The organism is Amycolatopsis sp. WAC 01416 (assembly GCF_003947485.1).
GTDB lineage: Bacteria > Actinomycetota > Actinomycetes > Mycobacteriales > Pseudonocardiaceae > Amycolatopsis.
Window position 1 is genome coordinate 113,977 of the sequence record NZ_QHHX01000001.1, and the last position, 222,006, is coordinate 335,982.

Here is a 222,006-nt window from a genome sequence, read left to right on the forward strand (position 1 = left end):
CGCGTTCGCCGATCACCGAGGTCTCCGACCACGTACTGACCACGGCCGCGCGGGAGACGACGTTCCGCTCGGGTGCGACCGCCAGTCGCATCGCGCAGCTGACCGTCATCGACTGCCTGTTCATCGGTGTCGCGCAGCGGCACATGGACGCGTCGGTCAACGCGCTCGACGCGACCAGGGACGCGGTTGGCTCGCACCGTCTGGGCGTCCGGCCCGACGGCAGGCGGCGGCCGCGGGAAACCGGCAAATGAGCGAAAAAGTGAGGCGCATGATGACCGTCCCACGCCAGGTGGTGCACGTCGATTCGCCAACCGAACAGCGCAATCCACGGACGACCGACATCGACCTGATGTCGACCATGGGGATCCTCGGCGCGATCAACGCCGAGGATCGCCGGGTCCCCGAAGCCGTCGCCGAGGTGCTGCCGCAGGTGGCACGGGCGGTCGACTTCGCCGTGGAAGCGCTGCGGTCGGGAAACCGCGTGCACTACTTCGGGGCCGGCACCTCCGGCAGGCTGGCGACGTTGGACGCGGCGGAGCTCGTGCCGACGTTCAACGTGCCCTCCGATTGGTTCATCGCGCATCACGCGGGCGGCGCACGCGCGCTGCGCCAGGCCGTCGAAGACGCTGAGGACGACGCGAAGGCCGGAGCCGCCGAGGTGACCGAGTCGGTCGCCCCCGGCGACTTCGTGCTCGGGCTGACGGCTTCCGGCCGGACTCCCTACGTCCTCGGCGCGCTGGCCGCGGCCAGCCGTCGCGGCGCCCGGACCGCTTTGGTCTCGGGTAATCCGGCCGCGGTGACGCCGCCGGGGGTCGATGTCCTCATCGCGGTGGACACCGGCCCCGAGGCGATCGCCGGGTCGACGCGGATGAAGGCGGGCACGGCGCAGAAGATCATCCTCACGGCGTTCTCCACCGCGACGATGATCAAGCTCGGCCGCACCTACTCGAACCTGATGGTCAGCATGCGGGCGACCAACGCGAAGCTGCGCGGACGGACCATCCGGATCCTGCGCGAGGCCACCGGGATGAGCATGGCGGACTGCTCCGACGCGCTCACCGAGGCCGACGGCGACCTCAAGGTCGCGCTGGTCCATCTGCTGTCCGGCGAGGACGTCGCGAACGCGGCGAAGGCGCTGGCGGCCAACGATGGCCACGTACGCAAGGCTCTCGACTCCCTGCGGGTGCGCGCGAGCTGAACCCGATCGCCCAGGCTCCCTGGTCTTCGCGACCGAAACACCGGCGGACAGGCCCGTTCATCCCGGCGCTTCGCGCTCACGCGACGCGAACGGGTGTCCGTCGCCGGGATGACGCTGCTCGGCGTCATCGGCTGGGGGTCCTGACGCTTTCGTGGCGCCGCGCCAGTACGGGCTCGGCGCCGCAGGCGTGTCCGTGGTGACCCCGGTGCCCCCGCCGACCCCGATGCCACATTGGAGGCGCTGAGTGTCCCCAATGCCGCATTGGGGACACCACAGCAGGGGAAGTCGAGCGGCCGCGCGATATTTAGCGTACCCACGCTAACGATAGCAAGGGTCCCTTGCTATCACTTTCGGTCAGGCGGGCTGGGCCACCGGCCTCCGCGAAGGGACCGAAAGCGCGAAGGCGAGCAGAGCGACGAAGGCGGCAACGGGGCCGACCCACCAGACGCCCGCCGACGACAGGACGACGCCACCCAGCGCGGCACCGAGGGCACCGCCGCCGTAGATCGCGGAACCGTTGAGCCCCAGGGCGACCGTCGGCGCGTCGGGCGCCAGCGAGAACAGCCGGTGCTGCTGCGGCACCATCAGCATCCCGCCGAACACCCCCGAAGCCAGCGCGAAGACCAGCGCACCTGGCAGGCTCAGCACGGCGAAGTCCAGCAGCGCCAGCGTCGCGACCGTGCCGACGAGCGAGATCGAGCGGACGCGCGCGGAGCCGAGGGAGTCGGTCGCGCGGCCCGCGAAGGCGTTGCCCGCGATCTGCCCGATCCCGAAACCGACGAGCAGCCACGAGATCATCGCGCCCGCCGCCACGGGCGCCACCAGCACCGGCAGGTACACGAAGGCCGCGAAGCCCGCAGCGGTACCGAGAACGCTTACGCCGAGCACGCGCGCGATCGGCGGCCGCGCGACGACGGCGAGCCTGGCGCGCAGGGTCACCGTCGGCATCCGGACGCCGGGCAGCAGCGGCACGAGCAGCGTCACCACCACCGCCACCGCGCCGATCCCCCACATGACCGCGCGCCAGCCGAACCAGTTCCCGGCGAGCACCCCGATCGGCACGCCGAGCACCATCGAGACGCTCATCCCGGCGGAGACGGTGGCCAGCGCGCGGCCGCGGCGCTCGTCCGAGGCCAGTGCCCCGGCGAGGACGTAGGCGTTGGATTGGAACGCGGCGGCGCCGAGGGCGGCCAGCACGCGCGCGACGGCGACCACGGCGAAGGACTCGCCGAGCGCCTGACCGGCCATGCCGATCGTGAACAGCACCATCCCCGCGCCGAGCACCCACCGCCGATCGAGTTTGCCGGTGAACGCCGCGATGAGCGGCGACGAGATCGCGTACGTCACCGCGAAGACCGTGGTCAGCTGGCCCGCGGCGGCTTCGGAAACGCGCAGGTCGGCGGCAATGGTGGGCAGCAGCCCGTTCAGGACGAACCCGTCGGTGCCGACGGTGAACGTCCCGACGGCGAGTACCAGCAGAGCCCCCAGAGCGAGCCGATCATTAGATGATCGTCGAATCGTCATGAGAGGTATAGTGGCCGGACTATTCGATGACTGTCAAACAGTTGGAGCGAAGTGAGCACCACGCTGCCGCAGCCGGTGACCGAGGAGATCGAGATCGTGCCGGTCCTCCAGGCGCTCGCGGATCCTGTACGCCTGGAGCTGATCCGCGCCCTGCGAAGCAACCCTTCGCCGCGAAGCTGCGCCGTCACCGAGTACGACGTCGAGATCAGCGCGCCGACGCTTTCCCATCACTGGAAGGTCTTACGCGAAGCCGGCCTCACGACGACGTTCGTCGAGGGCCGGACCCGCTGGGTCGAGTTACGGACCGAGGACATCCACGCGCGGTTCCCCGGACTACTGGACGCCGTCCTCGCCTAGCCGCCACTTCGCCGCGAGTTCTCCCGCGGCGCACACGCCGACGTCGAGCAGATACGGCCCGGCCTGACCGCAACCGGATCCCGGCGCGATCGGCTGACCGTGCCCCATCCCGGTGACGGCGTGCGTGTCGACGGCGGCGCCGACGTCGGTCCACTGCTCGGCAAGCTCGCGCATGTTCATCGGGGCGACCGTGTAGTCGGCCGTCCCGTGCCAGACACTCACCGGCGACCGCGGCCCCGTGCCCGCGGCCCGCACCTTGTCACCCCACTGTTCCGGGGTCAGATCCTTGCCGGGGTTCATACAGGAGTACGCGTCGATCATCGAAGCCGCGCAGCCGTAAGGCAGTCCCGCGACGACACCGCCGCCCGCGAACAGCTCCGGATACGCCGCCAGCAGCACCGAGGTCATCGCGCCGCCCGCCGACAGACCGGTCACGTACGTCCGGCTTCCAGCCGCGTACCGCGTCATCTGCGCGATCGATTCGGCCTCCCCGGACCCGCGTTTGATGTCGCCCGTCTGGAACCAGTTGAAGCACTTGCTGAAGTTGTTCGCCGAGACCTGTTGCGGCAGAACGAGTTTGAAGCGCAGCTTGTCCGCGAGCCCGACCCAGCCGGAGCCGCGTGCGTAGCCGGCCGCGTCCTGGGTGCAGCCGTGCAGCACGACCACCGCCGGACGTCCGGACGGCAGCCCGTCGGGCACGTATTCGAACATCCGCAAAGCACCGGGATTGCTCCCGAACCCGGTCACCGGGCGGATCGTCGCCGCCTGGGCAGGAGTCGAAAAGAGAAGGGTCAATGCCGAAACCACCGCGCCGATGAGGAGTTTTCGCATCACCCGAGGGTAAAACCGCCACCCGCGGGGTTTCCACGTGGCAGACCACCACAGCCGCGACCTGTTTTGTGTGGCCGCGCCCGGTACCGGCCGCCGAAGACCGCGCTTATCGTCGGCCGATGCGGCTCATTCTGGTCCTCGCGATGATGCTGGCCCTGGCCACCCCCGCCCAGGCGGCAAGCGGTTGCGGGAACGTGCGCGTTCCCGGCGCCGCGAAACAGCAACTGTCCTGTTTGGACGATCTGACGACCACCGGGACCCTGGCCACCGGTCATACGGTCCAGGCCGACTGGGCCGGGCTGACCTCGGCCGGTTTCCCCGCGCCCAACGGAGTTCCCGGCGTCCAGATCGACGGCTACTTCCCGGACACCTCGACGTCGAACACCACGCACGGCTGGAATCACGACGCGCAATTCGTGCTCCGACTGCCGGATCACTGGAACGGCGGCCTCGTCGTCTCGGGATCACCCGGCGTGCGGCGGCAGTACGCGAACGATCGCGCGATCGGCGACCAGGTCCTCGCCGCCGGCTACGCGTTCGCCGCCACCGACAAGGGCAACACCGGCGCCGGTTTCCACACCGACGGACGTCGCCCCGGCGACGCGCTCGCCGAGTGGAACTCGCGGGTCACCCAGTTGACCATCGCCGCGAAGGCCGCCGTGGCGCACCGCTACGGACGCCCGCCGAGCCGCACGCTCGCGGCCGGGATGTCGAACGGCGGCTACCTCGTCCGCTGGCAACTCGAGAACCGGCCGTGGCTCTACGACGGCGGCATCGATTGGGAGGGCACGCTTTGGCACGAAGACGGGCCGAACCTGTTCACCTTCCTGCCGCCCGCGATCAAGGCCTACCCCGCGTACGCCGCCGGTTCCGCGCAGGCCCACCAGCAGATCCTCGACGCCGGTTTCGCACCGGGCTCGGAATTCCTCTGGCAGTACCACAACGACGTCTACTGGGGCCTGACGCAACGCATCTACCAGGCCGAGTTCGACCCGGCGTTCGCCGGAACCGACTACGACTACGCCACTCGCCCGCGGTCGGTGCACCGTGCGGTCGACCGGATTTCGCTGACCGGCCGGATCGGCAAACCGCTGATCACCCTGCACGGCACCCTCGACACCCTCCTGCCGATCACCCACGATTCCGATGTCTACCAGCGCATGATCGCCGAACAGGGCCGCGCCGGGTTACAGCGCTATTACCGGATCGTCGACGGCAACCACGTCGACGGGCTTTACGACGCGTACCCGGACAAGCTGCGGCCCATCGGCCCGTGTTTCCGCACGGCGTTCACCGCGCTCGAAGGCTGGCTCGACGGCGTCCGCCCGCCCGCTTCGGCGACGATCCCACGCGCGGGCGGTGACCTGGCGGCCACTTGCGCACTAAGCTGATCGGATGGAATTCCAGGACGTCGTACGACGCCGTCGCATGGTCCGGAAGTTCACCGATGAACCCGTCGCCGAGGCGAGCCTTCAGCGCATCCTGCGCAACGCGCTGAAGGGTCCTTCTGCCGGTTTCTCACAGGGACAAGGATTTCTCGTCCTCACCGGCGAGGAATTGGCGAAGTTCTGGGAGTTCGGGGCGAGCTGGGCGCCGGAAACCGTGACCACGGCCCCTGTCGCGATCGTGCCGCTCTCGGTCAAGAACGCGTACCTCGACCGCTATGCCAAGCCCGACAAGGGAGTCGCCGACCGCGACGACTCGTGGTGGCGCGTGCCGTACTGGGATGTCGACACCGGGATGGCGACGATGCTGATCCTTCAGACGGCCGTCGACGAGGGCCTCGGCGCGGTGTTCTTCGGGCTCGCGCCGGAAAGCGTGGAGCGGCTTCACAGCGAGTTCGGGGTGCCCGCGGATCACGACCCGATCGGCGTCGTGGCGCTCGGGCACGGTGCCGAGCCCGGACCTTCACCCGGCTCTTCGGCGACCAAAGTCGCTCGCCGCGGCTTCGACGAGGTCATCCGTTTCGGTCACTGGTGAGGCGGTGCAGCCTGAGCGCCAGCTGGAGTTCCAGCGCGCGCTCGGGCGCCTGCCACTGCTCGCCCAGCAGTGACGCGATGCGGTCCAGCCGCTGCACGACGGTGTTGACGTGCACGTGGAGAAGTTCCTTCGCCCGCGTCAAGTTGCCGCCGCAGGCGAAATACGCGCGAAGGGTGCCGATCAGATCCGTGCCGCGGCGTTCGTCGTAGTCGAGCACCGGGCCGATCGTGGCGGTCACGTACGCGCCGAGGTCGGCGTGGTCGCCGAGGAGCAGCCCGACGAACCCGAGATCTGCCATGCTCGCGCCTTCCCCCGCCCGCCCGAGTGCCAGCAACGATGCGACGCACCGCGCGGCTTCGGCGTGCGCCACGGCCAGTTCCCGCGGCGACGCAGCCGGGCCTGCCGCGCCCACCGTGACCGGACAGTCCATTGTGGACGTCAGTTCACCGGCGACCGATCTGGCCAGCGCCCCGGGCTCCGCGCCGCGGACCAGCAGGACGACCACGTCGGCGTGGACACCGACCAGATCCGCGTGCCGCACGGCCGCCGCGGCCAGCCGTCGCCGGGAGACGTCGTCGGAATGCGCGACCAGCACCGCGTGCGGTGTCGACAAATCGACTCCCAGGCGGCGACCGCGGGCCAGTAGCGCGGAGGGGTTGCGGCCCGGCGCGGTGAGCAGGTCCGACAGCAGCTCCCCGCGCACCTCGTCCTCGGCGCGCGCGACGGAACGCCGTTGCATCAGCAGCACCGCGGTGACCACGCCGGCCCGCTCGAACAACCGCCGATCGGCCTCGCCGAGCGACGGCCCGCCGCCGAGCACCAGACTGCCGAGGAATTCCTGCCCAGCCTGGACGGCGCACAGCCAACCGTCCTCTGTGGACACCGCCCGGCCGCTCGCCCGGGACGCCGACACCGCCGCACGCGAGAGACTCAGCTCCGCACCGGTGCGGGCCAGGACAACGCCTTCCGCGTCGTAGACGGCGATGGCGCCGCCGAGCACGTCCGCGACCGCGGCGGCGACCTCGGCAAGGTCGCCGCCGCGCAGCACGAGATCCATCAGCCGGTCGTGCGCGTCTTCGGCGCGGCGCATCGCGTCGTTGTGCGCGCTGATCGTCGCGTTGGCGGCGTTCAGCTCGGCGACCGCGCGGCGCGTCTCGTCGAGCAGATGGGCGTTGTCCAGTGCGATCGCCGCGTGGTCGGCCAGCGACGACAGCAGCGCGACCTCGTCGGGCGAGAACTCCCGCGTGGTGCGGTCGGAGGCGAACAGCACCCCGATGACCTTGCTGCCGATCGCCAGCGGCACCCCGAGGATCGCGGTCAGCCCCTCGTCGAGCACCCCGGTGTCGATCGACGACGTATGGCGGAACCGCTTGTCGTCGAAGTAATCCGCCGTCGCGTACGGCCGCGCGGTCTGCGCGACCAGCCCGCCGAGCCCCTCGCCCATACCCAGCACGATGTCCTGGAACAGCGCGGAAACCGAGCCGTCGGTCACGCGGACGTAGGTCTTGCCTTCGGTTTCGTCGTTGAGGCTGAGATACGAGACGTCCACGCCGAGCAACGCCCGCGCCCGCCGCACGATCGACCGGAGGACGGCGTCCGGATCGTCCAGCCGGGCGAGGTCGCTGGCCGTGTCGAACAGCGCGGCCAGCTCCGCCTCGCGCCGCCGGTGCTCGGCGACGGTGTCCCGGATCCGCAGCGCCAGCTCGGTGGCCTTCGGATCGACAGGGACCTGCGCCAGCTGCTCGCTGCCCGCCCCGGAGGCGAGCAGTTCGAGCAGCCGGCGCAACCGCGTCGCCGTCTCAGCACCGTCCACAACGGTCATGCTGGCACGTGACCGCGCTCCGTGAGAACTTCGGAGTGCAGGGACTCGCCCTTGGTCTCGCGGGCGGCGAGCAGCGCGATCACGGTCAGCACGCACATCGCGACCACGTAGAGCGAGACCGGGATCGTGCTGCCGAACTCCTTGAACAGCGCGACCGCGATGAGCGGCGCCACCGCCCCCGCCGCGATCGACGACAGCTGCCCGCCGACCGAAAGGCCGGTGTAGCGGACCCGCGTCGGGAACTGCTCGGAGAAGAACGCGGCCTGCGGCCCGTACATCGCGCCGTGCAGCACCAGCCCGACGGTCGCCGCGAGAATGATGACACCGGAATTCTTCGTGTCGAGCATCGCGAAGAACGCGAAACTCCACGCCGCCATGCCGACCGCGCCGAACAGATAGACCGGGCGGCGGCCGATCCGGTCGGAAAGAATGCCCCACAAGGGAATCGTCACGAAATGCACGGCGGAGCCGATGAGCACCGCGTTCAGTCCGGCCGATTTCGGCAACCCCAGCCCGGTGGTGACGTAGACGAGAATGAACGCCGTGATCACGTAGTACGAAACGTTCTCCGCCATGCGGGAGCCGATCGTGATCAGCACCGCGCGCCAGCTCTTGCGGAACACCTCGACGACCGGGGCCTGTGTGGTCGCGTTGTTCTTCTGGGCGGCGAGGAACACCGGGGATTCGCTGACCGCGAGCCGGATCCACAGCCCGATCACCACGAGGACACCGGAAAGCAGGAACGGGATCCGCCAACCCCAGCTGAGGAACGCCTCATCGGACTGCGTCCCGGCGAGGATCGCCAGGACCGCCGTCGCGAGCAGGTTCCCGCCGGGAGCACCGCACTGCGGCCAAGACGCCCAGAACCCGCGGCGTTTGTCGTCGCCGTGTTCGGAGACGATCAGCACCGCACCGCCCCATTCGCCGCCGAGCGCGAAACCCTGTACCAATCGCAGCAGCGTCAGCAGGACCGGCGCCAGGACACCGACGGAGGCGTACGTCGGGAGGATGCCCATCGCGCAGGTCGAACCGCCCATCAGCAGCAGGCTCAGCACCAGCAGCTTCTTGCGCCCGACGCGGTCTCCGAAGTGCCCGAACACCAGCCCGCCGATCGGCCGTGCGAGGAAACCGACCGCGTAGGTCAGGAACGCGAGCAGCGTGCCGGTGAGCGGATCGTTGGTGGGGAAGAACAATTTGCCGAACACCAGCGCCGCGGCGGAGGTGTAGAGGAAGAAGTCGTACCACTCGATCGTCGTGCCGATCAGGCTGGCGCTGACGACCTTCGCGATCGAGCCGCGGTTCTGCGTGGTCACCGGGGAGGTCCTTTCTGGGAGAGGGTTCACGCGGCGGTCCAGCCGCCGTCGAGGGGGATGGACGTGCCGGTGACGTGGGCGGCGTGGTCACCGGACAGCCAGAGCACGCAGGCGGCGACGTCGGCGGGTTCGATGAGCCGTTTGATCGCCGACCGGCGGAGCAGGACCTGTTCGATGACGGCGTCGCGTTCGAGCCCGTGCTCTTCGGCCTGCGCCTGGAGCTGGCCGGTGACCAGCGGGGTGCGGACGTAGCCGGGGTTGACGCAGTTGCTGGTCACGCCGTGTTCCGCGCCTTCGAGCGCGGTGACCTTGGAGAGCCCTTCGAGCGCGTGTTTCGCGGTGACGTACGCGGATTTGAACGGGCTCGCGCGGAGGCCGTGGACGCTGGACATGTTGACCACGCGCCCCCAGCCGCGGTCGTACATGTTCGGCAGCACGCGGCGGATGAGCAGGAACGGCGCGGTGACCATGAGCGCCTGGATGCGGGTGAACGTCTCCGGCGGGAATTCGTGGATCGGCGCGATGTGCTGGAAACCGGCGTTGTTGACGAGGATGTCGATCTCGGCCGGGAGGGTCTCGACGGCCTGCGCGTCGGTGAGGTCGACGACGTGCGCGATGCCGTTGATGTCGGCGGCCGCCTTCTCGACGGCGTCGTCGATGTCGGCGAAGTGGACCTTGGCCCCCGCCTCGGCGAGCGCTTCGGCGCAGGCCAGGCCGATCCCGCTCGCCGCGCCCGTGACCAGCGCGGACTTACCGGCAAGGTCGCTGTGATACGCACCACTCATGCCGGACGACGTTAGGTCGCCCGGCCCGCTTAGGCCATGTGGTTACGCCCTACACCTGCTCAAGATCCCGTGTGCGCTCCGCACACCCCGCAATTCGGCACCTGGTTGCGATGGTTGTGCGTGCAAGCATCGCAACCAGGTGCCGAATTGCGGGGGTCAGCCGGCGGCGTCGGAGATCGACTTCGCCTCGCGGGCGCCGGTCTCGAAGGCTTCACACGAAAAGAGCAGCCAAGCCCGGACGCCATCAGGAGTTCCGCCGGAGAACGCCGAAGCGGCTTCGAGGTACTTCGGCACGCGCCGGAAGTACGCCACCTCGGGCACCGTCAGCGCCTTCGGGTCCAGCCCGGTCGCCACCGCGGAAAGCCGCGCCGCGGCCCTCGCGACGACACCGTCCGCGGAGCCGAAAGGCTTGAGCGCCAACAGTTCCCCGTGCACGACGGCGGTCAGCACCGGCCCCGGCACCGACGTCGCGCCGGTGATCAGTTGCGCCAGCATCTCCAGCCGCGGACCGACGTCGCCGGACGACCGCGGCCGTCCCAGTGCGTCGGGATCCGTCACCAGATCCGACGCGGCGAGAAGGTGCAAGCGCGCCAACGCCTGCAACGGCGCACGACGCCACGTCGGAAGCAGACCTTCCAGCGCTTCCGCCACCCGCAGCGCGCCGGCCAGCACCGGATCGGTCACTTCACCGGATTCGGGCAGTTCGGGCGCGGCGCCTTCGATCCCGGCCGACGCCCGCGCCGACCGCACGGACGCTTCGGCGGCCGTCTCCGCGCCGCCGCGCAGGTTGGCGGGCAGCCGGTGGACGGCGAACACCGCGTCCTGCGCCGATTTCGCGGCCGCGGCGACCCCTTCGAGGTCCAGCAGCGGCTTCAGCGGATCCGTCACGCGTCCAGCACCTGGCCCTCACGGCGCACGACCGGTGCCTGCACCGACCACGGGAAGTTGATCCACCGGTCCGTGTGCTTCCAGACGTACTCGCATTTGACCTCGGAGCGCGGCTTCTCGTAGACGACCGCGCAGCGCACCTCGGCGACGTGGTCGGCGCAGAAGTCGCGGACCAGCTTCAACGTCGCACCCGTGTCCGCGACGTCGTCGGCGACGAGCACCTTCTTCTTCGTCAGGTCGACGACGTTCGGCACCGGCGGCAGCATCACCGGCAGGTCGAGACGCTGATCGACGCCGGTGTAGAACTCGACGTTCATCACGTGCAGGTTCTTCACGTCGAGCGCGTAGCCGAGCGCGCCCGCGACGAACAGCCCGCCTCGCGCGATCGACAGGATGAGGTCCGGCTCGAAGCCGTCGTCGGCGACGGCCTGCGCCAGCTCCCTGCTGGCCGTCCCGAACAACTCCCAGGTGAGCTCTTCCCGCTCCTCGGCCATGCTGCCTCGCCTTCTCGATCGTTCCCGCGAGCATAGGCAACGCCTCAGTGGCCTTCTCGAATGCTTCGAAACTGGCTCTCCAGTAAGGCCATTGCCGTCCGTAGCGTCGAGCCCGTGACCGACTGGAACACCCACGCCACCCTGGGCGGCGAACGCGTCCGCCTCGAGCCGCTCACCCGCGATCACGCGAAGGGCTTGTTCGCGGCGGGCTCCGACCCGGCGATCTGGACCTGGCTCAGCCTCCGGCAGCCGCGGGACCTCGCCGCGGCCGAAACCATGGTCGACGACATCCTCGCCGACCCGGACCGCCGCGCCTGGGCCCAGATCGACGCCCGCACCGGCGAGGTCGCGGGCACGACTTCGTTCTACGCGATGAACGCGCGACACAAGATCGTTTCCCTCGGCTACACCTGGATCGGTTCCGAATGGCAGCGGACCGGACTCAACCGCGAGTCGAAACTCCTGTTGCTGCGCCACGCTTTCGACGACCTCGGCGCGAACCGCGTCTCGTGGGAGACCGACATCCGCAACCTGCAGTCCCAGAAGGCGATCGAACGTCTCGGCGCGCAACGGGAAGGGGTGCTGCGCGCGCATCGCGTCCGGCCCGACGGGACCATCCGTGACACCGTCGTCTACTCCGTCACCGGACCAGAATGGCCCGCGGTCCGTACCGCTTTGTCCTCAAGCGTGTGAATGCCGCGCGCAACCACGATGCAACCTTTTACTTCGCGTCGTAACGTCGATAGCGTGCCAACGGGCGTGAAGACACGCGAATCACAGGAGGCATCGCACCATGACCGAGCAGTCGCCGGCGCTGGACAATTTGCTCACGGAGAGCAGGACCTTCCCCCCGAGTGAGGCTTTCAGCGCGCAAGCGAATGCCACCGCCGACTTCTACGCCGAAGCCGACGCCGACCGCGAAGCGTTCTGGGCCAAGCAGGCCGAGCGCCTCCACTGGGAAACGAAGTGGTCCCAGGTACTGGACTGGACCAATGCGCCGGTTGCGAAGTGGTTCGTGGGCGGGAAGCTCAACGTCGCGTACAACTGCGTCGACCGCCATGTCGATTCCGGGCACGGCGACCAGGTCGCCATCCACTGGGTCGGCGAGCCCGGTGACAACCGTGACATCACCTACGCGCAGCTGAAGGACGAGGTTTCCAAGGCCGCGAACGCCTTCGAGTCCCTCGGCCTCACAGCGGGCGACCGGGTCGCCATCCAGATGCCGATGGTGCCCGAAGCGATCGTCGCGATGCTCGCGTGTGCCCGCATCGGCGTCCTGCACAGTGTCGTCTTCGGTGGTTTTTCCCCGACAGCACTGCGATCCCGGGTGGACGACCAGGCGGCGCGGATCGTCATCACGACCGACGGCCAGTACCGCCGCGGCAAGGCCGCCCCGATGAAGGCCAATGTCGACGAAGCGCTCGAAGGCGCCGAATCGGTCGAGAAGGTCATCGTCGTCCGCCGCACCGGCGAAGAGGTGCCGATCACCGAAGGCCGTGACCTCTGGTGGCACGAACTGGTCGACAGCCAGTCCGCGGAGCACGCGCCGCAGGCGTTCGACTCCGAGCACCCGCTCTTCATCCTCTACACCTCCGGCACCACGGGGAAGCCGAAGGGCATCCTGCACACCTCCGGCGGTTACCTGACCCAGGCGGCGTACACGCACCACAACGTCTTCGACCACAAGGCCGGCGAAGACGTCTACTGGTGCACCGCCGACATCGGCTGGATCACCGGGCACACGTACATCGTGTACGGGCCCTTGGCGAACCGGACGACGCAGGTCGTCTACGAAGGCACGCCGAACACCCCGCACGAGGGCCGCCACTGGGAGATCGTCCAGCAGCACAAGGTCTCCATCTACTACACCGCGCCCACGCTGATCCGTACGTTCATGAAGTGGGGCAACGAGATCCCGCAGAAGTACGATCTCTCGTCGCTGCGCGTGCTCGGCAGCGTCGGCGAACCGATCAACCCCGAAGCGTGGATCTGGTACCGCGAGAACGTCGGCGCGAACTCGGCGCCGATCGTCGACACCTGGTGGCAGACCGAGACCGGCGGGATCATGATCTCGCCGCTGCCGGGCGTCACCGCCACGAAGCCGGGCTCGGCGCAGAGGGCACTGCCGGGTATCTCGGCGAAGGTCGTCGACGACCAGGGTGTCGAGGTCGGCAAGGGCGGCGGCGGTTACCTCGTGCTCGACAAGCCGTGGCCGGGCATGCTGCGCGGCATCTGGGGCGACGAGGAGCGTTTCCGCGAGACCTATTGGTCCCGCTTCGCCGACCAGGGCTACTACTTCGCCGGCGACGGCGCGAAGTACGACGCCGACGGTGACGTCTGGCTGCTGGGCCGGGTCGACGACGTGATGAACGTGTCCGGGCACCGCATCTCGACCACCGAGGTCGAGTCCGCGCTGGTCTCGCATCCGACGGTCGCCGAGGCCGCCGTCGTCGGCGCGACCGACCCGACCACCGGGCAGGGCATCGTCGCGTTCGTCATCCTCCGAGGCAACGCGGTGGACGGTGGCGACAAGGCCGTCCAGGAGCTGCGCAACCACGTCGCCAAGGAGATCGGCCCGATCGCGAAGCCGCGGCAGATCCTGGTCGTGCAGGAGCTGCCGAAGACGCGGTCCGGCAAGATCATGCGCCGCCTGCTGCGCGACGTCGCCGAGAACCGCCAGGTCGGCGACGTGACCACGCTGGCCGACTCGTCGGTGATGGACCTGATCTCTTCGGGCCTGAAGACCGGCAAGTCGGAGGAGTAACCGCCCCGCACGCGCCATGAAAGGTCCTTTCCTTGCAAATTTCGCAAGGAAAGGACCTTTCATGGCGTTCGACACGCCTACCACACCCCGGTTCGCTCTACTCGAACGCCTGTTCTAGGATGTGCCGGGTACCACCCCATACCCGGGCAAGGAGACGACACCGACGATGACCGTGGATGCCTTGACACGCACTGACGCCGTGTCCGAAGAAGCGGCTACCGAAGCGCCCGTCGACTCGACGCCGCAGGCGGAGACGGCCGAAGCCCCTGCCGAGGCCAAGACCGAGACTCCGGAAACCCCGGAGACCCCCACCGAAGACGCCACCGACGGCGCGGTGGAATCCCCCAAGCCCAAGCGTGGCCGCCCGAAGGTCGCCACGACGGCGAAGAAGACCCGCACCGTCGAGCTGACCCTCACGGTCACCGGCACCGCCGACGGCGAGTGGCAGGCCGAGCTCAAGAACGGCGCCAAGTGGGTCGCGAAGGGCCTGGAGATCCCGGCCGCGGCCGTGTCCCGCGCCGCCAAGGAACTGCACGCCGACCTCTCGGGCCCGATCGACGAGGTCATCAACGCCGCCCGCGAGCTGCAGGCCGCGAAGGTCGCTCAGCTCGAAGCCGAGCTGGAGAAGGCGAAGCTGGCGCTGGCCGAGCTCGACGCGTAAGACTTTCCTCCCGACCGGGGCGGACGCTGGATATCAGTGTCCGCCCCGGTTTTTCATTCCGCGATCGGCGGCCGCGAAGGCAGTGGCGTCTTGAACTCGACCCACTGACTGTCCACGATGGCCTCGACGCTGTGCGGGACACCGCGCGGGTGGACGATCGTGCCGCCGGCTTCGAGGGTCACTTCCCGGCCGTCGAGTGTGCCGCGCAGCGAACCCGAAACCAGGTACACGATGCTGTCGTGATCGTGGCTGTGCACGGGAGAAGCGACGCCCGCCGGGTAGGCGATCTCGTACGCCAGCCCGCCTTCCGCCGTGGCGAGCGTCCGGAACCGGCCCTGTCCGCCGATCAGCGGCAGACCCTCCACTGTGGACATCGGCGACCAGGTCATCGCGCGGGCTCCATGGCCGCGGCCTCCTCCTCGCGGTCCGGGTCACGGGCGAGCACGACACCGATGACGCTCACCACCGCGGTCGCGAGCAGGTAGACGCCGATCGCGACCCAGGTGTCGAAGCCGGCCAGCAGCGCCGTGAACAGCAGCGGCGCGGGCGCCCCGCCGATCACGCCGGCGAGGGTGTACGCCAGCGAGCTGCCGGTGTAGCGCAGGCGCGGCGAGAACTGCTCGGTGACGAGCGCGGCCTGCGGGCCGTAGAGCGCGGCGTGGATGACCAGCGCGAGCACGATGCCGAGCGCCAGCATGAGGAACGAACCGCCGCTGACCATCGGGAAGAACACGAACGGCCAGATCCCGGCCGCGATGGTCGCGACCAGGTACATCTTGCGCCGCGAGACACGGTCCGAGAGCGCGCCGAACAACGGCATCAGCACCAGCTGGAACGCCGAACCGATCATCACCGCGGCCAGCCCGGCGCCACGGGAGAGGTCGGTGTGCGTGGTGACGTAGGTGAGGACGAAGACGGTGAACAGCGCGTACAACACGTCCGGGCAGACGCGGATCAGCACGGCCGCGACCAGCGCGCGGCGTTCGGTGCGGAAGACCTCGGAGATCGGCGCCGACGAACGCTCGCCGCGCTCCTGGATCTGCTTGAAGACCGGCGTCTCCTCCAGCTTGAGCCGGATCCACAGGCCGAAACCGACCAGCGCGCCGGAAAGCAGGAACGCGATCCGCCAGCCCCAGCTGTTGAACTGGGCCTCGGTGAGCAGCGCGGCCAGTACGGCGAGGACACCGTTGGCGAGCAGGTTGCCCGCGGGCGGGCCGATTTGGGCGGCGGACGCCCAGAAACCGCGTTTGGCCGGATCGCCGAACTCGCTGGAGAGCAGGACGGCGCCACCCCATTCGCCGCCGATGCCGACACCTTGCGCGAACCGCAGCGCCACGAGCAGCACCGCCGCGAAGCCGCCGATGTTCTCGTAGGTGGGCAGGACACCGATGAGGAACGTCGCCACCCCGGTGAGCACGAGCGTCATGACCAGGATCCGCTTGCGGCCGAGCACGTCGCCGAGGCGGCCGAAGAGGAATCCGCCGAGCGGCCGGGCGAGGTAGCCGACGGCGTAGGTGGAGAACGCCGCCATCGTGCTCGCGAGCTGATCTTCCGAGGGGAAGAAGAGATGCCCGAAGATCGTCGCGGCCGCCACCGAGTAGGCCGCGAAGTCGTACCACTCGAGCGCTGTTCCCGAGAGGCTGGCCGCGAAGGCCTTGTGCAGCGAACGCCGGTCACCGGCTGGTGAGGTCATGTCCACATCCCGTCCGTAGGAGATCCGCAACCCCGCCGGGAGGGGTTGAATTGCGGATATACTCCTTGTATACAAGCTGTATGCGCAACCCTCAATCTCGGAGGACAGATGCCTGAGCTGCGTTTCACCCTTCCCGGCGGCGAGGAGCGGCGAACCGAGGTCCACACGCTGCTGAACGCCGGATACGCCGGTCGCAGCCAGGAGGACGTCGCCGCCCATGTGGCCGAACTGGCCGAACTCGGCGTCCCCGCGCCTTCGGTGATCCCGGCGCTCTACCCGGTCGCGCCGTACCTGGCGAGCCAGACCGACGAGGTCCCGGTGCAGCACGAGCGGACCTCCGGCGAGGCCGAATGGGCCATCGTCATCACCGGCCCCGCGCCCGAGGACGTCCTCCTGACCGCCGCCTGCGACCACACCGACCGCGCGCTCGAAGCGCACGGCGTCGCGTGGAGCAAGAACGCCGGCCCCGACGTGCTCGCCGCCAAGGCCTGGCGCCTCGTCGACGTCCAGGACCGGCTCGACGACCTCACGCTTTCGGCTTGGGCCGGGGAAACCCTGATCCAGCAAGGAAAACTCGCGGAGCTGCTGCCGCCGTCGTACTGGCTGGACGTGCTGCGCGAGCGTGACCTCTACGCCCCGGGCACCGTGCTGATCTCGGGGACCATCCCGATGGTGCACGGCGTCGACCAGTTCGCCGATTCCTGGCGGGTGGAACTGGGCGACCCGGCGACCGGCGAGACGATCGAACTCGCCTACACCGTGCGGCGGCTGCCCGAACCGATCGGCTGAAGCAGTTCGCCGACGAAGACGCGGTACTCGTCCTTCATCGGCAACTCACGCTCCACGCGGACGCGGCGGCGGGTCGCGGGGACCTCGATCTCGCGCACCGGATCGAATCCGGTGCGCTCGTAGGATTCCCAGTACAGCCCGACGCCGCGTCGCTGCCAGGCGGGCACTTCGGTGAAGTTGACGCCATGCGCGTAAAGCAGCTCGTTCTTCTCGGGGATACCCGCGCCGTCCAAGACGTCTCCCGCTTCCCGCGCCGATTTCCCCGCCTTGCGCAAGATCCAGTAGCACCAGCCGTTGAGCGCGCAGCGTGTCGCGTCCGCTTGACGCCATGAGAAATAGTCGACGACGTCGTCCGCCGTCGTGCCGAGCCAAACCCGGCCGTCGAAATGCGCGGGCACTCCGGCCGCGTGCGTGAACGCCGCCGACGCGATCCCGGCGGAGATCGACACGAGCTTCTCGACACCCCTTCCGAACAGGTCGGCGGCGGGATCGAGCAGGATCGAGATCTCGTCGCTCTCGGTGTAGACGTACGGCGCGGCGAAGTCCGCCATCAAGGCCTTGGCCGCCTCGACCATGCACTCGCTGAACCGGGGATCGAAGGGCTTCTCGAACCGCGCTTCGGTGAACTTGGAGAACCCGCGGCCGTCCACGCGGAGCACAGTCCACGATCCCGGCGGGACGGTCAGGCCGTGGAACCACTCGCGTTCGCGTTGCCGCGCCTCGAAACCGCCGGATTCCACGGTCACCCCCGTTCCACGACGAAACCACCCTCACCGTCGAATCCGACGGTGTACAGCTCATCGAAACCATCCTCGGCGCCAGGTCGCCTGAGGCGTTTCAGCGTCGCATACAGACCGACGTCGGGCACCCGGGTTTTCCCTTTCCTGAGCGCATTGCGCCCGTGGGACCCGGCGAGGTCGGGCGGGAACCAGTAGCCGCGCACCCGCGCGCCGTACCGCCTGGCGACCTCGACCAGCGGCGCCCATTCCTCCGGCGAGGGGTTGGTGTTGTCCACGACCACCGAACGGCCGTCCTCGAGCGCTTCGGCCAGCATCCGCAGTTGCCGGACCTGGGGACGCCGGGCGTTGGGGAAGGTGTCCTTGCTGACATGGACGTGTGTGCTCGCGAACTCCCGGCGGAAGAACGTCGTCTTCCCGGACGCCTGGAGCCCGATCAGGATCACCACCTCTGCCACGGACTGAACCTAGCCGATGGGTTAGGTAAGGCAATAGTCAATAAGGATTGCCTCTATTTACCGAAACGGCCTTCGCTCGCCGGATACCGTTCTTTGTGTTTCACTGAAAAGGTGACCGAGACCGTATCGACCGCACATCCGCACGAGCCGCACGCGGATCTGGGCGGCAAGCTGAACTGGCTTCGCGCCGGGGTTCTCGGCGCGAACGACGGGATCGTTTCGGTGGCGGGCATCGTGGTCGGCGTCGCGGGCGCGACCACCGACTCCACCGTGATCGCGACCGCGGGAATCGCCGGACTGGTCGCGGGCGCCCTTTCGATGGCGGGCGGCGAATACGTGTCGGTGAGCACCCAGCGCGACACCGAACGCGCCCAGTTGCGGCTGGAAAAGCGTGAACTGAAAGAGATGCCGGAGGCCGAGGAACGGGAACTCGCGGAAATCTACGAGGAGAAGGGGCTCTCTCCGGAACTCGCCGCCGAGGTCGCCCGCGAACTGACCGAAAAGGACGCGCTCCAGGCGCACGCCGAAGCCGAACTCGGCATCGATCCGGACAATCTGACCAGCCCTTGGCAGGCGGCGTGGGCCTCGTTCGTGGCGTTCACCGTCGGCGCGCTCCTGCCGCTGCTGTCGATCGTGTGGACGCCGACCTCGGCGCGGGTCTGGGCGTGCGCGTCGGCGGTGGTGGTCGGCCTGGCGCTGACCGGGTTCGTCAGCGCGAAACTCGGCGACGCCCGCGTCGGCCGCGCGCTCGCGCGGAACGTCGGCGTCGGCGCGCTGACGATGCTGGTGACCTACTACGTCGGCGTGCTGTTCGGCGTCAGCGTGGGCTGAACCGGCGCAGAGAGGCGTCCGTGCCCAGCTCCGCGCGGGCGGCCGGGTTCTCCACGTAGAACCGCACCAGGTGATAGACCACGGTCGGGTCGAGCGCGAACGACGTCGTGTCGATCTCGATCATCGGCGCGGGCGGCAGCTTGTCGAGCTGCCAGATCCCGCCGAGCCGCCGCTTGTCCCATGGCGCGTTGGTGTAGGCGATCACCAGCACTTCGGGCGTTCCGTTGTACGCGGCCTTCGCCCCGGCGAACGCCTCCCACGGCAGGAACGACGAAAAGGCCCTCCCGCGCTGGAAAATCCCCTGCCGAGCCAGGACGACCCGGCCGCGCTGCAACCGGCCCGCCACCACGAAGACGAGGAAACTCGAGAAGAACAAGGCGGCGAGCCCCATCAACGCCGCTCCGACCGGTGCCGCCGGCACCTCTTCGCCCGCCGACAGGAAGTCCCAGACGCCCAGCGCGCAGAGGGCCGTCAGGCAGACCATCAGCAGTGTCAGGACGGTGAAGGCCGCTTGCGAGTAGCGGATTTCGGTGGCCGGGTGCCCGTCGTAGGTGGTGATCGCGATGTCGGCATGGCGATGCCCGGGACGGATCCTCGTCACCAGCCCGTACACCGCTGTGAGCAGGAACAACGCCGCGAGCAGGAGGGCGTACTTCAGCGCCCCGGCCTTGCCGATCGCGACGAACCCGAACCCGACGGGCACACAAGCGACCCCGAGGAGCACCACGAAGACCAGCGCCGCCTTGTACTTCCCGCCGTCACCGGGCGGCCATTCCGCGGGTCGCTCGCCGAGGTCAGAAGATGGCATCCCACGCGTCCTTGGCGAGTCCGCCGATGGCCTTGCCCGCATCGCCCACAGCTTCGGCCCCGTCCTCGATCGCTCCGCCAACGTCGCCGATCCCGTTCGTCCACAGGGAATCGACCATGCCCGACGCGAATACACCTACCACAGCACCGCCGATGGCACCGACCGCCGTTCCGACGACGGGCACCGGGATCAGGGTGCCGATCGCCGCGCCGGCGGCCACCGAGGCGCCGAAACCGACGCCACCGGAAACGATCGCCTGCGCGGCCGGTTTGCCGTTGGCGATGTCGTAGGCGACCCCGGCGACGGCGAGCGCGCCACCCGCTCGAAGGCCCCACTTGGCCGCGTTGGCGTCGGTGTTCTTCGCCGCGGCCGCGACGTCGTCCGCCTGCTGGGCAGCGGTCCGTCCGAGGTCGACATCGCGATAGATCTGCGACGCGGGGGTCCCCGCCGGCGCGGTTCGCGCCCGCTCCAGGAACTTCGCGGATTCCTCGGAAAGGAACTTCGCCTGTTTGCCGAGAATCGACGAATGTTTGGCGGCGAGTGTCCCGGCGGCGCCGCTGGTGAGGTCGCCGACCACGAGGAACCACTTCTGCGTGACGTCCTGCCAGACGTTCTTCAGCGTGTCACCCGCGAGTTTCGCGATGTGGCTCGCGGCGTCGGACTCGGTCTTGGCCGTGTTGTACGCCTTGACCTTGGCCGCGTGCGCGTTCGACGCGGTGACGGCGTCGTCGTGCGCCTTCACGGCGTCCGGCGTGGCGGCCTCGCCGGTGGGTGCCGCGCCGGGCGCGGACGGGCCCTTGCCCGGATCCTCGATGACGTCGCCGTTCACCGTGAGCCCGGCGGCGGCGGCGCGTTTCCGGACCCCGCGCATGTCTTCCTGGGCGCGGTGGAGGTCCGCGGCGTAAGTGTCGAAGTTCTGCGCGGCCGTCTTGGCCGCGGCGGACAACTGGTCGGTCTTTTCGGCACCGGTGGTCATCTTGGCGCGGAAGGCCTGGCCGCCCTCGCCGCCCCATCCGGCGTCCGCGCTGTTCCTCGCGTGGTAGATCTGCGTCGCCGCGTCCGAAACGCTTTTCGCCAGCGAGTCGCGCAGCCAATGGCCCGCGCCGCGGACGCTTTCGGGATTTCCCTCGATCTTCGTGTCGATCCCCATGGTCAACGCCCCCCGGCCGCTTTACGGACGTCTTCTCCCGCGGCGTGGTCCTGCTCGCGGTAGCCCTTGTTCGCCGAAGCGACGTCGTCGCCGGCACCGGCCGCGCCGAGCACCAGGGCACTCGCGTTCTCGACGAAATGGGCGAGGATGCCGACGACCGCGGGCGTACCGACTCCCGCGTCGGGAGTGCCGGGGACCGAGTTACCCAGCTTGTCGACGTCGGAACTGGCGTTGCGCAGTTTGCTCGCGATGCCGTCGAGGACGTCGTGATCGACCTTCGGCCCGGTCACGCCGCCCCCTCCTGCCGTTTGTCCTCGGGAATCACGACGTCGAGCAGCAGCAGCTGAAAGGGCTGCGCCTTCTGCAACGCATCGAGCCCGGGTGTCGGCATGACGATCCACGGCTGATGGGGACCACAGCAATCGTGCAGGCGATCGAGCGCGGAATAGGCGAGGAGCGCGACCCTGCCGTCTCTCGTCGTGCGCATGGCGACGCGCGCCTCAGTGGCGTCGGCCACCGCTTCCATACAGGGCAGGTACACGACCGGCGGGAATTCCCGCGGGATCGGCTTGCTTTCCGGCTGTGCGTTTTCGGGACTGGTCATTTCGTCAACCCTGATGGTCCGTTTTGCGTCGTCCATGGCGATCGTCTCAGTTCGTCGGCTTTGACGCAGTTCGGCGCCGTGGGGTTCCCGGACCGGAATGGACGAAGGCCCCCTTCCCGCGTTGTGCGCCGGAAGAGGGCCTTCATCAGGTGAATCGGAGCGTCTAGTGAACGCCCTTCATCAGCTTGCGGATCATCGGCGTCGCCACCAGGAGCGCCACACCGACCACGATGGCCACTCCGCCGACGATGCTGAAGTACGGCGCTTCGTTCTCCACCGAGTAGTACTCGGCGAGTTTTCCGGACATCGCCGTACCGAGCGAAATGGACAGGAAGTTCAGCGCCACCATCTGCGTCCGGAACGCCTCCGGCGCGAGTTTGGTCGACAGCGAAAGGCCGACCGGCGAAAGCATCAGTTCCGCCATGGTGAACACGAACAGGATGCCCGCCAGCGCGAGCAGCGGGCTCGCGTTCTTGCCGCTGCCGACCATCGGGAGGAACAGCAGGAACGCCAAGCCCATGGTGACGGTGCCGAGGACGAACTTGATCGGCGAGGACGGCTGCTTGGGGCCGAGTTTCGTCCAGATCGCCGCGATCACCGGCGCGAACAGGATGATGAACACCGGGTTGATCGAGTTGACCCACGCCACCGGCATCTCCCAGCCGAAGATGGTGCGGTTCAACCGCTCGTCGGTGTAGGCGGCGACGACGGTGAACTGCTGCTGGTACAGCGAGAAGAACGCCGCGCTCGCGATGAACATCGGGATGAACGAGTACACCCTGGTGCGTTCGTCGGAGGTGATCTTCTTGCTGCTGATGATCACCACGAAGTAGATGACCGAGATGACCGCGACGGCCCCGACGACGATGTCGACCAGGTTCGCCGGGTTGATCACACCGAAGACCACCAGCAGGACGATCGCCGCGACACCCACCGCGGTGCCGCCGAGGACCAGCGGACGCCGGGAGGCGGGCAGCGGGTTGGGGATCTCGCTCGCCTTCTCGCCGAGGTTCTTGCGGCCGATCGTGTACTGGATCAGGCCGAGCGCCATGCCGACCGCGGCGAGCCCGAACCCGACGTGGAAACCGATCTCGCTCTGCGCGAGCCCGGTCAGCAGCGGCCCGACGAACCCACCGACGTTCACGCCCATGTAGAAGATCGTGAAACCGCCGTCACGACGCTCGTCACCTGGCGCGTACAGCGTCCCGACGATGGCGGTGGCGTTGGACTTCAGCCCGCCGCTGCCGACGGCCACGCAGACGAGGCCGACGCCGATGCCCGCGAGACCGGGCAGCACGGCGAGGCTGACGTGCCCGATCATGATCAGGATCGCGCTGTAGAACAGCGTCCGTTCGGAGCCGAGCACGCGGTCCGCGACCCAGGCGCCGATCACCGCCGACAGGTAGACCATGCCGCCGTACGCGCCGACGATGCCGAGCGCGGAGGCCTTCGGCAGCGCCAGGCCGCCCTGGCTGACTTCGTAGTAGAGGTAGATCGGGAGGATGCCGAGCATCCCGTAGAACGAGAAACGCTCCCACATCTCGACGCCGAAGAGGTTCGCGAGCCCTCGTGGGTGCCCGAAAAACCTCGTGTCTCGCTGGACCTCGGTAGAGGTACTCACCATGCCGTCCTTTGTGAAGACATCGTTGTCGGTTTCCGATTGACATGCTAGAAGCCCATCATGTGGACGGGACACCGACGTCCGCATGATCTCTGTGGCAGCTGTCATGAAAGCGAGATTTCCGCAGCTCGAGGTATTAAAATCGCGTCAAGGTGCGCCGGGAAGTCTGGTCGGCAACAGTGTTCGTCGTCGCCGAAAACCGGAGGATGCTTTGTCCGGACCCACCCGCCCCGCGAAAGCCGTCGCCGAATTCGCCCGCTACCTGCGCACGGAGACGACCGGCGGGATGATCCTGCTCGGCGCCACCGCGATCGCCCTGCTCTGGGCCAATTCGCCCATTGACGACGTTTATCGCGCGATCCGCGATTTCCGGCTCGGCCCCGAATTCCTCCACCTGAATCTGACGATCGGCGACTGGGCGAAAGACGGCCTGCTCGCGCTGTTCTTCTTCGTCGCGGGGCTCGAACTCAAACGCGAACTCGTGGTCGGTGAGCTCTCCCGGTTCAAACAGGCGATCCTGCCGGTGGTCGCCGCGTTCGGCGGCATGATCGTCCCGGCGCTGGTCGCGCTCGCCGTCGGCTGGGGAACGCCGGGCATCGAACGCGCGTGGGCCATCCCGGTCGCCACGGACATCGCGTTCGCGCTGGGCGTCCTCGCCCTGACCGCGTCGAACCTGCCGAGCAGCGCCAGGGTCTTCCTGCGCTCGCTCGCGGTGGTCGACGACCTCGGCGCGATCCTCGTCATCGCGATCCTGTTCACCGCGAAGTTCGACCTCGTCGCCGCGGGCGTCGCCGTCGTCGCGCTCGCGTTGTACGCGTACCTGCAGAAGCGCCGCGTCCGCAGCGCCTGGATCTACGTGCCGCTGGCCCTGATCACCTGGGTCGCGGTGCACTCGGCCGGCGTCCACGCCACCATCGCCGGCGTCGCGCTCGGCCTGCTCACCCGCGTCCGCGCCGACGAAGGCGAGGAGCACGCGCCCGCGATCCGGCTCGAACACCGGTTGCAGCCGTGGTCGGCCGCGGTCGCGGTGCCGCTGTTCGCGCTGTTCGCGGCCGGGATCAAGGTGGACGCCGAATCGCTCGGCGAGGTGTTCACCACGGCGTTGCCGCTGGCCATCCTGGTCGGGCTGGTCGGCGGGAAGCTGATCGGGATCTTCGGCGCCAGCCTGCTCGCGGTGAAGTTCAAACTCGCGGAGAAACCCAGGGGGATGGGCTGGCGGGACATCGGCGCGCTGTCGATGCTCGGCGGCGTCGGGTTCACGGTGAGCCTGCTGATCGCCGATCTCGCGCTCGACGGGGAGTCCGTCGAACTGGCGAAGGCGGCGGTGCTGATCGCTTCGGCCATCGCCTCGCTTTCGGCCGCCGCGATGCTCGTGCACCGCAGCCGCGTGCACGCGAAGGACGATTGAGAGCCCGACACTCGCCGGTCCGCCGCGCCCGTGATCGGGGCACGTGGCACGATGACCGGTGTGAGCAGCCCCAAGCACGAACGTACCGGCCCCGACGGCGTGGGGGCCGTGCCCTACCTCCCCCTGTCGAGCGATGACGACGTGGTAGCGAGCGAGCAGTCCCTCGGGAAACTCGTCGGCGATGCCACACAGCACGTTTCGACGCTGATCCGCGCCGAGGTCGAGCTGGCCAAGTCCGAAGTCGTCGCGGAGGCGAAGAAGGGCCTCAAGGGCGCCATCTTCTTCCTTGTCGCGCTGGTCATCGGCCTGTACAGCTCGTTCTTCTTCTTTTTCTTCCTCGGCGAACTGCTGTCGGAGTTCCTGCAGCGCTGGGCGGCGTTCCTGATCGTGTTCGGGCTGATGCTCGTCTCGACGGCGGTCGCGGGCTTCCTCGGCTACCGCAAGGTGAAGAAGATCAAGGCGCCGGAGCGCACGATCAACAGCTTCAAGGACACCGCCGCCGCGTTCAAGCCGCGTCACGGCGCCGAAGACCAAGACTGAGTCTTCGAGCGGTGCAGGCGACACCGGATCCGTCGATCGTCCGGATCGACGGCCCGTGGACCCATCGTGACGTCTCGGCGAACGGCATCCGGCTGCACGTCGCCGAACTCGGCGACGGGCCGGTGGTCCTGCTGCTGCACGGGTTCGCCGAGTTCTGGTGGACCTGGCACCACCAGCTGACGGCACTCGCCGACGCCGGTTTCCGCGCGATCGCGGTCGATCTGCGCGGCTACGGCGACTCGGACAAGCCCCCGCGCGGCTACGACGCGTGGACCTTGGCCGGTGACGTCGGCGGGCTGATCAAGTCGCTCGGCGCGCGCAAGGCCCATCTCGTCGGACATGCCTGGGGCGGCATGCTCGCGTGGACGGTCGGCGCGCTGCACCCCCGGCTGGTGTCTTCGGTCAGCGTGCTGGGCGGCGCGCATCCGCTGGCGTTGCGCCGGGCCGTCCGGCGGCCGGGACAGTTGCGCGCGTCGGGACATCTGTTCCGTTTCCAGTTGCCGATGGCGCCGGAAAAATGGCTGGTCAAGGACGAAGCGCTCGCCGTCGAAGAGCTGTTCCGCGCCTGGTCCGGTCCACAGTGGACGGACACGCCCGACTTCATCGAGACCGTGCGGACGTTCCGGCAGGCGATGCTCGTGCAGGGAGTGCCGCACAGCGCGCTCGAGTACTACCGATGGGCGTTCCGCGCGCAGTTCCGCGGCGAAGGCCGCCGGTTCAGCGAAGCACTGCAAGGCCGCTTCGCTCCCCGCGTGCTGCAACTGCACGGCGAGGAAGACCGATGCGTTCTACCCGAGACGGCGGCGTCGTCGCGGCGCTGGGCCCCGGACGCCCGTCTCGAGCGTTGGCCCGGCATCGGGCACTTCCCGCATCTGGAGGCCCCGGAGCGCACATCGGCGGCACTGCTGGACTTCCTCCGTATCTTGGAGGCATGACCGAGCGCAAACCGACGGGCGTGTCGTTCGAGTCCTGGGTGGACCGGCAGGTCCGCGCCGCGGAGGCGAAGGGCGAGTTCGACGACCTTCCCGGCGCGGGGAAACCGCTGCCGAAGACCGACGGCGACGACACGGCTCTGGCCTGGGTGGTGAACAAGGTCCGCGCCGAAGGGCACGACGTTTCGGCACTGCTGCCGCCGTCGCTGACCATCGCGAAGGAACTCGACGACCTGCCGGACACGCTGGCGCGGGTGCGCCGTGAGGCACGGGTGCGGGAGATCGTCGAGGACCTGAACGAACGGATCCGCGCCGAGCACCGGCGTCCGGCGGGCGGCCCGGTGTTGCGGGCACGGCCGATGGACGTGGAGGAGACCGTCGCTTCCTGGCGCGAAGGCCTCTCGTCAGGCTCCTGATTCACCCTCCGCACGGGCTCAGTTCGCGCAGGGGCCGGTCGACGCGTTCGCGCTCAACGCCGGTGCCGTGTCCACCACCGGCCGCACCTGCTCCGAAGTCAGCGTGAAGCCGGTCTCCGGGTCTTCGACGGCCGCGCCGAAGACGACCCCGATGACCTCGCCCTCGGGATTGATCATCGGCCCGCCCGAGTTGCCGCTGCGGACCTGCCCGCGCACGGTGAACACGTCCCGCTGCACGGTGTTGGACTCGTAGATGTCCGGCCCCCGCAGGTTGATCCGGCCGCGCACTCTGGCGGACGTCGCGGTGTACGGGCCGTCGAGCGGGTAGCCGAGCACGATCGCGTCGTCGCCCGCCCGCGCGACCTGCTGTTTGAAGGGGAGCACCGGCGCCTGAAGCCTCGGCACCGCGAGCACGGCCACGTCGGCCTCGGGGTCGAAGTAGACGACCCTGGCCGGGAACTTGCCCGAAGTCGACTCGATGGCGACTTCGTCGGTCCCCGCGACGACGTGCGCGTTCGTCATCACGCGCTGCGGCGCGACGACGAATCCGCTGCCCTCCAGCGCCCGCGAGCACGAAGTCGCGTTCCCGCGGATCTTCACGACGCTGCGGTGCACCTGTTTGACGATCGCGCTCGCCTGCAATGCGGTGTCCGGCGGGCTGGTGTCCTGGACGTTCGGCTTCTGGAACGGGTCCACAATGGACGGGAAGCCCGACGCGTCGAGCAGTTTGCGCAGTTCGCTCGGGAAGCCCTGCGCCGCGTCCGGCATGACGTTGTTGACCTCGCCGAGCACGACCGAGCTGTTGATCGACTTCGCCAGCCCAGGCACTCCCGAGACGGCCGTGAGCGGCGTCGCGATCAGCCACGCGACCACGAACACCACGGCGGCCTGCACCACCGCGCCGAGTGTCTTGTCGACCCCGGAAAGCTTGTCCGGGTTGATCTTCTGCCGCAGTTTCCGGCCGGTCCAGACCCCGAGGGTCTCGCCGAGCGCGACCAGGAACACCACGGTCGCCACCGCGAAGGCGACCTTCGCCGCCGGATGTTCGAAGAGTTCGACGATCAGCGGTGCGATCTTGATCCCCGCCAGCGCGCCGAGCACCACTCCGACCAGCGAAGGAAGGGCGATGATCACCCCCTGGAACGCGCCGGACACGCCCGCCAGGAGCGCGAGGAGGATCACCAGTACGTCGACCCAGTTCACCGGCGCCTACTCCTTCTCCGGCACTTGCCGCCCGTCGACCCGCGCCTGATGTTCGGCCAACGCTACGTCAAGGTCCCGGACGTCGCCGTGGTCCCAGTCCCGTTCCCAGCCACCGAGCGACAACGTCATCGCCAGCAGGCCACCCGTGAAACCCCAGACGAAAAGCCCGCCCACGTCGAACGCGGGCCCCTTCCAGTCGTACCCCTTGCGCGTCACCTGGAACCGGTTGGCCGGGTCGGTGAGTTCCGCGACCGGCACCCTCGCCACCGCCGCCGTCTCGCCGGGATCGACGGCGTGCACCGGGGACGGTGTCCGCCAGTAGGCGAGCACCGGCGTCACGGCGAAGGCGGACACCGGCACGAACAGTTCCGGGAAGATCGCCACCGGCAGCACGCCCGCGGGTTCGACGCCGGTCTCCTCCTCCGCCTCGCGCAACGCGGTGCCGACCGGCCCGTCGTCGTCCGGCTCGGCGCCCCCACCGGGGAAGGAGACCTGGCCCGCGTGCGAGCCGAGGGTGTCGGCGCGGCGCTGGAGCAGCACGTCCGGCCCCTGCGGGCCCTCGCCGAAGAGCATCAGGACGGACGCGGACCGGTAGCTCGCGTCCGGTGGCACGCTGAACCGGCTGAAGGTCGCCGCGTCGAGGTCCCCACTGATCTTGACCAGCGGCTGCAACCAGGCGGGCACGGCGTCGGTGTCCACGAGGGGGCCGGTCATGGTTTCCCTTCCACAGCGGCGCGCACCTGGTCAGTGTTCACGAAGACACGTGGGTTCTCGATGAGCCGGACATCGCCACCCGCCGTGACCAGGTACGTCGCGGGGAGGGAGGAAGGGACCTTTAGTGCCGTCCGCACCGGGCCCGACTGTCCGTCACCGTCGAACACCGACGGCAGCCGGACGCCCAGATCGCTCAGCATCGCCAGCCCGTCGGCCCCGGAGCTCGCGACCTGGACGAGGAGCACGCGGGCGGCGCCGGGCGACGCGGCGTACTCCTGGAGCAACGGCAGTTCGGCGCGGCACGGCTCGCACCACGACGCCCACAGGTTGACCAGCACGGGACCGCCCGAGAGCACCTTGGCGAGGTCGACCCGGGAGCCGTCGCCGAGACATTCGACGTCGACCCCGCGCAGCTTCGCCACCTCGCCCGGCCCGGGCGGCGGGCAGGGAGCGAGCGCGGCCTTCGCACGGGCTGCCGTGAGATCCCCCGACGTCTTGGCGGGCTCCTGGCCGTCACGGGTGGTGAGCAACGCGACGATCAGGGCCACCACCAGCACGGCGGCACCGAGCGCCAGTTTGGTGACCCTGGTCACCGGCGCGCCGCCAGGTCGAGGATGTGTTCGCGCTCTTCGCCCTTGACCAGCTTCGCGGCCTCTTCGAACTCCGTCGGGCCGGTTCCGTACGAGGGGCACATCTTGGCCAGCGGACAGGCGCCACAGGCGGGTTTGCGGGCGTGGCAGACGCGACGGCCGTGGAAGATCGTCCGGTGCGACAGGAGCGTCCACTCCTTGCGCGGGATCAGCTCGCCGACGGCGTGCTCGACCTTGACCGGGTCCTCCTCCTCGGTCCAGCCCCAGCGGCGGACCAGGCGGCCGAAATGGGTGTCGACGGTGATCCCGGGGACCCCGAAGGCGTCGCCGAGTACGACGTTGGCCGTCTTGCGGCCGACACCGGGCAACGTGACGAGGTCCTTCAGCTTGCCGGGCACTTCGCCGTCGTAGCGCTCCACCAGGGCGGCGCCCAGCCCCATCACCGAGTTCGCCTTGGCGCGGAAGAACCCCGTCGGCCGGAGGTACTCCTCGAGCTCGGCGCGATCGGCGCCGGCGTAGTCGGCGGCGGTCCGATAGCGCGCGAAGAGCGCGGGCGTGACCTGATTCACGCGGACGTCGGTGGTCTGTGCCGACAGCACGACCGCGACCAGCAGTTCGAGCGGGTTGGTGAAGTCAAGCTCACAGTGCGCGTCGGGGAACTCGTCGTCGAGGCAACGCTTCATCCGCCTGGCGCGTCTCACCAATGCGAGCCGGCTTTCACCCGCACCCCCCGCACGGGGGGCATTGGTGGGGGCAGGAGGCACCCCGATAGCCTACGGGCGCCATCGGACGAGCCAGTGGGGAGCACCCGCCGGTCGACGGCCGACACGCCAGAACACCACCTCGGCGCTTCGATCGAGGACGCCATGAGCGAGGATCTGGAGTAATGCACAACTTTTCGGAATTCCCGGGGCAGGGCGCATGACCGTCTGGTTCGTCATCCTCGTTCCCTTGGTGATCATGTTCTTCGCGCTGTTCATGGAACGCGTGGAGACCCGGCTCAAGCACGTCGCGGTGCAGGAGAACGAAGTCGAGGAGTTCCTCGAGCAGGCACAGCCCAACGAGGTCAGGGCCCTTTACGGGCACGGCATCGGGCGCGCGCTCGAGCTTTTCCGGCTGCGCAGGCTCGGCGGGAAGGCGGCCAGGCTTCGCGCGCGGCGCGTGCGGAGTTAGGCTCCACGTTCGAGCGAGATCGTTCCAGGCACGCGCGCACGTTCGGCGTGCCGACGAGCGATCTCGCGCGCACGACCTAGACTGACGCGAAAAGTGATCGACGACACGGTCCTCGGCAGATGAGGATCGACGTCGTATCTCGATGAGGAGGCACCCGAGGTGGACGAAACCCTGGCCCGAGCGGGCATTTTCCAGGGTGTTGAGCCGGCAGCCGCCGAGGCGCTGGCACAGACCTTGGAATCCGTGGAGTTCCCTCGCGGGCATGTCATCTTCAACGAGGGTGAACCCGGCGACAAGCTTTACATCATCCAGTCCGGCAAGGTGAAGATCGGCCGCAAGTCACCTGACGGCCGCGAGAACCTGCTTGGCATCTTCGGCCCGTCCGACATGTTCGGCGAGCTGTCCATTTTCGACCCCGGCCCCCGGACGTCCAGCGCGACGACCGTGACCGAGGTCCGCGCGGTGACGATGGACCGCCCGGCGCTGCGGCAGTGGATCTCCACCCGTCCGGAGATCGCCGAGCAGTTACTGCGTGTGGTCGCCCGCAGGCTGCGCCGGACGAACAACATGGTCGCCGAGCTGATCTTCACCGACGTCCCCGGACGCGTGGCGCGCGCGCTGCTGCAGCTCGCGCAGCGGTTCGGCAGCCAGGAAGCCGGTCTGCTGCGGGTCACCCACGACCTGACGCAGGAAGAGATCGCCCAGTACGTCGGCGCTTCGCGCGAGACCGTCAACAAGGCTCTCGCCGACTTCGCGCACCGTGGCTGGCTGCGACTCGAAGGCAAGAGCGTCCTGATCCTGGACCCGGAGCGCCTGGCCCGCCGCGCCCGCTAGTCCCTTGCTTCACGCGCAATGAAGGGGCCTTTCATCGCAAATTTTGCGATGAAAGGCCCCTTCATTGCATCTGCGTGACCCAGCGCCGGAGAAACAACGAAGAGCCGGGCGCCACCCCCGACGTGGCGCACCGGCTCTTCGCTGTGCGCGGACCATCCCCCGACGATCCGCGCTCCCCGCCCTCCGGAACAAGGCCCCGACCCGTACGCCGGAGGGAGCTGGAGACTGTGTGGTTGTCGTACAACCATCCACGGCCATCGGCCGTGAACTCAAGTTCTTTCACTCTCAAGGACGCCATCTGCGTCGATTTGTTGCCCCGAATGACCCAGAATCGTCCGACTGTTACCCGATCGTGACGAACCGGGCCGGTTCATTGCCCGAAGTACCCGAATCCGGTGGTGACCAAACTTACCGCCACGGAACTGGTACTCGCGTACCAAAGTAGTTCATACTGGTACGCGTGTCCCAGTCTGTGTCCGCCTCCGCCGAGAGCCACCGCACCTCCCTCGCCGACTACCGAGCCGCGCTGACCGCGCCCGGATCCCGCGCGGCGGTGATCGCGTCCCTGCTCGCCCGCCTGCCGATCGCGATGATCGGCATCTCCGCGCTGCTCTACGTCCAGCGCGAGACGGGCTCCTTCGCCTCGGCCGGGCTGGTTTCGGCCGGGTCGCTGGTGGGCGTCTCGGTCGGCGCGGTCGTGCAGGGACGGCTCATCGACCGCTTCGGGCCGACACGGCCACTGCTGACCACCACGGTGTTCTTCGCGCTGGCGATGACCGGGCTGGTGTTCGCGATCGAGGCGCACGCGCCGACCCTCGTGCTGGTCCCGCTCGCCTTCGGCACCGGGATCACGGAACCGATGGTCGGCTCGGCTTCCCGGGCACTGTGGACACGGCTGCTGCCCGCCGGGCCGACGCGGAACGCCGCGTTCTCGTATGAGGCGATCAGCATGGAGGTCTTCTTCATCCTCGGTCCCGGGTTCGCCGGGCTGCTGATCGCCGCGCCGTGGGCTGGCACCGGCATCGTGGCCGGCTCGCTGACGATGATCGCGGGCGCGGTGCTGTTCGCGCTGAGCCCGACCGTGCGGGCCTGGGGACCGTCGCCGTCTTCGGGCGGCAAACTGCTCGGCGCGCTGGCCAGCCCCGGGATGCGCACGCTCGCGATCGCCGCGCTGGGCTTCGGCGCCGTGATCGGCTTCGTCGAGGTCGCCGTCCCGGCGGCCGCCGCCGAAGCGGGGAACACCTCCATCGGCGGGCTGCTGCTTTCGGCCTGGTCGGTCAGCTCGGTCGCGTTCGGCGTCGCGTACAGCCTGCGCCCGTGGCCGCGTCAGATGGGCCTGCGGCTGCCGGTGCTGCTGGCGGGCTTCGGCGCTTTGGTGGCGCTGCTCGCGCTGCCGGGTTCGCTCTGGGGCCTCGCGCTCGCCATGCTCGCCGCGGGCGCGCTCATCACGCCGCAGTCGACGACGCATTCGGCGGCCATCGAGATCGCCGCGCCGAAGGGCACGGCGGCCGAGGCGTTCGGCTGGGTGCTCACCGCGGTGACCCTCGGGCTGGCGTTCGGGCAGTCGATCAGCGGTTACCTCGTCGAGCACGCCGGGCACGAAGCGGCGTTCCTCGCCGCCGGCGCCGTCGGGTTCGCGCTCGCCGCGGTGGTGTGGCTGATGCGCGGCACCTTCCGCCCGCGGCCTTCCGGGCCCGTCGCCGAAGCCCCCGAACTTGTCGGTGCCGCCCGCTAACTTGCGGGCATGGACCTGACTGCCGACACCCGTTCCCTCTCGTCCGCCGTTTCCGCCGCCGCACGGTTGCTGTCGGCCCGCTCCGGTCTGCTCCTGCGCGCCGGACGGGAAGGCCTGACCGTCGGCGGCAGCGACAGCGAACGAGCGGTCCGCCTGACCAGCGACGCCATGGTCCACACCGATGGCGAGGTCGTCGTCCCGGCCGGGCCGCTCGCGGAAACGCTGCGGATGCTCGACGGCGACTTGGTGCGCTTGGTCCTCGAGGGATCACGGCTGGCCGTGCGCGTGGAAGGCGGCCGGTTCGCGCTTCCGTTGCTGAGCCGCGAACCGAACCTCCCGGACCTGCCGCCGAAGGTGTCCGAAGTGGACGGTCACGCGCTGGTGACCGCGTTGCGCACGGTCGCGGGCACGGCCGCCAAGGACGACGCGCTGCCGATGTTCACCGGCGTCCGCGTGCAGAGCTTCAGCCGTGAGCTGCGGCTGACGGCGTCCGACCGGTACCGGATGGCCGTCGCCACCCTCCCTTTGCGTTCCGAGGGCGAGCCGATCGACGCGCTCGTCCCGGCGGGCCTGCTGGCCGAGACGGCGAAGCAGGCTCGCGGCATCGTCGGCCTGCACGGCGACCGGACCAGGTTCGGGCTGAGCTGGGCCGGAGTCACCGTCACCACCGCCGTCCTCGACGCGGGATTCCTTTCGGAGAAGCTGATCGAGTCGTCCACTGTGGACACGACGGTCGAGGTCGCCGCCGACGCGCTGGCCGCCGCCGTGCGCCGGGTGGGCGTGTACGCGGACGAGCGCCGGGTGCTGACGCTGGAGGTCGGCGACTCGCAGCTGCGGCTCGCCAGTTCGAAGCAGGACACCGGTGAGGCCGAGGAGACCTTGAAGGCCGAGGTTTCGGGCGGCCGGACGTCGCCCTCCTTCCAGGCGCGCTACCTGCTGGACGCGCTGCAGGGTTTCGCCGGGGAGCGGGTGCGGCTCGACATCCAGCCCGGTATGCGGGCCTGCGTCATCCGCGCGGTGGAGCCGGGCGATGTGGAGCTGACGTATTACGTGATGCCGATGCTTCCGCGCTGACATCGGCCCCTACTGTCCACAAAGGACCTACCGAGGGCGAACGTCGTGTTGCGAAAGCCACTTTCGCAACGTTGAGGGTTGCGAAAGTGGCTTTCGCAACGGGGCGATGGCGGCGTAGGCGTGCCGAGGAGCGCAACGGCCTCGCCCTCCCGCGGATGTCGCGAAAGCCACTTTCGCGACGCCTGACGTCCCCAAAGTGGCTTTCGCGACGCCACCTCGGCGCTGAATCGCGACGCGGTCATCCCCTGCCGAACGCTATGAAAGGTCCTTTCCTTGCAAATTTTGCAAGGAAAGGACCTTTCATGGCATTTGGCGACTCAGGCGGAAGCGGCCTTCACAGCGGCCTCGATCTCACCGAACGAAGGGTTCACCATCGCCTTCGAGCCCACGAAGACCGTCGGCACGACCTCGTTCCCGTTCGCCACCGAACGCACCCGCGCGGCGGCGTCCGGGTCCTCCCAGATGTTGACCCGCTTCACGGTGAAGCCGCTCTTCGACAGCGGCCGCTCCAGCGCGGCGCAGAACCCGCATCCGGGGCGCCAGTAGAACTCGACCTCGACGTCACTCATTCGCCGTCCTCCGACCTCAGGTAGTCCAACTGTGCCTGCACACTCCACTCCGCGGGCGCCCACAGAGCCTTGTCGACATCGGCGTAGACGACCTCGACGACCTGACGCGGGGTGGCGTCCGCGCCGAGCGTCTCCAAGGCCGAACGCACCTGGTCGAGCCGTTCTTCCCGGTGCGCCAGGTATTCGCGCGCGGTCGCGGCCAGATCGGGCAGTTCCGGGCCGTGGCCCGGCAGGCCGATGGTGCCGCCGGGCAGCTCGATGAGTTTCCGCAGCGAGCGCAGGTAGTCGCCGAGGTCGTGCAGCACGGTGGTGCCGCGGCCGAGGATGGTGTCACCGGTGAGGATCTGCCCGTCGGACACCAGGCAGATCGAGTCGCCGGTGTGCCCTGGCGTGTGCAGCACAGACAGCCGGACGCCGCCCGCCTCGATCACTTCACCGTCCACAAGGGACTTCCCGCCGACGCAGAGCGACTCGTCGAAGGCCCGCACCGGCGCGCCGACGCGGTCGGCGAACCATGGCGCGCCCTCGGCGTGGTCGGGGTGGTGGTGGGTCAGGACGATCAGCTCGACGGCGCCGGTCTCCGCCAGCAGCGTCAGGTGCTCGACGTCCTCGTGGCCGGGGTCGACGACCACGGAACCGGACGCGCCGGATCCGCGCAGCACCCAGGAGTTGGTGCCCTCCAACGTCATCGACGACGGGTTGTGCTCCAGCAGCACGGAAGCCGTCGGCGTCACCTGGCGCAGCACGCCGTACGCGGGGGCACTCACGCGAGGTCCAGGATGACGCGGACCTTGTCGCCGTCGCGCACCAGCGTCGGCATGATCTTCGAGATCTCGCGTTCGACGGCCTGAGCCGCGGCCGCCGAGTCGAGCTCGGCCAGTTCCGCGAGCGTGATCCAGGTCGGGGGCATGAGCATGCGTCGCCCCTCCTTGGCGTCGGCGATGGCCTCTTCCGGCCGCTGCCAGCCGGAGCTGACGGCCTCGGAAGTGGCGCTGTCCGCGTCTTGCCCCTCGGGCAGCACGGCGACGAAGAAGCAGGTGTCGTAGCGGCGCGGTTCCTGCGGCGGGGTGACCCAGTTCGCCCACGGGTGCAGGAGATCCGCGCGCAGCGTCAGGCCGTTCGCCTCGAGGAACGCGGCGAGCGAGAGCTCTCGGGAGACCAGCTTTTCGCGGGCGTCGTGGTACGGCGTCGTGTCGGTGACGACGGTGTCCCCGGTGCTCGCGAGCAGCACGCCCGACTCCTCGAACGTCTCCCGCACGGCCGCGCACACGAGGGCGCGGGCCAGCGATTCGTCGCAACCGAAGCGTTCCGCCCACCAAGCGGGCTCCGGGCCCGCCCAGCTCACCGAGGTGTCGACATCGCGGGAATCCACGCCACCGCCGGGGAAGACGGTCATCCCGCCCGCGAACGGCATGCCCTTCACCCGATGCTGCAGGAAGACCTCGACGCCGCCGGCGCCGTCGCGGAGGAGGATCACGGTCGCCGCGTCCTTGGGCGTCACCGGCTCGCCGTCGGCGTTGGCCCGGGTGCCCACCCCGGCCCCCACCGGGATGTCGAATGTCAGTTCTTCAGCCACACCAGCAACCTAACATCGCAATTCGGCACCTGGTTGCGATCGTTGCGCGTGCAACTATCGCAACCAGGTGCCGAATTGCGTGGGACTTGCTACGACCAGCTCGAGCCGCTGCTGCGCGAAGCACCGTTCAGCCGGATCTTCGCCGCTTCGGCGCGCTCCCGTTCGGCGAGCTCGGCGTGCAGCTCGCGCAGGAGAGCGCGGTCGCGCTCGCTCAGGCTGGGGTCGTCGAGGTCGAGAGCGGGCAGCTCGACGACCTCGTGCATGCTCGGTTTGCCCGTGGCGATCTCGCGGCCCTTTTCCGGGTCCTCCTTGAGCGCCTGGCGCAGCTGCGCCACTTCGGCCGGGGTCAGGTCGGCCGTGCGCTCGGCGCGGGTCTCCGCCCGCGATTTGCGCGGCGGCGCCGTCTCCGGAGCGGGCGTCGCCGGCGCGGGCGCCTGCTGCACGATCGGCACCACCGGCGCGATCGGCTCGACCGGTTCGTGCGTACTGCTGCTGACCGGCCGCAGCCCATGCCTGCTCGGCTGCTCCTTGACCGGCTCGGGAGCCGGGGCGGGAGCGGGCGGCGGAGTCACCGGCTCGGACCGAAAGTCACTGGAATGGGTACTCCCGGTGACCCAGACAGGACTCGCGGCCGACGAAGCGGCCTGGTGGTACGCGGACCGCGCGACGCCGGGTCCCGCGACCTCGACGACCGAACGGATGCCCGCGCGGCGAAGCGCGGTGTCCACGCGGAACGCGACCGCGGGCGGATTGCCCTCCGGGCCGATCTCGACCAGGACGACCCGCTGCGGCAACGCACCGGGCACGCTGCCGGCGGGCGTATTCCGCCACACCGCGTGCACCGACCGGACGTCCGGCAGCACCTGCAGGGTGCGGTCGAGCGCCTCGGCGAGGCCGAATTCGGGCTGGTTCTCGCCGGTGAACCGGTGGGTGAGCACCGGCTCGTCCTCCTCGACGACCAGCAGGTCGTTCGCCAAGGTGGCGTCGGACCGGCTCATCTCGAGGACGAGGGCGAGTTCACGTTGTTCGGACGAGCCCACCGGGATCTTCCCCGCGATCAGGGTGCCGGTGGTGAGCTCCACCGCTTCGTCGATGTGCGCACGCGCGATCAGCTCACGCGCTTCGGTCAAAGCACTGTCGTCGATACGACCCGCCAGGGCCAGTAACAGGTTGTGCAGGCGCAGGGGCACCGAGAACCCGTCCATGGGCGGGCCGTCGTGGACCTCCACCATTGCTCTGCTCCCTCCCGGCTCGCCTGGTGGAGCGAGCGTTAAGCGGCGACCAGCCGACTTCCGGTGTCCACCGCACCCACACAGACGAGCTCGGAGTTGGCGAGCGCGGTGCGGTGATAGCCGGTGAGGTCGATGCTCGGCGGGAGAACCTCGACGCCGGGCTCCTCGTCACCCAGCACGCGCAGGACGCGCTGCAGTTCACCGGTCAGCCTCGGCAGCCCGTTCAGCGCCGTGACCAGGAGGACTCGTTTCGCCCCACCCTCGCCGACCACACCGAGGTGTCGCCAGCTTTGCCGCACTTCACCCACATCCGGCCGTCCCCGCAACGTCGCGTGGATCAATACGGACACAGAGTCGACGGAGTTCACCCATTCGGGCGCACTCTGCGTGAATGTGTACCTGGTCTCGGTGACGTCGTCTACCCCCAGGGTGGAACTCACCTGATGCCAGTCGGCGCCGTGAGGAATGAGCCCGGCGACTAGCAGGCGATATTCGGTTTGATCGAGGTCGATCCTGTGCTTAAGCAAAGACCTCGGCAGGGTCCGCGCGAGCGTCCCCATCGCGCCTTCGCCCAGCCAGTCACGGAACCGCCACAGGAGCTGGTCCGGCAGCCGTCCGGCCAGCCGGAGCAGGAGCTCGTGCGAGGACTTCTCGATGTCCGGGTCCATCACTTCACCTCCACGATCAGTTCGATCTCGACCGGCGCCCCGATCGGCAACTCGGCGACGCCGACGGCAGAACGGGCGTGGATGCCCGCCTCGCCGAAGATCTCGCCGAGCAGCTCGGACGCCCCGTTGATCACCGCGGGCTGACCGGTGAAGCCCTCCGCGGACGCCACGAACCCGACGACCTTGACCACCCGGACCACGTTGTCGATCCCGGCGACCGAGTCGACCGCGGCGAGGGCGTTCAGGATCGACGTCCGCGCGTACTGCTTCGCCTCTTCGGGACTGACCTCGGCGCCGACCTTGCCGGTCGCTTCGAGCTCACCCTTGACGAAGGGCAGCTGCCCGGACGTGTAGACGTGCGAACCGGTGCGAACGGCGGGCACGTAGGCCGCCAGCGGCGCGGCGACGGCCGGCAGTTCGATACCGAGCTCGGCGAGTCGATCGCTCCAGGTCATGGCTTCAATCCCTCAGTTCTTGGCTCGTTTGAGGTAGGCGACGTGCTGTTCGCCGGTCGGGTTCGGGAGCACGGTGACGAGCTCCCAGCCGTCCTCGCCCCACTGGTCGAGGATCTGCTTGGTGGCGTGGATCAACAGGGGGACGGTCGCGTACTCCCACTTGGTGGCGCTCATGCCCGGGAGCGTAGCCAAACCGGCAAGGGCGCCCGACACACATGCGGAAAACCCTCTCGCGACCGGTTCGCCGAATTCCCGTCGATGTGGTTCACTTCACACCTACTCGGGAGTAGATAGGACGCCGACATGCGGACGACGAAGTCCCTCGCCGCCACTTTCGTGGCCGCCGCCCTTGCCCTGGTCTGCTCTTCACCGGCCATCGCGGAGGAGGAACTCCCCGTCCCGTGGACGCTCGCCGCGGCGCTGCCCGCGCAGGCGGCGAATCCCGGCGGCCCGCCACCCGGCTCGAACGACTTCGGCTGCCGCCCGAGCGAGGCCCATCCGAATCCGGTGGTGCTCACCCACGGGCTCGGCGCCAACCAGACGGTGAACTGGCAGACGTTCGCCCCGCTGCTCAAGAACAACGGGTACTGCGTCTTCTCCTTGACCTACGGCGTTCCCGGGAAACCGCTGCCGATCTACCAGCCCGGCGGGCTCCTGCCGATGGAGCAGAGCGCGAAGGAACTTTCGTCGTTCGTCGACAAGGTGCTCGGCGCGACCGGGGCGTCCAAGGTGGACCTCCTCGGGCATTCCGAGGGAACGCTGATGCCTTCCTATTACGTGAAGTTCCTCGGCGGAGCGTCCAAAGTGGACAAGTACGTCAGCCTGACGCCACTCTGGGAGGGCACGACCTTGTTCGGCGCCTCGCAGCTGTACGCGCTCGCGGGCGCGCTGGGGCTCGCGGCCGGGTTCAACGGCGTCCTCGACCCGTTGTGCGGCTCTTGCCGCCAGTTCCTGCGCGGCTCGGAGTTCCTCACGAACCTGCGGTCGGGCAACGGCGTCTTCCAGCCGGGTGTGACCTACACGAACATCATGACCCGCTACGACGAGGCCGTCGTCCCGTACACGAGCGGCATGGGCAAGGGCCCGAACGTGAAGAACATCGTCCTGCAGGACGGCTGCCTGCTGGACCTGGCCGAGCACGCCGGCGTCGCCGCCGACCGCAACGCCGCCGGGCACGTCCTCAACGCACTGGACCCGGCGCATGCGAAACCGGTCCCCTGCGTGCCCGCGACCCCCATCGGGAGCTGACCCGGTCACCTGGGTCGTGAGTGGCGATTCGGGTTAGAACCCGAATCGCCGCTCACGACCACCTGTACCGCCCCGCTACCGTCACCTCCATGGAGACCTGGCGCATCATCGCGACCTCCTTGCTGGCGCTCGCCGGGCTGCCGCTGGTGCTGGTCCTGATGGCGAAGGCACGGGACCGCACGGACAGCTCGGGAGGCGTCGCGATCACCGGCGCGGTGGCCTTCGTGGTCCTCCTGCTGCTCGGTGTGGTGATGCTCACGGTGCTGCCCGGAGCTTTGACCTGGAGTCTTCTGGGATTGGTCGCGGCTGCGCTCGGCGTCATGATGCTGGCGAGCTGAAGGCTCAATTAGGGTGGGACCGGTGAGCACACCCCTTGCCGGCTGGACCGACGAACTCGCGAGAGCCAGGCTGCATTTCGTCACCGGTAAGGGCGGGACGGGCAAGACCACGCTCGCCGCCTCGCTGGGCCTCGCCCTCGCCAAGGGCGGGCGCCGCGTGCTGCTGATCGAGGTCGAAGGCCGCCAGGGCATCGCCCAGCTCTTCGACACCGAGCCGCTGCCGTACGCCGAGCAACGCATCGCTGCCGTCCCCGGCGGCGGGGAGCTGCGCGCCCTGCACATCGACGTCGAGGCCGCGCTCCTCGAATACTTCGAGATGTTCTACAACCTCGGCTTCGCGGGGCGGACGCTGCGGCGGATGGGCGCGATCGAGTTCGCGACCACGCTCGCGCCGGGTCTGCGTGACGTCCTGCTCACCGGGAAGATCAAGGAATGCGTCGGCCGGACCGAATCGGACGGCCGGCACACCTATGACGCCGTCGTCGTCGACTCGCCGCCCACCGGCCGGGTCGTGAAGTTCCTCGACGTCACCAAGGCGCTGACCGACCTCGCCAAGACCGGCCCGATCCGCGGCCAGGCCGACGGCGTCGTCCGGCTGCTGCATTCCGGCGAGACCGCCATCCACCTGGTGACGCTGCTCGAAGAGATGCCGGTGCGGGAAACCGTCGAAGCGGTCGCCGAACTCGACGGCGCGGATCTGCGCCCCGGCGCGGTGCTGGTCAACCGGGTCCGCCCGCCGCGGCTGCCCGCCCGTTCGGTGACCGCCGCCGCGGACGGCCGCGTCGACGCCTCGCGCGTCCGCGCCGGGCTCGCGTCGGCCGGGCTGAACCTGCCCGACAGCACCCTCGACGCGTTGGTCGAGGAGACCGTCGAGCACGCCGTGCGGGTCGCGGCCGAACAACGCGCCCGCGAGCAACTGGCCGAAGCCGATCTGCCGGGCCTCGAACTGCCGGACCTGACCGACGGGGTGGACGTCGCGGCGCTCTACGACCTCGCCGAGGCGCTGACCGAGCAGGGAGTGCGCTGATGTCGGACGTCCTGGAGATCGACAAGCTCATCGACGATCCGGAGAGCCGGGTCATCGTGTGCTGCGGATCCGGCGGGGTCGGCAAGACGACCACCGCGGCGGCGCTGGCGTTGCGCGCGGCCGAACGCGGGCGGCAGACGGTGGTGCTCACCATCGACCCCGCCCGGCGGCTGGCGCAGGCGCTCGGCCTGCGCGAACTGGGCAATCACCCGAAGCAGGTGCAGGTCGAGGGCTTCGAGCCCAAGGGCGAACTCTGGGCGATGATGCTCGACATGCGCCGCACCTTCGACGACATGGTGCGCGTGCACGCCGGCCCGGAACGCGCCGAGCAGCTGCTGCAGAACCCCTTCTACCAGACCATTTCCACGTCTTTCTCCGGCACGCAGGAGTACATGGCGATGGAGAAACTGGGGCAGCTCGCGGCCACCGACGAGTGGGATCTGATCATCGTCGACACGCCGCCGAGCCGCTCCGCGCTGGACTTCCTCGACGCGCCGACACGGCTTTCCAGCGCACTCGACGGCCGGATGATCCGGCTGCTCACCGGGCCCGCGAAGGCCGGCGGCTGGGGCCTGCGCAAGGTCGTCAACGCCGGGTTCTCGATGTTCGCGAAGGCCGTCTCGACGATCATCGGCGGCCAGTTGCTGACCGACGCTTCGGCGTTCATGCAGGCCTTCGACAGCATGTTCGGCGGCTTCCGCGAACGCGCGCGCAAGACCTCCGAACTGCTGCGGTCCGGCGGGACGTCGTTCCTGGTGGTGGCCGCGCCGGAGCCGGACGCGCTGCGCGAGGCGTCCTACTTCGTGGAGCGGCTTTCGGAAGAGAGCATGCCGCTGGCCGGGCTGGTCGCGAACCGGACGCATCCGGTGCTGGCCCCGTTGTCCGGCGCGGAGGCCATCGCGGCCGCCGAGCAGCTCGCGAAGGGCGAGGCCGGCGCGCCGCTGGCCGAAGCCGTCCTTCGCCTGCACGCGGATCGTGTCGCGCTGGCCGATCGAGAGACGCGGCTGCTCGCCAGGTTCACGCGGGCGCATCCCGAGGTCCCGCTGGTGCGGGTGCCCGCGCTCCCCAGTGACGTGCACGATCTCGAAGGCCTGCGCGACATCGGCGTTCGCCTCGCCACCCAGTCCTGAGTTTCCGTGAAGGACCCCTTCCCTACCTTGGACTCAGGGAAGAGATCCTTCACGGAATCATGATCACGAGACTCGGACGCGTACGTCTTCCTCTTCGTCGATCCCGGTGAAACTGCGCTTCGCCGCTTCAAGCAGGTCCGCCCAGCTGGTCACGTCCGGCCGCCGCCGCAGCAGCGCCCGCCGTTCCCGTTCGGTCATACCTCCCCAGATGCCGAAGTTGATCCGGCCATCGAGCGCCTCGGCGAGGCATTCCGTCCTGACCGGGCAACCGAGGCAGACCGCCTTGGCCCGGTTCTGTTCCGCCCCCCGGACGAACAAGCCGTCCGGATCGGTGTCGCGGCACGACGCATTGACTCGCCAGCTCGACTGGTTGGTTTCCATACCCCCAGCTCCCTACCCTGGTGTTCGACACACCACGGGAGGACGAAAAGCCTGCGCTCCTGCCCCCATGAGCGTGTCTCCCTGTGTGCTCACGTCGGTTGAGCCGACACCTCCCCGGTGCCGGTGCCTCCGTTCGGTCGAATGCGACTGCCGCTCGCACTCACCCGTCTGTCGGCTTTTTCATACGTGAGACGTTGACGGACTGTAGGGGCCCTCGGTTCCCCCCGCCAAGCCCTAGAATGCCTCCCGTTACCAGCCGTCACCACATGGGGTCGATTTCGTAATCAATTCCCCACCCACAGCGAGGCGACGTCACGGTGGGCTAACGGGTTCCGCGTACCCTGGTCCGCGTGCGCAAAACGGACGGTCTGCTGAAGCTCATTGGCCTTTGTGTGCTCGCGGGGGTGCTGGTCGCGGGGATGTTGTTCCCGGTGGCGGGTGCCGCGGGGGTGCTGTCGAACCAGGCGAGCGAGACCGTCGACAAGACGTCATCGGACCTCGCGGACATTCCGCCGCCACTGGTGACGACGATCACCGACAACACCGGCAAGCAGATCGCGACGCTGTACAAGCAGTTCCGCATCCCGACGACCGAGACCCAGATCAACGACGCCATGAAGTGGGCGCTGATCTCGGTCGAGGACAAACGCTTCTACGAGCACAACGGGGTGGACTGGAAGGGCACGCTGCGCGCCGCGGTCAGCAACAGCACCGGCGGGGACACGCAGGGCGCCTCGACGCTGACCCAGCAGTACGTCAAGAACTACCTGATCAACGTCGTCTACCGCGACGACAAGCCGGGACAGAAGCGCGCACAGGAACAGTCGGTCGCCCGGAAACTGAAGGAAGCCCGGATCGCGATCCAGCTGGAAACCAAGCTGAACAAGATGCAGATCCTGACCGGCTACCTGAACGTCGTCGAATTCTCGCGCGAGATCTACGGCGTCGGCGCGGCCGCGAACGCGTACTTCAACACGCCCGTCGAGAAGCTCACGGTGCCGCAGGCGGCGTTGCTGGCCGGTCTGGTGAACAACCCGGTCGTCAACGACCCGTGGAAGAGCCCGGCGAAGGCGACCGAGCGCCGCAACCTGGTGCTGGACCGCATGGTCGACAACCAGAAGCTCGCGAAGGCGGACGCGGAACGCTTCAAGGCCGAGCCGCTCGGCGTCGTCGAAGGCGGCCCGCAGAAGCCCGCGTCGAACTGCACCGGCGCCGGCCCGGAAAACGGTTTCTTCTGTCAGTACGTCGAGGACTATCTCCTCAAGAACGGCATGACGAAGGACGATCTCTACACCGGCGGCTACCAGATCAAGACCACTTTGGACGAACGGGCGAACCACGAAGCCAAGATGTCGGCCGAAGCCCAGGTCAAGAAGACTCAGGACAACGTCGCGAACACGCTCTCCCTGGTGAAGCCGGGCAAGCAACGACACGAAGTCGTGGCGCTGGCGGCGAACCGTGACTACGGACTTCACGAAGATCAGGGCCAGACGACCTTCGCGTTGCCTTCCGGCGTCTACAACACGGGCGGCGCGGGGTCGGCGTACAAGGTCTTCACCGCCGCCGCGGCGCTGGAAGCGGGCGTGGCCGGGATCAACAGTCCCCTTCCCGTGCCCGACTTCTACACCTCCCACGTGTTCGCCGGTGGTGGCCCCAGATGCGCCCCGACCGGACCGCCGATGCGTTCCCGCTGGTACTGCCTCGGCAACGCGGGTGACTACAACCCGGCGGGCGGCGCCATGTCGATGCAGCAGGCGCTGGCGACTTCGCCGAACACGGCGTTCGTGGCGCTCGAGGAAAAGGTCGGGAGCACGGGGCCGATCGTGGAGATGGCGCGCAAGCTCGGCATGCGCGACACCATGGCCAGCAACCTCGGCGGTGGCGCCGTCGACCCGAAATCCGACAATCCGGGTGCCAACGCCAGCCAGCTCCAGGCCTTCGGCCCGCGGCCCGGCTGGCCCGGGAACGCCTCGTTCACCCTCGGCCCGGCCCCGCTGAGCGGTCTGGAACTGGCGAACGTCGGCGCGACGATCATGAGCGGTGGCGTCTGGTGCCCGCCGACCCCCCTCGCCGGTGTCACCGACCGGGACGGAAAGCCGGTGCCCGTCAAGGAGGCCGCTTGCGAGCAGGTGGTGCCCGAAGGCCTCGCCAACACCCTCGCGGTCGGCATGAGCCGGGACAGCCAGCCCGGCGGGACATCGGCAGGCGCCGCGAGCGGCGCCCGGTGGAACCGGCCGGTGATGGGCAAGACCGGGACCACCCAGAGCAACGGCTCGGGAACGTACCTCGGGGCCACTCCGCAGCTCGCGGGCGCGGCGATGGTGTTCCGCCCGAAGGGTGGAAACGGCGGCCTGTGCTACCTCGGCCCGGGTAACGTGACCACTCGCGGCTGCGAAAACATGTTCGGCGGGAAGACGCCGGCGCAGACCTGGTTCGGGGCGATGTCGAAGATCCTCGAAGGCCAGGAGGCGCTGCCGCTGCCGCAGCCGGACCCGAGGTACATGGGCGGCGGACGCTGACCATGTTCACCAGCGCAAATCACGATGAGTCACAGGAATCTAACTTTGAGTGAGCGGCTGGCGGCTTAACGGGGAACAACGGCCGACGGGATCATGTCGACCGATCGCGAGGCCCCGCGCCGACCACGGAAGGTGAAGAAAAGAGGCCATTCCAGCGATTTACCGAGATCGCCGGAATGGGGGCGGACGATCACCACCGACGAGCACGTAAACTGGACATTGTGAGCACGCTCAGTAACGAAAGCACTTCGGGGGCGACGGTACGGCGCTTGGCCGTGGGAACCGTCGCCCTGGGAGCCGCGACCCTCGGTTACGCGGTCGGAATCGAAAGGCGCCGGTGGACGCTTCGCACCGCGGAGCTCCCGGTCCTCGCGGCAGGGGCGAAGCCCTTCACGATCCTCCACATCTCGGACCTGCACATGCTTCCCGGCCACGTGAGCAAGCAACGCTGGGTAGCGGCGCTCGACGAACTCGAACCGGACCTCGTCGTCAACACCGGTGACAACCTGTCACATCAGCAGGCCGTGCCGTCCGTGCTGCGCGCACTCGGCCCCCTGCTCGACCGGCCCGGCGTGTTCATCTTCGGCAGCAACGACTACTACGCGCCGAAGCCGAAGAACCCCGCCCGCTACCTCATGCCGAAGGGCAAGAAGAAGCGGATCCACGGCGAGCACCTGCCGTGGCGCGACCTCCGCGCGGCCTTCGTCGAGCACGGCTGGCACGACCTCACCCACGTCCGCCGCACCATCGAGGTCGCCGACCAGTACGTGTTCACCGCCGGCGTCGACGACGCGCACCTCCGCCGCGACCGCTACGCCGACATCGCCGGCCCGGTGGACACCGCGGCGGCCGTCCGCATCGGCGTCACACACTCGCCGGAACCCCGCGTGCTCGACGAGTTCGCGGGTGACGGCTACGACCTCGTCCTCGCCGGGCACACGCACGGCGGCCAGCTCCGGATCCCGGGCTACGGAGCGGTCGTCACCAACTGCGAACTCGACCGCACCCGCGCCCGCGGCGCGTCCCGCTGGGGCGCCCAGATGTGGCTCCACGTCTCCGCCGGACTGGGCACCTCCCCGTACGCCCCCGCCCGCTTCGCGTGCCCGCCCGAGGCGAGCCTGCTGACCCTCGTGCCACGGGGCACGACCAGCGCGAACCACCGGAAAGCAGCCCCCCGCAAAGCCCGAAACACCGTCCGCTAAACTTCTCCTCGACCCGCTAAGAAGTATCCGGGGTGTGGCGCAGCTTGGTAGCGTGCCTCGTTCGGGTCGAGGAGGTCGTGGGTTCGAATCCCGCCACCCCGACGTTGGATCGAAAGAGCCTTGCTTGCTTCGGCGAGCAGGGCTCTTTCGCGTTGCGGGACCTTGTCGTTTGCCGCGCATGCCCTGAAGGCCCCCTTCAGGATCACGCGTCCCCGGCGCACCAGAAGGCCCACGCGACAGGCGCCGACCACCGGCCAACCCCCGCCACTCCCAGGGGGGCGACCCCGAGGCCAGTCTATCGTCGAGGGGCGCCGGGGCCGGGTGAAAGCGGGGGCGGCGGAGGTGGTTGTCCACAACGGTGAGCGGGTGTGGACAACCGAGGGGTGCGCCGAGGCCCAAGGGGTTTCCCAATGCCTCATTTGAGACGCTCAGTGTCCCCAATGTGGCATTGGGGACACTCAACGTCCCCAGTGCCACATTGGGGGCACCAGAGAGGGAGGCTCCGAAAAGGCCTCAGCGAGTGGCCACCAATTCGGTCCAGCATTGCGCGAAGTCCCCATCGCCGGAGCGCGCCCAGGACCAGGCCGAGCGGGCGGCCGAAGCGAGTTGGTCGCGGTCCGGGGTCGTCGCGGTTTCCAGCGCCGTCACCAGACGCCCCTCCACGTACGTCGCCAGCGCCCGGTACGTCGTGTCCGTGCGGTAGCGGGTTTTCGTTCGCACGTCGGTGAAACCGGCGGCCGTGACCGCGGCGGGCAACGAGCGTCCGGCGAACGGGTCACCGCCGGCGCGGCGGCACAACAGATAGTGTCCGCGAAGGGCGGCATCGACGTTCGCCGTCTTCGGCCGCAGCCGCGCACGACTCCAGTCCGATGTGGACAGTGCGAGGGTTCCGCCGGGTTTGAGGACCCGCCGGATCTCCGCCAGCGCGGCACCCGGCTCACGCAGGTGCTCGAAGACGGCGTGCGCGAAGGCCACATCCACCGAAGCGTCGGCGAACGGCAACGCGCACGCGTCGCCCACCACAAAGTCCACTGTGGACTTTCTGTGCCCGTTGTCGATACCGAGGGTGATCGATCCTGGCCCGCAGCCGACGTCGACGCATCCCATCCCCGGCCCGAACAGCGGTTGCGCGAACACGGCCCGTTCGACCGCCTGGCGCGCGAACCGCGCGGACACCGCGGCGCGCGGCGGGTTTCCCTCCAGCACCCCGCACACAGTACGGCTCCGGAGTGGCAGGATCGAGGGGTGAGCACGCAGCCAGGCACTGAATATCCGTCCGCGGCGGTCCCGGACCGCCTGTTCGACGACGCCGAAGCCGAGGCCAGGTGGCGGGCCCGCTTCCGAGCGCCGCGCATTTCGGTCCCCGAGTGGGCCATCGACGCCCCCGACGCGAACATCTACGTCTCCAACGCCAGCGGCGTTTGGGAGGTCTACTCCTGGGACCGGGCGACCGGCGAGCACCGCCGCGTCACCGACCGGCCGAACGGCACCATGCACGCCACCCCGTCCCCAGACGGCCGCTGGATCTGGTGGTTCGACGACACCGACGGCGACGAATTCGGTTCCTGGGTCCGCGAACCGTTCGCGCCGGGGGCCGCCGCCGAACGCGCGGTGCCGGACGTCCACGACGGCTACCCCGCCGGGCTCGAGATCGGCACCAAGGTGGTCGCCGTCGGCGTCTCCACCGACGACGGAAGCGAACTTTTCGCCCATATCGACGGCAAGACCGCCAGTTTCTACAAGCACGAGGACGACGCGGGGATCGCCTCGCTGTCCCGCGACGAGTCGTTGCTCGCGATCTCCCATTCCGAGCACGGTGATTCACGACACCCCGCGCTGCGCGTCCTGTCGACCGACGGCTTCACCGCGGTCGCCGACAAGTGGGACGGCGAGGGCAAGGGCCTCGGCGCGCTCGAGTTCTCGCCGGTCGCGGGCGATCAGCGGTTGCTGGTGCTGCACGAGCGGCGCGGTCGCGAAGAACTCCTGATCTGGGACACCGCCGCGGACACCGAGCGGGAGATCGAGCTCGACCTGCCCGGCGAAGTGGTCGCGGGCTGGTATCCGGACGCGCGGGCGTTGCTGGTCGTCCACTTCCACCAAGGCCGCAGTTCCCTTCACCGGTACGATCTCGCGAGCGGCGAATTGTCCTCTTTGGACACACCGCCGGGCAGGATCGGCGGCGCGGGCGTGCGGCCCGACGGCACCGTCGAGTACTCGTGGTCCAGTGCCGCGCAGCCGACGGCGGTGCGCGCGCGGACGGCCGATGGCGCCGACTCGGTACTCCTCGAGCCGCCGGGCGATCGGGCTCCGGAATCGGCCCCGGTCACCGACGCGTTCGTCGAAGGGATCGGCGGGCAGATCCACGCACTGGTCTCACGTCCGGCCGACGCGCCCGAGGGTCCGCTTCCGACGGTCTTCTCCTTGCACGGCGGGCCGCATTCAGCCGACGAGGACCGGTTTTCCGCGTACCGCGCCGTCTGGCTCGACGCGGGATTCGCCGTCGTCGAGGTCAACTACCGCGGCTCGACCGGCTACGGCTCGGCCTGGCGTGACGCCATCGAAGGACGTCCGGGCCTGACCGAGCTCGAAGACGTCGCCGCCGTCCACGACTGGGCGGTCCAAAGTGGACTCGCGGACCCGGCCAAATGCGTGGTGAACGGCGCTTCGTGGGGCGGTTACCTGAGCCTGCTGGCACTGGGCACCCAGCCGGCGCGCTGGGCGGCCGGCATCGCCGGAGTTCCCGTCGCGGATTACGTCGCCGCGTACGAGGACGAGATGGAGCAGCTCCGCTCCTTCGACCGGGCGCTGTTCGGGGGTTCGCCGGAGACGGTGCCTGCGGTGTACCGGGAATGCTCGCCGATCACCTACGTCGAGGCCGTGACGGCGCCGGTGCTGGTGCTCGCCGGGGACAACGACCCGCGCTGCCCGATCCGGCAGGTCGAGAACTACCTCGACAGGCTCGCGAAGCGGGAGATCCCGTTCGAGTTCTACCGGTTCGACGCGGGCCACGGGTCGCTGGTGATCGCCGAGACGGTCAAGCAGACCGCGATCGAGGTGTTCTTCGCGCTGCGGGCGGTCGGGCTCCGCTGACGTGCCATGAAAGGTCCTTTCCTTGCAAATTTTGCTAGGAAAGGACCTTTCATGGCACCCGGCGAGCGGGTCAGCGCTCGGAGAAGAGCGTCCCGCCCGCCGCCCAGTGTTCGGTGGGAATCTCGTTGATCGTCACCCAGACGCCTTCGGGCTTGCCTCCGCAGGTGCGGACGAAGGCATCGGTCACCTCGCGTACGAGGGCTTGCTTCTGCTCGGCTGTGCGGCCGGGGAACATCGAAACGCTGATCATCGGCATGGCCGGAACTCTAAAGGCCGCGGTCGTGCTTCCGGAGCCTGTCCACCGCGTAGGCGTCGCCCTCGAAGGTGAGGCGGACGGCGTCGCGGCCGAAGACGAACAGCAGCAGCTCGATCGGCGCGCCGATCACGGTCACCGTGTCCGGACCTTCCTTCACCAGCGCTTCGCGACCTTCGGGGGTCTTCAAGATCACGCCGACCGGCGATTTCCGCAGGTTCAGCTTCGAGGCCTGCTTCGCCGATTTCCACGCCGCCGCGTCCCGCGCGGGTTCGGCCGGACGCGGCTCCCAGCCGGACTGCCCTCGGCGGACGTCCTCGTGGTGCACCAGGAATTCCGGGCCGTTCACCAGTTCGTCGAGCGCGCCGATCGACGTCGGCCAGAACCAGGCGGGGCCCGACCGGACCTTGCCGACGACCTCGGACCAGGGCTGCGCGGCGTAAGAGTCCTGCACCCGCTGCGTGTACGACGCCAGCGCCGGGACCAGGATGCCGGGCGCCGCGTCGGGCCGCCGCTCGCGGACCAGCAGATGCGCCGCGAGATCCCGCGTCTTCCAGCCCGCGCACAGAGTCGGCGCGTCCGGGCCGACCTCTTCGAAAAGCTCGCTCAACGCACGACGTTCGTCTCCGGCGACTCCCATAGACCCCGACGTTACGCGCCGGTAGAGCCAGGGGAAATCCGGCGTGACGCAGGGCACCCGGCTCAGTGATGGAACGCGGTCCGCTGTCGCGGGCCGTGATCGAGTTCGGGCAGCAGGCGCCGGAGGTCGGCGAGTAGCAGATCCGCGAGGTCATGCGTGAAACCGTTGCGCACCACGATCCTCAGCACCGCGAGATCGGTCCGGTGCGCCGGGAACGTGTACGCCGGGACAAGCCAGCCACGCTCGCGAAGCCGCCGCGATACGTCGAAGACGTCGAAGCTCTCGACGTCCGCCTTCGTCGTGAAGGCGAACACGGGCAGCTGATCGCCTCGCGTCAGCAGTTCGAACGGGCCCAGCTCGGCGATCCCGTCCGCCAGCTGGGTCGCCACGTCACGCGAAGCCTGTTGCACGGCACGGAAACCTTCACGGCCGAGCCGGACGAACGTGTAGTACTGCGCGGCCACCTCGGCGCCGGGGCGCGAGAAGTTCAGCGCGAAAGTCGGCATGTCGCCACCGAGATAGTTGACGTTGAAGACGAGCTCCTCCGGCAGCGCGGCCTTGTCACGCCACACCACCCAGCCGACGCCGGGGTAGACCAGCCCGTACTTGTGCCCGGAAGTGTTGATCGACGCCACCCTCGGCAGACGGAAGTCCCAGGTCAGCTCGGGGTCGAGGAAGGGCGCGATCATCGCGCCCGAAGCGCCGTCGACGTGCACCGGGATGTCCCAGCCGGAGCGTTCCGCCAGTCCGTCGAGCGCGGCCACGATCTCGGCGACGGGCTCGTAACTGCCGTCGAAGGTGGACCCGAGGATCGCGACGACGCCGATGGTGTTCTCGTCGCACCGGGCGATCGCCTCGTCCGCGGTGAGGTGGAAGCGGTCGCCGTCCATCGGCACCAGCCGCGGCTCGACCTCCCAGTATTCGCAGAACTTCTCCCAGCAGACCTGGACGTTCGCGCCCATCACCAGATTCGGCTTCCCGGTGCGGCCCAGTTTCGACCAGCGGCGTTTCAGCGCCATCCCGGCGAGCATGCAGGCTTCCGACGAACCGGTCGTGGAGCAGCCCATGATCGCGGTGGGATCGGGCGCGTGCCACAGGTCGGCGAGGATGTTCACGCAGCGCCGCTCGAGTTCCGCGGTCTGCGGGTACTCGTCCTTGTCGATCATGTTCTTGTCGACGCATTCGGCCATCAGCTCGCGGGCCTGCGGCTCCATCCACGTGGTGACGAACGTGGCGAGATTCAGCCTGGCGTTTCCGTCGAGCATCAGCTCGTCGCGCACGAGCTGGAGCGCGGTGTCGGGAGGCAGCGGGTCTTCGGCGAGGTTGTCGTGCGGGAGGCGGATGCCCGCGGCGAGCGCGGGATACGCGCCGGCGTGCAGCGGGTTGGCTCCGCCCTTGCGATCCGGATCGGTCGCCTTCCCCTTGTGCAGCACCATGGACCGAACGTAGCCCGGCAGCGTGAAACCGGCACTCGGACTCGCCCGCCGCCAAGTGCAATGAAGGGGCCTTTCATAGCAAATTTTGCTATGAAAGGCCCCTTCATTGCACGCTAGAGCGGCGCGAGAGGGCGGGTCAGGCCTGCTGCGCCTGCCACATCCAGTGCGCCTTCTCGAGCTCCTGGGTGATCTCGATGAGCAGGTCCTGGGTGACCAGGTCGCTCTTGTCGGTCTCGTCGATGCGCTTGCGCAGCCGCTCGATCAGCGTGGCGAGGATGTCGACGATCGCGGCGACCGTGGCCTCGACGGACTGCCAGTTGTCGGGGTAGTCCGGCAGGCCGGAGCTCTCCACGACGGCCTTCGCCTGGCCGTTCGGCGAGATGCCGATGGCGTTGGCGCGCTCGGCGACCTCGTCGACGTACTGGCGCGCGGTGGCGACCAGCTCGTCGAGCTGCAGGTGCGCGCTGCGGAAGTTCGCGCCGACGACGTTCCAGTGGGCCTGCTTCGCGATCAGCGACAGGTCCACCAGATCGACCAGCGTGGCCTGCAAGGCGTTACCGGTGATCTCCTTGTCGGCTTCGCTCAGCGGACTCTTGATCGGAGACTTGCCCATATTCGGTCTTCCTTTCAGAAACTAGCCGGTTCGGGAATGGACCTGCCGCGGTCGGGATCAGACCGTCGCGGACAGTGCGACCTCGATGTTGCCGCGGGTCGCGTTCGAGTAGGGGCACACCTGGTGCGCCTGCTCGACGAGCTGATCGGCCTGCGCCTGCTCCAGGCCGGGCAGCGAAACGTTGAGCGCCACCCCGAGACCGAAGCCCTCGCCCTGCTTGAGCACGCTGACCTCGGCGGTCACGGTGGAGCCGTCCAGCGTCACCTTCGCCTGGCGCGCGACGAGCTGCAACGCGGAGTGGAAGCAGGCGGAATAGCCGGCGGCGAAGAGCTGCTCGGGGTTCGTCTTGTCCCCGCCCGGCCCGCCCATCTCCTTCGGGACCGCCAACGACTCGTCGATGACGCCGTCAGAGGACGTGACCTCACCGTTGCGGCCGTCGCCGCGAGCGGTGGCAACAGCGGTGTACAGAGCCTCAGCCATTCTTCGCCTACCTCCTGGTCTCAAGACACGCCCCGTTGAGCGTCTCTTCGGTGTCAACGTCCCGCAACCGCGAAACCTTGCCACCCCATGGCAGGCATCACGTCCGGGAATTACCCGGACGACGACGGAGGCAAACCGGCTAGTGACCGGCGCGACTCAAGGCGAACTCGGCGACCTGGGTTCCGATCAGGCGAAGGGTGCGGACGCTCTTCTCGTCCGAGGCGCCGCCCGCTTCGTCGAACTTGGTCTCCGCGGTGTTGATGGAACCACCCAATGGGGTGGCCCAGCCGCGCAGCGCGTGCGTGATCGTGCGCAGCTGCTCCAGCGTGGTCACCGCCGCCTGCCAGCCGAACGCGACGGCGGCGAGGCCGACCGCGCGGCCGTCGAGGTACGGACGGGCGTCGTCACGGAGGTCTTCGACGTAGTCCAGGGCGTTCTTGACCAGGCCGGACAACGCGCCGTGGTAGCCGGGCGAGACCACGATGATCCCGTCGGCGCGGCGGATCGCCTCGACGAGGCGCACGGCCCTTTCGTGCCGTTCCTCCAACGCGGTGTCGTAGAACGGCAACACCAGTTCTGGACCGGAGATCAGTTCGGTGGTGACTCCCGCTTCGGCCGCGCTACCGAGCGCGATGCGCAGCGCGCGCTCGGATTGCGAGCCCTCCCGCAGAGAGCCGCCGATACCGAGGACATGCACCGCGTTCGTCGAAGTCACGCTTTCGAGGCTAACCCCTCTACTTAAGTGGAGGACCAGGATCTGGAACGGAGGTCTGCGTCACACCCGTTCGCCGCAACGGCGCCGGCTCCCGCTGGACGGCATACCTACTCGAAAGTAACCTGACCGGAAGCCCCCAGGAGGAAGTATGGCGATACCGCTCCAGATCCGTGCCGAGGCCGCGTTTTCGCAGCTGGCGTTCTGGCTCCCGAAGCCGGTCAGAAGGGCCATCGCCGGGCCGCCGCTCCGCCTCGACGGCCAAGAACTCGCGCTGGACGCCCAGCTCCTGCTCCGCCTGCAGAAGCTTGCGAAGGCCTCGCTGGTGCGGGGAAGCGTCGAAGAGTCGCGCAGCATGCTCCTGGCGAGCAGGCATCTGGTCAGCGGGCCGACGATCGAACCGGTCGCCACCCGGGAACTGCTCATCCCGACGGGTGACGGCGACGTGCCCGCCACGCTCTACACGCCGGCAGGGCTTCCGGATCCGTCCGGGCTGCTGGTGTTCTTCCACGGCGGCGGCTGGGTGGTCGGCAGCCGCGCCTCCCACGACAACACCGTCCGCTACCTGGCGAAACAGGCGGGCGTGCGGGTTCTTTCGGTGGAGTACCGGCTCGCGCCGGAGACTCGGTTCCCCGGCGCCACCGAAGACGCGATCGCGGCGTTCGAGTACGCCTTCGCGAAGGCACGCGACCTGGGCGCCGACCCGGCGCGCATCGCCGTCGGCGGTGACAGCGCGGGCGGGAACCTCGCGGCGGTCACGGCGCAGCAGGCGGTGAAACGTGGCGGCGGAGTCCCGGCGTTCCAGCTGCTGTTCTATCCGGCGACCGATTTCACCGTGCGCCGCCGCTCCCGGGAATTGTTCGCGGAGGACCTGTTCCTCACCGATACGGATATGACCTGGTTCGAAGGACATTACGTGCCGAAAGGCACCGATCTGTACAACCCGAAACTGTCACCGCTGCACGGCGACGTTTCCGGATTGCCGCCCGCGTATATCGCGACGGCCGGTTTCGACCCGCTGCGCGACGAGGGCGAGGCTTACGCGGAGAAATTGCGGAAGGCAGGGGTCCCGGTGGCGCTCAGCCGCCAGCCGGACCTGATCCACGGGTACATCAACTTCCTCGGCGTCGGACGGCGGTTCCGCGAGGCGACGGCCGAAGCGGCGGGAGCCCTGCGGCTGGGCCTCGCACCGAAGTGAAAGCCGGAGCCCGAGTGAGGAGAAATGTCCCCACTCGGGCTCCGGCCCCCATATCGTGGCCCGCCGCCCTGCACGGCGAACCCTGACGACTCTCGACCGAACTACGCCTGTCTCTCGGTAGCGCGTCAGCGCGCGGAAATATCAGGGCGTGGGAAGCGGAACGGGCGGGACCGGCAGCGGCGGGACAGGAAGGCCGCCGAGCAGCCCGGCGAGAATGCCGGTCACCGCCGTGAGCAGGGCTTTCACCAGGTCACTGACGATCTTCAGCGGTCCGGGCAGGTCCGGAAGCGACGGGATCGGCACCGGCAACGGCGGCAGCTGACGGGCCTTGGCCGCCGGGTCGGCCAGCAGCCTGCTGGACTCGACGGAACGGCCCTGTGCCAGGTCGCCGAGCTTCTGGGTCTCGGTCTGGATCTGGTAGCGCTTACCCGCGGCGATGTCGCCGAGGACGGGGCTGAGCTTGTCCAAGTCCGCCCGCGTCTTGGCGACGTCTCCGGCGTAGGCCACCTTGGTGAGGCCGTCTCGCATCTGCAGCACCTGCGCGGCGAGTGCCTGTGTGTTCGACGAACCCTTTCCACCATCGGTGCTAGCCGTCGCGGCGCCGGCTGAGGCCACCGCCAACAGACTGCCTGCGGCGACCGCGGCAATCGTCCGGGCAATGTTGCCTTTCATTCCCTTACCTCCTGGCCTCTGGGACCTGACGAGGTAAATCGATACCCGCCGTATCGGCCGAACACCACCCGATCACCGGTTAGGACAGTTTTCTAACCCTTACGTGCCGGATTCATTCCAGGGGAAGACCCCCGCAATTGATTAACGTCGAAATCTTGTGCTTCCCCCTGAAGATCATCCTTTTCCCGCCGTTTTATGACCACCTGTGACCGATCGACCCGGTAGTGCGGTTCGTTCACCCACAGCGGTGTAAACGGTGATCGTTTCGCTTCATCACTCCGTCGGACAGGCGTGTCGCGCTGCTCCACTCGGGTTGTCCCCCACGCACGCCACGCCACCTTCTGGTTTCACATGCGAGTGGGGACATGGGAACGCCCCCGGTGCGGGCACCGGGGGCGTTCAGTGGTGGGAGCAGCCTCTCAAAGGAGGTCTTCTACTCGCGGAAGGCGTCCGCGACCTTGTCGCCGAGGTCCTTGTCGACGTTTCGCCAGTACTCGAAGACGCGCTCGAGCACCGGACGCGAGACGTCGTTCGAGGCGTGGCCGATGATGTTGTTCGCGAGCCGCTCACGCTGCTCGTCGTCCATCACCTCGCGGACGAGCGTGCCAGGCTGGCCGAAGTCGTCGTCCTCGGCGTGGAGCTTGTACGCCGACCGGATGACCTCGTCCTCGACCCCGTAGCCCGAGGCGGTCTCGGAAGCGATCTCCGCGCTGGCGTGCGGGCCGCCGTAGGAGTTCGGCGCGTACACCGGGTCGCCCGGGTTGTTGTAGCGCATCGCACCGTCGCGCGAGTAGCTGTTGACCGGGGATTTCGGCGCGTTGACCGGCAGCTGCGTGTAGTTCGCGCCGATCCGGTAGCGGTGGGCGTCCGGGTACGCGAACAGGCGGCCCTGCAGCATCTTGTCCGGCGACGGGCCGATGCCCGGCACCAGGTTGGACGGCTCGAACGCGGCCTGCTCGATCTCCGCGAAGTAGTTCGCCGGATTGCGGTCGAGCACCCAGCGGCCGACCTTGATCAGCGGGTAGTCGCCCTTCGGCCACACCTTGGTCAGGTCGAACGGGTTGAAGCGGTAGTCCGCGGCTTCGGCGTACGGCATCACCTGGACGTACAGCGTCCAGCTGGGGTGGTTGCCCTGCTTGATGTTCTTGAACAGGTCGCGGATGTAGTAGTCCGAGTCCTCGCCCGCGATGCGGTCGGCGTCGGCCTGCGGCAGGTAGCCGATGCCCTGGTCGGTCTTGAAGTGGTACTTGACCCAGAACTTCTCGCCGCCGGCGTTCTCCCACAGATAGGTGTGCGAGCCGAAGCCGTCCATCTCGCGCCAGTTCGACGGGATGCCGCGGTCGCCCATCAGCCAGGTGACCTGGTGCGCGGACTCGGGCCGCAGCGTCCAGAAGTCCCACTGGATGTCGTGGTCGCGCAGGTGGTTGTCGGCGCGGCGCTTCTGCGAGTGGATGAAGTCGGGGAACTTGATCGGGTCGCGGATGAAGAACACCGGGGTGTTGTTGCCGACGAGGTCGTAGTTGCCCTCGGAGGTGTAGAACTTCACCGCGAAGCCGCGCGGGTCGCGCCACGTGTCGGGCGAGCCGTTCTCACCGGCGACCGACGAGAAGCGGACCAGGCTCTCGGTGCGCACGCCCGGCTGGAACAGGGCGGCCTTCGTGAACTGGCTGACGTCTTCGGTGACCTCGAGGAATCCGTGCGCGCCACCGCCCTTGGCGTGCACGACGCGTTCCGGCACGCGCTCCCGGTTGAACTGGGCGTTCTTCTCGATCAGGTAGTGGTCCTGGAGCAGGATCGGGCCGTTGGCGCCCACCGTCAGCGAGTCGTTGTCGCTCGCGACGGGGATGCCCACGTTGTTCGTGGTCGGCAAGCTCACGCAGTGCCTCCTTGTTCGTGGTGGTGGAGCGGTCAGCTGCCTCCACCCTCCCGCTCAATCTGGAATCAGTCAAGAAAACACCCCGGGTCGGGTGACGGGCACCGCGAAATAAAGTTGCACGCGCGTACCAAGTTACGTTCTCATCGGACGTATGGCCCTCGCTCCGTACCGTCGCGTGTTAGCCGTGCCCGGAGTTCCCAGCTCGATGCTGCTGATGTTCCTGGCGCGGCTCCCGATGACGGCCATGGGCGTGACGATGACGCTGTACGTGGTCAACGACCTCGGCCGCGGCTACGGCGCGGCCGGGCTGGTCGGCGCCGCCACCACCCTCGGCAGCGCGATCGGGGCACCGCTCGTCGGCCGGTACGTCGACCGCTACGGGCTGCGGCCGGTGGTCGCGATCTGCGGGCTGGCCTCGACGACGTTCTGGATCAGCGCGCCGCATCTGCCGTATCAGGTGCTGCTGGTGGTCGCGCTCCCCGCGGGTGTGCTGTCGGTGCCCGCCGGAACACTCGCACGGCTGGTGCTCACCGCGCTCGTGCCGCTGGAGCAGCGGCGGGCGGCCTACTCGCTGGACACGATCCTGGTGGAGGCGTCGTTCATGATCGGGCCGTCGGCCGGGATCATGGCGATCACGCAACTGCCCGCGGTCTACGCGCTCACCGGTATCGGAGTCTGCTTCGCGCTTTCGGCGACGCTGATCTACCGGCAGAACCCGCCGATCCGCGCCGAAGCCGACGCCGGCGTGTTCACCGGGGAGCGGCCGACGGTGCGAAGCTGGCTCACCGGACGGCTCGTGATGGCGATGTTCATCGCCGCCGGCGCGCTGTTCTGCCTGGTCGGTATGGAACTCGCCGCCTTGGCGACGCTGCGCGCGAGCGGCGACATCGCCTGGTCCGGATTGTTGATCACGGTGATGTGCGTCGCGTCCGTGCTCGGCGGCGCGATCCACGGCGCGGTCCGGCGGTCGCTCTCGCAGGGCACGCTGATGCTGCTGCTCGCGGTGCTCACCCTGCCGGTCGGGCTGATCGCCGGGCCGTGGTGGCTGCTGGCGATCGTGCTGTTCCCGAGCAACGTGCTGTGCGCGCCGACACTCGCGGCGAGCACGGAGACGGTCAGCGCGGCGGCGCCGCCGCGGGTGCGCGGCGAGGCGATGGGCCTGCTGGACGCGGCCAGCCGGATCGGCCTGGCGATCGGGAGCCCGATCATCGGGTTCGTGATCGACCATTCCAGCCCGGGCTGGGGATTCGCGGCCTCGGCGCTGGGCGCGCTGATGATCGCCGCGGTCGGCCTGTTCTGGCGTCGCTCCCGCACCCCCGCCCGGGTGCCCGCGCTCACCTCCTCCTGACGCGATTCGGCACCTGGTTGCGATAGTTGCGCACGCATCCATCGCAAGCAGGTGCCGAATTGCGGGAGACGAGCTAGGCGCAGACCTTGCGGAGGGTGTCGACCCGCTCGATATTGCGTTTGGTCCAGTCCGCGATCTTGCCCGCGTCCTGGATGTTCTCCTTCTGGACCTGCAGATACGAGTCGGCCATGCCGGTGAGCGCGCCCGCCACGTTCTGCTCGCCGACGCTGTTCGCCAGCTCACGCAGGCGCTTTTCCTTGTCCGCGGCCCGCTCCTTGATGGTCGCCGGGTCCGGGTTGAGGTCGACGAGGCTGAGTGCCTCGGCGCACGCGCCGACCTTCGTCGCGGCCTTGTTCGTCTGATCGACGGCGTTCGTGACCTCGCTGCAGCCCGCCAGCGCGAGTCCGGCGGCCGCCAGGAGCGCCGCGATTCCCAACCTCTTCATGACGACCACAGTAGCGAGAAACGTGGGTGGTATGTCGGGTTCCCCCGGCACACCACCCCGCTTCACCCCTTGACGCAGACGACCTGCTTCAGATGCGCGACCACCTCGACGAGGTCGGTCTGAGCCTTGATCACCGTTTCGATGTCCTTGTACGCGGCCGGGATCTCGTCCACCACGCCGGAGTCCTTGCGGCATTCGACGCCGGCGGTCTGCGCGGCGAGGTCTTCGGCGGTGTACAGCTTCTTGGCCTTGTTCCGCGACATCCGGCGGCCCGCGCCGTGCGACGCGGACTGGAAGGACGACGCGTTCCCGAGGCCGCGCACGATGTACGAACCGGTGCCCATGCTGCCCGGAATGATCCCGAGGTCACCCGAACCCGCGCGGATCGCGCCCTTGCGGGTCACCAGCAGATCGACTCCGTCGTAGGTCTCTTCGGCGACATAGTTGTGGTGACAGCTGATCGCGTCGTCGAAGGTCGTCTGCGGCACGACGTCCTTCAGCGCCTGCTTCACGAGCGCGACCATGGTGGCGCGGTTGCGCGCCGCGTAGTCCTGCGCCCAGAACAGGTCCCGCCGGTACGCCTGCATCTCCGGCGTGCCGGCGACGAACACGGCGAGGTCCGGATCCGGCAGGTCCGCGTTGTGCGGCAGCTTCCGCGCGACGGCCATGTGCCGTTCCGCGAGTTCCTTGCCGATGTTGCGCGAACCCGAGTGCAGCATCAGCCATACGCGGCCTTCGTCGTCGCCGCCCTGTTCGAGGCAGACCTCGATGAAGTGGTTGCCGCCACCGAGGCTCCCGATCTGACGCGACGCGCGGTCGTGCAGGTCCTGGACGCCGGGATGCAGGTCGCCGAAGGACTTCCAGAACGCGTCCCAGCCACCGACACCGTGCACCTTCGCCGGGTTCACCGGGGTCTTGTGCAGGCCGAAGCCGACCGGGACGGCCGATTCGATCCGGCGGCGGAGCTTCAGCAGGTCGTCGGGCAGATCGGCGGCGGTGAGCGAGGTCCGTACCGCGCTCATCCCGCAGCCGATGTCCACGCCGACGGCGGCCGGGGACACCGCGTCGCGCATCGCGATCACGCTGCCGACGGTCGCGCCCTTGCCGTAGTGGACGTCGGGCATGACCGCGACGCCGTGCACCCACGGCAGGTTGGCGACGTTGTGCAGCTGTCGCATGGCCTGGTCCTCGACCGATGTGGGGTCCGCCCACATCCGGATCGGAACCCGCGAGCCTTCGACCGCCGTGTACATGATTTTCCCTTCGTGGAAACGTTTGCCGCCACAGAGCATGCACCGGCCGAAGGCCCCCGACAACGCAATTAGTCACCTACTTGCCCCCGACCGCGATCAGGCGCCGGAGGGCGTACCGGCAAGTAGGTGACTAATTGCGTTGTGGCGTCAGGAGTTCGCGGCGACCAGTTCCGCGATCTGGACGGCGTTGAGCGCCGCGCCCTTCCGCAGGTTGTCGTTCGACAGGAACAGCACAAGGCCGCGACCGCCGTCGACACCCGGGTCCGTCCGCAGGCGCCCGACGTACGACGGGTCCTGGCCGGCGGCCTGCAGCGGCGTCGGGATGTCCGACAGCTCCACCCCGGGAGCGCCGGTGAGCAGCTCGGTCGCGCGGGCGACCGAAAGCGGCTGCGAGAACTCCGCGTTGATCGAGATCGAGTGCCCCGAGAACACCGGCACCCGCACGCAGGTGCAGGAGACCAGCAGCTCCGGGATGCTCAGGATCTTGCGGCTCTCGTTGCGGAACTTCTTCTCCTCGTCCGTCTCGAACTCACCGTCGTCCACAATGGACCCGGCCAGCGGGAGGACGTTGTGCGCGATGGGCCGCGCGTACTTCTTCGGCTCGGGGAAGGTCACCGCCGCGCCGTCGTGGGTCAGCGCGCCCGCGTTCGACGCCGCCGCGGCGAGCTGGCCTTCGAGCTCTTCGACACCGGCGAGCCCACTGCCGGACACCGCCTGGTAGGTGCTCGCGACCAGCCGCACCAGGCCCGCTTCGGCGTGCAGCGGCTTGAGCACCGGCATCGCGGCCATCGTGGTGCAGTTGGGGTTCGCGATGATCCCCTTGCGCGCTTCCTTGATCGCCTCCGGGTTGACCTCGCTGACGATCAGCGGGACGTCCGCGTCCATGCGCCACGCCGACGAGTTGTCGATCACCGTGGCACCGGCCGCGGCGAACCGCTCCGCCTGCGCCTTGGAGGTCGAGCCACCGGCGGAGAACAGCGCGATGTCCAAACCGGACGGATCCGCGGTCGTCGCGTCCTCGATGACGATTTCCTCGTCCCGCCAAGGAAGCTTCGAACCGGCGGACCGCGCCGAAGCGAAGTACCGCATTTCGGCGACCGGGAAACCCCGTTCGGCCAGCAGACGGCGCATGACACCGCCGACCTGACCGGTCGCCCCGACGACTCCTACCCGCAAACCTTCCGACATCAGCGACCACTCCCCGCGTAGACGACGGCTTCTTCGTCGCCGCCGAGTTCGAATGCCTCGTGGATCGCGCGCACCGCGTCGTCGAGCTGCGCGTCCCGGATCAGCACCGAGATCCGGATCTCCGAGGTGTTGATGATTTCGATGTTGACGCCCGACTGCGCGAGCGCCTCGCAGAACGTCGCCGTGACACCGGGGTGCGAACGCATCCCCGCGCCGACGAGCGAGACCTTGCCGACGTGGTCGTCGTAGAGGACCGACTCGAAGCCGATCTCCTCCTTGATCTTCTCCAGCGACCGCACGGCCTTGGCGCCGTTGGCCTTCGACAGCGTGAAGGTGATGTCGGTGCGGCCCGAGACGGTGCTGGACACGTTCTGCAGCACCATGTCGATGTCGATCTCGTCGTCGGCGATCACCCGGAAGATCCTGGCGGCGGCACCGGCGTGGTCCGGCACTCCGGTCACCGTGATCTTGGCTTCGGAGCGGTCGTGCGCCACACCGGTGATCAACGCTTGTTCCACGGGGATCTCCTCGATAGAACCGGTCACCGTGGTGCCCGGCTTGTCACTGTAGGAAGAACGGACTCGGATCGGGACGCCGTAGCGGCGCGCGTACTCCACCGAGCGCAGGTGCAGGATCTTCGACCCGCTCGCGGCCAGTTCCAGCATCTCCTCGTAGGCGATGGTGTCCAGCTTGCGGGCATCGGGCACGACCCGCGGATCGGCGGTGTACACACCGTCCACATCGGAATAGATCTCGCAGACGTCGGCGTTCAGCGCGGCGGCCAGCGCGACGGCGGTGGTGTCCGAACCGCCGCGGCCGAGGGTGGTGATGTCCTTGGTGTCCTGCGACACGCCCTGGAAACCCGCCACCAGCGCGATGTAGCCCTGGTCGAGGGCTTCCGTCACGCGGCTGGGGCTGACGTCGATGATCCGCGCGTTGCCGTGCACGGACGTCGTCACCACGCCGGCCTGCGAGCCGGTGAACGACCACGCCTCCGCGCCCTGCGCCGAAATCGCCATCGCCACCAGCGAGTTGGAGATGCGCTCACCCGCTGTGAGCAGCATGTCCATCTCGCGTTCCGGCGGCGCCGGGTTGACCTGCTGAGCCAGGTCGAGCAGCTCGTCCGTCGTGTCACCCATGGCGGAGCAGACGACGACCACGTCATTGCCCGCCTTCTTGGTGGCGACGATGCGTTCCGCGACGCGTTTGATCCGGTCGGCACTTTCCAGCGACGAACCGCCGTACTTCTGGACCACGAGGGCCACGCCCGAACCTCCTCGACGGGCCGGGCGTGCTCCTGGTGGGCACCGAGGAGCCCCCGCGTCCCTTATTTGGGCGAAAGCCTACCGGGGTGACGCACGCTCGCCACCCTCGTAAGTGGTCCTGACCACCACTTCGAGGACTCCTGGAAGTAAATCTTCCTTAACACCAACGAAATAGTCGGAGGGCTTTCACTTTAGTGACGGAGAGCACCCCTTGTTATCGTCCCGTCGTGAAGAAACCCGCCGACACAAGTACCCCGATCGCGTCGATCCTGGCTCACCGCTGGAGCCCGCGCGCCTACGACGAGTCAGCGATCGTCACCGAAGACCAGCTCCGCGCGCTGCTCGAAGCGGCCCGCTGGGCGCCGTCGTTCGGCAACACCCAGCCCGCCCGTTACCTGGTCGGGCTGCGCGGCACGCCGTCGTTCGACCGCATCCTCTCGACGCTCAACTCGGGCAACCGCGCGTGGGCCCAGCGCGCCGGGCTGCTGCTGATCGGCGTGATGGTGACCACGAACGAGAAGGGTGACGTCCCATACGCCGAATACGGGCTGGGGCTGGCGAGCGAGAACCTCGTGCTCCAGGCCGTCGACCTCGGCCTGATCGCGCATCAGATGGCGGGCTTCTCCGCCGAAGCGGCGAGGGACTTCTTCGGCCTCCCCGACGACGTCGTCCCGAAGGTCGCCATCGCCGTCGGCTCGCCCGCGGACGCCTCGGTGCTCGAAGAGGACTGGCGAATCGAGCGCGAGAAGGCGCCGCGTGAGCGAGTCCCGCTGGCCGAATTCGCCTACGCCGACACCTGGGGCACAAGCGCTTTCTCCGAGTGAGGAAGCCATCGCAGAGCGAGAGATCCCAGCCCGGCGTGCAGCAGGCTCAGCACGGCGACGGCGATGTGCAGACCCGAGACGAACGCCTCCTTCGCGTCAACGACGGCAGCGGACGCGATGCCGTGAACCTGGAGGGTTTCGCCGAGCGTCGGCGCGAGGCCCGGGCCCGCCAGGCGGAACACCAGCGCGGCGAGCGAACCCATGAGCGCGATGCCCAGCGCGTTGCCGATCTCGTTGCTCGTTTCGGCGATCGCGCCCGCCGCTCCCGCCCGGTCGGCGGGCACCGCGGCGACGGCCGTGTCAGCCACCACACTGAACGAGATGCCGTAGCCGGCACCGGCGACCACGGTCGACGCGACGTACCAGCCCGCTCCACCCGTGACACCGGTCATGAGCAGCAGGGCGAGCCCGGCGGCGATGGAGAAGTGGCAGACCGCCAGCGCCGCGCGTTTGCCGACGCGGTCGACCAGCGCGGGTGTGGTGACGCACATGATCGTGAGCACGGCCGCCCCCGGCAGCGCGAGCAACGCCGCGTGCAGAACGGGGAGGCCGAGCACGGACTGCAGGTGGATCCCCGACAGATACGCGGCCGCCGACCACGCCGCCAGCGGCAGCAGCCCGGTGACGATCGCGATGGTGAAGACGCGGTCGCGGAACAGGGAGAAGTCGACCAGCGGGTGGTCGAGGCCCCGCTGACGCCGGGCGAACCACACCAGCAGCACCGCTCCGGCGATCCCCGCGGAGACCGCGACCACGGACAGGCCGTCGGCGGCCGCGTGTTTGATCCCGTAGATCGCGAGCAGGAGACCGGCGGCGGAGAGCACCACGCTGAGCACGTCGACACGTCCCCGTCCCGTGGCCCGCACCTCCCGCAGCAGCACCGGCGCGAGCGCCAGGAACACCGCGATCACCGGCAGGTTGACCAGGAAGACCGACCCCCACGGGAACCGCTCCAGCAGGATCCCGCCGACGACCGGGCCGATCGCGAAACCGGCGGCGAACGCGGCCGCGAAGACGCCGATGGCCTGCGCCCGTCGCCGAGGGTCGGTGAAGAGTTCGCTCAGCACCGCCAACGCGGACGGCAGCAGCGTCGCACCCGCCAGCCCCATCAGGGCCCGGAACGCGATCAGCAGCTCCGGGCTCGGGGCGAACGCCGCCCCCGCCGAACCGATGCCGAACACGGCCGCGCCGATCATCAGCAGCTTCAGGCGGCCGTACCGGTCGCCGATGGTGCCGAAGGCGACCAGCAGCGAGCCGACCGCGAACCCGTAGACGTCCAGGATCCACAACGCCTGATCGGCCGTCGGGGTGAGCGCCTGGCTGATCCTGGGCATCGCGAGGAACAGGATCGAGCCGTCCATGGAGACCAGGAAGACCGGGCAAAGGATCACCAGCAGGCCGAACCAGGCCCGGGAATGCTGTCGTGTCATGCCGTCGACGGTGCGCGGTCGCCGCCGCGGCAACCATCCCCGTGGCGTGGGTACACCCAGCAGGTACACCCACGAGGCTGGCGAAGTACTTAGGCTCGGAGTCATGGAAAGCCTCGGCGTGTACCTCAAGAGCCGTCGTGACCGGGTGACGCCCGACGAGATCGGCCTGCGCACGTACGGCACTTCCCGCCGCGTGCCCGGTCTGCGCCGCGAGGAACTCGCCCAGCTCGCCGGAGTGAGCGCCGGGTACTACACGCGGCTGGAGCAGGGCCTGGCCGAAACCGCTTCACGACAGGTGCTCGACGCGCTCGCCCGCGCGCTCCGGCTCGACGACGTCGAGACCGTCCACCTGCACAACCTCGCCCGGCAGTCCCCGCTCCCGAAGCTGTCCGATCCCGGCCAGGAGGATCCGCATCCCCGGGTCCTCGCGCTGCTGGAGAACCTCGGCGAGGCCGTACCCGCGCTCGTCTTCGGCCGTCGCGGCGACGTGCTCGCGTGGAACCACGCCGGGCACGTGCTCATGGCCGAACACCTCGATTTCGGCGCGCCGTCGGATCCGGAACGGCGGCCTTCGCTGCCGCGCATGTTCTTCCTCGACCCGCTCACCCGCGACCTGCACCGGAACCGGGCCGAACTCGCCCGCGTCCACGTCGCCTATCTGCGGTTGACCGCGGGCCGCCACCCCACCGACGCCCGGCTGGCCGCGCTCATCGGCGAACTCTCGATGCGCAGCGACGAATTCGCGACCCTTTGGGCGACCGGCGACGTCGCCGACTGCACCGTCGGCGCCATGCATCTCCAGCATCCGACGGTCGGCACAGTGAGCGTCGACTACCAGGTGTGGCTCCAGCCGGACAGTCCCGACCACCGGCTGGAGATCTACACACCGAAGGATCCGGGTTCCGCCGACGCGCTGAAGATCTTGACGCATTTTGATCGGGAGTCGTGAGTGGCGACTCCTATGTCGTGAAGGGTCCCTTTGAGACCTTCATCGTCTCAAAGGGACCCTTCACGACATACCCAAGACCGCGGATCATGGGGCTTTACACAGTCTCGTCCGCGGCGTGAAGTTCCAGGCGGACGACCCGAAAGCCGCCATCGAGGCCTACGAACGGCTCGCGCTCAGGTGAGGCGATAAGTCCCGGCCACGATGGCCTGAGCGAGTTCGGTGACGCTCTCCTCCCGGGCGAAGGCGTGCGCCCGGAGCATGGCCTGCGCGTCCGAGACCGAACAGTCGTGGGCCGCCATCACCATCCCGGTGGCCTGATGCACCACGACCCGGCGGTCCAGGTCGCCGAACAACGGGTGCACAGGAAGTCCGTCGGCGAGGTCGAGCCGCACGGCCGGGTTCAACGCGGTTTCGGTCAGCGCTTCGGCGAACACTCCCACGGACCGGGCCACCCCGACGTCCGGTTCGGCCTCGGACCGATATGCGGTGAAAGTCCCCAACAAGGCTTCCGGCAGGCCCAGCGGCGCCGAAACCACCGCGTGGATCCCGAATTCCCGCGCGGCGGGGCCGAACCGGGGCCACCGCCAGGAGAGCTCCGGTTCGCTGCAGACACCGGCTCTCAGCGGCGTATCCCGTGACGGCCCTTCGCCGAGGACTTCTTCGAGGTCGTGCACGCGGGCGGCGACGGGATCGGACACCACGACCGCCGAATCCCGCCCGGCGAGGCCGAACAGGGTCACCACCAGGCTCTCGACGCCGGACGCGTCGGCCACCGCCGTCATGAACGCCGGGGGAACGACGGCCGGTTCCGCCGGCCGGTCCGCCCAGCGCCCGACGGCGTCGAGGTAGCCGGAGTGCAGCGTCGCCGCGGCACGGTGTTTGCGCTCGGTCGCCCGGTGGAGTTCCGCCATCCGGCGATGGAACGGCCGCATGGCCTCGGTGGCCGTGCCCAGCAGGCCTTCATGCCGCCGGGCGACGGCGGCCGCGCGATCCGCGCGCCCGCGCTCGGTTTCGATCAGTCCGCGCAATGCCGACGGGTCGTACCGGCCACCAGTGCCGTCCCACATGGGCTGAGCGTACGCCCGCACCAGGCCGGCCGAAGTGACCCGAATGGCTGAGCCCCAGGGGTTTTCGGTCTTCCGGCGGAGGACTAGCGTTGAGTGCACAGCGCCTCTGACAACTGCAATCCGCAGGAAGGCCGCTTCTGATGCGAAAACGCGAAAGCTGGGTCGCCGATACCTTGCTGGAACTGGCCGACACGCTGGCCCCGGCCCTCGACCCGGTGAATTATTGGCTTTGTGTGGCGGATCGGTACGCCCAATTGATTCCCTCGTCGTCGATCCGGCTGGCCGCCTTCGGCGTCCACGACGCCTTGCCCGTCGTGGTGAACACGGACGAGCGGCTCGACGAACCCGGGATCGGCGGTATCCTCGCCGAAGAGGGCCCTGGAATCGACTGCTGCGAAAGCCGGGGGCCGGTCGTCGGCGTCCGGCTCGACGAGGCGGCCGAACGCTGGGAACGGCTGGCGCCCGCCTCCCTTTCCCTCGGTTTCCGCACCGTGCACGCGTTTCCGTTCAGCCGCCACGGAGAGGTCCTCGGCGCGGTGACGATCCTGACCACGGACACCACCCGGCTGCCGGAAGCCGACGTGCGCATCGCGGTCGCGCTCGCCGACGCCGCGACGATCGGCATGCTCAACCACCGGGCGATCACCGGGCTGACCGCGACCTCGGAACAGCTGCAAGGGGCGCTCAGCAGCCGGGTGATCATCGAGCAGGCCAAGGGACTCGTGTCCGCCCGGCTGGAGATCGGCACGGACGACGCTTTCCTCCTGATCCGCCGCTACGCGCGCAGCCACAACCTGCGGATCGGCGAGGTTTCCGAAAGCCTCGTCGGCCGCCGCACGACCGCGGCCGACCTGGTGGTGGCGCTCAACGAGCACGTGATGAAGGCGAACCGCCGCCCCTGACTCAGTTGGGCTGCCGCTTCTCGATCATCAGCACGACGCCGCCGCCCGGCCCCCGCAACGGCGAACAGCTGACCGACGCGACGAGTGACCTGCCCTTCCTGTCCACCGCGTCGATCTCGACCGGATCCGCCCGGTGCCCGGTCTCGTTGCAGGCCTCCACGACACCGCGGAGCGTGGTCGTGGGCAAGCCGAAGTCCAGGTCGAAGAAGTCCTGCCGGTAGACCTCGCCGGTACGGAGGCCCCACAGTTCCTCCGCGCCGCGGTTCCAGCTGCGTATCTGGAGTTCGCCGTCGAGTACGACCACGCCCGCCTCGACGCTGGCCAGCACCCCTTCGAAGAACATGCGCGTCTCGTCGAGCTCCGCGGTCCGGATGCGCATCTCCTCGTTCATCGTTTCGAGTTCTTCGTTGCCCGACTGGAGCTCTTCGTTGGTGGTCTCCAGCTCTTCGTTCGTGGACTGGAGTTCCTCGTTCGTCGTCTCGAGTTCCTCGATGCTCGACTGGAGTTCCTCGTTGACCGTCTCGAGTTCCGCGTTGGTGGACTGGAGTTCGGTGTAGGCGGTCGCCAGATCCTCCTGCACGCGTTTCACCTCGTGCTGCAGCCTGGTGGCTTCGGTGGTGTCGACGAACGTGATCGCCGCACCGATGTCCTCGCCGTCGACGGTGATCAGTGGCCGGACGATGACGTCGAAGTACTGCGCCTCTTTCGCGCCCCTCCGGCGCCACACGGAGTCGAGCCGGATGCTGCGGCGCTCGCTGTGCGCCTGGTCGATCACCGCCCGGAGCTCGATCGGCCGGTAGGACACCTCCAGATCGTGGAAAGGCCTGCCCACGTCGTGCGGAGAGAGCCCGAATTGGAGCCTCGCCGTACCGTTGATCAGGGCGACCGTGCCGTCGCGGTCGAGCCCCAGCACGGAATCCGGTGAGGACGCCAAGGCGAGCTCGCACACCTGCCGCCGCCGGGTGGCGTCCCGCGTCCCCGCGCCCGCCCGGGCGTCGAACCGCGCGGACTTCACCGCCGGACCGCTCGATCGCAGCTTGAACACCCGGTTCCGGATGTTGGCGACGTCGAAGCGGACGCCGTCGGAAAGCAGCATTTCGGCCTTCCCGAGGAACAGGTGCCCGCCTTCGTTGAGCGCGAAATGGAACCGTTCGATGATCTTCGCCTGCGCCTCGACGTTGAAATACATCAGGGTGTTGCGGCAGGCGAGCAGATCGACCCGGGAAATGGGGGCGTCGCGCGTGATGTCGTGCCTGCCGAAGATCACCCGGCGGCGGAGATCGCGCCGGAAAGCGAACAGGTTGCCGGTCGGCTCGAAGTACTTCTTCTTCAGTTCGCCGGGAAGGTGCTCCAAGGACTTCGCCGGATACAGCCCCGTCCTCGCCTCGCGTAAGGCTTCTTCATCGACGTCGGTGCCGTAGATCTTGACCCGTCTGGTGCTTTCCTCGATACCGAGTTCTTCCGCGAAGATGATCGCGAGGGAATACGCCTCTTCCCCGCTCGAACAGCCGGCGCTCCAGATCCGGATCTCCTCGTCGGCCCCGACCTTCGCGACGAGTTCGGGTACGACGGTCTTCCGCAGATAGCTCCAGGCTTCGGCGTCACGGAGGAAACTGGTGACGTTGATCAGGATGGTGTTGAACAGTTCCGGGAACTCGTCGGCGTTGGTCTCCAGGAAATCGCGGTACTCGCCGTACCCGGCGATCTTCACCGTCTGCATCCGCTTCTGGATCCGGCGGGCCAGCGAAGTGCGTTTGTAACCGGTGAAATCGAAACCACGGGAGTCCCTGATGAACGCCAGCAGGGTTTCGAGTTCCTGACTGTCTTCGATTTCGCCGTCCGGCGCGGTCATACCGTCCTCGTTCCGTTGACCAGGCCGACGAGCGCACCGGCGACTTCGTCCAGTGGCAGCACCAGGTCGACCGGCACGGCCTTCGCCACCGCGTGCGGCATTCCCTTGAATTCGGCGGTCTCCGGATCTTGGGAGACAACGGTACCGCCACCGGCCTTGATGGCCGCGGCGCCCGCCGCACCGTCGGAACCCGTCCCGGTCAGGACGCAGGCCAGTGCCGCCGGACCGTGCACGGCGGCGACGGACTCGAAGAGCAGATCGGCCGACGGCCGCACGAACTTCACCTGATCGGTCACCGTCAGACCGGCCACGTCGCCGGATTCCACCAGCAGGTGGCGGTCCGGCGGCGCGACATAGACGACACCGGGCCTCAGGACGTCACCGGCCTCGGCCAGCTTGACGCTGAGCGAAGACCGGCGGTCGAGGATGTCGGCGAGGAGCGTTTCGCGGCGAGGGTCGAGATGCTGGACGACGACCACGGGCACGGGAAAGTCCGCGGGCAGGGCGCCGAACACCTCGATCAGCGCCTTGACCCCACCCGCCGAGGAGGCGATGGCGACGATCTCGTAAGCCGCCTCGTGGCGGCCGGGCCCGGGCATATTCCGAGCGTAGTGCCCCCGGCCCCACGAAGCGCGCTTCCGAATGGTTAGGCGGAACCGCCTACGCGCCGGATGATCTTCGCGAGGATGCCCGTGACGACCATCCAGAAGATCGCGGCGATGCCGTAGTTGATCAGCACGCGGAGCTTGGCGTCTTCGGGCATGAAGAGGTCCTTGAAGCCCAGCAGGAGCCCGTCGGCCCAGCCGCGGACGAACGACACGATGCCGTTGTCGGGGTTCGCCTCGCCGATCACGAAGACGACGTGCAGCACCAGGATGGCCGCGAAGACCAGGCCGACCCAGCGGACGACGCTCGCCAGTATCCCGGCCGCGCGCCCGCCGCCTGCCCGCCAGTCGACCTTGCGTCTGGTCGGCTGATCAGCGGTTTCCTTCTCTTCAGCGTGGTCGCCCATGCCGGGCAGTGTGGCACGCCTCCTGGTCCGATTGCTACCCGCGAGTAACCCGAATGGGCGCCACCGTGGTCACGGTTCGATCGCGGCCCGGGTTTCCTTTCGGGAGATCTCGCGGTTAAGGTGGCGTCGTGGCTCGAGCTCTCCTGCTTCGCTGCCGCGACGGGGCCTGATCGGACCGGCTCCCCGTCGCGGGGCTTCGTGGTGCCGGTCGTCGCACCCGATTCTTCAGGAGAACCCTCCCCTCATGAGCATCCGTAAGCCCACGCGCCCGGCCCCTTCAGAGCAGGCTTCGTGGAACACCCAGCGCGGCACTTCGATGCCCGTACACCGCTATCGCCCCTGGTACGACCTGGTCGAGGACATCTCGCTGCCCGACCGCACCTGGCCGGACAAGCGCATCGACACCGCGCCGCTGTGGTGCGCGGTCGACCTGCGCGACGGCAACCAGGCCCTGATCGACCCGATGTCGCCCGCGCGCAAGCGCAAGTTCTTCGACCTGCTGGTCCGCATGGGCTACAAGGAGATCGAGGTCGGCTTCCCGGCGGCGTCGCAGACGGACTTCGACTTCGTCCGCGAGATCATCGACGAGGGCGCCATCCCGGACGACGTCAGCATCCAGGTGCTGACCCAGTGCCGCCCGGAACTGATCGAGCGCACCTTCAAGGCGCTCGAAGGCGCGCCGCGCGCGATCGTCCACATCTACAACTCGACCTCGATCCTGCAGCGTCGCGTCGTGTTCCGCGAGGAGCGCATCGGCATCACGAAGATCGCTTCGCAGGCCGCTGAGCTGGTCGTCGACTACGCCGCGAAGCAGCCGGACACCGACTTCCGCTTCCAGTACTCGCCGGAGTCCTACACGGGCACCGAGCTGTCGTACGCGCTCGAGGTCTGCAACACGATCACCGAGATCTGGCAGCCGACGCCGGAGAAGCCCGCCATCCTGAACCTGCCCGCCACCGTCGAGATGGCGTCCCCGAACGTCTACGCCGACTCGATCGAGTGGATGCACCGCAACCTGGAGCGCCGCGATTCGGTGATCCTGTCGCTGCACCCGCACAACGACCGCGGCACCGGCATCGCCGCCGCCGAACTGGGCTTCCAGGCAGGCGCGGACCGGATCGAAGGCTGCCTGTTCGGCAACGGCGAGCGCACCGGCAACGTCGACCTGGTCGCGCTGGGCATGAACCTGTACAGCCAGGGCGTCGACCCGCAGATCGACTTCTCCGACATGGACGAGATCAAACGGACCGTCGAATACTGCAACCAGCTGCCGGTGCACGAACGCAGCCCGTGGGCCGGCGATCTGGTGTTCACCGCGTTCTCCGGCAGCCACCAGGACGCGATCAACAAGGGTCTCGACGCGATGAAGGCCGCCGCCGACAAGGCGGGGGCGCCGGTCGACGAGCACCCGTGGGAGGTCCCGTACCTGCCGATCGACCCGAAGGACATCGGCCGCAACTACGAGGCCGTCATCCGGGTGAACTCGCAGTCCGGCAAGGGCGGCGTCGCCTACATCATGAAGGCCGAGCACCAGCTCGACCTGCCGCGGCGCCTGCAGATCGAGTTCTCGAAGGTCGTCCAGCGCCACACCGACACCGAGGGCGGCGAGGTCGACCCGGCCACGATGTGGAACGCGTTCTCGGCCGAGTACCTGGAGCTGAAGACGCCGCTGGAGCTGGTCCGCCAGCACGTCAGGGACAACGGCGACGGTGAGTACGACATCACCGCCACCGTCCGGGTCGAAGGCGACGAACACGAGGTCACCGGCCGCGGGAACGGCCCGATCGCGGCGTTCTTCGACGCGCTGTCGACCGTCGGGTTCGACCTGCGGCTGCTGGACTACAGCGAGCACACGCTCTCGCCGGGCGACGACGCGCGCGCCGCGTCGTACATCGAGTGCGCGATCTCCGACCGGGTGTACTGGGGCATCGGGATCGACCCGTCGATCGTGACCGCTTCGCTGCGGGCCGTCGTCTCGGCCGTGAACCGGGCTCACCGGTAGTTTTCGCTTCGCGCGTGAAGGCCCCCTTCCCTCGGCTGAGCCGAGGGAAGGGGGCCTTCACGCGCTTCACCCCGGAAGCTTTGCCGTATCACGCGTGTCTGAAGGCGTAACTCGCGTGATTACAGCCGTAACTCGCGTGATCCGGCGAGAGGACGGGAGTGCTAGAGGGCCTTCACGGCGGCCAGGATGTCGGCCGGGTCGGTGCGGGTGGTGTAGTCCGGGTGCACGTCGATGTAGCGGATGACGCCTTCGCCGTCCACGACCAGGACGGTCGGGTACGGCAGCTCCCATTCCGCCGCCCCATTGATCTTCTCGACGTCGCCGATGAGCGTGTCGAAAGTCGGCTTCGTCTCCGGCGTCAGCCGGAACGTGATGCCGAGTGCGCGCCCGAGCCCGTTGTCCACATCGGACAGCACGGCGAACTCCAAATCCTTTGTGGACAGTGAATCGTCCGGCAGCTGCGGGCTGACCGCGACCAGCTTCACGCCCAGGTTTTCCAGCTCCGGCAACAGTTCCTGCTGATACGTGCGCAAGGCCAGATTGCAGTACGGGCACCACGCGCCGCGATAGAACACGACGACCGCGGGCCCGTCCGCGACCCGGACCCGAGTGCCGCCGGCGTCCGGCAGCGTGAGCTCCGGCATCGCCGTCCCCGGCTTCGCGGCCGCCTCGGCGACCACTCCGACGAACGTCTCGCGGTCGGCCTTGAGCACCTCGGCGATCTCCGCCGGAACGTGGCTCGCGACCGAGGTCCGCAGCTCGGCGAGGTCGGTGTTGAGATCCCCCATGGTCAGCTCCTTCTGTTGTACTGATCGGTACAGCGTGCTCGACTGTACTATCCGGTACATGAGTGGTCAACCGGCGAAGACCCCGCGAGGGCGGATGACTCGGGACGCGATCGTCGACGCGGCCGCCGAGCTGATGTACGTCAACGGCGTGGCCGGGACGAGCGTCGACAAGGTGCTCGCGGCCAGCGGCGCCGGGAAATCGCAGATGTACCACTACTTCAAGAACAAGGACGAGCTCGTCGAAGCGGTCATCGCCCGCTTCCTCGAGAAGATCCTCGGCAACCAGCCGACCATCTTCGAGCTGCACGACTGGGCCGATTTCGACCAGTGGGCGAGCGAGATCCTGGCCATCCAGACCACCCCCAAGGGACCGATCGCCTGCCCGCTCGGCAACCTCACCGGCGAACTCGGCGACGACCCCAAGATGGCGCCCCTGCTCGACAAGGCCTACCGCGAATGGGAATCACATCTCGAACGCGGACTGAAGTCCTTGCAAGCGAAGGGAAAGCTCGTCGACGACGCCGACCCGGCCAGGCTCGCGCAGGCCGCGATGGCCTGCGTCCAGGGCGGCCTCCTGATGGCACACGTGCGGCACGACGTCACGCCGATCGCCGACGCGCTCCGGATCGCGCTGGACCACCTGAAGAGTCACGCTCGCGCGTGAGCGCCGCGACCTCGACGGCGAGCGCGTCGAGCACCTTCGCCACCGCCGGCCGCGAAGACGCACCGAGCCGGTAGACCGCCTCCACGTGCCGCGCCGCCTTGATCCCGGCGAGCGGACGGCAGACGAGACCACTGCCGCGACGAGTGTCCATTGTGTACCGGGGCAGCAGCGCGATCCCGTGCCCGGCGGCGACGAGCCGCTCGGTGATACGGAAATCGTTGATGCGCTGGACGACCTGCGGGCGCACGCCGGTGCGGATGATCAGCGACTGGAGGATGTCGTCGACCGGGAAGCCGGCGTTGACGCTGATCCAGCGTTCGTCGGCCAATTCGGCGAGCTCGATGCGGCGCCGTTTCGCGAGCCGATGCCCCGCGGGGAGCGCGACGTCGAGCGGTTCACGCAGCAGATGCCGCGTCTCCAGCCGGTCCGAGCCGAGCGACGGCGCGTGTTCGTCCCGGTGCGCCACCACGATGTCGTAATCCGCGACGAGCCCGGGGACCTCGGGCGGGGTCATGTCGACGTCGCGCACGATGACGTCCAGTCCGTCGAACTCCGCCGTCCGGTGCAGCAGTCCGGGCAGCAGCATCAGCCCGGCCGACTGGAAGATCGCCATCCGCACGCGGCCGCGGGGAGCGCTGCGGTAAGTGTCCAATTCGGACTCCGCGCGTTCGAGGGCGGCGAGCACGTCGTCCGCGCGGGCGACCAGCGCGCGGCCCGCGTCGGTCAGCCGCAACCCTCTCCCGGCGGGTTCCGTGAGCGCGAGACCGACGTCACTCTGCAAGGCGCGCAACTGCTGGGAAACCGCGGACGGGGTGCAGTGCAACGCCTTCGCGGCCGCCGTCACGCTGCCGCGGTCGGCGAACTCCCGCAGGGTCCGCAACCGGCCGATGTCCATGCCGCCAGCATATGTGAAGCCGAACTGAACGATCGCTGCAAATATTCTCGCTGGTCCTAAATGGTCGTTACCCGTAAGAGTGAAGACATGCCCGCCCGCGATCGTCTGCTCGCCCTGCTCGTCGCCGTCCTCTGGGGCTGCAACTTCCTCGCCATCCACGCCACCCTCGGCCAGTTCCCGCCCGTCTTCGCCGGCGGGCTGCGCTTCGCGGTCATCGCCATCCCGACGATCCTGTTCGTGCCGTGGCCGAAGGTGAAGATCCGCCACTTGCTCGGCTACGGGCTCGGGTTCGGCACCGGGCAGTTCGTGTTCCTCTTCATCGCGATGGACACCGGCATGCCGACCGGTCTCGCGTCGCTGGTGCTGCAGGCTTCGGCCCCGTTCACCGTCCTGCTCGGCGCCGTCTTCCTGCGGGAACGCGTGTCCGGACGGCAGCTCGCCGGGATACTGCTCGCCGTCGCCGGAATGGCGACGATCGCCTGGCAGCAGGCGGGGAACGCCGCCCTGCTGCCGGTGATCCTGACCCTGCTCGGCGCGCTGAGCTGGGCGTTCGGCAATCTGAGCACCCGGCAGGCGGCACCGGACAACCCGCTGAACTTCGTCCTCTGGATGTCGGTGGTGCCGCCGCTGCCGATGTTCGCGCTGTCGCTGGTCATGGAGGGCCCCGCCGAGATCGGGCACTCGCTGAGCACGCTGGGTACCCCGACCGGCCTGATCGGCCTCGGTGGGCTCGCCTACGTGGTGCTGTTCGGCACGATCGTCGGCTCCGGGATCTGGACGTCGCTGATGCGCCGCAATCCGGCGGGCGTGGTCGCGCCGTTCTCCCTGCTGGTGCCGGTGGTCGGGCTGTCGATGGCGTTCCTGGTGCTGGACGAGCGGCCGTCGCCGCTGGAGATCGTCGCGGCGGCCGTGTTCATCGGCGGGGTCCTGTTCGGTTCGGCGAAACGCCGTGTGCGCGAGCCGGACTTCCTCCCTGAAGCCGAAACACCTCAGCCCACTGGCGTGCGGTGAGGGTTTTGGGCAGGGCCGTCGGCGGGATCCGCTCCTCCTGAAGCCGGCGCCGGGTCTCGCGGGACGCGCCGAGCATCTCCGCGATCCCCCGGCCCCGGCCGGTGAACACGCGCCGCACGAAATCCTGATAGCGCTCGCGGTCTTCGACGAGCGGACGCTCCCGGCGGGTCATGGTCAACAGCCCGCCGTCGACGCCGGGCCGAGGCCGGAACGCCGTAGCCGGGACCCTGCTGACCAGCCGGAACTCGAACCACGGCCACCACTGCGCGGTCATCATGGTCGCGCCGCCGACACCCGCGCGGCGGCGCGCCACCTCCCACTGCGTGAGCAGCACGGCGTCCGTCCACATCGGAGCGGTGAGGACGCGGCGCAGCAGCGCGGTGGTCAGGTGGAACGGCAGATTGCCGACCAGCACGTACGGCGTCGGCGGCGGGGTGAACCGCAGGAAGTCCGCGGTGACGATCTCCGTCGGCGGCTGGACGCGGCCCGCCAGCCTCGCGGCGCGGCGGTCGTCGACTTCGACGCCGGTCAACCGCCTGCCCAGCCGTTGCAGGGGCAGGGTCAGCGCGCCGTCGCCAGGGCCGATCTCGATGATCGGCCCGTCGGTGACGGCGACGAGCCGCACCACGGTTTCGATGGTGTTCCGGTCGATGAGGAAGTTCTGGCCGAGTTCATGACGGCCAGGACGTTGTGTGCGCAAGAGATCTCCGCGGCTTCGAGGTGAGCCGGGCAGCACGAGGCGGGCCCGGCGATGACTCGCTCGGGCGGCGGTTCCTTGCTGGACGCTGGGGATCCGCCGCTAGGCGCGGCGGGTCCTGGTGAACGCGGAAGCACACATGGCGGCGAAACTACCTCGGGCCGGCGTGCTCCCGCGAACGGTTTTACGCGCCGATCCGGCTCGTTCCGAGGTGCTCGACCGGCCCGGACAGCGCGGCCTTGACCCGGCGCGTGAGGTCGTCGGTGAGCACTTCGGTCTCGCCCTTTTCGAGCCCGTCGACGACCTGGCGGGCGACGTCACGCGGGTCGTTCTTGGGGATGTCGAGGCCCTGGGTCATGTCGGTGTCGGTGTAGCCGAGGTGGACGCCGACGACGTGGGTGCCCTGCTCGGCGAACTCGATCCGGAGCGAGTTGGTGAGTGACCAGAAGGCCGCCTTCGACGCGCCGTAGGAACCCGAGCCCGCCGCCCACGACAGGATCGAATGCACGTTGACCAGCGCTCCGCCGTCTTTGACTCGCGGCGCAAACGCTTGCGCGATCCGGAGCGCACCGAAGACGTTCGTCTCGAAGACCGGGCGGTGCGCGTCGACGTCTTCGGTGAGCAGCGAGCCGAGACCGAGGACCCCGGCGTTGTTGAAGACGATCGTGGCGTCACTCGCCCGCCCGGCCAGCGCGCGGACGGATTCCGGATCGGTGACGTCGAGCGGGAGCGGCACGATCCGCGGGTCGGTCTCCTCGCGCGGCGACCTGGCGGTCGCGTAGACCTTGGCGGCGCCGCGGTCGAGCAGTTCGGCGACGAACGCCTTGCCGAGTCCGCGCTGTCCGCCGGTGACCAGGACGACGGCGCCTTCGATGGAGGTCATGACTTGCTCCTTTGACAGAAGTGTTCGGCTTTTGCCTCTGTCGTCAGAATGGAGACGCGGGCCGACAGAGTCAAGTACGCTTGACCTATGTCATGGACCGCGACCGACCGATACCGGTTACGCACCGCCCCGTCGGGGTTGGCGCTCGTTCAGGACTTCCTCAACACGAAGGCGATCAAGACACACGGCCTCGACCTGCTGAGCGACGCCGACCTGGCGCGCCCCTGGGCCACCGAAGCACTGGCGGAATGGTCGCGGACCCGGGACGCCGACGTGCCCGAGATCACGTTGGGTCCGGGCGACCTTCGCGCGCTTCGAGAGCTTCGCGGGTCGTTCGTTTCACTCCTGGACGGCGTCGACGTGGCCGTCGAGAAGCCGATCAAGGCGGATCTTGCCCTGCGGGACGGCGTCGTCCGGCTGTTCCCGTCCGGCACCGGACGGCAGTGGCTCACTTCGGCGCTCTGGACGGAAACGCTGCTCGCGCAGCAGGCCGGAATCTGGCCTCGGCTGAAACTGTGCCGGCTCGACGGCTGCCGTTCGGCCTTCTACGACGTCTCGCGCAACAACAGCGGAGTCTGGCACGACGTGCGGACCTGCGGGAACGTCGCGAACCTGCGGGCGGCGCGGGAACGGAAGAAAGCGCTCAGCTGAACGAGGCCAGCGCCGACGGGATCGGGATCTCGCCGCCGATGACGTCGAAACCCTGGTTCTCGGTGAGCGGCTCTTCCAGCGTGCCGACCAGGACGGCGGCGACGTCCGCGCGGGAGACGCGGCCCGGTTCGAGATGACCGGCGACCTTGACGTGCCCGGTGGGATGGTCGTCGGTGAGGGTGCCGGGGCGGACGATCGTCCAGTTCAGGCTCGAACGGCGGAGGACGCTGTCGGAGATCTGCTTCGCCATCAGGATCGACCGCACCAGCCGATCGCCCTGATCCGGCGCGTCCGCGAACTGCGCGGAAAGCTGCACGAACCGCGAGACACCCGCCTTCTCCGCCGCGCGGATCGCGGTGATCACGCCGTCGCGGTCGACGAGATCGACCGAGGCCTGATCCGGATCGGGCGCGCCGATCGCGCTGATCACCACCTCGGAACCGGAGAGCGCCTCGACGAGGTCGTCCGCGTCGGCGGTGACGTCCGCGACCACGGTTTCGGCGCCGAGACCGGCGACCTCCTCCGCACGGCGACGGCTGCGCAACCCCGCCCGCACCTGATGTCCCCGCCCCCGCAGAAGCCGGACCACGTGGATCCCCGTCCGCCCCGACGCACCCAGCACTGTGACCCGCATTACACGAGTCTGCCCGAAGACCGCCGCTTTTGCCCGGTCACGCGCCCGCCGCAATTAGTCACCTGCTTGCGGTGCGGCTTGGCCTCGCGGCGGGCTTGGCGCCTCTCCGACCGGGGGCGCGCGTGTTGCGAAAGCCACTTTCGCAACCTTGAGCGTTGCGAAAGTGGCTTTCGCAACGCGTCCGGTCACGCGCCCGCCGCAATTAGTCACCTGCTTGTGGTGCGCGTGAAGGCCCCCTTCCCTCGGCTGGTCACTCAAAACCACGGCCGAGGGAAGGGGGCCTTCACGCGCTTCACAGCTGGAGCTAGAGGATCTCCGCCGCCGAGCCGACGTCCGGCAGTCCGCCGACGTCGGGGTTCAGGTCTCCGGCGTCGACGAGTTCCGCCTTGACCTCGTGCGGTTTGATCCGGCCATCGCGGATGTCCTCCGCGTAGTGGCAGGCGACCCGGTGCCCGGCGCCGATCTCCCGCAGCTGCGGGCGGTCGGTGTCGCACAGGCTCTGCTGCTTCCACGGACAACGCGTGTGGAACCGGCAGCCGGACGGCGGCCGCGCCGGCGAGGGCAGGTCACCGGCGAGCAGGATCTGCTCCCGGCTGTCCTCCACCACCGGGTCCGGCACCGGGATCGCCGAGAGCAGCGCCCGCGTGTACGGGTGCAGCGGGTTCTCGTAGAGCGCGTCGGCGTCGGCCTCTTCGACCAGCGAGCCGAGGTACATCACGCCGATGCGGTCGGAGATGTGCCGCACCACCGCGAGGTCGTGCGCGATCACCAGGTAGGTGAGCCCGAGCTTCTCCTGCAGATCCTCCAGGAGGTTGACCACCTGAGCCTGCACCGAGACGTCCAGCGCGGACACCGGTTCGTCGGCGACGATCAGGTCAGGCTCGACCGCGAGCGCCCGCGCGATGCCGATGCGCTGACGCTGGCCGCCCGAGAACTCGTGCGGGTACTTCCGCAGCGAGGACTCCGGAAGACCGACGGCGGCCAGGAGTTCGCGCAGCCGCTTGGCCGTCGCCTCCTTGTCGCTGGCGAGGCCGTGCGCCCTCATTCCTTCGGTCAGAATGGATTCCACCGACTGCCGAGGGTCCAAAGAGGACATCGGGTCCTGGAAGACCATCTGCATCCGGCGGCGTGCCTTGCGCAGGTCCTCGCCCTTGAGGCCCGCGACGTCGGTGCCGTCGAAGACGACGTTGCCGTTCGTCAGCTCGGTCAGCCGGAGGATCGCCCTGCCCAAAGTGGACTTCCCGCAGCCGGATTCCCCGACCAGACCGTAGGTTTCACCCTTGCGGATGGCCAGATCGACGCCGTCCACGGCGTACACATACCCGACGGTGCGGTCGAAAACGATGCCGCGTTTGATCGGGAAGTGCACCTTGAGGTCGTTGACCTCGAGCAGTACTTCCTGCTCCGGTACCGCGTGCGTCATCGGGCCCCTCCTCGTGCGGCCACGGCCGGGATCACCGGGTTGTGGCAGCGCAGCAGTCCACCGCGATCGGGGGTCAGCTGCGGTGAAACCTCCCGGCACACGCCGAGAGCGTTCGGGCAGCGGGGCGCGAAGGCGCAGCCGCCGTCCCACGGGATGTTGTCGGAGACGGATCCCTTGATGGGGATCAGTTTCTCGCCGCGGCCCGCGTCGAGCCGCGGGATCGAGGCGAGCAGGCCGTGCGTGTACGGGTGCCGGGGCTCGGCGAAGAGCGAGTGCCGCTCGGCCCGCTCGACGATCTTGCCGCCGTAGAGCACGTTGACCTCGTCGCAGAGTCCGGCGACGACACCGAGGTCGTGCGTGATCATGATCAGCGCGGTCCCGGTGTCCTGCACCAGTTCCCGCAGCAGCGCGAGGATCTGCGCCTGGATCGTCACGTCGAGCGCGGTGGTCGGCTCATCGGCGATGAGCAGCCGGGGACGGCAGGCGAGCGCGATCGCGATCAGCGCGCGCTGCCGCATCCCGCCGGAAAGCTGGTGCGGGTACTCGGAAAGCCGCCGTGCCGGGTCGGGGATGCCGACCTTGTCCAGCAGTTCCGCCGCCTCCACCGACGCCGCCTTGCGCGACATCCCGCGATGCCGCTCCAGCACCTCGGTGATCTGAAGGCCGATCGGGATGACCGGGTTCAGCGAGGACAGCGGATCCTGGAACACCATGCCGAGGTCGCGGCCGCGGCGGTCCCGCATTTCCTTGTCCGACAGGCTGAGCAGATCCGTGCCTTCGAACGACACCGAACCGCTGACGTGGTTGCCGCGTTTCGCGAGCAGCCGCATGATCGCCAGCGAGGTCACGGACTTGCCGCAACCGGACTCACCGACGAGGCCGACCGTCTGGCCGGGTTCGACGTCGAAACTGACCTCGTCCACCGCGGTGAACGGCTTCTCACCGCGCCGCTGGAAAACGACCTTGAGATCGCGTACTTCGAGGAGTGCCATCGTCACATCACCGCCTGTTCTTCGGATCGAGGGCTTCCCGCAAGGACTCGCCGAGCAGCGTGAACCCGAGCGCGACGATGATGATCGCGATGGCCGGGTAGTACGCCAGCTCGGGGCGGATGTCGAGGAACTGCCGAGCGCTGCGGCTCAGCATGATGCCCCATTCCGCCCGGTTCGGGTCCGGGTCGCCGAGACCGAGGAACGACAGCGCCGCCGCCTCGAGGATGGCGGTCGCCAGGGTCAGCGTGGCCTGCACGATGACCGGGCCGAGCGAGTTGGGCAGCATGTGCCGCAACACGACCGCCCTGCGTTTGACGCCGAGCGACGTCGCCGCGAGCACATGGTCGCTGTTCCGTTGCGCGAGCATCGAACCACGCAGCAACCGCGCGAAGATCGGCACGCTGACCATCGACACCGCGACGATCACCGTCCACTGGCTCGGCTTCTGGAACAGCGCGGCGACCGAGATCGCCAGCAGCAGCGACGGCACGGACAGCATGACGTCGACGAGCCGCATCAGCACGGTGTCGACCCAGCCGCCGAAAGCACCGGCGAGACCACCGATGATCATGCCGACCACGACGCCGATGATCGTCGCGAGCACACCGACCAGCAGCGTGTTCTGCGCGCCGACCAGCAGCCGCGAAAGGTAGTCGCGGCCGAAGTCGTCGACACCGAGCGGGAAACCGGGCTGAGCGCCCGGAATGATGCCCTGGCCGAGGATGACCTGGCTCTGCAGATACCGCTCGTAGGGATCCTTCGGCGCCAGAAGCGGCGCGAAGATGGCCACCAGCAGGAACAGGCCGGTGATCACGGCGCCGGTGATGGCCACCGGGCTCCGCATCATCCGGCGCAGCGCCTCGCCACCGAGGCTGTGCCCCTTCGCCGACGAAGCCGCGAGCTTGTCGATCGGCTCCTTCTTCTTGTTCAGCAAAGTGTTCATCGGACACGCACCCTCGGGTCGATGAGCCCGTACGAGACGTCGACCAGCATGTTCACCAGCACGTAGACCAGCGCGCCGAACAGCAGCAGCGCCTGCAGACGCGGGTAGTCACGCCGTTCGATGCCTTCGGCGAGCAGGAAGCCGAGGCCGCGGAAGTTGAACACCCGCTCGGTCAGCACGGCGCCACCGAGCAGCGCACCGGTCTGGAGACCGATGACGGTGACCACCGGCAGCAGGCCGTTGCGGAGCACGTGACGGCGCCGGACGATCGGCTGGGTCAGGCCCTTCGAGTTGGCCGTGCGGATGAAGTCCTCGTTCAGCACGTCCAGCACCGAAGCCCGGGTGATCCGCACGATGACCGCGAGCGGGATCGTGGCCAGCGCGAACGCCGGGAGGATCAGGTGGGCGATCGCGTCCCAGGCGGCGTCCCACTCCTGGGTGATGATGCCGTCGAGGACGGCGAACCCGGTGACGGTGGTGGCGTCGAGGCCCGCCATCTGACGGCCCTGCGAGGGAAGTCCCAGCGGGGCGGCCAGCAGGTCCTGCATCATGTAGCCGAGGAAGAACACCGGCACCGCGACGCCGACCAGGCTCAGCACGATGATGACGTTGTCGACGGCCCCGCCGCGGAAGCGGGCGGACAGGTAGCCGAACGGGATGCCGAAGCCCACCGCGATGAGCATCGCGCAGAAGCCGAGCTCGAGGGTGGCGGGCAGGAAGTTCCCGATCTCCGACATGACCGGCTGGGCGGAGACCAGCGAGTTGCCGAAGTCGCCGGTGATCGCCCGGCCGAGGAACTTGAAGTACTGGACGAAGATCGGATCGTCGAGGCCGAGGAGCTTGTTCAGGTCGGCGATCTTCTCCGGGGTCGCCTTGTCACCCAGGAGGGCGCCGGCGGGGCCGCCGGGAAGGGACCGGAGCCAGGCGAAGATCAAAATGGACAGGATCAAGAGCGTCGGTATCGCTTGTAGCAGCCGACGCACGAGAAAACGGAGCACGTGCGTTCCTTTGTTGCCAGCCCGGGAATGGGCCACAGGGGGCGGGCGCGGTAGCGCCCACCCCCTGGTGGCTTAGTGGTGGTGGATCAGTTGACCGTGACGGTGTAGAAGCGCTCGTCGGTCAGCGGGCTGGCGACCAGGCCCTTCACCTTCGGGCCGACGACGATCGCCGGGGGGCCGTAGGAGATCGGGATGGCGGGCAGGTATTCCATGATCTGCTTGTTGACTTCCTGGTACGCCTTGGTGTGCGCCTCGCCGGCGGGCGCGGCGTCCGCGGCGGAGAGGGCGTTGAAGAGCTCGGGGTTGCTGAAACCGAACTCCGCCTTCTCGCGGCCGAAGAAGGTGCCGACGAAGTTACCGGCGTCGTTGTAGTCACCGGTCCAGCCGAGCAGGTGCACGTCGTGCTTGCCCGCCTTCTGGACGTCGTCCTTGTAGCCACCGTTCCACGGCTTGGCGATCGGCTCGACCTTGATGCCCATGGCCTTCATGTCCTCGGACAGCGAGGTGAAGATGTCGGCCGGGTTCGGCATGTACGGCCGGGTGACCTCGGTCGGGTAGTAGAACTTGAGGGTCATGCCCTCGGCGCCGGCCGCCTTCAGCAGGTCTTTCGCCTTCTGAAGGTTGTAGTCGTACTTGGTGACGTTCTCGTTGTAGCCGTCGATCGCCTTCGGCACGAACTGCGTCGCGGTCTCGGCGCCCTCGGGGAGCTTCGACTTCACGAACTGCTCACGGTTGAGGCCGTACGCCAGCGCCTTGCGGACGTTGGGGTCCTTCAGCTTCGGGTTGTTCTTCTGGTTGATGCCCAGGTACAGGATGTTGAACGACGGGCGGATGAGCACCTGCTCACCGTCGTTGCGCAGCAGGCCGTAGTCCGCGGGCGACGGGTAGTCGTAGCCCTGGATGTCGCCGGCCTTGAGCGCCTGCTTGCGGGCGTTCTCATCCGGGATGACCTTGAAGACCAGCTTGTCGAGCTTGGCCGTCTGGGTCGGCGAGTCGGTGGCCTTGACCAGCGTGATCTCACCCTTGGCCTGGTCCCAGCTCTCGAACTTGAACGGGCCGGTGCCGGTCGGGTGCTTCAGCGCGTACTCCGGGTAGGAGAACGAGTCACCGCTCTGGGTGACGGCGTCGGCGTTGTACTTCTTCAGCGCGTCCGGGCTCTGGATGGACAGCGACGGAAGGGTGAAGGCCGCCGGGAAGGCGCCCTTGGCCTTGTTCAGGTTCAGGACGGCGGTGGACTCGTCCTTGGCCTGGCAGTCCTTGAACACCGGGTCGCCGGAAGCGTCGCCCTCGTTCTTGGCGAAGCCCTCGAAGACGTCGCCGTAGTAGATCATCTGGCTCTGGGCGGCGGCGCCCTTCATGTTGAACATGCGGTTGAAGTTGAAGCAGACCGCTTCGGCGTTGAACGGGGTGCCGTCGTGGAACTTCACGCCCTTCTTCAGGGAGAAGGTCCAGGTCTTGCCTTCGTTGCTGCCTTCCCACTTCTCCGCGAGACCAGGCTCGAGGTCCGCTGTCCCCGGCTTGTTCATGATCAGCGTGTCCATCATCTGGCGGATGATGCGGAAGGTTTCACCGTCGTCGTTGAAGAGCGGGTCGAACGTCTTCGGGTTACCGGCGGCTCCGAAGACCATGGTGCCTCCCGAGCCACCCCCTGCGCCTTCTTCACGCTTCGATTCGGCACAGGCGGAAATGGAGACCGCGAGTGCGCCGGCAAGCCCGATCAGGGCCACACGGCGTGCTCGGGTCACCCGCAGTTGCTGCATCTGGCACCCCTTGAGGAGATATTCGGTGTTTAGGCACCGTCGGCGTCGATCGGTCGAAACTCGAACTCCGCGGACGATCGGTGTGCTCGCCGACACTAGCGGGAACTCAGCCCGCACTTAAGCACGCGAGGTTACGATCGCGCTACACGACGGCCAATACGACCGCAAAGTGTCCGCAATTCTGGACGGAGTGTAATCAATTCCGGACCACTAACGCGCAGAGTGCCGGGTCACTGACTCAAATGGGTGCTTACCGCTACTACCAATGGGTCACTGACAAAACAGGACATCCGTGGGTATCGGGTCCCTCTCACAAGTGGTAGGGCCTCCCTGCACAAAGGTGCCGTGCCGGCGCCGGTGCAGGTGGTCGTGAGTGGCGATTCGGGTTCTAACCCGAATCGCCACTCACGACCACCTGCACCCGGTCCGCCGCGGCACGGGTCCCGTCCACGGCGAACCACCCGCGTTCGAACAGTTGCCAGCGCCGGAGGTCCACACGGGATTCCTCGCCGTCGCGGCCCGTCGCACGGTCGAGGCGTTCGGCCTCGTTCCCGCCGTCGAGCCAGGTCAGCAGCGACAACGACGGCCGGATCCGCGCGCGGCCACTGGAAACGCCTTCCAGCACCAGGACGTCGGGGGCCGGGATCTCGACTTCTTCACCCGGTCGAGGGGTGCCGCTGGTCCAGTCCACGCGCCGGTAGCGGCCGGGCCTGCCCGCGCGCAACGGTTCCAGTACCCCGGTTTCCAGGCGCGGCCACCACGAGACGGGCTCGTCCCAGGTGGCGAACTCGTCGGTGCTCACCAGCGCGACGTGAACGCCGCGGCCGGCGAGTTCGGCCACGATCTTCCCGGCCAGCGTGGACTTCCCGGAGCCGGACGGGCCGTCGACGGCGAGCACGCGGACGGCGCCCAACCTCGGCGGGGCCGCGAAAAGGGCGTCGATCAGCGTGCGCGTGCGGGGCTCACTTCGGGGAGCCCTTTGACGTTGTCGGGCGCGGCCGTCCTGGCTTCGAGCGCGGCGACGCGTTCTTCCAGGTCACGCTGGGCGTCGGCGAGTTCGCAGCGGAGCAGCGCGATCTCCTCGACGGAGGTCCGGACCTCTTCTTCGAGATGCCCGACCTCGGTCGACAGATGCAGCGCGACCAGTGCGAGCACCACACCGGCCAAGAGGAATACGAAGTTCGACGGCGTCTGAACGCCGGTTACCCGGGCCAGGAAGTCGGCGGCCTGCGGAACGAGGGCGAGCACGACCACGCCGACGGCGAGGACGAGCCAGACACCCGCGTACTTTTCCCGCAGTTTCCGCCGTCGCATCATCTCGAGGACGACGAACAGCACGAGACAGGCGACGACGATGCTGAGAATGCGCCAGCCAGCCATAATCAGCTCCTTTTACGCCGAATCCGACGAGTCGACGGCGGGGCGGCGGCGCACCAGCGCCAGCAGCAGGGCGAGTCCGGCGCGGCCGAGGTAGACGGCCGATTTCACCGGCGAATGGCTCGGCGTTCCGGCCGCCCGTTCGCGCATGATCACCGGGATTTCCTTGATCTTCAGTTCGGCGCGGATCGCCATCACGAGCGATTCGACCGTGTCGCCGAGGTATTCGGCCGGGTAGTACGCGGCGAACAGTTTGATCGCGCGCGGGCCCATCGCCTTGAACCCGGAGGTCACGTCGGTGAGCTTGGTCTTCCCGAGCCGGGAGAAAACGAGCGAGAGCGCGACCATCGCGTATTTCCGCGGGCCGCTCGCCTTGTACGAACCCTTGCCGGCGAACCGCGAGCCGATCGCGATGTCGGCGTCGTCGAGCGCGTCCAGCAGGGCGGCGACCTCGTCTGGATCGTGCTGGCCGTCCGCGTCCACCTGCACGACGACGTCGTAGCCGCGGGCGGCGGCGTACCGGAAGCCGGTGCGCATCGCCCCGCCGACGCCGAGGTTCACCGCCAGGCGGGCCACCTCCGCGCCCGCCGCGCGGGCGAGTTTGGCCGTGTCGTCGGACGAGCCGTCGTCGACGACCAGCACGTCCATGCCCGGCAAGGACTGCTTGACCTGGGAAATGACCGCGCCGACACTGGCCTGCTCGTTCAACGCGGGCATCACGATGAGTACGCGGCGGGTGGTCACGGACGTACTGGACACTGGATCACTCTATCTTCTTACTGGCCGTGAGCGGTGTCGGACCCGGCGGGCGCGCCATCGGCGACCACACCTTGCTGACCTTCGATTTCGTAAACCGACGCGTCGAGGTTGTGGAAGACGCGTTTGAAACCCGGAGTGATGTCGAGGCGCTGGAGACCCACCGCGGACTGCGCGTTGGAGGCCACCTTGCCCTTGCCGACGAGCACGTAACGCACCTTGAGGTCGGTGAGCGCCTCGCGCACGCGCGGCTCGCGGTTGATGTCGTTCAGGAAGACGCTGAGCCAGCCCGCCTTGGTGGTGAACTCGGCGCCGTAGTTGGTCCACTCGACCGGTTGAACCCCCGAAAGGGCGTACATCCACACCGAGCCGTCGGCCTTGTCGTTCATCACGCGCTCGCCCGGCACGACGTGCTTCCCGAGCCAGGCGTAGGCCTCTTCCTCGCCCTTGCTGACCGAGGGACCCTCGCCGTAGTTCATCGCGAGCCGCGCGGAGTTGCGGCCGATGTAGCCGCCCTTGCTCAGCACCGTGACGACCAGGCCGACCACCACCGCGCCCGCGATGGCGGCGGTGACCGGGTTCAGGCCGGGCCTGCGCTCGCCGAGCTTCTCCGCGATCTTGCCCGACGTGGTGTGCACGAACTCGCCGAACGCGACGGCGCCCGCCAGCGGAACGAGCGCGCCGATCCGCCAGTGGTCGTTGTAGAACACGCCGGTCAGGGTGTGGATGAGCGGGGTCTCCAGCGAGATCGTCGCGGCGAACAGGCCGCCGAGTACGACGTACGCGCCGACCATCCAGAGCATCCGCCGGTGCCGGACCAGGAAGAACACACCGATGATCGCCGGGATGCCGATCCACCACTGCGGGAACGACGCCATCGGCGAGAACGTGATGGTCTGCCCGAGCGCGCCGGACACGCTGGTCTCCGACGCCCAGAACGCGCTCGTCACTCCGCCCGCGTTGTAGAGCGCGGGCAGGACCTGTGGCACGCCGAGTACGACCGCCACCACGATCGTGGCCACCAGGGAAGCCGCGCTGCGGCGCCAGTCGATCTTCTCGAAGCGGAACAGCACCGCGAGCAGGATCAGCAGGAAGTAGACCATGATCACGAAGATCAGGCTGGTGTGCAGGCCGGCCAGCCCGGCGACGCCGACGCCGATCGCGACCGGTCCGGCGACGCCGTTCGGCTTGAGCAGCAGGCGGGCGAGCGCGAGCATCGCGGGCACGAGCGCCACCCCGGCGACGTACGGCCACAGCGGACCGCGCCACAGCGAGTCGTACGGGAACGCGGTGAACCAGGTGGACACGGCCGCGGCGGCGGCGGTCGCGAGGACCGGCATGCGCCAGGCGCGGCACATCGCCGCGACGCCGACCGGGACGGTCAGCACGACCATGAGCGCCGCCAGGTTCAGCGTCGGCATCATCGTCAGGCCGCCCTTGCCGAAGATCAGGGCGAGCAGCGCGTGGTAGGTGTCCGGGTAGAAGTAGTCGTGCTGGTTCGGCAGGTTCGCGATGGTGCCGACGGTCGACGCGCGTGCGTCGCCGTGCTCGGCGATCCAGCGCACCAGGTTGCCGTGGAACGGGGCGTCCCAGCCCTGCTGGACGTTCTCCAGGGTGTGCGAACCACGCAGGAAGGTGACCAGGCCGACGCCGAGGCCCACCACGACACCGGCGCCGATCAGCAGGTGATCGCGCAGAGAGCGTTTCGTCTCGTCGTCGTCTTCGTCCTCGGCCCACTCTGGGTGCCGCTTCGCGGTGAAGCGGAGCACGAGGAACGAAAGGCCGAAGCCGACGAGGGACAGCAGCAACACCCACAGGCCGACGTTCAGCATCGTCCAGCGGATGCCGAAGCGGCCGAGGATCGGGACGCCGATGGCGACGAGGCCGAAGGTCAGCAGCGGGGCCGCGGCGGCGAGGGTCCAGCCGCGCAGCCTGATCGCGGCGCCGAAGACGAGCCCCGGCAGCCAGAACGCCAGCAAGACCAAAAGAACGTTCATCGAATTCGCTGTCCAACCCTATTCGGCGTCAGGAACGCCACCGAAGTTCGCGGCGCGCGATGGCGCCGCCACACTATCGAGACGTTTCGGAAGGCCGCGCGTTGCCCGGCCCGGGCGTGCCGCGCACCACGAACGCCATGACGACAAGCAGGCCGACGGTCGGTCCGGCGGCGAGGCCGACGACGGCGCGCACGACGGTGTCGCCCGGGAAGAACAGCAGGACCAGCGCGGTCGCGACGACGACGGCCGCCCAGGTGATCAACACCTTCGTGGCCTTGGCCTGCGCGACGAGGACGGCGGCGAGCAGCTGCATCGCGGCCAGCAGCACCGAGGACCAGACGAGCCCGGCCATCCACCAGGCCTCGGGGTTGTTCTTGGCGTCGTAGACCAGGCGCACGACCCACGGGCCGATCAGCCAGCCGATCAGCGCACCGAGTGCCGCGAGCGCCAGCGCACCCACCGAACCGAGCGCGAGCAGCTTCCGCAGCCGGTGCTTGCCCTCCTCGGTGCTGGACAGACGCACCACGGTCGGCACCGCGAGGGCCTGGACCGGCGCCATCAGCGTGAGCGGCGTCCTGGCCACGAACAGGGCGAGGAAGAGCACGCCGAGCTTGTCCTTGTCGCCACCGGGGGCGAGCAGGCTGACCAGCGCGGGGTACCCGGTGATGACGCTCGCGGTGAGCCCGGCGCCCGCGAGGAGCATCAGCATGTTCTTGACGATCGGCTTCGCGGGCACGTCGGCTTCGAGCTTGGGATCGACCAGCTTGGCGGCACCACGGGCGAAGAGCAGCCAGGCGAACGAGCCGGTCGCGGCGGCGATGGCGAACCAGTAGACCTGGGTGAGCCCGGCGACCACCACGGCCGCGACCACCAGGATCCGCACGGCCGCCTCGACCAGGATCAGCCAGGAGTAGGACCGGACGTGGTCCTGGCCGATCAGCAGCCCGCGCGCGGCGAACTGGAAGGCGAACGAAAGCCCGCCGGCGAGCACGATCACGGCGAGCGCGAACTGGCCGCCGTAGACCTTGTCGGTGATCGGCGGAAGCAACGTGACCAGTCCGACGATCGCCACGGCGATCGCGCTGGTGACGAACGCGACCACCGCCGGACGCCCTGCCTTGCGCCCCTCGAGCGCGGCGTGCGCGGACTGGCGCGAGATCTCCTGCTCAAGCGGGGACAGGGCGGCGCCCAGCCCCATCAACATGCCCCAGAAGGAGAGCAGGACGGCGTTGTCGGCCTTCGACAGCGTCCGGCCCCAGACGACGGTGAGGACGTAGCCGAGCGCGATCGCGATCAGCAGGTAGACGCCGATCCGCCCGGCGGATTTCCCGGTGTCCTTCGCCAGTTTTTCGCTGCTCACCGTGCTGCTCATCGCCGCAGCCGGGCCCGCAGCGCCATGAAGAGGCCTCGGAGCGCTCCGGCGCCGAAGCCGGCGGCGAACACCGGGGTGAGCTGGGCGACCGCCTTGGCCTCGGCCTTGGTCGCGCCGAACTTCGTCACCGCGAAGCCGGCGGCGGTCGAACCCGCGGCGGCCAGCGCGACAGCGGTCTTCGGGCGCTTCGCGGCGACACCGAGCCCGAGCACTCCGACGGCCATGGCGGCGAACAGTCCGTTGCGCGCGGGCCCCGGCGACGCGAGATACGAATCGACGAACGTGGTGCCGCGGAAATACGACTGGCCGATGAACTTCTTGAACGAATCCCGGCCGTGGTAGGTCGCGGAGAAGCCGGGCGCGAGGAAGATGCGGTGACGTTCGGCGATCCAGCGCAGAACACCCGTGTCGTCACTGGCGAAACGGACGTCTTCGAAGAGCGACTCGAACGCGTTGGACGAATCCTCGAGAACGTCCTTCGGCGCGGAAAAGAATCCCGTGCCTTTAGGGAAGACGTCGAACTCTTCGATACCGAAGGACATCAACCGCGGGTTCGCGCAATAACGGCGCCACGGGATCTTGACCAGCCCGGCCATGAATCCCGCATACGGATTGTGTTCGGACGCGACGTTGACGTGACCGTTCCACACCGTGCGTTCGGGATGGTCCACGAGCTGGTCGCGGAGGAAGGTGAGCGAGCCGGAGTCCACGATCACGCGGCTGTCGAGCAGCAGGATCTGCCGCCCGGACGCCTTCGCGATCCCCGCCCGGCGTGCCTCGAACCGGCCGCTGTTCGGCTGGGTGAGCACGGTGATGCCGTACAGCTCCTGCAGCTTGGCGAGCTTGTCGCCGGTGCCGTCGGTGCTGCCGTCGTCGACCACGACGACCTCGACCGGCCAGTTCGCCGCCTGTGCCGACGCGATCAGCGCCCCCACACTGCGGTCGATCCAGTTCTGCTCGTTGTAGACCGGGATCACCACGGACAGGGCCGGGAGGAGCGAATTCGCACTCACCCCGGCGAGGCTACCTTGCGCGGCCCACCAGTATCCTTCGGGCACCGCAGACCCCGACAGAATGGCTGTTCCGGTGATTTCCTTCATTCTCGGCACCACGGCGGAACTGATCAAAATCGCGCCGGTCTACCACGGCATCCTCGAACGCGGGGTCCGGCCGAAGATCTGGTTCACCGCCCAGCACGTCGACGAGGTCTCGGACGTTCTCGCCGATCTGAACCTCCCCGAGCCCGACGTCTGGCTGGTGCCGAAGGAGAAGGCGCACAACCTGGAGTCGCCCGCGCAGGTGCCGGGCTGGGCCGCGCAGGTGCTGCGCACCGCGTGGAGCCGCCGCGCCGAACTGAAGGCCGCGCTGGTCGAGGACGGCCGTCCGCCGCTGGTGCTGGTGCACGGCGACACGTTCACCACGCCGTACGGCTCGCTCATCGGGAAGCGGATCCTCAAGTCGCGGGTCGGGCACGTCGAGGCGGGCGCGCGGTCGGGCAGCATCATGTCGCCGCTGCCGGAGGAGCTGAACCGGAAGATCGCCGCGAAGATCGTCGACATGCACTTCGCGCCGAGCGCGCGCGAGGTGAACAACCTCCGCAACGCGCGCGGTGTCGTCGTCGACACCGAGGCGAACACCGCGATCGACGCGATGCGGATGGCCATCAACGGCCCGCTCGACGTCGAGGGCCTGCCGGAGAAGTTCGGCCTCGCCACCCTGCACCGGTTCGAACTGGTCTCGCGCGCGGACAAGTACCGCGAGGCGCTGGAGATCCTGCGCGAGCAGAGCAAGCAGATGCCGATCCTCTACATGGCGGGCGCGCCCGAGCGCGAGAAGATCCGCTCGCTCGGCCTGGCGAACCTCTTCGACGAGAAGAACTTCATCCTCCAGCCGAAGATGCGGTACCTGAAGTTCCTGCCGCTGGTCGCGCGCGCCGAATACGTCGTCACCGACTCGGGCGGCCTGTCGGCCGAGTGCTACTACCTCGGCCTGCCGTGCGCCGTGCACCGCGAGCGCACCGAGACGCCGCAGCACCTCGGCGAGACCGTCGTGCTGACCGAGATGCGCGGGGACAAGCTGCAGAACTTCCTCGACACCTACCAGAACCGCCGCGGCGAGTCCTGGGTCGACAAGTTCCACCCGTCGGAGATCATCGTCGACACCCTGGCCCGTCTGGGCTACTGCTGACGCTTCGCGCGGCCTTCACGGACTGACATGAAAGGCCCCTTCATTGCAAATTTTGCAATGAAGGGGCCTTTCATGTCGCTTGAAGGAGGCTAGAGAGCCCGCCGTCCCGTCAGCCCGTCGCGATCGTCCGCGGCGGTCCGTGAAGGCCTCCTTGAGGGACCCAGAGTCCCTCAAGGAGGCCTTCACGGACCGCAGGCCGCATCCCGCAGCCCAAGAGAGAAGCTAGAGAGCCCGCCTGCCGGAGAGCGCCCGCCCCAGCGTCAGCTCGTCCGCGAACTCCAGGTCACCGCCCATCGGCAGCCCCGACGCCAGCCGCGTCACGGTCAGGCCGGGGAAGTCGCGAAGCATCCGCACGAGGTACGTCGCGGTCGCCTCGCCTTCGGTGTTCGGGTCGGTCGCGATGATGATCTCGCTGATCTCCGCGCCGCCGATCCGCGCGAGCAGCTCACGCATGCGCAACTGCTCCGGCCCGATGCCGGACAACGGGTCCAGCGCGCCGCCGAGTACGTGGTAGCGGCCCTTGAACTCGCGCGTCCGCTCGACGGCGAGGACATCCTTCGGCTCCTCGACCACGCAGATGACCGTGAGATCGCGGCGGGTGTCGCGGCAGATCCGGCAGGTCTCCTGCTCCGAGACGTTGCCGCAGACCTCGCAGAACTGCACGCCTTCCTTGACCTTGCCGAGCACTTCCTGCAAGCGCGAGATATCCGCGGGATCGGCCGCCAGCAGGTGGAAGGCGATCCGTTGCGCGCTCTTGGGGCCGACGCCGGGCAGCCGCCCGAGCTCGTCGATCAGATCCTGGACGACACCCTCGTACAAGCTAGCCGCCGAGCCCGGGGAAGCCGCCGAGGTCCGGCATTCCGCCGCCGAGGCCGCCGGCGAGCGGGCCGAGTTTCTGTTCGGTGAGCTTCTGCGCGTTGGCAGAGGCGTCCCGCACGGCCGCGACGACCAGGTCGGACAGGGTCTCGACGTCGTCGGGGTCGACCACCTTGGGGTCGATGGCCAGCGCTTTGAGCTGACTGTCGCCGGACACGGTCGCGGTGACCAGGCCGCCGCCGGAAGTGCCGGTCACCTCCGTGTTGGCCAGCTCTTCCTGGGCCTCGACGAGCTTCTGCTGCATCTGCTGTGCCTGCTGCATGATCTGCGACAGGTCGAAGCCGCCACCGGGTTGCACCATGATCCGATCGGTCCTCTCCTGGAAAATCCCGTGCCGCCTACCAGCCTAGCCGTCACCCGTGTGGCACCGTGGGCGCCGTGCGACGACGGATGGGCCTCATGGTGGCGATCGGCTTGACGCTGTTCACGGCGTGCGGGGTGGACACCCCCGCGTCCTCGCCGTCGAGTCCGTCCGCTCCGGGGACCACCACGGTCTTCACCACGCTTCCGCGGCCGAGTCCCACGACGAGCGCGCCGCCTTCGAGCGCGCCTCAGCCGCCTCCGAGCACACGGCAGCCGAAGACGGGCAAGGTCGTCGTGCTCGATCCCGGCCACAACGGCGGCAACTCCGGCAAGCCCGGCGAGATCAACAAGCAGGTCCCGGCGGGACGCGGCAAGACGAAACCGTGCAACACCACCGGAACCTCGACGAATTCCGGCTATTCCGAGCACGCGTTCACCTGGGATGTGTCGCAGCGGATCTCGCAGGCCTTGGCGGCCAAGGGAATCCGCGTCATCCTCACCCGGCAGAACGACACCGGGGTCGGGCCGTGCGTGAACGAACGCGCCGCGATCGGGAACGACGCCGAGGCGGACGCCGTCGTGTCGATCCACGCGGACGGCTCGAATTCCGCCGGAGCGCACGGTTTCCATGTCGCCTATTCCGCCCCGCCCCTGAACGCCCAGCAGGGCGAGCCCTCGGTGAAACTCGCGACGGCGTTGCGGGACGGCATCCGCGCGGGCGGCTTCCCGACGTCGACGTACCTCGGTTCGAACGGGCTCGCCCCGCGCGGTGACCTCGGTGGTCTCAACCTCTCGACCCGTCCGGCCGCGCTCGTCGAATGCGGGAACATGCGCAACGCCGCCGAGGCGGCGGCGATGGCGAGCGAAGAAGGACGTCAGCAGTACGCGGCCGTCATCGCGAAGGCCATCGAGGACTACCTAGCGGGCTAGGGCTCGGCTAGGCGCTTCCACCGCAGGCGCCGAGGCCACCAGCCCGTCCGGTTCCGTTTCCCGGGCGCCGGAACGGAAGGCGCGGACGCGGCGTCCCTCCCCCTTGCCGCGTCCGCGCCTTCCCACAACCGGAAGAGCTTCGCCCGCTCGTCGCGCCCGGCCCGGCAGACCGTCGCGATCCGTTCCAGCGGACCGAAGGCGACCGGAACGGTGGCACCGCTGCAGTAGCGATGCACCGTCGACCGGCTCAGCCGCGCCTTGGCGCCGATCCGTTCGTAGCTGTGGCCACTACGCCGTTTCAGCTCCACGAGCAGTTCCGCCAGGGCGCGGCCGTGCTCTCCAGCTGTCATGGACCCTCCCCGAATGGTGCCTACGAAGCGTCACCGATGGCCGCGCACGGGGACACACCTTTTCGCCCCAGCGAAAACCCTGCCGCCGCCTGCCGTCCCAGAGACGTCTCAGGCGTCCACGTTCCCGCAGGTCAGCGCCGCGTTTTCGTCTCACCCTCCCGGATCGAGGCGAACCGCTTGCCGGGCGGCGTCAGGCACGTTTGAGTTACCGCCGGGGAATGAAATGCCGTCTTGAGGGGGACATGGCATGACACTGCGCATGATCTTCGACCGGGAGGATCTCCAAGGGATCCGGATCGCCGAAGCACCCGACCCGTTGTGGGAACTGGTTCTCGGTTCACATCAACTGCGGGAGAACCACCCGTCGGCCTGGCGTCAGCGAGTCCAGCTGAACGCGCGGCAGAACGAAGAAGCGGCACGATCACTGAAGACGCTGTTCACGCTGGTTCCGCCGAAGGGGAACTTTCCCGACTTCCTGACCCCACCCAGCTCGGCGGGATCGTTCGAAAGCGGGCTCGAAGCGGTGGCGTGCACACCCCGCCGCCGGTTGAGCGCCGATCTCCGGACCGTGTTCACCGGCGCCGCGCCGCACTGGGTGAAACGGCTCGCCGACGGCGATCGCGAGGAGGTGCACGGGGTCGTCGGCGCCCTGCGCGACTCCTACGAACTGGTGATCGCGCCGTTCTGGCACGGCATGCGCGAGACCGTCGCCGCCGATCGCGCCCGGCGCGTCCGCACGTTGGCCACCGAGGGGGCGGGAGCGATGATGCGGGGCATCCCAGGCGTGCGCGGCTGGGACGGCGAGGTGCTGGAGATCGCGTACCCCCGGGAGCGGACCGTCCACCTCGGCGGCCGGGGGCTGACCTTGATCCCGAGCCGGTTCTGCGCGAACACACCGGTCACCTTCATCGATCCGGCGCTGCCGCCGGTGCTGCTCTACCCCGCCCGCGTGACGAGTGCCCGTCCGGCGGACACGTCCCCCGAACTGGTGGCGCTCCTCGGCCGGACCCGTGCCGAGAGCCTCGGCGCGCTGCGCGTACCGCGTACGACCAGCAAGCTGGCCACCTGCCTCGGCACCTCGATCGGCACGGCCAGCAAACAGGCCGCCGTGCTGCGCGAGGCCGGGCTCGTCTCCAGCGCCAGGCAGGGCGGCGCCATCCTGCACCACCTCACCCGCCTCGGCACGGCACTGCTCACCGGGGAACTCCACGAAGGGACCTCTCCATGAAATCGGTACTCGCCGTCGTCGCACTGCTCCTCGGCACGGCCGCCCCCGCCGCCGCCGCGACGGACTTCCCGGTGTTGCAGATGAACCTGTGCCGCAGCGGCGTCGCGAAATGCTTCGACCAGGGCGGGACGAACCCGATGGCGAAGGCCGCGAGCACGATCGTCGCGGTGAACCCGGCCGTCGTGACGGTGAACGAGGCCTGCTCGTCGGAAACGACGAAGCTGGCCGCCGACGTCAAGGCGCGGTCGGGCCGGGTCTACACGGTCGTGTGGCAGCCCGTCGGCAAGAAGGAGAACGGCCGGACGACGCCGTATCCGTGCACGTCAGGGCGTGGCGAGTACGGCATCGCGGTGCTGGCCAGACAGGACCTCGGCGCGGTGAAGGCGCGCGAAGGCGGCTACTACGGGCCTCAGGACGGCGGGGCGGAACAGCGCGCCTACCTGTGCGCGAAGTTCGGCACGGTCAACGCGTGCACCACGCACCTGTCGACGAAGCGGCCCGCGGTCGAACAGCAGTGTCAGGACCTGAAGGGGCTGCTGGCGAAGTACGGCACCGGCACCGTGTTCGGCGGTGACCTGAACCTGCGCTACCCGGGTGATCCGAGCGCGCAGGCGTGCGTTCCCGCCGGGTCGTTCCGGAAGGGCGACGGCAGCGTGCAGCACATCATCGCCGGGGGCGCCTTCGGCTTCGGCAGCTCCGGGAAGACGTCGATCCCCGGCACCGATCACCCGGCCTGGCGGGTCACCCTGACCCGCTGACCCCCGCATCCAGGTGACTACTTGCGTTCGTCGAGGGGGCGGGCGTTGAGGTGGTCGGCGAGGAGTTTCCGGGCGATCTCTTCCGGATCCTTCTCCGGCGGGAGCGGCGGAGGCGGCGGCGCGGGGCTCGCGTCCTCGTTGTAGAGGTCCTCGTCCTCCTCCGCCGGCTCGGGCGGGAGCGGGATGTCGGGCTCGGTCGTGACCACCTTCGACCGCTGGGGCTCCGGCTTCGGCACGGAAGGCGCCGGAGCGGCGGAGGGCGCTTCGGCTGACCGGCGGGTGAAGGAGCGCTCAGGCGCGGACGGCGGCGGCGCGGCCTTGGGAGCGGCGGCCTGCCTGGGCTGCGCGGCGCCGTGGACGCACCGGATCTGCCAGTCGTCTTCGAAGACCGCCTTGAACGCGGCCGCGATGCGCTCCGTGTGCAGCGGTTCGGAAAGCCTGCGGACCACCGGTTCCGCGTTGTGCGTGAGCGTGACGGCGTTGCCTTCGACACTCACCACACTCGCCTGCGTGAGCATCGCGCCGGTGACGGTGCCGCCCGGGATCTTGCGGATCGCGGCCTGCACCTGCGGCCACCGGGCGCGGATCCCGTCCACGTCCGTCGAGCCACCCGAAGGCGCTGCCGCCGCCGCGGGCGCGGCCGGCGGCGGGGTGGGCGCGGACGGGCGTTGCGGGGCCGGCCGTTCGGCGACCGGTTCCGGCCGCGTGACGGGCTGGGATGCCGGTGCGGCCTGCGGGGACGGCGCGGGCTGCTGAGCGGGTGCGGCGGGGCGTTGCGACGGCCGTTGGAACTCGCGGACGGGTTCACCCGAAGTCGCGGCCGGGACGGGCGCGGACTGCGCCACCGGAGCAGCCTGAGGGGCTTGCGCGGCCGGAGCAGCCTGTGCCGGAGCACTGGCGACGGGCGCCGGGGCCGAGGCGGCACGCCGCTCGAGCCGTTCGAGACGGGCGAGCAGCGCGTCGGTGCCCTCGGCGACCGACGGCAGCAGCATCCGCGCCGTCAGCAGTTCCAGCACCAGCCGCGGCGAGGTCGCGCCCCGCATCTCCAAGAGTCCATTGTGGACGATGTCGGCGTAGCGCGAGAGCGTGGCGGGCTCCAGTTTGCCCGCCTGCTCCTTCATCTTCTTGAGTTCGTCGTCCGGCGCGGCGACCAGCCCGCGCTCGCCCGCGTCCGGCACCGAGCGCAGCATCACCAGATCGCGCAGGCGGTCGAGCAGGTCGGTGGCGAACCGGCGCGGATCGTGCCCGGCCTCGGCGAGGCTCTCGACCGTGCCGAACACGGCCGCCGCGTCGTCCGCGGCCAGCGCGTCGACCATGCCGTCGATGAGCGCGACGTCGGTGACACCCAGCAGCGACACCGCGCGCGAGTAGTCGACGCCGTCCGGCCCGGCCCCCGCCAGCAGCTGGTCCAGCACCGATTGCGTGTCCCGCGCCGAACCACCGCCCGCGCGGATGACCAGCGGATACACCGCGGGCTCGACCTGCGCGCCCTCGGCGGCGACGTTGCGTTCCAGCAGTTCACGCATGGAGCTGGGCGGGATCAGCCGGAAGGGGTAGTGGTGCGTCCGCGACCGGATGGTGGGCAGCACCTTGTCCGGTTCGGTGGTCGCGAAGATGAAGATCAGGTGCTCCGGCGGCTCTTCCACGATCTTCAGCAGGGCGTTGAAGCCCTGCGTGGTGACCATGTGCGCCTCGTCGATGATGAAGACGCGGTAGCGCGAGTCCGCCGGGGCGTAGAAGGCCCTGTCCCGCAGCTCGCGGGCGTCGTCGACGCCACCGTGGCTGGCGGCGTCGAGTTCGGTGACGTCGACGCTGCCGGGGCCTTCGGGCGCGAGGTTGCGGCACGAGTTGCACTCGCCGCACGGATCCGGCGTCGGGCCCTTCGCGCAGTTCAGTGAACGCGCCATGATGCGGGCGCTCGACGTCTTGCCGCAGCCGCGCGGGCCGGAGAAGAGGTAGGCGTGGTTGATGCGCCCGGCGGCGAGCGCCGTACGCAGCGGATCGGTCACATGCTCCTGCCCGACGACCTCGGCGAAGGTAGCCGGACGGTACTTTCGGTATAGAGCTAGAGCCACGCGGCGAGACTACCGGGAGGGCACGACAGGTGAGACCGGCACCGACCCCCGGCAAGTATCCGGTCCGCTTCGGCACGGCCGAGCTGCTCCGGGACGCCGACCGCCCGAACGCCTGGATGATCTCGGTCGACGGCGTCGCCCAGTCGCACGTCAACCTCGACGACCCCACGGATCTCGAGTTCGACTACATCCGCCGTATCGCCGACGTCGTCGACTGCCTCGGCGAGGGCCCGCTCGACGTACTGCACGTCGGCGGGGCGGCCTGCACGCTTCCGCGCTACATCGCCGCCGCGCGGGCGCGCTCGCGGCAGCTGGTCTTCGACGCCGACGGCGAGCTCGTCGCGCTCATCCGCGAGCAACTGGGTCTGAAGGGCCTGAAGGTCCGAGTCGGCGACGGCCGCGAAGGCGTCTCCAGCAGGTACGACGCTTCGGCCGACCTGGTGATCGTGGACGCTTTCGAGCGCGGAGTCCTGGCCGGTGGACTCGCGACCGTCGAGTTCACGAACGAGGCCGCGCGCGTCCTCCGGCCGGCCGGGACCTACCTCGCCAACGTCTCCGACGGCCCGAACCTGCCGTTCCTCCGCCGGTTCCTGGCGACACTGGCGACGTCGTTCCCGCACCTCGCGCTGCTCGCGGAGCCGGGTGTCCTGCGGGGCCGCCGGTTCGGGAACATCGTCGTCGCCGCTTCCCGCGTCGAACTGCCGGTGACCGAGATGACCCGCCGGGCCGCGTCGTCCGCCTATCCGGCCCGCTGCGTCGCTGGTGAAGACCTCCGCGACCTGCAAGGCAAAGCGAAACCCATCACCGACGCGGACGCCCTGCCGTCACCTGTGCCGCCGAAGGACGTCTTCGGGATCTTCTAGAACGCACGTGAAGGTCAACCGTGTCGTGTTCGCGGACTGGCCGGCAGTGCTCGAGCGGCTGGCAAGTCCGGAGTCGCCGGGCCGCGAAGACCCCTTCTCGCACCTGGCGCAGGGCCCCGGAAGAGTCGCATAACCACTGATCAAGCGGGCAGCGAGGCGGCGGCGGGCTTGTCACGGTGACCTGGCGCCTCCTCGACTGTCCACAGGGGACAGTTCCGGGGTGGCAGTGCCCGATTCGAGCGTTTTGCGGAGGGTCGCGAGTGTTTGGGAGGGTTAGAACCCTCTCTTGGATACCTGCGCGTGGCTTGCGGCTTTGCTCGCGTGCAGTACATGAAGGTGTGAAGGTCGAGTTCCCTCGGCTGAGCCGAGGCAAGGAGTCCTTCACGCGCCGCCGTTCGCTGCTGAGGCTCGTGATGGCCTTCCGGGTCGCCCCAGCGACCGACCGTGGGGGTCCGGGGGGGCGAAGCCCCGCCGGGCGGGCGTGGGGTTGCACCCCACAAAAATGAGGGGATCCCGCGCACCCGTCAGAGCTTGCTTATCCTTGCTGCCTTCCGGCCCTGGGGAGGTTCACAAGATGGACGCCGCGCGGGATCCGAGGACCAGTGTAGTCACTCCCGTCCACGCATGGAGGACAGTGGGGGGTATGAGTACTCCGACCTGGGTAGATGTCCTCAAGGCCGCCGATGCCGTCCACCCGTTCGTGCGACACACGCCGCTGCTGCGCGCCGAGGTCGACGGGCGGCCGCTGGTGCTCAAGCTGGAGCATCTGCAGCGGAGCGGGTCGTTCAAACTGCGGGGCGCGGTGAACGCGCTGCTGAGCGGGCCGTTGCCGGAGCGGGTGCTGACGGCGTCCGGCGGCAACCACGGGCTGGGCGTGGCGACGGCGGCTTCGCTGCTGAATCTGCCCGCGACGGTGTACGTGCCGGAGTCGGCTCCGCAGGCGAAGGCGGCCAGGATCGAGGCCGCGGGCGCGAAGCTCATCCGTCACGGAGCGACGTACGCCGAGGCCGCCGCGAAGGCGCTCGAAGCCGCCTCTGAGCCGGGTACGCGGTATCTGCACGCGTACGACGATCCCACCGTCGTCGCCGGTCAGGGCACTGTGGCGGCCGAAGTGGTCCAGGACGCGCCGGACGTCGACGCGTTCTTGGTCGCGGTCGGCGGTGGCGGACTGGTCGCGGGCACGTCGCTGGCCGGGTTGCCGACGTACGCCGTCGAGCCGGAGCGGTGCCGCGCGCTCGACGCGGCGCTGGCGGCGGGCGAGCCGGTGGACGTGGAGATCGACTCGGTGGCGGCGTCGGCGCTGGGCGCGACCAGGATCGGGAACGTCCCGTTCGCCGTGCTGCGCGAGCGGGTGACCTCCGTGCTGGTCAGCGACGCGGAACTGCTCGCCGCGCGGGACCGGCTCTGGGAGGAGTTCCGCCTCGCCGTCGAACCGGCCGCGGCCGTCCCGTTCGCCGCGTGGCTGGCCGGACGGACCGAAGGCGAGCTGCCCTGCGTGATCCTGTGCGGCGCTAACAGTGACTGGACACCCGGAGCCTGACTCGGAACTCTGTCCGCCCCGGACGGCTGGCGACCCCGACCTGTCCACCGTGCGCGGAGACGACGGCCGCGACGATGGCCAGCCCGAGTCCGGTGCTGCCCGCCGCCCGTGACCTCGAATCGTCGCCGCGGGCGAAGCGTTCGAAGACGTCCGGGAGGATCGACGGCGGAATACCCGGACCACTGTCGGCAATGGACAGTGTCACCACCGAGTCCACTATGGATAGAGAGGTGGCGACCTCGGTGCCGGTCGGGGTGTGCGTGCGCGCGTTGCCGAGCAGGTTGATCACCACCTGGTGCAGTTGATCCGCGTCGCCGAGTACGGTGATCGGCTCCGGCGGCACCTCCAGCAGCCACTTGTGCTCCGGCCCGGCGACGTGCGCGTCGGCGACGGCGTCCGCGACCAGCCGCGACAGATCGACCGGCTGGTGCACCACCGGACGGCCGGAGTCGAGCCGCGCGAGCAGCAGCAGATCCTCGACAAGGCCGGTCATCCGCGTCGATTCCGACTCGACCCTGCCCATCGCGAACGCGATGTCCGGCGGCACCTCGGAACCGGACCGCCGGGTGAGTTCCGCGTAGCCGCGGATGGCCGCGAGCGGGGTCCGCAGTTCGTGGCTGGCGTCCGCGACGAACCGGCGCACCCGGCTCTCGCTGGCCTGCCGGGCGGACAAGGCGCTCGCGATATGGCCGAGCATGCGGTTGAGCGCGAAGCCGACCTTGCCGACCTCGGTGCGCGGATCGGTGTCCACTTCGGACACTCGCTCGGACAGCGCGACCTCGCCGCGATCCAACGGGAGTTCGGCGACCCTGGTCGCGGTGGCGGCCAGGCGGTCGAGAGGTTTCATGGTGCGCCGCACGGTCACCGCGCCGAGCGCACCCGCGAGCACGATGCCGCCGATGGCCACTCCGCCGAAGATGAAACCCAGGTTCCACAACGTGTCCGTGACGTCCTTTGTGGGCAGTCCGGTGATCGCGACGCTGCCGTTGGCCGCCGATTTGGCCACCACGCGGTACTCCCCGAGTGCCCCGAGGTCCACGTCGGTGGGCTTGTCGGTCGGCGTCGACCGCAGGAGCACGGACATCTGGGCCGGGCCGAGCGGGTCGTGGGGGAACGGATCGGCGATCTTCGCGTCGTAGCTGGACCGCAGCACCGCCGCGATCACCCGCCCGTCCGGGAGGATGTTCACGAACAACGAACCGGTGCTCTGCCCGTACGCGCGCAGGCCCTCGGGAACCCGTTCCCCGCCGGGACGGCCCGGTGGCGGCGGACGGCTCGCGCGTTCACTCGTCTCGGCGAGCCGGGCGTCGAGCTGGTCGAACAGGAAGTCGCGCAACGCCAGTTCGGTCACCACGCCGACCACCAGGCAGACGAGCGCGAGCAGCCCCGCGACCTGCGCGATCAACCGCCGTCGCAGCGACCACGGCCGCCTACCCCGCGGGTTTGAGGACATACCCGGCGCCGCGCATCGTGTGGATCATCGGTTCCCTGTCGGCGTCGATCTTCTTGCGGAGGTAGGAAATGTACAGCTCGACGATGTTGGCCTGGCCGCCGAAGTCGTAGCTCCACACCCGGTCGAGGATCTGCGCCTTCGACAGCACCCGCTTCGGATTCCGCATGAGGTAACGCAGCAGCTCGAACTCGGTCGCGGTCAACGGCGCCAAATCGCCGCCGCGGTGCACTTCGCGGCTGTCCTCGTCCAGGGTCAGGTCTCCGACGACGAGCGTCGAACCGCTCGGCCCGGCGACCCCGCCCGCGCGCCGCAGCAGCGCGCGCAGCCGCAACGCGACCTCCTCCAGGCTGAACGGTTTGGTGACGTAGTCGTCGCCGCCCGCGGTGAGCCCGGCGATCCGGTCCTCCACCGCGTCCTTCGCGGTCAGGAACAGCACCGGCAGGTTCGGCACCTCGGAACGCAGGCGCCGCAACACGTCCAGGCCGCTCATATCCGGCAGCATGACGTCCAGCACCACCGCGTCCGGCCGGAATTCCCTGGCGACGCGGACCGCCTCGATACCGTCGGCGGCGGTACGGATGTCCCAGCCCTCCATGCGCAGCGCCATCGACACGAGCTCGGACAGGGTCGCCTCGTCGTCGACGACCAGCACCCGCACGGCGCTGCCGTCGGCGCGGCGCAGGCCCGCCTTGCCGGAACCGGACGAAGGGACGTTCACACTGGTCATGCTGCCATCGTGGGCGGCCCCGATGAGGCTTCTCTGTGTCCCGCCTGTGCGTTTCCTGTGAACGATCACCCTGCCGGGGAGCGAAACACAGCGCGTGCCCACCGACGGCACAGCTTCCGCACAGCGACGGCGCCGACCATGGCCGCAACCGACCACACGGAGGCGACCAGATGACCGAACCGACCAAACCCGCCGAACCCCCGGCGGACGAGACCGCCACCTGGGGCGCGCCTGCCCCGGCGGGTGAACCGAAGAAGACCTGGTCGGGCCGCAAGACCGCGATCGCGGCCGTGGTGGCGGTGGTGATCGCCGCCGGCGGCGGAGCCGCGATCTGGGCCGGAACCGCCGCGAACGGCGCCGAACAGGGCGGCATGATGGGCGGCCCCGGCGGCGGCCGGGTGCTCGTCGGCCCTGGCGGGGGTATGCCGCGCGACACGCTGCACGGCGACTTCGTCGTCTCCGACGGCAAGGGCGGCTACCGCACCGAACGGACGCAGACCGGCGAGATCACCGGGATCAGCGCGACGTCCATCAGCCTGACCAGCAAGGACGGCTACAAGCAGGTCTACACGATCGACGCGTCGACACGGAAGACCGGCGATCCCAAGACCGGCGAGACGGTGATGGTGAACGCCACGGTCACCGGCGACACCGCGACGGCGACGACCATCGGCAAACCGGGGCAGAACCAGCGCGGCGGACCCGGTCAGGGGCAACAGGGTCAGCAGGGGCAGGACGGCCCGCGCCGCTACTGAGCCACGACGGCGAGCAGCGCGGCGGCCGTCTCGGCGGGCTCCTGCCCGGTGGTGTCCAGGACGACGCGGTCGGTGCGGGCCTGCCGCATCCGGGCCGCCTCGGTGACCGCGCGGGCGGCCACCCGGTCACGGACGACTGGTGGCACGCCACGTAGTTCGTCGCCCGCCAGCAGCGCGCTTTCGCCCTCGGCGCGGCGCCCGACGCGTTCGGTGAGCGTCGGGGCGTCCGCGTCGAGGTGGACGACGGTGACCTCCTCGAAGACCCGCCGGTGCTCCGGAAGGAATTCCCTGGCGACGACGATCAGCCGCTTCGCTCCGGCTTCGCGGTAGCCGCGCCAGACGGCCGCGAGATTCGCCGCCTCCAGTGCCGGATCCGGACCGGGGTTCGCGAACCCGAGTTGCGCTAGATCGACGTAGGCGACGGGCATCTCGCGTGCCCAGAGGTCCCGCAGCGCGCTGAAGGCGGCCGTCGATTTGCCGACCGCCGTCGGTCCGGTCACCACGGTCTCCTCGTGCCGCTGCCCGGTCGTGTCCATCGCCTCGCCGAAACCGGTGCGGTCATAGGCGTCCGCCACCGCGTACAGGCCGGGCAGCGCCGCGGCGGGTGATCCTCGGCCGAGGAACCGGCTCCGGAGTTCGTCGCGATCGCACGTCAGCCGGATGAGGGTGAGGTCGAAGTCGCCGCCACCGAAATGCGGCTCGACACCGTTTTCGGGGTCCACGATCCCGGACACGACGAGCTGCCTGGTACCCCGCGAGCGCAGGATCCCCAGCACCCGCAGCAGATTGGCCGCCTTGATCGCGTGTGCGGCTTCGCCACCGCCCGGAGGCGGGCCGATCAACCCGAGCTGGTCGATGTCGACGTACGCGACGTTGCCGCCCGCTTCCACGATGCGCGTGTACAAACCCCAGGCGGTGGTGGACTTCCCGGCTCCCGGTGCTCCGGCCGTCCACAGCACGGGAGTCTTCGTGATCCCCATGGCTTTCGATCTTAGGAACCCCTGTCCAGCGAAAATAGGGCAGAGTTGGGCGCGTGCGGGACATCAGTGGTTCGCTGGCGAGACAGGCGTATGCGGTCGCGGCCGTCTGCCTGGCCGCCGACGCCGGGCTGTATCTCATCGGCGGACCACCGCTCTCGCTCGGCTGGCAGGTGTGGGTGCTGCTGGTAGGTGGAATCCTCGCCAATGCCGCGCTCGCCGGGCCTTCGCGTTACTCAGGCTGGGTTTCCGCCGCGCACGCCGCCCTGCTCGTCGCCGCGCCGATCCTGCTGTACCCGTACGACCACTACCTGCAGGCCACGAACGCGGGCGTGCTGATCGCGGGCTACCGCGCCGGCGCCTGGCTCGCGACCAGACCCGCGCTGGCCGCACTCGCCGCGATGCTCGCCGGTCTCGTCGCCTGCAACCTCATCCCGGTCGACCGGGGCGATCGGGACTGGCGCGTGCTGATCATCGACGTCGGCGTGAGCGGGCTGCTGCCGTGGATGGTCGGCCGCTACACGACCGCGCGGCGCGCGTACATCGCCGATCTCCAGCGCGCGGAGGAACAACGGCGGCAACACGAAGCCGAGGCCGTCCGCCGGGCCGTCGCCGAAGAACGCACGACGATCGCCCGCGACCTGCACGACGTGATCTCCCACCACGTCAGCGCGATCGGCGTGCACGCCGGCGCCGCGCGGCTCGGGCTACCGGAGGGAGAACCCGCCGTGCGGCGTTCGCTCTCCGCCGTCGAATCGTCCGGCCGGGCCGCGATGGCCGATCTGCGGCGTCTGCTGGATCTCTTGCACGGCAAGGAGAACGACGACGCGCAGCGGCAGCCGGGGTTGGACAACCTCGACGAGCTGCTCGACAACCTCCGCACCGCCGGGCTGCCCGCGCGGCTGACCACCCACGGCGGGCCGCGGGAACTCCCGGGTTCGGTGGACATCGCGCTGTACCGCATCGCGCAGGAGGCGCTGACGAACGCGCTCCGGCACGGCCGCGGCGGGATCGTCGAGATCGACCTCGCCTACCGGCGGACGGAGGTCGTCCTCACGATCACGAACGAGATGGGCCGCCCGAACACGTCGGCCGAGTCGACGAAACGCGGTCTCGCCGGAATCCGGCAACGGGTCGCGTTGTTCGGCGGCCAGGCGGAATGCGGACCGCTCGACGACGGGCGGCACTGGCGGATTAGAGTCGGTTTTCCTTTGGAGGCACAGTGATCCGGGTTCTGCTGGCGGACGACCACGCGATGTTCCGGTCCGGGATGCGCGCGGTGCTGGACACCCAGGCGGACTTCGAATGCGCCGGCGAGGCAGCGGACGGACGCGAAGCCGTCGCACAGGCGGCCGCGCTGCGCCCGGACGTCGCCGTGCTCGATGTCCGGATGCCCAAATTGGACGGTCTGGCCGCGACCGAGGCGATCATGTCCGCGCCCGGTAACGACACCCGCGTCCTCGTGCTGACGACCTACGACTCCGACGAGTATGTGTACCGCGCGCTGCGCGCCGGTGCGAGCGGGTTCCTGTTGAAGAGCCTCGCGCCCGAGGAACTCGTCTCGGCCATGCGTGTCGCCGCACGCGGAGACGCGCTGATCGACCCGACGGTGACCCGGCGGCTCGTGTCGACCTTCGCCACCAGCATCGAACCCGCGGCCGCCGAACCGGCGGAACTGGAACGGCTCACCTCACGCGAACGCGAAGTCCTCATGCTCGTCGCCGACGCCTCCAGCAACGCGGAAATCGCCGCGCATCTGCACGTGGGCGAAGAGACGGTGAAGACCCACGTTTCCCGTATCCTCGCCAAACTGGGGTTGCGCGACCGGGTGCACGCCGTCGTCTACGCGTTCCGGAACGGCCTCGTCGGCAGACGATGATCGGTTCGCCGGACGGGGCTCCCGGTGCCAGAATCACCGCAGGGCACGTCGAGGCGGGGAGCCGTGGATGAAACGCTGGGTGACGCTCACGATCGGACTGGTCTTCCTGCTGGTGGGCGGCGTCTGGGTGCTCCAGGGCGCCGGCGTGCTGACCGGCAGCTTCATGACCGGGCAGAAACTGTGGTTCCTGATCGGGCTCGTCGCGTTCCTGGTCGGGGTGGTGCTGGTGGCGGCCACCGCCCGCCGCACCCGGCGGGCCCCCACCGAGGACTAGCCGCGGCCTTTCACGCTTTCGGACCTCCGCCGGCATGCGTGATCGGAGACGGATCACGCGAGTCCCGCCTTCAATCACGTGAGTTACGCGCCCGATCACGCGAGTACCGCTTCTGATCACGTGAGTCGCCCGGGTCGGTCACGCGAGCTTGTTGTGCGGGATCGGCGAACTCACGTGATCAGGGGCGCGACACGCGTGACCAGAGGTGCGACTCGCGTGATCGGAGACGGAACTCGCGACATCAGGCGATCTTGAAGATCGGGTAGCCGGGCGCGATCGCCAGCAGTTCTTCGTCGGAGGCCTTCGCGTCGACACCGTCGAAGAACACGCCGACCTCGAACTTCCAGCGCTTGAGGTACGCACGCAGGATCACCGGCTTCTCGTGGTCGGCGAGTTCGGTGTAGGTGAACGTCTCGGTCCGGCGCCCGACGCTCAGCTGTCCCTCACCCGCGACGCGCAGGTTGCGCACCCACTGCGTGACACCGCGCGGCGCGACCAGGTAGCGCTCCCCGTCCAGTTTCAGCAGGTTGACCGGGACCGAGCGCAGTTCGCCGCTTTTCCGGCCCCGGACCGAGAGCACCCGGCTGCCCAGGACCGAGACGCCGAGCTTCGTCAGCTTGAGCACGAACTCGTTGAACGCGTTGGTGGCCTTGGCCGGCTTGACGTAGCGAGTGGCGGCGGCAGTAGTGCCGGCGGCAGTGGTGCTGGAGGCGGTGACGCTGGGGGTGGCGGCGTCAGCGGCGGGGGAAGTGGCGGTCATCTCGGCTCCTCGAAGTCTGCGAGAGCAGTGCTCTCTGTTAAGAGCAGTGAACACCAGAGCAGTGCATCGTGTCAAGAGCAGTGCTCTCGTTTAGGTGCGATGCTCTATGGTGAGGGCATGGCTGCCACCCAGACCGCGCGCGAACGCGCCCGAGCCGAGCTCACCCGTGAGATCAAGGACGAAGCCCGCCGCCAGCTCGCCGAGGTCGGTGCGCTCGGCCTCTCGCTCCGCGCGGTCGCGCGGGAGCTGGGCATGGTCTCGTCGGCGCTCTACCGGTACTTCTCCAGCCGTGAGCAGCTGCTGACCGCGCTGATCGTCGACGCCTACAACGCCGTCGGCGAGGCCGCGGAGGCGGCCGACGACCCCAAGAAGTCCTCGCTGGCGAGGTGGGAGTCGATCTGGCACGCGGTCCACACCTGGGCGAAGGCGCACCCGCACGAGTACGCGCTGATCTACGGCTCGCCGATCCCCGGCTACCAGGCCCCGCAGGACACCGTCGCACCCGCGGGCCGGGTGGCGTTCGCGCTGGTCGCGGTCCTGCGCGACGCGAATCTCCGGGTCGAGACCGAGGTCGGCGAGATGCCTGTCGAGCTACTGCACCAGCTCGACGCCGTCACCGAGATCCTCAAGATCAACCTGGCGCCCGAGACGGCCTCCCGGCTGCTCATGGCCTGGACCCAGCTGTTCGGGATGATCAACTTCGAGCTGTTCGGCCAGTACGTCGGCTCCGTCGACCCTTCGGACGCCTTCTTCGCGCACGGGATCCGTCAGATGGCCGAGTTCACCGGGATCAAGATGACCGGCTGAGCGCGGTCCAAGACCGCATCAGCAACTGGACGGCGTCCACCACGTCCTCGTCGCCGGTCCCCTCGGGACTGAGGAAACGCTGCAACAGGAGACCGTCTTCGAGCGCGTGCAGGATCAACGCGAGGAAGGCCGGATCCGCGGGCGGTTCCGCGCCCCGCGCGGCGAGCTCGGTCCGGATCGAGGTCTCCAGCAGTGCCCTTGTCGACTTCTCGCCTTCGCCGACGAGCGGGCGCGCGTCGGGATTCCGCAGCGCGTAAAGAGCCAACTCGGTGCGCAGGGTCAGCCAGCCGGCGAGGTGTTCGGCGCGTTCGACGTTCCACGCGCGCAGGCGGTCCATCATCTCCACGAAGGAGCCGACGCCCTCACGCAGCGCGGAGACCTCTTCGGCCTCGCGCTGGGTCCGGCGGCGCAGCAGTTCGACGACCAGCTCGTGCTTGCCGTCGAAGTTGCCGTAGAAGGCCCCTCGGGTGAATCCGGCTCGTTCGGCGATCTGCTCGACGGACGTGCCGTTGACCCCGCGTTCGGAGAACAGCTCGGCGGCCGCCGCGAGCAGGCGCTGTCTGGTCTGCTCGCGGCTTTCTTCCCGCGTCAAGCGCTTCGCCGTCACACGGCGATCTTAGAGCTGTGCCGAATCAGCTCTCAGCGGGAGAACGTCCGTTCTCCCGGCCGGTCAGCCACACCCCGCCCGCGAGAACGGCTGCGGCGACCACGACGGCCACGGCGGTGAGCGACCACAAGGCCTGGCTCGCCAAGAACGCGGCGACCGCGCCGAAGAGAACGGCGACGAGGAGCAACGGCGTGGTCCGGACGGCTGTGGCGGCGGGGACGGTCACCATGGGGGCTTTCCCTTCGGGGTGGGGCGCGAAACACTCGGTCTTCGCGGAGGGGACCGCGCCGGGTCGGTGGCCTTACGCCGAGCGGGGCACGGATCACCCTTCCGGGCGAGATACCCGCGTGGCGGCTAGCGTCACGCCGAGGATGACATCGAGGGAAAGGCGGCTCGCGGTGGAGAAGTGGGCGGAGCAGGTCGGCAGGATCCGGGTCATCGGAACCGGGGTGATGGGCCGGGGCATCGTCCAGCTCGCCGTGACGGCGGGGCTCGAGGTCGAGCTCGCCGACGCCCGGCCCGACGCCGTCGGCGAGGCCATCGACCACGTCGGCGCGATGCTCGGCAAGCTCGCCTCGAAGGGCAGGATCACCGAAGAGGCCGCCACGGCCGCGAAAGGCAGGCTGATCGCGGCCGAAGACCCGCTGGCCCCCGCCGACGGTGTCGACCTCGTCATCGAAGCGGTCCGCGAGGACCTGGAGATCAAACGCGCGCTGTTCGCCGAACTGGAACGGGTCTGCGGCCCGGACACCGTGTTCGCCACCAACACCAGCTCGCTTTCGGTCACCGGGATCGGTGCCGCGCTGACCGATCCGGGCCGCCTGCTCGGCCTGCACTTCTTCAATCCGGTCCCGCTGATGCGGCTGGTCGAGGTCGTGCCCGGCGCGCGGACGGCCACGTGGCTGCCGCCCGCCGTGACCGAACTCGTCCGCGGCTGGGGACACGAACCCGTCCTCGCCCGCGACGCGCCGGGCTTTCTGGTCAACCACGCCGGCCGCGGGCTGGGCACCGAGGCGCTGCAGATCCTCGCCGAAGGGATCGCGACCCCGGCCGAGGTGGACCGCGTCGCGCGTGACGTGCTCGGCTTGAAACTCGGCCCGTTCGAACTGCTGGACCTCACCGGCCTCGACGTCTCACATGCCGTGCTCGAAAGCATCTGGAGCGGCTTCCACGGCGAACCGCGACTGCGGCCGTCGTGGCTGACGCGTCCCCGCGTCGCCGCCGGGCTGTTCGGACGCAAGAACGGCGAGGGCTTCTACAGTTACGTCGACGGGCAACAGCAGGTGGAGCCGGAGCCTGCCGCGCCGGAGGCCCCCACCACTCCCGTGTGGGTCGACGACGAACGGCTCGGCACGCTGCTCTCGGCGGCCGGAATCCAGGTCGTGCACTCCGCCTACCCGGACACGGTCCTGATCGTCAGCCCGATCGGTTCGTCCACTGTGGACACGGCACTGGCCGCGGGCCTCCCGGCGGAACGGGTCGTCGGCGTCGACCCTCTCGGCGGCTACGGGAAACGCCTGACGCTTTCGGTCCACCCCGCACTCGACCCGGCCGCCGGCCGCACCGCCTGGGGCGCGCTCGCCGCGACCGGGCTGCCGGTGACCGTGGTCCGCGACGGCCCCGCGCCGATCGCGCAGCGGCTGCTGGCGTCGATCGTCAACACCGCCTGCTTCATCGCCGGACAGCGCCTCGCCACACCGGAGGACATCGACACCGCCGTCCGGCTCGGCCTCGGTTACCCGCGCGGCCCGCTGACCTGGGGCGACGAAGCGGGCGCGGACCTCGTGCTGCGGGTCCTGCGCGGCCTCGTCGCGAGCACCGGCGACCAGCGCTACCGGCCGAGCGCCTGGCTGACCGAACGGGTCGCGCTCGGCCTGCCGCTCGCCTCGACGGGCACCGTCCCCGCCGACCTCCAGCGCTGAGGGTCGAGTGGGTCATGAGTATTTGGGGTCGTTCTGGCCAAGAGTGGTTCAGATACCTGGGGTGGGCCGGGTAGCGGCCAGTCCGTGAAGGACTCCTTGCCTCGGCTCAGCCGAGGAAACTCGACCTTCACACCTTCCCCAGTACATGAAGGCCCCCATCCTTGCGCCAGGCGCAAGGATGGGGGCCTTCATGTACTTCACCAACCCACCCAGCGGCCGCGTCGCGAAAGCCACTTTCGGGACATCTGACGTTGCGAAAGTGGCTTTCGCAACGTCACCGCGGCCTGCCCCACCCGGGCCCCCTTCACTCCGGACCCCCAAGCGCGTGAAGGGGGCCTTCACGCGCGATCAGTGCCTACCAGGGGCGGTCGGTCACCGCACCGTTGGAGGCGTTCCAGAACACGTAGCCACCCTGGAAGTTGTTCTGCCTTCCACCGGTGACGACCATTTCGTCGGTGGTCGGGTAACGCAGGTAAGAACGTTCCCAGCCGAGCGCCGCCCAGCGCTTGCGGATCTCGCCCCACACGCCGTGCGCGTCGGTCGCCATCGACCAGTAGATGGAACCGGCCTTGGTGAAGTGGGTGTACCGGCCGACGCCGTCCGGGGTCGCCGCCTCGTCCGTGGCCGGGTATCCCATGGGCCCGGCTTCCCAGCCGAGCGCCGCCCAGCGGACGCGGATCCGGCCGTAGATCGCCCTCGCGTCCGTCTGGACGGTGTAGTAGATCGAACCGGCCTTGCTGAAGTGGTTGTAGCGGCCGAGCCCGTCCGGAGTGCCCGCCTCGTCGGTGCTCGGGTAACCCAGCGGTCCCCGCTCCCAGTCGAGCGACGCCCACTTCTGCCGGATCCTGCCGTAGATCGGGTGGGCTCCGGTGTTCACGGTGTAGTAGATCGACGACTGCAGAACGCCGGGCCAGACCGGGAAGTGGTTGTACCGGGCGACACCGTCCGGAGTGGCCTGTTCATCGGTGGCGGGCGGACCGAACTTCACATGCCCACCGGCGGCGAGGTACTTCTTGAGGATCTCGCCTTCGATCTGCTTGACGCCCGTGTCCTTCGACCAGTACAGCCGCCCACGCTCGTAGGTGCGGAAGCGGACCGTGCCGTCGACGGCTTCGGGTGCGGTCGGGGCGCCGAGTCGTTGCGCCAGCGCGGGTTCGTCGCGGTAGCGCTTGTCGATCGGCGTGATGTAGTTCGCCGTGATCGTCTGGTCGACGGTGCCCATGGTGATGTTCGTCAGCCGCCCGGTGGCCCCGTTGGACCAGCCGGTGAAGGTCGACGAACCGTCGGAAGCGACCTCGGCCGCCTGGATCTCGACGGTCGCGCCTTCGACCACCATCGCCGAGGTGGCGCCGCCTTCCGGCGTGATGCCGAGCGCCGCGGCGACGTTGCTGGTGAGGGTCAGCCGGTGTTCGCGCGGCTTCGCGACATAGGTCTTCGAGACCGTGACGCCGGCGCTGTCGGTCGCCGTCGCGGTGAACTCCAGGTTGGAGTCCGTGTGGTCGGTGAACGGCATGGTGAACTCGGGGCCGGTGCCGCCGCGGTCCGGATGCGCGTGGCAGACCGCGTTCTCCGGGCAGTGCCGGACCAGCGTGGTCCAGGTGACCGGGAGGGCGCCGTCCTCGGTGTCGGTGATGGTCGCGCCGACCTTGACCTCCTCGCCGACCGCGAACAGGCGGTCACCGGGGTCGGTCATGACGAGCTTCGGCGAGTGGTTTCCGGGCGCCACGGCGATGTCCGTGCTCCCGGAGGCCTGCAGGCCGTCCTTCACCGTCAGTTTCGCGGTGAACTTCTCGGTCCCGGCCGCGTAGGTGTGGCTGACCTTCGCGCCGGTGCCGGTGGTGCCGTCGCCGAAGTCCCACTCGTAGGTCAGCGGGTCGTTGTCGAAGTCGTAGGAACCGCTGCCGTCGAAGGAGACCGTGCGGGTTTCGGGGTTCGTCTCCGAAGTCGCCACCGCGACGGGCGCCTTGTTCCCGGTGGTGTAGCTGAGCCGTCGCAGCATGCCGGTGTAGATGTCGGCGTACACGATGTCGCCGTTGGCCGCGGCGAGGAACTTGACCGGACCGCCGATGCCGGTGAACTTCGGCGGCGTCTCCTGCGGGCGGACGACGCGGCCCTGCGTGTCGTACTTGGCCGTCCAGAGCTTCTGGGTGGCGTAGTCGCCGAAGAAGTACGCGCCGCGGTATTCCTCCGGGTACGACTCTCCATTGTAGACAATGCCCGCGGTGATGCTGTTGCCGTTGTCGACGCCCTGTCCGTGGCGGATCGCCAGCATCGGCGGGGTGTTCACGGCCGAAGCGCACTGCGGCATCGCGGAAAAGCCGTCGGCGGGCTGGTTGCCCTCGAAACACGGCCAGCCGTGGTTCGCGCCCTTCTGGACGAAGTTGATCTCTTCCCAGGTGCCCCAGCCGACGTCGCCGACCACCGGCAGGCCGGTGCTGGCGTCGAGGCTGAACCGGAACGGGCTGCGGAAGCCGCTCGCGAACACCTTGGAACGCAGCGAGTTCGGGTTCGCCGCGGTGTAGTAGGGGTTGTCCGGCACGCCGGCGCCGTCCGCGGTGATGTGGAAGATCTTGCCGAAGATCTTGTCGAGGTCGTACACGTTGAGCGCGAACGGGTCGGCCGCGCCCTGGAAGCGGGAGCTGTCGCCGGTCGAGACCCACACCGTGCCGTCGGGGGCGGCCACGACACCGGTGATGCCGTGGATGTCGGTGTTGGCGGCGCCCTCGATGAGCACCTTCTCCCCGGTCAGCCCGGTCGGCCGGTCGGTGCCGGAGACGGTCCAGCGCGAGGCGCGCAGGGCGATCCCGCCGCCGGCGACATCGACCGCGCGGGCCGTGTAGATCACGCGGGAGGTGGCGTAGTCGGGTGCGATCGCGATACCGACCAGCCCGAGGTCACCGGTGCTGCGAACGGGCAGGGTCGCGATGCTCTGCGCCTGTCCGGTGGTGGACACCCAGGCGACGTTGCCCTGCTTTCCGGTGGTGAGCATCGAGCCGTCGGGCAGGTAGGCGAAGTCGGTCAGGTCGTATGGAGCCTGCCCGCTCTGCTGGTCACGCAGGACGAAGCCGGGTGGCATAACGGGTGCGGCGGACGCGGAAGTCGACGTCAGCGGCACCAGCAAGGTCACTATCAGCAACGTCACGACGGCGTGACAGAGCGCGCGGAATTTCGAAGGCATGCAAGGGCCCCTTCCCCAGTCGAACGTCTCATCGACGGGGCCCAGGTGGGCATTTCACACTTTCGAGTGCCTTTATCGAATTGTGATCACCACCTTCGGTCGATCACCTGCCCCGTGCTCCGGTTCCACGTGACGTAGCCGCCTTGGAAGCTGTTCTGCCGTCCGATGGGGATGCCGAACTCGTCCGTCGACGGGTAGCGCAGGTACGACCGCTCCCAGCCGAGCGCCGCCCAGCGCTGCCGGATCGCCCCGTAGATCGCGTGCGAGTCGGTGGCCATCGTCCAGTAGACCGAGCCCGCCTTCGTGAAGTGGTTGTACCTGCCGATCCCGTCGGGGGTCGGCAGCTCGTCCGTCGCCGGGTAGCCGAGCGGCCCCCTCTCCCAGCCCAGTGCCGCCCATTTGACCCGGATCCGCCCGTACACCGGATGCGCGCCGGTCGACGGCGTCCAGTAGATCGAGGACTGCGAAGTGCCGGGCCAGTTCGGGAAGTGGTTGTACCGGCCGACGCCGTCCGGAGTGCCGGTCTCGTCCGTCGCCGGCGGGCCGAACTTCCGGTGCCCGCCGAGCCCGAGGTACTTCTTGAGGATCTCGCCTTCGATCTGCTTCACGCCGGTCTCGGCGCTCCAGTAGAGCCTGCCGCCCGCGTACGCCCGGTAGCGCACGGTCCCGTCGGTGATCTCGGGCCCGGTCGGCGCGCCGAGCCGTTGCCGCAGCGCGGGTTCCGCCTGATAGCGCTTGTCGATCGGGGTGAGGTAGTTCGCGGTCATGGTCAGGTCGTGCCCCGGGACGGTGACGGTCACCGTGCGCGAGGTCCTCCCGTCGGACCAGTTCACGAACGTCGAAACGCCGTCCGCGGCGACCTCCTCCGCCACCACCTCGAACGTCGCCCCCTCGGTCACCATCGCCGTGTTCACCCCGCCCTCGGCCGGGATGCTCAACGCCGCGGGAACACTGCCGGTCAGCGTCAGCCGGTGCTCACGCGGCATGGCGACGTAGGTCCTGCTCGCCGCCACCCCGGCACCGTCGGTCACCGTCGCGGTGATCTCGACGCGGGAGTCCTGGTGATCGGTGAAGGGCACGGTGAAAGCCGGTCCGCCGCCCGGCGAACCGGGATGCGCGTGACAGGTCGCCTCCTCCGGGCAGTGCCGGATCAGCGTGGTCCAGGCGACCGGCAGCGCGCCGTCCTCGGCGTCGGTCGCCGTCACCCCGACGACGACCGGTTCCCCGACCGCGAAGGTCCGCGCGCCGGGATCCGTCAGCACCGGATCCGGCGAATGGTTTCCCGGCACCACGACGACATCGGTGCCGCCGGAGGCACCGAGCCGGTCGGTGACGGTGAGCCGCGCGGTCGCACTCGTCATTCCGGCACCGTAGGCGTGGGTCACCCGGACCCCGGTCTGGCTCGTACCGTCGCCGAAATCCCAGTGGTAGGTCAGCGGATCGCCGTCGAAGTCGTAGGACCCGGCGCCGTCGAAGGTCACCGTCCTCGTCGACGGCTCGGTGCTCGACGTCGCCACCGCGACCGGTTCCGCGTTCGTCCCCGGATAGCTGAGCCGCCGCAGGTTCCCGGTGTGGATGTCGGCGTACACGATGTCGCCGTTGGCCGCCGCCGCGAACTTGACCGGACCGCCGACACCGGTGAACTTCGGCGGCCGTTGCGGTGCTTGGACGAGCCTACCCTGACTGTCGTACGTCATCGTCCAGATCTTCTGCGTGACGTAGTCGCCGAAGAAGAAGGCGCCGCGGTATTCGTCCGGATAGGACGATCCACTGTAGACGATCCCGGCGGTGACGCTGTTTCCCTCGTCGATCCCGGAACCGTGGTGGTAGGCGGTGATCGGCGGCGTGTTGACCACACCCGCGCAACCGGCGAGGCCTGCGTACCCGGGCGTGGGGGAATTCCCTTCCCAGCAAGGCCAGCCGTGGTTCGCACCCGGCCGCACGATGTCGACCTCCTCCCAGGTGTTCCAGCCGACGTCGCCCACGACCGGCAGGCCGAGCCGCGGGTCGAGGGAGAACCGGAACGGGCTGCGGTAACCGCTGGAGAACACCTTGGAGCGATTCGAATCCGGCGCCGCGGTGGAGTAGTAAGGGTTGCCGGGCACACCGGCGCCATCCGGTGTGACGTGCAGGATCTTGCCGTACAGCTGATCGAGGTCGAGTGCGCGCAACGCGCCCGGATCCATCCTGGTGAAGTCGGCGGCGTCACCGATGGAGATCCACAACGTCCCGTCCGGTGCCGCGACGAGCCCGGAGACTCCGTGGACGTTGTGGAACCCGGGAAGGTCGACGAGCACCCGTTCGTTCGCGAGGCCGGTGGGGACGTCCGCGCCGGTCACCGTCCAGCGCGCCACCCGCATGGTGAACGCGCCACCGCCCGTGTCGAACGACCACGCGAGGTAGATCCGGCGCGACGTGGCGAAATCCGGGGCGACGGCGAGGCCGACGAGACCGAGATCTCCGATGTCGTGGACGGGAAGGGACGCGACCGTCCGTGCCGGGCCGGCCACGGGCACCCAGGCGACCTGGCCGCTCTTGCCGATGCTGAGCACCGAACCGTCCGGCAGATAAGCGAAATCGGTCAGGTCGAACGCGGCCTGACCGCTCGGCTGATCACGCAACACGAAGCCGGACGGCAGGGTGGGCGCCGCGCTCGCTTCCGGAGCGCCCACCCATCCCGGGAGAAGCAGGATGGCAACCGACAAGGCCACGAGTATGCGAGTGAGTGCCCAGCTCAGCTTCATCGGCGCTTCCCCACTTCCGGCGTGTCATGGCACGTCGCCGGGGAAGGCCGGGTCATTGCGGCCTTCGGCTCAACGCAACCGAACCGCAATGATCCGCACGAGAGCGCTGCCTCACGGTGGTCGTGAGTGGCGATTCGGGTTAGAACCCGAATCGCCACTCACGACCCACCTGGCCCACTCGCCGTCGCGACCCTCAGGCCACGACCTGCACCACGTCGCCGCTCTGCAGTGTCGTGAAGTACTTCTGCGAAGCCGCCGCGGACAGGTGGATGCAGCCGTGCGAGTACACCGAGAGGCTGCCGGTGTGGAACGCGATGCCCGGCAGGAAGAACACCGAGTTCGGCATCGGCGCGTCGAACTGCTTCGAGTGGTAGTTCTTGACCTTGGCCGAAACGTGGAAGACCCCGGTCGGCGTTGCGTGGCCCTTCTTGCCGGGCAGCTGCTTGACCGGGCCGTAGATGACCTTGCCGTCCTGCAGCAGCCACGTCTTCAGCGCGGAAAGGTCCACGCAGGCGCTCACGCCCGGCGAGGCCAGCGCGGCCTTGCAGGGGACCGCGGCGGCGTTGGCGGCGGGCTTGGCCGCCGGTTTCGGCGTGGGTTTCGGCGTCGGCTTGGGCTTCGAGGACGTCGGCTTCGGCTTGGAGCTGGAGCTACTGGGCGTAGGCGTCTGCGAAGACGTGGCAGGCGCCGACGTGACAGGCGCCGACGTGGTCGTGGTCCCGCCCGCCGGGTCGCCCTGCGCGACGGCGCCGCCACCGGGCGCGCTGCCGCCGGCGTCGCCGGAACACGCGGTCAGCACCAGCGCCGTGGCCAGCGCGCTCACCCCCACCAGGAACTTCTTCACGACCCGTACCCCCGTTTGCCCGTAGTCCCGCTGACATGGGTAAAGACGGAGGTCGCCCGTCCGGGGTTGTTGATCGGAAGGTCACGATCGCGTCTCAGGGCACGCGGCCGACGACCCGCGCGTACATCCGGCCCGGATTGGCGCCTTCGTCCAGGTATCCGGGCAGCGGCGGCAGGTCCCGCGCGAACACGGCCAGCCGCCCGAACAGTTCGTCCGCGTCGGACGGACGCCGTTCCGGGTCCTTCTCCAGGAGATCCGCGAGCAGCACCCTCAGTCCATCCGGGACACCGTCCACTTCGGCCGGGCTCTCCTTGACCTGCTTCTCGAAGACCGCGTACGCCGTCGGGCCGGTGAAGAGCTGCCTGCCGGTCAGCATTTCGTGCAGGACGCAGCCCAGCGCGTACAGATCGCTGCGTGGCCCGGCGATCCCGCGCTGGATCTGCTCGGGCGCCATGTACGCGGGGGTGCCCAGGATCTGCCCGGCGCGGGTGAACTGGGCGACGTCGGTCTCACGCAGCATCGCGAGCCCGAAGTCGAGCACCTTCACGCTGCCGTCGGGACACAACATCAGGTTGGTGGGCTTGAGATCGCGGTGGCAGATGGAAAGCGCGTGCGCGGCGGACAGCACGGCGCAGGCCTGCGCCGCGATCGCGGCCGCCCACGGCACCGGCAGCGGCCCGTGTTCGGCGGCGAGATCGGCGACGGTCACGCCCTCGATGAACTGCATGACCTGGTACAGCCGCTCGTCGTAGGTGCCGAAGTCGTATAGCGTCGGCGCGCCCGCGTGTTCCAGGGTCGCGAGGATCCGCGCCTCGCGGATGAACCGCTGCTCGAGTTCGGCGTCCGGACCGCCGGGAAGCCCGAGGAACTTCACCGCCACGCGGCGGCCGAGATGCCGGTCGTGGCCCGCGTAGACCGCGCCCATCCCACCCCGGCCGAGCGGCAGCTCGTCGAGTTCGTAACGGTCCGCGATCAGCACCTAATTCCCCGGCCTCAGTTGACCTTCCGTCAGACCGGTCAAGCCTAGCCGTACCAGCTCCAGGCCCGATTCCGCCGCCTCGCGCAGGGCGTCCTCGAAAGCGGCGAGCCGGGTGAACGCCGCCCCGTAGGCCCGCTGCGTCTCGATGGGCAGGCGCGGGATCCGGGTGCGCTTGAGGTCGATCCTGGTCGACGAGGTCGGTGCGACCTGCCCGGCCGCGCGCAGGCAACCGGCGAGGAACGCGGCGTCCAGCCGTTCGGGATCGGTGCGGTACTTGGACATCGTCGGCTCCACCGTGACCGTCTCTCCACTGTGGACATACGCGGGTACGGCGGGCGACGCGACGACATCGCCCTCTTCCACCGATTCCGGCACGATGAGCAGGCCGGACTTCAACAGCTCGCCGATCGTGGTGAACGCCGGCTTCTCGTCGGAAACCGCCAGCGACGGCAGTTCCGGCCGGATCCCGTCGAACCGCTTCCGGACTTCCAGGAACGCCTCACCCGCGTGTTCGTCCCGCGCCTGATACCGCAAGGGAGAAAGGTCGATCTCCTCGTCGAGCAGGTCGATGATCCGGACCGCGCCCGGCACCTCGACGCCGCGCAGATGCGCCGTCCACTGTTCCTCCACAGTGGACGGATCGGCCAGCAGAAGCACCCTGGACGGCGGCCGCTCGCCGGGCTCCGGCCGCCGCAACAGCCAGAGATCCGCCCCGCCGACCGTGACCACGGCGCGCAAAGCCCCGGCCCGCAGCAGGTTCCCGCGGATCCGCCGTCCGGTGCGGCGTCCGGCGGCGGCGGGCGGCATCCGGATCGCGACCAGCCCGCCGGGCTTCACATGTGCGAGACAGTGCTGGACCCACGCCAGTTCCGGTTCGCCGCGCGGCGGCTGGCCGTACTCCCAGCGCGGGTCGCCGACCAGGTCGTCATAACCCCATTCGCGTTCGTTGAACGGCGGATCGCAGACGACGGCGTCCGCGAGAACCCCTTCGTAGGAGTCCATCGACAGCGCGTCCGCGCCGTACATCTCCATGTCGGCCCCCGCGAGCAGCAGCCGACGCGCGGCGATGCACGAGGTCGCCGGATCGTCGACCTGGCCGAGCAGCCGGGTCCCGCCGGAGGCGAGCAGCAGGGTCCCGAGCCCGCACGCGGGGTCGAGCACGACGCCGGGTTCGGGACCGATGAGCCGGGCCATCAGCGCGGCCACCGGCTCGGGAGTGACGGACAGCCGGCGGGAGTGCGCCTCGACGTAGCGCTCGCACAGGAACTCGAAGGCCTCCCGCGGGCCCTGCTCGTCGGCGAAGCGGTCCACCAGTTCGAACAGCTCGACATCGTCGTAGCGGGGCGAGAAAGTCCACGCGCCGGGCCGCGACAGGTACGACCCCACCCGGCCGACCCGCAGGCCGAGCGACAGGTCGTCGCCGAGGTTCCGCAGCCGCTGCCAGATCCGGTCCCCGAGCGAGATCTCGACCGGTTTGCCGCGCTCACGCAGCCAGTGTTCGACGTGGACCAGGGAAAAGAGGGGGCTCGACGCCGTCCCGCCGACGGGCGGCGGAAAATCTCCGTACCGTCGACGCCAGTTGCTCACCGCGGCGCGGCCGACGCCGGCGATCCGCGCGATGTCCGCCGCACTGACGGTGGCTTGCTCCTCCATCGGCGCATCGTAACCGACAGCTGAGCATTCCAGCCCTTTGTTTGTGAACTCAGTACACAGCTGCTTTACTGGGGTCCATGAGGTACACCCTTCGGTACGCGGCCGGCTCGGACGTCGGGCGGCGCCGCCAGGTCAACCAGGACTCGGTCTACGCCAGCGCCAGGATGCTCGCGGTCGCCGACGGCATCGGCGGCCAGCCACACGGCGAGGTGGCCAGCGCCGAGGCGGTCGGCGTCCTGTCCCGGCTCGACGCGGACCTCCACGGTTTCGACCTCGCGGAAGTCGACCTGGCCGAGGTGCTCTCCGGCGGCCTGCGCACCATCGACGACCGGCTCGCCGCGACGGCCGAGCGGGAACCCGAGACGCGGGGCATGGGCACCACCCTGACGGCGTTGCTGTTCGACGGCTCGCACTTCACGGCCGCCCACATCGGCGACTCCAAGGGATATCTCCTCCGCGGAGGAACACTTCAGCGCTTCACGCGCGACCACACCCTCGCGCAGGCACTCGCGGACGACGGCCGCATCGACCCATCGGAGGTCGAGGGGCACCCTCGTGGCTCGCTGTTGATGAAGGCGCTCCTGAGCACCGGGAGCGGCGAAGCGGACATCTGGGCCTTCGACGCCGCCCCCGGAGACCGTCTCCTGCTGTGCTCGGACGGGTTAACGGCAACGGTTGTCGAAACCGTTATCAAGGACGTCCTCGGCGCGTTCCAAGATCCCGCCGAGACCGTCCCGAGGCTGATCGACCTGGCCAACGAAGGCGGCGGACCGGACAACATCACCTGCGTCGTAGCCGACGTTCTCTCCCCCGCGCCCGCCTGAACCCGGGAAGCCGCAAACGCAGGTCAGACCCGCCTTCGAGGGGGCGAAAGGGCATCCGGTAAAGTTCCCCACGGAGGATTGGCCGAGCGGCCTAAGGCGCACGCTTGGAAAGCGTGTTGGGTTCACGCCCTCGCAGGTTCGAATCCTGTATCCTCCGCCGTCAGCAAGGCCCCGGACGTTCCGACGTCCGGGGCCTTGTTGATTAGTTAGCAGGACCTTCACTTAACAGAGTCAGTTGATCACGCTAAGTTCAATGGTGGTCGTTCCAGCCCCCGACGTCCCAAGGAGTCCGCCAAAATGGCCGGAGTCGAAGAGATCCGCGCTGGTATCGCGCTCGCGAACGAGAAGGCATCCGCGAGCATCGCCGCACTTCAGCAGGCAGCGCAGTCTCTCGAAGAAGCCCAGCTTTCGCTTTCCCAGGCCACCCAGGGCAGCACCCAGCACGAGGTGAGCCAGGCGCACGGGCTTCTCGCCGAGGCCCTGCAGGGCATCACCGGTATGCAGAGCACCATCCAGGCGGGCATTTCGTCGGCCGAGTCCTACTCGACCCGCCTCTAGCGCATGTACCTCGAAGAGCTGCACCAGCTGCTGACGGCCGTCCAAACCGGCCTCGCCGACGGACGTGCCCATGCCGAGCGGGCCAGAAGCCTGCTCGAGGAATCCAGGCGCGCTCTTGTGGAACCACAGGCCCAAGCCGTTCCATGGGTGCCGTCGCAGCTGGCGCAGGCCGACGAGGGGATCGAAAACCTCCTGACGCGCCTTTCCGCCGCTGACGACCTGGTCAGCGGTTACCAATCACGCCTCTGAGATCGGCGAGCCGGTATGGGCAGCAAAGCGAGTGAACAGCGCAATCGCGTCGTTACGGCGCTGGAGCGGGTCCGGCACCAGATCGGGCTCGTCCTCGGCGCCGCCGCCGGCGCCCGCCAGTCCGCCGAAGCGGAACTGGCCAAGCTTCGACTGGAACAGCACATAGTCCGGGTGGGGATGAACAACTCCACCTCGGAGCAGTACACCGAATGGTCGCGGCACCCCGCCGCGAACGAGGTGTTCGGCCTGCTCGGCAACGTGCGTGGCCAGTTCTACGCGGACTGGGAAGCGGGCCCGAACGAGCTGCGCGAACTAGTCGCGAACAACGCGCCGGGCCCCGCGAGCCGGGAGCCGGGCAACTGGCTCGGCCGCGTCGGCGGGAATCCCGGCATCACCGCGCCGGGGTTGTGGCGCATCGGTTCGGCGACCGTGCCGGGCCGGGATGTCCCGCGCACGTTCGACGTCGCGCTGCCGCTGCTCGACGAGTCGCATCTGTCCATCACATCGGCGCCGAAGACCCGGGCCGCGGTGGACGGCATCGTGCAGAACCTGCTGACGCGGATCCTGAGCACGTTCGAACCCGGCGCGGTGCGCGTCCACCTGTGGGACGTCGGCCAGCTGACCGCGATCCTGCCCGACCTGTATCCGCTGAGCCGCACGAGCGCGCTCACCCTGTACGACCCCGGACGGCTCGAAGACCTCCTCGACGAGCTGGCCGGGCACATCCGCCGCATCCACGCGACCGGGATGCAGGCGGGGCACACGTCGCTGCGGGAGATCCGGCGGGCGAGCGGCCAGCGCGTCGAACCGTTCCGCGTCGCGGTGCTCTACGGCAACGGCGAGACGCTCGAACCGGAGCGTGCCCGCGAGCTGAAACGCGTCGCCACCGGGGCACTGGCCGCCGGGATCTGCCTGATTCTGATCGACGTGCCGACCATGCTGTCGACGTCGGTCGAATCGCTGAGCCTGCACGACGACCGGCACGCGACGAGCAGCATGACCGGCCCCGACCTGATCGTCGACCTCGACCCGCCGATGCCGTCCGGGCAGGTCATCCGGGCCGCCGGGCGGATCGCCGAGGCGCTGATCGCCAAACAGGGCGGGCCCCGCGCGTTCGCCGACCTGCTGCCCACCGAACTGGGCAAGGAGAGTTCGGCGCGGGAACTCCGGGCGCCCGTCGGGTTCTTCGAGGGCGAGCCGGTGGAGGTCGTCATCGGTGACGCCAGCCCGCACGTGCTCATCGGCGGGCCGAGCGGTTCGGGGAAGACGAACTTCCTGTACTCGCTGCTCGGCAGCTTCGCGGCGCGGTACTCACCGGACGAACTCGCGCTCTACCTGCTGGACTTCAAGGAAGGCGTGTCGTTCGCCGGGCTCGCGCCGGGGCGGCGGGACGCCAGCTGGCTGCCGCACGCCAAACTCATCGGGGTCAACGTCAACACCGACCGCGAGTTCGGCCTGGCGCTGCTGCGGTTCCTCGCCGACGAGCTGCGCCGCCGGTCCGCCGCGGCGAAACTGCACGAGGTCACCAACCTCGCGGACCTGCGCGAACAGGATCCCGGCGGGCACTGGCCGCGGATCGTCGCCGTCATCGACGAATTCCAGTACCTGTTCGCCGGCCGCGACGGCGTGACGGCGACCGCGACCCAGCTGCTGGAGGACATCGCGCGGCGAGGCCGGTCCCAGGGCATCCACCTGGTGCTGGCGAGCCAGGACGTCGCCGGGATCGAGGCCTTCTGGGGCAAACCGGCGGTGTTCGAGCAGTGCACGCTGCGGATCGCGATGCCGAAGGCGCGGCGCGTGCTGTCCGAGACCAACAACGCGGCGGTCTCGGCGCCGAAGTGGCATGCGGTGATCAACCACGATTCCGGTGTGGCACACGGGAATCAGCTCGCCCACGTGCCCGACGCGAGCAGCAAGGACGTCTTCAACAAGCTGCAGCAACGGCTTTGGGAACAGTACTCGGAGTCGTTCAAGCGGCCCCGGCTGTTCGACGGCGCGCATTCCCCGGTGCTGGAACAGTTCCCGGCGTTCGCCGAGCTGAAGCCGACGGACAAACCGCGCGCGCTGCTCGGCCAGTCGATCGACGTCGACGAGGCCGCCTGCGGGGTGGATCTGCCGAAAGCACCGGGCCGGAACGTCGCCGTCCTCGGCGCGGCCACGGCGGAGGCACTGTCCATCATGGACTCCGCCGCTCGATCGCTGGCCCGCCAGTATCGCTTCGAGTCGGTGGAGTTCGTGCTCTCGTGCCCCATCGAAGCCTCCGTCCCCGCGGTGGCCGAGCTGGCCGAGCGACTGCGCGCGGAGGGACACGAGGCGACCCTGGTCGACGATTTGCCCGCCCGGGTAATCGATATCGCGGAGAAACTGTCCTCTTTGGACAAAGCACAGGTGCTGCTGCTGTACGGCGTCGACGCCTCGATCCCCGCGCTGGAGGCGAAGGCGCCCGGTCAGCTCAAGAGCGGTTTGGATCAGCTGCGGGTGCTGCTGAAGCAGGGTCCGACGCACGGCGTCCACACCATCGGCTGGTGGCGCAGCATCGCCCGGCTGAAGGACACCCTCGGTTTCGCGGGCACCGACGACATCGGCACCTGGGCGGCCTTGGACGTCCAGGGCAACGAACTGTCGCCGTTCGCCGCGGGACAGGTCGTGCACTGGTCGCCGCGGGCGGGCCGGGCACTGTTCTTCGACCGCACCACCCACGGCGCCCCTGAGGTGATCATCCCGTTCCAGCGTCCGGAAGGGCTTCTCGATGGATGACGGCATCACCGCGGCCATGCGGTACAAGGAGATCGTCGGCCGCGCGCGGACTTCGGCGGAGAACCTCCGCAACTGGGAGATCGGCCGCGCGGACGAACTGGAGGCCCGGCTCGCCGAGGCACAGCAGGCCGTCGCGGACGCCGCCGAGCGCGAGCAGCGCGCCGTCGACCGGTGCACCCGCTGGTGGAAAATGGCGCAGCACAACGTCGAAGGACTTTCGTGGCTGCCCGACGACGAGGACCCGAGGCCGGTCCCGAACGCGCGGCCCAGCTACCTGGAGAAGTACCTGGAAGAGGTCAAGCCGAGCTACCAGGAACTCGTGCAGGCCGTGCTTTCCCTGGGCTGGCGCGCGAAACGCTCCTGACCCCGCGAGTCACGCCCCCAATCACGCGAGTTACGCCCCCAATCACGCGAGTTACGTCCGGGCAGGTACGCGAAAGAGGGCCTTCACGTACCGGGGTCGAGCGCCGGTGCGGGTGGTCGTAACTCGCGTGACTGGAGCCGTAACTCGCGTGCTTGCAGTCGTAACTCGCGTGACTGGAGCCGTAACTCGCGGGTGCCGCCGGACTACGGCTTCGGCAGGTAAGGACCGAAGACGCGCTCCAGGTAGTCCGCCAGGTCGTGGAACGCGTCCAGGACCGGGTTGCCGGCGCTCGGCCGGAATCGCAGCACCTGCGGGTCGTGGTCGCTGGCCTGCTTCGCGAACTCCGCGTTCAGGTGGACGACGTCGTAGTCGAGCCCGCGCGGCGCCTTCGACGCCAGGATGTGGTCCAGCACCTGCGACTGGCCCTCGAAAACGTAGCTGTACCGCTCGTTCTCGGGCAGCGAAGCGATGAGGTCCTTCAGCGCGCCACCGGCGGTCAGCTTCTGCACCGCGGGCGAGAACGGGTAGTCGTTGATGTCACCGGCGACCACGATGTTCGCGTTCTTGTCCGACGCGAGCAGCTTGTCGACGAAGCCGCGGAGCACGGTCGCCTGCTTGACGCGCTGCACCTCGGAACTCCGGACCGGCGGCTGGTTGCGGCCGTGCGTCGGCTGGTCGCCGCCCTTGGAGTTGAAGTGGTTCGCGATGACGAACACGGTGCGGCCCTGGAAGACGAACTCGCCGGCGAGGGGCTTGCGGCTGGCCTCCCACGCTTCGTTGGCCGGGTCGACGCGGCCGGGCGAGACGGTCAGGTGGGTCTTGCCGCGTTCCTTGACCACGTCGACCGGGGTGGTCGCGTCGCCGCCCTTGCGGTCCACAAAGGACACGCGCGCCGGGTTGAACAGGAAGCCGACGCGGATGTTGCCACCCGGCTGGCCCCCGTCCTTGCCGTTCACCGGGTCGATCTGGCGCCATTCGTAGCGCGGTCCGCCGGCGGCGACGATCGCGTCGACGAACTTCCGCAACGTCTGATCGGCGGCGACGGTGCCGTCGTTCGCCGGCCCGTTGTTGTCCTGGATCTCTTCCAGGTTCAGGATGTCCGGCTTCGCCAGGTTGGTGGCGATCGCCTTGGCCAGCTCGCCGAACTTCTCCGCACCGTCCAAAGCGGACAGATTCTCGACGTTGTAGGTGGCCACCGAAAGCTCACCACCGCGCTGCGCGCGGGTGCTCTCGCGCCGCAACCCGTTGTCCTTGGCGGCGCCGAGCTTCGTCGCGAACAGCGTGTAACCGCCGAAGTTGCTGTACTCGACCGGTCCGGAGGTCTCACCGGTGAGCACGTCGCCGGTGTTGACCTTCGGGAACGGCTGTTCGGCGAACGGGATCAGCGAAGCGACCTTGAGCACGCCGGTGTTGAGCCGGTCGTAGTCAAGGTACACCGCGCCACCGCGGACGCTCGGGTTCTGCTTCGGTTTGGTGGTCACGTAAAGCTCGTTGAACGACGACGTCGGGCCGACGACGCGCGCGTCGGAGACGCTGACGATCTCGCTCTCGTGCGTCTCCCAGAAGTCCAGCGAGTACTTCGCCGGCTCCAGCGGCAACGGCTCGATGGTTCCGCCGGGAGCGGGGGCGACGGTGTCCGGAACCGTTTCCGGCGTGACGACGGTCGCCGCGGGCAAAGCGTTTCCGCTCGAATCGACCGTCCACTGTGCACTCGTCAGTTCGGTGAGCGACTGGTACGGCGAGGTCGCGGGCGCGTCCGGGTAGAACTCGCGGACGGTGCCGGCGGCGGTCACCGCGTCGCCGACGGCCACGGCGGGGGTGGTCGAGCCGGTGAAGACGAACAGGCCCTCGCTGGTGCGCGGGTCGGCGTCGGGCGCGGTGTCGGTGAGCCAGAACCCGCGGGCCGAGCCGAAGCTCCGGATCGCGGTGACCACACCGGTGACCCCGGCGACCTTGCGGTCCTTGAACGGCGAGATCCGGGTGGTGCCCTGGATCTCGTGGATCTTGGCGGTCACCGGCGGCGGGCCGGTCTCGCCCGGCGTCTCACCCTTGCCGTTCGTCGGGGTGGGCGCCCCGGAGGTGAAGTCGGCGGCGTTGTCGTCGGTGTCCGCGAGCGTCGTCCCCCTGGCGACGGACGCGGTGTTGGACGGCGCGGGCGCCGCCGCGCCCTCACGGATGGTGGCTGTCGAGCCGAAACCGACCAGGTCCTTGATCCGGGTGTCGGCCGCACAGTCGGCGGCCGTCTTGCAGGTCAGCGCCGTGGTGCCCTGGACGAGCGCGATGGTGCCGGCGGTCGCGGACAGGGCCAGCGAACCGGTGGCGTCCGGCGTCGGCAGCGCGACGGTGCCGCCCGCGCCCTTCGACTGGGCCACGAGGTACCGCGCGCCCGGCGCGACACCGCCGGTCAGCGGCGTGACCTGCCAGCTGCTCCCCGACGCGGGCGCGTACTGGACGCTGAAGCCGTCGAGGCTCACGGCGGCCGCGCCGCGGTTGGCGAGTTCGACGAAGTCGTTGGTCAGCGTGGCGCCCGAGTTGCCGCCACCGCCGTAGACCTCGGCGATCACGGCGTCGGCGCTGGGCGCGGCGAGCGCGGCCGGAGCGGATACACCGCTCACGACCAGCCCGGAAGCGACGGCCACGGTCAGGGCCCTTCTCCGGGCGGCACGTCGGGATATGGTCACGCTGAGTCCCCTTTTCGCAAGATCGGTCGAGGAATACTCCCCCGGACAAGTGAAATGAGGAAGACGACAAGACAACGATTCGTCACCGCTAGTGTCGCGTGACCCTGCTTGCCTTACGCCGCTGCGGCAGGATCACGCGACACTAGTCCGTTCGGACCCACACTTTCGTAGTTCCCAGCGCCGGTTTCGCGTGAGATGATCGGCTTCCGCCGCCTGTCACACCAGGAGGCGTCCTCATGCGCAGACTGCTTTGCGTGCTCATCGCGGCAGGTCTCGTGACCCCGATCCCCCAAGCGGCCGCCAAGCCACCGGAGAAGACCTCGTTCGAGGTGATGACCCCGGCGAGCACGGTCGCGTCCCGCACCGACCGGCGGCCGAACGCGGGCGGGATCTTCGACCCCGTCGCGCGCAAGACGTTCATCTCGTGGTCCGGTAAGGCGGCGGACACCTACGTCCAGGCCTACGACCACCGGACCGGCGCCTGGACCGCGCCGAAGAAGATCGCCGACGGCGAATCCGATCCGCACAACTACCCGACGATGCTCCTGGCGGGCGACGGGCACCTGCTGATCTTCCGCGGCATGCACAACACGCGGACCGTGATCAGCCGCGCGCCGCGCGCCCATTCCCTCGAGGGCACCTGGACGGACACCGAGGTCCCCGAGGGTGACGCGGCGAGCTACCCGATGCCGGTCAAGACCGCCGACGGCACGCTGTTCCTGTTCTATCGCGAGACGACCAATCAGGTCACGCCGGGCGCGAACACGGACTTCCGGCCGATGAAGTACCTCGTCTCCCGCGACAACGGGCGGACGTGGAGGAACTCCGTGCAGCTGACCGGAAAGCAGTGGGCGTTCGGCTCGCTGGGCAGGGCCGACCACATGGACGAGGTCTACGTCGGGCAGCTGCGGTACCTGCCGTCCGCCGGGCGGATCCAGTTCGTCTACACCCTCGCGGGCGGCGGGCCGGCACAGCACAAGCACGACGTCTACCACCGCAACGTCCACTACCTGTCGTTCGACGTCCGCACCCTGCACTTCTTCTCCGCGGCGGGCCGCGACCTCGGCACGCAGGTCGACGACGCCGAGCAGGAGCGGTACCTCAAGGTCGCCGAAACCCCGCTCGAACTCCCCGGCGGGCTCAAGTCGCCGGATTACATCCTGCAGGTCGGCACCCAACGCGACGGCAAACCGTTCGTCACGTGGTTCCAGTTCGACGCCGCGGGTTCGCCGCGCGATTTCGCGGGCGCGTGGAACGGCCGGAACTGGGAAGTGCGCGAAGTCGCGAACGGACTCCGTTTGCGCGAGATCGAACAGCTCAATGGCGGCACTTGGCGCGTTTACGGTACCCGCGACGGACAACCGAACATCGAAACGTTCCTGCTGGAGAACGGCCGCGTGTGGAAGCCAGAAACCGTGATCACCACACCGAAACCGGTCCAGCGCGTGGAAATGATCACCGGTTTCCGCGACCCCGCGCGCATTCTGGCGACCGGCGCGTCCAGTGCGCGTGACGTGTCCGTGGCCGACGGTGACATTTATGTAGCGGGAACCCCGCACAAATAGCCCATTGGGGTTTCCCTGCCTTAAATGAACCTCAAGTCCGGGTACACCCGGCCATTTCCGGCGCTACCTTGGATCACGTGAGCGAGGACACATTCTCCCGCTCACGTGACCCGAGGGGGTGTGTCGGATGGGATTGCTCATCGCAGGCATGGTCGTCGGATCGCTGCTGGCCTTCGCCCTGATCGTCGATCTTCGCGACCGGAGGCGCGGCGGCTCGCGCGAAATCCGCCGGAACGCTCACCGGGGAGGGTGAGCAGGGGGAACTGGGGGCGCACCGCCGGTGCACGGGACCCGTCGGGGGAGGACGGAGCCCGTACACCGGCGGTGTGTCATTTCAGCCGTCCTTGCCGCTCGCGAGTTCCTGCCTGCTCTTGTACTTCCCGATGAGCGACTTCGCCCCGGCGACCGCCGCCTTGCCCGCGCCCTTCGCGCCGGCGGCCAGGAAGGTCGTCCAGTCGAAGTAGTCGCGCCACAGCACGATCCGGCCGTCGCGCACCTCGAACGTGCCGCACACCCAGAACTCGGCCTCCCACGAACCGCGGCGCAGGACGTCGGTGCGTTCGGTGAGCACGATCGGGCCGTCGGCGGCGATGTGGTGGGTGCGCGCCTCGAACCCGCTGCCGTAGCGGGCCATGGTGCGCAACTGCTTCTCCACCGCCGAAAGGCCACGGGCAGGCGGCAGCGGGACGTTCTGGTAGACGATGTCGATCGCGACGAAGCCCAGCGCGCGGTCGATGTCGAACTCTTCGAGGGCCTGAAGGAAACCGGTCACCACGGTCTTCGGATCCGTCATGCCTGCCAAGGCTAATCCGATTTTGAACCGCCGGAAGGTCACAGCCGTATCACAGGACGAGAGGGGCCGGTTTCCCCTGACTACGGAGGTATCGATGCGACGGCGACTGCCGATGGCACTGTTCGGGCTGGTCGTGTGGGTGCTCGCGGGCTGCTCGACGGCCACGGGCGCGGCACCGGCGACGCCGGGCGCCAACCAGGCCGACATCACCTTCTCCCAGCAGATGGTGCCGCATCACCAGCAGTCGATCCAGGTCGCGAACCTGGCCGCGGAACGATCCGCGTCCGAGTACGTGAAGGCCACCGCGGCCAAGATCGTCAAGGCCGAGTCGGCCGAGGTCCAGACGATGACCGGCTGGCTGCAATCGTGGAACGCGGCCGTGCTGCCCGCGGCGGGTCACGCCGGGCACACGATGCCGGGGATGATCACCGCCGGACAGGTCGCCTCGCTGCAGAACCTGACCGGCGCCGAGTTCGACAGGACGTGGCTCCCGCTGATGGCCGAACACCTGCGCAACGGCGTCGAGATGGCCAAAACCGTGCTGTCGTCGGGACAGCACGGCGAGACCAAGGCGCTCGCTCAGGAGATCGTCGAGAACCAGACGGCGGCGATCGACGAGATCACCGCTCAGCTTTCTTGACCCCCTGAAGGCCCCGGAAGGCCCTCCGGTATTGTTCTCGGCGGTGGCGTGTCCGAGCGGCCGAAGGAGCACGACTCGAAATCGTGTGACGGTTAATACCCGTCCGTGGGTTCAAATCCCACCGCCACCGCAGCGAAGAGCCGGTCTCCACGGAGACCGGCTCTTCTGCGTCCGGACTACTTGTTGAACTTGTCCTTGAGTTCCTGCACGCCACCCTCGGCGCGGTCGCGCAGGTCGTGGCCGGCCTCCTTGACCTGGCCTTCGGTCTGGTCGGCCCGGCCCGAGTTCGCGAGGTCCTGGTTGTCGGTCTTCTCGCCGAGCTTCTCCTTGGCGGCGCCGATGGCCTGCTCGGCCTTGTCCTTCGCCTTGTCGAAAACGCTCATGGCGGGTGTTCCTCCTTCGACTGCGGCCACCGTTTGCGGCCGCCTGCCTCAGGGTTACCCGGGTCGCCGGATCCGACACATCTGTCACCCGGTGCGGTTACCCCGTTGCCCGTGGAAGAAGTCTTCGAGCAGGGCCGCGCATTCGGCCTCCAGGACGCCGCCGACGACTTCCGCGCGGTGGCTGAGCCGACGGTCGCGGACGACGTCCCACAGCGACCCCACGGCCCCGGTCTTGGGCTCCCATGCGCCGAAGACGACCTTCGCGACCCGGGCCATCACGAGGGCGCCGGCGCACATCGTGCACGGCTCCAGCGTCACGGCGAGCGTGCAGCCTTCGAGCCGCCAGCCGTCGCCGTAGAGCTTGGACGCGGCCCGCAGCGCGAGGATCTCCGCGTGCGCCGTCGGGTCGCCCAGTTCTTCGCGGGCGTTGCGCGCCGAGGCGAGCGGTGTCCCGTCCGGGGAGAAGACGACGGCGCCGATCGGCACGTCGTCGCCCGCACCTCGCGCCGCGCCGATCGCCGCCCGGACGGCGGCGATGTCGGCGGCGGAGGCGGCGGGGCTCAGATCTCGTCCAGGATCTTGGTGAACTCGGGGGCGAATCCGCACCGCTGCGCGACCATCTGGAGTTGTTCGTCCGGATAGAGGTCGACCTCGCCGACGATCACCTGGAGTTCGGCCCCCGGCAGTCCGAGATCGGACAGGATCTCCAGATCGCCTTCCGGCCAGACCGCGTCGTCGTCCTCGTCCGGCGGGTCGACTCTCAGCACGTCGAGGACGTCGGCGGCGATGTCGTAGTCGAGCGCCGCGGCGGCGTCGGACAGCAGCAGCGACGGCCCTCTCGGACTCGGCCGGACGATCACGAAGAACTCGTCGTCGACCGCGAGCAGCCCGAAGGCGGCCCCTGTCGAACGAAGTTTTCCGAGCTCAGTGATCGCAGCGTCGAGTTCGGCCAGGGCCCCGGGATCAAGGGAGCTGCACCGCCATCGACCGTCCTCCCGCACCACGGCCACCGCGAACCCCGTGATCGGCTCTTGCACCGCCATGCGCACACCGTATTCCGCCCGCTTTCGGAACGCACGCACGGTGCGCCCGAAGCGCCGCATGCGCCACTATCGAGACATGACCGGACCGACCGACCTGCCCACCCTCCCCGATGCGCGCTTCGCCGGATTGCTGGAGGAAGCCCGCGCGCTCCAGACGAAAACCGTAGAGCTCCGCCGGGAGATCCACCGGAATCCGGAGATCGGCCTCCACCTGCCGAAAACCCAGGCCTCGATCAAGACCGCCCTCGACGGCCTCCCGCTGGAGATCACCGATGGCAAATCCACCACCTCGCTGACCGCCGTCCTCCGCGGTGGGAAGCCGGGCCCGGCGATCCTGCTACGCGGCGACATGGACGCGTTGCCGCTGCAGGAGGACACCGGCGTCGACTTCACCTCCGAGGAAGACGGCGTGATGCACGCCTGCGGGCACGACACCCACGTCGCGATGCTGGCGTCGGCCGCGCGGCTGCTCAGCGAGCACGTCGACGAACTGGCCGGGTCGGTGGTGTTCATGTTCCAGCCCGGCGAGGAAGGCGAGCACGGCGCGCGCCACATGATCCACGAAGGCGTGCTCGAAGCCGCGGGCGAGCGCGTCGAGAAGGCGTTCGGCCTGCACATCTTCACCTCGGCCGCGTCCGGGGTCGTGCAGACGCGACCCGGCCCGATCATGGCGTCGGCGAACAGCTTCCACGTGAAGATCACCGGCAGGGGCGGGCACGGCTCGGCGCCGCATCAGGCGATCGACCCGGTGCCCGCCGCGGCCGCGATGGTGAGCGCGCTGCAGACGATGGTGACCCGCAAGGTGAGCGTGTTCGAGCCCGCGGTGGTCTCGGTCACCCGCATCGAGGCCGGGACCACGACGAACATCATCCCGGAGACGGCGTTCCTGGAGGGCACGATCCGCACGCTGTCCGACCGGACGCAGGCGTACGTGCGCGAGGAACTGCCGAAGGTCTGTGAAGCGGTCGGCGCCGCGCACGGCGTCCGGGTGAGCGCCGAAGTCGTCGCCGGTTACCCGGTCACCGTGAACGATCCGCTGGTCGCGGAGCGCGTGCTGGAGCTGGCGGCCGAGGTGCTCGGGGCCGACAACACCGAGGTCATGGAGAACCCGGTGATGGGCGCGGAGGACTTCTCCTACGTCCTGCAGCGGGTTCCGGGCGCGTTCGCGTTCCTCGGCGCCCGCCCGGCGGGCGTCGACCCGGACGAGGCGGAGGCGAACCACTCGAACCGCGTGGTCTTCGACGAGGACGCGATGGCCAACGGCGTCGCGATGTACGCCGCCTTCGCGCTGGACGCGCTTCGGTAGCCTTTACACAACAGTGTTGATTTAATGGATGTCATGAGCGATGACATCCTGGCCGTCCTGTCCGCACAGGAGGAGCGCCTGGTCTTCCGCCGGTTCGACAACGAGACCGCGCTGAAGCTGGGCGCCCACCTCCTCGCGGCGGCACGGGACCGCGCCCTCCCCGTGACGGTCTCCGTGCGCCGCGGCGGCCAGCGGCTGTTCCACGCGGCCCTGCCGGGGACGTCGGCCGACAACGACGCGTGGATCGACCGCAAGAGCCGTGTCGTCGACCGGTACGGGCACAGCTCGTTCCTCGTCGGCGAACAGTTCCGCGCGAAGGGCACGACGTTCGAAGCCGATTCCCGCCTCGACCCGGACCTGTACGCGGCGCACGGCGGCGTGTTCCCGGTGCTCGTCGAGAACGTGGGACCGGTCGGCACCGTCGGCGTCTCGGGACTACCCCAGGCCGACGATCACGCGTTCGTCGTCGAGCAACTGGAAACCTTCCTCGCCACACTGTCCTAAGTAGACCTCGCGGCCGTGGGGCGACCGTGTCGCGAAAGCCCCCTCTTCGCTACCGCACCCCTGCTCCCGACGTTGCGAAAGCCACTTTCGCAACGTTGAAGGTTGCCAAAGTGGCTTTCGCAACCTGCCACCCATGCCTTCCCCCATAACCCGAATCGCCACTCACGACCCACACTTTCCGGCGCCCTGGTCGCTTGAGGTACGTGAAGAGGCCCTCCCGAAAGGGCCTTCCGCGACACGCCGGACTTGCCGTTCACGAGACCCGGCCTGCTAACGTGAGGTGTCACATCATATATCAGATAGGACATGCCAGTGACCTCCTCCCGGTTCGACGAGCTGAAACGGCGGCTGTCCGGGGTGGTGGCCATCCCGGTGACCCCGTTCGACGCCGACGGCGCCGTGGCTCCGGAGTCCTACCTGAACTTGGTGGACCGGCTGATCACCGGCGGTGTCGACGTCGTGACTCCGAACGGGAACACCGGTGAGTTCTACGCGTTGGACGAGGCCGAGACGCGGCACTGCCTCGAATTGGCGGTCCGGGCCGCGGCGGGACGGGCGACTGTGGTCGCCGGTGTCGGGCACGACGTCCGGACGGCGATCGGGGCGGCGCGGCACGCGCGCGAGGCGGGCGCGGAGCTGATCATGATCCATCAGCCGGTGCATCCGTACGTCTCGGCGGAGGGCTGGGTCGAGTACCACCGCGCCATCGCGGCCGCGGTCCCGGAACTGGGCGTCGTGCCGTACGTGCGTGATCCGAAGATCGAAGGACGGCAGCTCGCCAGGCTCGCCGACGCGGCGCAAAACGTCATCGGGGTGAAGTACGCCGTGCCGGATCCGGTTCGTTTCGCTTCGGTGGCACGGGACGCGGGGATCGATCGCTTCGGGTGGATCGCCGGACTGGCGGAGCTCTCGGCGCCGGGCTACTTCGCCGTCGGCGCGACCGGGTTCACGTCGGGGCTGGTGAACGTCGTGCCGTCGATCTCGCTGGAGATGTTCCGCTCACTGCGGGACGGTGACTTCCGCGGCGCGATGGCCTGCTGGGAACGCGTCCGGCCGTTCGAGGAGCTGCGGGCCGCCGACGGCAACGCCAACAACGTGAGCGTGGTGAAGGAAGCGTTGGCACAGCTGGGTTTGTGTCGCTCCGATATCCGGCCGCCGAGCCGTGCGCTGACCGACGGCGAACGCGGGAAAGTCGCCGGGATGCTTGAGAAGTGGGGCCTTCGCTAGCGGCTTTTCGGACCGTGTCCGCACCGGCCAGGGGCGGGTGCGGACACGGCGACAGGTCAGAGGTCGTGGCCATCGACGATCGCGGCGTGGCCCTTATGGGCGCCTCGGGGCGCGCTGTAGCGCGGCGGGCGGCTGCTCACCGGACAAAGCCGGCGGGACCATGAGCGCGAAGAACGATGTGTCTGGCCGGTGCTCCTGTCTCCGATCGAGTCTCACGACCGGATGGAACCGGGGGAAATTTCCCTCGATGTCTTCGACTGTACGCCGGATCGTGCCGTTCTGGTGAATTGCTTCCGCTCCGCCGCCGTGGGACACTGGAGGCAGGCCACGGAGCGACCGTGGCGTGTTGTGGTACCAGTGCCTTTTCTCGGCCGAACCAGACCTTTTCGGTGTTCTGAAACCCGTTGCTGGATGGTCCACTTTCACGAACCAGAACGGTGTGATTCTTCCATGACCTCCACACAGACGAGGCAGGGCAGCGACTTCGCTGAACTGTCCAAATTGGTCAAAGACGCCGGGCTCCTCGATCGGCGGCGCAAGTACTACGCGGTGAAGATCGCCTTGAACCTGCTCGCTTTCGCGGGCGGCTGGGTCGCGTTCGCACATCTCGGGGACTCCTGGTGGCAGCTGTTCCTCGCCGCGTTCTTCGCGATGATGTTCACGCAACTGTCCTTCATCGGCCACGACGCGGGGCACAAACAGATCTTCCGCGGCCGCAAGGCGAACGACGTCACCGGTTTCGTCCACGGCGGACTGACCGGACTCAGCTACGGCTGGTGGGTCGGCACGCACACCCGCCACCACGCCAACCCCAACCACGAGGACGAGGACCCGGACGTCAACCTCGCCGCGCTCATCTTCACCAAGGGCCAGGGCACCGGACGGCGCGGTTTCCTGCGCTGGATGGCGAAATACCAGGCGTTCCTGTTCTTCCCGCTGCTGCTGCTGGAAGGCCTGAACCTGCACGTCTCGAGCATCACGGCGATCTTCCAGCGCGGCTTCAAGCGGCGGAAGCTCGAATCGGCGCTGATGCTGGCCCACATCGCCGCGTACCTGACAGCGGTGTTCGTGGTCCTCTCGCCCGGTGTCGGCTTCGCCTTCATCGCCGTGCACCAGTGCCTTTGGGGTGTGTACATGGGCTGCTCGTTCGCCCCGAACCACAAGGGCATGCCGACGCTGTCGGCCGGGCACACGCTCGACTTCCTGCGCAAGCAGGTGCTCACCTCGCGCAACGTGCGCGGCGGCCCGGTCGAGGTCTTCGCGCTCGGCGGGCTCAACTACCAGATCGAGCACCACCTCTTCCCGAGCATGGCGCGGCCGAACCTCAAGCACGCGCAGGTGATCGTGCGGGAGTTCTGCGCGAAGCACGGCATCGACTACGCCCAGTGCGGCTGGGCGGCCTCGTACGGCTACGTGCTCCGGCATCTGCACGAAGTAGGGGCGCCGTTGCGCACTCAACCGGTGGCCGCGCGATGACCTCCTCCATCCGCTCCCTCGGCGATGTGGCCGAACCCGCCGCCGACGACCGCTGCCCGAGCTGCCCGCATCCCCTGTCCGCGCACGACGCGATCGCCCGCCGCTTCTGCACCGCGACCGCGGCCGGCGGGTTCAGCCGAGGCTGCACCTGTGCCACGAAACCCGAAAAAACCGAATAGAGGATCACCATGAACGCCGATACCGTCCCCGTCTCCCGCTACGAGATGCGGATCGACACCGTGAAGAAGATCGTCAACGAACACACCGACCTCGGCAACGAGGCCGCGTTCGCCTTGGCCGTGCACATGGTGCGGGCGCTCGACACCGTTCCGGAGCCCGTCCGCTAGCGCGGGTTCACCGTGGACACGGCGAGTGTGGCCGCGGTTACCCGCCCGTTAACAAGGCGTCAGCGAGCCCCCGGAACGCGTCAGGGAGACGTTGCCGAAGCGGCCGTGCCGGGTCGATCGGAGTTGTGCTGAGGAGAGCACTGACCGATCGACGCGGAGGTAACCGTGACGCTCAGCGAGCTCCTGCCCAGCCTCGGCTGTGAGGCCGCCGACCACCTCGAACCCGGGGTCTGGCCGCGGAGCACCCGGCTCGGGGCCGGCGGGGAACTGCTGTTCGCCGGCACGCCGGTGTCCCACCTCGCAGCGAGGTTCGGGACACCGGCGTACCTGCTCGACGAGGACGAGGTCCGCCAGAACGCCCGCGCGTACCGCCGGGCGCTGCCGGACGCCGAGGTGGCGTACGCGAGCAAGGCGCTGTGCATCCGCGCCGTCCTGCGCTGGATCGCCGAAGAAGGACTTTCCCTCGACACCTGCTCGGCCGGCGAGATCGCGGTGGCGCGGTCGGTCGGCTTTCCCGCCGAGCGGATCCTGCTGCACGGCAACGCGAAGACCCCCGAAGACCTCAAGGCGGCGCTGTCCTACGGCGTCCGCCGGATCGTGGTGGACTCGCTCGACGAGATCGAGCAGCTCGGCGCGCTGGCCACCGGCGCGCAGCAGGTGCTGATCCGCGTGACACCCGATGTCGCGGCGGGGACGCACGCGGCGATCACCACCGGCACCGAAGGCCAGAAGTTCGGCTTCTCGCTGCGCGAGGAGGTCCGCGACAACCTCGGCCGCGCCGTCTCCGCGGTACTCGCGCAACCCGGGCTCCGCCTGGCCGGTCTGCACTGCCACATCGGTTCGCAGGTGTCCCGGGTCGATTTCTACGAACTGGCCGCCCGCAAGATGATCGCGGTGCTGGTCACGCTCCGCGAAACCCACGGCGTCACCCTGCGCGAACTGGATCTCGGCGGCGGGCACGCCGTGCGTTATCTGCCCGGCGACACGGGTTTCGACATCGACGGCTATGTGCGCCGCCTGCGTGTCGCGCTCGCTTACGAATGCGCTTCCCACGGTTTCCCGCTGCCGAAACTGACGATCGAACCGGGCCGCGCGATCGTCGGCCCGGCGGGGATCACCGTGTACCGGGTCTGCGCCGTGAAACGCGGTTCGCGCACCTTCGTCGCCGTCGACGGCGGGATGAGCGACAACGCGCGGCCCGCGCTCTACGGGGCGGCGTACACCGCGCGCCTGATCGGCAGGCGCAGCCGGGCCGCACGGCGGCCGATGACGGTGGTCGGACGGCACTGCGAATCGGGTGACGTCCTCGCCGACGGGCTCTCGCTCCCCGACGACGTCCACCCCGGCGATCTGCTCGCCGTTCCGTGCACCGGGGCCTATCACCACTCGCTCGCGTCGAATTACAACCTCGTCGGCAGGCCGCCGGTGGTCGGTGTCTCCCGCGGTACGGCGACCCTGCTCGTCCGGCGTGAAACCGAGGAAGACCTGCTGAAACGCGACCTGGGCTGACGCGCCGTCCGAAAACCTCGACACCCGGCCTGTCGCGCGACAGAATCCTCGGCTCGAAGGCGCCGGGAAAGAGAATCGCGACAAACAACTTAACGGCGGTAGCATTCTGGACATTGATCGATACGCTGCGCGACAAGAATCGCATGCCGAAACAAAGGGAGGGACGGCATGGGTGACGAACCACGCGCGCAGATGGAGCAGCGCACACCTAGAGGTTTGGACAATACCGATCGCACTCTGATCGCTCTACTGCAAGTCGACGGGCGGGCCTCGTTCACGGCCTTGGCCAAGGCCGTCGGATTGTCGGAGGGTGCCGTGCGGCAGCGCGTCCAGCGGCTGCTGCGGGACGAGACGATGCAGATCGTCGCGGTCACGGATCCGGCGAACGTCGGGCTCGGCCGTCAGGCGATGGTCGCGATCAAGGTCCATGGCGATCCGCGGGCGGTCTCCGACCAGCTCTCCGGATTGCCGGACGTCCATTACGTCGTGCTGACCGCGGGAGGCTACGACCTGCTCGCCGAGGTCGCCTGCCGGGACGACGAACACCTCTTGAGTGTGCTGAACGACGACATCCGGCCCATCCCGGGTGTCGTCAGCACTGAAACACTGGTCTACCTGAAACTGGCAAAACAGACATACGCCTGGGGAAACCTGACCAAGTAGGCCAGGGCCGCCGCGCATCGGACCGGCGGTGGCCCGAAGGGGGCTTTCCCGCGTCTCATGCGGTGAAAGTCCCCTTCGCCTGGCAGGGACTTCGGGTTCTGGCGAGGTGGCGTGCCGGTCGCTTGATCGGTGCTCCCAATGTGGCATTGGAGACGCTGAACGGCACCAATGCCACGTTGGGGACACCTGGCCCGCGTCGGACCCCAGACCACGAAACCTCACCTGAGCACCGGACCGCCTACCCCCTCGACAACGCGAATCACCACTCACGACCCCGTGACCACGGGCTCACGGATCAAGCATCGCGGCCGCAATGAAAGGCTCCTTCCTTGCAAAATTTGCAAGGAAGGAGCCTTTCATTGCACTCGCGGAGGGGCTAGGCCGTGTCCTGTAAGTCTGTTCGATGGGCTTCGTGATCCAGGTGGTTCCTCGCGGTGCGGGCGGATCGGCCTCGTACCGGGTCGTACTCGGCCGCATCCGCCCGTGCCGTCAGGAACCACCTGGGCGCGAAGATGACTTACAGGACACGGCCTAGACACAGCGCAGGTACGCGTCCGGCGTCCGCCGCCGCGTGTCGAGCCCGCGCAGCACGGCCGGCAGCGCCCCGCTGTACAAGACCCCGAGCCGCTGCGTCGCCCGCGTCAGTGCGACGTACAGTTCCGCCTCGCCGCTCGGGCCGTCCGCGAGGATCCGCTCCGGTTCCACCACCAGGACCGCGTCGTACTCCAGCCCCTTGGTGGCGGACGGCGGGATCGCGCCCGGCACTCCCGGCGGACCGATCACGACCGAAGTCCCCTCGCGCCCCGATTCCTCGCGGGTGAACCCGGCGACCGCCTCTTCGATGTCCATTTCGGACAGTCGGCGCGCCCACGGCCGCACACCGCACGAACGCACCGAGTCCGGCGGAACGGCACCGGGCGCGAAACTCGCCAGCAGCGAAGCCGCCACCGCCATGATCTCCGACGGCGTCCGGTAGTTGACGGTCAGTTTCCGATACACCCATCGGTCGGCGACGTACCGGGAGAGCATCGCGTCCCACGATCGCGCGCCGGACGGCGACCGCCGCTGCGCGAGATCCCCGACGACGGTGAACGACCGGCTGGGACAGCGCCGCATCAGCACCCGCCAGTCCATTTCGGACAGTTCCTGCGCCTCGTCGACCACGACGTGGCCATAGGTCCATTCACGGTCCGCGGCGGCGCGTTCGGCCAGATCCCGTTCGTCGCGTTCGGCGAACCGGTCCGCCAGCTCCTCCGCCATCAGCACGTCCGTCGGCCGGAGCGCGAATTCGTAGTCGTCGTGGTCGTCCTCGACCTCGACGATCTCCAGCACCCGCTCGGCGTATTCCTTCCGTGCCAACCGATCCCGTTCCGCCGCCAGGCGTTCGGCGGTGCGGTCCCCGCCGAGCAGTTCGACGGCTTCGTCCAGCAGCGGCACGTCGGACACCGTCCACGCGTCGGCGTCCTCGCGGAACAGTGCCGGATCGGCCCCTGCCGCCCGCAACCGCTCCGGCGAGGCGTAGAGGTCGGCGAGCAGCCGCTGCGGCGTCAGCACCGGCCAGAGGCGGCCGAGCACCGCGCGGAGCTCCTCGCTGGCTTCCAGGTCGCGCCGGGCGTTCTTCAGCAGCTCCGGACGCGTGTGCTCGTCGTCCCGCGGCAGCCAGCCCGCGCCGAGCCGGTCGACCGCGCGCGTGGCGAGCGCGGCGATCACCTCCCGGTCGAAGACGGGCCGCGCCTCGTTGTGCGGCAGACCGCTCTCCCTGGCCACCGCACGCGCGGCGGCCGCGACCTCGGCGTCCAACGGCACGGTGACGTCGTCGAGTTCGATCGGCTCGGCCTCGGCCGGTAGTTCCTGCCGGTCCGACACCGCCGCCGAAAGCACGTCCAGGATCGCCAGCGAGCCCTTCAGCCGCTGCACCGGCGGCGGATCCTCGCGTTCGGTGCGCAGGCCGGCGACGAGGCCACCAGGCGTCGCGAAGACGACGCTGGTCTCGCCGAGCGACGGCAGGACCCGGCCGATGTGGTCGAGGAAGCCGCTGCTGGGCCCGACCACGAGCACGCCACGGCGTTCCATGCGCTCCCGTTTCGTGTACAGCAGATACGCCACCCGGTGCAGCGCCACCGCCGTCTTCCCGGTGCCGGGGCCGCCCTCCACGACCACGACGCCCGCGTGGTCCAGCCGGATGATCTCGTCCTGCTCGGCCTGGATCGTCGCGACGATGTCCCGCATCCCCTCGCCGCGCGGCGCGTTGACCGCGGCCAGCAGCGCGACGTCACCCCGTTCGCCCGCCGATTCCGGACGGCCGAAGACCTCGTCGGTGAAGTCGAGGACGTCGCGTCCGAGGGTGCGGAATTGACGGCGCCGGGACATTCCTTCCGGGGACGCGCCCGTCGCGCAGTAAAACGCGCGCGACGCCGGCGCCCGCCAGTCCAGCACCAACGGTTCGTAGTCGTTCTCCTCGTCGAAAAGGCCGATCCGGCCGACATACCTCCGCTCTCCCGAAAGGGCGTCCAAACGGCCGAAACAAAGGCCCTCGTCGGCGATCTTCAGCCTGGCCATCTCGCTCGCCTTGGCGCCGACGGACACCTCGCGGTCGGAAAGCGCGAAGCCTTCTCCCCGCAGCGCACCGGCATACGCCTCCTTCACCCGCGCGCGTTCGGTGTCCAGCCGTCCGTAGAGCGACGCGACATACTGCCGTTCGGACCGCAATTCCTCGTCGTACCCCTGACAAGTTCCCCTCACAGCGGTTAGACTGACAACACATTCGGCGTACCGATCAGCATTCTTGATCGGGCGCCGATTTTCTATTGTCCACCGCTTGTCAAGAGTGACCCGGTATTCCACCGGAAACGACAGTGCGCGATAATGGGGACGAACATCCGCCATTACCGCGCACCAGCCGGAGCACTCAGCCGAGCATGAACTCGCGCGGATCCAGTGCCCTCCCCACCACACGGACGTCGCCGAGCCAGCCGTGGAACGCCTGCTCGACGATCGAGTCGTAGGCGTAGGCGCCGATCAGCCAAGAGCCGCCGGGGTTCGCGATCCCCGTGGCAGGCGTCTTGGGATTCCGCAGCACCGGGCAGCCGTCGACGTAGAGCGTCGTCCGCCTGCCGTCGTTGACGGCGGCGACGTGGATCCATTCCTGCAACGCCAGTTCGTGGCTCCAGCAGGTGGAAATCCCGTTCTGGTTCACCGGGAACACCGCCCACTGGAACGCCGCACCGTCCGAAAGGGACAGTGTGGCCGACGGTTCGCCGGGGTCGTCACCGGTTTTGCCCGCCTTGCCGCCGTCACCTTGCCTGCCGAAGATCGCGGCCCAGGCATGCTTGCCGTCCTTGAAATCCGCGGGCAGTTTCACGAACGCCTCGACGGTGTAGCCGCGGGCGAACGTCTCCGCGTTCATCGGCGCGGAGTCCGCCGTGCGCAGATACCCGCCGCGAGCCGGTTTCTTGCCGCCGTCGAAGCGAAGGCTCGACCTCGACGGCTGCCGCCCGGAGAACTCGCCGGAGAACCGCAGCGCCTCGGGCGCACTGCCGGGAAGGGTCACCCGGACCAGGTCGTTGCCCCGGCCGGAAAGGTCACGGACCCCGGCGGTAGCGCTGACGGGCGCACCCTCACGACCTTCGAACCGCCAATAGGCCACGGTCCCACGGATCAGCTGCCGTTCGGCGGGCCGCGCGGGCGGGACCGGGACCGGCGCGAACCCGGCGAACCTCGACTCGAAGTCGACCTCCAGGCTGAAGTAGTCCGCCGGGCCGGTGCGTTCGATCTCCTGTCGTTGCAGTTCGTTCAGCCGCGGCGCCTGGTCCGCCAGCCACGGCGAGAACGTGCGGACGTCGATCACGTTCCGCGCCAGGTCGAACCGGTAGAGCCGGATCATCGCGCTGCCGCCGTAGTAGCGGTCCTGGTAGTTCGTGATGTGCAGATGGACGTCGTGGCCCGCCTTGTTCTGCTTCACCGCGCGGCCCGGCGGCCAGAAGTGCCCGTTGAGGGTGAGGAAGATCTGATCGTTCCCGGCGATCAGCTCGTCCCACACCTTCTGCCCGAACTCCGAGAACTGAGCCTGTCCGGCCTCGTCGGCCCATACCAATTCATGGATGGTCAGAATGGCCGGAAGCCGCGGGTTCCGCGCGAGCACCGACCGCGCCCACTCCAGCCCGCCCGCCGACGGCCGCCAGTCGAGCGCGAGCAGCAGCCACTCACGCCCGCCCGCACGGAAGACGTGATGGCTGTTGTAGCCGTCCGGGCTCGCGCCGCGGAAGGTCCGCGAACCCCGTTGCCGCTGCGGACCGAACGCGTCCAGATACGGCGTGCGGCCGCGCTGGTCGTCGGTCGAGGACTCGATGTCGTGGTTGCCCGCCAGCGTGCTGTACGGGAACCGGTGCCGGTCCAGGTGCTGGAACGACCGGCTGATCTGGTCGAACTCGCCCGGCTGCCCGTTCTCGGTGAGGTCCCCGAGATGCGCCAGGAAGACGATGTTCTCGTCGCCGCCGGTGACGTACCGCAGCGTGGCGTCCAACGGCGCGGGATCGCCGCGGTCGGCGTCGAAGAGGTACTGGGTGTCGGGCAGGACCGCGAGGGTGAAGCGGCCGTCTTCGGCGTCCGGGCCATGGTGGCCGAAGGTCGCCGAAGCCGCGGGGGCACCGAGTGCCGGCAACGCGGACACCGCCGCACCGGCGCCGAGCAGGCCCGCACCGCGCAGGAAGGTCCGTCTGGAGGAGTCGTTCACGGCCGCAACCTACGGTCGCGGAGGCAACGCGTCCCGAACCGCGGGTGAACACTTGCCCCGCTCGGTAGCTTCGTCACATGGGGAACGTCAAACGCTGGCCCGTGCTCGCCGGGGTCGGTGTGGTGGTGACCGCGGCGGCCTGGTGGATCGTGGACGAGATGCCGACGGTGGACGACGCCGTCGCGCGGGAGGCGCTGCCGCCGATCGACCGGCATGTGCGCGCGAACGGCTGGTCGGGGAGGCTGGCCGGCTCGGGCCTCGCGGATGTCCGCTGGGTGTGCACGCAGAAGGTGATCGAGACCCGGCCGGACGGCGAGCGGGTCAAGATCGGCCTCGTCGCGAGCTGCGACGAGGTCGCGAAAGAAGGCAACGGGCTCGTCACCGGCAGCGGGTTCCGGCGGCAGCCGATGGTCTACCGCGTCGAACGCACTCCCGACGGGTACCGCGTGCTCGACCGGGAACTGGCGAAGGACGGCGCGGGTCACTCGCCTTCGATCAAGGCGATGTTCTCGTGGGTCGGCGCCCGCCGGGTGCTCGACGGCGCGAGCCCGGACGACCCGAAGTCTGTGTCCGCCGCCGCTTTCGGCCTGCCCGAAGACACCCCGGTCCGCGCCTCGAGGTGATCAGTCGCCGTTGCGGTCGATCTTCTTCGGCACCACGAACCACATGACGACGAACAGCACCGCCGACACCACGCCGAGGATCGTCATCGCGATCGGGCCGTAGACGACCTTGGCGATGAGCGCGACGGTCGTGGTGATGGCGGCCGCGAGACAGCCGAGCCCGACGAGGACGGAACGGTTGCCGACGGTGAGGATCCGCTCACGGTTGCCGGTGCGGAACAACAGCCGATGCCATGCGGCTGGCGCCGTCAGCAGCACCGTCGAACAGACCGTGAGCAGGACCGCCGTCAGGTGGACGGCTTTCTCGAAGCCGCTCGCCGCGTGGAACTCGTCGGTGAACACCACCGTGAGCAGGAAACCGAAGAGGATCTGAACGCCGGCCTGCGCGACCCGCAGCTCCTGCAGGAGCTCACTGACGTTGCGGGTCAGGCGTTCGTTCTTCGTCTCGCCGGTGTGCTCGACCATGTGGTGGCTCCAGGACCATCGGTTGACGCCTGACCTTCTCGTGCCAGCCGAGCGACGTCACTGACACGACCACTACGGCGAGGCCCAGCCACTGAGTACCCGACAAATCGGCGTTCAAGCACAATACGCCGATGACGGCGGCCGTGACGGGGAACGCCAGCTCGGCCAAGGTCGCCCTGGCCGCGGGCGTCGACCGCAGGCCAACGTAGTAGAGGCTCAGCGCCAGCAGGCCGGGGACCAGCGCGAGCAGCACGAGCCCGAGCGCGTTGTCCCAGCCGACCGCGAACTCGCCGCCCTGATAGGCCACGATGCCCGCCGCGACCGGGAGCCCGACGGTGAACCGCAGGGTGGTGACCTCCTTCGGCGCCAGTTCGGTGGAGAGCAGCCGTCCGAGCACCGTGCCCGCCGCCCACAACGCGGCCGCGCCGATCGCCAGCAGCGCCGCCTTCGCCGCGGCGAGCTGGATGTTCAGCGGATCCTTGAACGCCAGCAGCCACGCGCCCAGCAGCGCCGGGATCGCGAAGAGGGCGTATCCCGGGCGGACCCGCTCACGGAGTACGAAATACGCCGCCAGAACGGCGAACACCGGCTGGAGCTTCTGCAGCACCAACGGTGTCACCGGGTCGCCCAGTTTGAAGGCCGCGGTGAACATCGCCGTCGCCAGCGCGGAAGAGCCGCCGCCGATCGCGAGCACGGCCAGCCATTCCCGCGGACCGCATCGGCGCAACGCCCGGAAGGCGCCGGGGATGAACGGGCTCAGCACGAGCACCACGAGCAGGTGCTCCCAGAAGACGACCGTGGCCGCCGGGAGCGCCTCGGCGAGAGGAAGCCTCAGAAGCCCGTCGGTGCCCCAAAGAGCGGCGGCGACCGCGACCAGCCAAGTGCGATCCGGAGGGTTAGTACTCACGTGTCCTGCCCATAGTTTGAGAATGATCGCCCGACGGAGTGACCGCTCTGGCGTGTCCGATTCGGGCGGACTAGGCAGGGGGCATGCGCCCCGTCCCCACACTCGCCCTCGTCCTGTCCGCGGCCGCGTTGGCCCTGACCGCCGGCGCCGGGCCGGCCACCGCCGTCCCCGGTTCCCGCGTCCACGTGATCACCGCCAAGAGCGGCCTCACGATCTACAAACCCGATCTGGTGCCGCCCGGCGCCCGCGCGCACGTCTTCGGGTTGACGTCCAAGGCCCACGGCACCTCGACCGCGGTCCTCGTGACCGGCCTGCTGCCCAACCGCGAATACGGCGCCCACGCGCACACGAAGCCGTGCGGCGCCACCGGAGACCTCGCCGGCCCGCACTACCAGAACGTCGAAGACCCGGTGAAGCCATCGGTGGATCCGGCCTACGCCAACCCCCGCAACGAGATCTGGCTCGACCTCACCAGCGCGGCGTCCGGCCGCGGCGCCGCCGTGTCCAAAGTGGACTGGACGTTCACCGATCGGCGCGCGAACTCCATCGTGATCCACGAAACGCATACGCACACCGACCCGGGACACGCGGGGACCGCGGGCGCCAGGCTGGCCTGTGTGACCGTCGGCTTCTAGCGGCGTTTCCTAGGCGCTGTCCTGCAAGTCATGTTCGCGGTCTTCGCGCCCAGGCGGTCCCTGACGGCACGGGCGGACGCGGCCGAGTACGACCCGGTACGAGGCCGATCCGCCCGCACCGCCAGGAACCACCTGGATCACGAAGCCCATCGAACACACTCACAGGACAGCGCCTAGAACCCCCAGGTGCGTTCGGGCCGGATCCTGATCCGGGCGCCGTACTCCTTGTCGAACTTCGCGATGTCGTAGTCGATCGCCGGGTAGTGCTTCTCGTACTTTTCGAGGTAACCCGGCTGTTCCGAGGGGAGGCCGTCCGGCAGGATCTCGGCCCTGCCACCGATCACCAGGATCGAGCCGCCGTGCTCGTCGCTGTTGAAGTGGAGGCTGACCTCGGGGTTGGCCTCGATGTGCCGGGTCTTCGCCGTGTCCGGCTGACTGAAGACGATGATGTCGTCGCCGTCGAGTACGAACCACACCGGGCGGGGCGAAGGGCGTCCCTTCGGGCTGATCGTGGTCAGCCAGGCGACGTTCTCCTTCGCCCGCTCGGCGAGCCGCGGGTCGGGTCGGTAGCTCATGCCCGACCCAACCACGACCCACCGACATTTCTTCCTCGTCCGCTCAGCGGGACGCGACGAGTTTCGCGTAGCGCGTCCCGGCGCCGAGCAACACCAGACCGGCGAGGAGGAAGGCGGCGACCCTGGCGAGACCGTCGAGCGCGGAGAGGTCGAACAGCACCAGCTTCAGCACCGCCGCCCCGACCAGCACGAACCCGATCACCCGCAGGCTGACCGCGGAGATGCCGCGGATGAGCAGCACCAGCGCGGCGACCGTCCAGGACACCGTGATCACCACGTGGCCGACCAGGAAACCCGAGCGGCCGGGGACGGCCAGCAGCGCGCCGCACAGCACCATCGCGCCCGCCCCGTAGAGCCCGCAGACCCCGGCGAAGAGCCACGGCACCACGTTCTCCGACGCGGCCCTGAACAGCCCGAGCCGGTGCGCGACCCACGGAAGCGTGATCGAGACGGCCAGGATCGCGACGGCCACCAGCAAGGAGGCGGCGAGGTCGGCGTCCGGCCGGTTCCTGACCAGGAAGAACAGCGTCGGCGGGACGTCGAAGGCCAGCGCGATCATGCCGCCGATGACGGCGAAGCCCAGCCCGCCGAAGAGCGCCACGTGCTTCTTCGTCCACAGCGCGACCAGTGCCAGCAGAACGCCTTCGCCGATGAGGATCGCCGAACGGGCACTGCCGTCGAACAGCGTCATCGTCGTCTGCAGGGCGGCGAGGAGCCCGGCGGCGCCCGCGAGGTCACCCGTCCAGCCGTCGAGCCACTGGCCGGCCGCCCACACCCCGAGCAGCACCAGCGCCACCGACGCGGTGACGAGCACGGCCGGGGTCTTCGGCAGGAACAACGCGGCGAGCAACGACGGCGCCGGCGCGACGGCCAGCAGGGCGAGCGCGGCGGCGTCCCCCGGCCGCTTGGCCGTGACGATCAGAGCCAGCGCGAGTGCGACGCCTCCCGCGGCCAGCGCGGCGGCGGTGTTCGCCGTGCTGCCACCGAAACCGGTGAACGCCGTACTGAAGACCGACGCGACCAGCGGCGGGATCCCGGCCGCGACCGCCACCGACGGCCACGACTGGCGCAACTGCACCGGCGTCGAAGCGACCTGGACCACCAGCAGGAACGCGACCAGCTGCGGGGTGAAACCCTGCGTGATGATCGGCGCGCAGACCACACAGCCGAGCACGACGGCCGTGGCGAGCAGCGAAGACTTCCACCGCACGGCCAGCAGCAACCCGCCGACCGCGATCAGGAGCCCGATCGCGAGACCGGCGTAGGCCGGGAGGTACTCGTACATCGTCGTCGCGGCGATGGCGTCGAGGTACAGCGCGCCGATGCCGGTGGCGGCGAGCGCGAACGCACCCGTGCGGCCCGCCGGCGTGCGGTGCAGGCGAAGCCCGATCCCGACCAGCGCCGCGCCGAGCACGGCGCCCCCGAGCACCCGCGGCAACGGGCCGAACCAGCCACGCTGGATCGCGAGCACGAGGAACAGCACCACACCCAGCAGCGTGACCGCGCCACCGATCCAGGCCAGCAGCCTGCTGCCGGCGCCTTCCTTGCTCAGCTTCTCGCCGAGCGTGACCTTCGGGGCCGGCTGATACGGGCGGTAGGGCTGCTGCGGCGTGTGCTGCTGCCGGTACTGCTGTTGCTGCCACTGCGCGTACTGCGCCTGCTGGTACTGGGCCTGCTGGTATTGCTGCTGGTAGTGGGCGTACTGCGGGTGCTGGTAGTGGGGGTACGGCTGCTGCGGCACCTGGGGCTGCGGCGCCTGCTGAGCCTGCGGCTGGGGCTGCTCGGCTTGCGGCTGCTGGGCCTGCTCGGGTTGCGGCTGGGCCTGCTCGGCCTGGGGTGCCTGCTGCTCTGCCTGCTGCGCGGCCTGCTCTTGAGACGCCTGCTCAGGCACCTCTTCGCGCGTCGGCTCCGCTCCTGATCGGACGGTCCGCAGCTCCGTACCGACCCGCGCGAGGCGGGCCCCAAGGTCGTCGATCTCCCCGGCGAGCCTGAGGAGCACATCCCCATCGGTGGTCATGGCGATCAGCATGCGGCCTGAGACCCGCCGATGGATCCGTAGCACTACTCAATCGTGATGACGATGTGGTCGCGACCTGCAAGATCATCGCGATCGAGCCCACACCCGGAGGGCCCGCAGAAGGTCGACGTACCGGAAGCCCGGCCAGTTGGCGTCGCAGAAGTACAGCTGGGAATCCTTCGCCTGCCAAAGCAGGAATCCGGACAGCCGCACTTCGCCACTAGTCCGGATGATCAGGTCCGGATCGGGACTGCCCACCGTGTACAGACGCGCGGAAAGGGCGTCCACGGAAACGGTTTCCGCGATCTCCACAAGGGACTTGCCGTCCGCGGCGCCCTCGAGCACGAGATCGCGTACGGCGTCGACGATCTCCTCGCGGCTTCCGTACCCGATGGCGAGAGTCAGCTCAGGCCCCGTCGCGCCGCGAGTGTCCTCTTCGGCCCGCTTCAGCACCTCGGCCGTGGACGACGGCAGCATGTCGAGACGCCCCACAGGCACGACACGCCAGTTCGCACCCGACGCGGTGAGCCGGTCACGCACGACGTCCTCGATCACCTGCATCAAGAAGGCCATCTCCGGCGACGCACGCTTCGTCAGATTGTCGACCGAAGCGAGATACACCGTCACGTGCCCGATGCCGAGGCCTTCGCACCACGTCATCAACCGCGCGATGTGCCGGGCGCCGTGCCGATGCCCCTCGCGGACGTCCTCGAAACCCATCTGGCGAGCCCAGCGACGGTTGCCGTCGATGATCACGCCGACGTGCCGCGGTAGCGGGCCTCGGCGAAGACGAGCGCGGAGCCGTCGAGCGTAGAGGTCGTCGAGTCTGGTCCGGACGCTCATGGAGGCGAAGCTACCGAAATCAGGTCTTCAGCACTCTGAACGCACATGAGCTACGCTTGACGCGGAGTGTGGCGCCGTGGGCATCACACGAGTCGCAGGGCCAGGTGCACCCGGGGAATACCGGGACCCTGGCCTTACGCATGTGCGGGATCAGGCAAGTGTGTCGACCTCCAACTCGATCGCGCATGTGGCCAGTTGATCGGCATAGCCGGGGGCTCCTTGTCTTCGAGCGCGGACAGCCCCGGCGACGATGTCCGGAATCCACAACAGCGGCTCGTCGGCACCGCGAACGTGCCGGATGCGAAACGCGGCGCCTCGAGGCAGCGAAAAGCGGCATTGCTGGACGGTGCGCACGTCGCGGGCGTCGAGCTGAACTGTGCGGCCTTCAGCGACCAAGAGACTGACGTCGAGTAGGTGCAACTCCATCACCAGTCGCTGCATACACAGAGAACGGCCACGTTCCTGACGTCGCACCGGCACCGGAGTACCCACTGCCACCAAATGGAGTTCCTCGAAGTCGGCGACCTGCTTGACGACCGCTCGCTTCTGGACATCGGCCAATACGTTCCAGTGCAGCTTCCCCGTGCGTTCGGCCCTCATGCCCACCATGACCTTGCGCAACTCGGCATGCCGTTCGACGGGCAGGACCGCGGCCGCGAGTACGTAGAAACCACCGTCGTCGTCCTCTTTGAACGATTCGTCGGCGAAGGCCTGCAACACGGACATCCGCCGAGCCTAGGGATTCCCGCCCGGCTCAATCGGTACGGTCCGACGCCCGGATTCGCGTAGCCGCAACACCTCGCGGATCGAGTGAAGGCGTCGCCGAATCGGGTATCGGAATTTCTCCATACTGGCCTGATGAACCCCGGTGAAACGCTCCTCAGCACGTCCCGCACCTTCCAGCTGTGGCGATACGGCGCCGGGCACTCGCAGTTGATCCTCCGGTCCGGGTTCAGGCCGGAGGGCGAGCCTGTCGAACTTCTCTTCGAAGGCGTCCGGTCAGTGCAATTCGACAGCCTTTACTTCCCCGAGCTGACCGTATGGAGAGACGAAGACGAAGTCGTCGAGAACGACAGAGCCCGCTTCTACAACCTGCGGATCGAATTGAGGTCCCCGAAGCACACGGGCGTGATCACCGCCGGCCGCATGAGCTACATCGACGGGACCTACCGCGACGGCACTATCAAGTGGTGGGTGACCTCCCCTCGCGGCGAGGCGATCGGCGGCGGAGACCGGCCCACCTGCGAGTGACAGACACCACAGGCGACAATGGAGGACGTGACAGCCACCCTGAGCAAGCCCGCACTGCAGATCGGCCCCTACGAGGTCGATCCGCCGGTCGTGCTCGCTCCCATGGCGGGCATCACCAACGTCGCGTTCCGGCAGCTGTGCCAGGAGTACGGCGCGGGTATCTACGTCTGCGAGATGATCACCGCCCGCGCGGTGGTCGAACGCCACCCCGGCACCATGCACATGATGACCTTCGGCGAGAACGAAAAGCCCAGGTCCATGCAGCTTTACGGGGTCGACCCCAAGACCATGGCCGAGGCCGTCCGCATCATCACCGGCGAGGGGCTCGCCGACCACATCGACAGCAACTTCGGCTGCCCGGTGGCGAAGGTGACGCGCAAGGGCGGCGGCGCGGCGTTGCCGTTCAAGCGCAAGCTGTTCGCGGACATCGTGCGCGAGTCGGAGAAGGCCGCGGCCGAGGCGGGCGTGCCGTTCACGGTCAAGTTCCGGGTGGGCATCGACGACGACCATCTCACGTACCTCGACGCCGGGCGGATCGCCGAGGCGGAGGGCGCGGCGGCGGTCAGCCTGCACGCGCGCACCGCCGCGCAGCGCTACTCCGGCCAGGCCGACTGGACGAAGATCGCGGCGCTCAAGGAAGCCGTCACCAGTATCCCGGTGCTCGGCAACGGCGACATCTTCTCCGCCGAGGACGCGTTGCGCATGGTCGACGAGACCGGTTGCGACGGTGTCGTGGTCGGACGCGGTTGCCTGGGCAGGCCTTGGCTGTTCGGCGAGCTGGAAGCCGCCTTCGCCGGGCGTCCGCAGCCCACACCGCCGAATCTCGGCGAGGTCGCGAAAGTCTTGCGCCGCCACACGGAACTGCTCGTCGAACACGACGGCCACGACAAGGCGATGCGGGACATCCGCAAGCATATGGCTTGGTACTTCATGGGTTTCCCGGTCGGCTCCGAACTTCGCCGCGGTTTCGCGATGTTGTCCGGTATGGACGAACTCGACGATCTCATCGCCAAGCTCGACCACGACGCCCCGTTCCCCAGTGCCGCCACCGGACCGCGCGGGCGGCAGGGTTCGCCGGGCAAGGTCACGCTGCCGCACGGCTGGCTCGACGACCCGGACGACGACTGCGTCCCCGAAGCCGAGGACATGCACTCGGGCGGCTGACCGTCCCCGTAAAGTCGGCGTCGTGATCGAGCAGCTGACCATTCCCACCGACGCCGGTTCCTTCGACGCCATCGCGGCGGGCCCCGAAGACGGCCGTCCCGTCCTGTTGCTGCACGGGTTCCCCGAGGCCGCAGTGGAATGGGAGCACCAGGTCGCGACGCTCGGCGTGCTGGGCTATCGCGCGGTGGCACCGGATCAGCGCGGTTACTCGCCGGACGTCCGGCCGGAGCAGGCGTCCGAGTACACCATCGACAACCTCGTCGGTGACGTCATCGCGATCGCGGATCGCTTGGGGTGGAACGAATTCGATCTCGTCGGACACGATTGGGGCGGCGCCGTCGCGTGGTGGACGGCCGACGCGCATCCCGGCAGGCTCCGCAGTCTCGCAGTGATTTCGACGCCGCATCCGGCGGCGCTGGCGGAGGCCATGAAGACCGACGAGGACCAGCACCTCCGGTCGGGGTACATGACCGAATGGCGGCAGACCCGCGTCACCGAACGACGGATGCTCGAGAACAACGCCGACGCGCTGCGCCGCCTGTTCGACTGGAAGCTGCCGCCGAGCAAGGTCGACGAGTACGTCCGGCGACTGTCCGAACCGGGCGCGCTGACCGCCGCGCTCAACTGGTACCGCGCCGGCCGTCCCGGCGGGAGGATCGGGCCGATCGAGGTTCCGACGCTCTACATCTGGAGCACCGAGGACGCCGCCTTCGGGTCGACGGCCGCGCTCGACACCGCGAACCGGGTCACCGGCCCGTACCGCTTCGAGATGATCGAGGACGCCTCCCACTGGGTGGTCGAAGAGGCGCCCGAGGCCGTCACTTCTTTGCTCGTGGAGCACCTCTCATCCCACTAACAGGGGTAACTCTGGTCGCGGTACCGGTTACAGCGAGCCTGCTGGTTCAGTGGGTCCGGTGAGCGAAACGACCGAAGTGGACACCGAACGCATCGTCTACGTCACCGAGGACGGCGAGCCGACCGGTGAAACCGCGCCCAAGCTGGCCGCGCACCACGAGCACACCAGGCTGCACCTGGCGTTCTCCTGTTACCTGTTGCGCGGCAGCGACCAGGCCCTGCTGATCACCAGCCGCGCCGCCACCAAGAAGGTGTGGCCCCGGGTCTGGACCAACAGTGTCTGCGGGCATCCCGCACCGGGTGAGCCGATCGAAGAGGCCGTCCGGCGCCGAGCCGCCTTCGAGCTCGGCTTGCCCCGGCTGAACGGGCTCCGCTGCGTCCTTCCGACGTACCGCTACTCGACGCCGCCATTCGATGGAGTGGTCGAGAACGAGTTCTGCCCCGTCTTCGTCGCCTGGGTCGACGACGATCCGGAACCGCATCCGGACGAGGTCGGCGACTGGCGCTGGGTGAGCTGGAATGATTACGCACTGTTGCTGAATGACGATGTGACTGACGTGAGTTACTGGGCGAAAGATCAGTTTCCGCAGCTCAAAGACGCCGAGCCGTTTTCGGCCTTACGGAACGGCACTTCGGTGCGTGACAATGGTGCTCGACCGTCGTCCACTTGAGCGATATTCACTTTGGACCGTACTCATACCTCAAGAGATCCCTCCTATACGACGAAAACCAATTCGTGGCGGAGGTGAGCGTGGCAGCCGACGACGAGGCCGCGCTCCCATCGGGCGCGCCGAGCACCGATCTGCTCAGCCTCCACGAGTCGATCGCCGGGGTGCTCGCCACCCAGGGTGACTGGCGCCGCGCCTATCACCACCTCAAATCCGCCTTCGACCTCGCCCGGGCAGGCAGCCTGCGGGACACGCTGACGTCCAGCTACAACCGCCGCTACCTCGACCAGTGGCTGCACGGCCCGGCGGTCGACCACCGCGGCCCGCCGGGGATCGCGATCGCGCTGGTCGACCTCGACCTGTTCAAGGGCGTCAACGACACTTTCGGGCATCTCGTCGGCGACCGGGTGCTGCGTGAAGTGGCCGATCTGCTGCAGCAGGGGCTGCCGCCCGAGGCGTTCTGCGCCCGCTACGGCGGCGAGGAGTTCGCGCTCGTCATCCCGGACGTCGACGCCGCCCGCGCCGTGCGCATCGCGGACACCGCCCGTATCCGGGTGGCCCGCCATCCGTGGCGCCGGATCCGGCCCGGTCTGTCGGTGACGATCAGCGTGGGACTCTCGCACGAGAGCCGCGCGGAACCGAATCCCGCGATGGAACCGGAACGACAGTTGCGCAGTGCCGACGCTTTGTTGTATATGGCGAAACGGGCAGGACGGAACAAAGTCGCCTATCACGATGAGGAATCTTCACGGACGATTCCGCATCCGATGAACGCCGCGGACTCAGCCGGCACCTAGGCCACTCACTCGGCCAACACTCGCACTCTGCGTAGCGGTTTCGAACCTTTTAACGCAGCTTTAACCACGACCGCTCACCCGATCGCATGGACCGCTCGGCGCTTCTCGGTACCTTGGGTGAAGAAAATTCCGGGATGGTTGTCGTCACGAACCCGAGGTGTCCGTACGATAACGAAAGAGCTTCGACCGATTCGTGAAAGGAGACCGAGTGCCCGACGAGCACCACAACCCGGGGACCGGTCGCCACAGCCAAACGGAGAGAAGTTCCGGTGAGCGCGGCCGCAGGGCTCGACGCCGCTCGATGGACACCCACGGCGGGATCAGCGTTTCCGACGTCGTCGCACGTCATACCGGTGAGCGCCCGACCTTCGACCCCGCCGCCGAGGCTCCCGCTCCGCGCCGTCTTCGACAGGACGAGCCGTCTCCCGAGCCTCCGAGACCCGGTGCGCGTGCCGCCAGGGTGGAGCCGCCCGCACCGCGTCGGCCTCGTCCGGCCGCCCCCGTCGAAAGCCCGGCTCCCGCGCCTCGTGCGGCCAACCCCGCCGCACCGCCTGTTCAGACGCCGCCCGCGGAGACCCCGCGCCCGCCTCGCGCACGCCAGCCGCGCCGCACTCCTCAGGCCGCTCCCACCCCCGAAGCGCCGACGCAGCGCCGTCCGCCGGTGGTGAACCCGGGCGCGCAGCAGCAGCCCGTCGCCCCGGCGCCTCCGCGTCGTCCCCGCCGCCCGCCGCAGCGGCCGGTGCAGCAGGCACCGGTCGCCCCGGTCCCGCAGCCGTCCCTCTCGCCCGGTGTCCCGCCGCGGTCCGAGATGGACCGGCTCACGATGACCGACGAGCTCGAAGCGATCGACGACGCGACGATCACCAAGCGCAAGATCGACCACACGCTCGCCCGGTTCTCCGCCGCGCACGACGAACTCGAGGCCGAAGAGGCCAAGAAGCGCGAGCGCCGCGAGCGGCTCGCTTCCCGTCCCGCCGCGCTGCTGGAGCAGACCCGCACGGCCTTGCAGCGCGTGGTCACGACCACCGATTCCGAGCCTGCCGAGGCCTCCGGGGAATCGTCGCCGCAGACCCGCCTGCAGGAGAAGAAGGAACGCAAGACCAAGCAGACGGCCAAGGCGGGCCGGATCGCGGCCGCCGTAGTCGCCGCGCTCGTGTTCCTCTCCATCGGTTCGGCCTGGGGCGCCCAGACCTGGTTCGACGCGAAGTTCAACAACGTCGCCTCGCTCGACGAGGACTCGGCCGACATCCAGGACGCCGCCGGTCAGACCGGCGACGAGAACTTCCTGATGGTCGGCTCCGACACCCGTGACGGCGCGGCCGCCGAAGACGGCGTCGGCGACGCGGACGGCACCCCGGGCGCCCGTTCGGACACGGTGATGATCGCGCACGTCCCCGCCGACCGGCAGCGCGTCGTCATGGTGTCCTTCCCCCGCGACCTCGAGATCAGCCGCCCCGAATGCAAGCGCTGGGACCCGGCGACGTCGTCGTACAAGGAAGAGACCTCGCCGCCGCAGAAGATCGCGAAGCTGAACACGGCCTACGCGGTCGGCGGCCCGCAGTGCGTCACGAAGGTCATCCAGCAGATCACCGGCATGAAGATGAACCACTTCGTCGGGATCGACTTCAACGGCTTCAAATCCATGGTCGACGCCGTGCAAGGCGTCACCGTGTACAACGAGAAGCCGGTCGACGACACCACGCTCGGCATGATCGTCCCGCAGGCGGGCGAGGTCCGGATCTCCGGCGACCAGGCGCTGAACTACGTCCGGGCGCGGCACGTCAAGGGCGACCCGACGTCGGACTACGGCCGGATCAAACGGCAGCAGGCCTTCCTCGGCGCGCTGCTGAAGACGGTGATGTCGAAGGACGTCATCCTGGACACCGGCAAGCTCAGCGGTTTCATCGACGCGTTCGCCAAGGCCACCTTCGGCGAGAACCTCGGCATCAAGCAGATGATGACGCTGGCGAAGTCGATGCGCGGGATGGGATCGGACAAGGTCAAGTTCCTCACCGTGCCCACCACCGAAGAGGCGAACAAGCGCGGCAACGAGGTCCTGGTGCAGAGCCGGGCGAAGGCCGTCTTCGACGCGCTGATCAACAACACCCCGCTGGAAGAGAAGGCGCCGGCGCCTCCCGCGAGCGACACGGCGGCCGCTCCGACCGGCTCCGCCAAGTCCGGCGGCGCCAAGAAGAGCACCAGCTCAGGCTGAGGATCATTCGTTAGTCCGGGTTCACGTCGGGTTCACTCTGGGATGCGGCTTTTGGTGCCCGTTCCCCGTAGGGTTGGGCCATGCGTGAGGCTTACCATGTCGAACTCGAACAGCTCGCCGAGAACCTAGCGAGCATGTCCCTCCAGGTCGCCGACGCGATGGAGCGGGCGACCCGGGCGTTGCTCGAGGTCGATCTCGGACTCGCCGAGCAGGTGATCAGCGACGACGCGAAGGTCGACGACGCGCGCGCCGAATGCGAGGAGCAGGCGTACGCGCTGCTGGCACTGCAGGCACCCGTCGCGACCGACCTGCGGACCGTCCTCGCCGCGATCCACGCGGCGGAAAGCCTGGAACGGATGGGCGATCTGGCGCTGCACGTGGCCAAGGCCGCGCGCCGCCGCCACCCGGACCCGGTGCTGCCCGACGAGGTGAAGGCCGACTTCGCCAAGATGGGCGAGGTCGGGGTGAGCCTGGCCCGCCAGGTCGAGCAGGTCATCAAGTCCAAGGACGTCGAGGCCGCCCGCACGATCGAGTCGGACGACGACGAGGTCGACGAGATCCACAAGCACCTGTTCACCGTCATCATGGACCGGAACTGGGACCACGGCGTCGCCGCGGCCGTGGACGTCACCCTGCTGGGCCGCTTCTACGAGCGCTTCGCCGACCACGCCGTCTCGGTCGCGCGCCGGATGATCTTCGTGGTGACCGGCAAGATGCCCGGCTACGGACCCGACGAGCTGTAGGGACTCGCCGAAGGGCCCTTCACCGCATGTGCCGCGGTGAAGGGCCCTTCGTTGTGTCAACGGCTCAGTGCTCACGACCGCCCTGCGCGGGTGTCGCGAAAGCCACTTTCGGGACACCCAGCGTCGCGAAAGTGGCTTTCGCGACCTGCCTCGGGCAAGCACGGGGCCGACCTCGCGCGGGTCGTGAGTGGCGATTCGGGTTAGAACCCGAATCGCCACTCACGACCACCCGCACCGGCACTCAACTGGCCAGGCCGCCCGGGAAGGGTTGCGAAAGCCACTTTCGCAACCTTCAGCGTTGGGAAAGTGGCTTTCGCAACGTCGCCTCAGCCTGCCCGCACGCCCCAGACCCCCAAGCGCGTGAAGGCCCCCTTCCCTCGGCTGAGCCGAGGGAAGGGGGCCTTCACGCGCAAAAAGACTCAGCCGAACCGGCCCGAGATGTAGTCCTCGGTCGCCTTCTCATCCGGGTTCGAGAAGATCTTCTCGGTGTCGTTCAGCTCCACCAGGCGCCCCGGCTGGCCGACGCCCGCCAGGTTGAAGAACGCCGTCTGGTCCGAGACCCGCGCCGCCTGCTGCATGTTGTGGGTCACGATGACGATCGTGTATTCCTTCTTGAGCTCGCCGATGAGGTCCTCGATGGCGAGCGTCGAGATCGGGTCGAGCGCGGAGCACGGTTCGTCCATCAGCAGCACGTCGGGCCGCACGGCGATCGCCCGCGCGATGCAGAGCCGCTGCTGCTGGCCACCGGAGAGGCCGCCGCCCGGCTTGTTGAGCCGGTCCTTGACCTCGTTCCACAGGTTCGCGCCGCGCAGCGCGCGCTCGGCGACCTCGTCGAGTTCCTTCTTGCCCTTGGCGCCGCCGAGGCGGAGGCCCGCCACGACGTTGTCGCGGATCGACATCGTCGGGAACGGGTTGGGCCGCTGGAACACCATGCCGATGGTGCGGCGGACCTGCACCGGGTCGACGCCGGCGCCGTAGATGTCCTCGCCGTCGAGCAGCACCTCGCCCTCGACGCGGGCGCCGGGGATGACTTCGTGCATGCGGTTCAGCGTGCGCAGCACCGTCGACTTGCCGCAGCCCGAAGGGCCGATGAACGCGGTGACGTTCCGCGGCGGCACCGAGAGGGTGACGCCGTCCACGGCGTGGAATTTGCCGTAGTAGATGTCCACGTCTTTGACGTCGATTCGTTTGGCCATCTCAAACAGCTCACTTCTTCTTCGGGGCGACAAGACGGGCAAAGAGCATGGCGAGGAGGTTCACGATCGCGATGATCAGCACCAGGGTGAGCGCGGCACCCCAGATCCTGTCGAACGCGACGGTACCTTCGTCGAACGGGTTGCTGACCCGTTCGTTGTTCATCAGAAGCGGCAGAGCGGCCTGCTCGCCACCGAAGATGTCCCAGTTCACGTAGGCGGAGTAGCCCACGAGGACCAGCAGCGGCGCGGTCTCGCCCATGACCCGGGCGAGCGCCATCATGATGCCGCCGATGATGCCGGACAGCGCGGTCGGCAGGACGATCTTCATGATCGTCTTCCACTTCGGCACGCCGAGCGCGTAGGAGGCTTCGCGCAGGTCGTCGGGGACGATCCGCAGCATCTCCTCCGAGGACCGCACGACTACCGGGATCATCAGCAGCACCAGGGCGAGCGACACGGCGAAACCGCTGCGCGGGAGGCCGAACGTGGTGATCCACAGCGCGTAGATGAACAGCGCCGCGACGATGGAGGGGACACCGGAGAGGATGTCCACCATGAACGTCGTGGTCTTCGCCAGCTTGCCGCGGCCGTACTCGACCAGGTAGATCGCGACCAGCATGCCGATCGGGACCGCGATGATCGCGCAGACCACACCCTGCAGCACCGAGCCGATGACGGCGTGTGCCACACCGCCGCCGACCTCGTCCGACAGGACCGAGCCGAAGTCCTCGGTCCACCAGTTGCTGTAGGGGATCCGCTTGACACCGTTGATGACCACCGTGGCGAGCAGCCACACCAGCGGCACGACGGCGATCAGGAACGACAGCCAGATCAGGCCCGTGGCGAGGCCGTTCTTGGCCTTCCGCGCGAGGCTGACCTGCTGGAAGGCGGGGGTGGTGGCGGGGGTTTTCTCGAGCGTGGTGGACATGCTCAGTCCCCCTTCTTGGCGATGATGGATCGCGCGGCGAAGTTGACGATGAACGTCAGCAGGAACAGCACGAGGCCGGCGGCGATGTACGCGCCCGCCGAGATCTCGTTGTTGAGTTCCGCGTAGTCCGCCGCGATCTTCGAGGCGAAGGTGGCGCCGCCGTCGAAGAGGCTCCAGGTGAACTCGCGGCCCACCGCGCCGGTCAGGATGATCGCGAGCGCGATCGTCTCGCCGAGCGCGCGGCCGAGGCCGAGCATGGAGGCGCCGATGTACCCCGCCTTGCCGAACGGCAGCACCGTGGTGCGGATGACCTCCCAGCGGGTGGCGCCCAGCGCCAGCGCGCCTTCGATGTGCGGGGTCGGGGTCCGCTCGAACACCTCGCGGGACAGCGACGTGATGATCGGCAGGATCATCACGGCGAGCACGATGCCCGCGGTGAAGATCGTGCCGCGCATGTCCGGCGAGACGTTGCCCGCCGCGAAGATCGGGATCCACGAGAAGGTGTCGTTGACCCATTGGGAGAAGGGCTCGATCGTCGGTGCGAAGACCATCAGGCCCCACAGGCCGTAGATGATCGAGGGGACCGCGGCGAGCAGGTCGATCACGTAGGCGAACGGCCGGGCCAGCCGCTTCGGCGCGTAGTGGGTCAGGAAGAGGGCGATACCGAGCGAGATCGGCATCGCGATGATCAGCGCCAGCAGCGACGAGTAGACCGTGACCAGCAGCAGGCCCATGATGCCGAACCGCATGTCGCCCGGATCGGTCTGCCAGACCTGGCTCGTCAGGAAGCTCGCTTCGTCGGCCTGGAGCGCCGGAATGGCCTGCACCAGCAGGAACAGTCCGATCAGGCCGATCAGGCCGACGACCAGAACGACGGCGCCGGTGGTCAGGAACTGGAAGATGCGGTCACCGGGTCGCACCGTCCTGGAATTGGGGCTCGCGAGCGGCACCGAGGACTTCTCGGGCGGTGACGCGGCAGGTTGCTCCGAAATCGGGTCCTCCGTGAAGGTCTCGCGGACGCCAGAACGCCCACCGGGGTCGCCGGTGGGCGTTCTGGGCGAAGATGAATCGCTCATCGACTACTTCTGTCCAGCCTGTCTTTACTGATCAACCTGAAGGTTGGCAAACAGGGTCAGGCGATGGCCTTGACAGCGGTCAGGACCTTGTCCTGCAGGCTCTGCGGGATCGGCACGTAACCCTTGTCCCCGAGCGGCTTCTGGCCGTCCGTGGCGGCGACGGTCAGGAAGGCCTTGACGGCCTTGGCGACCTCGGCGTCGGCGTACTTCGAGCAGACGATCTCGTAGGTGGCGAGGATGACCGGGTACGCGCCCGCGACGTTGCTGCCGTAGATCGCGTCGAGGTCGAGGGCGAGGTCGTTCGAGCCCTCCTTCTTGAACTTCGCCGCGTCGAGGGACTTGGCGACGTTCGCCGCGGTCAGCTCGACACCGCCGGAGCCGCTGTCGATCAGGGCGGAGTTGAGGCCGTCCTTCGCGAAGGCGGACTCGACGTAGGTGATGGCGCCGTCGGTGGCCTTGACCGCGCTGGCCACACCGTTGGACTTCTCGGCACCGTTACCGACGCCACCGTTGAACTTCTTGCCGTCGCCCTGGGTCCAGGCGCCCTTCGAGGCGACCTTCAGGTACTTCTGGAAGTTGTCGGTGGTGCCCGACTCGTCGGTGCGGGAGATGACCTGGATCGGCTTGTCCGGCAGGTTGACGCTCTCGTTGCCCTTGACCGCCTTGATGGCCGGGTCGTTCCACTTGGTGATGCCGCCGTTGAAGATCTTGGCGGTGACCTCGGGGGTCAGGGTCAGCTTGTCGACCCCGGAAACCTTGTAGGCGACCGCGACCGGGCCGATGACGAGCGGGAGGTTCCACGCGTCGGAGGCGCAGCGGGCCTTGGCCTTGTCGGCTTCCTCACCGGACTTGAGCGGCGAGTCGGATCCGGCGAAGTCGACCTGGTTGCCGTTGAACTGCTTGACGCCGGCGCCCGAACCGCTGGGGTTGTAGTTCACCTTCTGGCCGGAGCACTTGGCGGCGTAGGCCTGCACGAAGATGTCGATCGCCGTCTTCTGGGCGGACGAGCCCTCGGCCGAAAGCGGGTTCTTGCCGCCGCAATCGACGTCGGCCGTGCCGCTGGGCGCGTCGGCGGCACCGGTGCTGCCGGGCTTGGTCGCCGCCGGGTCGGATCCACAGGCGCCGAGCACGAGGGCGGCGGTGGCCACGATGCCGATCGCGCCCGCGGGCCGCATGATCTTCACTGCATTTCCTCCACTGGGAGACTTTCGCCGGATCGGTGGAACGGGAGCGTTCCTTCCGGACCCGGACACTAAGCACCGACAGTGGACAGGCGGCCGTCAGAGGGTGAACGACAAGTGAACAAGGCGGCCGATGTGAGCAGCGCGACTACTCCGAAAGTGGTCCGTGTCCCGGCCGTGACCTGCGCGTCTGCTCTCCGTGACCGGTCAAGTGCCGCACGTGTGAACACGGTTACCGAGCGTATTGAACGTCTACCTCGTATCGGGTGAAGCCGAGCTTCGAATAAACGGCGAGTGCGGGGGCGTTGTCGCCTTCGACGTACAAGATCACTTGGCCGAGTCCGCGATCGCGGAGATACCGCAGCCCGGCGAGCGTGAGCGCCTTGCCGAGGCCGCCGCCCTGCGCGTCCGGATCGATGCCGACGACGTAGACCTCACCTGCGGGCTCGCCGCCGAACCGGCCGGGAACGGCCTCGTGGACCTTCGTCCAGTGGAAGCCGACGACCTCACCGTTCTCCTCGGCGAGGAAGAAGCCTTCGGGGTCGAACCAGGCCTCGGTCTCGGTCGCGCGGACGTCGTCGGCGGTCAGTGCGCCTTGTTCGGGATGCCAGTCGAAGGCACGCGCGTTGACGCGGACCATCGCTTCCTCGTCCTGGCCGGGTACGAAGGTGCGCAGTGTGACGCCTTCGCGCGTCACGGGTTCCGGCCAATCGGCTGCTTCGACGTCCGCGTGCAGGATCAGCAGTTCCCGCGCGCGCTCGAAGCCTTCGGTACCGGCGAGGTGGACGGCGGCGGGGTGATCGCCGTGCGCCCAGACGCGCAGCGGCTTTCCCTCGACGTGGTCGACGAGCGCCTTGGTGAGCGCCCTGCCGTGCCCGGAGCGGCGGTGCCCGGGATGAACGAAAAGCTCGGCGACCTGGTTTCCGTGCGAATCGCCTTCGGTGTCCAGGTGCGCGTACGCGACCAACTCGCCGTCGACATGTCCCAAAAGATGCTGTCCACCGGCGAAACCGGTGTCCTCGGGGCGGCCGTCGGCCTCACGTACGGCGAGCAGGAAACGGCGGATCTCTTCCGTTTCCGGTTCACCGGTCCACAGCAGTTCGAGCATGAAACCGACACTACCGGGGAACCCGTGGGGCGCCCGGGCGTCTTGTCAGTGTCTGTCGCAGGCAGGAGAGGGGACTCAGTGCGAGGAAAGCTCGCTCGGCTCGTAGACGCTCGCGTCCGGGGCGATGGCCTGCTTGGCCACGGCAGCAGTGCCTTTGGCGGGCCGCTCGAACTTGTAGCCGACGTTGCGCACGGTCCCGATCATCTGCTCGTGCTCGGGCCCGAGCTTCGCGCGCAGGCGCCGGACGTGGACGTCGACCGTGCGCGTGCCGCCGAAGAAGTCGTAGCCCCAGACCTCCTGCAGCAGCTGGGCGCGGGTGAACACCCGGCCGGCGTGCTGCGCGAGGTACTTGAGGAGTTCGAACTCCTTGTAGGTGAGTTCGAGGGTGCGCTTGCGCAGTTTCGCGGTGTACGTCGCCTCGTCGATGACCAGTTCGCCGACCCGGAGCTCGGCGTCGACCTGCGCGGAAGCGCCGTCGCGGGTGGTGACCAGCCGCAGCCGCGCGTCGACCTCGGCGGGACCCGCGGTCGGGAGGAGGATGTCGTCGGTGCGCCATTCCGCGCTGACCGCGACCAAGCCGCCTTCGCCGACGACGGCGATGACCGGCGTGGAGGTCTCGTCCTCACCGGCGCCCTTGAGCAGGCGGCAGAGGCTCTTCGCGGAGGCGAGATCGCTGCGGGCGTCGAGGACGATGACGTCGCGGTGGCCCGCGTCGAGCAGTGCGGTCACTTCCGGAGCACGGACGCGTACGGTGTGGGGCAGCAGATCCAGGGCGGGGAGCACCGTGGTGGCATCTGCTTCCGGGGTCAGTACCAGAAGGTCCAGGCTCATCGCCGCACCGCCTTCAATCGTGGTCGCCTCGAACGTGGCTACAGCCGGTGCTTAGTGAGAATAGCGGGTGAACAGCCGAGGACCTACCCCGTGCTGGATCGATCACACCTGGCCAAAGAGGTTTACGAAGGAGATTCGACGCAATGGTGAGCAGGCCCGTGGCGCATGACGACCGACCGTCCCCCGGCCGGTCCGCCAAGCGAGGAAAGCGCCGTGGCCGAGGCTGGCTCATCGCCCTCGCGGTACTGGTGGTGCTGCTGGTCGGGGCCGATTTCGGAGCGGCGGCGTTCGCCGAGCACACGATCTCCCAGAAGACCCGCGAACAGCTGGCGCTGGCCAACGATCCGGCCGTCACGGTGCACGGTTTCCCGTTCCTGACCCAGGCCCTTTCCGGTGACTACAGTCACATCACCATCAACGCCCAGGGCGTCGCAGTCCCGCCGAAGCTACGGGACGTGGACTTCAACGCGGACATGACTGACGTCACGGCGCCGCTGTCGGATCTGACTTCCGGCAACACGAAGTCGATCGTCATCGGCACGCTCAAGGGCGAAGTGACCGTCAAGGCCTCCGACATCGCGAAGCAGGCCCCGCTCGACAAGATCGAGAACCTGAAGATCGAGCCGGTCACCGAGGCCTACGTCCGCAACGGCGAGAACGGCCAGAGCGAGACGACGCCGCCCACCACCAACGCGCAGGGCGAACCGATCGACAGCTCCAGCGCGGGCATCCGGCTGTCGGGCAACGTGCAGATCGCCGGGCAGAAGGTGGAGATCTTCTGCTTCGCGATGATCGAACTCAAGGGCCAGAAGATCAGCATCGAGCCGAAGCGGTTGCAGTTCGGGAATGACAAGGAGACCACCGTCGTTCCCCAAGCGGTACAGGACGCGCTGCTGCCGAACTTCAACGCGACCATCGACACAGGCGCGATGCCGTTCTCGGTGACCCCGACGTCGGTACGCGTGAACAGCGGCTCGGTGACCATCAAGGGTGAAGGCAAGAACGTCGCCTTCAGCGGAGCGAAGCCACAGGGGTGACTTGCGGATGACCGGGGTGTGGGTGCTGCTGGGCGTACTGGTGCTCGGCGGCGTGGCGGGCGCGCTGCTCCAGGCGCGCAACGGCCGCATCCGCGCGGCGAAGACAGGCGCGCCCGCACTGCCCGGCCGCGTCTCGGACGCCCTCGCGCCCGAAGGCGTCACCCTGGTCCAGATCTCGACGACGTTCTGCGCGCCGTGCCGCCACACCCGCGTGATCCTGTCGGCGCTCGCGGACAAGACCGACGGCCTCACGCACGTCGATCTGGACGTCACCGAGACCCCCGAAGTCGCTCAAGCACTTTCGATATTGCGGACTCCGACGACGCTGGCGTTGACGCCGGACGGCCGGGAGGTTTTCCGCGTCGGCGGCGTTCCCCGAGGTCAGGAGCTTCTCGAAGCCCTGAAGCCCCATCTGGCGAACGTCTGATCCCGAATTTTGGGATGCGTCCCAAGGTGTGAACACGGTTCCCAACCTGAGGGAGCTCTGCGTACCCTCGTGCCCGTGAACAGGCTGCCCCGAACCTTGCTGACCCAGCGCCGCGCAGTGGATCTGTGCCGCGTTCGCAGCAGCCTGTGTCCGGCTGAGCCCGGCGTTCGCTGAACGCGTCTTCAAAGCCGCTGCGCGTGCCCTTCCGGCACGCACCTTCCCTCTCGTTCGCAGGAGGAACCATGTCCGCAGGACCGGCCGTCGACCCCCGTGGTCCGCGTTTCGCCGCCATCCTGACGACGATCGTGCTCGCGGTCGTGCTCATCACCCAGTGGTGGCCACTGCTCGCGGCGCAGGCGGTGGTGTTCGCGATCGGGGCCTTCATCGGGCTCAAGCCGGCGCCGTACTCCCTCCTCTACCGCTACCTGGTCGCGCCGCGGCTCGGCCCGACCACCGAACGCGAGGACGCCGCTCCGCTGCGGTTCGCGCAAGCCGTCGGGTTCGTGGTCGCCGTCGTCGGCACCGTCGGCTTCGCCACCGGGTTGACCGCGCTCGGGTTCGTCGCGACGGCGTTCGCGCTGCTCGCGGCCTTCCTCAACGCGGCGTTCGACTTCTGTCTCGGTTGCGAGATGTACCTGCTCATCAAACGTTTCAGCCCCAGCCCTCGCGCGTCCTAACCCAGAAAGAGAGTCAGCTCCATGAGCCGTGAAGACGTCCTGGTCACCACCCAGTGGGCCGAGGAGAACCTGGACACCCCGGGTGTCGTGTTCATCGAGGTCGACGAGGACACGACCGCGTACGACAACGGACACATCCGCGGTGCGGTGAAGTTCGACTGGCGCAAGGACCTGCAGGACGGGGTCCGCCGCGACTTCGTCGACAAGGAGGGCTTCGAGAAGCTGCTGTCCGAGAAGGGCATCTCGAACGACGACCGCGTGATCCTCTACGGCGGCAACAACAACTGGTTCGCCGCGTACGCATACTGGTACTTCAAGCTCTACGGCCACGAGAACGTGCAGCTGCTCGACGGCGGCCGCAAGAAGTGGGAGCTCGACGGCCGCGAGCTGAACTCCGAGGACGTCAAGCGCGAGCCTGCCGAGTACAAGGCCAAGGAGCAGGACCTTTCGATCCGCGCGTTCCGCGACGAGGTCGTCCAGGCCATCGGCTCCAGCAACTTCGTCGACGTGCGTTCGCCCGACGAGTTCTCCGGCAAGCTGCTCGCCCCGGCGCACCTGCCGCAGGAGCAGTCGCAGGTCCCCGGCCACATCCCGGGCGCGCTGAACGTCCCGTGGGCGAAGGTCGCCAACGAGGACGGCACCTTCAAGACCGAGGAAGAGATCAAGGAGCTGTACTCCGACGAGGGCCTCGACGAGTCGAAGTCCACGATCGCGTACTGCCGGATCGGCGAGCGTTCGTCCATCGCGTGGTTCGCGCTGCACGAGCTCCTCGGCTACGACGCCGTGAAGAACTACGACGGTTCATGGACGGAATACGGCTCGCTCGTCGGCGTGCCGGTCGAGTTGGGAGCTAAGTGATGGCCGGCAACGACACTGACAGCTGCGGCGCACCGGTCCAGGAGGCCACGCCCGCCGATTACGACACCCGCGGCCAGGTCGTGCTGGCAGGCAAGGTGACCGGTTCGGAGGGCCCCGTCGGCGGCGCCTTCGTGCGGTTGCTGGACGGCGGCGGCGACTTCACCGGCGAGGTGGTCTCGTCGGCCGACGGCGACTTCCGCTTCTACGCGGCCCCCGGCGACTGGACTGTGCGCGCGCTGCACCGCTCCGGCAACGGCGAGGCCTCGGTGACCGCCCAGGGCCCCGGCGTCCACCAGCTGGCGATCGCTGTGTCTTAGGTCGCGCGCTGACGGAAACGCGCCGAAGGGGCGTCGTTCCGCATCCACCTCACGGTGAGTGCGGAAGGCGCCCCTTCATCGCGTTTCCGTGGGCCTTCGGCCCCAAAGAGGCGCGCGACGTGAAGTCTCCGTCGGGCGCGGAGCGCCCTTTGGGAGACCGTGTGGCCACTACCACCACCCCTTCGCGGCGCCGCGCGTCAGGCCAGGGACTATTCTCCGTGGCGTGGAGATCCTGTTTACGACCCTGCTGGTGCTCGCCGGCGTCGCGATCACCTGGTTCGCCGTGTACGTCGTCTACCGGCTTTACGCGGACCAGCGCTGACCGATGACGGCTAATGGCGACGAGGCCATCCAGGCCGCGGAGAAGCGCGCGGAAAACACGCGCGACCGGAACCTTCCGCAGTTCGACGACATGCCCATCCCGGGCGACACGGCGAACCTGCGCGAAGGAGCGAACCTCAACGACGCCTGCCTGGCGCTGCTGCCGCTCGTCGGCGTCTGGCGCGGCGAGGGCGAGGTCGACTACCCGACCATCGAAGGCCCGTACCGGTTCGGCATGCAGCTGACCATCGCGCACGACGGCCGCCCGTTCCTCATCCACGAGGCGCGTGCCTGGCTGCTCGACGAGGACGGCAAGGTCATCCGTCCGGCCGCGCGGGAATCCGGGTTCTGGCGTCCGCAGGCGGACGACACGATCGAACTGCTGCTGACCCACAACACCGGCATCGTGGAACTCTTCTACGGCAAGCCGCGTGGCAAGGCCTCGGTTCCCGCCTGGGAGCTGGGCACCGACGCGGTCGTCCGCTCGTCGAGCGCCAAGGACGTCACGGCGTCGCAGCGGCTCTACGGCATCGTCAACGGCGAACTCGGCTATGTCGAGGAGCGCGCCATGATGGGCCAGGAACTCCAGCCGCACACGTCGGCGCTGCTGCGTCGCGTGGTGGGCTGACCCTCTTTCCATGCGGTGGCGTGCCTACGGCGAGCACGCCGCCCTGCTCGACTGCGATTCCCTGACACAGACGATCGCGGCACACGCCGCGATTTCGTCCGCGCGCCCGCCGGGGATCGCCGAACTCGTCCCCGGCGCCCGCAGCCTGCTCGTGGTGGAAACGCCTGGCTCCGGCGCTCTCGCGGCCGCCCGTGACCTGCTGGCGGACGCCGATCTCGACCATCCGCCCGAAGGCGAACCCGGGGAGATCACTCTCGACGTCGCCTACGACGGCGAGGATCTCGAACTCGTCGCGCGGGACGCCGGAGTGTCCACTGAGGACGTCGTCCGGCTGCACACCGGCGCCGTCTACACCGTGGCCTTCACCGGCTTCGCGCCCGGATTCGGTTACCTGACAGGACTTCCCGAGCCGCTGCGCCAGCCCCGGCTGTCGACTCCGCGCACTCGCGTGCCGCCGGGTTCGGTCGGGATCGCGGGCGAGTTCACCGGCGTCTACCCGCGCGTCTCGCCCGGTGGCTGGCGGCTGATCGGCCATACCCGGACCGTCCTGTTCGATCCGCGCGCCGACCCGCCCGCGCTGCTGTCGCCCGGCGACCGGGTGCGGTTCCGGAGTGCGGGATGAGGGCGCTCGAAGTGGTCGAGACCGGCCCGCTCGCGCTGATCCAGGACCTCGGCAGGCCCGGTTACGCGCATCTCGGTGTCCCGCCGTCCGGCGCGTTGGACGTCCCGGCGCTGAAACTGGCCAACCGGCTCGTCGGCAACGCCGAGGACGCCGCGGGCGTCGAGTGCCTGTTCGGCGGACTGCGACTGCGCGCGTCGGCGTCCTGCACCGTCGCGGTGACCGGCCCGGCCGTCGGCGTCGAGGTCGACGGACGCGACGTCGGTTCCCACGCGCCGGTGTGGCTGGCCGCGGGCCAGGTCGTGTCGATCGGCGCACCCGCCACCGGTTTGCGGTGCTACCTGGCGGTTTCCGGCGGCATCACGGTCGCCGCGGAACTCGGCAGCCGCTCGCGGGACGTCCTTTCGGAGATCGGGCCCGCGCCACTGAAGGCGGGCGACGTCCTCCCTCTCGGCGTGCCGTCCGTGTCCGGAGGCGCCGACGTCGTCTCGCCCGCGATGGCTCCGGCGGAGATCGTCGTACTGGTCGACCCGGGGCCGCGGGCGCATTGGTTCGAAACCCTGGCGGCCGGGCTCGCGAAGACCTGGACGGTGACGGCGGAATCCAACCGCGTCGGGCTCCGGCTCGACGGGCCGGCCTTGGCTCGCGGAGACGAATACGCGGAGCGGGAACTGCCGAGCGAAGGCCTGTTGACCGGCGCCGTCCAGGTGCCGCCGAACGGGTTGCCGGTGGTGTTCTTGGCGGATCATCCAACTACCGGTGGTTACCCGGTGGCGGCCGTGGTGAGACAGGCGTCACTCCCGGCACTCGCGCAGGCCCGACCCGGAACCCTTCTCCGCTTTCACTCGTCCACGAAGGTGTGGAACAGGTAACGGTCGACGGTGGCACAGGTGTCATCGACACAACTTCGGTCCCCACCCAGCCCGAACTCCCGCAGTCGCTGCGCATCGCGCTGGCCACCGGTCAGATGCGGCGTCCGCTCGGCGACACGCTCCGCCCGCTTCTCGATCTCTTCGCCGACGGCGAATACCAGGTCACCGGACCCGAACGACTCGCCGAGGACCGCTACCTGACCCCGAGCGCCGACTGGCCGCCCGCCGACGTGTCCCGGGTCGGCTACTACCGGACGGCGATCAAGAGCGGGCACCGGCCGGTCGCGGTCGTACTGGAGACCACCGGCGCGGCGGTGATCCTCGACGGGCACCACAAGATCGCGGCCTACCGCGAAGAAGCGATCCTGCCGCACCTGCTGATCATCAGCCCGCTGGGTTGATGGACACCCCACGGTTCCGCGATCCCCAGACCCGGATCGACGATCTCGCGGACGAGCCGATCCTGGTCGCCTGCCCGCGCTGCTCGCGCTGTGCCTCGGTCACACCCGAACGGCTGACCTGCGCCGGCTGCGCCCTGGTGCGCTTTCCCCCCGACCCCGACTACCGCGCCTGGAACCGGCCGGTCGACCCGTTCTTCCGCGAACCGCTGTGGCTGCGAGCCGACTGCTGTGGCGGGCACACCCTCTGGGCGTTCCACGTCAGCCACCTGGACCTGATCGAACGGTTCGTCGCGGCGACGCTGAGGGAACGCGGACTCGGGGATCGTCCCGGCCTGACCTTGGTCGCGCGGCTGCCCTCGTGGATGACGATGGCGAAGCACCGGGACGAAGTCCTCCGGACCATCGCCAAGCTGCGGACGACGCTCAGCTGATCGCGTACTCGCTCTCGTACGCGGCGGCCAGTTCGGCGTGGATCGCGCTGGAGTCGGTGAGCGCGACGCCGTCGAGCGTGTGCACCCTGGTCAGCTTGCGGACCGACGAGGCGAGGAACAGCCCCTCGCCCTCGATGAGGTCCGAGACCTTGAGCGGCTCGACCTTGACCGACCAGCCCGCCCGCTCGGCACCCCGGAACAGCGCCGCCTGCGTCGTGCCGGGCAGGATGCCGATGGTCGCCGGCGGTGTGTAGATCGTCCTTTCCTTCGCGAGGACGACCGTCGAAGTCGGTCCTTCGAAGACCGAACCGTCGGCGGCGGTGAAAATCACATCGCTCGCGCCGCGGCGGCCCGCCTCCCGCAGCGCGGCCATGTTGACGCCGTACGAAATCGACTTCGCGCCCAGCAGCAGCCACGGCGCGCGCTCGGCGAGATCGGGCTCGATACCGCGCTCGAGGGTGATCGCCGCGACGCCTTCGACACGGGCCCGCTGGACCTTCTCGTCGATCTCGACACCGAGCGCGAACCCGAACGGCTTCGCTTCCGGATCGCCGTCGATTCCCCTGGTGTACACCAGTTTCAGCGCGATTTCGGCCGGGCCGGACCAGTTGTCGATGACGGTCTGCGCGGCGCGCTCCCAGTCCGCGAGATCCGGCTCCGGCAGGTCGAGCATGGCCGCGGAACGGGCCAGCCGCTCGAGGTGCGGGCGGAGCTCACGAGGGCGACCGTCGACGACGAGGATCGTCTCGAACACGCCGTCACCGCGAAGCAGCCCGAGGTCGTCTACCCGCAGGTGAGCGGCTTCGGGGTCGGCCAGGGTCCCGTCGAGAAAGGCAAGCACGCGCATGGGGACACGGTACTCACTAGCATGGGTTTCATGCCCTACCGCTCCCCCCTGCTCGACCTTCCCGGACCGATCGCGGCTCCCGACGGGCATCCCGAAGAGGGTGTCCCGTGGCATTGGGGAGACCCTTTCGCCGAGCAGCGGACGGCCGCGCGCGGCGCGGTCGTGATCGACCGTTCGCATCGCGAGATCCTGGCCGTGACCGGGGAAGAACGGTTGTCCTGGCTGCATTTGGTGATCTCGCAGCACGTCACCGGGCTCGCCGAAGGCACCGGCACCGAGGCGCTCGTCCTGGACAGCCTCGGCCGCGTCGACACCCACATGGTCGTCGCGCACGCGGACGGCACGGTGTGGCTGGACAGCGACCGGGGCGCGGTGGCCACCAGCGCGCTGCCGTCCGGCGGCAAGCAGACCCTGCGTGACTACCTCGAAGCGATGAAGTTCTGGTCCAAAGTGGACATCCGCGATGTCTCGGACGAACTGGCGTTGCTGACCGTCCTCGGACCCGAGGCGGATCGTGTGCTGGCCGCCGTGGATGTTTCCTTGGGCTCGGACCCGTACTCGGTCGTGCCGATCCCCGGCGGTTTCGCGCGACGGATGCCGTGGCCCGGACGGCACAGCGTCGACCTCGCCGTGCCCCGCGCCGAACTCGCCGACTGGTGGCGCCGCCTGACCGACGCGGGCGCGCGCCCCGCGGGCAGCTGGGCGTTCGACGCGCTGCGGGTCGAATCGCTGCGGCCGCGGCTGGGCCTCGACACCGACGACCGCACGATCCCGCACGAGGTGAACTGGGTCGACTCCGCCGCGCACGTGGCGAAGGGCTGCTACCGCGGACAGGAGACCGTCGCGAAGGTCCACAACGTCGGGCGGCCGCCGCGGTACATGGCGCTGCTGCACCTGGACGGTTCCCCGGAGATCACGCCGGAAACCGGCGACCCGGTGCTGCTGGGCGAGCGGACGGTCGGCCGCGTCGGCAGCGTGGTGCAGCACCACGAACTAGGCCCGATCGCGCTGGCGCTGGTCAAACGCTCGACGCAGCCGGGCGCGGAACTGCTGGTCGGCGCCGAGGACCGCGTCGTACAGGCGGCCATCGACCCGGACTCCGTGCCGGGCGAAGCTCCGGCTCCCGGACGGGAAGCGGCTCAGCGACTGCGGGGTTGAGCGGTCTTCTGCGGGCTTGCCGCTCGCGCGGGCTTGCGTTGCTTGCGCGGGCTTGCCGGTTGCGTTCCCGTTCCCGGCGTGGTCCGTGAAGGCCTCCTTGAGGGACTCTGGGTCCCTCAAGGAGGCCTTCACGGACCTGCGGCACGTCACTTTCGCCTCACCGGTCACAGCGGCCTCACTCGTCACATCGACCGCGCGTGATGGCCCCCTGCCCTCGGCTGAGCGCTGGAAACTCGCCCTTCGCTCGTGCCAAGTACATGAAGGCCCCCTTCCTTGCGCTAGGCGCAATAAAGGGGGCCTTCATGTACTACCCACCGCACCCCGTCCACCACAGCCATCCACAAGTTGTCCACAACCCCATCCACCTGTGGACAACCTCGACGACCAGCACTTTTCCGCCCCCACCCCCGGTAGACTGGACCAGGGGCCGCCCCCGGGACGGGTGGGGGGCGCGCTCTGGAAGAAACCGAAAGAGCAGCGCGGCGGCAGAGGGTGTCGTGAGGGACAGAGATCCTTGTGGTATCGCTCCCTGCGGAACATTTCCGCTGGAGCGCGATAAGCTACGCGGGTGATCGAAGTCCGGCCCGGTGGTCGCCGTCGTATCGACCGCGTGCTCGGCCCTGGGTATCTCAGCGACCTCGGCGAGCTGACCCTTTCCGTGCTGCGCGAGCGCCGTGACGAGGCGGCGCAGGAGGAGACCGACCTGTCGTACCTGCGGCGTCTGCTGCACGCGCGGATCGACATCGTGCGGGCCGAGCAGAAGCGCCGGACTTCGGGCGGTGACGAGAGCAGCGTCGTCGAGCGGCTGGCCGCGATCCTGGCGGACAACGCGATCGGCCCGGCCACGGGTTCGGGCAGGCATCAGCGGCTGGAGCCGTCTCGTGCCGGCGAGCATCGGCGGTTCGCCGAGGCGCTCATCGGTGACACGGATCTTTCCGATGTCAGCACGTTGTCGGACGAGAAGCTGGTCAACGCCCTCAACCGGTACGCCGACGAAGAGGTCTCGGTCTCTTCGTACCGCCGCGAGGTGCAGGGCGTGATGGACACGATCAACGCCGAGATCGCGACCCGTTACCGCAAGGGCACGGCATCGGTCGACGACCTGCTCGACACCGAACGCGGCGGGTCCGAGTGACGAATCCTGTCCTGGTCGAGGTCGTCCGGTCCGGTTTCGTGGAGAGCACGCACCGCGGCGCGCTCGTGATCACCGCCCCGGACGGGTCGGTGCGGTTCGCCGCGGGCGACATCGAGCGGCCGGTGTACCCGCGCTCGTCCAACAAACCCCTGCAAGCCGTCGGGATGCTCCGCGCCGGTCTCACGATCGGCGACGAAGAACTCGCGCTGGGCTGCGGATCGCACAACGGCGAGCCCGGCCACGTCGAGGGCGCCTTGTCGATGCTTTCCCTCGCGGGGCTGACCGAGGACGCGCTGGCCTGCCCGCCCGCCTTCCCGCTGCACGAGCCGAGCATGCTGGCCGTGGCCTCGGCAGGGAAACGCCGCGCCGCCATGAACTGCTCCGGCAAACACTCCGCGATGCTCATGACATGCGCGCAGCTCGGCTGGCCGACCAAGGATTACGCGGCCGCGACCCATCCGCTGCAAAAGGTCGTCCAGGCCACGGTGGCCGACCTCACCAGCGAGACGATCGAAACGGTCGGCGTCGACGGCTGCGGTGCCCCGCTGTTCGCGTTCTCCCTCACCGGCCTCGCCCGGTCCTTCGGCAGGCTGGTCACCGCGATGGGCGGGCCGGACCGCCGCGTCGCCGACGCCGTCCGCGCGCATCCGTGGCACGTCGCGGGCACCGGCCGCGAGGACACCGTGCTGATGCGGAACGTCGAGGGCCTGCTTTCCAAGGGCGGCGCCGAGGGAGTGCACGCGTTCGCCCTCCCGGACGGCACTGCGCTGGCGCTGAAGATCGACGACGGTGCCGCCCGCGCCCGGATCCCGTTGCTGCTCGCGACCCTGCGTCACCTCGGAATCGACCCGGGTGACGAGGCCGGGGGCCTCGCGCGCAACGCGGTCCTGGGTGGCGGGAAACCGGTCGGCGAGCTGAGGGTCGTCACCGGCCTCTTCGGCTAGTTCGCGCGTTCTCGCGCGGCCAGGTCACCCCAGAAGTCCCGCAGGTCGGCGAACAGTTCCGCCAGCTCGTCGACGTTGCCGGTGCGAAGCGCGTCGAGGATGTCGTGAACTTCTTCGGCGGTCGTGTCGGCCTGCAGGATCGCGTCGCCGAAGAGCTGCACGAGACCGCCGTAGTCGAGTTCGACCGCGGAACCGGGGTGGAAGCTGTCGAGCCAGCGTCGCGTTTCGAGCAGCACCCGTCCGGGCCCTGAGTCACCGAAGGTCGCTTCGAGCAGGTCTCCGACCTCGCGAGCACGATGCCGCGCGTCGGCCATGGACACCCGCCACGACACTTCGCGCTCGGGGTCGTCGCGGCCCTTGCCCAGTTTGACCCGGCGCATGCCGGGATCGAACAGCACGAACCACGGAAGCGGGACGGTCCACGTCGTCGAGAGCGTGTGCGAAGCCGAAGCGGACAAGTCGCCGATGGCGGACTTCGCCCGCGCGCGGATCGTGTCGAGCGACGCTCCACCCGCGTCGAGCACCGCGTTCTTCAGCGCCGGATGCGCGTCGCCGAGGAAGGTCACCAACGCCGCGGCCGAGCGGGCGCGGATCTCCATCGGGCAGATCAGCGGGCCTGGACCCACGTCGCCGTGCTCACCCTCGGGCACGTCTTCGGGGTCCATGACGAGGACATCGGTGATGAGACTGGGCGCGGGCCTGCCGTCAGCGAGTTCGGCGGGCAACAGCCGTCCGACGTGCTGTGACTTGAGCCACAGTGCCTGCTCGCGCTCGCCCGCGGCCGAACGATCGAGCCGGGCCGCTTCGACGGCCTCGAGCAGGCGTTCGTCCGGTGGATCCCCCAACGCGAGCAGGGGCTCATAGACGCGGAGGTAAGCCGCGAACGGACGGGGCACACGAGCATCGTGGCACGCCGACCTGCGACTATCGCCACCGACCGGCCGGTAACCGGCGTCCGGTGAACACTGTCGCCACCGGCACACCGTGCCACGTCGCATCCAACCCCCCGGACACGGTACGGTGTCAGCAGGAAATAATTGTCGAGACGATGCGGGGCCGCCGATTCCCCCGGCCGCCCCGCCCCTGTGCGAGGGGGTCGAGCCATGGGGCGCGGCCGGGCTAAGGCCAAGCAGACGAAGGTGGCGCGCGAGCTCAAGTACAGCTCGCACGAAACCGACTTCGATGCTTTGCAGCGCGAGCTGTCCAGTAGTTCCTCGGAAGACAGGCACGAGGACGACAAGCGGTTTGACGACGACCCGTACGACGGGTACGACGACTACCGCCGCTGAGCAACGCGTGACACGCGAGGGTGGATCCGGGTTTTCCCGGGTAACCACCCTCGCGTGTCGCGTGCTGCCCAAAAACGAGGAGGTGCCATGTCCGACGTAGAACGAGTAGGTGTCATCGGAGCCGGGCTCATGGGCTCCGGCATCGCCGAGGTGCACGCACGGGCCGGTCTGGACGTGATCGTCACCGAGGTGAACCAGCCGGCGCTGGACTCCGGGCGAGCGCGGATCGAGAAGTCGCTGCAACGCGGCGTCAAGAACGGGAAGCTCTCGCAGGAAGACGCCGACGCGGCGCTCGGACGACTCCGCTTCACCACCGAGATCGGCGAGTTCGCCGACCGCGACCTCGTCATCGAGGCCATCCTGGAACAGGAGCAGGCCAAGGTCGAGGTGTTCCGGTCGCTGGACAAGATCGTCGAGCGCGAGGACGCGGTGTTCGCGTCCAACACCTCGTCGATCCCGATCATGAAGCTCGGGATGGCCACCGGCCGCCCGCAGCAGGTGGTCGGCATCCACTTCTTCAACCCGGTCCCGGTGCTGCCGCTCGTCGAGCTGGTGCCCTCGCTGCTGACCAGCGACGACACCGCCCGCCGCGCGGAGGAGCACGCGACCACGGCGTTGAGCAAGACGGTGATCCGGTCGCAGGACCGCGCCGGATTCATCGTGAACTCGCTGCTCGTGCCGTATCTGCTGTCGGCGATCCGGATGATCGAGTCGGGCTTCGCGTCGGCGGAGGACATCGACCGCGGTATGGAGCTGGGCACCGCGCACCCGATGGGCCCGCTGCGGCTTTCGGATCTGATCGGCCTGGACACCATCAAGGCGATCGCGGACTCGATGTACGCCGAGTTCAAGGAGCCGCTGTACTCGTCGCCGCCGCTGCTGCTGCGCATGGTCGACGCCGGCCTGCTCGGCAAGAAGACCGGCCGCGGCTTCTACAGCTACTCCTGACCTCCTTCGCCCTCCCCGCAATTAGTCACCTACTTGCGTTCTCGTACGCCCGAGCGCCGCAAGTAGGTGACTGATTGCGGGGCCCTAGACTCGGGGTCGTGGGACAGGGACAGCTGCGCGTGGGTCTGGTCGGTGCCGGTCCGTGGGCGAAGACGGTGCACGCGCCAGGCCTCGCCGATCACCCCGGGGTGACGTTGCGCGCGGCCTGGGCCAGGCGTCCCGAAGCCGCGAAGGAGCTGGCCGAAGCACACGGCGCGCAGGCTGTCGACAGTTTCGAGGAGCTGCTCGACCAGGTGGATGCGGTCGCGTTCGCGGTGCCGCCCGCCGTGCAGGCGGAACTTGCGGTCAAAGCGGCCGAGGCAGGCAAACACCTGATCCTGGAGAAGCCGATCGCCGCGGATCTCGACGGCGCGCGGCGGCTCGCGGACGCGGTGGAGGCCGCCGGGGTGGCCGCCCTCGTGGTCTTGATCCTGCGTTTCTCGCCGATGACCCGCGAGTGGCTCGACGGCATCAAGGAAGCAGGCGGCTGGCGGGGCGGTGGCGCGCGATGGCTTTCGGGTGCGCTGCTCGGTGGCCAGTACCAGTCGTCCGCGTGGCGCCACGACTCCGGCGCGCTCGCCGACATCGGTCCGCACGCCCTCGATCTGCTGGACGCGGCGCTCGGTGAGATCACCGACGTGCTCGCCGCGCATCGGACCGATGACGATCTGTGGCAATTGCTGTTAGCCCACGAGGGTGGCGCGACCAGTACGGCGACCCTGTCGCTGCGGCTGCCGATCCAGCCGACGGTCGTCGAAGTGGCCGTTTACGGCGAGCACGGTTACCGCACTTTGGGCCGCAAGCCGGGCGCGGCCGTCGAGTCGTACACCGCGCTCCTGGACGATTTCGCCGCCATGGCCGCGAGCGGGACGACGTCGCACCCGTGTGACGTGCGCCGTGGTCTGCATCTGCAGAAACTGCTCGAACACGCGCGGCGGCTCGCCGGACACGGCAAGTAGTACACAGGTCACTCACAAGGCTTTTCCTTGTGCGATAACGCCTTCTTCCGGTTATTTCCAGATCATCCACAGGTTGTCCACAGGCCTCCTTTGTGGACGGTCCAGCGCGAAAAAAGATCACCTCTTAGTGCGGTTACTCCGCCATGCCGAGTTGATCTTGTGATGCGAAGGTGATCTTGGGCGCTCCGGAAAGGAAGGCCATGGGAGAGCTGCTCCGTGCTTTCGGCGCGATGATCCCGTTGACGATCACCGCGATCCCGTACGCGTTACTCGGCTGGCCGCTGCTCGCGGCGCACCGACGACGACGAAGACAAACAGACCGCTTCTGCGCGTCGGCGACGGCCGCCGTCGACATGACGCTCGCGCTGGGCTGTTTCCTGGTGTTGTGCCTGGTCACGATGCCGGTGTCCGGCGCGCATGGCAGCAGACTCAGCCTCGAACCCGGCACCGACCTGCGTCTCGTCCTGAGCGACAGTGCCAACCTCTGGCAGGCGCTGGGCAACGTCCTCATGCTGTGCCCGCTCGGCGCGCTGCTTCCGGTGCGCTCCCGCCGCTTGCGTTCACTGTTCCGGATCGCGCTGGGCGCGCTGGCCGTCTCGGTGCTGGTGGAGGGCACGCAGTATCTGATCCAGGCCGGCCGGGTGACCTCCATCGACGACATCCTGCTGAACACGCTGGGTGCGGTGGCCGGTGCCGCGGTGAGCAGACGTCTGTGGCACCGCCTGGACGTCCGGCCGCCGGTGAAGATCCCGGTGCAGGTGCGGCGGGTCTGCGACGCCCCCGTCCGGTTGCGAGTCCCGAGATCGGTGTGGGACGAGCGGTATTCGAGCATCGCGCATCCGCAGCGGAGATAAAGGGTTTGACCGTCGTGCGAGAGTGATCGCGAAAGCCCTACGCACTGAGAAAGAGGGATGCCTCATGCCTGACGCCTTCGGTGGCGTCGGCACGAGCTAGCCGGCGCACACGCCAGCTCCACACGCACGCGGGTCCTCCCGTGCGTCTCTTTCTTCTGCCCGAAAGGCTTTCCACCAGTGCTTTCCGAGACGATTCGTGCTTTGCAGTCCTACATTCGCCTCACCGCGGCGAAGTTCCGGGAGACCGAGCGGATCGGGCCGTTCCTGGCGACCTTCACGACCGGGAACGACCACATGTTCCTCAACTACGCGATCCCTGACGACGGCGCCGTCCCCACCGAGGACGACGTCGCCGCACTCACCGAGGCGTTCCGTAAGCGCGGGCTCGTGCCGCGTCTGGAGTTCCTCACCGAAGCGGTTCCGGCCGCGGAGGCCGTGCTCGTCGAGTGCGGTTACACGCTGGAGCGACGGGTTCCGCTGATGATCTGCACTCCGGGGCAGGTCGCCGAACAGCCGGTTCCCACCGGGATCACGCTCGTCAGCCCGAAGACACCGGCCGAACTCCGGCAGATGATCCGGGCACAGAACGTGGCGTTCGGCGAGCCCGACCCCGGCGAGCACGTCGAGCCGTCGCCGGATCAGCTGAGCGGCGAGACCCTCTCGGTGATGGCCGTGACCGAGACCGGCGAGGTCGTCGGCGGCGGGGTCGCGACCCCGATCCTCGAGGGCGCGACCGAGATCGCCGGGATCGGAGTGATCGAGGAATACCGGAGCCACGGGATCGCCGCGGCGATGACCGAGTACCTGACGCGTGAAGCCCACGCGCGCGGCGGCCGGTCGGTGTTCCTGACGCCGGGTGCCGGGCAGGCGGAACGCGTCTACGGCCGGGTCGGTTTCAAGACCGCGGCCGAGTGCGTGCATCTGTCAGTCGGCTGAGCCTGTCATTCTTCGGAAAAGCGGCCTCGGCGTGACTTCTTGACCTCGCCGCGGCGTTTCTTCGACGCCAGGCGGCGTTCCTTCGAACCTCGTGAAGGTTTGGTGGGACGCCGCTTGGCGGCCGGTGGCGCCGACGCGTCCAGCAGCAGCATCACCAGCCGGGCACGCGCGGCTTCCCGGTTCATCAGCTGGGAGCGGTGTTCGGACGCGGTGATCGTGACGACGCCATCGACCAGGCGCGACGAAAGCCGGTCCAGCATCCGGGCCCGGAGATGGTCCGGGATCGAAGCCGAACCGGCCACGTCGAAGGACAGTTCGACCCGCGAGTCCGTGGTGTTCACGCCCTGCCCACCCGGACCCGACGACCGGGAGAACCGTTCGCTCAATTCGGTACCCGGGATCACGAACCGGGTGCCGACCACCACGTCATCAGCCACAAGCCCAGTGTGTCATCCGGGCCCAAGCCTGTTTTTGACTGTGCGGAGTCAGAAGCGCGGGTGGTCGCCCGACAGCACGGCGCGGGGGCCGTCCGGGTCTTCCGCGGGCTGCACGTCGCCGAGGATCCACGCCGGCACGTGCCGCGCGGTCAGCATCGCCAGCGCCCGGTCGACGTCGTCGGCGCCGACGATCGCGACCATGCCGACGCCCATGTTGAACGTCTTCTCCAGTTCGGCGCGCTCGACCTTGCCGCGGTGACCGATCAGCGCGAACACCGGCGCCGGGGTCCAGGTGCCGCGTTCGAGCCGCGCGACCAGGCCGCGCGGCATGACGCGGGCGAGGTTCTGCTCCAGGCCGCCGCCGGTGATGTGCGCGAACGTGCGGACATCGGCCTCGGCCGCCAGCGCGAGGCAGTCCTTCGCGTAGATCCTGGTCGGCTCCAGCATCTCCTCGCCGAGCGAGCGGCCGAACTCCTCGACGTGCCCGTCGAGCGGCATGCGCGCGATTTCCAGCAGCACGTGCCGGGCGAGCGAGTAGCCGTTGGAGTGCAGGCCGGACGAGCCGAGCGCGAGGACGACGTCACCGGGGCGGACCCGCTCCGGGCCGAGCACGTTCGCCGCCTCGACGACACCGATACCGGTGCCCGAAAGGTCGTAGTCGTGCTCGCCCATCAGGCCGGGGTGCTCCGCGGTCTCGCCGCCGAGCAGCGCGCAGCCCGCCTGGACACAGCCTTCGGCGATGCCGCCGACCAGTGCCGCGATCTTCTCCGGCACGACCTTGCCGACGGCGATGTAGTCCTGCATGAACAGCGGCTCGGCGCCGGTGACGACCAGATCGTCGACGACCATCGCGACCAGGTCGATGCCGACCGTGTCGTGCTTGTCGAGCGCCTGCGCGACGGCGATCTTGGTGCCGACCCCGTCGGTCGACGAGGCGAGCACCGGCTCTTTCCACTTGTCCAGCTTCAGGGAGAACAGCCCGGCGAAACCGCCGACCCCGCCCATCACCTCGGGCCGCGTGGCCCTCTCGGCGTGCGGTTTGAGCAACTCGACGGCTTTGTCACCGGCGTCGATGCTGACGCCGGCGGCGGCGTACGTGGCGCTCGTGGACTCGCTCACGGAAGCGGACTCCAACTCTGGAAGAAAGGAAATCGGGCTAGGGACGCCGGATGGCGTCCTCAGCACCGTACCCGGCGGGGCTGACGGGCTTCGCCGCGCCATTGACCGAGTCCAGGCTCTCCAGCAGGTGCTTCCCGATCAGCGCGTCTTCGGGGAGCGCGATCGGGTACTCGCCGGAGAAGCACGCGGTGCACAACCGCGACTTCGGCTGCTCCGAAGCCGCGACCAGCCCGTCCAGGGAGATGTAACCCAAGGTGTCCGCGCCGATGGAGCGGCGGATGCCGTCGAGATCGACGCCGTTGGCCACCAGTTCGGCGCGCGAGGCGAAGTCGATCCCGTAGAAACACGGCCAGCGGACGGGCGGCGACGCGATGCGGACGTGCACCTCGAGCGCGCCCGCCTCCCGCAGCATGCGGACCAGCGCGCGCTGGGTGTTGCCGCGGACGATGGAGTCGTCGACCACGACGAGCCGCTTGCCGCGGATGACGTCGCGCAGCGGGTTCAGCTTCAACCGGATGCCGAGCTGACGGATGGTCTGCGACGGCTGGATGAAGGTGCGGCCGACGTAGGCGTTCTTCACCAGGCCGGTGCCGTAGGGGATGCCGGAGCCCTGCGCGTAGCCGATGGCGGCAGGGGTGCCGGATTCGGGCACGGGCATGACCAGGTCGGCGTCGGCCGGATGCTCGGCGGCGAGTTTGCGGCCGATCTCGACGCGGGTGGCGTGCACGCTGCGGCCGGCGATCGAGGTGTCGGGGCGCGCGAGGTAGACGTACTCGAAGACGCAGCCCTTGGGGTCGGGGTTCGCGAACCGCGAGGAACGCAGGCCCTCCGCGTTGATCGCGATGAGCTCACCGGGCTCGACCTCGCGGACGAACGAAGCACCGCAGATATCGAGTGCGGCCGTCTCGCTCGCGACCACCCAGCCGCGTTCGAGCCTGCCGAGCACCAGCGGGTGCACGCCGTGCGGGTCGCGCGCGGCGTACAGGGTGGACTCGTCGGCGAAGACCAGGCAGAAGGCGCCCTTGAGGGTGGGCAGCAGTTCCAGCGCGGCGGCTTCGATGCCCTTGTCCGCGGCGTTGGCCGCGAGCAGCCCGCACACCAGGTCGGAGTCGCTGGACGAACCGGTCAGGCCGGCGTGCGGTTTGAGGCCGGCTTCGACCGTGCGATCCCGCAGTTCGGCGGTGTTGACCAGGTTCCCGTTGTGCGCGAAGGACAGGCCGCTGCCGGTGGCGGTGGTGCGGAAGATCGGCTGCGCGTTCTCCCAGATGGTCGCGCCGGTGGTCGAATAGCGGCAGTGGCCGACGGCGATATGTCCTTGCAGCGACTGCAGGACCTGCTCGTCGAACACCTGGCTGACCAGGCCGAGATCCTTGAAGACGACGATCTGCGAACCGTCGGAGACCGAGATGCCGGCCGCCTCCTGGCCGCGGTGCTGAAGTGCGTAGAGCCCGTAGTAGGTCAGCTTCGCGACCTCTTCTCCGGGCGCCCAGACACCGAAGACGCCGCATTCCTCGCGGGGTTCCGGATCGGGCTGGTCGGTCACGGGCTGTCCGGCGACGGACGGGTCGGAAACCACCGAGGTGCTCCCAGGGAGAAGAGGGCAGGCCACCACCAGTCTAAACGGTGAGCCGGAGATCAACGCGCCGCGCGACGTGGCACTGGACACGCTTCGAGTGATGACCGTGAGTGACGAGCGGGTGTCAAGGCCCGGCACTCACGACCCCCGACCAGCCGACCGCTCCCCCTCGACAGAGGCGATCGACTGTGCTTGGTGGTGCCGAAGCGAACTCGGCAACCGGACCGAGATGGGGGTCCGGGGGCGTGTCCCCCGGGCAGGCCCGGGGTTGCACCCCGGAAAATCAGCCCGCGGCGAGCCATTTGGAGGTGCCGCCACGGCCGGGGACCCAGCAGCCCTTGGCCGCGGTCTCCGGAAGGCACAGTGAGCCGGGAGTCCGCTCGTCCGGGAGCGCGAGCAGTGCCGTCAGCACCGTCGCCGCGTCGCCGGCGAACCGCCACAGCCAGACCGCGGGCTCGAGGATGTCCTCCTCGGTACCGGGCATGCGGGTCGCGACGACGTCGTCCTCGGCGTTGAGCCGGACCACGTCGACCACGTTGTCGTGGACTCGCACGCCGACCACGGCCATGACCTCGCCGTTCGCGTCGCACGGGTGCACGAACTGGTACCCGCGGTGGATCAGTTCCTGCAGGCCGCTTTCGATGTCGGTGATTTCCGCGGTGATGGTGTCACCCGAGAACGTCATCGAATTCGCCGTCCTTGGCGCCCGCGAGGAACGCGGCCATCTCAGCCTGGGTGTAGATCAGGGCCGGACCGGTCGGGAAGCGCGAATTGCGCATCGCGATCTCGCCGGACGCGAGCGGTGCCACCTCGACGCAGTTGCCGATGGCGTTGCTGTAGCTGGCTTTGCGCCACTGGGCACCGGTAAGACGATCGGCCGGGATGCCGTTGTCGAACTGTTCAGCCATTGTCCCCACCTTCCCCGACAGAAGACTTCGGGCGATGCATCTGCATGTGCATTTGCCTGTGATCCCAAAGTTAGCACGTGTGACTGCAGCGGTAAATGCACGTGCAGAAGTTTTTGCAGAACTCGCGTGTGGTGATGACTTAAGTCCTCGACCATCCCACCAAAGCGTGACGAGCGCAGCCCCCGATGGGTGAACAACTACCGCTTGTGGTCGAACTTTCGGCTGAAGACAAGGAAACCCCTGCCGACACCGGGACAGCTGGAGAACACCACAACGGTGAGTGGCTCAGATTTCGGCGCGGCGCTTCAGCAACATCTGGCGGCTGCGGTCCGGCGTCTCCGCGTCGACCGCGAGCATGTCCAGCGACCGGCTGTACCGCTCGATCTCGTCGCGCTTGTCGATGTAGTGCGCGCCGGTCAGGTACTCGGTGTAGGCGATGTTCGGCAGTTCCTCTTCGGCGAACCTGAGCAGCGAGAACGCGCTGTCGGCGGAGTAGCCGCTCCGGTCGTACGGGAGGACCTGCACCGAGATGTTCGGCTGCTGGATCATCTCCAGCAGGTGGTCGATCTGCGCCTTCAGCACCTCGCGGTCGCCGATCGGGCGGTAGAGCACCGACTCGTCGAGCACCAGCCACAACCGCGGCGCGTCCGGCCGGGACAGCATCTTCTGCCGCCGCATCCGCAGCGCGACCCGGCGGTCGATCTGCTCGTTGACCATGTCCTTGCGGCCGTGGCTCATGATCGCCCGCGCGTAGTCCTCGGTCTGCAGCAGACCCGTGACGTACAGCGGCTCCCACACCTGGATGCGGGCCGCGGCCTCTTCGAGTCCGACGAGGTCGTTGAACCAGCTCGGCATCAGGTCGCCGTAGCGGCGCCACCAACCCGGCTCGTTCGACTCCTTGACTATGTCGAGGAACTGCTGCCGCTCACCGGGATCGGTCATCCCGTACATGGTCAGCAGATCGGCGACGTCGCGTTCCTTGAAGCCGACGCGGCCGAGCTCGAGACGGCTGATCTTCGACTCGGAACCCCGGATGCTGTAGCCGGCCTCCTGGCGCGTGATGCCCGCGTCCTCACGCATCCGCCGGAGCTGAGAGCCGAGGATCATCCGCCGCGCGGTGGGACCCAGGGACTGCTCACCGCCAGGCGGGGTGACCGCGTTCATCGACCGGGGACCTTTCGTAAGACGACACTCACAGGGGGAACAAGCCGATTACTGAAAGTACACGTTTGGACCTCGACACGACAGGGACGGCTCGGTTTACCGCTCGCGTACGTGGTTCTACTCTACGTAGAGCCCGAGACTTCCGACACAGTTTTGTGAGGTTCAAGATGCCCGACGCCCCGACCCGGACGGAACGAGTGCCCGTGGGTGTCGACCCGACCCGGGCCAGCATCGCCCGGGTGTACGACGCCTTCCTGCTCGGCAAGGACAACTACGAGATCGACCGGGAGGTGCTGCGCAAAGTCCAGCAGGCGGCCCCCGAGGCGCAGGACCTGGCGACCGAGAACCGCGGCTTCCTGATCCGCGCGTGCCGGTTCCTCGCCAGCCAGACGGGCATCACCCAGTTCCTCGACCTCGGATCCGGCCTCCCGACCGCCGAGAACACGCACCAGGTCGTGCAGCGGATCAACCCGGAGATCAAGGTCGTCTACGTCGACAACGACCCGGTCGTCCTCGCCCACGGGCGCGCGCTGCTCGAAGAGAACGAGAACACGCACTTCGTGTCGGACGACATCTTCGAGCCGGAGCGGATCGTCGACAACCCGGACATCCGGCGGCACATCGACTTCACGCAGCCGATCGCGTTGCTGCAGCTCGGGACCCTGCACCACTACAACGGGCCGCACGACGAACCGGCCAAGATCATGCGGAAGTACATCGACGCGCTGCCGTCGGGTTCGTACGTGGCGATCTCGCACTTCTCCGACCCGCAGGACGACCTGTCCGAGATCGCCCGCAAGATGGAGGACTTCTTCATCCACAGCCCGATGGGCTCTGGCACCTTCCGCACGAAGGCCGAGATCGAGGAGCTGTTCCACGACCTCGAGATGGTCGAGCCGGGCGTCCAGCTGTGCGCCGACTGGTGGCCGGACGGCCCGCGGATCAAGGAGCTGAACACGGCTCAGCGGACGATCTCGGGCGGCATCGGCCGGAAGGCTTAAGCCCTTCGAGGCCCTCGCGGCCGCAATGAAAGGCCCCTTCATTGCAAAATTTGCAATGAAGGGGCCTTTCATCTCACGCGCGAGCCCGAGGTTCAGAGGCGCACCAGCGGCAGCCAGCGAGCCAGATCGGCCCTGCTCCCGGAGGCGGTGACCCGCCCCGATTCGACGGCGTCGGCCCAGCCGAGCAGCCCGGTCGCCAGTTCCAGCCACGTGCGCGGATCCGTCTCGACGACGTTCGGCGGCGTCCCGCGCGTATGGCGCAATCCTTCGACACACTGCACAGCCGCGAACGGCGGCACCCGCACTTCGACACTCTTCCCCGGGGCGTCCCCGGCCAGCGTCCGCAGGCTCAGCCGCACCGCCGCGGCCAGCTCCGGACGGGCCGGTTCCGGACCGGATCCGCTCAACCAAGGGGAAATCGCCGCGATCGCGGCACGTAACTCAGCGGGGTCGACCGAACGCGAAGAGGCCATGGGAGAACAGTAGAGTGAGCGCGAACAAACCTTCAGGCACCCGGAACGTGGGGATGGCGATGGCGCAGCGGGACGAGGCGGATCGGTTGGCGTCGAGCCCGGCGGGCAAGCGGAAACAGGCCAAGCCGAAGATCACCGAAGAGATGCGCGCCAACGCGAAGGCCAACCCGAACAGCTGGCTTTATGTCATCGACGAGGCCTTCGATCCCGACGGCCCGGTGCCGTCCTGGGCGGTCGTCGGCGCTTACCCGGTGAACGGCGCGGGCGAGATCGTCGAGGACTTCCACCCCAACGACCGCTACCGCCCCTCGCCGAAGGCGCTCGGCTTCCCGGAGCCGCGGAACGAACTCGAGCAGTTGCTCCAGCTGGTGCGCACGAACCACCGCCCGGCCGCCGATCTGCCCCGGGTCATCCTCGACTCGACGCTGTTCGTCTACGCGCTTTCCCCGGTGCAGCGCACGGTGATCGGCTTCCACAACACCGACGGCAAGGTGCTCGTGCCTGCTTACACGGCGAAGGCGCTGGTCCCGCGCGAATGGCCGCACGCCCGCGCGGTGCTTGGCCGGGACATGGTCCCGCTGCTCGCCGGGCACCCCGTGACGATCAATCCGCACGACCGGCTCACCGCGATCATCCCCTCGGAGCACCTCGACAAAGCCCTTTTGGACGAGCGTCGTTGAGGCCCGATTAACCCACTCGGCCCAATTTTTTCGGGTTGCAGGCCACTCTTTCGGGTGATGTTCGAGTCGCTGATTCTCTTTCCGAGGGGGATCGTGGCGACGTGATGAGTCGCAGAGTGTGTTCGAAAGGCTGGGGGGCCGTCCTCGCGGCGGGGGTTCTGTTGCTCGCGCAGACCCCCGCCGTCGCACGTGAAAGCGGGCCCCGATACGACGGGGCGGAGGAGCACTACGCCGGTTCGCAGATCGCGCTGCACGAAGGCGTCAATGTGTCGGTGGGGCCGCTGTACGGCGGCGAAGCGCAGACGCTCGGCCACGACGTCAGCGGACATCAAGGCGACGTCGACTGGCCCGGTGCCGCCAGGACCGGCGCGAAGTTCGTCTACGTGAAGGCGACCGAAGGCACCGGCTTCGTCAACCCGCGGTTCCCCCAGCAGTACAACGGTTCCTACGGCGTCGGCCTGATCCGCGGCGCGTACCACTTCGCCCGCCCCGACATTTCGGACGGCGCCGCGCAGGCGCACTACTTCGTCGACCACGGCGGCGGCTGGTCCGGCGACGGCAAGACGCTGCCTGGCGCGCTCGACGTCGAGTACAACCCTTACGGCGAAACGTGTTACGGCAAGACGCCGGGGCAGATGGTCGCGTGGATGGCGTCGTTCGCGGAGACCTATCTGTGGCGGACCGGGCGGCATCCGGCGATCTACACGTCGACGAGCTGGTGGAAGCGCTGCACCGGCAACAGCACCGTGTTCTGGCAGAACCCGTTGTGGCTCGCGCGCTACAACACGGAGATCGGCGAGCTGCCCGCGAGCTGGAAACACCAGACCATCTGGCAGTTCTCGAACAAGGGCAGCCTGCCCGGCGACCAGAACTGGTTCAACGGCACGGTCGACCGGGTGCGCGCGCTGGCCGTCGGCTGAGCGCTCACCCGACCGGGCGTTACAAGATCACATAACCCGACCTTGTTGGAAATGAAAATCACCCACGCGTAGTACAAATTTCACGGAAGTTAGTGACAAACCCGGCACTCATCGTCAACAATCGTGCCCGGACGGCTACCACCTGCAAGGTCGCCGTCCTCAGCGAGGGTTATCCGTGAAGGGATTGTCGTAATGCGCACTTCCCGAAGAATCACCATCGCCGTCGGCTCCGCGCTGCTCCTGCTCGGCAGCACGGTCCAGGCGTCGGCCGCCCCGTCCCCCGAGATCATGTCGATCGAACAGGATCTTCAGCAGAACGACCACACGATCGGATCGCAGATCCGGCGCGTGGAAGGCGACACCTCCACCCCGGAATCGAAGGCCAAGGCCGCGCAGCCGCAGCCCGAGGCCGGGGTGCTCGCGACCGTCGCGGGCATGGACGTGGCCAGCTATCAGAAGAACGTCGACTGGGCCTACTGGTGGGGTCAGGGCAAGCGCTTCGTGTGGACGAAGGCCACCGAAGGCACGAGCTACAAGAACCCGTACTTCGCCCAGCAGTACAACGGTTCCTACAACCAGGGCTTCATCCGCGGCGCGTACCACTTCGCCCTGCCGAACGTCTCGAGCGGTGCGGCGCAGGCGGACTTCTTCATCAACAACGGCGGTGGCTGGTCCAAGGACGGCAAGACCCTGCCGGGCGCGCTGGACATGGAGTACAACCCGTACGGCGCCACCTGCTACGGCTTGAGCCAGGCTTCCATGGGGGCATGGATCCGCGCGTTCCACGACCGGTACAAGGCACGCACCGGCCGCTGGCCCGTCATCTACACCTCGACGAGCTGGTGGAGCACCTGCGTCGGCACGTCGCAGAACTTCGGTGGCACCGTCCCGCTGTGGATCGCGCGGTACGCCTCCACCGTGGGCACGCTGCCGTACGGCTGGAGCTTCTACACCGTGTGGCAGTACACCTCCAGCCCGCTCGACCAGAACACCTTCAACGGCGCCTACGACCGTCTGCAGGCACTGGCCAACGGCTGAGCTGCGCATTCCGTTGAAGAGCGGCTCCCGGCCTCGGCCGGGAGCCGTTTTTCAACGCCGCTTTCAAGCGAGGTACCTTCCGAGCAGAAATCCCTGGCATGGGCGGATCCGGAACCAGCGCTGACCGCCGGTCGTCTGATCTCCAGCCTCAGGCCCCAGTACGGAAGGCGAGACCGATGACCTACCCACCCCAGCCAGGCCAGCCCTACGGCCAGGACCCCCAGGGACAGCAACCGCAGCCGGGTGGCTGGGACCAGACCCAGCAGTACGGTCAGCCTCAGCAGTACGGGCAGCAGCAGGGCTGGGACCAGACCCAGCAGTACCAGCAGCAGCCCCAGCAGGGCTGGGACCCGAACCAGCAGTACCAGCAGCAGGGCTGGGACCCGAACAACCAGGGTTACCCGCAGGGCCAAGGCGGCCCGCCGCCGCAGAAGAGCAAGACCGGACTGATCATCGGGATCGTGATCGGCGTGGTCGTGCTGGTCGCCTTCGGTGTCACCGGTTTCGTCGCGCCGGGCTTCCTGCTCAGCAAGGACGATGGGAACACCGCCGCGCCGCCCGCGTCGTCGTCCGAGAACGCGCCGACCTCCGCGCCGAAGAGCAGCCCGAAGTCGAGCACGACCAGGACTCCGAGGAGCTCGGAGAACGGTGGCGGTGCCGGCGATCCTCAGGGCGTCCAGGTCATCACGGACTTCCTCGCCAAGATCTCCAGCGGCGACAAGACCGGCGCGGTCGCCCTCGCCTGTGAAAACCGGCGGGCGAACATGGGCAGCATGATCGACCTCTTCCTGCCGCCGGGCTCCACGGCCGAGGTCAAGAAGACCCAGGGCACCAGCAGCATCGTCATGGCCGAGATCACCGGAACGGTCGAGGGCGCCGACGCCAAGGGCACCGTGATCGCGCAAAGCCAATCGGGCAGCGCCTACTGCGTCTCTTCCCTGCTGGTATCCAAGGTCCGATGAAGCGGTTGCTCCGCTCCCCGCTGCTCTGGACGTTCGTCGTCTCGCTCGTCCTGCTGCTCGCGGTCGGCGGCTGGTTGCTGACAGATCCGGCGACCAGCCGCAGCGAGGCACTGAAGACCGGCGGCATCGCCGGAGGCGCCATCGTCGCGCTGTACGCGTTGTGGCTCAACGACAGGCGTCGTCGGGTCGAAGAGCGGCGGCAGGAAGTCGAGCGACAGCGGCAAGAACTCGAACAGCGGCGGGCCGACCAGGACCGCGACCGGATCTCGGACGAACGGTTCGCGAAGGCCGTCGAACTGCTCGGGCACGACGCCGACCAGGTGCGGGTCGGGGCCCTGCACGCACTGGCCGGGCTGGCCCGCGGCCGGGCGATCTACACGCAGACCGTGCTGGACATCCTGTGCTCGTACCTGCGGCGGCCGTTCGAACATCCGCGGTACGACGAAGAGGAGGCGAAACGCCCCGGGAACAAGCTGCCCGAACGTGGCAAAGCGGAGCAGGAGCAAGAGCTCCAGGTGCGGCAGACCGCCCAGCGGCTCATCGGGGAACTGCTCCCGGCCGCGGATTCCGAGGGCACGCCCGGATACGACCTCGACCTGACGGGCGCGGTGCTGGAGTATCTCGACCTGTCGGAGCGGAAGATCGGCAAGCTGCTGCTCCGCTACGGCGGTCTGTACAGCAGCACCAACCTCTCCGGTTGCGTGTTCCTCGGCCCGGTGTACCTGACCGGCGCGGGAACGGCCGCGAAGAAGCTGATCGGCTTCTTCCGGTGCAATGACGCCAAATTCGAACAGCGCGCGTGGTTCAGCGGGGTCCGCTTCTCCGAGGACGCCGAGTTCCGCGGCACCGTGTTCGCGGGCGAGACGTCCTTCAAGGACAGCGTCTTCGCAAAGGACGCCGTCTTCGCCGGCTCCCGGTTCAAGGGGACGCTGGATCTGCACCGCGCCCGGTTCCAAGGCTTCGCGGATCTCGGTTTCCGCGAGCCGCCCGGCACGGTTTCGCTGTACAACACGACGGTGGAACCCGCGAGGGACCACGAACTCCCGGACGGCTGGACCGTCGAAACCCTGCCGGACGGCCGTGCCCGGCTCACGGTGAAGGACTGATGAAGCGCCTGCTCAAGTCGTCGCTGCTGTGGACGTTGCTGTCCTCGGTCGTGGTGCTCGTCGGGGTCACCGCCTGGCTGCTCATGGATCGCGCGACCAGCCGCGGTGACGCGCTCAAGACCGGCGCCCTCGCCGGCGGGGCGATCGCCGCGCTCTACGGGCTCTGGCTCAACGACCGGCGAAGGCGGACCGAAGAGGACAGGCACGAGATCGAGCGCAGCCGGATCTCCGACGAGCGCTTCGCCAAGTCGATCGAACTGCTGGGCAACGAGGCCGATCAGGTCCGGGTCGGTGCGATGCATTCGCTCGCGGGACTGGCCAGGACGCGTCCGGAGTACCGGCAGACGGTGCTCGACGTGCTGTGCGCCTATTTGCGGCGGCCGTTCGAACATCCGAGTTTCGACGTCGCGGCGGGCAAGAAAATCGGCTGGAGCGACGAAGACCGGGCAGCCGCGGAACGCGAACGGCTGGTCCGGCGCGCGGCCGAACGGCTGATCCGCGACATCCTCCCCCACGCCGGGACCACCGGGCCGACGCTTTCGCTCAACCTCAGCGATGCGCGACTCGACAAGCTGGGACTGCTCGGCAGGCGGGTCGGCTGGTTCGGCGCGGACCGCTGCGAGGTGCTGACCTACCTCGACCTCACCGACACCCAGCTGTCCGGGAAGTTCCAGCTCGAGAACGCGACGATCCACGGCGGGTTCGTACTCACGCGGGCGAGCTTCGAACGCAAGGTGTCGCTGGACGATCTCGTCGTCGAGTCGTCTGTCGACTTCAGCGTGGCGACCTTCGCGGAGCCGCCTTCGCTGGAGGGCGCCAAGTTCGGGGCGGGTTCAAAGATGTCGTGAGTGGCGATTCGGGTTCTAACCCGAATCGCCACTCACGACCACCTGTACCGAACGGCCACTTCAGCTTCAGTCGAACAGCGCCGGCAACGTCTTCTCCCAGGTCTCCCGAAGCTCGTCCAGCGTGAACTCCGTGATGTCCTGGAGTTCGAGCGAGCCCGATTCCGGGTCCACCACGCCGGTCTTGCGCCACGGCAGGCCACGCGCGGTGAGCATCTCGGTGAACCGCAGTTCCTCGGTGCGCGGCACGGCGACCAGCACCCGGCCCGCGGATTCGGAGAACAGCTGCACGAACGGGTCCTGCTCCGAGTCGAGGAAGACCCGGGCACCGCACTGTCCGATGAGGACGGTCTCGACGAGGGTCTGGATCAGGCCGCCGTCGGAGATGTCGTGCGCGGCCGAGATCATGCCATCGCGGGAACCGGCGATGAGGATGTCGGCGAGCAGCTTCTCGCGGGCCAGGTCCACGCGAGGCGGGCGGCCGCCGAGGTGGCCGTGCAGTTCGCGCGCCCAGGCGGAACCGTCCAGCTCGTCGTGCGTTTCGCCGAGCAGCAGCAGGGTTTCCCCGGCCTCGGCGCCGATCCCGGTGGGGATGCGGCGGGTGACGTCGTCGATCACGCCGAGCACGCCGACCACCGGGGTCGGCAGGATGGCGACGTCACCGGTCTGGTTGAAGAAGCTGACGTTGCCGCCGGTGACCGGGATGCCGAGTTCGACGCAGCCGTCGGCGAGACCGTGCACGGCCTGCTCGAACTGCCACATCACACCCGGGTCGGTCGGCGCGCCGAAGTTCAGGCAGTCCGACACCGCGACCGGCTTCGCGCCACTGGTGGCGACGTTGCGGTACGCCTCGGCCAGCGCGAGCTTCGCGCCCTCGTACGGGTCGAGGTAGACGAACTTGCTGTTGCAGTCGGTCGAGACGGCGACCCCGCGGCCGGTCGACTCGTCGATCCGGATGACGCCGGAGTCCGACGGCTGCGCGGACACGGTGTTGCCGCGCACGTAGCGGTCGTACTGGGAGGTCACCCATTCCTTCGACGCCTGGTTCGGCGACGAGATCAGCTTGAGGATGTCGGCGCGCAGTTCGTCCGCAGTGGACGGACGCGGCAGCTTCGCCGAGGTGTCGGCCTGCAAAGCGTCCTGTGTGGACGGACGCTGGATCGGGCGGTCGTACACCGGGCCCTGGTGCGCCACGGTGTGCGCCGGGACGTCGACGACGACCTCGTCGTTCCAGGTGATGACCAGGTGCTCGCCGTCGGTGACCTCGCCGATGTCGGTGGCGATGACGTCCCACTTCTCGCAGACCTTCATGAACGCCTCGACGTTCTCCGGCGAGACGACCGCGCACATGCGCTCCTGCGACTCGCTGGACAGCACCTCCGCCGGGGTCATCCCGGTGGCGCGCAACGGAACCCGGTCGAGGTAGATGTGCATGCCGCCGTCACCGGCGGCCGCCAGCTCCGACGTCGCGCAGGAAAGCCCGGCGCCACCGAGGTCCTGGATGCCGACGACGAGCTTCTGGGCGAACAGTTCGAGGCAGCACTCGATGAGCACCTTCTCGGTGAACGGGTCGCCGACCTGGACGCTCGGCAGCTTCTTGCGGCCGCCCGAGCTTTCGTCACCCGAGAAGGTGTCGCTGGCGAGCACGGACACGCCGCCGATGCCGTCGAGGCCGGTGCGCGCGCCGAACAGGATGATCTTGTTGCCCTTGCCCGAGGCGAACGCCAGGTGCAGGTCCTCGACGCGCATCGCGCCGACACACAGGGCGTTGACCAGCGGATTTCCCGCGTAGCTCTGGTCGAACACCAGCTCGCCGCCGATGTTCGGCAGGCCGAGGCAGTTGCCGTAGCCGCCGACGCCGGCGACCACGCCGGGCAGCACACGGCGGGTGTCGGGGGCGTCCGCCGGGCCGAAGCGCAGCGCGTCCGCCACCGCGAGCGGGCGCGCGCCCATCGCCATGATGTCGCGCACGATGCCGCCGACGCCGGTCGCGGCACCCTGGTACGGCTCGACGTAGGACGGGTGGTTGTGGCTCTCGACCTTGAAGGTGACCGCCCAGCCCTCGCCGATGTCGACGACGCCCGCGTTCTCGCCGATGCCGGCGAGCATCTTCTCCTTCATTTCGGGAGTGGCGGTCTCACCGAAGTAGCGAAGGTGCTTCTTCGAGGACTTGTACGAGCAGTGCTCGCTCCACATCACCGAATACATCGCCAGTTCGGCGTCGGTCGGACGGCGGCCGAGGATCTCCCTGATCCGGGCGTACTCGTCGTCGGCGAGGCCGAGCTCGACGTACGGCTGGGTCAGTTCGGGGGTCGCCTCGGCGCGTTGAGTGGTGTCAACGGTGCTGGTCACGGTGTCAACCTCAGGGTTCGCCACGGCCTTAAGAGTAGGCGAGCGCATAGGGCGGCTCGCGGTCGCCTGCACATAAATCGGTCGCGCCCGCGACGGCGATCCGCTTAACGTCGACAATCGTGCTTTCCGCCACATATCCCCTTCCGCGACTACGCCTGCCCGCCAAGCCGACCGCTTGGCGGTACCTCGTCAGGATGATGCTCGCGCGCCCGGGGCTGCTCGCCGTCTCGGCGATCAGCGGTGCGCTGTGGTCGCTGCCGATCGCCCTGTTGCCGGTCGCGATCGGGCGGGGCATCGACGCGATCGGCCGCGGCGACGGCGATTCCGTCTGGTTGTGGGGCCTCGCGGCCGCCGGGCTCGGGATCGCGCAGACGCTCGCGGGCACGGTGCAGCACTTCGCCTCCTACGGCTGCTGGATCCACGGCGCCGGGGTGACGCAGCGGCTCGCCACCGAACACGCGGCGAAGCTGGGCGCGAACCTGCGCGACACGACCACCACGGGTGACGTGGTCGCGATCACCACCAGCGACATCAACCCGATCGGTGATTCCTTCGAGGTGCTCGGGCGGGCCTTCGGCTCGCTGATCGCGTTCATCGTGTGCGCCACGGCGCTGTTGTCGACGTCCCCGCTGCTCGGCGTGGTCGCGCTGGTCGGCGTCCCGCTGGCGGTGGTCGGCATCGGTCCACTGCTGAAGCCGCTGGAGAAGCGCCAGACGAAGCAGCGCGAGGAGAAGACCGACGTCAACGCGCTGGCCGCGGACATCGTCTCCGGCCTGCGGATCCTTCGCGGCGTCGGCGGCGAGAAGCAGTTCCTCGACCGCTTCCGCCGCTCCAGCCAGCGGGTGCGGGCGGCCGGTGTCCAGGTCGGACGCAGCGAAGCGTGGCTCGCGGGCGCCGAGGTCGCGCTGCCGGGACTGGTCACGGTGGTCATCACCTGGCTGGGCGCGCAGCTGGCGATCAACGGCACCATCGGCGTCGGCGAACTGATCACGTTCTACGGCGTCTCGGTGTTCCTGGTGATCCCGGTGACGACGGCGACCGAGTTCGCGGGCGTGCTGAGCGCCGCGCTGGTTTCGGCGCGGAAGGTGTGCAAACTGCTTTCCACCGAACGCACGCTCGCCGAGCCGGAGCACCCGGTCCCGCTGCCGGAAGGCCCGCTGGACCTGTACGACGAGACGACCGGGATCAAGGCCGAGGCCGGGAAGCTGACCGTCATCGACGTCGGAGCCGATGCCGAAGCGGTGGCTTCACGGATGGCGCGGTTCACCGATCCGAGTGAACCTGCCCTCGTCGGCGGGGTTCCGGTGGATCGGGTCGCCCTCGGTGAGCTGCGGCGGCGGGTCGTGTTCGCGCACAACCAGGACATCTGGTTCTCCGGAGTGCTGCGCGAACAGGTCGCCCCCACCGAGCCCGGCGAGGTCGAGATCACCGAAGCGCTGTACGCGGCGGACGCCGACGACATCGTGGACGCGCTGCCCAACGGCGTCGACGAAGTGATCGGCGAACGCGGACGTGAGGTTTCCGGTGGCCAGCGGCAGCGGCTGAACCTGGCCCGCGCGCTGGCGACCGACGCCGACGTCCTGCTGCTCGACGAGCCGACCTCGGCCGTCGACGCGCACACCGAAGCCCGCATAACCGAACGCGTCGCGAAGCTGCGGCGCGGCAAGACCACCGTCGTGTTCAGCCAGAGTCCACTGTGGACGCATGTGGCCGATGTGGTCGTGAGTACGAAAGTACCGGCATGAAGAAGCTGCCGTTGGCAGACAAGAAAGACGTCAGACGGTGGATCAAGGAGACCGCGCGGGACAACAAACGCGAGTTCTCCGTGATGCTCGGCCTGTTCTGCGTCGCGACCGCGATCGGGCTGGCCGGGCCGCGGCTGCTGGGCGTGCTGGTGGACGAGGTCGTCGGAGGCACGACGACCACCACGATCACCTGGCTCGCGGTCGCGTTCGTGGTGGTGCTGGGCGCACAGGCCTGGTTCAAGGGGCTGGCCAGGCTCCGCGCGCGGGTGTTCGGCGAGCGGATCCTCGCGCGCAACCGCGAGGAGTTCGTCGGCAACGCGCTGAACCTGCCGCTCGGGACGGTCGAGGCGGCGGGCACCGGCGACCTGCTCAGCCGGGCGACCACCGACGTCAGCCGCATCGACCACGCGGTGCGGTTCGGCGCGCCGGAAATCCTGATCGCCGCCGTCACGGTGGTGTTCACCGTGGTGGCGATGGTGCTCACGTCGCCGTTCCTGGCGCTGGGCCTGCTGGTCGCGCTGCCGCTGCTGGTGCCGGTCAACATCTGGTACCAGCGGCGGATCCCCGACGTGATGCGGCGGATGCTGGACAAGTGGTCCGAGCTCCAGTCCACCACGCACGAGACCGCGGAGGGCGCGCGGACGGCCGAGGCGCTGAACCTGACCGGCCGCCGCATCAGCGCCGGGCACGACGGGCTCGACGCGTCGATGCTGGGCGAGCGCAAGATCCGGGCGCTGCAGATGCGGTGGATCCCGTCGCTGGAGATCAGCTACGTGCTGCCGGTGCCGGTGATGCTCGGGCTGGGCCTGCTCGCCTACTCGAACGGCTGGGAAGGACTCGGCACGATCACCGCGATGCTGCTGTACTCGCAGGTCATGACCGGTCCGCTGAACGAGGCGCTGTTCTGGCTCGCGGACATGCAGGTCGCCGGGGCTTCGCTGCGGCGGCTGCTTGGTGTGCGGCCCGCTCCGTCTTCGGAGACGGCCTCGGAGACGCCGCGCGGCCAGGACATCGAGGTGCGTGACGTGCGCTTCGGCTACAACGCGGACCGCGAAGTACTGCACGGGATCGACCTGCGGGTGCCCGCCGGTGAACGGCTGGCGATCGTCGGGCCGTCCGGTGCGGGCAAGTCGACCCTGGGACGGCTGCTGGCCGGGATGTCGGCGCCGACCTCGGGTTCTGTGCGCATCGGCGGCGCCGAGGTGTCGACGCTGCCGGACGACGTCCTGCGCGGCGAGGTCCTGCTGCTGACCCAGGAGCAGCACGTGTTCGCGGGGACGCTGCGGGACAATCTCACGCTGCCCGCCGGGGACTGGTCCGACGACCGGCTGCTGGCCGCGCTGGCCTCGGTCGGGGCTTCGGACTGGGTGGCGAGCCTGCCGGACGGGCTCGACACGAAGGTCGGGGCCGGGGCGGTCGCCGTCCCGGCGGCGCTGGCGCAGCAGCTGGCGCTGGCGCGGGTGGTGCTGGCCGACCCGCACACGCTGGTGCTGGACGAGGCGACGTCGCTGCTGGACACGGGTTCGGCGCGGGAGCTGGAACGGTCGCTGAGCGCGGTGCTCGAAGGGCGCACGGTGATCGCGATCGCGCACCGGCTGCACACGGCGGCCGCGGCGGACCGGGTCGCGGTCATCGAGGGCGGCCGGGTGACCGAGCTGGGTTCGCACGCGGAGCTGCTTGCCGCCGGTGGGCCTTACTCGGCTCTGGTGGCCGCAGCCTCCTGAAGTGCAATGAAAGGCCCCTTCATTGCAAATTTTGCAATGAAGGGGCCTTTCATTGCACGCGCTCAGGCGGAGACGAGCGCGTCCACCGCGCTGTAGAACATGCCGAGCCCGTCGTCGGAAGGCCCGGTGAGGGCGTCGATGGCGTGCTCCGGATGCGGCATGAGCCCGACGACGCGGCCGTTCTCGCTGCGGATGCCGGCGATGTCGTTGCGCGAGCCGTTCGGGTTGCCGCCGACGTAGCGGAACACCACGCGGCCCTCACCCTCCAGCTCGTCGAGCGTGGCCTGCTCGGCGACGAAGCAGCCGTCGATGTTCTTCATCGGGATGAGGATCTCGGCGTCCTTGTCGTACCGGGTGGTCCACGCGGTGTCGTTGTTCTCGACGCGCAGCCACTGGTCACGGCAGATGAAGTGCAGGCCCGCGTTGCGGATCATCGCGCCCGGCAGCAGCCCGGCCTCGCACAGGATCTGGAAGCCGTTGCAGATGCCCAGCACCGGCATGCCCTTGTGGGCGGCCTCGATCACCGAAGACATCACCGGTGCGAAGCGGGCGATGACGCCGGCACGCAGGTAGTCGCCGTACGAGAAACCACCGGGGACGACGACGGCGTCGACGCCCTTCAGGTCCTCGTCCGCGTGCCACAGGGGCACGGCCTCGGCGTCGGCGTAGCGGACGGCGCGGGCGGCGTCACCGTCGTCGAGCGTGCCGGGGAAGGTGATGACCCCGATGCGGGCGCTCACGCGTCCACCCGCTTGATGGTCCACTGCTCGATGACCGGGTTCGCGAGGAATCCTTCGGCGATCTTTTCGAGCGTCGCGTCGTCGACGGAGTCGTCGACCTCGATCTCGAAGTGCTTGCCCTGACGGATCTCGGTGATCCCGGTGAAGCCGAGACGACCGGCGGCGCCGAGCGCGGCCTGCCCCTGCGGGTCGAGGATTTCGGGCTTGGGCATGACGTCGACAACGACTCGGGCCACGGCAGGCTGCTCCTTATTCACGCAGGTCGTGGGTACCGCCCGAGCCTACTTCACTACGGTTGCCGCATGACCTACGGGCAACCGCAGTACGGGTACAACCCGCCGCCGAAGAAGTCGAAGGCCTGGCTCTGGATCACTCTCGTGCTGGTCTTCGTCCTGATCGCGGGCGGTGTCGCGTTCACCGGCTTCGTCTCGCCGGGGTTCTTCAAGGCCAAGGCGGACACCACCTCGCGCGCGACGCCGGAGCAGCTGAGCCAGTCGTTCGTGAACGGCGTCGCCGAAGACCGTGTCAGTCAGCTCTGGTGCTCGATCCGCTCGAAGCGGTCCTACACCTTCGAGCAGACCATGGCCGTCTCGGACGGCGCACAGTTGAGCACGCCCGCGCACCAGCGTGCGGCGCAGGAGTACTCGGCCGCGTTCACCGCCGCGGGTCAGACCGTCGGGATCGCGATGATCCCCGGCGAGGGCGGCTGGTGCGTGCGTGACGCCAAGGTCGGCGGCGAGCCCGAGCCGCTGCCGGGCATCGAGACGAAGCCGTCGCCGCGGCCCGACGTCAAGACCGGGGAAGAGGCGGGTAACAAGTTCGTCGACGCGATCAACACGCGTGACATCCCGGCGGCGTTGTCCGTGCTGTGCGAGAAGGTGCCCGACACGACCCGCGACGGCGTGCAGCAGATCATCCACGGCGAGGCCAGGTACACCGTCGAGAAGGCCGACCTGCTGACCACGGCCGAGCAGACGATCCTGCATCTCGCGGGCGAGGTCGACGGCGTCCGGCGGCCCGGGCGGATCGAGACCGACGACAGTGCCGAAGGCGGGCCCTGCGTGGCTTCTTTTTCACCCGACTCCGACTGAGCTCGCATCAGTCCTTCGACTGGGGGATGCTCGGAGCGCGTCGCTGGGCGAAGATGAGCCCATTGGCAGCACGCCAACACCGGGTGAGCAGCAGCAGGAGGCACCGTGGCCGATCAGGACTCCTTCGACTACGTCATCGTCGGCGCGGGCAGCGCGGGATGCGTGCTGGCGAACCGGCTGAGTGAGGATCCGTCAGCGCGGGTGCTGCTGCTCGAAGCGGGCGGCGAGGACGACGCGGACGAAATCCACATCCCCGCGGCGTTCCCCGGTCTGTTCAAGACGAAGTGGGACTGGAACTACGAGACGGTCGAGCAGAAGCACACCGGCAAGACCCTGTACTGGCCGCGCGGGAAGACGCTCGGCGGCTGTTCCTCGATCAACGCGATGATCTACATCCGCGGCAACCGCGCGGACTACGACGGCTGGCGTGACGGACACGGCGCCGAGGGCTGGGGTTTCGACGACGTCCTGCCGTACTTCAAACGGGCGGAAGGCAACCAGCGGCTCGGCGGACCGCTGCACGGCACCGACGGGCCGCTGCATGTCGAGGACCGCCGCTTCACCCACGAGCTGTCCCACGCCTGGGTGGATTCCGCGGTCGCCTGGGGCCTTAAGCGCACCGACGACTTCAACGGCGAGTCACAGGAAGGCGCCGGCGTCTACCAGGTGACCTGCAAGAAGGGCCGCCGCTGGTCGACGGCCGACGCGTACCTGCGGCCCGCGTTGTCGCGTCCGAACCTCACCGTGCGGACCAACGCCCAAGCCACGCGCGTGGTGTTCGAAGGGACCCGCGCCGTCGGTGTGTCCTATTTGGACGAAGGTGTCGAGACGACGGTGCGCGCGTCGGCCGAAGTCCTGCTGAGCGGCGGCGCGGTGAACTCGCCGCAGCTCCTGATGCTCTCCGGGGTCGGCCCGGCGGAACACCTGCGGGAACACGGGATCGACGTCGTGGCCGCGCTTCCCGGTGTCGGCGAAAACCTGCACGACCACCCCGCCTGCGGGATCATCTGGTCGACCCGCGGCACCACCGACCTGGTGGACGCGGCGACGCCGGGCGGACTGGTGCGCTACCAGCTCACCAAACGCGGGCCGCTGGCCTCGAACATCGGCGAGGCGGGCGCCTTCTTCCCCGCGGCGGACGGCGTCTCACCGCCGGACATGCAGATCCACGTCGCGCCGACGTTGTTCTACGACAACGGAATGCGCGAGCCGACGGTGCCCGGCTTCACGTCGGCGGCGACCCTGGTGGACGTCGCGAGCCGGGGGCGGTTGCGGTTGAAGTCGTCGAATCCCCTGTGGAAGCCCGAAATCGATCCGGCTTACTACGCCGAGTCCGTGGACATGGAGAAGATGCTGGCCGGGATGCGGGCACTGGTGGAGATCGGGAAGTCCGGTCCGCTCGCGCGGTACCTGGACAAGCCGTTCCTGCCGGAGCGCCACGACCTGACCGACAGCGAACTGGCCGACTACGTGCGCGAGAAGACGCAGACGCTGTACCACCCTGTCGGGACCTGCTCGATGGGGACGGGCGAGAACGCCGTCGTCGACCCGTCGCTGAAGGTGCGCGGAGTGGAGGGGCTGCGGGTGGTGGACGCGTCGGTGATGCCCGTGGTGCCGCGCGGGAACACGAACGCGCCGACGATCATGGTGGCGGAGAAGGCCGCGGACCTCATCCGGGGCGCTTGACCGGTCCTTTCACGCCCTCGCAAGCGCAATGAAGGGGCCTTTCATAGCAAAATTTGCTATGAAAGGCCCCTTCATTGCGCGCGGGGGTTGACAAGCGGCAGGTCAGCGTTTCCCGTGCAGCACCGTAATGAGCTTCGCCACCAGCGCGTCGGTCTTTTCCTTGCGGGAGAACGACGTCAGCACGATCGGCGCGGTGAAGCGCTGCCGCGCGACGGCCTTCGGGCGGGCGAATTCGCGCAGGCCTTCCGGGCCGTGGATCCGGCCGAAGCCCGAGTCGCCGACGCCGCCGAAGGGCAGCGAAGCGATACCGGCGAAGGAAAGCGGCGCGTTGATCGACGTCATGCCGGTGCGCAGGCGGGCGGCCAGTTCCAGGCCGCGCGACTTCGAGAACACCGTCGAACCGAGGCCGTACTTCGTGTCGTTGGCCTTCTCGACGGCCTCGTCCATGTCGCGGACCTTGGCGATGGTGACGGTCGGGCCGAACGTCTCCTCCTTGACCGCCGAGGAGTCCTCCGGCACGTCGACGAGCACCGTCGGCTGCACGTAGCGGTCGCCGACCGCGTCGACGCCGCCGACCAGCGCCTTGCCGCCGCGTTCGATGGCGTCCGCGATGTGGCGTTTGATCACCGCGAGCTGCGAAGGCATCGTCACCGGGCCGTACTGCGCGGCCGCGTCCGAACCGGCCCGCACGTCCTTCGACTTCTCGACGACCTTCGCGACGAACTCGTCGTGCACGCGTTCGTGGACGTACACGCGCTCGACACCGATGCAGGTCTGGCCCGAGTTGGAGAACGCGCCCCAGACGGTCGCGTCGGCGGCGGCCTCGAGGTCGGCGTCCGCGTCGACCAGGACCGCGTCCTTGCCGCCCGCCTCGATGATCACCGGGGTCAGCGTCTCGGCGGCCGCGGCCATGATCTTCTTGCCCGTGCCGGTCGAACCGGTGAAGGCGATCTTGTCGACGCCTCCGCTGACGAGCGACGCGCCGGTCTCGCCGAAGCCGGTGATCAGCTGCAGCACCGGCCATTCCGGGACGACCTCGTTGAAGGCGTCGACCAGCCATTTCCCGACGCCGGGTGTGTACTCGCTCGGCTTGAAGACGACGGCGTTGCCGGCGGCGAGGGCGTAGGCGATGGAGCCGAGCGGTGTGAACACCGGGTAGTTCCAGGGGCCGATCACGCCCACGACGCCGAGCGGCTGGTATTCGACCGTCGCCGCCTGGTTCGACATCATCAGCCCGGCCGCGCGGCGCTGCTTGCCGAGGATCTTGCGCGCGTGCTTGCCCGCCCACGCGATGTGTTCGATGGCGAGGACGCTCTCCAGCTGGGCGTCGGCGATCGGCTTCCCGGTCTCGTCGCGCACGACCTGGCACAGCTGCGGCAGCCTGCGGGTGATGACGCCCTTCCAGCGGCGCAGGCGTTCGGCGCGGCCGTCGAAGCCGAGCCCGGCCCACCATTCGGCGGCGTCCTTCGCGCGGGCGATGGCGGCGCGAACGTCCTCCCTGGTGTGCACCGGGTAGGTGCCCACGACCTCGTCGGTCGCCGGGCTGAGGGAATCGAAGGTCTCCCCCACGCTGTGCGCGGTCGGCTTCGGCTGGACTGCGGTCATCGACTTCTCCCGTGTCTCGGCTCAAAGCCCAGGCTACGACGTTACTGACGGCGTGCCAATAGCTCGCCTGGGGCGTGCCACCAGCATCGCACAGGAGACGAGGGCCGCAAGGACACCGAAGAGCGGGGCCAGCCAGACCGGCAGCACCCCGATCGCCAGCGAGCCCAGCCCGAAGCCCGACGCCTGCACGGTGAAGGCCAGCGAGAACCCCTCCGACCGGCGGCGTTCCGGCAGCAGCTTCTGCAGATTGACCGACGAGACCGCCATCAGCGGACCGGTGCAGAGCCCGATCAGCGCGACCCCGCCGAGCAGCCCGGCCCAGCCGAAGCCCGCCGAAACCACGATCCCGCCGAGCACGAAACCGGCAAGGAACAGCCGCGGATCGCCGGCCTTCCCCAGCGCCGCGTAGAGCGCGCTCCCGCCGAGGCTGGCGCCGCACAGCACCACGATGACGATCGCCGTCGCCGAGTCGGGTGCGCCGAGACGCTGGACGAGCGGCAGCAGGCCGACCTCGATGGTCGACAGCAGGAGCCCGACGGTGAACAATCCCGCCAGCCAGGGCACACAAGCGGCGACCGGGATCGACTGGCGCTCGACTGTCCTTTGTGGAGCCCTGGGGGCGTTTCGCCGAGGTACGAGCAACGCCGCGAGCAGCGCGACGACGGCCATCGCGAGAATCGGGACGACCGGACCGGACGTCGCCAGGAGCGCCACCAGCAGCGGTCCGCCGACGATGACGCCTTCGAGGATCATCGCGTCCACCGAAACCGCCCTGGGCAGTTCCTCGTCGGTCACCGTCGCGGCGAGCAGTGTCCGGAAACCGCCGTTCAACCCGCCCGCGACCAGCCCCGGCGGGATCGCCAGCGCGAGCAGCATCCAGTCCGGGGCTCCGGCGGAAGCGACCGCGGCCAGCAGGAACAGTCCCGCGGCGACCAGCGGAAGCAGCACGACGAGACCGCGCGCGGGGCCGACGCGGTCGAGCAGCCGTCCCGTCGGCACGGCGCCGACCATCTCGGCGGCGACGAAAACGGCCATCATGATCCCGCCGAGCCGGTACGAACCGGTCGTCGCGGTGGTCAGCACCGTGAAGGCCAGTGGCGCCATCATGCCGGGCAGCCGGTTCAGCTGCACCCCCGCCGACCAGCGCCAATACCCGGAATTACGCAGCAACGTCATGCCACGAACACTGCCGAACACAGTCTGGTGCCGACCATTGATTAGGGCATAGCCTAATCCGATGATCGAGCTGATCCTGACCGCCGAGAGCGCCAACCGCGTCCGCTTCGGCATCTCCCCGCTCGACGAGACCATGGGCGCGATGCAGACGCTGCTCGGACGGCGCGGGCATCCCAGTCATCTGCCATGGCTGCGCGAGGCCGCCGCGAAACTGCCGGACCTGCCCATCGACGGCTTCGCGAAGGTGATGAGCGCGCGGCACTACATCACCGACTTCCTCAGCCCGCCGCCGAGCGGGCCGGAGACCACCGCGTCCGCTCAGCTGGCCGAAATCCGCCGCACGCCACCGGAGCAGGTCGCGCACGAACTGTCCAAAGTAGACGCTGACCTGAGCGGACTGCCCGAAGACCCCGCCGAGGCAAGAGATCTACTGGCCGGCCAGATGGAGATCGCCTGGACCGAGCTGGTCGAGCCGCACTGGCCACGGATGCGCCGCTTCCTCGTCGCCGACATCGAGGAGCGCTCGCGACGACTGGCCGCCGGCGGAATCGCACTGGTATGCGAAGACATCCACCCGCGCGTGCGGCTCGTCGACGACGTCCTGGTGATCGAGATGAAGGAACGCGGCCGCGTCCACCTCGACCGACGCGGATTGCTGCTGATCCCCGGCGTCTTCGCGTGGCCTTCGGTCGGGGTGATCACGATGGAGCCGTGGCAGCCTTCGCTGCTGTACCCGGCCCGCGGGGTGGCCGAACTCTGGTCGGATCCCGAACGCCCGCCCGACGCGCTCGCGGGAGTACTCGGCCGGACGAAGGCCGCCTTGCTGACGACGCTCAACGAACCCGCGAGCACCACCGAACTGGCGCGCAAGCTGGGCTTCTCCGCGCCGACCGTCTCTCAGCATCTGACCGCGATGCGCGCGGCGGGCCTGCTCGACACGCGGCGCCGCGGCCGCGAAGTGCGCTACCTGCGCACCGAACTTGGCGACGCCCTGATCCGGGCATAGGCTGGAAATGACCGACCGCGAAGGAGAACCCTGATGCGTATCGTCCATTTTGGACACGCTTGCACCCTTCTGGAGACCGAGGGCGCGCGGATCCTGATCGACCCCGGCACCTTCTCGGCGGGCTTCGAAGGCGAGCGTGAGCTCGACGCCATCCTGATCACCCACCAGCATTTCGACCACCTCGACGTGGACAGGCTGCCCGCGCTGCTGGCGGCGAATCCCGGCGTGCGGCTGATCGTCGACCCCGGTTCCGCCGAGGCGGTGGGGAAGCTCGGCGCCGAGTTCCAGATCGCGAACCCCGGCGACGCCTTCGAAATCGGTTCCAGCGCCGTCAACGTCGTCGGCGGCCAGCACGCGGTGATCCACGAGGAGATCCCGGTGATCCCGAACGTCGGCTACCTCGTCGACCACGGCGCGTTCTACCACCCCGGCGACTCGTTCTTCGTGCCGGAACAGAAGATCGACGTCCTCGGCCTGCCCACCGGTGCCCCGTGGCTCAAGGCAGGCGAGGCGGTCGACTACCTGCGTGCGGTGTCGCCGCGCCTCGCCGTCCCGATCCACGAAGCCGTCCTGGCGCGGCCGCAGATGCACTACGGCCTGTTCGCCAACCTCGCCCCGGAAGGCACCGAGGTGAAGGTGCTGGATGTCGGGGAGCCGGTGAAGCTTTAGCAGCAGCGCGCCCGAGCCGAGGGTGTCGCGAAAGCCAGTTTCCGCACCAGGATCTCCGCCGGTCCCCGATACGACCGCCGGTGCATCAGGTACGCGACGACGACCGTCAGCAGCCACACGCCGAGCCCGCAGGCGGCCGCCACGAACGTCTCACCGCCCAGCCCCAGCATGAACGGCGGCGACAGGATCAGCCACGCCACCGACTGGAACAGGTACGCGCTCAGCGTGCGCTGGCCGAGGGCGGAGATCGCGGTGACCACGACGCCGCGGCGTTTCTTCCCGACGGCCATGCCGATGAGACCGAACAGGCTGATGTAGCCGATCGCGCCGAACAGGCCCGCGCCCTCGTACATCAGCTTGGCGAGCCCGGCGGTTTCCTCGTCCATGCCGAGGTAGTCGCCGGCGAAGAGCCCCATCGGCAACGCGCCCGCGATCGCGACACCGAAGCCGCCGAACAGGCCGAAGAGGAGAAGCCTTCGATTCGGTTCCTCCAAGACGCGCTTCTTCGCGGCCCAAGCGCCCACCCAGACGAAGAGGATCGACGACAGCAGGATCGCGGTGGTCATCGGCCATTCCGTGAGCCGCTCGCGTACGGCGTCGCCGTAGGTCGGCGCCAGGGAGGACGGGTCTTCGACGGAGGGGAACGCCGCCGCGCCGCCAGTGTTCCCGCTGATCACCAGGTACATCAGCACCGCGAGGTAGCAAAGGCCGAAGCACAGGTACAGCACCGGAAGCCGATAGAAACCCTTGCCACGCCTCAAAAGCAGCAGGGTGAACACCATGCCGATCACACCGTACGCGCCGAGCACGTCGCCGGAGAACAACAGCACCCCGTCGACGACGCCGAACACCAGCAGCCACGCGTGACGGCGGAGCAGTACTCCGCGCGTCCGCGGCCACGGCTGCCCCAGCGCCTCCTGCCGATCGGCGAACTGCACGATCCCGTAGCCGAGCATCATGCCGAACAACGGCAGCGCGCACGCGTGGACGAGCACGAACAGCACCACGAAGTACGGCCGTTCCAGGCCCTGCGGCGTCTGGTCGACGCCCGGCGTGTTGCCGAGGAAGATGCTCGCGGTATGCGCCAGCGCGACGAGCAGGAGCGCGAATCCCCTGGCCAGGTCCGGTGCGAGCACGCGCTCGCTCGTCGGTATCGATGTCATGGATCCCCCTTTAGTATCCAACGTACACTAATTAATGTCCGTCGGATACTAATGATGGAAGGAGCGCTTTGTCAGCCGGCGTCGACGAGAGCGGCGATGCCGTTGAGAACGACGTCGAGACCGAAGTCGAAGTCGGAGTTCTGTTCGGAGCCACCGAGTCCCGAGGTCAGGAAGCCCGCGGCGTCGGGAAAACGCTCGGGGTCGATCAGCTCGGCGAGACCCTTGCCGTAGGCCCGCTCGGCCTGATCCTGGCTCAGCCCACTGTCCTTCCTGCCCTCGGCGAGCTGGATGGCCTGCGCGCACGCGAGGCGGACGTAGCCGCCGACCAGCACCAGGATTCCGCCCTTGGTGCCCCAGTCGAGACCGGTGTCGCGCAGCGTGCGCAGGATCGCGTCCATCCAGGCGACCGCGTGCGGGCCCGCCGGAGGGCCGGAGAGCGGCAGCTCGACCAGCCACGGGTGCTTCATCAGGACATCGCGGTTGGCCTCGGCCAACGTGGTCAGCTCCGCCCGCCAGTCTCCGGTGGGCTCCACCGGCGGCGGATCGCCGATGGCGAAGTCGGCCATCAGCTCCAGCAGCTCCGCCTTCGAACCGATGTGGCGGTACAGCGACATCTTCGTGACGCCCAGGTCCTTCGCCACACTCGCCAGCGTCACGTTCACGACGCCTTCGCGATCGGCGAGGGCCACCGCGGCCGCCACGACACCGTCGATGTCGAGCACCGACGGCCTGCCGCGCGTCGGGCGCTCCGCTCGCCGCCAGAGCCGCAACAGCGTCGCCGGTGCGTCACCCTGGTCGGTCATCCCGACAATTTAACCCGCGTTCGCGAGAGCGAGCCGTAGGTGGTTCCGAAAGCGCGGTTCTCCAGCGAGACGTCGACCGCGTCGAGGAACGCCTGCCGCAGCCCCGGCCGGGCGAGGTCCGCCGCGTCGATGCCGAGCCGCACCAGCCCGCCGCGGCGCGCGGCCCTCGCGGCGGCCAGCACCAGTGCGAAACACCGGACGGTCTCCGTCCGCTGCGACGGCCCGCCGAACTCCTGCACCCTGGCTCGCTGGACCTGGCCGGACACCAGATCCCGCACCGAGACCAGATCCGCGCACAGCCGGAACCCGTGCTCACGAAGGGCCTGCAGGGTGCCCTCCGACGCGATCCAGCGCGGCGGCGCGAATCCGTCGACGGCCATGCCGTTGGCGTCGAGCGCCGCCTTCGCCGCGATCAGCCGCAGCCGCGCCTCATGCGCGGGAAGAGCCGCGAACTCGGCGCGTTTGCCCAGGTGGACGGCGCGATGGGTGGGTGGGATCCGGTGGTCGTAACCGTGCAGGAGGACGGAGTCGCCGTTCTCGCGTCGCGTCCGGATCCACTCGGTTACAGGGCCCTCGCCGGTCCTGGCGGCGTAGAGCACGGACATCGGGACCTTGCGCCTGTCGAGCTCGGCCGCGAGGTCGGCACAGCGGTGCAACGTCCGGGTGGTCACGCCGGACAGGGAAACCAGCAAACGTGCGTCCACGGTCCCCATTGCGCCAGCCCGGGCTTGCGGCGGACTGACAACGGGATGAACGCGGCCGGTCAGGCGGGCCAATCCTGCAGCGACCGGCCGGTGATGCGTTCGTACGACTCGATGTACCTCGCCCGCGTGGCGGCGACGATGTCCTCGGGCAAGGGTGGTGACCCCGGTCTGTCCCGGCGGTGCCAGCCGGACGCCGGACTGGTGAGCCAGTCCCGCAGCGGCTGCTTGTCGAACGAAGGCTGCGGGCTGTCCGGCGCGTAGCCGCCGGCAGGCCAGTAACGCGACGAATCCGGGGTCAGGACCTCGTCGGCGAGCACGAGGTTCCCCTCGCGGTCGATGCCGAATTCGAGCTTCGTGTCCGCGAGCAGGATGCCGCGTTCGGCGGCGAACTCCGCGCCCCGGCGATACACCGCCAACGTCGCCTCCCGGACTTCCTCGGCCCGCTCGCGGCCGAGCTGCCCGACCACGTCGGAGAAGGCGATGTTCTCGTCGTGCGAACCGCGGTCGGCCTTGGTCGCGGGGGTGAAGATGGGTTCGGGGAGCCGGGAGGAATCGGTCAGGCCAGGAGGAAGTTCGACGCCGCAAACCGTGCCGCGCGCGCGATAATCGGCGAGACCGGTACCGGTGAGATAACCGCGGGCGACGGCTTCGAACGGCAGCATCGCCAGCCGCCGCACCAGCAGCGCGCGGCCGCGGACCTCGGCGGGGATGCGTTCGTCTTCGTAGGAGACCAGGTGGTTGGGGAGGACATCGGAGAGCAGGGAGAACCAGAACACGCTCATCGCGGTGAGCACTCGCCCTTTGTCCGGGATGGGCGTGTCGAAGACGACGTCGTAGGCGGAGATCCGGTCCGAAGTGACGAGCAGCAGATGCTCGTCATCGACGGCGTAGAGCTCACGGATCTTGCCGGCGGCGATCTTCGGGTATTCGAGCGTCGTCACGGCTGCACCCTAGCGATCAAGGATGATGGCTGATCATGCCGATCCACTGCGTTTCGTTCACGACCGACTACGGGCTGTGCGACGGTTTCGTGGCCGCGTGCCACGGGGTGATCGCGCGGATCGCGCCGTCCGTCCGGGTGATCGACGTGAGCCACGGGATCCCTCCGCAGCAGGTCAGGACCGGCGCCGAGGTACTCGCCCAGACCGTGCCGTACCTGCCGGAGTCCGTCCATCTCGCCGTCGTGGATCCCGGCGTCGGCACGGCGCGGCGCGGCGTCGTGGTGGTCACTGAACGCGGAATGCTCGTCGGCCCGGACAACGGGCTCCTCATTCCCGCCGCCGAAACACTCAGCGGGGTGATAGCCGCGTACGAACTAGCGGCACCGGATTACCGCCTTCCGGTGACTTCGTCGACGTTCCACGGTCGCGATGTCTTCGCCCCCGCGGTGGCGCATCTCGCGCTCGGGGTCGCTCCGGAGGAGTTCGGGCCGCGCGTCGACGACCTCGTGCGGCTGCCGGACCCGTTCGTCGCGGTGTTCCCCGGCAAACTGGTGACCGAGGTGCTCACGGTCGACCACTTCGGCAACGTCCAGCTGGCCGCGAGCCCCGCCGACCTCGAACTGGCCGGGCTGTCCGGCACGGTCTCGGTCAGCAGCGAACACGTCCTGGTGAAAGCGCTGATCGGCGACACCTTCGGCACGGTGCCGCCGGGCCGGAACGTGCTCTACACCGATTCCGCGGGACGGCTCGCGGTCGCCGTGAACGGCGGCTCGGCGTCGGCCGTGCTCGGGCTGGGGCCCGCCCAGGAGTGCACGATCACCTCGTCGCCGACGGACACCTGACCCGGCCCGGTCACCGCCATCTTGATCCCGAACGAGACGCCGCCCTCCGGTTCGCGGCGGTAGTCGGCGAGCGAACGGATCGGCTCGGGACCGGCCTTCTTGCCGGTGTCCTGGTCGACCATCGGCACCGTGCAGCGGATGCAGACCTTGGCGTATCCCAGTTCGAGGCCGCCGGCGGTGAGCGAGCGGACGTCGTCCTCGCGGTGCGCCTCCGGCCAGCCCGCGACGACGATGTTGGGCCGGAATCGGTCCATCGGCACGGCTTCGGCTCCGCGTGACGCGATCCGCTCGTTCAGACCGTCCAAAGAGGACTCGGAGGTGAGCAGGATCGCGTGCGCGTCGGCGAAGGCCGCGGTGCCGGGGATCTCGCCGTTGGTGACGCGCTCGTGCTCCGGCGTGAGCCCGACGAGCACCGACGGCAGGCCGAGGACGTCGGAGAACCACTCGGCGGCCTCGTCACCTTGGTGGACGCCCTTGCCCTGCCAGGTGAACGTCGCCGCGGAATGCCGCGGGCCGTCGGCGACCGTCTCGACCAGGAGATCTTCGACGCCGGGAGCGGCGAGCCGCAGACGGGCGCCGTCGCCGGTCACCTCGGCCCGGATCGAGGCCATCACCGGCTGCTTCCGCTGGCTACGGAACTCGCCGTCGGCCGACACGACCATCCAGGCACGGTCGAACCTGAGGCCCGCCGGGGTGACGTCGGCCGTTTCCACCGACGTCCCCGCGCAGCCCTTGACGGGGTAATAGACCAGCTTCGCCACTCTCGCCATGACCGCAGGTTAGCGAGTCAGGCCTCGTGAGTGGTAAGCGACGGTTCGCGGCTTCGGTACAGGTGGTCGTGAGTGGCGAGGATGAGCGGGCGGCTGCTTCAGTGCTTCCGATGGGGCCGCCGTCGAGCCCTTATGTCGTGAAGGGCCCCTTTGAGACCTTCAACGTCTCAAAGGGGCCCTTCACGACATCCCCACGACCGCGAAAACTCACGTGAGCGCCTGACTGGAGGCCTTCAGGTACTCAGTCCGTGCTGGGGGATCAACCGCAGCCGGAACCCACGTAGATACCTAAGACACTCTTGGCTCTAACCCGATCGCCACTCACGACCCAACCGGTTCACAGCACCTGCGACAGGAACCTCTGAAGCCGCTCGCTACGCGGAGCGTCGAAGATTGCCTCCGGAGCCCCCTGTTCGACGATCTTCCCGTCGTCCATGAACGCGACCTCGTCGGCGACGCCGCGCGCGAACCCCATCTCGTGGGTGACCACGAGCAGCGTCAGGCCGCGCTCGGCAAGCCCCGCCATCAGGGTGAGGACGCCCTTGACCAGCTCCGGGTCCAGCGCGCTGGTCGCCTCGTCGAACAGCATGACCTCGGGCTCCATGGCGAGCGCACGCGCGATCGCGACCCGCTGCTGCTGCCCGCCCGAGAGCGCGCTCGGCCGGTACGGCGCCTTGTCGGCGAGGCCGACCTCGGCGAGCCGGGCGTGCGCGATCTCCGCGGCCTCCGCCTTGCCGAGTTTGCGGACGCTGCGCAGCGGCAGGGTGATGTTGTCCAGCACGCTGCGATGCCCGAACAGGTTGAAGTGCTGGAACACCATCCCGACCCGCTGGCGCAGCGCGTCCGGATCGGACGAGATGACGCTCTCGCCGCCCAGCAGCAGGTCGCCCGAATCCGGCTCTTGTAGCCGGTTCACACAGCGCAGCAGGGTCGATTTGCCGGAACCGGACGGCCCGATGACGCAGGTCGTGCGGCCCTTCTCGACCTTGAGATTCACCCCCTTCAACACTTCGAGGGTGCCGAAGGAGACATGGATGTCGCGGAGTTCGACACTCGAAGAACGTACGGCGGTCGTCATGACATCGGCACCTTTCCGCTGTTCAGGAGGCCCAGTTCGCCGCCGTCGTCGTCGACGCGGATCTTCCTGCCGGTGCGCAGCTTCTTGTCGATGTAGTTGACCAGATGCGTCAGCGGCACGGTGATCACCAGGTAGAAGAACCCGGCCGCGACCAACGGCGACAGGTTCCCGGTGTTGGCCGCGAGGTCCTGCCCGATCCGGAACAGGTCACGCTGCTCGGCGAGGAAGCCGAGGAAGTACACCAGGCTGGAGTCCTTGATCAGCGCGATGAACTGGTTCACCAGCGCGGGCAGCACCCGCCGCACGCCCTGCGGGATGACGACGAGCGTCATCGCCTTGGTGTAGCTCATGCCCAGCGCGCGGCTGGCCTCCATCTGTCCTTTTTCGACACTCTGGATGCCGGCGCGGAAGATCTCGCCGATGTAGGCGGCCGCGATCAGGCTGAGCGCCAGAATCCCGAGCGGGTAGGTGTTCCTCGCCATCGACGGGATGAGGATCCCGCCGCCCTGCCCGATCACCAGGATGGTCAGGATCGCGGGCAGGCCGCGGAAGATGTCGGTGTACACCCGGGCGGGCCAGCGCAGCCACACCTTGCTGGACAGGCCCATCGTGGCCAGCACCATGCCGAGCACGGTGCCGATCAGCGCCGAGAACACCGACATGATCAGCGTGTTCAGCAGGCCGGTCCCGAGGAGGTCCGGGAAGACCTCCCAGATGTACTCCCAATTCAGGAAGGTGTTGAGGAAATCGTCCACTTACTTCTGCCCGGCCTTGAATTCCACGGGCACCGGCGCGTTCGGTTCGAACCGCCGGTGCACCCTTTCCCATGTCCCGTCGGCGATGACCGCCTTGAGACCCGCGTTGATCTTGCCCGCGAGTTCGGTGTTGCCCTTCTTCACGGCGAATCCGTGCGGGATGGTCGTGGTGATCGCCTTGACCACCTTGAGCTTCGCGTCCGAGTTCTTCGCCGCGTAGTCCTCGGCGGTCGCCTGGTCGAAGATCGCGCCGTCGATCGCGCCCGATTTGAGCGCGGCCAGTGTCGCGGCGTCCTGCGGGAACCGCACGGCCTGCGCGGCGGGCGCGTTGGCCGCCAGCCAGCTGTCCGACACCGTGCCCTGGACGACACCGATCCGCTTGCCCGTCAACGAGTTCTCGTCGGTGATGCCGACGCCCTCGCGGGTCTCGATGCCGAGTGACTGGTAGTTGTACGGCGCCGAGAAGTCGACCGTCCTACGGCGTTCGTCGGTCTGCGAGATACCGGAACTGCCGATGTCGAACTTGCCGTTCGCGACCTGGCTCAGCAGGGCCGAGAATTCCGTGGAGACGAACTCGAGCTTCAGGTTCTGGTGTGCGGCGATGGCCTTCAGCAGCTCGTTGTCGAAGCCGGTGAACACGCCGTTTTCCTGATAGGCGTTGGGTTTCGAGTCGCTGAGGGTGCCGACGCGCAGCGTGTTGCCGCTCGCGTTCTCGCCGCCGCCGCACGCCGCCAGCACCGCCACAAGGGCTGCACCGACGACGGCGGCGAGTGACTTCTTCATCGTGATCCTCACGCCTTGAACTGATCCGGGACCGGGGCCGTCGGCAGGAACTTCTCGTGCAGTTTGACCCAGGTGCCGTCGGCGATGACCTGCTTCAGGCCCTCGTTGATCTTGGTGAGCAGCTCCGCGTTGCCCTTCTTCACCGCGAAGCCGTGGGGCACGTCGGTGGTGAAGGACTTGACGATCTTGAGCTTCACGTCGGCGCTGTCCTTGACGTTCGTCTCGGCGATCGCCTGGTCGAGGACGTAGGCGTCGACGGCACCGCTCTTGAGCGCGGCCAGCGCCGGGGCGTACCCGGGGAAGCGCACGGCCTGCGCGTCCGGCACGGTCGAGGTCAGCCACTTGTCGCCGACGGTCGCCTGGATGACCGCGACCCGCTTGCCGGACAAGGCCTTCTCGTCGGTGATCGGCGAGCCGTCCTTGGTCTGGATACTCATCACTTCGAAGTTGTACGGGCTGGAGAAGTCGACGTTCTTCTTGCGCTCGTCGGTCTGCGCGATGGCCGAGCTGCCGATGTCGAACTGGTTGTTCGCGACCTGGCCCAGCAGCGACGAGAAGTCGGTCGAGGCGAACTCGAGCTTCAGGTTCTGCTTGGCGGCGATGGCCTTGAGCAACTCGTTGTCGAAGCCGGTGTAGTTGCCGTTCTCGACGTAGATGTTCGGCGGCGCGTCGCTCAGCGTCCCGACGCGCAGGGTCTTCTCGGTGGCGGACTCGCCGCCACCGCAGGCGGCGAGCACGGCGACGAGGCCGGCGGCCAGCGTGGTGAGGAAGGCTTTCTTCATGGTGTTCAGACCCCCGCGTTCTGGACGGGCAGGCCGGGGCCGCCCTTTTCGAGTTCCTTGGGCAGCGGCTCGGTCTTGAAGAACTGAGCGTGCAGGCGGGCGACGGTGCCGTCCGCCACGGCCTTCGCGAGGCCGTCGTTGAGCTTCTTCAGCAGGTCCTTGTTGTCCTTGCGGACGGCGAACGCGGACGGCGTGTCCTTGGTCTCGACGGTGTAGCCGAACTCCAGCGGCACGCCCGGATTCTGATCGATGTACTTCTGCCCGATGTCCTTCGGCACGACCCACCCGTCCAGGCTGCCCGCTTTCAGCTGCGCGAAACCCGCGTTGTAGTCGGGGAAGCGCACGACGTTGGCGCCGGGCACCTTGCCGGTGGCGAAGTCGTCCTGGACGGACGCCTGCACGACGCCGAGCCGCTTGCCGTTGAAGGCGCCGACGTCCTTGAGGGCAGCGCCCTTCTTGGTGAGGATCGTGGTGAACCCGGTGCTGTAGCCGTTGCTGAACGCGACGGTCTTCTTGCGGGCCTCGGTGGTGGAGATCGTGGAGCTGCCGATGTCGAACTTGTTGGTGGCGACGGCGGCCAGCAGGCCGGCGAACTCGGTGCCGACGAACTCGACCTCGAAGCCCTCGCGCTTCGCGATGTCGCGCAGCAGTTCGTTGTCGTAGCCGGTGAAGGTGCCGTTCTCCAGGTAGATGGACGGCGGCGCGTCGGTCAGGGTGCCGACCCGCAGCTTCTGGGCGGTCGAGCCCGCGTCACCGGAGCCGCAGGCGGCGAGGGCGAGGGTGGCCGCTCCGGCCGTGACGACGGCGACGAATTTCGACAGCGTGGATCTCATCGCTTCTTCCGTGGGGTTCGGCGCGCAGGGCGCGATACAAACACGCCAGGCCGCCTCATGGGCGGCCTGGCGCTCCGGGTTCAGCGATCGAGATTAGGCATTTCGCCCGATCGAGTAACTTCGTCTCACTCTGTGAACGCCCCGCGGTGGGGCTGATCACAGGTCAGAGGATCGGGGCCGGCGAGTAGTTCGCCGCCTCCGGGAAACGCGCCAGGACGCCTTCGACACGCGACGCGATCGCGGCCACCTGGCGGGGCGCGACACCGGTGAACGAGATCCGGTCGGCGAGGAGTTTGTCCAGCTCACCGCGGTCGAGCGGGATGCGTTCGTCGGCGGCGAGCCGGTCGAGGAGGTCGTTCTCCGCGAGCCCCCGCTCCCGCATCGCGAGCGCGACGCCGACGGCGTTCTCCTTGATCGCCTCGTGAGCGGTTTCACGCCCGACCCCCGCGCGGACCGAGGCCATGAGCACCTTGGTGGTCGCGAGGAACGGCAGATAGCGATCGAGCTCACGCGAAATGACCGCCGGGAAGGCGCCGAACTCGGCCAGCACCGTGAGGAACGTCTCCAGCAGACCGTCGAGCGCGAAGAACGCGTCGGGCAGCGCGACCCGGCGGACGACGGAGTCGGACACGTCGCCTTCGTTCCACTGGTCGCCGGCGAGCTCGCCGATCATCGACAGGTAGCCGCGCAGCACCACGGCGAGCCCGTTGACCCGCTCGCACGAACGCGTGTTCATCTTGTGCGGCATGGCCGACGAGCCGACCTGGCCCGGTTTGAAGCCCTCGGTGACCAGTTCGTGGCCCGCCATCAGGCGGATCGTCTTCGCCAGGCTCGACGGCGCCGCGGCCAGCTGGACCACGGTGGACAGCACGTCGAAGTCGAGCGAGCGCGGGTACACCTGGCCGACGCTGGTGAACACGTTCTCGAAGCCGAGGTGGGCCGCGACCCGCGACTCCAGTTCGTCCAAAGTGGACTCGTCACCGAGCAGGTCGAGCATGTCCTGCGCGGTGCCGACCGGGCCCTTGATGCCGCGCAGCGGGTACCGCTCGATCAGGTTCTCGAGCCGGTCGAACGCGACGAGCAGTTCGTCGGCGGCGGTGGCGAACCGCTTGCCAAGGGTCGTCGCCTGCGCGGCGACGTTGTGCGAACGGCCCGCCATCACCGTGTCGGCGTGTTCGACCGCGATCGCGGCGAGCCGGGCGAGCACCGCGCCGACCCGCGAGCGCACCAGCTCGAGCGAGCGCCGCACCTGCAGCTGCTCGACGTTCTCGGTGAGGTCACGCGACGTCATGCCCTTGTGGACGTGTTCGTGTCCGGCGAGCGCGTTGAACTCCTCGATGCGGGCCTTCACGTCGTGCCGGGTGACGCGCTCGCGCGCGGCGATCGAGTCGAGGTCGACCTGCTCCAGCACGCGTTCGTAGTCGGCGACGACACCGTCCGGCACCTCGACGCCGAGGTCGGCCTGCGCGCGGAGCACGGCGAGCCAGAGCTCGCGCTCCAGCACGACCTTGCGTTCCGGGGACCACAGTTCGACCAGCTCAGGCGAGGCGTAGCGGCCGGCGAGCACGTTGGGGATGCGGGGCTTGTCCGTCACGCGGCCAGACTAACCCCCCGCAATTCGTCACCTACTTGCGCCACAAAACGCTCGCCCCGAACGCAAGTAGGTGACTAATCGCGGGGGTCGAGGGCGCGTTGGAGCATGCGCGAGGCGGCGGCACGAGGCTCCGGGTCGACCTCGATCAGCGCGTTGACCACGGCGCCGTCGACGAGGGCGACCAGCCGCTCCAGTTCGACGGTGGCCACAGGGGTGCCGGAGCGCGCGAAGATCTCGTGAAGCAGCTCGTACAGCTGCGCGGACAGCGTCCGCATCAGGGGCCGAAGGTACGGGCGACGGCCTGTCCCGACGAGGCGTTCGTAGCGCAGAAGGACCGCTTCGGCGTCGGCCTCGCGATCCGGGCGAAGCGGCCCGAGGAGCATGTCCAGCACCAGGTCGACGGTGGCCTCGACACCGCGGTTGCGGGTCGCCAGCTCGTCGAGGCGCTGCCGTCCGGTCTCCAATTCCACCTTCGCGTGGTGTTCCACGGCGGCGGTGACGAGCTCGTCGAGCGAATCGAAGTAGTACGTCGTCGAGGCCAGCGGCAGCCCGGCGCGTTCGGCGACCGCACGATGCCGCACGGCGTCGAATCCGCCCTCGGCCAGCAACGACGCGGCGGCCTCGATGAGCTCGGCACGGCGTCGCTCACCCTTCGGCGTTGTCGCTGCGGCGGTCATGGCGGGCTATTTTGCCAGGTCGGTCAGTAGCGGGCGGCGAGCACGCCGACAAGCCTGTCGACGTCGGACTCGGAGAAGGCGGGCCTGCCCGAGCCGTCGCCGAGGCTCACCACGACCACCAGCGAACCCTTGCCGGTGGTCCGCTGCGCGCTGGACGCGCCGGCCGGCAGCGATGGGACGCCCGCGCCCGCGGGGAAGACCGCCGCGGTCACCGTGCCGCCGGGCACTTGGAACCCCGCGGACCTGGCTCCCGTCGTACAGATGTCGCCGGGCGTCGACTTGGCGACATCCACGGGGACCGGGAGCTCGCCAGCGAGGGCGGTGGCGAGCTCCCGGTCCACCTGGTCGCACCCGTAGGTGCCTTCGGCCGTCATCTGGCCGGTCCTCTCTGGCCCGTCGCCCCCCTGCTGAGGCGGCGGGTTCGAGAAGTTCGAGGGGTCCCCGCTGTCAAGAGGACGTGCGGACGCGGCCCCGGGTTGCCCGGCGGTCGCCGCTTCTTGATCGGATTTGGCCCCGCTCCCCAGCTGGAGGTCGGTTCCGCCGAGCACGCCGAACATGCCCGCTCCGGCCAAGACCAAAACCACCGCACTACAGGCCACCGCGATACCGTTTCGGCGTCGGGCAGTGGCGCGTTTGGAGGCGCGGACGACGTCGGAAGTGTCGAAGGTCGGCGACGGCGCGTCGCCGGGGGCGTCACGGAACAACGCCTTCAGGTCATTCTCGTCCATCCCGTGCCACCTCCTCCTTCTCCATGACCTGCCTGAGGTTCGCCAGCCCTCGCGCGGTCTGGCTCTTCACGTTTCCTTCGCTGCACCCGAGGGCCTTCGCCGCCGCACCGACGTCGAGTCCCTCGAAGAACCGCAGCACCAGCACGGCCCGCTGTTTCGGGGGCACTTCGCGCAACGCGGCCAGCAGGTGTTCCCTGGTGACGACCTGTTCGCCGAGGTCGAAGCCGTCCTGCGGCGGTTCGGGCAGCTCTTCGGTCTGCCACTCCCGCCGCCACGGCCGCCTCGACTCGTCGATGGCCGCCCTTACCAGCGTCTTCCGCATGTAGGCGTCGGTCGCCGCCCGTTCTCTGATCTTCTTCCACCTCCGGTGCAGCGCGACGAACGCCGTCTGCGCGAGATCGTCCGCGCGATGCCAGTCACCGCAGAGCATGTACGCGGTCCTGCGCACGGAGTCCCGCTTCGCGGCGAAGTACTCCGCGAACTCTTGTTCGTCGCGCTGGTTCACGCGGGTTTTGTCTCCGCTCTTGCCTCGTCGGTGGGTAGGACGGAACCGGGGGCGTCCACGGTTGCATGAGCGGGCGCGGGGGACCAGCCGGGGAGGAGATTCATGGCGGGCCCGACGATGTGATGTGATCGTACCGTGACCTCGCGCTCTCTCCCGTTGATCGATTTCCGCTCCGACACCGTGACCCGGCCGGACGACGTCATGCGCCAGGCGATGGCGGATGCCGAGGTCGGCGACAACGTCCTCGACGGCGATCCGACCGTCGGCGCGCTGGAACAGCGCGCCGCGAAACTGCTCGGCATGCCCGCGGCGCTCTGGACGCCGAGCGGGACCATGGCGAACCTGATCGCGTTGAGCATCCATCTCCAGCGTGGCGACCGGTTCCTCGCGCCGCGCGGCGCGCACGTGATCACCGACGAACTCGGTTCCGCCGCCTGGCTCGCGGGTGGCATGCCGGAGCCGCTGGAGCACGACGCCGGACCGGGACGGCCGACGCCCGAATCGCTTTCGGCCGCGATCGGCAACCCGCGCGGGCCGTACTACGCGCTGCACACCCCGCTGCTGTGCCTGGAGAACACGCACAACTCCGCGGGCGGCGCCGTCACTCCGCCGGACGAGCACGCGCGACTCGTCGCGGTGGCGAAGGAGGCCGGGCTGACCGTGCACCTCGACGGCGCCCGCCTCTGGCACGCGGCCGTCGCGCTGGAGGTCCCGCCCGCGGCGCTCACGGTCGGCGTCGACACCGTCTCCGCCTGCTTCTCCAAGGGGCTCGGCGCACCCGTCGGCTCGGTGGTGGCGGGCAGCCCGGAGTTCATCGGGAAGGCGCGGCGGATGCGTCAGATGCTCGGCGGCGGCATCCGCCAGGGCGGTGTGCTGGCCGCGGCCTGCATGGTCGCGCTGGACCGTGTCGGCGATCTTGCCGAGACCCACGAGAACGCCACACGGCTCGCGACCGGGCTCGCCGAGCACGGCTGGGAGGTCAACACTCCCGACACCAACATCGTGCAGGTCACCGCGCCCGACCTCGAAGGACGGCTGGCGTGGCTGGCCGGGCTCGGCATCCGGACGCTGCCCAGTTCGGGCAAGATCCGCTTCGTGGCGCACCGGGACCTCTCGGCGGCCGACATCGAAGAAACCCTTCAACGCATCAAGACCGGGGGCTGAACGTGAACTGGATCGTCTTCGACTACGGCGACGTCATCAGCGCGCACACCGACGCGCTGCCCACACTGGCCAAGGCCTTCGACCGCGAAGTCGCCGACTTCGAACCGCACTACTGGGCCGAACGGGACCGGTACGACTCCGGCGGCTCGGATCTCGAGTACTGGCAGAGCGTCGGCCGCGCGCTGGATTTCCCGGTCGACAAGGCCTTCGCCGACGAACTGACCAGCATCGACGTCACCGGCTGGACACACGTCGAACCGGACGTTCTCGATCTGCTGGAAGGACTGCACGAAGCGGGCGCGGCACTCGCGCTGCTCTCGAACGCTTCGTCGACCTTCGGACGCTGGGTGCGCGAGCAGGAATGGGCGAACCTGTTCCGCGTGAAGCTCTTCTCCGGCGACCTGGGCTGCATGAAGCCCGACGCGAAGATCTACCGGATCCTGCTCGCCGAACTCGGCGCCGAGCCGGCCGACTGCCTGTTCTTCGACGACCGACAGTCCAATGTGGACGGTGCGCGCGCGGTGGGGATGAAGGCGGAACGCTGGGTCGGCGTGACAACAGCGAAATCTGCTTTCGGCTCTTCGGAGGAATAATTCACCCTCGCCGCTCATCCGCTTACGCGGGGTGAAGCGGATGACCTAAGCTGGTTCGCGTCCCGAACCGAGATTTCCCACGGTAGGTGCCCATGCCTGGTCCAGACGGCCGGCGGCCGCTCGTGCCCGTCGATTTCGATCGGCCGAGTATCGCGCGGGTCTTCGACGCGCTCATGGGCGGCCAGGACAACTACGAGGCCGACCGGGTCGTGCTGCGGCAGATCCTGGAACTCGCGCCGGATGCCAGGGTCATGGCCAAGGAGGTCCGGCACTGGCTGGTCCGGACGGTGCGGTACCTGACCGACCGGGAAGGCATCGACCAGTTCCTCGACCTCGGTTCCGGCTTCCCGACCTCGGACAACACGCATCAGGTCGCGCAGCGGTACAACCCCGAGGCGCGGGTCGTCTACGTCGACCACGATCCGGTGGTCCAGGCGCACGGCCGCGCGATGCTCGCGGCGAACGACTTCGCACATATGGCGGCCGCCGACCTCACCAAACCGGACGAGGTCATCGAGGAACTCGCGCGCACCCACCGGCTGGAATTCGAGCGACCGGTCGGGTTGATCCTGTGTGCGATCGTCCA

230 protein-coding genes, 3 tRNA genes and 1 other RNA gene (2 of these 234 cut by a window edge) are annotated in these 222,006 nt (G+C 68.7%); 109 read left to right on the plus strand and 125 right to left on the minus strand.

All coding sequences use genetic code 11. The features are described 5' to 3' along the window. Both DL990_RS00525 and DL990_RS00530 read left to right on the plus strand, forming a co-directional pair. A protein-coding gene (locus DL990_RS00525) for a MurR/RpiR family transcriptional regulator (RefSeq protein ID WP_370307155.1) crosses the window boundary here: on the plus strand, nt 1–251 show its 3' portion. Its footprint begins 748 nt before the window's first position; only the last 251 of its 999 coding nucleotides appear in the window; the start codon falls outside the window, past its left edge; the stop codon is at nt 249–251. 17 nt (nt 252–268) lie between these two features. Further along, complete coding sequence (locus tag DL990_RS00530) at nt 269–1,198, plus strand: N-acetylmuramic acid 6-phosphate etherase (RefSeq protein WP_125786218.1); 930 nt, start codon at nt 269–271, stop codon at nt 1,196–1,198. 354 nt (nt 1,199–1,552) lie between these two features. Here the strand turns inward: DL990_RS00530 and DL990_RS00540 are convergent, their stop codons facing one another. After that, nucleotides 1,553–2,722: an MFS transporter gene (locus DL990_RS00540; protein ID WP_125786219.1), complete on the minus strand. Its 1,170-nt coding sequence runs from the start codon at nt 2,720–2,722 to the stop codon at nt 1,553–1,555. A gap of 51 nt (nt 2,723–2,773) precedes the next feature. On the opposite strand from DL990_RS00540, the gene DL990_RS00545 reads away from it, so the two are divergent. Continuing rightward, on the plus strand, nt 2,774–3,079 hold the full coding sequence (locus tag DL990_RS00545) for a helix-turn-helix transcriptional regulator (protein ID WP_125786220.1): 306 nt from the start codon (nt 2,774–2,776) through the stop codon (nt 3,077–3,079). Here DL990_RS00545 and DL990_RS00550 read toward each other — a convergent pair. Then, nucleotides 3,056–3,910: a PHB depolymerase family esterase gene (locus tag DL990_RS00550; protein ID WP_125797595.1), complete on the minus strand. Its 855-nt coding sequence runs from the start codon at nt 3,908–3,910 to the stop codon at nt 3,056–3,058. The genes DL990_RS00545 and DL990_RS00550 overlap by 24 nt on opposite strands. 119 nt (nt 3,911–4,029) lie before the next feature. On the opposite strand from DL990_RS00550, the gene DL990_RS00555 reads away from it, so the two are divergent. Next, a complete protein-coding gene (locus DL990_RS00555) occupies nt 4,030–5,301 on the plus strand; it encodes a tannase/feruloyl esterase family alpha/beta hydrolase (protein WP_199746171.1) in 1,272 nt (423 codons plus the stop codon). A 4-nt stretch (nt 5,302–5,305) separates the two neighbouring features. After that, on the plus strand, nt 5,306–5,890 hold the full coding sequence (locus DL990_RS00560) for a nitroreductase family protein (protein ID WP_125797596.1): 585 nt from the start codon (nt 5,306–5,308) through the stop codon (nt 5,888–5,890). Here the strand turns inward: DL990_RS00560 and DL990_RS00565 are convergent. The 5 genes from DL990_RS00565 to DL990_RS00585 form a co-directional block, all read right to left on the minus strand. Next, entirely contained in the window at nt 5,868–7,712 is a 1,845-nt protein-coding gene (locus DL990_RS00565) for a GAF domain-containing protein (RefSeq protein ID WP_125797597.1), read from the minus strand. The two genes, DL990_RS00560 and DL990_RS00565, sit on opposite strands and share 23 nt — an antisense overlap. Beyond that, entirely contained in the window at nt 7,709–9,025 is a 1,317-nt protein-coding gene (locus DL990_RS00570) for an MFS transporter (RefSeq protein ID WP_125797598.1), read from the minus strand. The genes DL990_RS00565 and DL990_RS00570 overlap by 4 nt, the downstream gene beginning before the upstream one ends. Before the next feature lie 26 nt (nt 9,026–9,051). Next, nucleotides 9,052–9,810, minus strand: coding sequence for a 3-hydroxybutyrate dehydrogenase (locus DL990_RS00575; RefSeq protein ID WP_125797599.1), 759 nt, complete (start codon nt 9,808–9,810; stop codon nt 9,052–9,054). A gap of 156 nt (nt 9,811–9,966) precedes the next feature. Continuing rightward, the gene (locus DL990_RS00580) at nt 9,967–10,698 is read right to left on the minus strand and encodes an oxidoreductase (protein ID WP_125786226.1); all 732 of its coding nucleotides are present in this window, start codon (nt 10,696–10,698) and stop codon (nt 9,967–9,969) included. Then, nucleotides 10,695–11,192 carry a phosphoribosyltransferase gene (locus DL990_RS00585; RefSeq protein WP_005166906.1) on the minus strand — a complete coding sequence of 166 codons (498 nt, stop codon included), beginning with the start codon at nt 11,190–11,192 and terminating at the stop codon, nt 10,695–10,697. Before DL990_RS00585 ends, DL990_RS00580 begins: the two co-directional genes overlap by 4 nt. 114 nt (nt 11,193–11,306) lie before the next feature. Here DL990_RS00585 and DL990_RS00590 point away from each other — a divergent pair, with 114 nt between their 5' ends. The 3 genes from DL990_RS00590 (at nt 11,307) to DL990_RS00600 (ending at nt 14,617) form a co-directional block, all read left to right on the plus strand. After that, on the plus strand, nt 11,307–11,885 hold the full coding sequence (locus DL990_RS00590) for a GNAT family N-acetyltransferase (protein ID WP_125797600.1): 579 nt from the start codon (nt 11,307–11,309) through the stop codon (nt 11,883–11,885). Nucleotides 11,886–11,985: 100 nt separating this feature from the next. After that, on the plus strand, nt 11,986–13,956 hold the full coding sequence (gene acs / locus DL990_RS00595) for an acetate--CoA ligase (RefSeq protein WP_125797601.1): 1,971 nt from the start codon (nt 11,986–11,988) through the stop codon (nt 13,954–13,956). A 166-nt stretch (nt 13,957–14,122) separates the two neighbouring features. Then, nucleotides 14,123–14,617, plus strand: coding sequence for a DUF6319 family protein (locus DL990_RS00600; protein ID WP_125786229.1), 495 nt, complete (start codon nt 14,123–14,125; stop codon nt 14,615–14,617). Nucleotides 14,618–14,670: 53 nt separating this feature from the next. Here DL990_RS00600 and DL990_RS00605 read toward each other — a convergent pair whose 3' ends face one another. Both DL990_RS00605 and DL990_RS00610 read right to left on the minus strand, forming a co-directional pair. Next, complete coding sequence (locus tag DL990_RS00605) at nt 14,671–15,006, minus strand: cupin domain-containing protein (protein ID WP_125786230.1); 336 nt, start codon at nt 15,004–15,006, stop codon at nt 14,671–14,673. Next, entirely contained in the window at nt 15,003–16,310 is a 1,308-nt protein-coding gene (locus DL990_RS00610) for an MFS transporter (RefSeq protein WP_125786231.1), read from the minus strand. Before DL990_RS00610 ends, DL990_RS00605 begins: the two co-directional genes overlap by 4 nt. 108 nt (nt 16,311–16,418) lie before the next feature. Between DL990_RS00610 and DL990_RS00615 the strand changes: the two genes are divergently transcribed. Beyond that, a complete protein-coding gene (locus DL990_RS00615) occupies nt 16,419–17,099 on the plus strand; it encodes a DUF2848 domain-containing protein (RefSeq protein WP_125786232.1) in 681 nt (226 codons plus the stop codon). Here the strand turns inward: DL990_RS00615 and DL990_RS00620 are convergent. Next, nucleotides 17,063–17,845: a tRNA(His) guanylyltransferase Thg1 family protein gene (locus tag DL990_RS00620; protein ID WP_233620355.1), complete on the minus strand. Its 783-nt coding sequence runs from the start codon at nt 17,843–17,845 to the stop codon at nt 17,063–17,065. The two genes, DL990_RS00615 and DL990_RS00620, sit on opposite strands and share 37 nt — an antisense overlap. Further along, a complete protein-coding gene (locus tag DL990_RS00625) occupies nt 17,842–18,294 on the minus strand; it encodes an ATP-binding protein (protein ID WP_125786233.1) in 453 nt (150 codons plus the stop codon). The genes DL990_RS00620 and DL990_RS00625 overlap by 4 nt, the downstream gene beginning before the upstream one ends. 111 nt (nt 18,295–18,405) lie before the next feature. Between DL990_RS00625 and DL990_RS00630 the strand changes: the two genes are divergently transcribed. Then, nucleotides 18,406–19,125: a VIT family protein gene (locus DL990_RS00630; protein ID WP_125786234.1), complete on the plus strand. Its 720-nt coding sequence runs from the start codon at nt 18,406–18,408 to the stop codon at nt 19,123–19,125. Here the strand turns inward: DL990_RS00630 and DL990_RS00635 are convergent. From DL990_RS00635 to DL990_RS00655, 5 genes are all read right to left on the minus strand, one after another. Then, nucleotides 19,112–19,933, minus strand: a complete 822-nt coding sequence (locus DL990_RS00635) for a hypothetical protein (RefSeq protein ID WP_125797602.1) — start codon at nt 19,931–19,933, stop codon at nt 19,112–19,114. The genes DL990_RS00630 and DL990_RS00635 overlap by 14 nt on opposite strands. Then, nucleotides 19,920–21,083 carry a hypothetical protein gene (locus DL990_RS00640; RefSeq protein ID WP_125786236.1) on the minus strand — a complete coding sequence of 388 codons (1,164 nt, stop codon included), beginning with the start codon at nt 21,081–21,083 and terminating at the stop codon, nt 19,920–19,922. The genes DL990_RS00635 and DL990_RS00640 overlap by 14 nt, the downstream gene beginning before the upstream one ends. A gap of 2 nt (nt 21,084–21,085) precedes the next feature. Further along, nucleotides 21,086–21,373: a hypothetical protein gene (locus tag DL990_RS00645; protein WP_125786237.1), complete on the minus strand. Its 288-nt coding sequence runs from the start codon at nt 21,371–21,373 to the stop codon at nt 21,086–21,088. After that, complete coding sequence (locus tag DL990_RS00650; RefSeq protein WP_125786238.1) at nt 21,370–21,687, minus strand: SAV_915 family protein; 318 nt, start codon at nt 21,685–21,687, stop codon at nt 21,370–21,372. Before DL990_RS00650 ends, DL990_RS00645 begins: the two co-directional genes overlap by 4 nt. A 163-nt stretch (nt 21,688–21,850) precedes the next feature. Continuing rightward, complete coding sequence (locus DL990_RS00655) at nt 21,851–23,311, minus strand: peptide MFS transporter (protein ID WP_199746172.1); 1,461 nt, start codon at nt 23,309–23,311, stop codon at nt 21,851–21,853. Between the two features lie 208 nt (nt 23,312–23,519). Here DL990_RS00655 and nhaA point away from each other — a divergent pair, with 208 nt between their 5' ends. The 4 genes from nhaA to DL990_RS00675 are packed head-to-tail and all read left to right on the plus strand — an operon-like array spanning nt 23,520 to nt 26,604. Then, nucleotides 23,520–24,716, plus strand: a complete 1,197-nt coding sequence (gene nhaA, locus DL990_RS00660) for a Na+/H+ antiporter NhaA (protein ID WP_125797603.1) — start codon at nt 23,520–23,522, stop codon at nt 24,714–24,716. Nucleotides 24,717–24,767: 51 nt separating this feature from the next. Continuing rightward, entirely contained in the window at nt 24,768–25,256 is a 489-nt protein-coding gene (locus DL990_RS00665) for a phage holin family protein (RefSeq protein ID WP_125786241.1), read from the plus strand. Nucleotides 25,257–25,267: 11 nt separating this feature from the next. Next, a complete protein-coding gene (locus DL990_RS00670; protein ID WP_125797604.1) occupies nt 25,268–26,191 on the plus strand; it encodes an alpha/beta fold hydrolase in 924 nt (307 codons plus the stop codon). Beyond that, nucleotides 26,188–26,604 (plus strand): DUF1992 domain-containing protein, encoded by a 417-nt coding sequence (locus DL990_RS00675; protein WP_125797605.1) that lies wholly within the window; start codon nt 26,188–26,190, stop codon nt 26,602–26,604. Before DL990_RS00670 ends, DL990_RS00675 begins: the two co-directional genes overlap by 4 nt. A gap of 18 nt (nt 26,605–26,622) precedes the next feature. On the opposite strand, the gene DL990_RS00680 is transcribed toward DL990_RS00675, so the two are convergent. The 4 genes from DL990_RS00680 to nth are packed head-to-tail and all read right to left on the minus strand — an operon-like array spanning nt 26,623 to nt 29,794. Then, the gene (locus DL990_RS00680) at nt 26,623–27,807 is read right to left on the minus strand and encodes a MarP family serine protease (RefSeq protein ID WP_125786244.1); all 1,185 of its coding nucleotides are present in this window, start codon (nt 27,805–27,807) and stop codon (nt 26,623–26,625) included. Between the two features lie 6 nt (nt 27,808–27,813). After that, on the minus strand, nt 27,814–28,521 hold the full coding sequence (locus DL990_RS00685; protein ID WP_125797606.1) for a CoA pyrophosphatase: 708 nt from the start codon (nt 28,519–28,521) through the stop codon (nt 27,814–27,816). Further along, the gene (locus DL990_RS00690) at nt 28,518–29,114 is read right to left on the minus strand and encodes a TlpA disulfide reductase family protein (RefSeq protein WP_125797607.1); all 597 of its coding nucleotides are present in this window, start codon (nt 29,112–29,114) and stop codon (nt 28,518–28,520) included. The genes DL990_RS00685 and DL990_RS00690 overlap by 4 nt, the downstream gene beginning before the upstream one ends. Further along, on the minus strand, nt 29,111–29,794 hold the full coding sequence (nth, locus tag DL990_RS00695) for an endonuclease III (protein ID WP_125797608.1): 684 nt from the start codon (nt 29,792–29,794) through the stop codon (nt 29,111–29,113). The genes DL990_RS00690 and nth overlap by 4 nt, the downstream gene beginning before the upstream one ends. 238 nt (nt 29,795–30,032) lie before the next feature. Here nth and DL990_RS00700 point away from each other — a divergent pair, with 238 nt between their 5' ends. The 4 genes from DL990_RS00700 to dnaN all read left to right on the plus strand — a co-directional run bounded on the left by DL990_RS00700 (nt 30,033) and on the right by dnaN (nt 33,927). Continuing rightward, nucleotides 30,033–30,284 (plus strand): hypothetical protein, encoded by a 252-nt coding sequence (locus DL990_RS00700; protein WP_005166943.1) that lies wholly within the window; start codon nt 30,033–30,035, stop codon nt 30,282–30,284. A gap of 159 nt (nt 30,285–30,443) precedes the next feature. Beyond that, nucleotides 30,444–31,118, plus strand: a complete 675-nt coding sequence (locus tag DL990_RS00705) for a Crp/Fnr family transcriptional regulator (RefSeq protein WP_003081747.1) — start codon at nt 30,444–30,446, stop codon at nt 31,116–31,118. A 472-nt stretch (nt 31,119–31,590) separates the two neighbouring features. Further along, complete coding sequence (locus DL990_RS00710; RefSeq protein ID WP_199746201.1) at nt 31,591–32,853, plus strand: MFS transporter; 1,263 nt, start codon at nt 31,591–31,593, stop codon at nt 32,851–32,853. 9 nt (nt 32,854–32,862) lie between these two features. Next, nucleotides 32,863–33,927: a DNA polymerase III subunit beta gene (dnaN, locus tag DL990_RS00715; RefSeq protein ID WP_125797609.1), complete on the plus strand. Its 1,065-nt coding sequence runs from the start codon at nt 32,863–32,865 to the stop codon at nt 33,925–33,927. Between the two features lie 317 nt (nt 33,928–34,244). Here the strand turns inward: dnaN and DL990_RS00720 are convergent, their stop codons facing one another. From DL990_RS00720 to DL990_RS00750, 7 genes are all read right to left on the minus strand, one after another. Then, nucleotides 34,245–34,496 (minus strand): glutaredoxin domain-containing protein, encoded by a 252-nt coding sequence (locus tag DL990_RS00720; RefSeq protein WP_125779656.1) that lies wholly within the window; start codon nt 34,494–34,496, stop codon nt 34,245–34,247. Continuing rightward, the gene (locus DL990_RS00725) at nt 34,493–35,263 is read right to left on the minus strand and encodes an MBL fold metallo-hydrolase (RefSeq protein WP_125791122.1); all 771 of its coding nucleotides are present in this window, start codon (nt 35,261–35,263) and stop codon (nt 34,493–34,495) included. Before DL990_RS00725 ends, DL990_RS00720 begins: the two co-directional genes overlap by 4 nt. Beyond that, on the minus strand, nt 35,260–36,072 hold the full coding sequence (locus tag DL990_RS00730) for an NUDIX domain-containing protein (protein WP_125797610.1): 813 nt from the start codon (nt 36,070–36,072) through the stop codon (nt 35,260–35,262). Before DL990_RS00730 ends, DL990_RS00725 begins: the two co-directional genes overlap by 4 nt. A gap of 89 nt (nt 36,073–36,161) precedes the next feature. Beyond that, nucleotides 36,162–37,304 carry a hypothetical protein gene (locus tag DL990_RS00735; RefSeq protein ID WP_125779662.1) on the minus strand — a complete coding sequence of 381 codons (1,143 nt, stop codon included), beginning with the start codon at nt 37,302–37,304 and terminating at the stop codon, nt 36,162–36,164. Nucleotides 37,305–37,342: 38 nt separating this feature from the next. After that, nucleotides 37,343–37,972 (minus strand): hypothetical protein, encoded by a 630-nt coding sequence (locus DL990_RS00740; protein WP_037318589.1) that lies wholly within the window; start codon nt 37,970–37,972, stop codon nt 37,343–37,345. After that, a complete protein-coding gene (locus DL990_RS00745; RefSeq protein WP_125779664.1) occupies nt 37,972–38,427 on the minus strand; it encodes a RidA family protein in 456 nt (151 codons plus the stop codon). The genes DL990_RS00740 and DL990_RS00745 overlap by 1 nt, the downstream gene beginning before the upstream one ends. A gap of 12 nt (nt 38,428–38,439) precedes the next feature. Continuing rightward, the gene (locus tag DL990_RS00750) at nt 38,440–38,601 is read right to left on the minus strand and encodes a DUF4177 domain-containing protein (protein WP_005166970.1); all 162 of its coding nucleotides are present in this window, start codon (nt 38,599–38,601) and stop codon (nt 38,440–38,442) included. Between the two features lie 129 nt (nt 38,602–38,730). On the opposite strand from DL990_RS00750, the gene DL990_RS00755 reads away from it, so the two are divergent. From DL990_RS00755 to DL990_RS00770, 4 genes are all read left to right on the plus strand, one after another. Beyond that, complete coding sequence (locus DL990_RS00755) at nt 38,731–39,675, plus strand: triacylglycerol lipase (RefSeq protein ID WP_125797611.1); 945 nt, start codon at nt 38,731–38,733, stop codon at nt 39,673–39,675. A gap of 89 nt (nt 39,676–39,764) precedes the next feature. Then, nucleotides 39,765–40,013: a hypothetical protein gene (locus tag DL990_RS00760; protein ID WP_125797612.1), complete on the plus strand. Its 249-nt coding sequence runs from the start codon at nt 39,765–39,767 to the stop codon at nt 40,011–40,013. 22 nt (nt 40,014–40,035) lie between these two features. Then, complete coding sequence (locus DL990_RS00765) at nt 40,036–41,040, plus strand: ArsA-related P-loop ATPase (RefSeq protein ID WP_125779669.1); 1,005 nt, start codon at nt 40,036–40,038, stop codon at nt 41,038–41,040. After that, nucleotides 41,040–42,170: an ArsA family ATPase gene (locus DL990_RS00770; protein ID WP_125779671.1), complete on the plus strand. Its 1,131-nt coding sequence runs from the start codon at nt 41,040–41,042 to the stop codon at nt 42,168–42,170. The genes DL990_RS00765 and DL990_RS00770 overlap by 1 nt, the downstream gene beginning before the upstream one ends. A 63-nt stretch (nt 42,171–42,233) precedes the next feature. On the opposite strand, the gene DL990_RS00775 is transcribed toward DL990_RS00770, so the two are convergent. Beyond that, nucleotides 42,234–42,551: a WhiB family transcriptional regulator gene (locus DL990_RS00775; protein ID WP_020632155.1), complete on the minus strand. Its 318-nt coding sequence runs from the start codon at nt 42,549–42,551 to the stop codon at nt 42,234–42,236. Between the two features lie 350 nt (nt 42,552–42,901). Between DL990_RS00775 and DL990_RS00780 the strand changes: the two genes are divergently transcribed. The 3 genes from DL990_RS00780 (at nt 42,902) to DL990_RS00790 (ending at nt 46,374) form a co-directional block, all read left to right on the plus strand. Further along, the gene (locus DL990_RS00780; protein WP_125779673.1) at nt 42,902–45,070 is read left to right on the plus strand and encodes a transglycosylase domain-containing protein; all 2,169 of its coding nucleotides are present in this window, start codon (nt 42,902–42,904) and stop codon (nt 45,068–45,070) included. A gap of 275 nt (nt 45,071–45,345) precedes the next feature. Then, the gene (locus DL990_RS00785) at nt 45,346–46,272 is read left to right on the plus strand and encodes a metallophosphoesterase (RefSeq protein WP_199746202.1); all 927 of its coding nucleotides are present in this window, start codon (nt 45,346–45,348) and stop codon (nt 46,270–46,272) included. Between the two features lie 28 nt (nt 46,273–46,300). Next, nucleotides 46,301–46,374: transfer RNA gene (locus DL990_RS00790), tRNA-Pro, on the plus strand. A gap of 411 nt (nt 46,375–46,785) precedes the next feature. On the opposite strand, the gene DL990_RS00795 is transcribed toward DL990_RS00790, so the two are convergent. Further along, nucleotides 46,786–47,478, minus strand: a complete 693-nt coding sequence (locus DL990_RS00795) for a methyltransferase domain-containing protein (protein ID WP_125779677.1) — start codon at nt 47,476–47,478, stop codon at nt 46,786–46,788. A gap of 39 nt (nt 47,479–47,517) precedes the next feature. Here DL990_RS00795 and DL990_RS00800 point away from each other — a divergent pair, with 39 nt between their 5' ends. Next, nucleotides 47,518–49,362: a prolyl oligopeptidase family serine peptidase gene (locus tag DL990_RS00800; protein ID WP_125797613.1), complete on the plus strand. Its 1,845-nt coding sequence runs from the start codon at nt 47,518–47,520 to the stop codon at nt 49,360–49,362. A gap of 70 nt (nt 49,363–49,432) precedes the next feature. On the opposite strand, the gene DL990_RS00805 is transcribed toward DL990_RS00800, so the two are convergent. The 6 genes from DL990_RS00805 to DL990_RS00830 form a co-directional block, all read right to left on the minus strand. Next, nucleotides 49,433–49,618: a 2-hydroxymuconate tautomerase gene (locus DL990_RS00805; RefSeq protein ID WP_125797614.1), complete on the minus strand. Its 186-nt coding sequence runs from the start codon at nt 49,616–49,618 to the stop codon at nt 49,433–49,435. A gap of 10 nt (nt 49,619–49,628) precedes the next feature. Next, nucleotides 49,629–50,255: a TIGR03085 family metal-binding protein gene (locus DL990_RS00810; protein ID WP_125784995.1), complete on the minus strand. Its 627-nt coding sequence runs from the start codon at nt 50,253–50,255 to the stop codon at nt 49,629–49,631. Between the two features lie 62 nt (nt 50,256–50,317). Next, nucleotides 50,318–51,691 carry a glutamate decarboxylase gene (locus DL990_RS00815; RefSeq protein ID WP_125797615.1) on the minus strand — a complete coding sequence of 458 codons (1,374 nt, stop codon included), beginning with the start codon at nt 51,689–51,691 and terminating at the stop codon, nt 50,318–50,320. Between the two features lie 136 nt (nt 51,692–51,827). Continuing rightward, a complete protein-coding gene (locus tag DL990_RS00820) occupies nt 51,828–52,304 on the minus strand; it encodes a Dps family protein (RefSeq protein ID WP_125797616.1) in 477 nt (158 codons plus the stop codon). A 57-nt stretch (nt 52,305–52,361) separates the two neighbouring features. Next, nucleotides 52,362–52,784, minus strand: coding sequence for an organic hydroperoxide resistance protein (locus tag DL990_RS00825; RefSeq protein WP_125784992.1), 423 nt, complete (start codon nt 52,782–52,784; stop codon nt 52,362–52,364). Between the two features lie 139 nt (nt 52,785–52,923). Next, complete coding sequence (locus tag DL990_RS00830; RefSeq protein ID WP_125784991.1) at nt 52,924–53,499, minus strand: NADPH-dependent FMN reductase; 576 nt, start codon at nt 53,497–53,499, stop codon at nt 52,924–52,926. 148 nt (nt 53,500–53,647) lie between these two features. Between DL990_RS00830 and DL990_RS00835 the strand changes: the two genes are divergently transcribed. Continuing rightward, the gene (locus DL990_RS00835; protein WP_125791104.1) at nt 53,648–54,694 is read left to right on the plus strand and encodes an alpha/beta hydrolase; all 1,047 of its coding nucleotides are present in this window, start codon (nt 53,648–53,650) and stop codon (nt 54,692–54,694) included. A gap of 141 nt (nt 54,695–54,835) precedes the next feature. Here DL990_RS00835 and DL990_RS00840 read toward each other — a convergent pair whose 3' ends face one another. Both DL990_RS00840 and DL990_RS00845 read right to left on the minus strand, forming a co-directional pair. Next, a complete protein-coding gene (locus tag DL990_RS00840; protein WP_125797617.1) occupies nt 54,836–55,366 on the minus strand; it encodes a hypothetical protein in 531 nt (176 codons plus the stop codon). Nucleotides 55,367–55,799: 433 nt separating this feature from the next. After that, the gene (locus tag DL990_RS00845) at nt 55,800–57,242 is read right to left on the minus strand and encodes a catalase (protein WP_125797618.1); all 1,443 of its coding nucleotides are present in this window, start codon (nt 57,240–57,242) and stop codon (nt 55,800–55,802) included. A 205-nt stretch (nt 57,243–57,447) separates the two neighbouring features. Here DL990_RS00845 and DL990_RS00850 point away from each other — a divergent pair, with 205 nt between their 5' ends. After that, nucleotides 57,448–58,590, plus strand: coding sequence for an MFS transporter (locus DL990_RS00850; protein ID WP_125785026.1), 1,143 nt, complete (start codon nt 57,448–57,450; stop codon nt 58,588–58,590). A gap of 73 nt (nt 58,591–58,663) precedes the next feature. On the opposite strand, the gene DL990_RS00855 is transcribed toward DL990_RS00850, so the two are convergent. From DL990_RS00855 to DL990_RS00870, 4 genes are all read right to left on the minus strand, one after another. Next, nucleotides 58,664–59,035 (minus strand): hypothetical protein, encoded by a 372-nt coding sequence (locus tag DL990_RS00855; protein WP_125784987.1) that lies wholly within the window; start codon nt 59,033–59,035, stop codon nt 58,664–58,666. Nucleotides 59,036–59,097: 62 nt separating this feature from the next. Beyond that, nucleotides 59,098–60,288, minus strand: coding sequence for an RtcB family protein (locus DL990_RS00860; protein WP_125784986.1), 1,191 nt, complete (start codon nt 60,286–60,288; stop codon nt 59,098–59,100). 147 nt (nt 60,289–60,435) lie between these two features. After that, nucleotides 60,436–61,476 carry an aspartate-semialdehyde dehydrogenase gene (locus DL990_RS00865; RefSeq protein WP_125797619.1) on the minus strand — a complete coding sequence of 347 codons (1,041 nt, stop codon included), beginning with the start codon at nt 61,474–61,476 and terminating at the stop codon, nt 60,436–60,438. Next, a complete protein-coding gene (locus DL990_RS00870; RefSeq protein ID WP_125797620.1) occupies nt 61,476–62,741 on the minus strand; it encodes an aspartate kinase in 1,266 nt (421 codons plus the stop codon). The genes DL990_RS00865 and DL990_RS00870 overlap by 1 nt, the downstream gene beginning before the upstream one ends. Nucleotides 62,742–62,968: 227 nt before the next feature. On the opposite strand from DL990_RS00870, the gene DL990_RS00875 reads away from it, so the two are divergent. After that, complete coding sequence (locus tag DL990_RS00875) at nt 62,969–63,565, plus strand: nitroreductase family protein (RefSeq protein WP_125797621.1); 597 nt, start codon at nt 62,969–62,971, stop codon at nt 63,563–63,565. Here the strand turns inward: DL990_RS00875 and DL990_RS00880 are convergent. Then, nucleotides 63,526–64,995, minus strand: a complete 1,470-nt coding sequence (locus DL990_RS00880; RefSeq protein WP_125797622.1) for an MFS transporter — start codon at nt 64,993–64,995, stop codon at nt 63,526–63,528. The genes DL990_RS00875 and DL990_RS00880 overlap by 40 nt on opposite strands. 103 nt (nt 64,996–65,098) lie before the next feature. Here DL990_RS00880 and DL990_RS00885 point away from each other — a divergent pair, with 103 nt between their 5' ends. Next, on the plus strand, nt 65,099–65,944 hold the full coding sequence (locus DL990_RS00885; RefSeq protein ID WP_125797623.1) for a helix-turn-helix transcriptional regulator: 846 nt from the start codon (nt 65,099–65,101) through the stop codon (nt 65,942–65,944). Between the two features lie 173 nt (nt 65,945–66,117). On the opposite strand, the gene DL990_RS00890 is transcribed toward DL990_RS00885, so the two are convergent. Beyond that, entirely contained in the window at nt 66,118–67,011 is an 894-nt protein-coding gene (locus DL990_RS00890; RefSeq protein ID WP_125797624.1) for a GAF and ANTAR domain-containing protein, read from the minus strand. A 140-nt stretch (nt 67,012–67,151) separates the two neighbouring features. On the opposite strand from DL990_RS00890, the gene DL990_RS00895 reads away from it, so the two are divergent. Continuing rightward, nucleotides 67,152–67,913, plus strand: a complete 762-nt coding sequence (locus tag DL990_RS00895) for a GAF and ANTAR domain-containing protein (protein ID WP_125797625.1) — start codon at nt 67,152–67,154, stop codon at nt 67,911–67,913. A 1-nt stretch (nt 67,914) separates the two neighbouring features. On the opposite strand, the gene DL990_RS00900 is transcribed toward DL990_RS00895, so the two are convergent. The 3 genes from DL990_RS00900 to DL990_RS00910 are packed head-to-tail and all read right to left on the minus strand — an operon-like array spanning nt 67,915 to nt 70,777. Further along, nucleotides 67,915–69,765 carry a protein-glutamate O-methyltransferase CheR gene (locus DL990_RS00900; RefSeq protein WP_125797626.1) on the minus strand — a complete coding sequence of 617 codons (1,851 nt, stop codon included), beginning with the start codon at nt 69,763–69,765 and terminating at the stop codon, nt 67,915–67,917. Next, nucleotides 69,762–70,364, minus strand: a complete 603-nt coding sequence (locus DL990_RS00905) for a chemotaxis protein CheB (protein WP_125797627.1) — start codon at nt 70,362–70,364, stop codon at nt 69,762–69,764. The genes DL990_RS00900 and DL990_RS00905 overlap by 4 nt, the downstream gene beginning before the upstream one ends. Before the next feature lie 47 nt (nt 70,365–70,411). Further along, a complete protein-coding gene (locus tag DL990_RS00910; RefSeq protein ID WP_125784976.1) occupies nt 70,412–70,777 on the minus strand; it encodes a hypothetical protein in 366 nt (121 codons plus the stop codon). Between the two features lie 244 nt (nt 70,778–71,021). Between DL990_RS00910 and leuA the strand changes: the two genes are divergently transcribed. Further along, nucleotides 71,022–72,779: a 2-isopropylmalate synthase gene (gene leuA, locus DL990_RS00915; protein WP_199746173.1), complete on the plus strand. Its 1,758-nt coding sequence runs from the start codon at nt 71,022–71,024 to the stop codon at nt 72,777–72,779. Between the two features lie 161 nt (nt 72,780–72,940). Here leuA and DL990_RS00920 read toward each other — a convergent pair whose 3' ends face one another. Continuing rightward, a complete protein-coding gene (locus DL990_RS00920) occupies nt 72,941–73,567 on the minus strand; it encodes a peroxiredoxin-like family protein (RefSeq protein WP_125797628.1) in 627 nt (208 codons plus the stop codon). 58 nt (nt 73,568–73,625) lie between these two features. Here DL990_RS00920 and DL990_RS00925 point away from each other — a divergent pair, with 58 nt between their 5' ends. Next, nucleotides 73,626–74,231, plus strand: coding sequence for a TetR/AcrR family transcriptional regulator (locus tag DL990_RS00925; protein ID WP_370451224.1), 606 nt, complete (start codon nt 73,626–73,628; stop codon nt 74,229–74,231). Here DL990_RS00925 and DL990_RS00930 read toward each other — a convergent pair. After that, entirely contained in the window at nt 74,167–75,126 is a 960-nt protein-coding gene (locus DL990_RS00930) for a LysR family transcriptional regulator (protein WP_125797629.1), read from the minus strand. The genes DL990_RS00925 and DL990_RS00930 overlap by 65 nt on opposite strands. Nucleotides 75,127–75,213: 87 nt before the next feature. Here DL990_RS00930 and DL990_RS00935 point away from each other — a divergent pair, with 87 nt between their 5' ends. Further along, nucleotides 75,214–76,137 (plus strand): EamA family transporter, encoded by a 924-nt coding sequence (locus tag DL990_RS00935; protein WP_125797630.1) that lies wholly within the window; start codon nt 75,214–75,216, stop codon nt 76,135–76,137. Here the strand turns inward: DL990_RS00935 and erm are convergent. Both erm and DL990_RS00945 read right to left on the minus strand, forming a co-directional pair. Then, nucleotides 76,040–76,837, minus strand: a complete 798-nt coding sequence (gene erm / locus DL990_RS00940; protein ID WP_125797631.1) for a 23S ribosomal RNA methyltransferase Erm — start codon at nt 76,835–76,837, stop codon at nt 76,040–76,042. The two genes, DL990_RS00935 and erm, sit on opposite strands and share 98 nt — an antisense overlap. 181 nt (nt 76,838–77,018) lie before the next feature. Continuing rightward, a complete protein-coding gene (locus DL990_RS00945; protein ID WP_125797632.1) occupies nt 77,019–77,717 on the minus strand; it encodes an SDR family oxidoreductase in 699 nt (232 codons plus the stop codon). Between the two features lie 87 nt (nt 77,718–77,804). On the opposite strand from DL990_RS00945, the gene DL990_RS00950 reads away from it, so the two are divergent. Next, complete coding sequence (locus DL990_RS00950; RefSeq protein WP_125784970.1) at nt 77,805–78,368, plus strand: CGNR zinc finger domain-containing protein; 564 nt, start codon at nt 77,805–77,807, stop codon at nt 78,366–78,368. Here DL990_RS00950 and DL990_RS00955 read toward each other — a convergent pair. From DL990_RS00955 to DL990_RS01015, 12 genes are all read right to left on the minus strand, one after another. Then, complete coding sequence (locus DL990_RS00955; protein ID WP_125797633.1) at nt 78,361–79,002, minus strand: SDR family oxidoreductase; 642 nt, start codon at nt 79,000–79,002, stop codon at nt 78,361–78,363. The two genes, DL990_RS00950 and DL990_RS00955, sit on opposite strands and share 8 nt — an antisense overlap. 304 nt (nt 79,003–79,306) lie before the next feature. Further along, entirely contained in the window at nt 79,307–80,425 is a 1,119-nt protein-coding gene (locus DL990_RS00965) for an ABC transporter ATP-binding protein (RefSeq protein WP_125784968.1), read from the minus strand. Next, entirely contained in the window at nt 80,422–81,417 is a 996-nt protein-coding gene (locus DL990_RS00970) for an ABC transporter ATP-binding protein (RefSeq protein WP_125784967.1), read from the minus strand. Before DL990_RS00970 ends, DL990_RS00965 begins: the two co-directional genes overlap by 4 nt. Before the next feature lie 7 nt (nt 81,418–81,424). Continuing rightward, nucleotides 81,425–82,360: an ABC transporter permease gene (locus DL990_RS00975; RefSeq protein ID WP_125784966.1), complete on the minus strand. Its 936-nt coding sequence runs from the start codon at nt 82,358–82,360 to the stop codon at nt 81,425–81,427. Then, nucleotides 82,357–83,358 carry an ABC transporter permease gene (locus tag DL990_RS00980; protein ID WP_125784965.1) on the minus strand — a complete coding sequence of 334 codons (1,002 nt, stop codon included), beginning with the start codon at nt 83,356–83,358 and terminating at the stop codon, nt 82,357–82,359. The genes DL990_RS00975 and DL990_RS00980 overlap by 4 nt, the downstream gene beginning before the upstream one ends. A gap of 86 nt (nt 83,359–83,444) precedes the next feature. Next, nucleotides 83,445–84,986, minus strand: a complete 1,542-nt coding sequence (locus DL990_RS00985; protein ID WP_125784964.1) for an ABC transporter substrate-binding protein — start codon at nt 84,984–84,986, stop codon at nt 83,445–83,447. 520 nt (nt 84,987–85,506) lie between these two features. After that, nucleotides 85,507–86,064 carry a uridine kinase gene (locus tag DL990_RS00990; protein WP_125784963.1) on the minus strand — a complete coding sequence of 186 codons (558 nt, stop codon included), beginning with the start codon at nt 86,062–86,064 and terminating at the stop codon, nt 85,507–85,509. Next, a complete protein-coding gene (locus tag DL990_RS00995; RefSeq protein ID WP_125784962.1) occupies nt 86,061–86,498 on the minus strand; it encodes a DUF2304 domain-containing protein in 438 nt (145 codons plus the stop codon). The genes DL990_RS00990 and DL990_RS00995 overlap by 4 nt, the downstream gene beginning before the upstream one ends. 12 nt (nt 86,499–86,510) lie before the next feature. Further along, a complete protein-coding gene (locus DL990_RS01000; RefSeq protein WP_255431295.1) occupies nt 86,511–87,254 on the minus strand; it encodes a glycosyltransferase family 2 protein in 744 nt (247 codons plus the stop codon). 17 nt (nt 87,255–87,271) lie between these two features. Continuing rightward, nucleotides 87,272–89,248 (minus strand): DUF6541 family protein, encoded by a 1,977-nt coding sequence (locus DL990_RS01005; RefSeq protein WP_125797635.1) that lies wholly within the window; start codon nt 89,246–89,248, stop codon nt 87,272–87,274. A 73-nt stretch (nt 89,249–89,321) separates the two neighbouring features. Beyond that, nucleotides 89,322–90,620, minus strand: coding sequence for a hypothetical protein (locus tag DL990_RS01010; protein ID WP_125797636.1), 1,299 nt, complete (start codon nt 90,618–90,620; stop codon nt 89,322–89,324). Continuing rightward, nucleotides 90,617–91,633: a glycosyltransferase family A protein gene (locus tag DL990_RS01015; RefSeq protein ID WP_125784959.1), complete on the minus strand. Its 1,017-nt coding sequence runs from the start codon at nt 91,631–91,633 to the stop codon at nt 90,617–90,619. Before DL990_RS01015 ends, DL990_RS01010 begins: the two co-directional genes overlap by 4 nt. Before the next feature lie 61 nt (nt 91,634–91,694). Between DL990_RS01015 and DL990_RS01020 the strand changes: the two genes are divergently transcribed. Further along, the gene (locus tag DL990_RS01020) at nt 91,695–92,807 is read left to right on the plus strand and encodes a UDP-N-acetylglucosamine 2-epimerase (RefSeq protein ID WP_125784958.1); all 1,113 of its coding nucleotides are present in this window, start codon (nt 91,695–91,697) and stop codon (nt 92,805–92,807) included. 222 nt (nt 92,808–93,029) lie between these two features. Here DL990_RS01020 and recR read toward each other — a convergent pair whose 3' ends face one another. Together recR and DL990_RS01030 are read right to left on the minus strand one after the other, a co-directional pair. After that, entirely contained in the window at nt 93,030–93,626 is a 597-nt protein-coding gene (gene recR, locus DL990_RS01025) for a recombination mediator RecR (RefSeq protein WP_125784957.1), read from the minus strand. 1 nt (nt 93,627) lies between these two features. Then, nucleotides 93,628–93,984 carry a YbaB/EbfC family nucleoid-associated protein gene (locus DL990_RS01030; RefSeq protein WP_125784956.1) on the minus strand — a complete coding sequence of 119 codons (357 nt, stop codon included), beginning with the start codon at nt 93,982–93,984 and terminating at the stop codon, nt 93,628–93,630. An 89-nt stretch (nt 93,985–94,073) separates the two neighbouring features. Between DL990_RS01030 and DL990_RS01035 the strand changes: the two genes are divergently transcribed. After that, nucleotides 94,074–94,916 carry an N-acetylmuramoyl-L-alanine amidase gene (locus tag DL990_RS01035; protein ID WP_125785022.1) on the plus strand — a complete coding sequence of 281 codons (843 nt, stop codon included), beginning with the start codon at nt 94,074–94,076 and terminating at the stop codon, nt 94,914–94,916. Here DL990_RS01035 and DL990_RS01040 read toward each other — a convergent pair. Continuing rightward, nucleotides 94,913–95,266: a helix-turn-helix transcriptional regulator gene (locus DL990_RS01040; protein WP_125784955.1), complete on the minus strand. Its 354-nt coding sequence runs from the start codon at nt 95,264–95,266 to the stop codon at nt 94,913–94,915. The genes DL990_RS01035 and DL990_RS01040 overlap by 4 nt on opposite strands. Nucleotides 95,267–95,513: 247 nt before the next feature. Here DL990_RS01040 and DL990_RS01045 point away from each other — a divergent pair, with 247 nt between their 5' ends. Both DL990_RS01045 and DL990_RS01050 read left to right on the plus strand, forming a co-directional pair. Continuing rightward, nucleotides 95,514–96,494, plus strand: coding sequence for a helix-turn-helix transcriptional regulator (locus DL990_RS01045; protein WP_125797637.1), 981 nt, complete (start codon nt 95,514–95,516; stop codon nt 96,492–96,494). Next, a complete protein-coding gene (locus DL990_RS01050; protein ID WP_125784953.1) occupies nt 96,491–97,252 on the plus strand; it encodes an endonuclease/exonuclease/phosphatase family protein in 762 nt (253 codons plus the stop codon). The genes DL990_RS01045 and DL990_RS01050 overlap by 4 nt, the downstream gene beginning before the upstream one ends. Before the next feature lie 17 nt (nt 97,253–97,269). On the opposite strand, the gene DL990_RS01055 is transcribed toward DL990_RS01050, so the two are convergent. Next, nucleotides 97,270–99,327, minus strand: coding sequence for a DNA polymerase III subunit gamma and tau (locus tag DL990_RS01055; protein ID WP_125784952.1), 2,058 nt, complete (start codon nt 99,325–99,327; stop codon nt 97,270–97,272). Nucleotides 99,328–99,356: 29 nt separating this feature from the next. Here DL990_RS01055 and DL990_RS01060 point away from each other — a divergent pair, with 29 nt between their 5' ends. Continuing rightward, the gene (locus tag DL990_RS01060) at nt 99,357–100,190 is read left to right on the plus strand and encodes a spermidine synthase (protein ID WP_125784951.1); all 834 of its coding nucleotides are present in this window, start codon (nt 99,357–99,359) and stop codon (nt 100,188–100,190) included. 502 nt (nt 100,191–100,692) lie between these two features. Here the strand turns inward: DL990_RS01060 and ffs are convergent. Beyond that, nucleotides 100,693–100,787, minus strand: an RNA gene (gene ffs / locus DL990_RS01065) — signal recognition particle sRNA small type. Nucleotides 100,788–100,833: 46 nt separating this feature from the next. Here ffs and DL990_RS01070 point away from each other — a divergent pair. Beyond that, nucleotides 100,834–101,730 carry a serine/threonine dehydratase gene (locus DL990_RS01070; RefSeq protein ID WP_125784950.1) on the plus strand — a complete coding sequence of 299 codons (897 nt, stop codon included), beginning with the start codon at nt 100,834–100,836 and terminating at the stop codon, nt 101,728–101,730. Here the strand turns inward: DL990_RS01070 and DL990_RS01075 are convergent. Continuing rightward, on the minus strand, nt 101,702–103,183 hold the full coding sequence (locus tag DL990_RS01075; protein ID WP_125797638.1) for a HAMP domain-containing sensor histidine kinase: 1,482 nt from the start codon (nt 103,181–103,183) through the stop codon (nt 101,702–101,704). The two genes, DL990_RS01070 and DL990_RS01075, sit on opposite strands and share 29 nt — an antisense overlap. Further along, nucleotides 103,161–103,910 (minus strand): response regulator transcription factor, encoded by a 750-nt coding sequence (locus tag DL990_RS01080; RefSeq protein ID WP_125797639.1) that lies wholly within the window; start codon nt 103,908–103,910, stop codon nt 103,161–103,163. The genes DL990_RS01075 and DL990_RS01080 overlap by 23 nt, the downstream gene beginning before the upstream one ends. Before the next feature lie 170 nt (nt 103,911–104,080). Between DL990_RS01080 and DL990_RS01085 the strand changes: the two genes are divergently transcribed. Then, nucleotides 104,081–104,665 carry a hypothetical protein gene (locus DL990_RS01085; protein WP_125784947.1) on the plus strand — a complete coding sequence of 195 codons (585 nt, stop codon included), beginning with the start codon at nt 104,081–104,083 and terminating at the stop codon, nt 104,663–104,665. Here the strand turns inward: DL990_RS01085 and DL990_RS01090 are convergent. Beyond that, on the minus strand, nt 104,659–105,645 hold the full coding sequence (locus DL990_RS01090) for a hypothetical protein (protein WP_125797640.1): 987 nt from the start codon (nt 105,643–105,645) through the stop codon (nt 104,659–104,661). The two genes, DL990_RS01085 and DL990_RS01090, sit on opposite strands and share 7 nt — an antisense overlap. Nucleotides 105,646–105,698: 53 nt before the next feature. On the opposite strand from DL990_RS01090, the gene DL990_RS01095 reads away from it, so the two are divergent. From DL990_RS01095 to DL990_RS01105, 3 genes are all read left to right on the plus strand, one after another. Then, nucleotides 105,699–106,868 (plus strand): sensor histidine kinase, encoded by a 1,170-nt coding sequence (locus DL990_RS01095; RefSeq protein ID WP_125797641.1) that lies wholly within the window; start codon nt 105,699–105,701, stop codon nt 106,866–106,868. After that, the gene (locus DL990_RS01100) at nt 106,865–107,521 is read left to right on the plus strand and encodes a response regulator transcription factor (protein ID WP_125784944.1); all 657 of its coding nucleotides are present in this window, start codon (nt 106,865–106,867) and stop codon (nt 107,519–107,521) included. Before DL990_RS01095 ends, DL990_RS01100 begins: the two co-directional genes overlap by 4 nt. Nucleotides 107,522–107,588: 67 nt before the next feature. Continuing rightward, complete coding sequence (locus DL990_RS01105; protein WP_125784943.1) at nt 107,589–107,795, plus strand: hypothetical protein; 207 nt, start codon at nt 107,589–107,591, stop codon at nt 107,793–107,795. Between the two features lie 241 nt (nt 107,796–108,036). On the opposite strand, the gene DL990_RS01110 is transcribed toward DL990_RS01105, so the two are convergent. Beyond that, entirely contained in the window at nt 108,037–108,555 is a 519-nt protein-coding gene (locus tag DL990_RS01110) for a nitroreductase/quinone reductase family protein (protein ID WP_233620356.1), read from the minus strand. Nucleotides 108,556–108,672: 117 nt separating this feature from the next. Between DL990_RS01110 and DL990_RS01115 the strand changes: the two genes are divergently transcribed. Then, entirely contained in the window at nt 108,673–109,362 is a 690-nt protein-coding gene (locus DL990_RS01115) for a TetR/AcrR family transcriptional regulator (RefSeq protein WP_199746174.1), read from the plus strand. On the opposite strand, the gene DL990_RS01120 is transcribed toward DL990_RS01115, so the two are convergent. Together DL990_RS01120 and DL990_RS01125 are read right to left on the minus strand one after the other, a co-directional pair. Next, nucleotides 109,346–109,969, minus strand: a complete 624-nt coding sequence (locus DL990_RS01120) for a TetR/AcrR family transcriptional regulator (RefSeq protein ID WP_125797643.1) — start codon at nt 109,967–109,969, stop codon at nt 109,346–109,348. The two genes, DL990_RS01115 and DL990_RS01120, sit on opposite strands and share 17 nt — an antisense overlap. A gap of 25 nt (nt 109,970–109,994) precedes the next feature. Then, nucleotides 109,995–110,198 carry a hypothetical protein gene (locus DL990_RS01125; protein ID WP_125797644.1) on the minus strand — a complete coding sequence of 68 codons (204 nt, stop codon included), beginning with the start codon at nt 110,196–110,198 and terminating at the stop codon, nt 109,995–109,997. A gap of 142 nt (nt 110,199–110,340) precedes the next feature. Here DL990_RS01125 and DL990_RS01130 point away from each other — a divergent pair, with 142 nt between their 5' ends. Further along, nucleotides 110,341–111,891 (plus strand): 3-hydroxyacyl-CoA dehydrogenase, encoded by a 1,551-nt coding sequence (locus DL990_RS01130; RefSeq protein ID WP_370451225.1) that lies wholly within the window; start codon nt 110,341–110,343, stop codon nt 111,889–111,891. Nucleotides 111,892–112,246: 355 nt separating this feature from the next. Here DL990_RS01130 and DL990_RS01135 read toward each other — a convergent pair whose 3' ends face one another. From DL990_RS01135 to DL990_RS01155, 5 genes are all read right to left on the minus strand, one after another. Beyond that, entirely contained in the window at nt 112,247–115,069 is a 2,823-nt protein-coding gene (locus DL990_RS01135) for a PQQ-dependent sugar dehydrogenase (RefSeq protein WP_125797645.1), read from the minus strand. 86 nt (nt 115,070–115,155) lie between these two features. Beyond that, the gene (locus tag DL990_RS01140) at nt 115,156–117,813 is read right to left on the minus strand and encodes a PQQ-dependent sugar dehydrogenase (RefSeq protein ID WP_125797646.1); all 2,658 of its coding nucleotides are present in this window, start codon (nt 117,811–117,813) and stop codon (nt 115,156–115,158) included. A 193-nt stretch (nt 117,814–118,006) separates the two neighbouring features. Continuing rightward, nucleotides 118,007–118,657: a L,D-transpeptidase gene (locus DL990_RS01145; protein WP_125784937.1), complete on the minus strand. Its 651-nt coding sequence runs from the start codon at nt 118,655–118,657 to the stop codon at nt 118,007–118,009. Between the two features lie 94 nt (nt 118,658–118,751). After that, the gene (locus DL990_RS01150; RefSeq protein ID WP_125784936.1) at nt 118,752–119,636 is read right to left on the minus strand and encodes a serine/threonine-protein kinase; all 885 of its coding nucleotides are present in this window, start codon (nt 119,634–119,636) and stop codon (nt 118,752–118,754) included. After that, the gene (locus DL990_RS01155; protein ID WP_125797647.1) at nt 119,637–121,289 is read right to left on the minus strand and encodes an N-6 DNA methylase; all 1,653 of its coding nucleotides are present in this window, start codon (nt 121,287–121,289) and stop codon (nt 119,637–119,639) included. 77 nt (nt 121,290–121,366) lie between these two features. On the opposite strand from DL990_RS01155, the gene DL990_RS01160 reads away from it, so the two are divergent. From DL990_RS01160 to DL990_RS01185, 6 genes are all read left to right on the plus strand, one after another. Then, nucleotides 121,367–122,113 carry a PP2C family serine/threonine-protein phosphatase gene (locus DL990_RS01160; protein ID WP_125797648.1) on the plus strand — a complete coding sequence of 249 codons (747 nt, stop codon included), beginning with the start codon at nt 121,367–121,369 and terminating at the stop codon, nt 122,111–122,113. Between the two features lie 72 nt (nt 122,114–122,185). Beyond that, nucleotides 122,186–122,270: transfer RNA gene (locus tag DL990_RS01165), tRNA-Ser, on the plus strand. A 140-nt stretch (nt 122,271–122,410) separates the two neighbouring features. Beyond that, complete coding sequence (locus DL990_RS01170; protein ID WP_005167132.1) at nt 122,411–122,671, plus strand: hypothetical protein; 261 nt, start codon at nt 122,411–122,413, stop codon at nt 122,669–122,671. A 3-nt stretch (nt 122,672–122,674) separates the two neighbouring features. Further along, nucleotides 122,675–122,920: a hypothetical protein gene (locus DL990_RS01175; protein ID WP_125784931.1), complete on the plus strand. Its 246-nt coding sequence runs from the start codon at nt 122,675–122,677 to the stop codon at nt 122,918–122,920. A 15-nt stretch (nt 122,921–122,935) separates the two neighbouring features. Continuing rightward, a complete protein-coding gene (locus DL990_RS01180) occupies nt 122,936–125,677 on the plus strand; it encodes an FtsK/SpoIIIE domain-containing protein (RefSeq protein ID WP_125784930.1) in 2,742 nt (913 codons plus the stop codon). Next, nucleotides 125,670–126,041, plus strand: coding sequence for a hypothetical protein (locus DL990_RS01185; RefSeq protein WP_125784929.1), 372 nt, complete (start codon nt 125,670–125,672; stop codon nt 126,039–126,041). The genes DL990_RS01180 and DL990_RS01185 overlap by 8 nt, the downstream gene beginning before the upstream one ends. A gap of 203 nt (nt 126,042–126,244) precedes the next feature. Here the strand turns inward: DL990_RS01185 and DL990_RS01190 are convergent, their stop codons facing one another. Next, a complete protein-coding gene (locus DL990_RS01190; RefSeq protein ID WP_199746175.1) occupies nt 126,245–128,680 on the minus strand; it encodes an endonuclease/exonuclease/phosphatase family protein in 2,436 nt (811 codons plus the stop codon). A gap of 278 nt (nt 128,681–128,958) precedes the next feature. Here DL990_RS01190 and DL990_RS01195 point away from each other — a divergent pair, with 278 nt between their 5' ends. Both DL990_RS01195 and DL990_RS42110 read left to right on the plus strand, forming a co-directional pair. Beyond that, nucleotides 128,959–130,287 (plus strand): BNR-4 repeat-containing protein, encoded by a 1,329-nt coding sequence (locus DL990_RS01195; RefSeq protein ID WP_125797649.1) that lies wholly within the window; start codon nt 128,959–128,961, stop codon nt 130,285–130,287. Between the two features lie 127 nt (nt 130,288–130,414). Next, entirely contained in the window at nt 130,415–130,540 is a 126-nt protein-coding gene (locus tag DL990_RS42110; protein ID WP_255431296.1) for a hypothetical protein, read from the plus strand. A gap of 81 nt (nt 130,541–130,621) precedes the next feature. Here DL990_RS42110 and DL990_RS01200 read toward each other — a convergent pair whose 3' ends face one another. Further along, nucleotides 130,622–131,080 (minus strand): limonene-1,2-epoxide hydrolase family protein, encoded by a 459-nt coding sequence (locus DL990_RS01200; RefSeq protein ID WP_199746176.1) that lies wholly within the window; start codon nt 131,078–131,080, stop codon nt 130,622–130,624. Nucleotides 131,081–131,174: 94 nt separating this feature from the next. On the opposite strand from DL990_RS01200, the gene DL990_RS01205 reads away from it, so the two are divergent. Both DL990_RS01205 and DL990_RS01210 read left to right on the plus strand, forming a co-directional pair. After that, nucleotides 131,175–131,720 (plus strand): DUF305 domain-containing protein, encoded by a 546-nt coding sequence (locus tag DL990_RS01205; RefSeq protein ID WP_125797650.1) that lies wholly within the window; start codon nt 131,175–131,177, stop codon nt 131,718–131,720. Between the two features lie 42 nt (nt 131,721–131,762). Further along, nucleotides 131,763–131,850, plus strand: a tRNA-Ser gene (locus DL990_RS01210). 46 nt (nt 131,851–131,896) lie between these two features. On the opposite strand, the gene DL990_RS01215 is transcribed toward DL990_RS01210, so the two are convergent. The 3 genes from DL990_RS01215 to DL990_RS01225 form a co-directional block, all read right to left on the minus strand. Next, entirely contained in the window at nt 131,897–132,103 is a 207-nt protein-coding gene (locus DL990_RS01215) for a CsbD family protein (protein WP_125797651.1), read from the minus strand. An 84-nt stretch (nt 132,104–132,187) separates the two neighbouring features. After that, nucleotides 132,188–132,640: a nucleoside deaminase gene (locus DL990_RS01220; protein WP_125785017.1), complete on the minus strand. Its 453-nt coding sequence runs from the start codon at nt 132,638–132,640 to the stop codon at nt 132,188–132,190. Nucleotides 132,641–132,663: 23 nt separating this feature from the next. Beyond that, nucleotides 132,664–133,146, minus strand: coding sequence for a tRNA adenosine deaminase-associated protein (locus DL990_RS01225; RefSeq protein WP_199746177.1), 483 nt, complete (start codon nt 133,144–133,146; stop codon nt 132,664–132,666). Nucleotides 133,147–133,222: 76 nt separating this feature from the next. Here DL990_RS01225 and DL990_RS01230 point away from each other — a divergent pair, with 76 nt between their 5' ends. From DL990_RS01230 to DL990_RS01260, 8 genes are all read left to right on the plus strand, one after another. After that, nucleotides 133,223–134,452 carry a M20 family metallopeptidase gene (locus DL990_RS01230; protein ID WP_125797652.1) on the plus strand — a complete coding sequence of 410 codons (1,230 nt, stop codon included), beginning with the start codon at nt 133,223–133,225 and terminating at the stop codon, nt 134,450–134,452. Nucleotides 134,453–134,485: 33 nt separating this feature from the next. Further along, the gene (locus tag DL990_RS01235) at nt 134,486–134,956 is read left to right on the plus strand and encodes a heme-degrading domain-containing protein (RefSeq protein WP_199746178.1); all 471 of its coding nucleotides are present in this window, start codon (nt 134,486–134,488) and stop codon (nt 134,954–134,956) included. A 306-nt stretch (nt 134,957–135,262) separates the two neighbouring features. Next, the gene (locus DL990_RS01240) at nt 135,263–136,183 is read left to right on the plus strand and encodes a dihydrodipicolinate synthase family protein (RefSeq protein ID WP_125797654.1); all 921 of its coding nucleotides are present in this window, start codon (nt 135,263–135,265) and stop codon (nt 136,181–136,183) included. A gap of 450 nt (nt 136,184–136,633) precedes the next feature. Further along, nucleotides 136,634–137,659 (plus strand): acyl-CoA desaturase, encoded by a 1,026-nt coding sequence (locus tag DL990_RS01245; RefSeq protein WP_199746179.1) that lies wholly within the window; start codon nt 136,634–136,636, stop codon nt 137,657–137,659. Beyond that, the gene (locus DL990_RS01250; protein ID WP_125784920.1) at nt 137,656–137,838 is read left to right on the plus strand and encodes an RGCVC family protein; all 183 of its coding nucleotides are present in this window, start codon (nt 137,656–137,658) and stop codon (nt 137,836–137,838) included. The genes DL990_RS01245 and DL990_RS01250 overlap by 4 nt, the downstream gene beginning before the upstream one ends. 9 nt (nt 137,839–137,847) lie before the next feature. Beyond that, nucleotides 137,848–138,006, plus strand: a complete 159-nt coding sequence (locus tag DL990_RS41405) for a DUF6307 family protein (protein WP_199746180.1) — start codon at nt 137,848–137,850, stop codon at nt 138,004–138,006. Between the two features lie 165 nt (nt 138,007–138,171). Then, a complete protein-coding gene (lysA, locus tag DL990_RS01255) occupies nt 138,172–139,515 on the plus strand; it encodes a diaminopimelate decarboxylase (protein ID WP_125797656.1) in 1,344 nt (447 codons plus the stop codon). Between the two features lie 168 nt (nt 139,516–139,683). Then, on the plus strand, nt 139,684–140,178 hold the full coding sequence (locus DL990_RS01260) for an Lrp/AsnC family transcriptional regulator (protein WP_125797657.1): 495 nt from the start codon (nt 139,684–139,686) through the stop codon (nt 140,176–140,178). A 531-nt stretch (nt 140,179–140,709) separates the two neighbouring features. Here DL990_RS01260 and helR read toward each other — a convergent pair. Further along, nucleotides 140,710–142,920: an RNA polymerase recycling motor ATPase HelR gene (gene helR, locus DL990_RS01265; RefSeq protein WP_305015706.1), complete on the minus strand. Its 2,211-nt coding sequence runs from the start codon at nt 142,918–142,920 to the stop codon at nt 140,710–140,712. 166 nt (nt 142,921–143,086) lie between these two features. Next, nucleotides 143,087–144,910, minus strand: a complete 1,824-nt coding sequence (locus DL990_RS01270; protein ID WP_125797658.1) for a LamG-like jellyroll fold domain-containing protein — start codon at nt 144,908–144,910, stop codon at nt 143,087–143,089. A gap of 77 nt (nt 144,911–144,987) precedes the next feature. Between DL990_RS01270 and DL990_RS01275 the strand changes: the two genes are divergently transcribed. Further along, nucleotides 144,988–145,533, plus strand: a complete 546-nt coding sequence (locus DL990_RS01275) for a hypothetical protein (protein WP_125797659.1) — start codon at nt 144,988–144,990, stop codon at nt 145,531–145,533. Here the strand turns inward: DL990_RS01275 and DL990_RS01280 are convergent, their stop codons facing one another. Both DL990_RS01280 and DL990_RS01285 read right to left on the minus strand, forming a co-directional pair. Next, entirely contained in the window at nt 145,534–145,998 is a 465-nt protein-coding gene (locus DL990_RS01280; protein WP_125784915.1) for a DUF6328 family protein, read from the minus strand. Further along, nucleotides 145,943–146,905: a DMT family transporter gene (locus tag DL990_RS01285; protein WP_125797660.1), complete on the minus strand. Its 963-nt coding sequence runs from the start codon at nt 146,903–146,905 to the stop codon at nt 145,943–145,945. The genes DL990_RS01280 and DL990_RS01285 overlap by 56 nt, the downstream gene beginning before the upstream one ends. An 83-nt stretch (nt 146,906–146,988) precedes the next feature. Here DL990_RS01285 and DL990_RS01290 point away from each other — a divergent pair, with 83 nt between their 5' ends. Then, nucleotides 146,989–147,540, plus strand: coding sequence for a superoxide dismutase family protein (locus DL990_RS01290; protein ID WP_125797661.1), 552 nt, complete (start codon nt 146,989–146,991; stop codon nt 147,538–147,540). A gap of 173 nt (nt 147,541–147,713) precedes the next feature. On the opposite strand, the gene DL990_RS01295 is transcribed toward DL990_RS01290, so the two are convergent. The 4 genes from DL990_RS01295 to DL990_RS01310 form a co-directional block, all read right to left on the minus strand. Next, complete coding sequence (locus DL990_RS01295) at nt 147,714–148,115, minus strand: TIGR03667 family PPOX class F420-dependent oxidoreductase (RefSeq protein WP_125784912.1); 402 nt, start codon at nt 148,113–148,115, stop codon at nt 147,714–147,716. Nucleotides 148,116–148,158: 43 nt separating this feature from the next. Beyond that, nucleotides 148,159–150,144 (minus strand): DUF2339 domain-containing protein, encoded by a 1,986-nt coding sequence (locus DL990_RS01300; protein ID WP_125797935.1) that lies wholly within the window; start codon nt 150,142–150,144, stop codon nt 148,159–148,161. A gap of 72 nt (nt 150,145–150,216) precedes the next feature. Continuing rightward, nucleotides 150,217–150,975 (minus strand): polyprenyl diphosphate synthase, encoded by a 759-nt coding sequence (gene uppS, locus DL990_RS01305; protein WP_125797662.1) that lies wholly within the window; start codon nt 150,973–150,975, stop codon nt 150,217–150,219. Between the two features lie 150 nt (nt 150,976–151,125). Further along, nucleotides 151,126–151,701 carry a hypothetical protein gene (locus tag DL990_RS01310; protein WP_125797663.1) on the minus strand — a complete coding sequence of 192 codons (576 nt, stop codon included), beginning with the start codon at nt 151,699–151,701 and terminating at the stop codon, nt 151,126–151,128. Nucleotides 151,702–151,833: 132 nt separating this feature from the next. Here DL990_RS01310 and DL990_RS01315 point away from each other — a divergent pair, with 132 nt between their 5' ends. From DL990_RS01315 to phoU, 7 genes are all read left to right on the plus strand, one after another. Then, the gene (locus tag DL990_RS01315; RefSeq protein ID WP_125797664.1) at nt 151,834–152,226 is read left to right on the plus strand and encodes a hypothetical protein; all 393 of its coding nucleotides are present in this window, start codon (nt 151,834–151,836) and stop codon (nt 152,224–152,226) included. Nucleotides 152,227–152,244: 18 nt separating this feature from the next. Continuing rightward, on the plus strand, nt 152,245–153,390 hold the full coding sequence (dusB, locus tag DL990_RS01320; protein WP_125797665.1) for a tRNA dihydrouridine synthase DusB: 1,146 nt from the start codon (nt 152,245–152,247) through the stop codon (nt 153,388–153,390). A 22-nt stretch (nt 153,391–153,412) separates the two neighbouring features. Then, nucleotides 153,413–154,246, plus strand: a complete 834-nt coding sequence (locus DL990_RS01325) for an alpha/beta fold hydrolase (RefSeq protein WP_125784906.1) — start codon at nt 153,413–153,415, stop codon at nt 154,244–154,246. A gap of 58 nt (nt 154,247–154,304) precedes the next feature. Then, nucleotides 154,305–154,916: an isopentenyl-diphosphate Delta-isomerase gene (gene idi, locus DL990_RS01330; protein ID WP_125797666.1), complete on the plus strand. Its 612-nt coding sequence runs from the start codon at nt 154,305–154,307 to the stop codon at nt 154,914–154,916. Between the two features lie 65 nt (nt 154,917–154,981). Further along, a complete protein-coding gene (locus DL990_RS01335; RefSeq protein WP_125797667.1) occupies nt 154,982–155,710 on the plus strand; it encodes a GGDEF domain-containing protein in 729 nt (242 codons plus the stop codon). Nucleotides 155,711–155,918: 208 nt separating this feature from the next. Continuing rightward, nucleotides 155,919–157,922, plus strand: coding sequence for an LCP family protein (locus DL990_RS01340; protein WP_370451227.1), 2,004 nt, complete (start codon nt 155,919–155,921; stop codon nt 157,920–157,922). An 80-nt stretch (nt 157,923–158,002) separates the two neighbouring features. Then, nucleotides 158,003–158,665 (plus strand): phosphate signaling complex protein PhoU, encoded by a 663-nt coding sequence (phoU, locus tag DL990_RS01345; protein ID WP_125679662.1) that lies wholly within the window; start codon nt 158,003–158,005, stop codon nt 158,663–158,665. A 419-nt stretch (nt 158,666–159,084) separates the two neighbouring features. On the opposite strand, the gene pstB is transcribed toward phoU, so the two are convergent. From pstB to DL990_RS01375, 6 genes are all read right to left on the minus strand, one after another. Continuing rightward, nucleotides 159,085–159,861, minus strand: a complete 777-nt coding sequence (pstB, locus tag DL990_RS01350; RefSeq protein ID WP_125679661.1) for a phosphate ABC transporter ATP-binding protein PstB — start codon at nt 159,859–159,861, stop codon at nt 159,085–159,087. Between the two features lie 10 nt (nt 159,862–159,871). After that, on the minus strand, nt 159,872–160,789 hold the full coding sequence (gene pstA / locus DL990_RS01355; protein WP_125784903.1) for a phosphate ABC transporter permease PstA: 918 nt from the start codon (nt 160,787–160,789) through the stop codon (nt 159,872–159,874). Nucleotides 160,790–160,791: 2 nt separating this feature from the next. Then, nucleotides 160,792–161,709 carry a phosphate ABC transporter permease subunit PstC gene (gene pstC / locus DL990_RS01360; RefSeq protein WP_125797937.1) on the minus strand — a complete coding sequence of 306 codons (918 nt, stop codon included), beginning with the start codon at nt 161,707–161,709 and terminating at the stop codon, nt 160,792–160,794. A 212-nt stretch (nt 161,710–161,921) separates the two neighbouring features. After that, complete coding sequence (gene pstS / locus DL990_RS01365) at nt 161,922–163,049, minus strand: phosphate ABC transporter substrate-binding protein PstS (protein ID WP_125797668.1); 1,128 nt, start codon at nt 163,047–163,049, stop codon at nt 161,922–161,924. A 229-nt stretch (nt 163,050–163,278) separates the two neighbouring features. Then, complete coding sequence (mshD, locus tag DL990_RS01370) at nt 163,279–164,154, minus strand: mycothiol synthase (RefSeq protein WP_125797669.1); 876 nt, start codon at nt 164,152–164,154, stop codon at nt 163,279–163,281. 75 nt (nt 164,155–164,229) lie between these two features. Beyond that, nucleotides 164,230–164,985: a response regulator transcription factor gene (locus tag DL990_RS01375; protein ID WP_125784900.1), complete on the minus strand. Its 756-nt coding sequence runs from the start codon at nt 164,983–164,985 to the stop codon at nt 164,230–164,232. Between the two features lie 143 nt (nt 164,986–165,128). Between DL990_RS01375 and DL990_RS01380 the strand changes: the two genes are divergently transcribed. From DL990_RS01380 to DL990_RS01425, 10 genes are all read left to right on the plus strand, one after another. Further along, complete coding sequence (locus DL990_RS01380) at nt 165,129–166,022, plus strand: DUF2993 domain-containing protein (protein ID WP_125797670.1); 894 nt, start codon at nt 165,129–165,131, stop codon at nt 166,020–166,022. A 7-nt stretch (nt 166,023–166,029) separates the two neighbouring features. Beyond that, entirely contained in the window at nt 166,030–166,449 is a 420-nt protein-coding gene (locus DL990_RS01385; RefSeq protein ID WP_125784898.1) for a thioredoxin family protein, read from the plus strand. A 242-nt stretch (nt 166,450–166,691) separates the two neighbouring features. Next, nucleotides 166,692–167,126, plus strand: coding sequence for a DUF4395 domain-containing protein (locus DL990_RS01390; protein ID WP_125797671.1), 435 nt, complete (start codon nt 166,692–166,694; stop codon nt 167,124–167,126). A 21-nt stretch (nt 167,127–167,147) separates the two neighbouring features. Beyond that, on the plus strand, nt 167,148–167,984 hold the full coding sequence (locus tag DL990_RS01395; RefSeq protein ID WP_125784896.1) for a sulfurtransferase: 837 nt from the start codon (nt 167,148–167,150) through the stop codon (nt 167,982–167,984). After that, complete coding sequence (locus DL990_RS01400) at nt 167,984–168,301, plus strand: DUF1416 domain-containing protein (RefSeq protein ID WP_125797672.1); 318 nt, start codon at nt 167,984–167,986, stop codon at nt 168,299–168,301. The genes DL990_RS01395 and DL990_RS01400 overlap by 1 nt, the downstream gene beginning before the upstream one ends. A 325-nt stretch (nt 168,302–168,626) precedes the next feature. Then, nucleotides 168,627–169,250 carry an FABP family protein gene (locus DL990_RS01405; protein WP_125784894.1) on the plus strand — a complete coding sequence of 208 codons (624 nt, stop codon included), beginning with the start codon at nt 168,627–168,629 and terminating at the stop codon, nt 169,248–169,250. A gap of 10 nt (nt 169,251–169,260) precedes the next feature. After that, nucleotides 169,261–169,872, plus strand: a complete 612-nt coding sequence (gene pxpB / locus DL990_RS01410) for a 5-oxoprolinase subunit PxpB (protein ID WP_125797673.1) — start codon at nt 169,261–169,263, stop codon at nt 169,870–169,872. Further along, a complete protein-coding gene (locus tag DL990_RS01415; RefSeq protein ID WP_125797674.1) occupies nt 169,869–170,741 on the plus strand; it encodes a biotin-dependent carboxyltransferase family protein in 873 nt (290 codons plus the stop codon). The genes pxpB and DL990_RS01415 overlap by 4 nt, the downstream gene beginning before the upstream one ends. Then, a complete protein-coding gene (locus DL990_RS01420; protein WP_125784891.1) occupies nt 170,729–171,142 on the plus strand; it encodes a hypothetical protein in 414 nt (137 codons plus the stop codon). The genes DL990_RS01415 and DL990_RS01420 overlap by 13 nt, the downstream gene beginning before the upstream one ends. Then, nucleotides 171,142–171,573, plus strand: coding sequence for a TFIIB-type zinc ribbon-containing protein (locus DL990_RS01425; protein WP_125797675.1), 432 nt, complete (start codon nt 171,142–171,144; stop codon nt 171,571–171,573). The genes DL990_RS01420 and DL990_RS01425 overlap by 1 nt, the downstream gene beginning before the upstream one ends. Here DL990_RS01425 and DL990_RS01430 read toward each other — a convergent pair. Then, the gene (locus DL990_RS01430; RefSeq protein ID WP_125784889.1) at nt 171,566–172,420 is read right to left on the minus strand and encodes an aminodeoxychorismate lyase; all 855 of its coding nucleotides are present in this window, start codon (nt 172,418–172,420) and stop codon (nt 171,566–171,568) included. The two genes, DL990_RS01425 and DL990_RS01430, sit on opposite strands and share 8 nt — an antisense overlap. 30 nt (nt 172,421–172,450) lie before the next feature. Between DL990_RS01430 and DL990_RS01435 the strand changes: the two genes are divergently transcribed. The 3 genes from DL990_RS01435 to DL990_RS01445 all read left to right on the plus strand — a co-directional run bounded on the left by DL990_RS01435 (nt 172,451) and on the right by DL990_RS01445 (nt 175,657). Further along, the gene (locus tag DL990_RS01435) at nt 172,451–173,578 is read left to right on the plus strand and encodes a folate-binding protein YgfZ (protein WP_125784888.1); all 1,128 of its coding nucleotides are present in this window, start codon (nt 172,451–172,453) and stop codon (nt 173,576–173,578) included. Between the two features lie 568 nt (nt 173,579–174,146). Continuing rightward, a complete protein-coding gene (locus DL990_RS01440; protein WP_125797676.1) occupies nt 174,147–174,713 on the plus strand; it encodes an aerial mycelium formation protein in 567 nt (188 codons plus the stop codon). Next, complete coding sequence (locus tag DL990_RS01445) at nt 174,710–175,657, plus strand: asparaginase (protein ID WP_125797677.1); 948 nt, start codon at nt 174,710–174,712, stop codon at nt 175,655–175,657. The genes DL990_RS01440 and DL990_RS01445 overlap by 4 nt, the downstream gene beginning before the upstream one ends. Here the strand turns inward: DL990_RS01445 and DL990_RS01450 are convergent. After that, a complete protein-coding gene (locus DL990_RS01450; protein ID WP_125797678.1) occupies nt 175,654–176,553 on the minus strand; it encodes a hypothetical protein in 900 nt (299 codons plus the stop codon). The genes DL990_RS01445 and DL990_RS01450 overlap by 4 nt on opposite strands. Nucleotides 176,554–176,760: 207 nt before the next feature. On the opposite strand from DL990_RS01450, the gene DL990_RS01455 reads away from it, so the two are divergent. The 5 genes from DL990_RS01455 (at nt 176,761) to DL990_RS01475 (ending at nt 180,682) form a co-directional block, all read left to right on the plus strand. Beyond that, on the plus strand, nt 176,761–176,946 hold the full coding sequence (locus DL990_RS01455) for a DUF3073 domain-containing protein (RefSeq protein ID WP_125784884.1): 186 nt from the start codon (nt 176,761–176,763) through the stop codon (nt 176,944–176,946). A gap of 87 nt (nt 176,947–177,033) precedes the next feature. After that, nucleotides 177,034–177,894 carry a 3-hydroxybutyryl-CoA dehydrogenase gene (locus DL990_RS01460; protein WP_125784883.1) on the plus strand — a complete coding sequence of 287 codons (861 nt, stop codon included), beginning with the start codon at nt 177,034–177,036 and terminating at the stop codon, nt 177,892–177,894. 98 nt (nt 177,895–177,992) lie between these two features. Next, a complete protein-coding gene (locus tag DL990_RS01465; protein ID WP_125784882.1) occupies nt 177,993–178,892 on the plus strand; it encodes a Gfo/Idh/MocA family protein in 900 nt (299 codons plus the stop codon). A gap of 200 nt (nt 178,893–179,092) precedes the next feature. Continuing rightward, nucleotides 179,093–179,746: a VanZ family protein gene (locus DL990_RS01470; RefSeq protein ID WP_125797679.1), complete on the plus strand. Its 654-nt coding sequence runs from the start codon at nt 179,093–179,095 to the stop codon at nt 179,744–179,746. Nucleotides 179,747–179,923: 177 nt separating this feature from the next. Beyond that, nucleotides 179,924–180,682, plus strand: coding sequence for a GNAT family N-acetyltransferase (locus tag DL990_RS01475; RefSeq protein ID WP_125797680.1), 759 nt, complete (start codon nt 179,924–179,926; stop codon nt 180,680–180,682). A gap of 5 nt (nt 180,683–180,687) precedes the next feature. On the opposite strand, the gene arfB is transcribed toward DL990_RS01475, so the two are convergent. The 6 genes from arfB to DL990_RS01505 form a co-directional block, all read right to left on the minus strand. Continuing rightward, nucleotides 180,688–181,119 (minus strand): alternative ribosome rescue aminoacyl-tRNA hydrolase ArfB, encoded by a 432-nt coding sequence (gene arfB / locus DL990_RS01480; RefSeq protein ID WP_233598854.1) that lies wholly within the window; start codon nt 181,117–181,119, stop codon nt 180,688–180,690. Between the two features lie 48 nt (nt 181,120–181,167). After that, complete coding sequence (gene purM / locus DL990_RS01485; protein WP_125784879.1) at nt 181,168–182,238, minus strand: phosphoribosylformylglycinamidine cyclo-ligase; 1,071 nt, start codon at nt 182,236–182,238, stop codon at nt 181,168–181,170. 37 nt (nt 182,239–182,275) lie between these two features. Beyond that, entirely contained in the window at nt 182,276–183,814 is a 1,539-nt protein-coding gene (purF, locus tag DL990_RS01490; protein WP_125784878.1) for an amidophosphoribosyltransferase, read from the minus strand. Nucleotides 183,815–184,097: 283 nt separating this feature from the next. Next, the gene (locus DL990_RS01495; RefSeq protein WP_125784877.1) at nt 184,098–184,499 is read right to left on the minus strand and encodes a hypothetical protein; all 402 of its coding nucleotides are present in this window, start codon (nt 184,497–184,499) and stop codon (nt 184,098–184,100) included. Beyond that, nucleotides 184,483–184,722, minus strand: a complete 240-nt coding sequence (locus tag DL990_RS01500) for a DUF397 domain-containing protein (protein ID WP_005152616.1) — start codon at nt 184,720–184,722, stop codon at nt 184,483–184,485. The genes DL990_RS01495 and DL990_RS01500 overlap by 17 nt, the downstream gene beginning before the upstream one ends. Nucleotides 184,723–185,007: 285 nt before the next feature. Beyond that, nucleotides 185,008–185,886: a helix-turn-helix transcriptional regulator gene (locus DL990_RS01505; RefSeq protein ID WP_125797681.1), complete on the minus strand. Its 879-nt coding sequence runs from the start codon at nt 185,884–185,886 to the stop codon at nt 185,008–185,010. A gap of 203 nt (nt 185,887–186,089) precedes the next feature. Between DL990_RS01505 and DL990_RS01510 the strand changes: the two genes are divergently transcribed. Continuing rightward, nucleotides 186,090–186,887 (plus strand): SAM-dependent methyltransferase, encoded by a 798-nt coding sequence (locus DL990_RS01510; RefSeq protein ID WP_199746204.1) that lies wholly within the window; start codon nt 186,090–186,092, stop codon nt 186,885–186,887. A 92-nt stretch (nt 186,888–186,979) separates the two neighbouring features. On the opposite strand, the gene DL990_RS01515 is transcribed toward DL990_RS01510, so the two are convergent. After that, nucleotides 186,980–187,360, minus strand: coding sequence for a sterol carrier family protein (locus tag DL990_RS01515; protein WP_034312575.1), 381 nt, complete (start codon nt 187,358–187,360; stop codon nt 186,980–186,982). 53 nt (nt 187,361–187,413) lie between these two features. On the opposite strand from DL990_RS01515, the gene DL990_RS01520 reads away from it, so the two are divergent. From DL990_RS01520 to DL990_RS01545, 6 genes are all read left to right on the plus strand, one after another. Continuing rightward, nucleotides 187,414–188,040 carry a type VII secretion system-associated protein gene (locus tag DL990_RS01520; protein WP_125785011.1) on the plus strand — a complete coding sequence of 209 codons (627 nt, stop codon included), beginning with the start codon at nt 187,414–187,416 and terminating at the stop codon, nt 188,038–188,040. Between the two features lie 104 nt (nt 188,041–188,144). Beyond that, nucleotides 188,145–188,960, plus strand: coding sequence for a lysozyme (locus DL990_RS01525; RefSeq protein ID WP_199746181.1), 816 nt, complete (start codon nt 188,145–188,147; stop codon nt 188,958–188,960). A gap of 192 nt (nt 188,961–189,152) precedes the next feature. Then, on the plus strand, nt 189,153–189,998 hold the full coding sequence (locus DL990_RS01530) for a lysozyme (protein WP_125784874.1): 846 nt from the start codon (nt 189,153–189,155) through the stop codon (nt 189,996–189,998). A 176-nt stretch (nt 189,999–190,174) separates the two neighbouring features. After that, nucleotides 190,175–190,960: a Twin-arginine translocation protein TatA gene (locus tag DL990_RS01535; protein ID WP_125784873.1), complete on the plus strand. Its 786-nt coding sequence runs from the start codon at nt 190,175–190,177 to the stop codon at nt 190,958–190,960. After that, nucleotides 190,957–192,066: a pentapeptide repeat-containing protein gene (locus tag DL990_RS01540; protein WP_125797682.1), complete on the plus strand. Its 1,110-nt coding sequence runs from the start codon at nt 190,957–190,959 to the stop codon at nt 192,064–192,066. The genes DL990_RS01535 and DL990_RS01540 overlap by 4 nt, the downstream gene beginning before the upstream one ends. Continuing rightward, nucleotides 192,066–192,914 (plus strand): hypothetical protein, encoded by an 849-nt coding sequence (locus tag DL990_RS01545; RefSeq protein WP_125797683.1) that lies wholly within the window; start codon nt 192,066–192,068, stop codon nt 192,912–192,914. Before DL990_RS01540 ends, DL990_RS01545 begins: the two co-directional genes overlap by 1 nt. 66 nt (nt 192,915–192,980) lie before the next feature. Here DL990_RS01545 and purL read toward each other — a convergent pair whose 3' ends face one another. Next, a complete protein-coding gene (gene purL, locus DL990_RS01550) occupies nt 192,981–195,311 on the minus strand; it encodes a phosphoribosylformylglycinamidine synthase subunit PurL (protein WP_370451229.1) in 2,331 nt (776 codons plus the stop codon). Between the two features lie 71 nt (nt 195,312–195,382). Here purL and DL990_RS01555 point away from each other — a divergent pair, with 71 nt between their 5' ends. Then, nucleotides 195,383–197,008, plus strand: a complete 1,626-nt coding sequence (locus tag DL990_RS01555) for an ABC transporter ATP-binding protein (RefSeq protein ID WP_125784869.1) — start codon at nt 195,383–195,385, stop codon at nt 197,006–197,008. Beyond that, nucleotides 197,005–198,732, plus strand: coding sequence for an ABC transporter ATP-binding protein (locus DL990_RS01560; RefSeq protein ID WP_125797685.1), 1,728 nt, complete (start codon nt 197,005–197,007; stop codon nt 198,730–198,732). The genes DL990_RS01555 and DL990_RS01560 overlap by 4 nt, the downstream gene beginning before the upstream one ends. A gap of 62 nt (nt 198,733–198,794) precedes the next feature. On the opposite strand, the gene purQ is transcribed toward DL990_RS01560, so the two are convergent. Further along, entirely contained in the window at nt 198,795–199,472 is a 678-nt protein-coding gene (purQ, locus tag DL990_RS01565; RefSeq protein WP_007032539.1) for a phosphoribosylformylglycinamidine synthase subunit PurQ, read from the minus strand. Further along, nucleotides 199,469–199,708, minus strand: a complete 240-nt coding sequence (gene purS, locus DL990_RS01570) for a phosphoribosylformylglycinamidine synthase subunit PurS (RefSeq protein ID WP_125784867.1) — start codon at nt 199,706–199,708, stop codon at nt 199,469–199,471. The genes purQ and purS overlap by 4 nt, the downstream gene beginning before the upstream one ends. A 66-nt stretch (nt 199,709–199,774) precedes the next feature. Between purS and DL990_RS01575 the strand changes: the two genes are divergently transcribed. Together DL990_RS01575 and DL990_RS01580 are read left to right on the plus strand one after the other, a co-directional pair. Then, nucleotides 199,775–200,563 (plus strand): hypothetical protein, encoded by a 789-nt coding sequence (locus DL990_RS01575; RefSeq protein ID WP_125797686.1) that lies wholly within the window; start codon nt 199,775–199,777, stop codon nt 200,561–200,563. A 105-nt stretch (nt 200,564–200,668) separates the two neighbouring features. Further along, entirely contained in the window at nt 200,669–202,249 is a 1,581-nt protein-coding gene (locus DL990_RS01580; RefSeq protein ID WP_125797687.1) for a GMC family oxidoreductase, read from the plus strand. Nucleotides 202,250–202,351: 102 nt separating this feature from the next. Here DL990_RS01580 and DL990_RS01585 read toward each other — a convergent pair whose 3' ends face one another. Further along, entirely contained in the window at nt 202,352–203,854 is a 1,503-nt protein-coding gene (locus DL990_RS01585; RefSeq protein ID WP_125784864.1) for an aldehyde dehydrogenase family protein, read from the minus strand. 33 nt (nt 203,855–203,887) lie between these two features. Further along, the gene (locus DL990_RS01590; protein WP_125797688.1) at nt 203,888–205,030 is read right to left on the minus strand and encodes an MFS transporter; all 1,143 of its coding nucleotides are present in this window, start codon (nt 205,028–205,030) and stop codon (nt 203,888–203,890) included. Between the two features lie 61 nt (nt 205,031–205,091). On the opposite strand from DL990_RS01590, the gene DL990_RS01595 reads away from it, so the two are divergent. Continuing rightward, nucleotides 205,092–206,036 carry a DUF5937 family protein gene (locus tag DL990_RS01595; protein WP_125797689.1) on the plus strand — a complete coding sequence of 315 codons (945 nt, stop codon included), beginning with the start codon at nt 205,092–205,094 and terminating at the stop codon, nt 206,034–206,036. 33 nt (nt 206,037–206,069) lie between these two features. Beyond that, entirely contained in the window at nt 206,070–206,705 is a 636-nt protein-coding gene (locus tag DL990_RS01600) for an MBL fold metallo-hydrolase (protein ID WP_125797690.1), read from the plus strand. On the opposite strand, the gene DL990_RS01605 is transcribed toward DL990_RS01600, so the two are convergent. The 4 genes from DL990_RS01605 to DL990_RS01620 all read right to left on the minus strand — a co-directional run bounded on the left by DL990_RS01605 (nt 206,702) and on the right by DL990_RS01620 (nt 210,316). Continuing rightward, a complete protein-coding gene (locus tag DL990_RS01605) occupies nt 206,702–207,868 on the minus strand; it encodes a DUF418 domain-containing protein (protein WP_125797691.1) in 1,167 nt (388 codons plus the stop codon). The genes DL990_RS01600 and DL990_RS01605 overlap by 4 nt on opposite strands. Nucleotides 207,869–207,939: 71 nt before the next feature. Next, nucleotides 207,940–208,671: a TetR/AcrR family transcriptional regulator gene (locus DL990_RS01610; RefSeq protein ID WP_125797692.1), complete on the minus strand. Its 732-nt coding sequence runs from the start codon at nt 208,669–208,671 to the stop codon at nt 207,940–207,942. Continuing rightward, nucleotides 208,668–209,384, minus strand: coding sequence for a DUF2334 domain-containing protein (locus DL990_RS01615; RefSeq protein ID WP_199746182.1), 717 nt, complete (start codon nt 209,382–209,384; stop codon nt 208,668–208,670). The genes DL990_RS01610 and DL990_RS01615 overlap by 4 nt, the downstream gene beginning before the upstream one ends. A 50-nt stretch (nt 209,385–209,434) precedes the next feature. Further along, nucleotides 209,435–210,316, minus strand: coding sequence for a phosphoribosylaminoimidazolesuccinocarboxamide synthase (locus DL990_RS01620; RefSeq protein WP_125784858.1), 882 nt, complete (start codon nt 210,314–210,316; stop codon nt 209,435–209,437). A gap of 35 nt (nt 210,317–210,351) precedes the next feature. Between DL990_RS01620 and DL990_RS01625 the strand changes: the two genes are divergently transcribed. Next, nucleotides 210,352–211,158 (plus strand): S-adenosyl-l-methionine hydroxide adenosyltransferase family protein, encoded by an 807-nt coding sequence (locus tag DL990_RS01625; RefSeq protein WP_125784857.1) that lies wholly within the window; start codon nt 210,352–210,354, stop codon nt 211,156–211,158. Here DL990_RS01625 and DL990_RS01630 read toward each other — a convergent pair. The 10 genes from DL990_RS01630 to DL990_RS01675 form a co-directional block, all read right to left on the minus strand. Then, complete coding sequence (locus DL990_RS01630) at nt 211,041–211,928, minus strand: MOSC domain-containing protein (RefSeq protein WP_199746183.1); 888 nt, start codon at nt 211,926–211,928, stop codon at nt 211,041–211,043. The two genes, DL990_RS01625 and DL990_RS01630, sit on opposite strands and share 118 nt — an antisense overlap. 337 nt (nt 211,929–212,265) lie before the next feature. Further along, on the minus strand, nt 212,266–213,006 hold the full coding sequence (locus tag DL990_RS01635; RefSeq protein ID WP_125784856.1) for an amino acid ABC transporter ATP-binding protein: 741 nt from the start codon (nt 213,004–213,006) through the stop codon (nt 212,266–212,268). Beyond that, nucleotides 213,003–213,761: an amino acid ABC transporter permease gene (locus tag DL990_RS01640; RefSeq protein WP_125784855.1), complete on the minus strand. Its 759-nt coding sequence runs from the start codon at nt 213,759–213,761 to the stop codon at nt 213,003–213,005. Before DL990_RS01640 ends, DL990_RS01635 begins: the two co-directional genes overlap by 4 nt. Next, nucleotides 213,762–214,544, minus strand: coding sequence for an ABC transporter substrate-binding protein (locus tag DL990_RS01645; protein WP_125797693.1), 783 nt, complete (start codon nt 214,542–214,544; stop codon nt 213,762–213,764). 8 nt (nt 214,545–214,552) lie between these two features. Next, complete coding sequence (locus DL990_RS01650) at nt 214,553–215,326, minus strand: ABC transporter substrate-binding protein (protein ID WP_125784853.1); 774 nt, start codon at nt 215,324–215,326, stop codon at nt 214,553–214,555. A 5-nt stretch (nt 215,327–215,331) separates the two neighbouring features. After that, complete coding sequence (locus DL990_RS01655; RefSeq protein ID WP_125784852.1) at nt 215,332–216,159, minus strand: ABC transporter substrate-binding protein; 828 nt, start codon at nt 216,157–216,159, stop codon at nt 215,332–215,334. A 163-nt stretch (nt 216,160–216,322) separates the two neighbouring features. Further along, the gene (gene purB, locus DL990_RS01660; protein ID WP_125784851.1) at nt 216,323–217,753 is read right to left on the minus strand and encodes an adenylosuccinate lyase; all 1,431 of its coding nucleotides are present in this window, start codon (nt 217,751–217,753) and stop codon (nt 216,323–216,325) included. A gap of 74 nt (nt 217,754–217,827) precedes the next feature. After that, nucleotides 217,828–218,430, minus strand: a complete 603-nt coding sequence (locus DL990_RS01665) for a TetR/AcrR family transcriptional regulator (protein ID WP_125784850.1) — start codon at nt 218,428–218,430, stop codon at nt 217,828–217,830. Between the two features lie 23 nt (nt 218,431–218,453). Further along, nucleotides 218,454–219,158 carry a hypothetical protein gene (locus DL990_RS01670; protein ID WP_125797694.1) on the minus strand — a complete coding sequence of 235 codons (705 nt, stop codon included), beginning with the start codon at nt 219,156–219,158 and terminating at the stop codon, nt 218,454–218,456. Next, nucleotides 219,145–219,663: a SigE family RNA polymerase sigma factor gene (locus tag DL990_RS01675; RefSeq protein WP_125784848.1), complete on the minus strand. Its 519-nt coding sequence runs from the start codon at nt 219,661–219,663 to the stop codon at nt 219,145–219,147. Before DL990_RS01675 ends, DL990_RS01670 begins: the two co-directional genes overlap by 14 nt. Before the next feature lie 135 nt (nt 219,664–219,798). Between DL990_RS01675 and DL990_RS01680 the strand changes: the two genes are divergently transcribed. The 3 genes from DL990_RS01680 to DL990_RS01690 all read left to right on the plus strand — a co-directional run. Continuing rightward, the gene (locus DL990_RS01680; protein WP_125784847.1) at nt 219,799–220,827 is read left to right on the plus strand and encodes a low specificity L-threonine aldolase; all 1,029 of its coding nucleotides are present in this window, start codon (nt 219,799–219,801) and stop codon (nt 220,825–220,827) included. Between the two features lie 2 nt (nt 220,828–220,829). Next, nucleotides 220,830–221,420: an HAD family phosphatase gene (locus tag DL990_RS01685; protein ID WP_125784846.1), complete on the plus strand. Its 591-nt coding sequence runs from the start codon at nt 220,830–220,832 to the stop codon at nt 221,418–221,420. 92 nt (nt 221,421–221,512) lie between these two features. Then, nucleotides 221,513–222,006 carry the 5' portion of an SAM-dependent methyltransferase gene (locus tag DL990_RS01690; RefSeq protein WP_125797695.1) on the plus strand. 334 nt of this gene lie beyond the right edge of the window, so only the first 494 of its 828 coding nucleotides appear in the window; it begins with the start codon at nt 221,513–221,515; its stop codon lies beyond the right edge, outside the window.

What these genes read in the sequence shown, in the direction of transcription:
- DL990_RS00530 (WP_125786218.1), top strand. Translation starts at nt 269, where the DNA reads ATGATGACCGTCCCACGCCAGGTGGTGCACGTCGATTCGCCAACCGAA.
- DL990_RS00540 (WP_125786219.1), bottom strand. Translation starts at nt 2,722, where the DNA reads ATGACGATTCGACGATCATCTAATGATCGGCTCGCTCTGGGGGCTCTG.
- DL990_RS00550 (WP_125797595.1), bottom strand. Translation starts at nt 3,910, where the DNA reads ATGCGAAAACTCCTCATCGGCGCGGTGGTTTCGGCATTGACCCTTCTC.
- DL990_RS00555 (WP_199746171.1), top strand. Translation starts at nt 4,030, where the DNA reads ATGCGGCTCATTCTGGTCCTCGCGATGATGCTGGCCCTGGCCACCCCC.
- DL990_RS00560 (WP_125797596.1), top strand. Translation starts at nt 5,306, where the DNA reads ATGGAATTCCAGGACGTCGTACGACGCCGTCGCATGGTCCGGAAGTTC.
- DL990_RS00565 (WP_125797597.1), bottom strand. Translation starts at nt 7,712, where the DNA reads ATGACCGTTGTGGACGGTGCTGAGACGGCGACGCGGTTGCGCCGGCTG.
- DL990_RS00575 (WP_125797599.1), bottom strand. Translation starts at nt 9,810, where the DNA reads ATGAGTGGTGCGTATCACAGCGACCTTGCCGGTAAGTCCGCGCTGGTC.
- DL990_RS00585 (WP_005166906.1), bottom strand. Translation starts at nt 11,192, where the DNA reads ATGGCCGAGGAGCGGGAAGAGCTCACCTGGGAGTTGTTCGGGACGGCC.
- acs (WP_125797601.1), top strand. Translation starts at nt 11,986, where the DNA reads ATGACCGAGCAGTCGCCGGCGCTGGACAATTTGCTCACGGAGAGCAGG.
- DL990_RS00600 (WP_125786229.1), top strand. Translation starts at nt 14,123, where the DNA reads ATGACCGTGGATGCCTTGACACGCACTGACGCCGTGTCCGAAGAAGCG.
- DL990_RS00605 (WP_125786230.1), bottom strand. Translation starts at nt 15,006, where the DNA reads ATGACCTGGTCGCCGATGTCCACAGTGGAGGGTCTGCCGCTGATCGGC.
- DL990_RS00610 (WP_125786231.1), bottom strand. Translation starts at nt 16,310, where the DNA reads ATGACCTCACCAGCCGGTGACCGGCGTTCGCTGCACAAGGCCTTCGCG.
- DL990_RS00615 (WP_125786232.1), top strand. Translation starts at nt 16,419, where the DNA reads ATGCCTGAGCTGCGTTTCACCCTTCCCGGCGGCGAGGAGCGGCGAACC.
- DL990_RS00635 (WP_125797602.1), bottom strand. Translation starts at nt 19,933, where the DNA reads ATGCCATCTTCTGACCTCGGCGAGCGACCCGCGGAATGGCCGCCCGGT.
- DL990_RS00640 (WP_125786236.1), bottom strand. Translation starts at nt 21,083, where the DNA reads ATGGGGATCGACACGAAGATCGAGGGAAATCCCGAAAGCGTCCGCGGC.
- DL990_RS00650 (WP_125786238.1), bottom strand. Translation starts at nt 21,687, where the DNA reads ATGACCAGTCCCGAAAACGCACAGCCGGAAAGCAAGCCGATCCCGCGG.
- DL990_RS00655 (WP_199746172.1), bottom strand. Translation starts at nt 23,311, where the DNA reads ATGGTGAGTACCTCTACCGAGGTCCAGCGAGACACGAGGTTTTTCGGG.
- DL990_RS00665 (WP_125786241.1), top strand. Translation starts at nt 24,768, where the DNA reads ATGACCGGTGTGAGCAGCCCCAAGCACGAACGTACCGGCCCCGACGGC.
- DL990_RS00675 (WP_125797605.1), top strand. Translation starts at nt 26,188, where the DNA reads ATGACCGAGCGCAAACCGACGGGCGTGTCGTTCGAGTCCTGGGTGGAC.
- DL990_RS00685 (WP_125797606.1), bottom strand. Translation starts at nt 28,521, where the DNA reads ATGACCGGCCCCCTCGTGGACACCGACGCCGTGCCCGCCTGGTTGCAG.
- nth (WP_125797608.1), bottom strand. Translation starts at nt 29,794, where the DNA reads ATGAAGCGTTGCCTCGACGACGAGTTCCCCGACGCGCACTGTGAGCTT.
- DL990_RS00700 (WP_005166943.1), top strand. Translation starts at nt 30,033, where the DNA reads ATGACCGTCTGGTTCGTCATCCTCGTTCCCTTGGTGATCATGTTCTTC.
- dnaN (WP_125797609.1), top strand. Translation starts at nt 32,863, where the DNA reads ATGGACCTGACTGCCGACACCCGTTCCCTCTCGTCCGCCGTTTCCGCC.
- DL990_RS00720 (WP_125779656.1), bottom strand. Translation starts at nt 34,496, where the DNA reads ATGAGTGACGTCGAGGTCGAGTTCTACTGGCGCCCCGGATGCGGGTTC.
- DL990_RS00735 (WP_125779662.1), bottom strand. Translation starts at nt 37,304, where the DNA reads ATGGTGGAGGTCCACGACGGCCCGCCCATGGACGGGTTCTCGGTGCCC.
- DL990_RS00740 (WP_037318589.1), bottom strand. Translation starts at nt 37,972, where the DNA reads ATGGACCCGGACATCGAGAAGTCCTCGCACGAGCTCCTGCTCCGGCTG.
- DL990_RS00745 (WP_125779664.1), bottom strand. Translation starts at nt 38,427, where the DNA reads ATGACCTGGAGCGATCGACTCGCCGAGCTCGGTATCGAACTGCCGGCC.
- DL990_RS00750 (WP_005166970.1), bottom strand. Translation starts at nt 38,601, where the DNA reads ATGAGCGCCACCAAGTGGGAGTACGCGACCGTCCCCCTGTTGATCCAC.
- DL990_RS00755 (WP_125797611.1), top strand. Translation starts at nt 38,731, where the DNA reads ATGCGGACGACGAAGTCCCTCGCCGCCACTTTCGTGGCCGCCGCCCTT.
- DL990_RS00760 (WP_125797612.1), top strand. Translation starts at nt 39,765, where the DNA reads ATGGAGACCTGGCGCATCATCGCGACCTCCTTGCTGGCGCTCGCCGGG.
- DL990_RS00770 (WP_125779671.1), top strand. Translation starts at nt 41,040, where the DNA reads ATGTCGGACGTCCTGGAGATCGACAAGCTCATCGACGATCCGGAGAGC.
- DL990_RS00775 (WP_020632155.1), bottom strand. Translation starts at nt 42,551, where the DNA reads ATGGAAACCAACCAGTCGAGCTGGCGAGTCAATGCGTCGTGCCGCGAC.
- DL990_RS00805 (WP_125797614.1), bottom strand. Translation starts at nt 49,618, where the DNA reads ATGCCGATGATCAGCGTTTCGATGTTCCCCGGCCGCACAGCCGAGCAG.
- DL990_RS00810 (WP_125784995.1), bottom strand. Translation starts at nt 50,255, where the DNA reads ATGGGAGTCGCCGGAGACGAACGTCGTGCGTTGAGCGAGCTTTTCGAA.
- DL990_RS00815 (WP_125797615.1), bottom strand. Translation starts at nt 51,691, where the DNA reads ATGGTGCTGCACAAGGGGAAGGCGACCGATCCGGATCGCAAGGGCGGA.
- DL990_RS00820 (WP_125797616.1), bottom strand. Translation starts at nt 52,304, where the DNA reads ATGGGCAAGTCTCCGATCAAGAGTCCGCTGAGCGAAGCCGACAAGGAG.
- DL990_RS00825 (WP_125784992.1), bottom strand. Translation starts at nt 52,784, where the DNA reads ATGGCTGAGGCTCTGTACACCGCTGTTGCCACCGCTCGCGGCGACGGC.
- DL990_RS00835 (WP_125791104.1), top strand. Translation starts at nt 53,648, where the DNA reads ATGGCGATACCGCTCCAGATCCGTGCCGAGGCCGCGTTTTCGCAGCTG.
- DL990_RS00840 (WP_125797617.1), bottom strand. Translation starts at nt 55,366, where the DNA reads ATGAAAGGCAACATTGCCCGGACGATTGCCGCGGTCGCCGCAGGCAGT.
- DL990_RS00850 (WP_125785026.1), top strand. Translation starts at nt 57,448, where the DNA reads ATGCTGCTGATGTTCCTGGCGCGGCTCCCGATGACGGCCATGGGCGTG.
- DL990_RS00855 (WP_125784987.1), bottom strand. Translation starts at nt 59,035, where the DNA reads ATGAAGAGGTTGGGAATCGCGGCGCTCCTGGCGGCCGCCGGACTCGCG.
- DL990_RS00860 (WP_125784986.1), bottom strand. Translation starts at nt 60,288, where the DNA reads ATGTACACGGCGGTCGAAGGCTCGCGGGTTCCGATCCGGATGTGGGCG.
- DL990_RS00865 (WP_125797619.1), bottom strand. Translation starts at nt 61,476, where the DNA reads ATGTCGGAAGGTTTGCGGGTAGGAGTCGTCGGGGCGACCGGTCAGGTC.
- DL990_RS00880 (WP_125797622.1), bottom strand. Translation starts at nt 64,995, where the DNA reads ATGACACGACAGCATTCCCGGGCCTGGTTCGGCCTGCTGGTGATCCTT.
- DL990_RS00885 (WP_125797623.1), top strand. Translation starts at nt 65,099, where the DNA reads ATGGAAAGCCTCGGCGTGTACCTCAAGAGCCGTCGTGACCGGGTGACG.
- DL990_RS00890 (WP_125797624.1), bottom strand. Translation starts at nt 67,011, where the DNA reads ATGTGGGACGGCACTGGTGGCCGGTACGACCCGTCGGCATTGCGCGGA.
- DL990_RS00895 (WP_125797625.1), top strand. Translation starts at nt 67,152, where the DNA reads ATGCGAAAACGCGAAAGCTGGGTCGCCGATACCTTGCTGGAACTGGCC.
- DL990_RS00900 (WP_125797626.1), bottom strand. Translation starts at nt 69,765, where the DNA reads ATGACCGCGCCGGACGGCGAAATCGAAGACAGTCAGGAACTCGAAACC.
- DL990_RS00905 (WP_125797627.1), bottom strand. Translation starts at nt 70,364, where the DNA reads ATGCCCGGGCCCGGCCGCCACGAGGCGGCTTACGAGATCGTCGCCATC.
- DL990_RS00910 (WP_125784976.1), bottom strand. Translation starts at nt 70,777, where the DNA reads ATGGGCGACCACGCTGAAGAGAAGGAAACCGCTGATCAGCCGACCAGA.
- leuA (WP_199746173.1), top strand. Translation starts at nt 71,022, where the DNA reads ATGAGCATCCGTAAGCCCACGCGCCCGGCCCCTTCAGAGCAGGCTTCG.
- DL990_RS00920 (WP_125797628.1), bottom strand. Translation starts at nt 73,567, where the DNA reads ATGGGGGATCTCAACACCGACCTCGCCGAGCTGCGGACCTCGGTCGCG.
- DL990_RS00925 (WP_370451224.1), top strand. Translation starts at nt 73,626, where the DNA reads ATGAGTGGTCAACCGGCGAAGACCCCGCGAGGGCGGATGACTCGGGAC.
- DL990_RS00930 (WP_125797629.1), bottom strand. Translation starts at nt 75,126, where the DNA reads ATGGACATCGGCCGGTTGCGGACCCTGCGGGAGTTCGCCGACCGCGGC.
- DL990_RS00935 (WP_125797630.1), top strand. Translation starts at nt 75,214, where the DNA reads ATGCCCGCCCGCGATCGTCTGCTCGCCCTGCTCGTCGCCGTCCTCTGG.
- DL990_RS00945 (WP_125797632.1), bottom strand. Translation starts at nt 77,717, where the DNA reads ATGACCTCCATCGAAGGCGCCGTCGTCCTGGTCACCGGCGGACAGCGC.
- DL990_RS00950 (WP_125784970.1), top strand. Translation starts at nt 77,805, where the DNA reads ATGTCATGGACCGCGACCGACCGATACCGGTTACGCACCGCCCCGTCG.
- DL990_RS00955 (WP_125797633.1), bottom strand. Translation starts at nt 79,002, where the DNA reads ATGCGGGTCACAGTGCTGGGTGCGTCGGGGCGGACGGGGATCCACGTG.
- DL990_RS00965 (WP_125784968.1), bottom strand. Translation starts at nt 80,425, where the DNA reads ATGACGCACGCGGTACCGGAGCAGGAAGTACTGCTCGAGGTCAACGAC.
- DL990_RS00970 (WP_125784967.1), bottom strand. Translation starts at nt 81,417, where the DNA reads ATGGCACTCCTCGAAGTACGCGATCTCAAGGTCGTTTTCCAGCGGCGC.
- DL990_RS00975 (WP_125784966.1), bottom strand. Translation starts at nt 82,360, where the DNA reads ATGAACACTTTGCTGAACAAGAAGAAGGAGCCGATCGACAAGCTCGCG.
- DL990_RS00985 (WP_125784964.1), bottom strand. Translation starts at nt 84,986, where the DNA reads ATGGTCTTCGGAGCCGCCGGTAACCCGAAGACGTTCGACCCGCTCTTC.
- DL990_RS00995 (WP_125784962.1), bottom strand. Translation starts at nt 86,498, where the DNA reads ATGGCTGGCTGGCGCATTCTCAGCATCGTCGTCGCCTGTCTCGTGCTG.
- DL990_RS01005 (WP_125797635.1), bottom strand. Translation starts at nt 89,248, where the DNA reads ATGAACGTTCTTTTGGTCTTGCTGGCGTTCTGGCTGCCGGGGCTCGTC.
- DL990_RS01010 (WP_125797636.1), bottom strand. Translation starts at nt 90,620, where the DNA reads ATGAGCAGCACGGTGAGCAGCGAAAAACTGGCGAAGGACACCGGGAAA.
- DL990_RS01020 (WP_125784958.1), top strand. Translation starts at nt 91,695, where the DNA reads ATGGCTGTTCCGGTGATTTCCTTCATTCTCGGCACCACGGCGGAACTG.
- DL990_RS01030 (WP_125784956.1), bottom strand. Translation starts at nt 93,984, where the DNA reads ATGGTGCAACCCGGTGGCGGCTTCGACCTGTCGCAGATCATGCAGCAG.
- DL990_RS01035 (WP_125785022.1), top strand. Translation starts at nt 94,074, where the DNA reads ATGGGCCTCATGGTGGCGATCGGCTTGACGCTGTTCACGGCGTGCGGG.
- DL990_RS01040 (WP_125784955.1), bottom strand. Translation starts at nt 95,266, where the DNA reads ATGACAGCTGGAGAGCACGGCCGCGCCCTGGCGGAACTGCTCGTGGAG.
- DL990_RS01045 (WP_125797637.1), top strand. Translation starts at nt 95,514, where the DNA reads ATGACACTGCGCATGATCTTCGACCGGGAGGATCTCCAAGGGATCCGG.
- DL990_RS01050 (WP_125784953.1), top strand. Translation starts at nt 96,491, where the DNA reads ATGAAATCGGTACTCGCCGTCGTCGCACTGCTCCTCGGCACGGCCGCC.
- DL990_RS01070 (WP_125784950.1), top strand. Translation starts at nt 100,834, where the DNA reads ATGAGTACTCCGACCTGGGTAGATGTCCTCAAGGCCGCCGATGCCGTC.
- DL990_RS01075 (WP_125797638.1), bottom strand. Translation starts at nt 103,183, where the DNA reads ATGTCCTCAAACCCGCGGGGTAGGCGGCCGTGGTCGCTGCGACGGCGG.
- DL990_RS01080 (WP_125797639.1), bottom strand. Translation starts at nt 103,910, where the DNA reads ATGACCAGTGTGAACGTCCCTTCGTCCGGTTCCGGCAAGGCGGGCCTG.
- DL990_RS01085 (WP_125784947.1), top strand. Translation starts at nt 104,081, where the DNA reads ATGACCGAACCGACCAAACCCGCCGAACCCCCGGCGGACGAGACCGCC.
- DL990_RS01090 (WP_125797640.1), bottom strand. Translation starts at nt 105,645, where the DNA reads ATGGGGATCACGAAGACTCCCGTGCTGTGGACGGCCGGAGCACCGGGA.
- DL990_RS01105 (WP_125784943.1), top strand. Translation starts at nt 107,589, where the DNA reads ATGAAACGCTGGGTGACGCTCACGATCGGACTGGTCTTCCTGCTGGTG.
- DL990_RS01110 (WP_233620356.1), bottom strand. Translation starts at nt 108,555, where the DNA reads ATGACCGCCACTTCCCCCGCCGCTGACGCCGCCACCCCCAGCGTCACC.
- DL990_RS01115 (WP_199746174.1), top strand. Translation starts at nt 108,673, where the DNA reads ATGGCTGCCACCCAGACCGCGCGCGAACGCGCCCGAGCCGAGCTCACC.
- DL990_RS01125 (WP_125797644.1), bottom strand. Translation starts at nt 110,198, where the DNA reads ATGGTGACCGTCCCCGCCGCCACAGCCGTCCGGACCACGCCGTTGCTC.
- DL990_RS01130 (WP_370451225.1), top strand. Translation starts at nt 110,341, where the DNA reads ATGACATCGAGGGAAAGGCGGCTCGCGGTGGAGAAGTGGGCGGAGCAG.
- DL990_RS01135 (WP_125797645.1), bottom strand. Translation starts at nt 115,069, where the DNA reads ATGCCTTCGAAATTCCGCGCGCTCTGTCACGCCGTCGTGACGTTGCTG.
- DL990_RS01140 (WP_125797646.1), bottom strand. Translation starts at nt 117,813, where the DNA reads ATGAAGCTGAGCTGGGCACTCACTCGCATACTCGTGGCCTTGTCGGTT.
- DL990_RS01155 (WP_125797647.1), bottom strand. Translation starts at nt 121,289, where the DNA reads ATGGAGGAGCAAGCCACCGTCAGTGCGGCGGACATCGCGCGGATCGCC.
- DL990_RS01160 (WP_125797648.1), top strand. Translation starts at nt 121,367, where the DNA reads ATGAGGTACACCCTTCGGTACGCGGCCGGCTCGGACGTCGGGCGGCGC.
- DL990_RS01170 (WP_005167132.1), top strand. Translation starts at nt 122,411, where the DNA reads ATGGCCGGAGTCGAAGAGATCCGCGCTGGTATCGCGCTCGCGAACGAG.
- DL990_RS01175 (WP_125784931.1), top strand. Translation starts at nt 122,675, where the DNA reads ATGTACCTCGAAGAGCTGCACCAGCTGCTGACGGCCGTCCAAACCGGC.
- DL990_RS01180 (WP_125784930.1), top strand. Translation starts at nt 122,936, where the DNA reads ATGGGCAGCAAAGCGAGTGAACAGCGCAATCGCGTCGTTACGGCGCTG.
- DL990_RS01185 (WP_125784929.1), top strand. Translation starts at nt 125,670, where the DNA reads ATGGATGACGGCATCACCGCGGCCATGCGGTACAAGGAGATCGTCGGC.
- DL990_RS01195 (WP_125797649.1), top strand. Translation starts at nt 128,959, where the DNA reads ATGCGCAGACTGCTTTGCGTGCTCATCGCGGCAGGTCTCGTGACCCCG.
- DL990_RS42110 (WP_255431296.1), top strand. Translation starts at nt 130,415, where the DNA reads ATGGGATTGCTCATCGCAGGCATGGTCGTCGGATCGCTGCTGGCCTTC.
- DL990_RS01200 (WP_199746176.1), bottom strand. Translation starts at nt 131,080, where the DNA reads ATGACGGATCCGAAGACCGTGGTGACCGGTTTCCTTCAGGCCCTCGAA.
- DL990_RS01205 (WP_125797650.1), top strand. Translation starts at nt 131,175, where the DNA reads ATGCGACGGCGACTGCCGATGGCACTGTTCGGGCTGGTCGTGTGGGTG.
- DL990_RS01215 (WP_125797651.1), bottom strand. Translation starts at nt 132,103, where the DNA reads ATGAGCGTTTTCGACAAGGCGAAGGACAAGGCCGAGCAGGCCATCGGC.
- DL990_RS01225 (WP_199746177.1), bottom strand. Translation starts at nt 133,146, where the DNA reads ATGGCGGTGCAAGAGCCGATCACGGGGTTCGCGGTGGCCGTGGTGCGG.
- DL990_RS01230 (WP_125797652.1), top strand. Translation starts at nt 133,223, where the DNA reads ATGACCGGACCGACCGACCTGCCCACCCTCCCCGATGCGCGCTTCGCC.
- DL990_RS01235 (WP_199746178.1), top strand. Translation starts at nt 134,486, where the DNA reads ATGAGCGATGACATCCTGGCCGTCCTGTCCGCACAGGAGGAGCGCCTG.
- DL990_RS01240 (WP_125797654.1), top strand. Translation starts at nt 135,263, where the DNA reads ATGCCAGTGACCTCCTCCCGGTTCGACGAGCTGAAACGGCGGCTGTCC.
- DL990_RS01245 (WP_199746179.1), top strand. Translation starts at nt 136,634, where the DNA reads ATGACCTCCACACAGACGAGGCAGGGCAGCGACTTCGCTGAACTGTCC.
- DL990_RS01250 (WP_125784920.1), top strand. Translation starts at nt 137,656, where the DNA reads ATGACCTCCTCCATCCGCTCCCTCGGCGATGTGGCCGAACCCGCCGCC.
- DL990_RS41405 (WP_199746180.1), top strand. Translation starts at nt 137,848, where the DNA reads ATGAACGCCGATACCGTCCCCGTCTCCCGCTACGAGATGCGGATCGAC.
- DL990_RS01260 (WP_125797657.1), top strand. Translation starts at nt 139,684, where the DNA reads ATGGGTGACGAACCACGCGCGCAGATGGAGCAGCGCACACCTAGAGGT.
- DL990_RS01275 (WP_125797659.1), top strand. Translation starts at nt 144,988, where the DNA reads ATGGGGAACGTCAAACGCTGGCCCGTGCTCGCCGGGGTCGGTGTGGTG.
- DL990_RS01280 (WP_125784915.1), bottom strand. Translation starts at nt 145,998, where the DNA reads ATGGTCGAGCACACCGGCGAGACGAAGAACGAACGCCTGACCCGCAAC.
- DL990_RS01290 (WP_125797661.1), top strand. Translation starts at nt 146,989, where the DNA reads ATGCGCCCCGTCCCCACACTCGCCCTCGTCCTGTCCGCGGCCGCGTTG.
- DL990_RS01295 (WP_125784912.1), bottom strand. Translation starts at nt 148,115, where the DNA reads ATGAGCTACCGACCCGACCCGCGGCTCGCCGAGCGGGCGAAGGAGAAC.
- DL990_RS01300 (WP_125797935.1), bottom strand. Translation starts at nt 150,144, where the DNA reads ATGCTGATCGCCATGACCACCGATGGGGATGTGCTCCTCAGGCTCGCC.
- uppS (WP_125797662.1), bottom strand. Translation starts at nt 150,975, where the DNA reads ATGAGCGTCCGGACCAGACTCGACGACCTCTACGCTCGACGGCTCCGC.
- DL990_RS01310 (WP_125797663.1), bottom strand. Translation starts at nt 151,701, where the DNA reads ATGTCCGTGTTGCAGGCCTTCGCCGACGAATCGTTCAAAGAGGACGAC.
- DL990_RS01315 (WP_125797664.1), top strand. Translation starts at nt 151,834, where the DNA reads ATGAACCCCGGTGAAACGCTCCTCAGCACGTCCCGCACCTTCCAGCTG.
- dusB (WP_125797665.1), top strand. Translation starts at nt 152,245, where the DNA reads ATGGAGGACGTGACAGCCACCCTGAGCAAGCCCGCACTGCAGATCGGC.
- phoU (WP_125679662.1), top strand. Translation starts at nt 158,003, where the DNA reads ATGCGTGAGGCTTACCATGTCGAACTCGAACAGCTCGCCGAGAACCTA.
- pstB (WP_125679661.1), bottom strand. Translation starts at nt 159,861, where the DNA reads ATGGCCAAACGAATCGACGTCAAAGACGTGGACATCTACTACGGCAAA.
- pstA (WP_125784903.1), bottom strand. Translation starts at nt 160,789, where the DNA reads ATGTCCACCACGCTCGAGAAAACCCCCGCCACCACCCCCGCCTTCCAG.
- mshD (WP_125797669.1), bottom strand. Translation starts at nt 164,154, where the DNA reads ATGCTCGAACTGCTGTGGACCGGTGAACCGGAAACGGAAGAGATCCGC.
- DL990_RS01375 (WP_125784900.1), bottom strand. Translation starts at nt 164,985, where the DNA reads ATGAGCCTGGACCTTCTGGTACTGACCCCGGAAGCAGATGCCACCACG.
- DL990_RS01380 (WP_125797670.1), top strand. Translation starts at nt 165,129, where the DNA reads ATGGTGAGCAGGCCCGTGGCGCATGACGACCGACCGTCCCCCGGCCGG.
- DL990_RS01385 (WP_125784898.1), top strand. Translation starts at nt 166,030, where the DNA reads ATGACCGGGGTGTGGGTGCTGCTGGGCGTACTGGTGCTCGGCGGCGTG.
- DL990_RS01390 (WP_125797671.1), top strand. Translation starts at nt 166,692, where the DNA reads ATGTCCGCAGGACCGGCCGTCGACCCCCGTGGTCCGCGTTTCGCCGCC.
- DL990_RS01395 (WP_125784896.1), top strand. Translation starts at nt 167,148, where the DNA reads ATGAGCCGTGAAGACGTCCTGGTCACCACCCAGTGGGCCGAGGAGAAC.
- DL990_RS01400 (WP_125797672.1), top strand. Translation starts at nt 167,984, where the DNA reads ATGGCCGGCAACGACACTGACAGCTGCGGCGCACCGGTCCAGGAGGCC.
- DL990_RS01405 (WP_125784894.1), top strand. Translation starts at nt 168,627, where the DNA reads ATGACGGCTAATGGCGACGAGGCCATCCAGGCCGCGGAGAAGCGCGCG.
- pxpB (WP_125797673.1), top strand. Translation starts at nt 169,261, where the DNA reads ATGCGGTGGCGTGCCTACGGCGAGCACGCCGCCCTGCTCGACTGCGAT.
- DL990_RS01415 (WP_125797674.1), top strand. Translation starts at nt 169,869, where the DNA reads ATGAGGGCGCTCGAAGTGGTCGAGACCGGCCCGCTCGCGCTGATCCAG.
- DL990_RS01425 (WP_125797675.1), top strand. Translation starts at nt 171,142, where the DNA reads ATGGACACCCCACGGTTCCGCGATCCCCAGACCCGGATCGACGATCTC.
- DL990_RS01430 (WP_125784889.1), bottom strand. Translation starts at nt 172,420, where the DNA reads ATGCGCGTGCTTGCCTTTCTCGACGGGACCCTGGCCGACCCCGAAGCC.
- DL990_RS01435 (WP_125784888.1), top strand. Translation starts at nt 172,451, where the DNA reads ATGCCCTACCGCTCCCCCCTGCTCGACCTTCCCGGACCGATCGCGGCT.
- DL990_RS01455 (WP_125784884.1), top strand. Translation starts at nt 176,761, where the DNA reads ATGGGGCGCGGCCGGGCTAAGGCCAAGCAGACGAAGGTGGCGCGCGAG.
- DL990_RS01460 (WP_125784883.1), top strand. Translation starts at nt 177,034, where the DNA reads ATGTCCGACGTAGAACGAGTAGGTGTCATCGGAGCCGGGCTCATGGGC.
- DL990_RS01470 (WP_125797679.1), top strand. Translation starts at nt 179,093, where the DNA reads ATGGGAGAGCTGCTCCGTGCTTTCGGCGCGATGATCCCGTTGACGATC.
- DL990_RS01495 (WP_125784877.1), bottom strand. Translation starts at nt 184,499, where the DNA reads ATGACGTTCTCGGGTGACACCATCACCGCGGAAATCACCGACATCGAA.
- DL990_RS01500 (WP_005152616.1), bottom strand. Translation starts at nt 184,722, where the DNA reads ATGGCTGAACAGTTCGACAACGGCATCCCGGCCGATCGTCTTACCGGT.
- DL990_RS01505 (WP_125797681.1), bottom strand. Translation starts at nt 185,886, where the DNA reads ATGAACGCGGTCACCCCGCCTGGCGGTGAGCAGTCCCTGGGTCCCACC.
- DL990_RS01515 (WP_034312575.1), bottom strand. Translation starts at nt 187,360, where the DNA reads ATGGCCTCTTCGCGTTCGGTCGACCCCGCTGAGTTACGTGCCGCGATC.
- DL990_RS01520 (WP_125785011.1), top strand. Translation starts at nt 187,414, where the DNA reads ATGGCGATGGCGCAGCGGGACGAGGCGGATCGGTTGGCGTCGAGCCCG.
- DL990_RS01525 (WP_199746181.1), top strand. Translation starts at nt 188,145, where the DNA reads ATGAGTCGCAGAGTGTGTTCGAAAGGCTGGGGGGCCGTCCTCGCGGCG.
- DL990_RS01530 (WP_125784874.1), top strand. Translation starts at nt 189,153, where the DNA reads ATGCGCACTTCCCGAAGAATCACCATCGCCGTCGGCTCCGCGCTGCTC.
- DL990_RS01535 (WP_125784873.1), top strand. Translation starts at nt 190,175, where the DNA reads ATGACCTACCCACCCCAGCCAGGCCAGCCCTACGGCCAGGACCCCCAG.
- DL990_RS01540 (WP_125797682.1), top strand. Translation starts at nt 190,957, where the DNA reads ATGAAGCGGTTGCTCCGCTCCCCGCTGCTCTGGACGTTCGTCGTCTCG.
- DL990_RS01545 (WP_125797683.1), top strand. Translation starts at nt 192,066, where the DNA reads ATGAAGCGCCTGCTCAAGTCGTCGCTGCTGTGGACGTTGCTGTCCTCG.
- purL (WP_370451229.1), bottom strand. Translation starts at nt 195,311, where the DNA reads ATGCGCTCGCCTACTCTTAAGGCCGTGGCGAACCCTGAGGTTGACACC.
- DL990_RS01560 (WP_125797685.1), top strand. Translation starts at nt 197,005, where the DNA reads ATGAAGAAGCTGCCGTTGGCAGACAAGAAAGACGTCAGACGGTGGATC.
- DL990_RS01575 (WP_125797686.1), top strand. Translation starts at nt 199,775, where the DNA reads ATGACCTACGGGCAACCGCAGTACGGGTACAACCCGCCGCCGAAGAAG.
- DL990_RS01585 (WP_125784864.1), bottom strand. Translation starts at nt 203,854, where the DNA reads ATGACCGCAGTCCAGCCGAAGCCGACCGCGCACAGCGTGGGGGAGACC.
- DL990_RS01590 (WP_125797688.1), bottom strand. Translation starts at nt 205,030, where the DNA reads ATGACGTTGCTGCGTAATTCCGGGTATTGGCGCTGGTCGGCGGGGGTG.
- DL990_RS01595 (WP_125797689.1), top strand. Translation starts at nt 205,092, where the DNA reads ATGATCGAGCTGATCCTGACCGCCGAGAGCGCCAACCGCGTCCGCTTC.
- DL990_RS01600 (WP_125797690.1), top strand. Translation starts at nt 206,070, where the DNA reads ATGCGTATCGTCCATTTTGGACACGCTTGCACCCTTCTGGAGACCGAG.
- DL990_RS01605 (WP_125797691.1), bottom strand. Translation starts at nt 207,868, where the DNA reads ATGACATCGATACCGACGAGCGAGCGCGTGCTCGCACCGGACCTGGCC.
- DL990_RS01610 (WP_125797692.1), bottom strand. Translation starts at nt 208,671, where the DNA reads ATGACCGACCAGGGTGACGCACCGGCGACGCTGTTGCGGCTCTGGCGG.
- DL990_RS01615 (WP_199746182.1), bottom strand. Translation starts at nt 209,384, where the DNA reads ATGGGGACCGTGGACGCACGTTTGCTGGTTTCCCTGTCCGGCGTGACC.
- DL990_RS01625 (WP_125784857.1), top strand. Translation starts at nt 210,352, where the DNA reads ATGCCGATCCACTGCGTTTCGTTCACGACCGACTACGGGCTGTGCGAC.
- DL990_RS01630 (WP_199746183.1), bottom strand. Translation starts at nt 211,928, where the DNA reads ATGGCGAGAGTGGCGAAGCTGGTCTATTACCCCGTCAAGGGCTGCGCG.
- DL990_RS01635 (WP_125784856.1), bottom strand. Translation starts at nt 213,006, where the DNA reads ATGACGACCGCCGTACGTTCTTCGAGTGTCGAACTCCGCGACATCCAT.
- DL990_RS01645 (WP_125797693.1), bottom strand. Translation starts at nt 214,544, where the DNA reads ATGAAGAAGTCACTCGCCGCCGTCGTCGGTGCAGCCCTTGTGGCGGTG.
- DL990_RS01650 (WP_125784853.1), bottom strand. Translation starts at nt 215,326, where the DNA reads ATGAAGAAAGCCTTCCTCACCACGCTGGCCGCCGGCCTCGTCGCCGTG.
- DL990_RS01655 (WP_125784852.1), bottom strand. Translation starts at nt 216,159, where the DNA reads ATGAGATCCACGCTGTCGAAATTCGTCGCCGTCGTCACGGCCGGAGCG.
- DL990_RS01665 (WP_125784850.1), bottom strand. Translation starts at nt 218,430, where the DNA reads ATGACCGCCGCAGCGACAACGCCGAAGGGTGAGCGACGCCGTGCCGAG.
- DL990_RS01670 (WP_125797694.1), bottom strand. Translation starts at nt 219,158, where the DNA reads ATGGACGAGAATGACCTGAAGGCGTTGTTCCGTGACGCCCCCGGCGAC.